The 230,686-nt window shown below is 36.7% G+C and carries 197 protein-coding genes, 3 tRNA genes and 3 rRNA genes (2 of these 203 cut by a window edge); 125 read left to right on the plus strand and 78 right to left on the minus strand.

The genetic code is table 11. The features are described 5' to 3' along the window. On the plus strand, positions 1-1,916 hold the 3' portion of the coding sequence (gene dnaG, locus FORMA_RS06975) for a DNA primase (protein ID WP_069674984.1). 40 nt of this gene lie to the left of the window's left edge; the window shows 1,916 of its 1,956 coding nt (coding positions 41-1,956); the start codon falls outside the window, past its left edge; it ends in the stop codon at positions 1,914-1,916. 1 nt (position 1,917) lies between these two features. Here the strand turns inward: dnaG and FORMA_RS06980 are convergent, their stop codons facing one another. Together FORMA_RS06980 and nadE are read right to left on the minus strand one after the other, a co-directional pair. Next, on the minus strand, positions 1,918-2,538 hold the full coding sequence (locus FORMA_RS06980) for a response regulator (protein WP_069674985.1): 621 nt from the start codon (positions 2,536-2,538) through the stop codon (positions 1,918-1,920). 4 nt (positions 2,539-2,542) lie between these two features. After that, positions 2,543-3,334, minus strand: coding sequence for an NAD(+) synthase (nadE, locus tag FORMA_RS06985; protein WP_069674986.1), 792 nt, complete (start codon positions 3,332-3,334; stop codon positions 2,543-2,545). A gap of 162 nt (positions 3,335-3,496) precedes the next feature. Here nadE and FORMA_RS06990 point away from each other — a divergent pair, with 162 nt between their 5' ends. The 3 genes from FORMA_RS06990 (at position 3,497) to gldC (ending at position 10,019) form a co-directional block, all read left to right on the plus strand. Continuing rightward, positions 3,497-8,611, plus strand: coding sequence for a T9SS type B sorting domain-containing protein (locus FORMA_RS06990; protein WP_069674987.1), 5,115 nt, complete (start codon positions 3,497-3,499; stop codon positions 8,609-8,611). Between the two features lie 71 nt (positions 8,612-8,682). Continuing rightward, complete coding sequence (gldB, locus tag FORMA_RS06995; RefSeq protein ID WP_083236575.1) at positions 8,683-9,681, plus strand: gliding motility lipoprotein GldB; 999 nt, start codon at positions 8,683-8,685, stop codon at positions 9,679-9,681. Further along, positions 9,681-10,019 (plus strand): gliding motility protein GldC, encoded by a 339-nt coding sequence (gldC, locus tag FORMA_RS07000; protein WP_069674989.1) that lies wholly within the window; start codon positions 9,681-9,683, stop codon positions 10,017-10,019. Before gldB ends, gldC begins: the two co-directional genes overlap by 1 nt. Before the next feature lie 13 nt (positions 10,020-10,032). Here gldC and rodA read toward each other — a convergent pair whose 3' ends face one another. The 7 genes from rodA to FORMA_RS07035 all read right to left on the minus strand — a co-directional run bounded on the left by rodA (position 10,033) and on the right by FORMA_RS07035 (position 17,705). Continuing rightward, positions 10,033-11,313, minus strand: a complete 1,281-nt coding sequence (gene rodA / locus FORMA_RS07005; protein ID WP_069674990.1) for a rod shape-determining protein RodA — start codon at positions 11,311-11,313, stop codon at positions 10,033-10,035. Then, positions 11,313-13,175: a penicillin-binding protein 2 gene (gene mrdA / locus FORMA_RS07010; protein WP_069674991.1), complete on the minus strand. Its 1,863-nt coding sequence runs from the start codon at positions 13,173-13,175 to the stop codon at positions 11,313-11,315. Before mrdA ends, rodA begins: the two co-directional genes overlap by 1 nt. Continuing rightward, positions 13,172-13,678: a rod shape-determining protein MreD gene (locus FORMA_RS07015; protein ID WP_069674992.1), complete on the minus strand. Its 507-nt coding sequence runs from the start codon at positions 13,676-13,678 to the stop codon at positions 13,172-13,174. Before FORMA_RS07015 ends, mrdA begins: the two co-directional genes overlap by 4 nt. Further along, positions 13,671-14,477, minus strand: a complete 807-nt coding sequence (mreC, locus tag FORMA_RS07020; protein ID WP_069674993.1) for a rod shape-determining protein MreC — start codon at positions 14,475-14,477, stop codon at positions 13,671-13,673. The genes FORMA_RS07015 and mreC overlap by 8 nt, the downstream gene beginning before the upstream one ends. Positions 14,478-14,487: 10 nt before the next feature. Beyond that, positions 14,488-15,516 (minus strand): rod shape-determining protein, encoded by a 1,029-nt coding sequence (locus FORMA_RS07025; RefSeq protein WP_069674994.1) that lies wholly within the window; start codon positions 15,514-15,516, stop codon positions 14,488-14,490. A gap of 94 nt (positions 15,517-15,610) precedes the next feature. After that, entirely contained in the window at positions 15,611-17,143 is a 1,533-nt protein-coding gene (purH, locus tag FORMA_RS07030; protein WP_069674995.1) for a bifunctional phosphoribosylaminoimidazolecarboxamide formyltransferase/IMP cyclohydrolase, read from the minus strand. A 109-nt stretch (positions 17,144-17,252) separates the two neighbouring features. Further along, positions 17,253-17,705, minus strand: a complete 453-nt coding sequence (locus FORMA_RS07035) for a GAF domain-containing protein (protein WP_069674996.1) — start codon at positions 17,703-17,705, stop codon at positions 17,253-17,255. Positions 17,706-17,974: 269 nt separating this feature from the next. Here FORMA_RS07035 and FORMA_RS07040 point away from each other — a divergent pair, with 269 nt between their 5' ends. From FORMA_RS07040 to FORMA_RS07055, 4 genes are all read left to right on the plus strand, one after another. Beyond that, positions 17,975-18,526 carry a hypothetical protein gene (locus tag FORMA_RS07040; protein WP_157506048.1) on the plus strand — a complete coding sequence of 184 codons (552 nt, stop codon included), beginning with the start codon at positions 17,975-17,977 and terminating at the stop codon, positions 18,524-18,526. Positions 18,527-18,599: 73 nt separating this feature from the next. Next, the gene (locus FORMA_RS07045; protein WP_069674998.1) at positions 18,600-19,013 is read left to right on the plus strand and encodes an HYC_CC_PP family protein; all 414 of its coding nucleotides are present in this window, start codon (positions 18,600-18,602) and stop codon (positions 19,011-19,013) included. Positions 19,014-19,110: 97 nt separating this feature from the next. Next, entirely contained in the window at positions 19,111-21,360 is a 2,250-nt protein-coding gene (locus FORMA_RS07050) for a TonB-dependent receptor plug domain-containing protein (protein WP_069674999.1), read from the plus strand. A 38-nt stretch (positions 21,361-21,398) separates the two neighbouring features. After that, positions 21,399-21,725, plus strand: coding sequence for a heavy-metal-associated domain-containing protein (locus FORMA_RS07055; protein ID WP_231924976.1), 327 nt, complete (start codon positions 21,399-21,401; stop codon positions 21,723-21,725). Positions 21,726-21,786: 61 nt separating this feature from the next. Here the strand turns inward: FORMA_RS07055 and groL are convergent, their stop codons facing one another. From groL to miaB, 7 genes are all read right to left on the minus strand, one after another. Continuing rightward, positions 21,787-23,418 carry a chaperonin GroEL gene (gene groL / locus FORMA_RS07060; protein WP_069675001.1) on the minus strand — a complete coding sequence of 544 codons (1,632 nt, stop codon included), beginning with the start codon at positions 23,416-23,418 and terminating at the stop codon, positions 21,787-21,789. Positions 23,419-23,435: 17 nt separating this feature from the next. Further along, positions 23,436-23,711 (minus strand): co-chaperone GroES, encoded by a 276-nt coding sequence (locus FORMA_RS07065; protein ID WP_069675002.1) that lies wholly within the window; start codon positions 23,709-23,711, stop codon positions 23,436-23,438. Between the two features lie 129 nt (positions 23,712-23,840). After that, a complete protein-coding gene (secG, locus tag FORMA_RS07070; protein ID WP_069675003.1) occupies positions 23,841-24,185 on the minus strand; it encodes a preprotein translocase subunit SecG in 345 nt (114 codons plus the stop codon). Beyond that, positions 24,182-25,000 carry a hypothetical protein gene (locus FORMA_RS07075; RefSeq protein ID WP_069675004.1) on the minus strand — a complete coding sequence of 273 codons (819 nt, stop codon included), beginning with the start codon at positions 24,998-25,000 and terminating at the stop codon, positions 24,182-24,184. Before FORMA_RS07075 ends, secG begins: the two co-directional genes overlap by 4 nt. Before the next feature lies 1 nt (position 25,001). Further along, positions 25,002-25,514: an LptE family protein gene (locus FORMA_RS07080; RefSeq protein WP_069675005.1), complete on the minus strand. Its 513-nt coding sequence runs from the start codon at positions 25,512-25,514 to the stop codon at positions 25,002-25,004. Beyond that, complete coding sequence (locus tag FORMA_RS07085) at positions 25,504-26,766, minus strand: sigma-54 interaction domain-containing protein (RefSeq protein ID WP_069675006.1); 1,263 nt, start codon at positions 26,764-26,766, stop codon at positions 25,504-25,506. Before FORMA_RS07085 ends, FORMA_RS07080 begins: the two co-directional genes overlap by 11 nt. Before the next feature lie 3 nt (positions 26,767-26,769). Then, a complete protein-coding gene (gene miaB / locus FORMA_RS07090) occupies positions 26,770-28,215 on the minus strand; it encodes a tRNA (N6-isopentenyl adenosine(37)-C2)-methylthiotransferase MiaB (RefSeq protein WP_069675475.1) in 1,446 nt (481 codons plus the stop codon). A gap of 136 nt (positions 28,216-28,351) precedes the next feature. Between miaB and FORMA_RS07095 the strand changes: the two genes are divergently transcribed. The 8 genes from FORMA_RS07095 to FORMA_RS07130 all read left to right on the plus strand — a co-directional run bounded on the left by FORMA_RS07095 (position 28,352) and on the right by FORMA_RS07130 (position 38,776). Further along, a complete protein-coding gene (locus FORMA_RS07095) occupies positions 28,352-29,068 on the plus strand; it encodes a hypothetical protein (RefSeq protein WP_069675007.1) in 717 nt (238 codons plus the stop codon). A 144-nt stretch (positions 29,069-29,212) separates the two neighbouring features. After that, complete coding sequence (gene topA / locus FORMA_RS07100) at positions 29,213-31,693, plus strand: type I DNA topoisomerase (protein ID WP_069675008.1); 2,481 nt, start codon at positions 29,213-29,215, stop codon at positions 31,691-31,693. Positions 31,694-31,696: 3 nt separating this feature from the next. Further along, positions 31,697-32,854 (plus strand): formimidoylglutamase, encoded by a 1,158-nt coding sequence (locus FORMA_RS07105; protein ID WP_069675009.1) that lies wholly within the window; start codon positions 31,697-31,699, stop codon positions 32,852-32,854. Between the two features lie 121 nt (positions 32,855-32,975). After that, positions 32,976-34,328, plus strand: coding sequence for a type IX secretion system lipoprotein PorK/GldK (gldK, locus tag FORMA_RS07110; protein WP_069675010.1), 1,353 nt, complete (start codon positions 32,976-32,978; stop codon positions 34,326-34,328). Positions 34,329-34,375: 47 nt separating this feature from the next. Then, on the plus strand, positions 34,376-34,993 hold the full coding sequence (gene gldL / locus FORMA_RS07115) for a type IX secretion system motor protein PorL/GldL (protein ID WP_069675011.1): 618 nt from the start codon (positions 34,376-34,378) through the stop codon (positions 34,991-34,993). Positions 34,994-35,040: 47 nt separating this feature from the next. Further along, positions 35,041-36,612: a type IX secretion system motor protein PorM/GldM gene (gldM, locus tag FORMA_RS07120; RefSeq protein ID WP_069675012.1), complete on the plus strand. Its 1,572-nt coding sequence runs from the start codon at positions 35,041-35,043 to the stop codon at positions 36,610-36,612. 4 nt (positions 36,613-36,616) lie between these two features. Then, a complete protein-coding gene (gene gldN, locus FORMA_RS07125) occupies positions 36,617-37,669 on the plus strand; it encodes a type IX secretion system ring protein PorN/GldN (RefSeq protein WP_069675013.1) in 1,053 nt (350 codons plus the stop codon). A gap of 66 nt (positions 37,670-37,735) precedes the next feature. Next, positions 37,736-38,776, plus strand: a complete 1,041-nt coding sequence (locus FORMA_RS07130) for an NAD(P)/FAD-dependent oxidoreductase (protein ID WP_069675014.1) — start codon at positions 37,736-37,738, stop codon at positions 38,774-38,776. On the opposite strand, the gene FORMA_RS07135 is transcribed toward FORMA_RS07130, so the two are convergent. Beyond that, a complete protein-coding gene (locus FORMA_RS07135) occupies positions 38,766-39,158 on the minus strand; it encodes a DUF983 domain-containing protein (RefSeq protein ID WP_069675015.1) in 393 nt (130 codons plus the stop codon). The genes FORMA_RS07130 and FORMA_RS07135 overlap by 11 nt on opposite strands. Positions 39,159-39,229: 71 nt before the next feature. Here FORMA_RS07135 and FORMA_RS07140 point away from each other — a divergent pair, with 71 nt between their 5' ends. From FORMA_RS07140 to FORMA_RS07145, 3 genes are all read left to right on the plus strand, one after another. Then, a complete protein-coding gene (locus FORMA_RS07140; RefSeq protein ID WP_069675016.1) occupies positions 39,230-41,143 on the plus strand; it encodes an ABC-F family ATP-binding cassette domain-containing protein in 1,914 nt (637 codons plus the stop codon). Next, positions 41,143-41,325 (plus strand): CPXCG motif-containing cysteine-rich protein, encoded by a 183-nt coding sequence (locus tag FORMA_RS09220; protein ID WP_083236576.1) that lies wholly within the window; start codon positions 41,143-41,145, stop codon positions 41,323-41,325. Before FORMA_RS07140 ends, FORMA_RS09220 begins: the two co-directional genes overlap by 1 nt. Before the next feature lie 63 nt (positions 41,326-41,388). Beyond that, positions 41,389-41,461: transfer RNA gene (locus tag FORMA_RS07145), tRNA-Met, on the plus strand. On the opposite strand, the gene FORMA_RS09445 is transcribed toward FORMA_RS07145, so the two are convergent. Continuing rightward, positions 41,421-43,064 (minus strand): recombinase family protein, encoded by a 1,644-nt coding sequence (locus tag FORMA_RS09445; RefSeq protein WP_083236608.1) that lies wholly within the window; start codon positions 43,062-43,064, stop codon positions 41,421-41,423. The two genes, FORMA_RS07145 and FORMA_RS09445, sit on opposite strands and share 41 nt — an antisense overlap. Positions 43,065-43,309: 245 nt before the next feature. Then, positions 43,310-44,227, minus strand: coding sequence for a hypothetical protein (locus tag FORMA_RS07150; protein ID WP_157506049.1), 918 nt, complete (start codon positions 44,225-44,227; stop codon positions 43,310-43,312). A 129-nt stretch (positions 44,228-44,356) separates the two neighbouring features. On the opposite strand from FORMA_RS07150, the gene FORMA_RS07155 reads away from it, so the two are divergent. Together FORMA_RS07155 and FORMA_RS07160 are read left to right on the plus strand one after the other, a co-directional pair. Continuing rightward, positions 44,357-44,713 (plus strand): hypothetical protein, encoded by a 357-nt coding sequence (locus tag FORMA_RS07155; RefSeq protein WP_157506050.1) that lies wholly within the window; start codon positions 44,357-44,359, stop codon positions 44,711-44,713. Positions 44,714-44,749: 36 nt separating this feature from the next. Beyond that, positions 44,750-44,938, plus strand: coding sequence for a hypothetical protein (locus FORMA_RS07160; RefSeq protein ID WP_157506051.1), 189 nt, complete (start codon positions 44,750-44,752; stop codon positions 44,936-44,938). Between the two features lie 513 nt (positions 44,939-45,451). Here the strand turns inward: FORMA_RS07160 and FORMA_RS07165 are convergent. Next, positions 45,452-46,822 carry a RagB/SusD family nutrient uptake outer membrane protein gene (locus FORMA_RS07165; RefSeq protein WP_231924977.1) on the minus strand — a complete coding sequence of 457 codons (1,371 nt, stop codon included), beginning with the start codon at positions 46,820-46,822 and terminating at the stop codon, positions 45,452-45,454. Positions 46,823-46,889: 67 nt separating this feature from the next. Continuing rightward, a complete protein-coding gene (locus FORMA_RS07170; protein WP_069675021.1) occupies positions 46,890-47,078 on the minus strand; it encodes a hypothetical protein in 189 nt (62 codons plus the stop codon). A gap of 274 nt (positions 47,079-47,352) precedes the next feature. On the opposite strand from FORMA_RS07170, the gene FORMA_RS07175 reads away from it, so the two are divergent. Together FORMA_RS07175 and FORMA_RS07180 are read left to right on the plus strand one after the other, a co-directional pair. Then, entirely contained in the window at positions 47,353-47,901 is a 549-nt protein-coding gene (locus tag FORMA_RS07175) for a YceI family protein (protein WP_069675022.1), read from the plus strand. Between the two features lie 372 nt (positions 47,902-48,273). Further along, on the plus strand, positions 48,274-49,149 hold the full coding sequence (locus tag FORMA_RS07180) for an extracellular catalytic domain type 1 short-chain-length polyhydroxyalkanoate depolymerase (RefSeq protein WP_069675476.1): 876 nt from the start codon (positions 48,274-48,276) through the stop codon (positions 49,147-49,149). A 254-nt stretch (positions 49,150-49,403) separates the two neighbouring features. On the opposite strand, the gene FORMA_RS07185 is transcribed toward FORMA_RS07180, so the two are convergent. Both FORMA_RS07185 and FORMA_RS07190 read right to left on the minus strand, forming a co-directional pair. Beyond that, a complete protein-coding gene (locus FORMA_RS07185; RefSeq protein ID WP_069675023.1) occupies positions 49,404-49,943 on the minus strand; it encodes a hypothetical protein in 540 nt (179 codons plus the stop codon). Between the two features lie 295 nt (positions 49,944-50,238). Then, entirely contained in the window at positions 50,239-51,024 is a 786-nt protein-coding gene (locus tag FORMA_RS07190; RefSeq protein WP_069675024.1) for a PhzF family phenazine biosynthesis protein, read from the minus strand. Between the two features lie 99 nt (positions 51,025-51,123). On the opposite strand from FORMA_RS07190, the gene FORMA_RS07195 reads away from it, so the two are divergent. The 8 genes from FORMA_RS07195 to FORMA_RS07230 all read left to right on the plus strand — a co-directional run bounded on the left by FORMA_RS07195 (position 51,124) and on the right by FORMA_RS07230 (position 62,866). Next, positions 51,124-51,870, plus strand: coding sequence for a hypothetical protein (locus FORMA_RS07195; protein ID WP_069675025.1), 747 nt, complete (start codon positions 51,124-51,126; stop codon positions 51,868-51,870). A gap of 427 nt (positions 51,871-52,297) precedes the next feature. Then, a complete protein-coding gene (locus FORMA_RS07200; protein WP_069675026.1) occupies positions 52,298-55,756 on the plus strand; it encodes a hypothetical protein in 3,459 nt (1,152 codons plus the stop codon). Positions 55,757-55,782: 26 nt separating this feature from the next. Further along, the gene (locus FORMA_RS07205) at positions 55,783-57,066 is read left to right on the plus strand and encodes a glycosyl hydrolase family 17 protein (RefSeq protein ID WP_157506052.1); all 1,284 of its coding nucleotides are present in this window, start codon (positions 55,783-55,785) and stop codon (positions 57,064-57,066) included. A 4-nt stretch (positions 57,067-57,070) separates the two neighbouring features. Continuing rightward, a complete protein-coding gene (locus tag FORMA_RS07210) occupies positions 57,071-58,087 on the plus strand; it encodes a glycoside hydrolase family 2 TIM barrel-domain containing protein (protein WP_069675027.1) in 1,017 nt (338 codons plus the stop codon). Between the two features lie 67 nt (positions 58,088-58,154). Beyond that, on the plus strand, positions 58,155-59,585 hold the full coding sequence (locus FORMA_RS07215; RefSeq protein ID WP_231924978.1) for a glycoside hydrolase family 30 protein: 1,431 nt from the start codon (positions 58,155-58,157) through the stop codon (positions 59,583-59,585). A gap of 13 nt (positions 59,586-59,598) precedes the next feature. Continuing rightward, positions 59,599-61,029 (plus strand): MFS transporter, encoded by a 1,431-nt coding sequence (locus tag FORMA_RS07220; RefSeq protein ID WP_083236578.1) that lies wholly within the window; start codon positions 59,599-59,601, stop codon positions 61,027-61,029. Beyond that, complete coding sequence (locus FORMA_RS07225; protein ID WP_069675028.1) at positions 61,029-61,913, plus strand: glycoside hydrolase family 17 protein; 885 nt, start codon at positions 61,029-61,031, stop codon at positions 61,911-61,913. Before FORMA_RS07220 ends, FORMA_RS07225 begins: the two co-directional genes overlap by 1 nt. A 23-nt stretch (positions 61,914-61,936) precedes the next feature. Continuing rightward, a complete protein-coding gene (locus tag FORMA_RS07230; RefSeq protein ID WP_069675029.1) occupies positions 61,937-62,866 on the plus strand; it encodes a glycosyl hydrolase family 17 protein in 930 nt (309 codons plus the stop codon). 172 nt (positions 62,867-63,038) lie between these two features. On the opposite strand, the gene FORMA_RS07235 is transcribed toward FORMA_RS07230, so the two are convergent. The 3 genes from FORMA_RS07235 to FORMA_RS07245 are packed head-to-tail and all read right to left on the minus strand — an operon-like array spanning position 63,039 to position 64,877. After that, positions 63,039-63,452, minus strand: a complete 414-nt coding sequence (locus tag FORMA_RS07235) for a DUF6691 family protein (protein ID WP_069675030.1) — start codon at positions 63,450-63,452, stop codon at positions 63,039-63,041. A 4-nt stretch (positions 63,453-63,456) separates the two neighbouring features. Continuing rightward, positions 63,457-64,014 carry a YeeE/YedE family protein gene (locus tag FORMA_RS07240; protein WP_069675031.1) on the minus strand — a complete coding sequence of 186 codons (558 nt, stop codon included), beginning with the start codon at positions 64,012-64,014 and terminating at the stop codon, positions 63,457-63,459. Positions 64,015-64,070: 56 nt separating this feature from the next. Beyond that, entirely contained in the window at positions 64,071-64,877 is an 807-nt protein-coding gene (locus tag FORMA_RS07245; RefSeq protein ID WP_069675032.1) for a sulfite exporter TauE/SafE family protein, read from the minus strand. Positions 64,878-65,017: 140 nt separating this feature from the next. Here FORMA_RS07245 and FORMA_RS07250 point away from each other — a divergent pair, with 140 nt between their 5' ends. After that, positions 65,018-65,911: a hypothetical protein gene (locus FORMA_RS07250; protein WP_069675033.1), complete on the plus strand. Its 894-nt coding sequence runs from the start codon at positions 65,018-65,020 to the stop codon at positions 65,909-65,911. Positions 65,912-65,968: 57 nt separating this feature from the next. Here the strand turns inward: FORMA_RS07250 and FORMA_RS07255 are convergent, their stop codons facing one another. The 3 genes from FORMA_RS07255 to lysS form a co-directional block, all read right to left on the minus strand. Beyond that, on the minus strand, positions 65,969-66,412 hold the full coding sequence (locus tag FORMA_RS07255; protein WP_069675034.1) for a hypothetical protein: 444 nt from the start codon (positions 66,410-66,412) through the stop codon (positions 65,969-65,971). Positions 66,413-66,442: 30 nt separating this feature from the next. Further along, positions 66,443-68,929, minus strand: coding sequence for a zinc-dependent metalloprotease (locus FORMA_RS07260; RefSeq protein ID WP_069675035.1), 2,487 nt, complete (start codon positions 68,927-68,929; stop codon positions 66,443-66,445). A 90-nt stretch (positions 68,930-69,019) separates the two neighbouring features. Then, complete coding sequence (gene lysS, locus FORMA_RS07265) at positions 69,020-70,717, minus strand: lysine--tRNA ligase (protein ID WP_069675036.1); 1,698 nt, start codon at positions 70,715-70,717, stop codon at positions 69,020-69,022. 163 nt (positions 70,718-70,880) lie between these two features. On the opposite strand from lysS, the gene FORMA_RS09230 reads away from it, so the two are divergent. Together FORMA_RS09230 and lipB are read left to right on the plus strand one after the other, a co-directional pair. Then, positions 70,881-71,012, plus strand: a complete 132-nt coding sequence (locus FORMA_RS09230; protein ID WP_231925011.1) for a YqaE/Pmp3 family membrane protein — start codon at positions 70,881-70,883, stop codon at positions 71,010-71,012. Between the two features lie 17 nt (positions 71,013-71,029). After that, positions 71,030-71,728, plus strand: a complete 699-nt coding sequence (gene lipB / locus FORMA_RS07270) for a lipoyl(octanoyl) transferase LipB (RefSeq protein WP_069675037.1) — start codon at positions 71,030-71,032, stop codon at positions 71,726-71,728. Here lipB and FORMA_RS07275 read toward each other — a convergent pair. After that, positions 71,725-74,034, minus strand: a complete 2,310-nt coding sequence (locus FORMA_RS07275; protein ID WP_069675038.1) for a DUF3352 domain-containing protein — start codon at positions 74,032-74,034, stop codon at positions 71,725-71,727. The genes lipB and FORMA_RS07275 overlap by 4 nt on opposite strands. 35 nt (positions 74,035-74,069) lie before the next feature. Further along, positions 74,070-74,666 carry a ribonuclease HII gene (locus tag FORMA_RS07280; protein ID WP_069675039.1) on the minus strand — a complete coding sequence of 199 codons (597 nt, stop codon included), beginning with the start codon at positions 74,664-74,666 and terminating at the stop codon, positions 74,070-74,072. 113 nt (positions 74,667-74,779) lie between these two features. Here FORMA_RS07280 and FORMA_RS07285 point away from each other — a divergent pair, with 113 nt between their 5' ends. The 6 genes from FORMA_RS07285 to rrf all read left to right on the plus strand — a co-directional run bounded on the left by FORMA_RS07285 (position 74,780) and on the right by rrf (position 82,126). After that, positions 74,780-76,747, plus strand: a complete 1,968-nt coding sequence (locus FORMA_RS07285; RefSeq protein ID WP_069675040.1) for a putative porin — start codon at positions 74,780-74,782, stop codon at positions 76,745-76,747. Positions 76,748-77,024: 277 nt separating this feature from the next. Further along, positions 77,025-78,549: ribosomal RNA gene (locus tag FORMA_RS07290) — 16S ribosomal RNA — on the plus strand. A 94-nt stretch (positions 78,550-78,643) separates the two neighbouring features. Further along, positions 78,644-78,717, plus strand: a tRNA-Ile gene (locus FORMA_RS07295). Between the two features lie 90 nt (positions 78,718-78,807). Beyond that, a tRNA-Ala gene (locus FORMA_RS07300) sits at positions 78,808-78,881 on the plus strand. A 185-nt stretch (positions 78,882-79,066) separates the two neighbouring features. Continuing rightward, a 23S ribosomal RNA gene (locus FORMA_RS07305) occupies positions 79,067-81,888 on the plus strand. Between the two features lie 130 nt (positions 81,889-82,018). Further along, positions 82,019-82,126, plus strand: a 5S ribosomal RNA gene (rrf, locus tag FORMA_RS07310). Together the 16S, 23S and 5S rRNA genes with 2 tRNA genes alongside form the textbook arrangement of a ribosomal RNA operon. Positions 82,127-82,204: 78 nt before the next feature. Here rrf and FORMA_RS07315 read toward each other — a convergent pair. Continuing rightward, positions 82,205-83,791, minus strand: coding sequence for a peptide chain release factor 3 (locus tag FORMA_RS07315; protein ID WP_069675041.1), 1,587 nt, complete (start codon positions 83,789-83,791; stop codon positions 82,205-82,207). Positions 83,792-83,936: 145 nt separating this feature from the next. Here FORMA_RS07315 and idi point away from each other — a divergent pair, with 145 nt between their 5' ends. The 3 genes from idi (at position 83,937) to FORMA_RS07330 (ending at position 85,269) form a co-directional block, all read left to right on the plus strand. After that, the gene (gene idi, locus FORMA_RS07320) at positions 83,937-84,461 is read left to right on the plus strand and encodes an isopentenyl-diphosphate Delta-isomerase (RefSeq protein ID WP_069675042.1); all 525 of its coding nucleotides are present in this window, start codon (positions 83,937-83,939) and stop codon (positions 84,459-84,461) included. Beyond that, on the plus strand, positions 84,458-84,868 hold the full coding sequence (locus tag FORMA_RS07325) for a 6-pyruvoyl trahydropterin synthase family protein (protein ID WP_069675043.1): 411 nt from the start codon (positions 84,458-84,460) through the stop codon (positions 84,866-84,868). The genes idi and FORMA_RS07325 overlap by 4 nt, the downstream gene beginning before the upstream one ends. Before the next feature lie 134 nt (positions 84,869-85,002). After that, positions 85,003-85,269: a hypothetical protein gene (locus FORMA_RS07330; RefSeq protein ID WP_069675044.1), complete on the plus strand. Its 267-nt coding sequence runs from the start codon at positions 85,003-85,005 to the stop codon at positions 85,267-85,269. On the opposite strand, the gene FORMA_RS07335 is transcribed toward FORMA_RS07330, so the two are convergent. The 5 genes from FORMA_RS07335 to htpG form a co-directional block, all read right to left on the minus strand. Next, positions 85,270-85,962 (minus strand): DUF4369 domain-containing protein, encoded by a 693-nt coding sequence (locus FORMA_RS07335; RefSeq protein WP_069675045.1) that lies wholly within the window; start codon positions 85,960-85,962, stop codon positions 85,270-85,272. Positions 85,963-85,986: 24 nt separating this feature from the next. Further along, positions 85,987-87,303 (minus strand): DUF819 family protein, encoded by a 1,317-nt coding sequence (locus FORMA_RS07340; RefSeq protein ID WP_069675046.1) that lies wholly within the window; start codon positions 87,301-87,303, stop codon positions 85,987-85,989. 368 nt (positions 87,304-87,671) lie between these two features. Further along, complete coding sequence (locus FORMA_RS07345) at positions 87,672-88,565, minus strand: alpha/beta hydrolase family protein (RefSeq protein ID WP_231924979.1); 894 nt, start codon at positions 88,563-88,565, stop codon at positions 87,672-87,674. A 38-nt stretch (positions 88,566-88,603) separates the two neighbouring features. Further along, entirely contained in the window at positions 88,604-89,203 is a 600-nt protein-coding gene (locus FORMA_RS07350; protein WP_069675048.1) for an alpha-ketoglutarate-dependent dioxygenase AlkB family protein, read from the minus strand. Positions 89,204-89,378: 175 nt separating this feature from the next. Next, positions 89,379-91,292, minus strand: coding sequence for a molecular chaperone HtpG (gene htpG, locus FORMA_RS07355; RefSeq protein WP_069675049.1), 1,914 nt, complete (start codon positions 91,290-91,292; stop codon positions 89,379-89,381). 125 nt (positions 91,293-91,417) lie between these two features. Between htpG and FORMA_RS07360 the strand changes: the two genes are divergently transcribed. Together FORMA_RS07360 and FORMA_RS07365 are read left to right on the plus strand one after the other, a co-directional pair. Beyond that, positions 91,418-92,428, plus strand: coding sequence for a 3-oxoacyl-ACP synthase III family protein (locus FORMA_RS07360; RefSeq protein ID WP_069675050.1), 1,011 nt, complete (start codon positions 91,418-91,420; stop codon positions 92,426-92,428). Next, positions 92,422-92,796 (plus strand): CoA-binding protein, encoded by a 375-nt coding sequence (locus FORMA_RS07365; protein WP_069675051.1) that lies wholly within the window; start codon positions 92,422-92,424, stop codon positions 92,794-92,796. Before FORMA_RS07360 ends, FORMA_RS07365 begins: the two co-directional genes overlap by 7 nt. Here the strand turns inward: FORMA_RS07365 and FORMA_RS07370 are convergent. Beyond that, complete coding sequence (locus FORMA_RS07370; RefSeq protein WP_069675052.1) at positions 92,767-94,224, minus strand: sodium:solute symporter; 1,458 nt, start codon at positions 94,222-94,224, stop codon at positions 92,767-92,769. The two genes, FORMA_RS07365 and FORMA_RS07370, sit on opposite strands and share 30 nt — an antisense overlap. Before the next feature lie 162 nt (positions 94,225-94,386). Here FORMA_RS07370 and recR point away from each other — a divergent pair, with 162 nt between their 5' ends. From recR to FORMA_RS07445, 15 genes are all read left to right on the plus strand, one after another. Further along, positions 94,387-95,004, plus strand: a complete 618-nt coding sequence (gene recR, locus FORMA_RS07375) for a recombination mediator RecR (RefSeq protein ID WP_069675053.1) — start codon at positions 94,387-94,389, stop codon at positions 95,002-95,004. A 4-nt stretch (positions 95,005-95,008) separates the two neighbouring features. Then, a complete protein-coding gene (locus FORMA_RS07380; protein WP_069675054.1) occupies positions 95,009-96,130 on the plus strand; it encodes a glycosyltransferase family 2 protein in 1,122 nt (373 codons plus the stop codon). Between the two features lie 70 nt (positions 96,131-96,200). Continuing rightward, the gene (locus FORMA_RS07385; RefSeq protein WP_069675055.1) at positions 96,201-97,532 is read left to right on the plus strand and encodes a dihydrolipoamide acetyltransferase family protein; all 1,332 of its coding nucleotides are present in this window, start codon (positions 96,201-96,203) and stop codon (positions 97,530-97,532) included. Positions 97,533-97,535: 3 nt separating this feature from the next. Continuing rightward, on the plus strand, positions 97,536-98,312 hold the full coding sequence (locus FORMA_RS07390; RefSeq protein WP_069675056.1) for a 3'-5' exonuclease: 777 nt from the start codon (positions 97,536-97,538) through the stop codon (positions 98,310-98,312). After that, the gene (locus tag FORMA_RS07395; protein ID WP_069675057.1) at positions 98,313-98,924 is read left to right on the plus strand and encodes a fumarylacetoacetate hydrolase family protein; all 612 of its coding nucleotides are present in this window, start codon (positions 98,313-98,315) and stop codon (positions 98,922-98,924) included. It begins immediately after the preceding gene. Then, the gene (locus FORMA_RS07400) at positions 98,925-100,166 is read left to right on the plus strand and encodes a competence/damage-inducible protein A (RefSeq protein ID WP_069675058.1); all 1,242 of its coding nucleotides are present in this window, start codon (positions 98,925-98,927) and stop codon (positions 100,164-100,166) included. 87 nt (positions 100,167-100,253) lie between these two features. After that, entirely contained in the window at positions 100,254-100,490 is a 237-nt protein-coding gene (gene rpmB, locus FORMA_RS07405) for a 50S ribosomal protein L28 (RefSeq protein ID WP_069675059.1), read from the plus strand. Positions 100,491-100,511: 21 nt separating this feature from the next. Continuing rightward, positions 100,512-100,694 carry a 50S ribosomal protein L33 gene (rpmG, locus tag FORMA_RS07410; RefSeq protein WP_069675060.1) on the plus strand — a complete coding sequence of 61 codons (183 nt, stop codon included), beginning with the start codon at positions 100,512-100,514 and terminating at the stop codon, positions 100,692-100,694. Positions 100,695-100,736: 42 nt separating this feature from the next. Beyond that, positions 100,737-100,889: a DUF4295 domain-containing protein gene (locus FORMA_RS07415; protein WP_069675061.1), complete on the plus strand. Its 153-nt coding sequence runs from the start codon at positions 100,737-100,739 to the stop codon at positions 100,887-100,889. 102 nt (positions 100,890-100,991) lie between these two features. Then, the gene (ftsY, locus tag FORMA_RS07420) at positions 100,992-101,945 is read left to right on the plus strand and encodes a signal recognition particle-docking protein FtsY (protein WP_069675062.1); all 954 of its coding nucleotides are present in this window, start codon (positions 100,992-100,994) and stop codon (positions 101,943-101,945) included. A 7-nt stretch (positions 101,946-101,952) separates the two neighbouring features. Beyond that, the gene (locus FORMA_RS07425; protein WP_069675480.1) at positions 101,953-103,566 is read left to right on the plus strand and encodes an amidase family protein; all 1,614 of its coding nucleotides are present in this window, start codon (positions 101,953-101,955) and stop codon (positions 103,564-103,566) included. A gap of 9 nt (positions 103,567-103,575) precedes the next feature. Continuing rightward, positions 103,576-104,877, plus strand: coding sequence for a 30S ribosomal protein S12 methylthiotransferase RimO (gene rimO, locus FORMA_RS07430; protein WP_069675063.1), 1,302 nt, complete (start codon positions 103,576-103,578; stop codon positions 104,875-104,877). 48 nt (positions 104,878-104,925) lie between these two features. Continuing rightward, a complete protein-coding gene (gene bshC, locus FORMA_RS07435; protein WP_069675064.1) occupies positions 104,926-106,527 on the plus strand; it encodes a bacillithiol biosynthesis cysteine-adding enzyme BshC in 1,602 nt (533 codons plus the stop codon). A 51-nt stretch (positions 106,528-106,578) separates the two neighbouring features. After that, on the plus strand, positions 106,579-108,114 hold the full coding sequence (guaA, locus tag FORMA_RS07440; protein ID WP_069675065.1) for a glutamine-hydrolyzing GMP synthase: 1,536 nt from the start codon (positions 106,579-106,581) through the stop codon (positions 108,112-108,114). 60 nt (positions 108,115-108,174) lie between these two features. Continuing rightward, entirely contained in the window at positions 108,175-110,127 is a 1,953-nt protein-coding gene (locus tag FORMA_RS07445; RefSeq protein WP_069675481.1) for a LysM peptidoglycan-binding domain-containing protein, read from the plus strand. A 1-nt stretch (position 110,128) separates the two neighbouring features. Here the strand turns inward: FORMA_RS07445 and FORMA_RS07450 are convergent, their stop codons facing one another. Next, positions 110,129-110,683: a thioredoxin family protein gene (locus FORMA_RS07450; protein WP_069675066.1), complete on the minus strand. Its 555-nt coding sequence runs from the start codon at positions 110,681-110,683 to the stop codon at positions 110,129-110,131. 46 nt (positions 110,684-110,729) lie between these two features. On the opposite strand from FORMA_RS07450, the gene FORMA_RS07455 reads away from it, so the two are divergent. Next, entirely contained in the window at positions 110,730-111,062 is a 333-nt protein-coding gene (locus FORMA_RS07455; RefSeq protein WP_069675067.1) for a tRNA-binding protein, read from the plus strand. A gap of 2 nt (positions 111,063-111,064) precedes the next feature. Here the strand turns inward: FORMA_RS07455 and FORMA_RS07460 are convergent, their stop codons facing one another. From FORMA_RS07460 to FORMA_RS07470, 3 genes are all read right to left on the minus strand, one after another. After that, positions 111,065-113,569 (minus strand): M14 family metallopeptidase, encoded by a 2,505-nt coding sequence (locus FORMA_RS07460; RefSeq protein ID WP_069675068.1) that lies wholly within the window; start codon positions 113,567-113,569, stop codon positions 111,065-111,067. Between the two features lie 76 nt (positions 113,570-113,645). Further along, positions 113,646-114,005 carry a PUR family DNA/RNA-binding protein gene (locus tag FORMA_RS07465; protein WP_069675069.1) on the minus strand — a complete coding sequence of 120 codons (360 nt, stop codon included), beginning with the start codon at positions 114,003-114,005 and terminating at the stop codon, positions 113,646-113,648. Positions 114,006-114,108: 103 nt separating this feature from the next. After that, on the minus strand, positions 114,109-115,863 hold the full coding sequence (locus FORMA_RS07470; RefSeq protein ID WP_069675070.1) for an ABC transporter ATP-binding protein: 1,755 nt from the start codon (positions 115,861-115,863) through the stop codon (positions 114,109-114,111). Between the two features lie 164 nt (positions 115,864-116,027). On the opposite strand from FORMA_RS07470, the gene nusB reads away from it, so the two are divergent. From nusB to yajC, 3 genes are read left to right on the plus strand one after another with little or no spacing between them, the layout of a single operon-like run. Then, complete coding sequence (gene nusB, locus FORMA_RS07475; protein WP_069675071.1) at positions 116,028-116,966, plus strand: transcription antitermination factor NusB; 939 nt, start codon at positions 116,028-116,030, stop codon at positions 116,964-116,966. Between the two features lie 58 nt (positions 116,967-117,024). After that, the gene (locus FORMA_RS07480) at positions 117,025-117,501 is read left to right on the plus strand and encodes a DUF1573 domain-containing protein (protein WP_069675072.1); all 477 of its coding nucleotides are present in this window, start codon (positions 117,025-117,027) and stop codon (positions 117,499-117,501) included. Between the two features lie 21 nt (positions 117,502-117,522). Next, the gene (gene yajC / locus FORMA_RS07485) at positions 117,523-117,810 is read left to right on the plus strand and encodes a preprotein translocase subunit YajC (RefSeq protein ID WP_069675073.1); all 288 of its coding nucleotides are present in this window, start codon (positions 117,523-117,525) and stop codon (positions 117,808-117,810) included. 45 nt (positions 117,811-117,855) lie between these two features. Here the strand turns inward: yajC and pepT are convergent, their stop codons facing one another. Next, positions 117,856-119,097, minus strand: coding sequence for a peptidase T (gene pepT / locus FORMA_RS07490; RefSeq protein WP_069675074.1), 1,242 nt, complete (start codon positions 119,095-119,097; stop codon positions 117,856-117,858). Between the two features lie 121 nt (positions 119,098-119,218). Between pepT and FORMA_RS07495 the strand changes: the two genes are divergently transcribed. Next, entirely contained in the window at positions 119,219-120,262 is a 1,044-nt protein-coding gene (locus tag FORMA_RS07495) for a quinone-dependent dihydroorotate dehydrogenase (protein ID WP_069675482.1), read from the plus strand. 2 nt (positions 120,263-120,264) lie between these two features. Beyond that, positions 120,265-120,885, plus strand: coding sequence for a LysE family translocator (locus FORMA_RS07500; protein ID WP_069675075.1), 621 nt, complete (start codon positions 120,265-120,267; stop codon positions 120,883-120,885). Between the two features lie 17 nt (positions 120,886-120,902). Here FORMA_RS07500 and FORMA_RS07505 read toward each other — a convergent pair whose 3' ends face one another. Further along, complete coding sequence (locus FORMA_RS07505; protein WP_069675076.1) at positions 120,903-121,880, minus strand: NAD(P)H-dependent flavin oxidoreductase; 978 nt, start codon at positions 121,878-121,880, stop codon at positions 120,903-120,905. A 257-nt stretch (positions 121,881-122,137) separates the two neighbouring features. Here FORMA_RS07505 and FORMA_RS07510 point away from each other — a divergent pair, with 257 nt between their 5' ends. Then, positions 122,138-124,714: a phosphoenolpyruvate carboxylase gene (locus FORMA_RS07510; protein WP_069675077.1), complete on the plus strand. Its 2,577-nt coding sequence runs from the start codon at positions 122,138-122,140 to the stop codon at positions 124,712-124,714. A 211-nt stretch (positions 124,715-124,925) separates the two neighbouring features. On the opposite strand, the gene FORMA_RS07515 is transcribed toward FORMA_RS07510, so the two are convergent. Beyond that, on the minus strand, positions 124,926-125,918 hold the full coding sequence (locus FORMA_RS07515) for an outer membrane beta-barrel protein (RefSeq protein ID WP_069675078.1): 993 nt from the start codon (positions 125,916-125,918) through the stop codon (positions 124,926-124,928). A 444-nt stretch (positions 125,919-126,362) separates the two neighbouring features. Between FORMA_RS07515 and gltB the strand changes: the two genes are divergently transcribed. The 4 genes from gltB to FORMA_RS07535 all read left to right on the plus strand — a co-directional run bounded on the left by gltB (position 126,363) and on the right by FORMA_RS07535 (position 134,929). Further along, positions 126,363-130,862, plus strand: coding sequence for a glutamate synthase large subunit (gene gltB, locus FORMA_RS07520; RefSeq protein WP_069675079.1), 4,500 nt, complete (start codon positions 126,363-126,365; stop codon positions 130,860-130,862). Positions 130,863-130,866: 4 nt separating this feature from the next. Continuing rightward, positions 130,867-132,333 (plus strand): glutamate synthase subunit beta, encoded by a 1,467-nt coding sequence (locus FORMA_RS07525; protein WP_069675080.1) that lies wholly within the window; start codon positions 130,867-130,869, stop codon positions 132,331-132,333. 137 nt (positions 132,334-132,470) lie between these two features. After that, complete coding sequence (locus tag FORMA_RS07530) at positions 132,471-133,997, plus strand: CotH kinase family protein (RefSeq protein ID WP_083236581.1); 1,527 nt, start codon at positions 132,471-132,473, stop codon at positions 133,995-133,997. Positions 133,998-134,092: 95 nt separating this feature from the next. Then, positions 134,093-134,929: a GLPGLI family protein gene (locus tag FORMA_RS07535; protein ID WP_069675082.1), complete on the plus strand. Its 837-nt coding sequence runs from the start codon at positions 134,093-134,095 to the stop codon at positions 134,927-134,929. A gap of 23 nt (positions 134,930-134,952) precedes the next feature. On the opposite strand, the gene FORMA_RS07540 is transcribed toward FORMA_RS07535, so the two are convergent. Beyond that, entirely contained in the window at positions 134,953-136,920 is a 1,968-nt protein-coding gene (locus FORMA_RS07540; protein ID WP_069675083.1) for a gliding motility-associated C-terminal domain-containing protein, read from the minus strand. Positions 136,921-137,213: 293 nt separating this feature from the next. Here FORMA_RS07540 and FORMA_RS07545 point away from each other — a divergent pair, with 293 nt between their 5' ends. The 3 genes from FORMA_RS07545 to FORMA_RS07555 all read left to right on the plus strand — a co-directional run bounded on the left by FORMA_RS07545 (position 137,214) and on the right by FORMA_RS07555 (position 139,524). Further along, positions 137,214-138,323 (plus strand): alkaline phosphatase, encoded by a 1,110-nt coding sequence (locus tag FORMA_RS07545; RefSeq protein WP_069675084.1) that lies wholly within the window; start codon positions 137,214-137,216, stop codon positions 138,321-138,323. Between the two features lie 89 nt (positions 138,324-138,412). Beyond that, the gene (locus tag FORMA_RS07550; protein ID WP_069675085.1) at positions 138,413-138,922 is read left to right on the plus strand and encodes a hypothetical protein; all 510 of its coding nucleotides are present in this window, start codon (positions 138,413-138,415) and stop codon (positions 138,920-138,922) included. A gap of 68 nt (positions 138,923-138,990) precedes the next feature. Next, positions 138,991-139,524, plus strand: coding sequence for a nuclear transport factor 2 family protein (locus FORMA_RS07555; RefSeq protein WP_069675086.1), 534 nt, complete (start codon positions 138,991-138,993; stop codon positions 139,522-139,524). A gap of 68 nt (positions 139,525-139,592) precedes the next feature. Here the strand turns inward: FORMA_RS07555 and FORMA_RS07560 are convergent, their stop codons facing one another. The 5 genes from FORMA_RS07560 to FORMA_RS07575 all read right to left on the minus strand — a co-directional run bounded on the left by FORMA_RS07560 (position 139,593) and on the right by FORMA_RS07575 (position 144,242). Continuing rightward, positions 139,593-140,180: a hypothetical protein gene (locus FORMA_RS07560; protein WP_069675087.1), complete on the minus strand. Its 588-nt coding sequence runs from the start codon at positions 140,178-140,180 to the stop codon at positions 139,593-139,595. Between the two features lie 16 nt (positions 140,181-140,196). Further along, positions 140,197-141,723, minus strand: a complete 1,527-nt coding sequence (locus tag FORMA_RS09380) for a TonB-dependent receptor domain-containing protein (protein WP_231924980.1) — start codon at positions 141,721-141,723, stop codon at positions 140,197-140,199. Positions 141,724-141,911: 188 nt separating this feature from the next. Continuing rightward, positions 141,912-142,595 carry a TonB-dependent receptor plug domain-containing protein gene (locus tag FORMA_RS09385; RefSeq protein WP_231924981.1) on the minus strand — a complete coding sequence of 228 codons (684 nt, stop codon included), beginning with the start codon at positions 142,593-142,595 and terminating at the stop codon, positions 141,912-141,914. A gap of 39 nt (positions 142,596-142,634) precedes the next feature. Further along, a complete protein-coding gene (locus tag FORMA_RS07570) occupies positions 142,635-142,943 on the minus strand; it encodes a hypothetical protein (RefSeq protein WP_157506053.1) in 309 nt (102 codons plus the stop codon). Between the two features lie 192 nt (positions 142,944-143,135). Continuing rightward, positions 143,136-144,242: an MraY family glycosyltransferase gene (locus FORMA_RS07575; protein WP_157506054.1), complete on the minus strand. Its 1,107-nt coding sequence runs from the start codon at positions 144,240-144,242 to the stop codon at positions 143,136-143,138. A gap of 169 nt (positions 144,243-144,411) precedes the next feature. Between FORMA_RS07575 and FORMA_RS07580 the strand changes: the two genes are divergently transcribed. The 25 genes from FORMA_RS07580 to FORMA_RS07700 all read left to right on the plus strand — a co-directional run bounded on the left by FORMA_RS07580 (position 144,412) and on the right by FORMA_RS07700 (position 170,206). Next, positions 144,412-145,644, plus strand: a complete 1,233-nt coding sequence (locus tag FORMA_RS07580) for a hypothetical protein (protein ID WP_157506055.1) — start codon at positions 144,412-144,414, stop codon at positions 145,642-145,644. Next, complete coding sequence (locus FORMA_RS07585) at positions 145,641-146,102, plus strand: transcription termination/antitermination NusG family protein (protein WP_069675091.1); 462 nt, start codon at positions 145,641-145,643, stop codon at positions 146,100-146,102. Before FORMA_RS07580 ends, FORMA_RS07585 begins: the two co-directional genes overlap by 4 nt. A 96-nt stretch (positions 146,103-146,198) precedes the next feature. Then, entirely contained in the window at positions 146,199-146,627 is a 429-nt protein-coding gene (locus FORMA_RS07590; RefSeq protein WP_069675092.1) for an adenylyltransferase/cytidyltransferase family protein, read from the plus strand. Positions 146,628-146,680: 53 nt separating this feature from the next. Continuing rightward, complete coding sequence (locus FORMA_RS07595; RefSeq protein WP_069675093.1) at positions 146,681-147,100, plus strand: adenylyltransferase/cytidyltransferase family protein; 420 nt, start codon at positions 146,681-146,683, stop codon at positions 147,098-147,100. 2 nt (positions 147,101-147,102) lie between these two features. After that, the gene (locus FORMA_RS07600) at positions 147,103-147,588 is read left to right on the plus strand and encodes a phosphoheptose isomerase (RefSeq protein ID WP_083236583.1); all 486 of its coding nucleotides are present in this window, start codon (positions 147,103-147,105) and stop codon (positions 147,586-147,588) included. 28 nt (positions 147,589-147,616) lie between these two features. After that, complete coding sequence (locus tag FORMA_RS07605; protein WP_069675095.1) at positions 147,617-149,011, plus strand: nucleotide sugar dehydrogenase; 1,395 nt, start codon at positions 147,617-147,619, stop codon at positions 149,009-149,011. Further along, a complete protein-coding gene (locus tag FORMA_RS07610) occupies positions 149,011-150,051 on the plus strand; it encodes an NAD-dependent epimerase/dehydratase family protein (RefSeq protein ID WP_069675096.1) in 1,041 nt (346 codons plus the stop codon). Before FORMA_RS07605 ends, FORMA_RS07610 begins: the two co-directional genes overlap by 1 nt. Positions 150,052-150,076: 25 nt before the next feature. Continuing rightward, the gene (rfbB, locus tag FORMA_RS07615) at positions 150,077-151,138 is read left to right on the plus strand and encodes a dTDP-glucose 4,6-dehydratase (RefSeq protein ID WP_069675097.1); all 1,062 of its coding nucleotides are present in this window, start codon (positions 150,077-150,079) and stop codon (positions 151,136-151,138) included. Next, positions 151,135-152,013: a glucose-1-phosphate thymidylyltransferase RfbA gene (rfbA, locus tag FORMA_RS07620; protein ID WP_069675098.1), complete on the plus strand. Its 879-nt coding sequence runs from the start codon at positions 151,135-151,137 to the stop codon at positions 152,011-152,013. The genes rfbB and rfbA overlap by 4 nt, the downstream gene beginning before the upstream one ends. 33 nt (positions 152,014-152,046) lie before the next feature. Continuing rightward, a complete protein-coding gene (gene galE / locus FORMA_RS07625) occupies positions 152,047-153,048 on the plus strand; it encodes a UDP-glucose 4-epimerase GalE (protein WP_069675099.1) in 1,002 nt (333 codons plus the stop codon). Between the two features lie 39 nt (positions 153,049-153,087). Next, positions 153,088-154,935 carry a glutamine--fructose-6-phosphate transaminase (isomerizing) gene (gene glmS, locus FORMA_RS07630; protein ID WP_069675100.1) on the plus strand — a complete coding sequence of 616 codons (1,848 nt, stop codon included), beginning with the start codon at positions 153,088-153,090 and terminating at the stop codon, positions 154,933-154,935. Positions 154,936-155,023: 88 nt separating this feature from the next. Further along, a complete protein-coding gene (locus FORMA_RS07635) occupies positions 155,024-155,512 on the plus strand; it encodes a phosphoheptose isomerase (RefSeq protein WP_069675101.1) in 489 nt (162 codons plus the stop codon). A 3-nt stretch (positions 155,513-155,515) separates the two neighbouring features. Beyond that, entirely contained in the window at positions 155,516-155,932 is a 417-nt protein-coding gene (locus tag FORMA_RS07640; RefSeq protein WP_069675102.1) for an adenylyltransferase/cytidyltransferase family protein, read from the plus strand. A gap of 3 nt (positions 155,933-155,935) precedes the next feature. Beyond that, positions 155,936-157,261: a UDP-glucose dehydrogenase family protein gene (locus FORMA_RS07645; protein WP_069675103.1), complete on the plus strand. Its 1,326-nt coding sequence runs from the start codon at positions 155,936-155,938 to the stop codon at positions 157,259-157,261. After that, positions 157,262-158,290, plus strand: a complete 1,029-nt coding sequence (locus tag FORMA_RS07650; protein ID WP_069675104.1) for an NAD-dependent epimerase/dehydratase family protein — start codon at positions 157,262-157,264, stop codon at positions 158,288-158,290. 58 nt (positions 158,291-158,348) lie between these two features. Then, positions 158,349-159,518: a hypothetical protein gene (locus tag FORMA_RS07655; RefSeq protein ID WP_069675105.1), complete on the plus strand. Its 1,170-nt coding sequence runs from the start codon at positions 158,349-158,351 to the stop codon at positions 159,516-159,518. A gap of 98 nt (positions 159,519-159,616) precedes the next feature. Beyond that, positions 159,617-160,603: an O-antigen ligase family protein gene (locus FORMA_RS07660; RefSeq protein ID WP_157506057.1), complete on the plus strand. Its 987-nt coding sequence runs from the start codon at positions 159,617-159,619 to the stop codon at positions 160,601-160,603. Further along, positions 160,603-161,766, plus strand: a complete 1,164-nt coding sequence (locus FORMA_RS07665; protein WP_069675107.1) for an aminotransferase class I/II-fold pyridoxal phosphate-dependent enzyme — start codon at positions 160,603-160,605, stop codon at positions 161,764-161,766. Before FORMA_RS07660 ends, FORMA_RS07665 begins: the two co-directional genes overlap by 1 nt. Beyond that, positions 161,753-162,322, plus strand: a complete 570-nt coding sequence (locus FORMA_RS07670; RefSeq protein WP_069675108.1) for a hypothetical protein — start codon at positions 161,753-161,755, stop codon at positions 162,320-162,322. Before FORMA_RS07665 ends, FORMA_RS07670 begins: the two co-directional genes overlap by 14 nt. Continuing rightward, the gene (locus FORMA_RS07675; RefSeq protein WP_069675109.1) at positions 162,319-163,344 is read left to right on the plus strand and encodes a hypothetical protein; all 1,026 of its coding nucleotides are present in this window, start codon (positions 162,319-162,321) and stop codon (positions 163,342-163,344) included. The genes FORMA_RS07670 and FORMA_RS07675 overlap by 4 nt, the downstream gene beginning before the upstream one ends. Then, complete coding sequence (locus tag FORMA_RS07680) at positions 163,329-164,387, plus strand: glycosyltransferase (RefSeq protein ID WP_069675110.1); 1,059 nt, start codon at positions 163,329-163,331, stop codon at positions 164,385-164,387. The genes FORMA_RS07675 and FORMA_RS07680 overlap by 16 nt, the downstream gene beginning before the upstream one ends. A gap of 77 nt (positions 164,388-164,464) precedes the next feature. Beyond that, positions 164,465-165,613, plus strand: a complete 1,149-nt coding sequence (locus FORMA_RS07685; protein WP_069675111.1) for a glycosyltransferase — start codon at positions 164,465-164,467, stop codon at positions 165,611-165,613. Between the two features lie 3 nt (positions 165,614-165,616). Beyond that, positions 165,617-166,921 carry a hypothetical protein gene (locus FORMA_RS07690; protein ID WP_069675112.1) on the plus strand — a complete coding sequence of 435 codons (1,305 nt, stop codon included), beginning with the start codon at positions 165,617-165,619 and terminating at the stop codon, positions 166,919-166,921. A gap of 171 nt (positions 166,922-167,092) precedes the next feature. Further along, positions 167,093-167,848: a polysaccharide biosynthesis/export family protein gene (locus FORMA_RS07695; protein WP_069675113.1), complete on the plus strand. Its 756-nt coding sequence runs from the start codon at positions 167,093-167,095 to the stop codon at positions 167,846-167,848. 6 nt (positions 167,849-167,854) lie between these two features. After that, positions 167,855-170,206 carry a GumC family protein gene (locus tag FORMA_RS07700; protein WP_069675114.1) on the plus strand — a complete coding sequence of 784 codons (2,352 nt, stop codon included), beginning with the start codon at positions 167,855-167,857 and terminating at the stop codon, positions 170,204-170,206. Here FORMA_RS07700 and FORMA_RS07705 read toward each other — a convergent pair. Then, the gene (locus FORMA_RS07705) at positions 170,203-170,940 is read right to left on the minus strand and encodes a tyrosine-protein phosphatase (protein ID WP_069675115.1); all 738 of its coding nucleotides are present in this window, start codon (positions 170,938-170,940) and stop codon (positions 170,203-170,205) included. The genes FORMA_RS07700 and FORMA_RS07705 overlap by 4 nt on opposite strands. A gap of 171 nt (positions 170,941-171,111) precedes the next feature. On the opposite strand from FORMA_RS07705, the gene FORMA_RS07710 reads away from it, so the two are divergent. Beyond that, positions 171,112-171,726, plus strand: coding sequence for a DUF3575 domain-containing protein (locus FORMA_RS07710; RefSeq protein WP_083236584.1), 615 nt, complete (start codon positions 171,112-171,114; stop codon positions 171,724-171,726). Positions 171,727-171,773: 47 nt separating this feature from the next. Here FORMA_RS07710 and FORMA_RS07715 read toward each other — a convergent pair whose 3' ends face one another. From FORMA_RS07715 to tsaD, 7 genes are all read right to left on the minus strand, one after another. After that, the gene (locus FORMA_RS07715) at positions 171,774-172,685 is read right to left on the minus strand and encodes a hypothetical protein (protein ID WP_069675116.1); all 912 of its coding nucleotides are present in this window, start codon (positions 172,683-172,685) and stop codon (positions 171,774-171,776) included. Positions 172,686-172,715: 30 nt separating this feature from the next. Continuing rightward, on the minus strand, positions 172,716-173,555 hold the full coding sequence (locus FORMA_RS07720) for a hypothetical protein (protein WP_069675117.1): 840 nt from the start codon (positions 173,553-173,555) through the stop codon (positions 172,716-172,718). An 84-nt stretch (positions 173,556-173,639) separates the two neighbouring features. Next, the gene (locus FORMA_RS07725) at positions 173,640-174,830 is read right to left on the minus strand and encodes a THUMP-like domain-containing protein (RefSeq protein WP_197500754.1); all 1,191 of its coding nucleotides are present in this window, start codon (positions 174,828-174,830) and stop codon (positions 173,640-173,642) included. Then, complete coding sequence (locus FORMA_RS07730; protein ID WP_069675118.1) at positions 174,817-175,326, minus strand: TrmH family RNA methyltransferase; 510 nt, start codon at positions 175,324-175,326, stop codon at positions 174,817-174,819. The genes FORMA_RS07725 and FORMA_RS07730 overlap by 14 nt, the downstream gene beginning before the upstream one ends. An 11-nt stretch (positions 175,327-175,337) precedes the next feature. After that, the gene (locus FORMA_RS07735; protein WP_069675119.1) at positions 175,338-175,985 is read right to left on the minus strand and encodes a DUF4159 domain-containing protein; all 648 of its coding nucleotides are present in this window, start codon (positions 175,983-175,985) and stop codon (positions 175,338-175,340) included. Next, a complete protein-coding gene (locus FORMA_RS07740) occupies positions 175,978-176,682 on the minus strand; it encodes a 16S rRNA (uracil(1498)-N(3))-methyltransferase (RefSeq protein WP_069675120.1) in 705 nt (234 codons plus the stop codon). The genes FORMA_RS07735 and FORMA_RS07740 overlap by 8 nt, the downstream gene beginning before the upstream one ends. Positions 176,683-176,691: 9 nt before the next feature. After that, positions 176,692-177,714 carry a tRNA (adenosine(37)-N6)-threonylcarbamoyltransferase complex transferase subunit TsaD gene (tsaD, locus tag FORMA_RS07745; protein ID WP_069675121.1) on the minus strand — a complete coding sequence of 341 codons (1,023 nt, stop codon included), beginning with the start codon at positions 177,712-177,714 and terminating at the stop codon, positions 176,692-176,694. A gap of 217 nt (positions 177,715-177,931) precedes the next feature. Here tsaD and FORMA_RS07750 point away from each other — a divergent pair, with 217 nt between their 5' ends. From FORMA_RS07750 to FORMA_RS07765, 4 genes are all read left to right on the plus strand, one after another. Beyond that, on the plus strand, positions 177,932-182,311 hold the full coding sequence (locus FORMA_RS07750; RefSeq protein ID WP_157506058.1) for a translocation/assembly module TamB domain-containing protein: 4,380 nt from the start codon (positions 177,932-177,934) through the stop codon (positions 182,309-182,311). Between the two features lie 157 nt (positions 182,312-182,468). Next, on the plus strand, positions 182,469-183,455 hold the full coding sequence (gene pfkA / locus FORMA_RS07755) for a 6-phosphofructokinase (protein WP_069675123.1): 987 nt from the start codon (positions 182,469-182,471) through the stop codon (positions 183,453-183,455). Positions 183,456-183,483: 28 nt separating this feature from the next. Beyond that, positions 183,484-184,485 carry a type I glyceraldehyde-3-phosphate dehydrogenase gene (gap, locus tag FORMA_RS07760; RefSeq protein WP_069675124.1) on the plus strand — a complete coding sequence of 334 codons (1,002 nt, stop codon included), beginning with the start codon at positions 183,484-183,486 and terminating at the stop codon, positions 184,483-184,485. 58 nt (positions 184,486-184,543) lie between these two features. Further along, on the plus strand, positions 184,544-185,413 hold the full coding sequence (locus FORMA_RS07765) for an N-acetylglucosamine kinase (RefSeq protein ID WP_069675125.1): 870 nt from the start codon (positions 184,544-184,546) through the stop codon (positions 185,411-185,413). Between the two features lie 4 nt (positions 185,414-185,417). Here FORMA_RS07765 and FORMA_RS07770 read toward each other — a convergent pair whose 3' ends face one another. Then, positions 185,418-185,798 carry a Rid family detoxifying hydrolase gene (locus FORMA_RS07770; protein ID WP_069675126.1) on the minus strand — a complete coding sequence of 127 codons (381 nt, stop codon included), beginning with the start codon at positions 185,796-185,798 and terminating at the stop codon, positions 185,418-185,420. A gap of 12 nt (positions 185,799-185,810) precedes the next feature. Then, on the minus strand, positions 185,811-188,462 hold the full coding sequence (locus tag FORMA_RS07775; RefSeq protein WP_231924982.1) for a putative LPS assembly protein LptD: 2,652 nt from the start codon (positions 188,460-188,462) through the stop codon (positions 185,811-185,813). A gap of 161 nt (positions 188,463-188,623) precedes the next feature. On the opposite strand from FORMA_RS07775, the gene FORMA_RS07780 reads away from it, so the two are divergent. From FORMA_RS07780 to FORMA_RS07805, 6 genes are read left to right on the plus strand one after another with little or no spacing between them, the layout of a single operon-like run. Next, positions 188,624-189,703 (plus strand): N-acetylmuramoyl-L-alanine amidase family protein, encoded by a 1,080-nt coding sequence (locus FORMA_RS07780; RefSeq protein WP_069675127.1) that lies wholly within the window; start codon positions 188,624-188,626, stop codon positions 189,701-189,703. A 54-nt stretch (positions 189,704-189,757) separates the two neighbouring features. Further along, positions 189,758-190,714 (plus strand): MlaD family protein, encoded by a 957-nt coding sequence (locus FORMA_RS07785; RefSeq protein WP_069675128.1) that lies wholly within the window; start codon positions 189,758-189,760, stop codon positions 190,712-190,714. An 8-nt stretch (positions 190,715-190,722) separates the two neighbouring features. After that, positions 190,723-192,018 carry a (Fe-S)-binding protein gene (locus FORMA_RS07790; RefSeq protein WP_069675129.1) on the plus strand — a complete coding sequence of 432 codons (1,296 nt, stop codon included), beginning with the start codon at positions 190,723-190,725 and terminating at the stop codon, positions 192,016-192,018. Between the two features lie 14 nt (positions 192,019-192,032). After that, positions 192,033-192,479 carry an LNS2 domain-containing protein gene (locus FORMA_RS07795; protein ID WP_069675130.1) on the plus strand — a complete coding sequence of 149 codons (447 nt, stop codon included), beginning with the start codon at positions 192,033-192,035 and terminating at the stop codon, positions 192,477-192,479. A gap of 11 nt (positions 192,480-192,490) precedes the next feature. Then, positions 192,491-193,279 carry a (Fe-S)-binding protein gene (locus FORMA_RS07800; RefSeq protein WP_069675131.1) on the plus strand — a complete coding sequence of 263 codons (789 nt, stop codon included), beginning with the start codon at positions 192,491-192,493 and terminating at the stop codon, positions 193,277-193,279. A gap of 7 nt (positions 193,280-193,286) precedes the next feature. Continuing rightward, positions 193,287-193,772, plus strand: a complete 486-nt coding sequence (locus tag FORMA_RS07805; protein WP_069675132.1) for an ABC transporter ATPase — start codon at positions 193,287-193,289, stop codon at positions 193,770-193,772. Here the strand turns inward: FORMA_RS07805 and FORMA_RS07810 are convergent. Then, positions 193,762-194,454 (minus strand): SIMPL domain-containing protein, encoded by a 693-nt coding sequence (locus FORMA_RS07810; RefSeq protein ID WP_069675133.1) that lies wholly within the window; start codon positions 194,452-194,454, stop codon positions 193,762-193,764. The genes FORMA_RS07805 and FORMA_RS07810 overlap by 11 nt on opposite strands. Before the next feature lie 169 nt (positions 194,455-194,623). Between FORMA_RS07810 and FORMA_RS07815 the strand changes: the two genes are divergently transcribed. From FORMA_RS07815 to FORMA_RS07830, 4 genes are read left to right on the plus strand one after another with little or no spacing between them, the layout of a single operon-like run. Further along, positions 194,624-197,533: a glycoside hydrolase family 3 N-terminal domain-containing protein gene (locus FORMA_RS07815; protein WP_069675134.1), complete on the plus strand. Its 2,910-nt coding sequence runs from the start codon at positions 194,624-194,626 to the stop codon at positions 197,531-197,533. Position 197,534: 1 nt separating this feature from the next. Then, positions 197,535-198,671 carry an N-acetyl-alpha-D-glucosaminyl L-malate synthase BshA gene (gene bshA / locus FORMA_RS07820; RefSeq protein WP_069675135.1) on the plus strand — a complete coding sequence of 379 codons (1,137 nt, stop codon included), beginning with the start codon at positions 197,535-197,537 and terminating at the stop codon, positions 198,669-198,671. 54 nt (positions 198,672-198,725) lie between these two features. Then, complete coding sequence (aroC, locus tag FORMA_RS07825; RefSeq protein ID WP_069675136.1) at positions 198,726-199,790, plus strand: chorismate synthase; 1,065 nt, start codon at positions 198,726-198,728, stop codon at positions 199,788-199,790. Between the two features lie 4 nt (positions 199,791-199,794). Then, complete coding sequence (locus FORMA_RS07830; RefSeq protein WP_069675137.1) at positions 199,795-201,120, plus strand: dicarboxylate/amino acid:cation symporter; 1,326 nt, start codon at positions 199,795-199,797, stop codon at positions 201,118-201,120. A 129-nt stretch (positions 201,121-201,249) separates the two neighbouring features. Here FORMA_RS07830 and FORMA_RS07835 read toward each other — a convergent pair whose 3' ends face one another. The 3 genes from FORMA_RS07835 to FORMA_RS07845 form a co-directional block, all read right to left on the minus strand. After that, positions 201,250-201,783 carry an ORF6N domain-containing protein gene (locus FORMA_RS07835; RefSeq protein WP_069675138.1) on the minus strand — a complete coding sequence of 178 codons (534 nt, stop codon included), beginning with the start codon at positions 201,781-201,783 and terminating at the stop codon, positions 201,250-201,252. A 79-nt stretch (positions 201,784-201,862) separates the two neighbouring features. Beyond that, a complete protein-coding gene (locus FORMA_RS07840; RefSeq protein ID WP_069675139.1) occupies positions 201,863-202,246 on the minus strand; it encodes a thiol-disulfide oxidoreductase DCC family protein in 384 nt (127 codons plus the stop codon). Between the two features lie 3 nt (positions 202,247-202,249). Then, positions 202,250-204,418, minus strand: coding sequence for an endonuclease MutS2 (locus tag FORMA_RS07845; protein WP_069675140.1), 2,169 nt, complete (start codon positions 204,416-204,418; stop codon positions 202,250-202,252). Between the two features lie 93 nt (positions 204,419-204,511). Here FORMA_RS07845 and ung point away from each other — a divergent pair, with 93 nt between their 5' ends. After that, complete coding sequence (gene ung / locus FORMA_RS07850; RefSeq protein ID WP_069675141.1) at positions 204,512-205,186, plus strand: uracil-DNA glycosylase; 675 nt, start codon at positions 204,512-204,514, stop codon at positions 205,184-205,186. Here ung and FORMA_RS07855 read toward each other — a convergent pair. From FORMA_RS07855 to FORMA_RS07870, 4 genes are read right to left on the minus strand one after another with little or no spacing between them, the layout of a single operon-like run. Next, the gene (locus tag FORMA_RS07855) at positions 205,178-206,032 is read right to left on the minus strand and encodes a substrate-binding domain-containing protein (protein ID WP_069675142.1); all 855 of its coding nucleotides are present in this window, start codon (positions 206,030-206,032) and stop codon (positions 205,178-205,180) included. The two genes, ung and FORMA_RS07855, sit on opposite strands and share 9 nt — an antisense overlap. Then, positions 206,032-206,901: a nucleoside phosphorylase gene (locus FORMA_RS07860; RefSeq protein ID WP_069675143.1), complete on the minus strand. Its 870-nt coding sequence runs from the start codon at positions 206,899-206,901 to the stop codon at positions 206,032-206,034. Before FORMA_RS07860 ends, FORMA_RS07855 begins: the two co-directional genes overlap by 1 nt. Positions 206,902-206,912: 11 nt before the next feature. Beyond that, a complete protein-coding gene (locus FORMA_RS07865) occupies positions 206,913-207,242 on the minus strand; it encodes a translation initiation factor (RefSeq protein ID WP_069675144.1) in 330 nt (109 codons plus the stop codon). Beyond that, the gene (locus FORMA_RS07870; RefSeq protein WP_069675145.1) at positions 207,242-208,192 is read right to left on the minus strand and encodes an isopenicillin N synthase family dioxygenase; all 951 of its coding nucleotides are present in this window, start codon (positions 208,190-208,192) and stop codon (positions 207,242-207,244) included. The genes FORMA_RS07865 and FORMA_RS07870 overlap by 1 nt, the downstream gene beginning before the upstream one ends. A gap of 205 nt (positions 208,193-208,397) precedes the next feature. Between FORMA_RS07870 and FORMA_RS07875 the strand changes: the two genes are divergently transcribed. Then, positions 208,398-210,302 (plus strand): dehydrogenase E1 component subunit alpha/beta, encoded by a 1,905-nt coding sequence (locus FORMA_RS07875; protein ID WP_231924983.1) that lies wholly within the window; start codon positions 208,398-208,400, stop codon positions 210,300-210,302. 1 nt (position 210,303) lies between these two features. Further along, entirely contained in the window at positions 210,304-211,179 is an 876-nt protein-coding gene (locus FORMA_RS07880; protein WP_069675147.1) for a sterol desaturase family protein, read from the plus strand. A gap of 4 nt (positions 211,180-211,183) precedes the next feature. Here the strand turns inward: FORMA_RS07880 and FORMA_RS07885 are convergent, their stop codons facing one another. The 3 genes from FORMA_RS07885 to fumC are packed head-to-tail and all read right to left on the minus strand — an operon-like array spanning position 211,184 to position 214,847. Further along, positions 211,184-212,197, minus strand: coding sequence for a formimidoylglutamase (locus FORMA_RS07885; protein WP_069675148.1), 1,014 nt, complete (start codon positions 212,195-212,197; stop codon positions 211,184-211,186). A gap of 9 nt (positions 212,198-212,206) precedes the next feature. Next, entirely contained in the window at positions 212,207-213,445 is a 1,239-nt protein-coding gene (gene hutI / locus FORMA_RS07890; protein WP_069675149.1) for an imidazolonepropionase, read from the minus strand. Between the two features lie 4 nt (positions 213,446-213,449). After that, positions 213,450-214,847 (minus strand): class II fumarate hydratase, encoded by a 1,398-nt coding sequence (gene fumC, locus FORMA_RS07895; RefSeq protein WP_069675150.1) that lies wholly within the window; start codon positions 214,845-214,847, stop codon positions 213,450-213,452. 174 nt (positions 214,848-215,021) lie between these two features. Between fumC and FORMA_RS09340 the strand changes: the two genes are divergently transcribed. Continuing rightward, positions 215,022-215,195, plus strand: a complete 174-nt coding sequence (locus FORMA_RS09340) for a hypothetical protein (protein ID WP_197500755.1) — start codon at positions 215,022-215,024, stop codon at positions 215,193-215,195. Positions 215,196-215,245: 50 nt separating this feature from the next. Here FORMA_RS09340 and arsC read toward each other — a convergent pair whose 3' ends face one another. Next, entirely contained in the window at positions 215,246-215,587 is a 342-nt protein-coding gene (arsC, locus tag FORMA_RS07900; RefSeq protein ID WP_069675151.1) for an arsenate reductase (glutaredoxin), read from the minus strand. After that, positions 215,584-216,694, minus strand: a protein-coding gene (gene prfB / locus FORMA_RS07905; protein WP_157506059.1) for a peptide chain release factor 2 whose coding sequence is annotated in 2 segments (ribosomal slippage) — positions 215,584-216,630 and positions 216,632-216,694 — 1,110 coding nt in all. Because the reading frame shifts where the segments join, the coding sequence is not laid out codon by codon here. Before prfB ends, arsC begins: the two co-directional genes overlap by 4 nt. 80 nt (positions 216,695-216,774) lie before the next feature. On the opposite strand from prfB, the gene FORMA_RS07910 reads away from it, so the two are divergent. The 4 genes from FORMA_RS07910 (at position 216,775) to FORMA_RS07925 (ending at position 222,435) form a co-directional block, all read left to right on the plus strand. Then, the gene (locus FORMA_RS07910) at positions 216,775-217,794 is read left to right on the plus strand and encodes a threonine aldolase family protein (RefSeq protein ID WP_069675153.1); all 1,020 of its coding nucleotides are present in this window, start codon (positions 216,775-216,777) and stop codon (positions 217,792-217,794) included. 113 nt (positions 217,795-217,907) lie between these two features. After that, positions 217,908-219,968, plus strand: a complete 2,061-nt coding sequence (locus FORMA_RS07915) for a S9 family peptidase (protein ID WP_069675486.1) — start codon at positions 217,908-217,910, stop codon at positions 219,966-219,968. A 42-nt stretch (positions 219,969-220,010) separates the two neighbouring features. Further along, positions 220,011-221,057, plus strand: coding sequence for a PLP-dependent cysteine synthase family protein (locus FORMA_RS07920; protein ID WP_069675154.1), 1,047 nt, complete (start codon positions 220,011-220,013; stop codon positions 221,055-221,057). A gap of 118 nt (positions 221,058-221,175) precedes the next feature. After that, positions 221,176-222,435, plus strand: a complete 1,260-nt coding sequence (locus tag FORMA_RS07925; protein ID WP_069675155.1) for an aminotransferase class I/II-fold pyridoxal phosphate-dependent enzyme — start codon at positions 221,176-221,178, stop codon at positions 222,433-222,435. 3 nt (positions 222,436-222,438) lie between these two features. On the opposite strand, the gene FORMA_RS07930 is transcribed toward FORMA_RS07925, so the two are convergent. Continuing rightward, positions 222,439-223,554 carry a GTP cyclohydrolase gene (locus FORMA_RS07930; RefSeq protein WP_069675156.1) on the minus strand — a complete coding sequence of 372 codons (1,116 nt, stop codon included), beginning with the start codon at positions 223,552-223,554 and terminating at the stop codon, positions 222,439-222,441. Between the two features lie 5 nt (positions 223,555-223,559). After that, positions 223,560-224,534: a transporter gene (locus FORMA_RS07935; RefSeq protein ID WP_069675157.1), complete on the minus strand. Its 975-nt coding sequence runs from the start codon at positions 224,532-224,534 to the stop codon at positions 223,560-223,562. 141 nt (positions 224,535-224,675) lie between these two features. Here FORMA_RS07935 and FORMA_RS07940 point away from each other — a divergent pair, with 141 nt between their 5' ends. Genes FORMA_RS07940 through FORMA_RS07950 form a run of 3 tightly spaced genes read left to right on the plus strand, consistent with a single transcriptional unit; the run spans position 224,676 to position 228,641 of the window. Continuing rightward, entirely contained in the window at positions 224,676-224,939 is a 264-nt protein-coding gene (locus FORMA_RS07940) for a DUF4834 family protein (protein ID WP_069675158.1), read from the plus strand. A 10-nt stretch (positions 224,940-224,949) separates the two neighbouring features. Further along, the gene (locus FORMA_RS07945) at positions 224,950-227,361 is read left to right on the plus strand and encodes a YfhO family protein (RefSeq protein ID WP_069675159.1); all 2,412 of its coding nucleotides are present in this window, start codon (positions 224,950-224,952) and stop codon (positions 227,359-227,361) included. Next, a complete protein-coding gene (locus FORMA_RS07950; protein ID WP_069675160.1) occupies positions 227,358-228,641 on the plus strand; it encodes a glycosyltransferase in 1,284 nt (427 codons plus the stop codon). Before FORMA_RS07945 ends, FORMA_RS07950 begins: the two co-directional genes overlap by 4 nt. A gap of 73 nt (positions 228,642-228,714) precedes the next feature. Here FORMA_RS07950 and FORMA_RS07955 read toward each other — a convergent pair whose 3' ends face one another. Together FORMA_RS07955 and uvrA are read right to left on the minus strand one after the other, a co-directional pair. Next, a complete protein-coding gene (locus FORMA_RS07955; protein WP_069675161.1) occupies positions 228,715-229,665 on the minus strand; it encodes a hypothetical protein in 951 nt (316 codons plus the stop codon). A gap of 82 nt (positions 229,666-229,747) precedes the next feature. After that, a protein-coding gene (gene uvrA / locus FORMA_RS07960; RefSeq protein ID WP_069675162.1) for an excinuclease ABC subunit UvrA crosses the window boundary here: on the minus strand, positions 229,748-230,686 show its final stretch. The gene runs 1,854 nt beyond the window's last position; the window shows 939 of its 2,793 coding nt (coding positions 1,855-2,793); the start codon falls outside the window, past its right edge — the gene reads right to left on this strand; its stop codon occupies positions 229,748-229,750.

Raw genomic sequence — 230,686 nt, forward strand, 5'->3', positions numbered from 1 at the left:
CTCGTGTAGAGGAGGTTATTGGAGATTTTGTACAATTAAAAAAAGCTGGAAGCAACTTCAAGGGCTTGAGCCCCTTTAGTGAAGAACGTACGCCGAGCTTTATGGTATCCCCTGTAAAACAAATATGGAAGGATTTTTCGACGGGCAAAGGCGGCACTGTAGTCTCGTTTTTGATGGAGCATGAGCATTTTACTTATCCCGAGGCGATTAAGTATTTGGCCAAAAAATACAACATCGAAATCGAGGAGACGGTACAGTCTGATGCGGAGAAAGAAGCAGCGGGAGAGCGGGAAAGCATGTACTTAGTGAGTGAGTTTGCCAATAGTTATTATCAAAATATATTACACAAAACAGACCCTGGTAAAGCTATTGGATTAAGCTATTTTAAAGAGCGAGGCTTTACAGATGAAACCATTAAAAAATTTCAGTTGGGCTATTCTACAGATGACTGGAGTGGATTCACAGATGCTGCTGTTAAAAAAGGATATCAGCTTAAATATTTAGAAAAAACGGGCCTAACTATAGTCAAGGAAGAAAAACAATTTGATCGTTTTAAAGGGCGTGTTATGTTTCCTATTCATAGCATGTCTGGGCGAGTGCTTGGTTTTGGTGGACGTATTTTAGCAAAAAATGAAAAGGCTGCTAAGTATTTAAATTCTCCTGAAAGTGATATTTACCACAAAAGTAAAGTTCTTTATGGAATTTATTATGCAAAACAAACTATTGCAAAAGACGATAATTGCTTTTTGGTCGAGGGCTATACAGATGTAATTCAGTTTTATCAAACAGGGGTTAAAAATGTAGTATCGTCTTCTGGAACTGCCCTAACCTCTGATCAAATCCGTCTTATAAATAGATTGACTAAAAACATCACTGTTCTTTTCGATGGTGACGCAGCTGGAATTCGGGCTTCTCTTCGTGGTATTGATTTGATTTTAGAGCAAGGGATGAACGTCAAGGTATGTACCTTCCCAGAAGGTGAGGACCCCGATAGTTTTGCCAAGCAAAACACATTAGAGGAACTGCAGCAGTACTTGAAGGAAAATGCAAAAGATTTTATAGCTTACAAAGCCTCCTTGCTTATGGAAGAGGCTAGTAACGACCCTATTGCTAAGGCTGAATTAATTCGAGATATGGTCTCCAGTATTTCAAAAATTGCTGATCAAATAAAGCAAGAATTATATATTCGCGAGTGTGCTCGTATTATGGATATCAGCGAGCAAGTGCTTTTTAGTACTTTAGCTCAATTGAGTAAAAAGGCCCTTACTGAGGCCAATAAATCTGCTCAAAAACAAAAGAAAGCTTTCGAAGTAGTAAAAGCTACGGCACCTGCCAAAAAGATCGATATTCAATATGAACTAGAACAAAAGATCATAGAAATATTATTGCTCTACGGAAGTCGTAAAGAAGATTTCGAAGATTTAATTTTAAAAGAGAATGAAGACGGGGAACTTATTTTAGAGCCTGTAATTCATCAAGCTAAGGTTTTTGAGAAAATATATTTAGATCTTCAAGAAGATGAAATGCAATTTGGTAATGAGAATTTCAAAACCATTTATTACTTGATTATCGACTACTTAAACCAAAATGAAACATTCAGTGTCGAAAACTTTATGCATGAAATTGACCCCAATTTAGCTCCTTTTGTTTCTGATATCTTGATGAATGATGAGCGTTATAGACTCCATAATTGGGAAAAAAATAATATTTTTCCTAAGCGAAAAGACATTAGTGTCGCGCAATTGGTTAGTGAAACTATATTGAATTTAAGATGCTTTTTGATCGATCAAAAAGTAAACGAATTTAAGGATTCTACACATGATATATCAGCAGATAATACGAGTATCCTGGAAGATGTTTTGAATTATTCAAATTTGAAAATGTTGCTGTCTAGAAAACTCAACAGGGTTCTTTAACTTAGTTTTTTTGGCGTCCCAAATCAATCAAAGAAATTAAATTTGTTACATTCAGTTTTGTCATTAAGCGCGATTTGTATGTGCTCACTGTTTTTGGATTGATATCAAGCTCATCTGCTATTTCTCTATTTTTCTTGCCATTACATATTAGCTTCAAAACTTCAATTTCACGCATAGAAAGTTTGTGGTACAAATCGGTATCGTTTTGATTTTTATCAAATGTGAGTTTCTGTGCCATAGCGCTGGTGACATACATTCCGCCTTTGTACACTTTCAGAATGGCTTTTTTTATAGTGCTGGTAGTTGCTGTTTTTGCTAAAAATCCTGATGCACCAGCTCTGATTCCACTAGAGGCATAAATATTTTCTGGCTGCGCAGTGAAAATAATTACGCGCACATTATTAAAATTTTTCTTAACTGTTCTTAAAACAGTAATGCCATTCATATCGGGTAAGTCCATAGATAACATCACAAGATCTACACTCCCTTTTTTTAGGTAATTAATAAGTTGTTTTGCAGTATTGACTGTACTTACAATTTTGATGTCATTTGAGTTATCAAAAAGCATTCGCATCCCATAATTTACAATAGGTTGGTGATCTGCTATAAGAACCCTTATCATAAATTTATTGTTTCAATGTTTCAGGAATAATACACACGGGTATTGGATTCATCTTGTGTGCATTTGAAGAGTTAAATCGATTAAAAATACTAAATACTTCTTTTGCTCTGCCCGTAAAATCACTTGTGCTCTTTCCTTTGGCTTTCATTTGCATAGCCCATTCTAATTCATCATAGGACGCCCCAATCTGTGCTTCATCAGTACGCGCATCGCCAAACAATCCGTCGCTTGGTGCTGCTTCCATAATACTTTTGGGTACTTCAAGGGTTTTCCCCAAAGCGTATACTTCTGATTTGAGCAGGTCTGCAATTGGACTCAAATCAACGCCGCCGTCCCCATATTTTGTATAAAATCCAACCCCAAAATCCTCGACTTTATTTCCTGTTCCCGCTACGAGAAAGCCATTTAGTCCAGCGTAGTAGTAAAGCGTAGTCATGCGCAATCTGGCACGTGTATTGGCAAGTGCCATATCAACAGTTTTTTGCTCTTTATTGAGGTCTATTTCAGATTTAAGTGATTCAAATACTGGGGTAAGGTCCACACGTTTTGAACTCACATTGGTGTAATTATTTTTTAAAAAAGCAATTTGTTCTTGGGCGCGACTTACATGGCTTTTTGCTTGGTGAATAGGCATTTCTAAACAGATTAAATCTAAACCAGTTTGGGCGCACAGTGTAGACGTTACTGCAGAATCTATTCCTCCAGAAACTCCAACAACAAAGCCTTTGATTCCAGCATCAGTAGCATAATTTTTCAACCAATTTGTAATGTATTTGACAACTTGTTTTGTGTCCATTTTAGTATTTTAAATTGTTTGGAAGTCCTACAAAAATAAGCTATTCCTTTGTTCTTTAAAAAGATTTGTAATTGATTAGTGTAAATTTATGGTTCAATTAACATTTTTGATTTTAAATGTTTAATTTTATCCATAATGTAATTAATATAACGTATCCAATAAATGTTTAAAGTTTTAAAACTTCACAAGCTATTTGCCCTTTTGCTCTTTGTGTTATTTTTTGATACTCCCCTTATTGCTCAATTAAGCCGCACTCATTATATTCCTCCAATTACTACTGCTCAAAACAGCAATGCATTACCTCAAAATCAATATCTGCATATTTCATCGCCAAGTACTGAAGCAATAAATGTAGAGGTTACTCAAATAGGAACTGGATCAACTTCTTATAGCCTTTCAAATACTGCACCGTTAGAAATTTTTATTGGTTCGGGTGAAACTACTCCTTTTGTTGTTAGTTCTTTAAACACAGCTACAAAAATTACAAATAAAGGATATATTATTCAGTCTGAAAAGCCTGTTTATGTTTCTGCTAGATTGACTGGTGGAAATCAAAATCAAGCAGGCTCATTGGTGTCAAAAGGGTTGTCTGGTTTAGGACAAACGTTTAGAGCAGGAACTTTCACAAACCTAAAAAACTTCTCTTCTTCAAATCAAGACTATTTGAACTTTATCTCAGTCATGGCGACTGAAAACAACACTCAAGTTAATTTTACAGACATTCCCGCTGATGTTGTTATAGAAAATGGAACTCCGTTAACGACCAATCTAAATGTTGGGGAGTCTTATATAATTGCGCTTGACCCATCGATCACTCCGTCAAACCGTGATGGCCTCATCGGTGCTCTTATTTCTTCTACAAAACCAATAGTTGTCAATTGTGGCTCATTCAATGGAAGTAATTCTGATGGCAATGGAAGAGATGCTGGCATTGACCAAATTGCCCCGCTAGAAACAATTGCAGTAGATAATCAAACTTTTAGTGAATATGTTTTTGTACGTGCCAATGGATATGATGCTATAGAGCGACCACTTATTGTTGCACATTATGACAATACTGAAGTTTGGACTTCAGGTGATTCTGGGTCAGGTGTTTTTCAAGGATCAATCAATGCAGGTGAGTACTTAAGTTTAGACGGAAGCTTGTTCAGCACCCAATCTTCAAATGGTTCCAATCCAGGGGGTAATTTATATGTGTGGACCTCTAAAACAACATTTGCCTATCAAGGGATTGGAGGTACTAATAACGATGCCAACCAGGAGTTGTTCTTTGTTCCGCCCTTGAATTGTAAAGCACCTCGTGCAATCGATAATATTCCACTTATTGAATCTTCAGGGTCAACAGGAGCAAACTTTAATGGAGGGATTACGATTGTTGCCGAAGCAGGTGCTGACGTCAACATTAACGGAGCGCCAACTACGGCACCCCCACAGGTGATTCTTGGAAATTCAAATTTTGTAACATATTTAATTAGTGGGTTGTCGGGTAATGTGAGTGTAACTTCAGATGGTCAAATTTATGTATCGTATTATGGTGCAAGCGGTGCTGCAGCTCTTGGGGGTTTTTATTCTGGGTTTATTTTTAAGCCTGAAATTACCTCAACAGCATTAGATGTTACGGTAGATAATATCTGTATTCCATTTATTGAATTAAACCTTGGCAGTGAAGAAACTTTTGATGCGTACCAGTGGTTTTTCAATGGTGCTCCAATCGTTGGAGCAACATCCGAAACCCATATTCCTACAACACCAGGGTATTATCAATTGGAGGGGATTATTACGGATTGTTCCTCAGTACTTTCAGATAATATTCCTGTGAGTGGTTGTGCAGGAGATTCAGATGATGATGGTCAGAATAATAATTTTGATGTTGACATCGATAATGATGGAATTTTAAATACTGAGGAGTCCAACTGTAATTTCGATTTTGATCTTTCGTCTGATGTTGGACTATATTTTACAGCATCTACAACAACGAGTTCAGAAAATATTACCTCAGATCCTTTTGAAGGTTTTACAAATCAAATTATGCACCTTAGCGCATCGCCAAAAGTCGGAAATATTCAAAGCACCACAACTTATCAATTGGTATTTGATGCACCAACACATTTTAAAATAGAACAAGCGCCTGCAACATTTACTACAGGTGCAATGAATGATGAAGAAGACTATAAACTAAGTGTTCCAGCGGACCAAACTATTACTGTATTAAATCCTGATAATCAATTGCTTATAGATATTAACTATGATGGAATTTATGATAATAATGTTCAAGAATTTACAGCTTTTGAAATTCGATTCAAACTGAATTCAGCAGCTCTACCCACAGGAAACGGCACATTTTCATTTCAATCCTACAGTGCAAGTCAGTTTGAAATTGAATACAATAATATTTCAGAAATAAATTCTAATAGCGTTGCTTTCCAACTTACGCAAGCCTGTCGATCTATAGATTCAGATGGAGATAATATTGAAGATGCAGTTGATTTAGATTCCGATAACGATGGAATTTTTGATGTTGTTGAAAGCGGAAACTCAGCCTTGGACACTAATGGCAATGGTAGGGTTGACGGCATGGACACAAATGATTCTGACTCAGATGGGCATCACGATTTGGCGCAAAGCCCCATTGACACAGATTTAGACTCAATACCTGATTATTTGGATTTGGATAGTGATAATGATGGGCTTTTTGATCTTTTTGAGGCAGGAATTGGTTTTAATACGCTGGATATGGATAATAACGGTCAAATTGATTTAGGGTTTACAGATGATAACTTCAACGGATCATCAGATGTTGCTGAGAGCATTATTCCATTAGATTCAGACGCCGACGGATTGCCAGATTTTATAGAGTTGGATTCAGATGCCGATGATTGTTTTGACGTTGACGAAGCCGGATTTACAGGAACTCTGGGGGTACTAAGCGGTACAAGTATAGATACGAATGGGCTGGTTTTGGGTGGAGACGGATATGGCCTTGCAATTGATACCAATGCAGATGGGTTGTTTGACTATCAAGACTTAATAAATATTACAACACAATCTTTGAATACCCCTTTATTTGTCTGTGAAGAAGGGAATATCACTATTGAAATTATTTTAGAAAGTAACTCCGATGATTATGATAACATTTTTTGGGAATGGAGTTTTGATGGAGGATTAACTTGGACTTTTGTGCCTGAAACACCATCTAGTTTTGAAAATGTAAGTACAAATACTTTGGAGATTTTTAATGTTTCTGATACATATACAAACACTTTTTTTCGAGCACAGATGCAAAGAACGGACGTAGTATGTAAATCTTATTATTCTGATGAGGTACAGCTCATTGTGAATCCATTGCCAGTAATTGTTGAAGATGTAAGCCTTTTTCAGTGCGATCAAGATACTGATGGAATTACAATATTTAATTTGAACGAAGCCAATGAACTTATTTCTGTAGATTATTTAAATGAAACCTTTAGCTTTTATTTCGATGAATCAGAAGCACTTCTTGGAACGCCAAACAGTATAGCAGATCCCGTAAATTATCAAAACACGAATTCAGATCCAACAATTAATCCCAACCAAATTTTTGTTCGAGTAGAAACAATTAATGGCTGTTCGCGTGTGGCTCAGCTAGACCTTTTTGTTTCGACAACCCAAATTCCTACTGGTTTTTCAATTCCTCCGTACCAAGAATGTTTTGATGACTCTGATGGCTCTACGACTTTTGATTTTAGCGATTCTGAAGCTACTATTTTAGGAATTTTCCCGCCTACTCAACCCCTTACAGTAGCCTATTATGAGTCTGAATTGGATGCCTTATCTGAAATCAATCCTATACTTGATATTCAAAATTACGAGAATACTTCAGGAGTCAATCAGTTCATTTGGGTTCGCGTAGACTCTGATATCGATAATTCGTGTGTTGGTTTAGGACAGTATATCGATTTGATAGTAAACCCAATACCTGTTTTGAACACCCCAGTTGATCCTTATTTTTGCGTTGGCCCTCCAAATTCTTTTAACTTAAATTTAGCTAATAAATATGATGCTTTTGTTTTGGATGGTCAATCTGCTGCCGACTTCACGGTAAGTTATTTTATAAGCTTAACAGATGCAGAAAGTTCTACCTCCGAAATTTTTACAGTAACCAATTCTGCTTCCTTTGTTCAGATTGTTTATAAAATAACAAATAACACTACAGGCTGTTATGATATTGATACTTTTGAAATTGATTTTATAGAAATACCAGCAGCAAATCAACCAGCAGATTTTTCAGAATGTGACACTAATAATGATGGAATTTATCTTTTTGACACATCAACTTTGGAAGCTCAAATTTTAGGAGGACAAACCACAATGAATATTGCATACTACGATGGTTTAGGAAACCCTCTTGAGGACGAAAATGGACAAATTATTACCAGCCCTTTTCCTGATGAGTTCTTATCATCATCTCAAACCATAACAGCAATAGTTTTTAATGGGATTTGCACAGACGCTTCAATAGATATATCATTTTTAGTGAATCCCAATACAAATTTTTCTGTGGATGATATTGTCATCTGCGATGGATCTTCTCAACTGATACAACTCAATATGGAGGACTCTTCATCCTCTTTCAAATATACTTGGACTTTACCGGATTCTACAGTTGTAAACACCCTGCAACCCGAGCTTGATGTAGCTCAAATTGGCGTTTACAATATTTCCGTTACAAACCTAAATGGCAGTTGTTTTTTTTCACAACCTTTTGAAGTATTTGAATCTGAAGGGCCATCAATTTCTATGGATAATATTACAATTGTGGAGGGGACTTCCAATAATTCAATCACTATAGACGAGGCTGCACTTGGGTCAGCAAATTATGAGTTTAAACTTATTGACGAAAATGGAAATTTGGTATCTGGATATCAAGATATTGGTTATTTTGGACAGCTTACAGGTGGATTTTATTCACTATATGTTCGAGACGAATTGCGCTGCGAGGAAGTTGTAATAACAGTACCTGTGCTATATATTATGAATTTCTTTACACCAAATGGAGATGGGTTCAATGATACTTGGAAAATCAAAGGGATACGTTCAAATAATTATAACTTTTCAAAAATTTCTGTTTTTGATCGTTATGGAAAGTTGTTGAAAAACATGACCATTAACTCAAACTTTTGGGATGGAACTTACAATGGTGTATTGATGCCAACAAATGATTATTGGTATAGTATCGAACTGACTAAAATTGACGGAACTCATTTTGTTCGTCAAGGGCATTTCACTCTGCGCCGCTAAATGTATGGGAATTGCTTCAAATTCCTGTTTTCATTTGAATACTAATGACTATTTTTGTTAAATAGTTTCTGATGAGTTACACCATGATTCAAATTAATCATTTGATAAATAAATTAAAAAAAATAGGCGTTTTTCTTATCCTATTGATGTGTTTGTCATGTAATAAAAATGCTCAATTAGAAAAAGAAATTGAAGCTATTTCAATGGATTTAAAAGTTGAACGTTTTGATCAAGCTTTTATGAAAATTACAGAAAAGACACTTCCATTTTATAAAACAGCTTACCCTTTTCTGTTTCCAAACCACATTTCTGACTCTGTCCTTTTAGAACGTACTAAAGACCCTATTCAAAAGCTGATTCAAAAGTCAGTTGATAGTGTTTTTAGTGATTTTCAAGAGACTGAAGCGGAGGTGATCGCTTTTTACAAACACCTAAAATATTATAATCCATCATTAAAAAAACCACGTGTCATAACAGTTTTTTCAGATGTTGATTACCGTAATAAAGTTATCGTCACAGACTCTATAGTTTTAATTAGTATTGATAATTATTTGGGTGCTGATCATGAGTTTTATGAAAGCTTTTATAGTTATATTCGGAAAAATTTAAAGAGGGATCAAATTGTGATGGACCTTGCTGATGCTTATGCAACTCGTTTAATAAATCAACCGAGGCGCAATACGTTTTTGGAAGAATTGATATATCATGGTAAAAAATTATATCTGAAAGATCTATGGGTTCCGTTGGCAGAGGACAGCACAAAAATTGGTTATAACGACAATGAGCTCTTTTGGGCAAATGACAATGAGTTTTATATCTGGCAATATTTTATAGAAAATGAATTATTGTACAGCACAGACAATAAACTTGTTGGACGTTTCATCACAGCAGCTCCCTTTTCACGCTTCAATTTGGAGCTCGATAGTGAATCTCCTGGCGCATTGGGACGATATATTGGATGGCAAATTGTGCGTTCCTATATGGAAAACAATTCAACTTCGTTACTTCAAATGCTTCAAATGGATGCGCAATCACTTTTTAATAAAGCAAAATACAAACCACGAAAATAATGGCTAAAGTACATACATCAAAAATTGAATTGAATGTCGAATTGGATGAGAACCGTATTCCAGAAAAATTGAACTGGACTGCTGAAGACGGTGGGGTTTCAAATGCTGAGGCCAAGGCAATTTTTCTTTCCGTTTGGGATGCTAAGGCACAAGAATCATTACGCATCGATTTGTGGACAAAAGACATGCCCGTAGATGAGATGAAATTGTTTTTTCATCAAACTCTTACGGCCATGAGTGATACTTTTATGCGCGCCACCCAAGACGAGAAGATGACTGCTACAATGAAAGATTTTTGTGCTTATTTTGCTGAAAAGTTAGATTTAAAGCAGAATTAGTTTTTAGTCTGGATTACCATACATTCAGTCGATTGGCGTCTAATTTTAAAAATATAAAAATTAAAATTGTAAATGCCAATAATCCAGATCCGCCATAGCTTAGGAATGGAAGTGGAATACCAATAGTTGGAATAAGGCCCATAACCATGCCAATATTAATTAAAAAATGCACAAAAATAATTGAGGCTACACCGTATCCGTAGGCTCTACTGAACTGTGATTTATGTCGTTCAGACAGAAATAAAATACGGCCAATTAACACCACAAAAAGAATGACTACTGTGCTGCTCCCCAAAAACCCCCATTCCTCTGCCACTGTGCTAAAAATATAGTCGGTATGTTGTTCAGGTACAAATTTTCCCTTCGTTCGCGTACCCTCCTTAAATCCTTTTCCTGTAAGACCGCCAGAGCGTATTGCTTTTTCTGATTGATTTAGATTATAAGAAATATTCCGCCGCATAACCCTTAGTTTATCAGGGTCTTTTTCAAGTCTCAACCACAGTTCAATGCGATCTCTCTGGTGTTTTTGTAAAACAGTATCAAAACTCCATTCAGTTGTAAAACTGAGGACCGCACATAAACCTAGGATTAGCAATGAACCTCTAACTTTCTTTTTCTTTCGTTTGAAAAAAAGTTGATAAATTACAAGACAAATTGCAATAATACTGGTCACGAAAAGTGCTGAAAATTTTAGTGTTGCAACAGCAATAGTAATGAGAATAGCCCCCAAAAAAATATATTTTTGAGGAATTCCTTCTCTGTAAAATACGAAAATAAGCCCTGCAAAAACAAGGGTGCTTCCAGCATCATTTTGGAGTAGAATTAAAATTGCAGGAACTGCCACAATAAGTGCTGCTTGAAATTGGTCTTTAACATTTTTTATATTTGTTTGCAAGTCACTAACATACTTGGCTACAGCTAAAGCTGTTGCAAATTTCGCAAATTCACTTGGCTGTAAGGTCATGCCTCCAATTTCATACCAAGACATAGCTCCATTTATCTTTTTGCCAAAAATAAATAGCCCTGCTAATACTACCATTGAGGCCAAGTAAATAACACTAGCAAAACGTTCGTAAAATTTGGCGTCAATAGAAAGAATCAATACAATAGAGACAAGAGAAAGTCCAATGAAAACACTTTGTTTTCCGTACGGCTGAGTAAGATCGAAATACGAGCTGAACTCTCCAGCTGTTGCTGCTGAAACTATATTAAAGTATCCGAACAAAACGAGCACCAAGTAAATCAGGACGACTAACCAGTCTAATTGAAAGCTATTTGCTCTGTTGAGATTCATTATTTATTGATTTTAAATGGTTTCCCGCTATACGGTTTTAGGTACTCCTCTTCTAAACTCTTATTTAAAACAAGTCGTTCCATATATTTTAAACTGACCTCTCCTTTCAAGTATTTTTCAATCATTAAGCTGGCAATTCGACCAGCCCATCGAGCGCCATAGTATCCGTTTTCCACTAATACAGCTATAGCTATTTTAGGATCTTCTTTTGGGGCAAAGGCTACAAAAATAGAATGATCTGTGAGCTGCGTTTTTACGCCGTCAATTTTTGTGAAATTTTCAGCAGTTCCTGTTTTTCCGCATATATCAATCCCTGGGACTTTTAAAAAACTTGCAGTACCATTTGTGTAGACTTTATGCATGCCCTCAATTACGGGCTCGAAATAGCTTGGGTGAATTGTAGTTTCTTTTTTTTCAGTAAACTTTTCATTAATTGATTCTCCTTCTATGGACTTTATGATATGAGGTGTGAAATAAAACCCTTTGTTTGCAATGGCTGCTGTCATATTTGCCAATTGTATTGGCGTGACTAAAATTTCTCCCTGCCCTATAGCATTCGAAAGAACGGTAGTAGCACCCCATCTAAAATCTGGATACCAAGCATCATAATAAGCTCCGTCTGGAATATTTCCTTTTTTTCCAACGGATAGGTCATTTCCTAAAAAGTTTCCTAATCCAAAGCTCTTTATATGATCACTCCAAACATCCATTCCAACACTTGCATTATCGTACTTATCAATGGTTTTTCGGAAAGCCATTGCAAAATAAGAATTACAAGAATTACTGATGCTTGAAAACAAGTTCCTATAGCCACCTCCACAGTGACATTTCATTACACGTCTGTTTTTCCCGTAAACATATTTTTCTGAGCAAAATATTGTTTCTTGTTTTGAGATTACATTTTCTTGAAGTGCAGCCAAAGCAACAAGCGTTTTAAAAGGAGATCCGGGCACATGCATTCTTATGAGTGCTTTGTCAAAAAGTGGTCTATGAATAGAATCTCTATAAAGTTTTGTGTAATTTTTGGATCGCTCTCTTCCTACCAGCAATGAAGGGTTGTAGGATGGAGCTGAAACGATAGTCAATAACTCTCCGCTACTTGGCTCAATTGCAACAATACCCCCCATTTTGTTTTGCATCAATTTTTCTCCATATTCTTGAAGCGTTGCATCTATGGTTAGAGTGATATTTTTGCCAGGCAAGGGCAAGGTGTCAAACTGTCCATTTTTATAGGATCCAATGTCCCGATTATAAATATCTTTTTGAATGTATTTCACCCCTTTTATTCCTCTTAAATCTTTTTCATACGATTTCTCCACCCCTTGCTTCCCGATTAAATCTCCTAACTTGTAGTAACCATCGGTTGAGATATTATCTGGATTAACTTCTGCAATGTACCCCAGGACATTAGCGCCGATTTCAGTTTGATAGTCACGTACGGCTCTTTTTTGAACATAAAATCCCTTGAATTTTCTTAGTTTTTCTGACAAAAAAGCATAATCCTCCTTGGAGAGATGGGACAAAAAAACAGAAGGCAAACGTGGTGAGTAGCGTTTTGCTCTATTGTATGACTTTAAAAATTGACTTTTATCTATATCTAGTAGTGAACAAAATAGTACAGTATCTAGTTTTTCAACTTCTCTAGGGACAACAACAACGTCATAGGTAGGCTGATTTGCAACGAGTAAGGTACCACTGCGGTCATATATATATCCGCGTTTTGGGTATTGATATACTTTTCGAATTGCATTGTCACTTTCCAGGCTATCAGACTCGTCTTGGTACACTTGCAAATAGAATAATCTTCCAATGAAAATGGCACCGGTTATGAAAACAAGACTTAGAAGTAATAGCTTTCTCATTTTTCTTTTCGACTAAAAAGTGCGGTTAATGTCAATGCAAGAAAGAGTGTGAAAAGCCCAGTGCTTAATGCGTTAGATACGACCATCCCGGCTTTTGAGTTGTCAAAAATAATCAGAATAAATAAAATAAAATGATGAATAAGAATCAGTAAGGTAAAATAAATAACACGTGGTAGTAAATCGGCATCATTAAATTTGATGGCTTGATACTCGTAGGCTGCTCCAAAAGAAAATTTCAAGAACACTGGTCTCATATAAGCTATAGTTACGGAAGCTGCCGCATGAGCCCCACCAGTATCTATAAAAATATCTATTAGTATTCCGAGAACAAAACTGATAAGGATAAAGCTTAAGCGGTTGTTTTTAACGGGATATATTAGTATAAATAGAATGTAAATATAAGGGTTTATGCTTCCAAGAAAATTCATCTGATTGCAAATAAGGACTTGCAGCAGGACCAATGCTATAAATCGAATAATATTTGAAAATAACAGACTATTCATTGCTTGGGTTTAATGAGTTTAGTGTAGTGAAATCTAAATTTTCAATTACATGAACATGACGTAAATTCGTCATGTCGTTAAATAATTCAACATTTATAATATACAGGTCTTTAGTGTCGTTTAAAAGGTATGACTTTACAACACCAACTGGAATGTTTTCTGGGAAGGTGTATGAAAAACCACTTGTAACAATAGTATCACCTACTGTTATTTCAGCTAGATCTTGAACATCGTTTAATTGAACAATATTATGGTGTTCACCATCCCAACCCAATGTCCCGAAGTGGTTATTTTTTTTAAGCTTTGCATTAATTTTACTTTTCGTATTTAATATGGAGAGTATACGAGCATATTTTTGGGAAGTTTTATCAATGACTCCGACAATCCCTTTAGCTGTTACAACCCCAAAATCTTCTTTAATACTGTCCTTTTCACCCTTATCTATGGTGATGTAATTTTCTAAAAAACGATAACTGTTCTTATTAACCAAAGCTGGTCTGAGTCGAAACTGCTTTTGGACATTTATAGACTCAATCTGTTCTGTTTTTGTATTGAAAGCCAAGGACTTCAACCGGTTATTTTCTTCCAAAAGCAAGTTATTTTCTTCCTTCAAATAAAAATAATCTCCAATTTTAGAAAAGGCTCCATGTATGCTGCCTGAAATTTGATATGCAGAGTTAATGACTTTAGTTTTATTATAGTCGTGTGCTTGTGTGGTAAGGGCAAACGAAATTAAAAACAAGATTAAAAACAAGATGGTAGACCTGTTTTTAAAAAAGAAATTCAGAAGTTGTTGCATGACTCAATAGCTATTTGATCAAGACACTCTTATATTTTGCGATATTTTTAAGAACAATTCCTGTTCCACGAACAACGGCTCTTAGCGGGTCTTCGGCAATGTAGACGGGGAGGTCTGTCTTTTGGGACAACCGTTTATCTAATCCTCTAAGCATGGATCCGCCACCTGCGAGATAAATACCAGTATTGTATATGTCTGCTGCCAGCTCAGGTGGAGTTTGTGACAAGGTTTCCATTACCGAGTCTTCAATTCTAAGGATCGATTTATCCAAAGCTTTTGCAATTTCCCGATGTGAAATTTGAACTTGCTTTGGCTTTCCTGTCAACAAATCTCTCCCTTGAACGTTCATTTCATCTGGAGGCAGTTCTAGGTCTTCCGTAGCAGCACCAATTTGTATTTTAATTTTTTCAGCAGTTCGGTCACCCACATACAAGTTGTGTTGTGTACGCATGTAATAAATAATATCGTTTGTAAATACATCGCCAGCAACTTTGACCGACTTATCACACACAATTCCTCCCAGGGCAATAACGGCTATTTCTGTTGTACCACCACCAATATCAACAATCATGTTTCCTTTTGGCTGCATAATATCTACACCAATTCCAATGGCTGCTGCCATGGGTTCGTGAATCAAGTAGACTTCTTTACCGTTAACGCGTTCAGCGGATTCTTTTACTGCACGCATTTCTACTTCTGTAATACCTGAAGGGATACAAATGACCATACGTAGAGATGGTGCAAATAATTTTTTCTTTAATGCGGGAATGTTTTTAATGAACATGCTGATCATTTGCTCTGAAGCATCAAAATCTGCAATCACACCATCCTTAAGTGGTCTAATGGTTTTGATGTTTTCATGGGTCTTACCCTGCATTAAATTAGCTTCTTTACCTACCGCTATGATTCTCCCTGAAATACGATCCCTGGCAACTATAGAAGGACTGTCTATTACAACTTTATCGTTGTGGATAATAAGTGTATTGGCTGTACCCAAATCGATGGCAATTTCCTCGGTCAAGAAGTCAAAAAATCCCATAGGATATATAAAATTATGTTGGTGGTTTAAAAATTGTGCTTGATTGTAAATGTACTAAAAATAAATTTTAGTTAATCTCCAAATCAGCATTTTTTTAATGTTTAAAATGACGTGTTTTTGTGAAAACCATAGCCACTTTATTTTCGTTGCAATAATCGATACTCAATTGATCTTTGATAGACCCTCCTGGCTGAATTACAGCCGTGACACCTGCTTTATCGGCAATCTCTACACAGTCCGGAAATGGAAAAAACGCATCACTTGCCATCACGGCCCCCTGCAAATCAAAATCAAATGATTTTGCTTTGTGAATAGCTTGATTTAAGGCATCGACTCTACTTGTTTGTCCAGTTCCGCTTGCACACAGTTGTTTATTTTTTGCCAAAACAATAGTATTTGATTTGGTGTGTTTACATATTTTAGAAGCAAATAATAAATCCTCAGTTTGTTGTTCTGTTGGACTTGAAGTAGTTGCGGTTTCGAGCATATCGATAGCATCTGTGATTCCATCCTTGTCTTGTACTAAATAACCATTAAGACAAGTTCTGATAGAGCTTTTGGGCAACTCGTTTAGTTTTTGAATTAGTAAAATTCTGTTCTTTTTTCCTTTTAGAACAGCTAAAGCATCATCACTAAAACTTGGTGCAATGACGACTTCACAAAAGAGTTTATGAATTTCTTCTGCTGTAGATAAGTCTACTTCAGTGTTGCAGATTAAAACGCCTCCAAAAGCTGAAACTGGATCACCTGCCAGCGCATCTGTATAGGCCTTGTGTAGGGAATCTCGTTGAGCCAGCCCACAAGCATTGTTGTGCTTTAGTATAGCAAATGTTGGTGCTTCATTACGAAATTCGTTCATTAAATTGACGGCAGCATCAACATCGAGTAAGTTATTGTAACTCAGTTCTTTTCCGTGCAATTTTTCAAACATAGCGTCAAAATCTCCAAAGAAAAACCCTTGTTGGTGGGGGTTTTCCCCGTAGCGCAAGGTTTTTCCATTTTGTTCACTTAGTTTTAAAACAACTTCTTCACTGTTCTGATTGAAATAATTAAAAATTGCCGTATCGTAATGGGATGATATATTGAAAGATTTTGCAGCAAAACGTTGGCGATCTTCATATGAAATTACGCCATTATCCTTTGATATTAAATTCAGGAGTTCTGTATAATCTCCTACTGAAGAAACACAAAGAACGTCTTTGTAGTTTTTGGCTGCTGCGCGAATGAGCGAAATGCCACCAATATCAATTTTTTCTATTATATCTTGATGGCTTGAACCAGAAGCCACTGTTTTTTCGAATGGATAAAGATCGACGATAACTAAGTCAATTTGAGGAATATTAAAACGTTCCATTTCCTCAATATCTGTAGGCGTTGTTTGCCGATTCAGAATACCGCCAAATATTTTGGGATGTAAGGTTTTGACTCTACCGCCAAGAATGGAGGGGTAGTCCGTTACTTCTTCTACTGGGACAACATTTACCCCAAGATCATTGATAAACTTCTGTGTGCCTCCCGTTGAATAGATCGTAACTCCTAGTTCATCTAATTTTTGAACTATAGGAGCAAGGCCATCTTTGCTAAATACAGAGATTAAAGCTGAGGAAATTGTTTTGTTTTGGTTCATTTTTGATGAAAATTGTAAGCTTCAAAAATAGGGAAATAAAGCTCAAATTTCATCTTGAACTTCACTAAAATAACTATAATTTTTGAACAAATTCAAGAGTTATTAACATCTAGAGCAGTACAGCTACTTTTGCACAAACAAACTCTAAAAATTCTTCATCTTCTTTGGTGAAAGGATTCAAAGTATTGGAGTCAATATCAATTTGCCCGATGTTTTCTCCATTTACAAATACGGGTATAACGATTTCAGATTTTACGGTCAAGCTACAAGCAATGTAATTGTCTTGCGCTTTTACATCAGGGACTACAAAATTTTTATTACTTACGGCTACCTGTCCACAAATTCCTTTGCCAAATGGAATAATTGTATGATCCGTTGCTGAACCAGCATAGGGACCTAATTTGAGCTCTTTCTTATCTCCATTTTTAAAATAAAACCCCACCCAATCGTAATAGGGGATTTCCGATTTTAATAACTCGCATATGAGTAGTAATGTTTGCTCAACGTTTTGCGCATTATCAACTAACGATTTTACTTTTGATTTTAAACCTCTAAAACTCATGTGATAAATTTTGGTAAAAATATTAAATCAATTGAAGACTTGACTCAATGCAAGCAGTAATTATTGAATGTTTTCTAAAGTTAAAATTGAACAAGCTTCTTTTTCAAATTGAAAATTAATATAATTCCATCTGCTTGAAAAAAACAGACTAACATCATACATAGGTTTTGTGTAAAAAAGATAAAGAAATATGTGACCAAATTGAAAAAATTGTGTCTTAAGTGTGGATGATTGTTATTGTTGATGTATTATATGAAGAATTTTAAACAGTGAAAAATAAATTAATCACACTATTGCTAATGATGGCCTCATATTCCTTTGCGCATGATTGTCAAACTCTGGAGGCTGAAAATCAAACATTGATTAATCAGATTTTAGAACGAAAGCAAGTTGTATGGTTTGAGCCTTTTGAGAACGAATTTCAATCAAATCAAATCAATGTTAAGTTGTTAAAGGTTGTAGGCGATAAAAAAACTCAAACAGTCAAAATGGATGTGCTTTTTACAAACAAAGGCGTTAACATAGATAAAATGATTACAAAAGTAAAATCTATAATTCAGGCTGGTGGCGATGAAGTTCTACTCAATAAAGTTATTTTTGGATCAAAAGAAAATACGAATAGTGGTTATTCAGGGGCATATGTAAAACTTTTGAGGGATAAGCCGTTAAAATGCACATATATTTTCAAAGGCGTTGTGCCTGAAACAAAAGTTATCATAGCTTTTCCTTTGTCATTTAAATACCACAAAGAAGGAACTCAATCCACACAATTTATTGAAGATCGAGTGCTATTCAATGATTTACTAATTGATTGGAAATAAAATAATTGTCAAAATTCTTATAATTCAAAAGCATTAGAATCCCAAGTTTTATAGAAATTCATAACTTTGTAATATGAAAACAAGTTTATGTTTTAAAATAGCATCTTTATTTATGGCACTCGCCGTGGTGTTGGCTTCATTTTCTTTCAAGGTAGAAAAGAATCCTTGTCAGCCGTACACGGCTGAAGCCTCCGCTGATTCAGCAATTGAAAGTTGCTGTGGCTTTGTTCGTACAATTGATAAAAATTCACAGCTTTTTCAAACCTCTTGTTGTTCAATTCTTGCTATTACAGTCGAAGGGTTTAACGAGTACGAGAAGGCACTCTCGTCGCCATTTTCGACACTTTCCTATTTTGTGTTTGAATCAACAATAAGTATTCCAGTTGATTATATTTATAAAAACACGACGAAAGGTTCATACATAACCCATGTTCCCCCACCTCTCATTACAGATATTCAAGTGAGAGATCAAGTTTTTCTCATCTGATATTGGATTAATTTTCAGTCATCCAAATGATTTTGGATGTTTGTTTAGTACCGTCTTCTGTACTTAATTTTCTAAAAAATAATCTAAAAAACTTACAATGAAAAATCTTTTTTGCTTCATTTATTTCTTGCCAATTTTCATTTTTGCCCAAGACAAAATTGAGGGAATAATTATGAGTCCATCATCAGATGGCACACAACTTTCTGTTTCTGGAGCTAATGTTATTTGGAAAGGAACTTCCATTGGTACCATTTCAGATTTAGATGGAAATTTCACACTACCCTATAACACCTCGTACAAACAACTAATTATCAGCTATATTGGATATAAAACCGTTACAATAGATGTTGATGGATCCTCTGATTTCATAAAAGTCATATTGTTGCCTACAGACGATTTAAGTGAGGTCACTATAAAAACGCGAAAAAAAGCGACAGCCACTTCATATCTTGCCGCTCAAAATATTATGACTATAAGTAGTGATGAATTGTTAAAAGCGGCTTGTTGTAATCTTTCAGAAAGCTTTGAAACCAATCCGTCCATAGACGTAAATTTTTCTGATGCAATTTCTGGAACCAAGCAAATCAAAATGTTGGGTCTTTCCAGTCCCTACATCTTAATTACTACTGAGAACGTGCCCAATGTTAGAGGCGCAGCCCAGGCTTATGGTCTAAGTTTTATCCCTGGAACTTGGGTAGAAAGTATCCAACTCACAAAAGGTGCTGGAAGTGTTACCAATGGCTTCGAAAGTATTGTTGGTCAGATTAATGCGGAATTGGTCAAACCATTGACCGACAATAAGCTATTTGTAAATGCATATGGCTCAGTAAATGGACGTCTTGAACTCAATACACATTTCAATGTTAAGTTGACCGACAAATGGAGTTCTGGAGTATATATACATGCTGACAAACGTGGAGAGAAATTTGATAACAACGATGATTCTTTTTTAGATCTTCCTGTTGGCAATCAAATTAACATTATGAATAGGTGGCAATACCTCAATACTGAAAAGGGGTTGATTAGCTTTTTAAATATACGTTTTTTGGACGATCAAAAACAGTCTGGTCAAATTGCTTATAATCCTTCACTCCACAAATACGGAGGCAGTGTTTGGGGAAGCGAAGTGAACACAATACGACATGAGCTTTCAGCTAAAATTGGCTATGTAAACCCTGAACTTCCATATCAAAGTTTGGGACTTCAAATGGCCTACAGTTATCATAAACAAGATTCTTATTTCGGTAATAGGAAATATGACATTGCACACAGAAGTTTTTACTCTAATTTAGTTTACAACTCCATTATAAGCGATTCGCGCCATAAAGTCAAAACAGGAATTAGTTTCTCACATGACGCTTATGTAGAGTTTGTAAATGCATTTAATTATTCTAGAATAGAAAATTCGCTTGGTGGATTTTTCGAATATTCATTCGATAATTTAGACAACCTCAACCTAACAGCTGGAGTACGCGTAGATTACCACAATCTTATGGGGACTTTCGTCACGCCGCGCTTACACGCAAGATATACGCCTTGGGCAAAGTCCGCTTTGCGCTTTTCTTTTGGCCGTGGAAAACGTTCGGCCAATATTTTTACAGAGAATCAAAAGCTCTTTGCGTCTTCTCGAAGCATCAATATTTTGGATAGTAATGGCCCTATTTATGGCTTAAATCCTGAGATTGCATGGAATTACGGAGTATCTTTTTTACAAGGATTTGTGTTGTTTGAACGTAAAGCCGATGTGGCACTGGATTATTATAAAACAGATTTTCAAAATCAGGTTGTAGTTGATTATGAAACACCAACAGAAGTTAATTTTTATAACCTTGACGGTAATAGTCATGCGCATAGTTTGCAGTTTGAATTTAACTACACCCCAATCGATCGCTTGGATTTTAAATCTGCATACAAATATTACGATATAAAGACACAATATAACAATGGTGAATTGGAGCAACCGCTTACCCCAAAGCATCGTATTTTTGCAAATGTGTCCTATCAGTCCAAAGCGACCGATATGGGGCGTCTTTGGAAATTTGACAGTACCTTCAATTGGTTGGGCGCGCAACGTTTTCCATCAACAATACAAAGTACTGAAGAATTTCGTTTGCCCAACTATTCACCTTCGTTTTCGACGCTTAATCTGCAATTAACTAGGGTTTTTTCAGATCAATTCGAGGTTTACATTGGGGGCGAAAATATAACAAATACAAGGCAAAATAATCCTATTTTAAGTCCTGACGATCCATTTGGATCAAATTTTGATAGTACTTTTGTGTACGGCCCAATATTTGGAAGCATGTACTATACTGGATTACGATTTAAATTAAATAAAATAAAATAATAACAATGAAAACAATAAAATATACTATACTATTTACGATGTTAACTTCCATAGGATTTGCGCAAAATAAAAATGCTAAAGCTAACTTTGAAGTCGATGGTGTTTGCATGATGTGCAAAAAAAGAATTGAAAAAGCTTGCCTTAAGGTTAAAGGGGTTAAATCTGCGGTTTGGAATGTAGAAACTCATAATTTGAATTTGATCTTTGATGAACGAAAAGTGGATATAACGACTATTAAGTCAAAAGTAGCTCAAGTCGGTCACGATTCTAAGGGCTTTAAGGCAACCGATGAGGCTTATAACGATCTGCATCCGTGTTGTAAGTATCGAGATGAGCAAATCAAGGCTGATCATAAATCAAACTAATTTGATTTCATAAAAAAAGCGCTTCAAATGGAAGCGCTTTTTTTTATAGTTTACTTATAAATTACATCATTCCAGGCATTCCTCCGCCACCCATTGGGGGCATTGCAGGAGCGTCTTCTTTGATGTCTATTAGGGCGCATTCAGTAGTAAGAATCATCCCCGCTACAGATGCAGCATTTTCTAAAGCAACCCGTGTTACTTTCTTTGGATCAATGATTCCTGCTTTTAGCATGTCTACATAAGTATCTGCCTTGGCATCGTAGCCAAAATCTCCTTTGCCTTCTAGAACTTTGTTGATAACAACGCTTCCTTCGCCTCCAGCGTTGTCAACAATAGTACGTAATGGTGCTTCTATCGCTCTAGAAACTATTTGAATTCCAGTAACCTCATCAAGATTAACATTAGTGATTTTTTCTAGTGTTTTTTGTGCACGAACAAGTGCAACGCCACCACCTGCAACAATACCTTCTTCAACTGCAGCACGTGTGGCATGCAAGGCATCGTCTACACGGTCCTTCTTTTCTTTCATTTCGACTTCACTAGCTGCACCAACATAAAGAACAGCGACCCCACCAGCTAATTTAGCCAAGCGCTCTTGAAGCTTTTCTCTATCGTAATCACTTGTAGTACTTTCAATCTGGCTTTTTATTTGATTGACTCGCGCTTTGATGTCTGAGGCCTTTCCAGATCCATTTACTATTGTAGTGTTGTCCTTATCAATAGTTACCGTTTCAGCAGTTCCTAGCATTTCTAAATCTGCATTTTCAAGAGAGAATCCGCGTTCTTCGGAAATAACTGTACCACCAGTTAAGATTGCTATATCTTCTAACATCGCCTTACGTCTATCGCCAAAACCAGGTGCTTTTACGGCAGCAATTTTTAAACCTCCACGAAGCTTGTTTACGACCAAAGTTGCTAGGGCTTGACCTTCAACATCCTCGGCAATAATAAGCAGTGGTCTTCCAGATTGGGCAATAGGTTCCAAAATTGGAAGGATTTCCTGAAGATTAGAAATTTTCTTATCAAATAACAAAATGTACGGATTTTCAAGATCGGCAATCATTTTATCGGAATCAGTTACAAAATATGGACTGAGGTATCCACGATCGAACTGCATACCTTCAACAACATCCACATAGGTGTCTGTTCCTTTGGCTTCTTCAACGGTGATGACTCCCTCTTTGCCAACCTTTCCAAAGGCTTTAGCAATGAGTTCGCCAATAGTATTATCATTATTTGCAGAAATAGAAGCAATTTGCATGATCTTCTCTGATGAATTTCCTACTTTTTTTGCTTGTTTTTCTAAATCTGCTACTATAGATTCTACTGCTTTATCTATTCCTCTTTTAAGATCCATTGGGTTGGCTCCGGCAGCTACGTTTTTCAGCCCTTCTTTTACTATAGCCTGAGCTAAAACTGTAGCAGTCGTGGTTCCATCTCCAGCCAAATCATTAGTTTTAGAGGCAACTTCCTTAACCATCTGTGCGCCCATATTTTCAAGAGCATCTTCAAGTTCTACCTCTTTAGCAACAGAAACACCATCTTTTGTGACTTGTGGTGCTCCAAAGCTTTTACTGATAATTACATTTCTTCCTTTAGGGCCAAGCGTGACTTTCACGGCATTGGCAAGTGCATCAACCCCTCTTTTGAGGCCATCGCGTGCATCTATATCAAATTGAATATCTTTTGCCATTTTTATATTTTTATGAATTAAACAATAGCGAGTATATCGCTTTCGCGCATTATTAAGTAATCTTGACCATCAAGCTTGAGCTCTGTTCCAGCATATTTTCCATATAGAACGGTATCGCCTACATTAACAGTCATTTTCTCATCTTTTGTGCCACTACCAACAGCAACAACTTTACCTTTTTGCGGCTTCTCCTTTGCATTATCAGGTATGATAATTCCAGAAGCAGTCTTTGTTTCTGCAGCCATAGGTTCAATAAGAACTCTGTCTGCTAAAGGTTTAATTTTTAAAGCCATAATTATTTTTTTAAATTGTTTTCGGATTACTATTTTACTAAAATTATGCCATTACAACGCAACTGACAAACTTTCAGTGAAAAAAAAATGTCAACGCTACGTTGACATTTTTTAATGTTTTATTGAGTCTTAATTAGACTCTTCATCAGTCAGAGGAATTGCTTCTGCAGGAAGGTCTTCAGCTGGAACTGTTGTTGTGCTTTCAGGGTCTAAAGCCTTAGATTCTAATTCGGCTTCTGAACCGCCAATAGCAATATTAGAAGCTAGGATTAGAGCTAGAAGTAATGTGGCTAATGCCCACGTGCTTTTATCTAAAAAATCTGTAGTTTTTTTTACACCGCCAAGTTGCTGACCCCCACCACCGCCAAATGATGAAGACAATCCACCGCCTTTAGGGTTTTGTACCATAATCACTACAACTAATAAAAAAGCGACGATGACTATTAATATCAAAAATATTGAAAACGTACTCATGAGTTTTTATTTTTTTCTTGTAATTTTTTTAATGCTTTAATTTGGTCTGCAAATAAACTACTTTTTTCTGGATATTTCAAACTTAAAATAGTGTAGGATTGAATAGCCCTATCGTAGTTTTTCTGCTCCACGTAAATTCGAGCCAAAGTCTCAGTCATCAGTTGTTCAGTCTCTGGCGCAGTATTTTCAGCTATATTTTTAAAAACCCCATCATTTTGTACTGGTTTTATTTTTGGATTTTTGGCGATAAAGGCGTCTATCAAGTCAAAGTTTTTACTTTGTTTGTCGTTTGTCTTGTTTTCTTCATTAGACCGATCAATAGGTTGAACTTTGGTCAATTGAAGCCACTGGGAAAAGGAGTGAGTATCTTTTTTGTCAAAATCAAGAGGTGTGCCAATGTTAAGCAAGTCCGAAGCATTGCTTTTTGGATGCGCTGAGGCTTGTTGAATTTCAGTTTCCGAATTCAGATTGGCTGCTAAATTTGAAGATTGATTGGAAATATCTTGAAAATCGCTTACATCCAGCATTTTTATCCCCTCATGATTATTTTTTATTTGCTCAGATGTTGTGTTCTGTAAAAAGACATCCGAGGTGATAAAGTCAAATAAAATACTGCGATCGGTTGTGTATGCTGCTGTAGTTTTTAATGTTTTGTTGTATTTATAACTGTCACTATTTTTAAGGCTTTTTAGGTACAATGCGCGCACAGATTGAAAATAGGGAAACTCCTCAATAATCGATTCAATTGAAGCCATGTGCTTCTTCTTCAGGGCTGAAGGAGAATGAAGTAGTTTTGTTAAATTCACTGTATTCATACTACCAGTTTGCTAGAGAAGCGTTAATTATATCTTGTGTTAGACGATCATAAATTTCTGTGATGGCAGTCGTTTTTTGTGCGCCAATGAGCTGAGCGCTTCCTGCATAGTCATAAAAAAATGAAAAGCGCTTTTCAAAATCAGCTTCATCATCATTGGTATTTATAAAGCGCACATTGATACTAATGGTCAATCTGTTTTGAGCTGCCGTATTACTAGCGGTAGCCGTGGTTGGCGATATGCGGTATTCTACAATTTCCCCTTCGTAAATTATATCACCGTTAGATTTAACAAGGTCTAAATTGGTTTGGTTCAGTATTATATCTTGAAGTGCTAGGGTGAAGTCGCGTTCAATTCCTGGCTCAATGAGGTTAGCCGTGTTTTGAAAATAGTTGACTTGAAAGGTTTTGGTTTCACTATCAATCGAAATACCGGTAAATGAATAAGCACCACAGCCAAAAAACGTAATAGTTAACCCTAAGAATAAGCCAATGCGTATTGTTTTACAAGTCATATTGTTTTATTTTTCGGTACAAAGTGCGCTCAGAAATACCAAGTTCGTCTGCAGCTAGCTTTCGTTTGCCATTATGTCTTTCCAACGATTTTTTAATCAACTCAATTTCTTTATCGTGTAAAGATAATGTTTCTTCCTCTTCTTCAATGTCCTCAATAAAGTCAAATTTTTCTGCAGTATCAATAATTTCGACTGAATGCTCATCAGTATTTGGAGCAGAAAGCGCCAAAACTTGGTCTTCTTGAGCAGTGCTTGGGGAAGAATCTTCGCTGTAGATTTTTTGAATTAAATGTTCGTTTTTATCCTGAACGTCTTTGTAATTATCGTTTTGCATCAGTTCCATTGTCAGCTTTTTCAGATCATTTAAATCGCTCTTCATGTCAAAAAGAACTTTGTAGAGAATTTCGCGCTCAGTAGTGAAATCACTCTCTTTTTTATCTTTTTTGATGACTGCCGGGAATTGACTTCCAAAATTTGGCAAATAACTTTTAAGTATTGTTACATCTATTGATCTTGAGGGTTCTAGAACTGAAATTTGCTCTGCAACATTCCTTAACTGCCTGATATTTCCTGACCAGCGGTAGTTTTGTAACAGTTGAACAGCATTGTCATCCAATCGAATAGTGGGCATTTTATATTTTAATGCAAAATCACTTGAAAATTTTCTAAACAATAAATGGATGTCTTCTTTTCTTTTTCTAAGTGCTGGAATGGAAATTTCAATGGTACTGAGGCGGTAGTATAAATCTTCTCGAAATTTCTCTTTTTCAATGGCTTCAAACATGTTGACGTTTGTAGCTGCCACAATGCGTACATCTGTTTTTTGAACCTTACTTGAACCAACTTTAATGAATTCTCCATTTTCAAGAACACGCAACAAGCGCACCTGTGTGGTCAGGGGTAGCTCTCCCACTTCATCCAAAAAAATAGTCCCACCATCGGCTACTTCAAAATAGCCAGAACGAGTTTGGGTAGCACCAGTAAACGCACCTTTTTCGTGTCCAAAAAGCTCACTATCTATGGTTCCCTCTGGGATTGCACCACAGTTAACAGCAATGTATTTCCCGTGTTTTCGGTGTGATAACTGGTGTATTATTTTTGGAATCACTTCTTTTCCAACACCACTCTCCCCTGTTACCAAAACAGAGATATCTGTTGGCGCCACTTGAATTGCTTTTTCAAGAGCACGGTTTAGGCCTTTATCGTTTCCGATAATGGCAAAGCGTTGTTTTATAGATTGGACATTTTCCATAGCCTACATATTTTTTGAATATCCGATGGCCTTCCCTTTGAGGGTGGCACTTGTGCAATCTTCAACTTTCACCATGACAAAATCACCAATTTTATAGTTTTCTTTAGGGAAAACAACAGTAGTGTTTTGCGGGTTTCTTCCTGACCATTCAGAGTCAGATTTCTTAGACGTTTTTTCTATAAGCACCTCAGTTTCTTGGTTTAAAAATGCTTTACTTCTAATTAGACTGTGTTTTTGCTGGAGTTCAACGACTTCGCTTAATCGTCTTTTTTTCACCTTTTCTGGAATGTCATCATCCAGTTTTCGTGCTGCAAGAGTACCTGGGCGTTCTGAGTAGGCAAACATATAACCAAAACTATACTTAACATATTCCATTAGACTCAGTGTGTCTTTATGGTCTTCTTCAGTCTCTGTAGGGAAGCCACAGATGATGTCATGTGAAATAGAGCAGTCTGGAAGTAATTTGTTGACGTTATCAATGAGCTCAAAATATTCGGCACGAGTATGTTGGCGATTCATTTCTTTAAGGATACGATCACTTCCGCTTTGTACGGGAAGGTGAATGTAATTACATATATTATTGTACTTAGCCATTGTTTTGATTACATCTAGGGACATGTCTTGCGGATTTGAAGTCGAAAAGCGAAAACGCATTTTTGGTTGAGCTTTAGCGCAAAGTTCTAGTAGAGCTGCAAAATCAACAGCTGTAGCTTTTTGCAAATCCGATGCTTTAGCAAAGTCTTTTTTCATACCACCTCCGTACCACAAAAAACTATCAACATTTTGTCCTAAAAGCGTAACTTCTTTAAACCCTCTGTTTGCAAGGTCTTTAATTTCTTCCAAAATACTCTGCGGTTCTCTACTGCGTTCTCGCCCCCTAGTAAAGGGCACCACACAGAATGTACACATATTGTCGCAACCTCTGGTGATGGAAACAAAGGCTGAAACACCATTTGAGTTTAAACGAACTGGGGCAATATCTCCATAAGTTTCGTCTTTGGATAGAATGACATTTACTGCATTTCTTCCTTCTTCTACCTCAGCTATTAAGTTTGGTAAATCTTTGTATGCATCAGGGCCGACAACAAGATCCACAATTTTTTCTTCTTCAAGAAATTTACTTTTTAGTCGTTCTGCCATACAGCCAAGTACACCAACTTTCATTTTTGGATTCTGACGTTTTACTGCATTATATTTTTCCAGACGTTTTCGAACGGTTTGCTCTGCTTTGTCACGAATCGAACAGGTATTGACAAGAACTAAGTCTGCGTCTTCGAGTTGAGAAGTTGTGTTAAAGCCCTCTTTATGCAGAATTGAAGCCACAATCTCACTATCGCTAAAATTCATTTGACAGCCGTAGCTCTCTATATATAGTTTTTTGGTATTATCAGGCTTTGAGGCTAATTTCAGCGAAGTGCCTTGTTTGTTTTCGTCAATAACGTTCTCCATACTTTTCATTTATTCAATCTGGAACAATAAGTAGGCAAAGATACAATAAATTTCTTTTTATGACAAAGTGTCATGTTGTATTTACTGAATTTGAATTAAAATTAGTTTTAATTTGATTTTTCTATAAAATTCGACAATGAGATCATTTGACACCATTTCAAAAAAAATTAGTGAAGCCCCAAGTGTTGACTTTGGAGATTTATTTAACGAATCTATTGCAGTATTCAAAAAAGTTTGGTTGCAAGGTTTCCTACTTCAATTGATTACAATTGCGTTGAGTTTACCGCTATTGTTTTTCAATTTTATCAACTTTTCAGATTTTTCTAACAATTCTGTACCGCTTCAATTTGGAACAGAAGCGGTCTTTTATTACGGTCTTTCTATAGTCTTAGCTATTGTATCTTCTTTTTTGACTTTTGGATTTTTCAGAGTAATTCGACAAATGGATATAGGCGAAGATTTCAAAACATTAGACTTTTTCTATTTTTTTAACACCGAGAGAATAAAAAAAGCTCTTTTGGTGGTTTTAGCTAATGTTGCTGTTGTAATTTTGGCATTACTTCTTTGTGTATTTCCTGTTTTTTATGTTGTAATTCCTCTTATGTTTGTGACTCCAATTTTTGTTTACAATCCTGAGCTTTCAATTTCTGAAGTGCTAAAATCATCTTTTGCCCTAGGCCATAAGAAATGGGGAATTACTTTTTTGATTAGCTTGCTAAATATCATAGCGCTCTATGTGCTAATTTTATTGACTTGTGGACTTGGTTCTTTATTTTTTGGTTGCTTTTTACAAATGCCAATTTATGTTTTGTACAAAAAAATAATTTCTTTTGACAATAGTCAAACACAATGATAAAAAATTGATTATCAGATTATATCATCAATAATCCACTAGTCTAAAAGTGAGCAATTTTTGATTAAAAAAATAATTTTGGGAAAAAATTAAAAAACAAAATTGAAAAATTCGACTACATTTGTTGCCTCAATAAAATGAATTATGGCCAAAAACCTTGTGATTGTCGAGTCGCCTGCAAAGGCAAAAACGATTGAGAAATTTCTTGGTAAAGAATTTAAAGTGGAGTCTAGTTTTGGACACATCGCCGATTTACCTTCCAAAGAATTGGGTGTAGATGTTGAAGGAGATTTCAAGCCTAAATATGAAGTTTCAAAAGACAAAAAACCGCTTGTTAAAAAGCTTAGAGAATTGGCAAAAAAGGCCGAAACTGTTTGGTTAGCTAGTGATGAGGACCGCGAGGGAGAAGCCATTGCTTGGCATTTGGCAGAGACCTTAAAATTGGACAAGGCCAAAACAAAACGCATTGTTTTTCATGAAATAACAAAGACAGCGATTCAAAAAGCTGTCCTGAACCCGCGCAGTATAGATTACGATTTAGTGGATGCTCAGCAAGCAAGACGTGTGTTGGACCGCATTGTAGGGTACGAACTTTCACCCGTCTTATGGCGTAAAGTAAAAGGAGGTTTGTCTGCAGGTAGAGTTCAGTCTGTCTCTGTTCGATTGATTGTAGAAAGAGAACGCGAAATACAAGAATTTGAACCCTCGGCGAGCTTCAAAATTGATGCTTCTTTTACCACTGCCAAGGACCAACCTTTCAAAGCGCGCTTATCAAAACCATTCGATACGCTGCAAGACGCTAAAGCATTTTTGGAACTTAACAAAAATGCAGACTTTTCAGTATCAGCATTGGACAAAAAACCGGCTAAGAAATCTCCAGCACCCCCTTTTACAACGTCAACCCTCCAGCAGGAAGCAGCTAGAAAATTATACTTTTCGGTTAGTAAGACAATGAATATGGCGCAACGCTTGTACGAAGCAGGTTTAATTACATACATGAGAACGGACAGTGTAAATCTATCACAAGACGCTCGAGATGCTGCAGCCAAAGAAATTATTTCTGCTTACGGAGAAAATTACAGTAAAACGCGCAACTTCAAAGGCAAATCCAAAGGGGCTCAGGAAGCTCATGAAGCCATAAGGCCAACGAATTTTTCAACACACTCTGTCAATTTAGAACGCGATCAAGCGCGTTTGTATGAGTTAATTTGGAAGCGTGCAATAGCATCTCAAATGAGCGAGGCACAACTGGAGCGTACCAATGTTAAAATTGCAACTTCAAACCACGACAAGCTGTTTACAGCCAATGGAGAGGTGATAAAATTTGATGGATTTTTAAAAGTCTATCTTGAAGGAACCGACGATGAGAACGCCGAACAAGAGGGAATGCTACCAGCAATGGCACTTAACGAGCATTTGTCCAATAACTACATCATAGCTACTGAGCGATTTTCACGTCCTCCTTATCGTTTTACCGAAGCCTCTTTAGTAAAAAAACTTGAAGAACTTGGTATTGGTCGACCTTCTACTTATGCGCCTACGATTTCTACCATACAGAATCGTAATTATGTAGAAAAAGGAAGTATCGAAGGGCAACAAAGGCAATACCGTTTGCTTACACTGAAGGCGAACAATGTTGCGGAAGAAATATTATCAGAAAACTACGGCTCTGATAAGGGCAAGTTGGTGCCAACGGATATTGGAATGATTGTTACTGATTTTTTAGTGAATCATTTTGAGGCCATTTTGGATTATAATTTCACCGCTAAGGTTGAAGCAGATTTCGATGATATTGCCTCGGGCAAGGCAGATTGGACTAAAATGATGAAATCTTTTTACGGATCATTTCATACCCAAGTAGAAGATGTACGCGAAAACGCAAATCGTGAATCTGGAGAGCGAATTTTAGGGACAGATCCATCCACAGGCCGTCAACTCAGTGTTCGTTTAGGGAAGTTTGGTCCAATGGCGCAAATTGGAAAAGCTGATGATGAGGAAAAACAGGTTTTTGCTAGCGTTCCACCAACCTTGCAATTGAGCTCCATAACATTTGAGCAAGCTCTAGATTTATTCAAACTCCCAAAAGATTTGGGTGTTTATGATGGTGAGGACGTATTGGTAAATAATGGTCGATTTGGCCCCTATGTCAAGCACGGTAAGAAATTTATTTCTCTTCCCAAAGGGGTTGATCCTTTGAGTGTAGAATTGGACGAGGCTGTTGAATTGATCAACGAAAAAGCTAAGGCTGACGCACCTATTTACGAATATGAAGGACTTCCAGTTCAGAAAGGTAAAGGCCGTTTCGGTCCTTTCATAAAGTGGAATAACATGTTTATTAACGTCAATAAAAAATATGATTGGGATAACTTATCCTCAGAAGATATTGAGACCTTGATTAAAGATAAAATTCAGAAAGAAATTGATAAAATCGTACACGATTGGGAAGACGAAGGTATTCGTGTGGAAAAAGCGCGTTGGGGGCGCCATAATATAATAAAAGGTAAAACAAAAATTGAGCTTCCAAAATCTGTAGATGCTGCCAAACTTACTTTGGATGATGTTAAGGCTATTTTAGAAAAAAAGACGCCAAAAAAATCCGCAAAAAGCCGTAAAAAAAAGAAATAATAAATGGACTTTAATACGCTTTCTCCAATTTCAGATCGTTTGGTTGAGTCTATTGAATTGTCTCATTTCCAGTCTTTGGGGAGAAAAATAATTCTTCATACCAAACAATCTACACCAAGTCTTGATGGGGTAAGCATTGCTATTTTTGGTGTTTTAGAAACACGAAACTCAGTAGACCACATTGGTCAGTCCTTTGAATTATCTGAAGTGCGAAAATCCTTTTATTCGTTATTTCCAGGAAATTGGAATACATCAATAGCAGATCTTGGTGATATAAAAAATGGAGCTTCAGTTGAAGATACTTATTTCGCGGTAACAGAACTTATCAAAACGCTATTGGAAAACAAGATTATACCAGTAGTAATCGGAGGAAGTCAAGATCTTACTTATGCAAATTATCGTGCTTACGACACTGTTAAGCCTATGATTAATATTGTAAACGTTGATAAAAGCTTTGATTTAGGGGATTCCTCTAAACCGATAACCAATTCAAGCTACATAGGTAAAGTTATTCTCGAAAAACCTTATAACTTGTTTAATTATACCGCTCTTGGGTATCAAACTTATTTTAACGCTCAAGAAGAAATAGACTTAATGGAAAAGCTGTATTTTGAATATTATCGTTTAGGGGATGTCAATAAAAATATTAAAACTGCTGAGCCTGTACTTCGGGATGCTGATTTGGTGACAGTTGATTTAAAGTCTGTCAAATCATCAGAAGTAAGTATTAAACAAAAATATTCGCCTAATGGCTTTGATGGAAAAGAAATTTGCGCCATATCTCGATACGCTGGTATAAGCAATCGCGTTAGCTCTTTTGGAATATACGAATATAACCCATCTGCTGACGATGAATCCAGCTCTATGCTTATTTCTCAGATGTTGTGGTATTTCATTGAAGGCTTTAATTGCCGTGTCCAAGACGATAATTTTGAAAGTACGAAGGATTTTAATAAATACACTGTTCTAGTTGAAGGTCAGGAATTGGTGTTTTTCAAGAGTTTAAAAACTGGGCGCTGGTGGATTCAAACCCCATTTTTGTCTTTTTCCAATACTAAAAATAAAAAATACTCGTTATTAGCCTGTATGCATGAAGATTACGAGCAAGCAATCAAAGGAAATATTCCTGAGCGCTGGTATAAAGCATGCAAAAAGCTGTAAGAAAAAGAAATAGTTTAAGGTTTTATTAAGATTATTCAGCTAAAAAAAGTTGTAAATCTGAAAATATATAGATAAGTTTACGAACTTTAAAATACAGAGGAAGACCTCTACAGACATACTTATGAAAAAAATCACATATTTAATATTGGTATTAGTTATCATGAGCAGCTGCGGTTCCAAAGACAAAGGCGAACTTGTTGGCGTTAAAGGTAAGCGTTGGCATCCAGAGAAGCCCTACGGAATGAGTCTCATCCCCGGTGGTGCTTTTGTAATGGGTAAATCAGATGATGATATTGTAGATTTGCAAGATGCACCTACGAAAACTGTTACGGTCCGTTCTTTTTACATGGATGAAACTGAAATTACAAACAGTGAATACCGCCAGTTTGTACATTGGGTAAGAGATTCTATACTACGAGAAAAACTTGCCGAAATGGCGGATTTAGAAGGTAAAGGCCCTGATGATGAAGGTATTGGTGAGTATGCTTACCTCGATGCTGGAGATCCTGAGGATTTGACCCCTTACCAGCGCTATATGCTCGACACCTATGGCGATGAACAACGAAAAATAAACAATGATGTCGATCTTATTTTTGACACTGAAGACTATCCCGACGAACTTTATGCTGAAGTCATGGATGGGATGTACTTACCACCTGATGAGTGGTACAATGGCCAACGGACTTGGGATGTAGAGCAATTTGAATTTGAGTACACTTACATGGATATTGAAGAAGCTGCTAAATATAAAGGTTTATTGAAGCGAAGTGATTTTATTGAAAAATACCCTGTAAAAGTTTATCCAGATACAACTGTTTGGATCCGCGACTTTGAATATGCCTATAACGTGCCCATGCACAATGATTATTTTTGGCATGAGGCTTATGGAGATTATCCCGTTGTAGGGATTACTTGGGAGCAAGCCGATGCCTTTTGTCAATGGCGCTCGTTGTACAAAAACGGTTACCAAAAGTCCAAAGGAAAACCAAATGTAAATATGTTTCGTTTACCCTCTGAAGCAGAATGGGAATATGCTGCAAGAGGAGGCTTACGCGGAGCTGCTTTTCCATGGGGAGGCCCTTATGCAAAAAATGACAGAGGCTGTTTCCTAGCAAATTTCAAACCATTAAGAGGAAATTACGCAGCAGATCAAGCGCTTTACACGGTAGAGGCGGATGCCTATGAGCCCAACGATTATAATTTATGGAATATGGCAGGGAATGTTTCGGAATGGGTTAATTCTTCCTATGATGCCTCTTCATATGAATATACCGCATCATTTAATCCGAATGTAAACAATAAAGAAAACCCGCGCAAAGTCGTTCGTGGGGGATCATGGAAAGATGTAGCTTATTATTTACAAGTCAGTACAAGAGACTATGAGCATGCCGATTCGGCTAGAAGTTTTATAGGATTTCGCACAGTACAAGACTACTTGGGGACAGATGCTACCGCAAATGATGCAACAAACTAACAACTTTTTAAAAAAACTAATTTAACTCTAATTAAAAAAATATAACTATGGCACAAGAAGGTAAAATCACAATCACCAATATGGTCTACGGACTAGGAGCTGCAATTGTAATTGTAGGTGCACTTTTTAAAATTCAACATTGGCCTTATGGTTCTGAAATACTAACTCTTGGGATGATCGTTGAAGCTGCAGTATTTACATACTCAGCTTTTGAACGTCAAAAAGGAGATCTAGATTGGTCTTTAGTATATCCTGAACTTACTGGAGGCAGCTCTTCTGCAAAAGCAGGAAAAAAAGAATCACCAGAGGGGATTTTAACTAAAAAATTAGACGCATTACTCAAAGAAGCTCAAATAGATGGTGCACTCGTCAAAAGTCTTGGCGAAAACATCAAAAACTTAAACGCTACTGCCTCCTCCATGGATGGGTCTGCTGGGGCAACCAACCGTTACAACGAAGAAATGACCAAGGCAACTGCTCAAATGGAGTCTATAAACAATCTTTATAAAGCACAGTTGGAAAGTGCCAACAAACAAGCCGAGATCAATGCGGAATCAATTGAAAATGCAATTAAGTTGAAAGAGCAAATGGAATCATTGTCTTCAAACTTATCTTCTCTAAATGGAGTGTATGGTGGTATGCTTTCTGCAATGAATAATAAATAATTAGTTTCACAGAGCTATTATATAAATAACCAAAAAAACTAATTATTATGGCAGGAGGAAAAGTATCTGCAAGACAGAAAATGATAAACTTGATGTATTTGGTCTTCATCGCGATGATGGCCATGAATATGTCCAAAGAAGTACTTTCTGCGTTTGGCCTCATGGAAGCAAAATTTGCTGAGTCTAATGTGACAACATCAGAAACCAACGAAGCACTTCTCTCAGATTTGATTACCAAAGGGGATGAGAAACCTGAGGAATTTGCAGTTGCAGCCAACAAAGCACAGCAAATCAATATCATATCGGATGAATTCTACAGATATATTGAAACATTAAAAGTTGATCTTCTAAAAAATGGAGGATATTCTATAGTACCAGAAACAGGGAAGTTGCCTTTTGAGTCTATGGATAAGACAGACATTTTAGACGAAATGTGGTTTACTGGAGATCGATTGACAAAAGCAGGTGCAGCAGTATTGGCAAAAATTGAACAATATAAGGCAGATGTTAAAGAAGTTTTAGGGTCTGATGTTAAATACAAAAAAGCCGTTGAACGATTTGACAGAAGATTCAGTACTTCTGAAGTTACTAATAAAGACGGAAAAAAAATCGATTGGTTGGATTATAATTACAAAGGATTCCCAGCGATTGCTTCTTACACAAAGTTAACAGCCATGCAAAATGATGTTAAAGTCACAGAAGCCAGTATGTTCAACCTCTTTTTAGGGAATACTCTTACTGAAGCTGTTTCACTGAAAAACTATCAAGCCATCGTTCTAGCTGACAAATCTGCATTTTTTGCAGGAGAAAAGTTTCAAGGGAAAGTAGTTTTAGGGAAATATGCCAATGTAACGCCTACTAAATTGGTTGTTCAAGGTCAAGAAATTAATGTTGCTAGTGCAATTGATTCTACAGGTGCAGCAACTCTTGACTTCAATGTTGGTAATATTGGAGAAAAATCTATTGATGGACAATTTACTTTTCTTGAAGATGGTAAGCCATTAGAAATTCCAATTGTAGGGAATTATGTCGTAGTACCACGCCCAAAAGAAGCTTCTGTTGCAGCGGATAAAATGAATGTGCTTTACCGAGGTTTAGAAAACCCCATGACGATTTCATTTGCTGGTGTTTCTGATAATAAAGTTTCTGTTTCTGCACCTGGATTGCGAAAAGCTGGAGGACAGGGTAAATACTTTATCAACCCACCCGCTGGAAGTAATAACCTAATCGTCAGCGTTACAGCAACACTTGATGATGGTAAAAAAGAGGTTTCAAAAAAATCTTTTAGAATCAAGAATATTCCTAGTCCAGAAGGAAAAATTGCCGGTAAGAGTGGATCAATTAAACTAAATAAGCGTGATGTTACTACTTCGCGTGTACTAGCAGACTTTGGAGATTTCGTTTACGATTTAGAACCAACAGTTTCTGCATTTGATTTAACTGTTTTGGGAGAAACTATTACTGTTTCTGGAAATAGAATGAACCAAATCGCAAAAGATTTGATAAATAATTCACCTAGACGTTCTATGGTAATTATTGACAATATTAAGGTCAGAGTTAAAGGGGTAAATGTTCCCATAAAACCTGCATCTGCAATAACTATAAAATTAACAAATTAATATTATGAATCGTTTACCCCTGTTCATTTTCTTTTTACCACTCTTGGTGTTTAGTCAGGCCAATATTCTTAATGCAAAATCGCCAGACGAAATTGGGATAGCCAATGCCTTTGATGAGGTTGACTCTGATGAATCACCGCTTGCATATGGATATATCAGCGACAAAGATGTTTTGTTCTCGAAAACTATATGGGAAGAGATCAATCTTGATGAGCGTGTCAATTTCCCTATGTATTATCCGATTGATACTTTGGTTGTAGGAAATGAACGAAGACCACTTATTCATTTCCTTTTAAAATCAGCTTTAGAAGGCGACTTTCCTGTGTACAAAAAGGATAATTTTAAAGAAATCTTATCACTTGAAGACCTGAATAGAAAGCGGACATACAGAAAAATTCGACCAGGTGATTCAGACGACAATATTGGTTTGGAACGAATTACTAATGAAGCTGGGACTAAAGAACAATTTTTGATACTTAAAGGGGTAGATGTTGGAGAGTACGCCAATATTGATGAATCTTTGTTAAATGATGACGAATACAACGAATACGAATCCAAAATGGAAGAACTGATTTTTGATAATAATCTTCTTTCTGAGGAAGAATATTCAGAAGAAATATTTGGGTATGCCGATGTTGTAAAGTACAGAATTAAAGGTGTTTGGTATTTTGATAAGCGACAATCTGATCTGCGTTACCGTCCAATTGCTATAGCACCTATAGTTATTACTCCACGTTCTAAGGCAAATATGAAGGAATTCAACGACCCAAATATGAAGCCAGAATACGTCGAATTATTTTGGATTTTTTATCCGGATGCCCGGACTTACTTGCACAAAGCAATGGCTTTCAATGATAAAAACACGTCAAAACCCATTACTTTTGATCATTTAATAAACTCAAGACGCTTCTCAGCTTACATTTACAAAGAAGATAACGTTTATGAAGATCGAGACATCAATGATTACATTTCTGAAAATGCACTGATGCAACTTCTAGAATCGCAGCGGATCAAAGAAAAAATCAGAAACTTGGAACAAGATATGTGGAGTTATTAAGGCTCTTCAAAAATCAAATTACAACGCTTTCCAAATTGGGGAGCGTTTTTTATTTACTTTTATGCTATGTCTTTAGATTATATCATTGTTGGCTCTGGGCTATCAGGGTTAATGCTCTGCGAGCAACTCCGCGCAAGAGGTAAGTCTTTTGTAGTAGTTAGTAATACTTCTCAGCAAGCCTCCATTGTTGCTAGTGGGTTGTATAACCCAGTTGTGCTAAAGCGTTTTAATATGGCTTGGAATGCAGATCAGCAGCTTCCCCCAGCACTTTCTGCATATAAAAAAATAGAGTCACTATTAGGGATTAAAATTGACGATCAACGGCCTATTTATCGAATTTTTAATTCCATCGAAGAACAAAACAATTGGTTTTTGGCTTGCGATAAACCAAAGTTGCAACAGTTTTTAGTTCCAAAAATTTTAGATAATAACAACCCTAGTATTCAAGCACCTTTTGGTTGTGGTGAAGTTAAATTCACAGGGCGCGTAGATACTAAATTGCTTTTGGAAGCCTACATAAATCATTTAAAATCCAAAGATCTATTTGTTGAAGAAACTTTTGATTATTCTTTATTGGAATTAAATCATGAAGTAAACTATAAAAAAATTACAGCCAAGAACCTCATTTTCGCCGAAGGTTTCGGATTGAGGAATAACCCATTTTTTAACACATTGCCTTTGGAAGGGACAAAGGGTGAACTCTTGGTTGTACATGCGCCAGATTTAAAATGTGATGTAATTTTGAAAGCGGCCGTATTTATAATACCTATTGGTAACGACAATTATCTTGTAGGCTCTACTTATGCTTGGAACGATTACAGCAATACCCCCACAGAAAGTGCCAAAAATGAACTTTTAGAAAAACTAAAAAAACTGATTTTATGCCCTTTTAAAGTTGTGCAACAACGTGCTGGAATTCGACCAACGGTAGCGGATCGCCGCCCTTTAGTAGGACAACACGAAACACACAAAAATTTATATGTGATGAATGGCCTAGGGAGTCGGGGTGTTCTTATAGCGCCAAGTATTGCTAAAGATTTAATCGCTCATATTGAAGACGATATTACACTTCCAAAAGAAATTGATATCTATAGATTTAAGTCTTAGACTTGTTGGCTAAATTAGGATCGTAGCTCATAAAAATATTAATCCAAATATTTCTCGATAACCGCATAATAACAGGCATAAAACAAACTAATGTTCCAACAATGCAAATAAATGAAACTATAAGACTACTCCCAAAAAAGAGGTTAGAAATAATAAATGCCGCAAACGCAAACGCAATTCCTACTGCGTAGCTTACGTACATAGAGCCATAAAAAAATGAAGGTTCAATTTTATATTTTGTTCCGCAGTGCCTGCAGCGGTCATGCATTTTTAATGTATCGGAAATGTGGTAGGGGTTTCTGTTTTGATACATCGATTCTCGATGACATTTAGGGCAATTTCCAAATAAAATGGAGTAGAGCTTATTTCCTTTTTTTAACATGGTAATTTGGTTATTTTTGCAGTGCTTCAAAATTACAAAAATTTAACCAAATGGAAGCTAAAACCTAAAAAATGCTAAACGTCCATCAACTTACCATTTCTTTTCAAGGCGAAGACCTTTTTGAAAACATATCATTTCGATTGCAATCGGGACATCGTGTGGGTTTGATTGGGAAGAATGGTGCTGGAAAATCCACTCTCCTCAAAATTATTTCTGGTGAACTTGAGCATAATTCTGGTCAAATTAGTTTTGAGAAAAAGGATTTAAAAATCGGATTTTTAAAACAGGATATTGATTTCGTGTATGGGCGCACTATTTTGGAGGAGTCTTACGAGGCCTTTTCAGAACTCAAAGCACTTGAGCGTCAATTGGAAAAGATCAACACACAGCTAGCTGAGCGCACCGATTATGAAAGTGAAAGTTACCACAACCTTATGGTGGATTTGAACGAGGTACAACAACAATACGAAATATTAGGGGGCTATAACTATCAAGGCGAAACAGAGAAAATTTTAATTGGTTTAGGATTTAAAAGAGAAGACTTTAACAAACTAACGGATACATTTTCTGGAGGTTGGCGTATGCGCATAGAGCTGGCCAAACTTTTGCTTCAGCAAAATGATATTTTACTTTTAGATGAGCCTACAAACCATTTGGATATTGAATCAATCATGTGGTTAGAGCAATTTTTAAAAAATTATACTGGTGCTGTAGTGATTGTTTCGCACGATAAAATGTTTTTGGATAATGTAACGAATCGCACTATTGAAATTGTTTTAGGTCAAATTTACGATATGCCTAAATCTTACTCTCAATATCTAAAACTCCGTGCCGAACAAAAAGCATTGCAAATTGCGGCACAAAAAAATCAACAAAAACAGATAGAACAAACCGAAAAACTTATTGAAAAATTTAGAGCCAAAGCTTCAAAAGCGACTATGGCTCAATCCCTCATTAAGAAATTAGAAAAAATTGATCGTATTCGAGTTGATGAGGACGATAACAGTGTTATGAGTGTGCGTTTTCCAATCTCTATTCAACCTGGAAAAGTCGTTATAGAAGCCCATAATGTTTCAAAGTCTTATGGCGATTTAGACGTTTTAAAAAATGTTGATTTAATGGTCGAGCGTGGCCAAAAAATTGCATTTGTAGGGCAAAATGGGCAAGGAAAATCTACGTTGGCTAAAATTTTAGTTGAAGAACTTTCATCACAAGGAAATGTCAAGTTGGGACATAATGTACAAGTGGGCTATTTTGCACAAAATCAAGCTGAATATTTGGATGGAAAGAAGACGGTTTTGGATACGATGATTGATGAAGCCAATGAAACTAACCGATCTAAAGTACGCGATATTTTAGGCGCATTTTTATTTCGTGGAGAGGCCGTAGAAAAGTACGTTAGCGTTTTGTCTGGAGGGGAGCGCAACAGGTTAGCTTTAGCAAAATTATTACTAAAACCACTTAATGTATTGGTGATGGACGAGCCTACAAACCACCTCGACATTCAGTCCAAAAATGTATTGAAATCTGCATTGCATAATTTTGAAGGTACTTTACTTCTTGTCTCACACGACCGCGAGTTTTTACAAGGGTTAAATGATATCGTGTATGAATTTAAAGATCAAAAAATCAAACCCTATTTAGGCGATATCGACTTTTATTTAGAGCAGCGGCAATTGGAAAATTTACGTGAGGCAGAACGTAAAACAATAGTGAAGTCAGAGGCAAAGGCAAGGAGCAATAAGCAATCTTATGCGTCTCAAAAACAGCTAAAATCGTTGAATAACCGCTTGAGCAAAGTGGAATCTTCAATTTCTTCTTTGGAAAGCGAGATTAAAGCGATTGATTTGCAGCTTGAAATTAACTATGATAAAACTGTTGCAGTTCCCAATTTCTTTGATGCTTATCAAGCTAAAAAGACAAAATTAGAAGAACTTATGGTACAATGGGAAACTATTACAGAATCGATTGAAGAACATAGCTAATGGAAGAGCATTTTTATCAATGTCCCTACTGTTGGGAGCAAGTTTCAGTTTTGGTAGATATCTCGCAATCTTCTCAAACGTATATTGAAGATTGTGAAGTCTGTTGTAATCCTATTCAATTTCATATCCAATGTTCAGGTCAAGTTCTACAGTCCTTAAACGCTCAAAGTATAGAGCAGTAAGAAGATATTTCTAAAAATTTTCTTTTTAAATAGGAAAAAGGTTGTATATTTGTCGTCCTATATCGCGGGATAGAGCAGTAGGTAGCTCGTCGGGCTCATAACCCGAAGGTCACTGGTTCGAGTCCAGTTCCCGCTACTAAATGAGACTCAAGCACTTTTTGTGTTTGGGTCTTTTCTTTTTTAGTGTCGTAAGTTTTTGAAAAAGAACTGGTTAAGTCGAACAAAATGTTCAATTTACTGGTTCGACATTCCTTGTTTTTCATTGAAAATCTAAAGCCTTCGGGAAATAGTATATTCTGGAACACCCTTTTGTTATGGTATTCGAGTGATTCGTAAAATTGACCAGGGTTTTCAGATATTTTCAGGAAGTCTTTCATGACTTTTTTATGGTTCGACATTTTTGTTGGTAGATTAAGCATCGATCTCTTTTTTATTTCAATCTGCTCTTTCAACCTTGAACCGTGTTTTTCAAAAATCTCCTTAGATATTTCATCTGTTGCATATCTGAATTCCATTTTGTCGTATTGTTCCTGTAGCTTATTGATTTCCGAACTGAGCTGTCTTTTTATGTCACTGATGGATGAAATTTCACTTTCTATTATCTTTTCAAGTTGTTTTGAAAAAAGCTTTTGGAAACTTTTTGACAGCTTGAGGGTTTCTAGCGTCATTGCAAATTGTTGATGCATACCTGCAGTCAATGACTTTTTTCGTGTGTTTGCATTCACTGTCCTGTTACAGGACGAACATTTATAGTATAGAATCTGTTTCCTCTTATTTTTATAAGAAGTCATATTGGTATTACAGTCATCACAGACTAAAAACTTTGGGATCAATGGTGTCTCAACCCTGCCATTGATCTTAGGTATCCCAATCTGGCCAGATACACCTTTTATATTTTGCTGCAACAGGTCGAATTCTTTTCTAGTTATAATGGGCATCCAGTGCCCCTTTATCTCTTTGTTCGGAACCAGGCTGTTGGTAAAAAAACCAGCATAAAAGGGGTTAGACCACATTGCACTAAGACTCTGTTTTGGAATGTATAGCCCTTCTGATTTTAAATAATCAAGGATTTCACTATCAGTATAATTCCTGTACAACTTCAACTGAAAAGCTTCTTTTATGAGTAATCCGTCATCGTTGAGCTTTATCTCCTGCTTGGCCTGAACCTTAATAGGGTCCTTAACTCTTGGCCCATAATGGTCATAACCTCTTGGAGCTTTACCCAAAAACTTTCCCTTTTCGATCACGTTTATCATACCAGGGATGATAACATCCTGACGGTTAAAGTTTTCTTTTTGAGCGTATAGCAATTGTGTGGAAAATTCATTTTCACTGCGCTCTGTAAAGGTGTTATGTCCCGTACTAACTGAATATAAAAACACATTGTATTTGCGCCTTAAGCTTACGAAAAGTTCAATGTGCTCGGATCCCGCTCTACCAAACCGACTGGGGGACCAAATAAGAATTATTTGTGGTCTTTTCGATTTAGAAGTTTTCTTGATCGCACCTAAAAGCTCATTTAGTGTCTTTTGTGTGTTAACGCGCTTGGAACTTTCATATTCTGCATCGAACTCCCTTGTGATATTGAGTCCATTCTCATTGGCACATGTCTTTAATCGTTTTACTTGGGTCTCAATACTGCCATTCTTTAGGAACTGTTCTTTTGAAGATACCCTTGTATATGACCATACTATGGCCCCGTTAAAATCTGAAATTGTCAGATGTCTGTTTCGTTTCATGCTTTCTTATTTCGATTGATCAAAAATGAGTTTTGTGAACTTAAATATACTTATGGCTATTTCACTTTTTTCAAAATCTGTCAATTCACAAAACTCAGATAAAAAGTATTTTTCCAGCTCATCATTGTTTAATAATTGTTTCTGTTGCAGTTCCCGTATTGGTTTTCGGCCCATAACGCGATAGGATAAAACCAGGCTGGATTGTCAGGGACCGGTGTAGTGATACAAAATGGTTCATATTGATGTTATTTTTGAATGAGTGTTATTTTATAGTTTCCACTTGATCTTATGTCGATAAGGAGCTTGGATCCTTTTTTGATTTTGTTCTCTAGTATATATCGTGCCAACTTCTCACGAGTCTTATGCTGCTCAGTTACCGTAATGGGCTTTATGCTGTCATTTTCAAAAGCGATGACCACTTCTTTGGGTTTTTTAAACACAACTATATCACGTATCTGTCTTTCAATGTTATTAAGATAATAAAGGTCCGTTTTTCTTTCATCGTTAAATTCCGAAGCCATTACCCTTGCCATTATCGGAACAAGTGGTATACATATCATGGTACTCTGCATGAACTTGCTCCCTAAATCTAGTATAAGCGCCTGGTCCCCAGAATGAATAGCATGTGAGTTACTCTCTGGTGCATATAGAAGTGAATGGGGAAGCTCTCTTTTTGTAAAGGCAGATTTGATCGCATCTGTAAATGGATTGATTATTGTTCTTATGTAGTTCTCCATGTGCATCTCGTCCTGCAGAAATGATATTAATTCTTGTAGGGATTTTTCGCTTAAACCAACAGGGTTTTTGTCAATGTGATTCTTAAGGACCTTGTCTGCATATCTTTCCACTCTAGGTTTTTGCCAAATGTTTTCAGTGAGCTTCTCTAATTTCTCTAGCGATATCTTGTAGCTAAGCAGCTCATCTATAATATACGCCCATACAGACTGGGCAAGGCTGAGTCGCACCCATTTACGCTCGGACTTTCGATCATACTGCGTTTTCTTGGTTGAGTTCTCCTGTCTTTCAGTAAAAGGCATTAGTTTTTTATCAATCCAGTAGTTAATCCTACGAGAAGTAATGTTCAGTACACTTGGGTTGATAAAATTAGTGTCAAAGACTTTTTGCCCCAATTCAATAATATATTGTTCTCTGCTTTTTGTCATGTTTTGAAAGTAATCTTTTAGATAACTCATCAAAGATATAAAAAATATTTGTAGATGCAACATCATATGTATTATAATATAAATTCACTACATTTACCATCAATTAGAAAAACAAAAAAAATAATAGCTATGATATGTAAGAACCCTGAATGTAGAAAACAGATAGATGAGAGAAAAAGTGCCAAGCGTTGTTACTGTAATGACCGCTGCAAGAATAGAGCAGCATACATACGACGACTTGAAAAGGATAAGCACATTATTTTGTTTGATAAGAAAATGAAGAAAAACTATCGGATACTTGAAAGCCTTAAAAAAAAGGAGTTGGGTCCTATAGGCCTTCAGACATTAAAAAGCCATGAGTTTGATTTTGATATAATGCACAAGGATATAATCGTAAAGACTGAAGATGGGACCAAAAAGATCATGTGTCAAGTTTATGATATTATATTTATGGTCAACGATAAAAAACAACTGGAGTTCGTTTAAAACTTTTATGACATGCAGCAATTAAAACTTGATGGAATGGATAGTCTGTTATCTACAACTGAGCAGGCTAAGATTCTAGGGATTTTAAAAGATAATGATGTTAGTACAGAAACATCAAGGCCAAGTAATATGATGACCTATTACGCTCTTGGAGTTATTTCAGTCTTGGCAGTAGGAGTTATACTATACAGTATTCACAGAAGTAAAACTCCTAAGGAAGAATAAATTGATCATAGATCAAATGAGTGTTAAAAAGGGTGCGATAATGCGTACCTTTTTTCGTTCCATTAATAACGAGGTTAATTTCACAAAAATTATTGTAGAAAATAAAGATTATTTTATAAAATAATATTCCAAGATCAATCAATCAGACCGGCCAGAAATAGTGTAAACGGTGGTAAATCGTATTAGAAACGCTGAAACCGTATTAAAATCGATTATTATACGGTTTTTAATACACTCTTAGACATAGAAAAACCTAATATAAATAGCGAATCTCTTCAAAAAAGGAGATAAAAGAATCAAAGCACAGATCCCACCGTACTAAACCCAGTCACGAATCTGTTTGTGTTATTTCAGTAATGTCATATACATTCAAATTTAAATGATAATTAACAGAACTATTTCCAATAGTTAATTCTGCCCGAACAAAACTTTAGATAGAAGATCCTTTTATCTAAAATGAAAATCCCCACAAGTTGTGAGGATTTGTTCAAATTCATTTTTAATAATTAAATGTTAGTTATATCCTTCGTTCTGAACTAATTTAGAATTTATTTGTAATTCCGAAGCTGGGATAGGCCATCTAATTTCAAAAGGCGAATATTGTGGCTGTGGGTTTCCGCTGTTTGACCAAACAGGTTGACTAGAATTTATTGCTTCTAAATAAACACCATTTCTAATTAAATCATTGCGCCTCCATCCCTCGAAACAAAGTTCTTTTCTGCGTTCACTTAATATTTCATCAGCATTATATTGCTGTGTTCCGACAGTTAAATTTGGCAAAAGCGTTTCCTCTTTTACTTCATCGGGGAATAAACGTGCTCTAGCTCTTAAAAGGTTAATAGTCATGTCCGCATCTGCTTGTGTTAATTTACTTTGTCCGTTAAGTGCTTCTGCATACATCAACAGCACATCTGCATAACGGATATATGCTTCGTCTAAAGGCGCATCATTCCCCCAATTACTTGGTCTAATATTATGCCATTTCCATGGCTTCCAATTTCCTCTCCATTCATTACGTATAGATCCAAACATTGCGTCATCCGGCCATATTGCGCCATTCATGTACCCTTTATTTACATGGGTTTTGGCAATATTATTCCTGGAGCGAATGTCATCATCTGTGTATGGTTGCGCAAAAGGATGATTGTTTCGAGGTTTACCACCTTTTCCTTTGGCCCAATTACCTGTATTTCCTGGGCCAGTAGCTGGCCCAGCCAGCTCCCAGTTTACGTACCAATTATTACCACTTGCACCACCATTAATTGAGGTTCCCAATGGACCATACAAAGTTCCAATTCTACCTCCTTGGTCCATGCCAGGTCCATCAAATCCAAAAGAGAAAATAATCTCATTGTTTTGCTCATTGTCTTGCGTAAAAATATCAGGATAATACGGCACAAGACTATAGACATTACTGTCTATTACAGCTTTAAGCTCATTCTCAGCTTTTGCAAAATAAGAGGCATCATTAATTGGATGCCCCGTCATTTGTAAATAGACTTTTCCAAGCAGCGCTTGTGCAGCACCCTTTGTTGCTCTTCCACCTCCTTGAGTAGCCTCCAAATTATTTTTTGCAAAAATTAAATCTTCTTCAATAAATGCATAAACTTCTTGAGGGGTTGATTGACCAACTTCGAGATTTTCAAGGGAAACTGTTTCATTTTTCATTAATGGAACATTCTCCCATGAGCTGACCAATCCAAAATTAATGATGGCACGAAGGAAACGCGCCTCTGCTACAAGTTTATCACGGTCAGTAACACTAATCTGATCTTCGGTCATGGCTCCCACGCGATCAACAACACTATTGACTCTATTAAGAGAAACATACATGTTTTCCCATAATGTTCTAATAATATTATCAGACGGAGAAAGCGTATGCAAGTAAATAGGTTTAAAAGTACTCCAACCAGGAAGTACAACTTCATCTACGGCGATGACACCCCATATGTTAAGCCAGCCTGGCTGGCCAAATAATCGAAAAGTCAGTTGCAGGATTTAAATCGTTCCAGATTTCTTCTGAAAGGATTCCATCAATAACGGGGGCGTTTTTAATAGCAGACGCTTCTAAGCTCTTGCGTTCTTGAGAAGCTAGAGTAACATGAAAAAAGAAAAAAATTATTGTAATTCTACGTAACATCTTAAAAACAAATCATATTGTGATTTAATAGTATAAAAAACGAAAATAATCTACTTATAAATGATTTTATAATTAAAGAGTACCTAAATGATATATTAAATTACCATGATGAACAATAAACAAGTTAATTTATAATCTATTTTGGATAACCACAACAATAGTTGACTCTTTTGGATTTGATATTTTTGAAAATATTCCACACAATTTTGTAAAATTTAATTTCAAGAATTTAATTGGAACTATCAATAAATATTAATCTTTTGATAATTTGAAAATGGAAAACCTAATGGCCGTAATGGCAAGTTTACTTTTACTGAGTTCCTTAAGCGCGCAAACTCTAAATGTTTCAGAAGCAGAAATCCATTGGAAGGGCTCTAAATCATATGAGTACCACGAAGGAACCCTTAACATAAGCTCTGGAAGCCTGACTTTTAAAAACGATGTTCTTGTGGGTGGAAACTTCACTGTTGATATGAACTCAATTTTATGTACTGATTTACCGGAAAAAGATGCAGCTAAATTAGTTAGGAACCTAAAGTCCAATAACTTTTTTGCTGTTGCCAAACATCCAGAAGCCAACTTGACGTTTACTTCAATTACGGTGACAGATGGTGGTTATGAAGTAACAGGTGACTTTACCATTCGCGGAATTACCAATAGCGAAATATTTATGCTGCAAATAGAGGACAATAAGGCCACTGCAGATTTAAAAATAGATCGATCTAAATACAATATTAAATTTGCTTCAGGCAGCTTTTTTGCGAACCTTGGCGATAGACTTATATATGACGAATTAGATATTCGCGTAAGCTTTGCTTACTGAGACTTCTTGCCCCTTTATAGGGCAGCTTTTTTAAACAAGTCAATACTTATTACAGACTCAGTAAGAATTTATTTTTTGAAGAATTCTTTACATATTGATTATGAAGTTTAAATATTTATATATGTCTGATTTTATTGAAATGAAACATGTTCTATTTCATTTTTTATCTATTTTTTAAGGGTGTCGTATTTAAAAAATTTAATTACGAAATAGTTTTGAAAATTGAGCTAAGCTCTCAGTAATTGAGTTCGATATTTTTTCTGTTTGCTCTACTAAAACAATAAAACGGTTATACTATTATAAAGTGTAACCGTTTTTTTATTTATGCACAATAATAAAAAAAAGTCGTCGTTAAAAAAAAAACAGAACCTGATGAAAAAATCAATTTTACTATTTACTTTCTTATTAACGATTCTTAGTAGTTGTAAAAAAGATGATAATAAAAATCCAGAGGAATGTTACTCAAATAATAATGCACGGTCCATAGTTCACGATGGTATCAATAGAGAATATGTTTTATATATACCTAATTCATATGATGGAACATCTTCTGTTCCACTAATGCTTAATTTTCATGGGTTTGGTGGTAGTGCAAGTGATTATATGCAAGAAGCAGATATGCGCTCATTGGCAGAAGCTGACACTTTTATTTTAATCTATCCTCAAGGTATTTGTTTAGACGGTTTATCCCATTGGAACGCTTGTCCATTAGGCGGAGACAATAAAAGTGATGCTGATGATTTTGGTTTTGTTGAATCCATTATAACTGAGATCTTATCTCAGTATAATGTAGATATGGAGAGAATTTATGCTGCAGGATACTCAAACGGTGGCATGATGTCATATGGGCTCGCAAATTATAAAAGCGACTTAATTGCTGCGGTAGCATCTGTTTCCGGAGTAATGTTAGATTGTACGGGACCTACAAATCATCCTATGCCGGTAGTACATCTTCACGGAACATCTGATGGAGTACTACCATATAATGGGAACAATGACTGGAACTCTGCTCAAAGTACATTAGACCACTGGATTAATTTCAACAATACAGTTTTAACCCCTTCAATTGCAAGTGACAACAATATTGAACATTATGTTTATGACCAAGGAGATAGCTCAGTTTCTGTTGAGCATTATAAATTCATAGGAGGAGATCATGTTTGGTTTAGCGCCACTTACCAAGGTCAGAGCACATCTGAATTGGTTTGGAATTTTGTATCGAGATATGATATTAATGGATTGAGATAAACAATAAAGGTCACACTAATAGATGTAAATTCTTGTCTTTTGATATGGTCCTTGTTATTAAAATTGTTTCTAAAAAATCTCTTGGTGTAAAACTTAAGTTGAACCTTTCAAAATAAGACTCATTATATGATGAGTCTCAATTAAGTCTCTTGGAGTTAGACCTATGTTCGATATTTCCAATGAGTTATCTACTAAAACAATAAAACGGTTATACTTTTATAACATAACCGTTTTTATTCTTTGGAAATTTAGCATTACATTAGTTTACCTAAAAATACTTGTGCTTTTGAATTAAAAGGATTTCCGCTGGCTCTTCTGTTTGAGGCGATTTGTCCTGTGTGCCAAATAGCATCCGATAAAGGACCGTTGATCGCATTCCAAAACGGAAAAGCCATACTTTGACCACCGAAATTTATTTTAACAGAGACTTCAGAGATTTTAAGTTCTTCAATTAGCATATCTGACATTTTTTTTAGATTTAATAATGTCTCAGTTCTATATTCTGTAAAGGACATTTCGTATTTAGTTTCTGTAGGATATTCTTTATTTTGAAATGCAAAAATCACCATTTCTGTTAAGCCATATATATGTTGCAAAACATCTAATGAAGATCGGCTATCATCACTAGGCTTGTATGAAAGGTCAATATCTCTTAGGCCATCAGTTGCCCAATAATATCTAAATCCTAACCCTTCAATCATTCGGTTGATTACTGTTTCAGCATTGAATTTATCAGAATAGGCATCAATTTCAGAAAAAGGTAATGGGTTATTGGATTTATCGTAATCTCTCATAATGTAAAAGTTATTTAGTTAATTATAAATTTCAAAAAACTGAATTTACAAAAAAATAAGATTCAATATCCAATGTCTTATTGACTTTTTGTTGATTTCATCTAGCTTATTTTTTTAAAATGGTGCTGATCAAATCATGTGTGTCTAGAAAATCTCCTATTGTTAGCAATTTGTTCGATATTTAGATAGAGTTATTTACTAAACAAGACGGACCAGTATTTTTACTAGTCCGTTTTTTATTTATAGCATCTCAACCTATTGTAAAGCAATAGATTAATCAAAATATAAGTTTAATTTATATGCTGATAAAACCTACTTCAACTGTTATTGCCGATCCAGATAAAACAACATTTTCTTCGTTATATATACATCCTATTTCTCCACCGCGTTCTGATATTTGTAATGCTTTCATTTCTTTTTTTCGAAATTTTTTAGCCCAATATGGAACAAGCGTACAATGGGCTGAACCTGTTACAGGATCTTCTAAAATACTAGCTTGGGGTGTGAAGAAACGAGAAACAAAATCACAGGTATTTCCTGGCGCAGTAACAATCACTCCACCCGGGTCTAAATTAATTTTGTCAAAAATAGAACGCTCTATTGCAATAGATTCAACGTCTTTTTGCGCTTCGTAGACCAACAAATAGTCACGAGACTTATACACTTCTTTCGGAGCAATGTTTAAAGCATTTAAAATCGAAGCAGGTAGAACTGCAGGAATGCCTTCTCGTGTCGGAAATTCCATTTTGTAGAAGCCTTCTTCACAACGCACCTTTAGTTGTCCACTTACAGTTTCGAAGTAAATTATCTTCTTACTATACCCCAAATGAGCATACAAACAATGTGCTGTTGCTAGTGTGGCATGTCCGCATAAATCCATTTCAATTTCAGGAGTAAACCAACGTAAATGTATATGATCATCAGACTCAACAAAAAAAGCTGTTTCTGCTACTGCATTTTCTTTGGAAATGGCCAGCATAGTCATTTTTGGGAGCCACTGATTGAGCTTGATTACACAGGCTGGATTGCCGCCTGTTAAGTGCTTTGCAAACGCATTGATGTGGAATACTTTTAATTTCATCTCTGTAATTTATTACAATTAAAATTAATACTAAAATATTAATTTTAAAAAGCAATCAATTTTATTATATTTGAAATTATTAATCAATTTATAAAAAAAATGAAGAAACTAATTTTAGTATTACTAGCATTTGCGGGAGCAAATCTATCTGCACAAGTTGCAAAATCGCGTTACATCAAAGTGGATGAAGACAAGGGTGAGCAAGTTTATGAAGCCATTAAAGCCAAAACTCAGAAATACAATCAATCTGCTGAACAAGGAGCGCATTATACTTTTTATATAGAAACAGGTCCTAGATCTGGGCAGTTGTTTAGAGCTCGTATAGAACAGGATATGGCAGCTTTTGATCAGGATGGAAGTCCAGAGGAATACCAAATGTGGAATGAAACCGTGGCGCCACATGTAACCAATGATCTTCCTCAAGTTTGGTACTATAACAAAGAGGTATCTCATGAAGTAACAGATCTTTGTCAAAAGCCATTGCGCCAAGTTATTTTATATAATATTGATCCTGCAAAATCAGATGATTTTTGGACATTTCGCAAACGGGTATATGACGCAGTCGTCAAATCAGAAGCTCAACTGGATATGGGTGTATGGACCGTTTTTGCTGGTAATAGAGGGTTAAATGTGCTTGTCGGATTTGCTCACGAAAATCACGCTGAGATGGATTTGGATGGTTCGGAAGAGTGGTCTAAGGTAGTTGCTGCTTATAATGAAGTAAATGGAGAAGATCAATTTAATACGGACAACGCTAAACTAAGAGAAAGTATGTCTGCGTGGGGTAATAGTACTCAACTTTGGACTTTTTTACCTGAATTAAGTTCACCATGTGTAACTCCATAATTTATAGAGTTTAGAATATATATCACCTATTAATTCAAACAACCCATAGCTTTCCTATGGGCTGTTTTTTTTAGTCATCAGATAGAGCTTAACACTTGTTTATTAACAATTAATCACAGTTCCCTTATTTTAATATATTATAAAATCACAACAATTATGTTGTGGTAAAATGAGCAGTTTTTATGGTCTAAAACTCATCAATAACTCACATATTAAAATCTTTTTTTATTTTTTACTGATTAAAAATGGGTTTCAGTGTTTTAATACCTTTTTTAAATAAAATCAATCTGTATACTAATTGTAGTGTTTTATTTTTGTTTCAAGCTGAAAAATAGCCCTATTTTGTGATGGTGTTTTTAACGTTTAAAAGCACATTTTTTTTGAATTAAATACAATCAACCAAAATACTATTATTGATAAATTTTAAATGGATTTAAACAACAATATATACATAGGAAAAAACCCTGCCTGTTTTTCAAATCAAAATGTTTCGGGTGACGAAGTGACTATCAATGGAGAGGCATTTTATAAGATCACAAACTTCAATAAAATGCGCCCGTTTTTTATGAGCATCGTAAGTAATTCTGATCACTGGATGTTTATCTCAAGCACCGGGGGACTTTCCGCAGGACGAAAGAACAGCAATTATGCGCTTTTTCCATACTACACAGATGATAAAATTACCGAGTCGAGTGAGCATACGGGGAGTAAGTCTATTTTTATTGTTCGCAAAGGTGAAAAGAATTTTTTATGGGAACCCTTATCTAACCGTCAAGATGGGGTTTATGAAGTTTCAAGGAATTTGTACAAAAATGCTTACGGTAATAAGGTTATTTTTGAAGAAGTCAATCACGACCTTCAAGTTTCTTTTTCCTACGAATGGAATTCAAGTGACGACTATGGCTTTATTCGCCAATCGACATTAAAAAATTTAGCCAATACAGCTGTTGATATTCGTCTTTTGGATGGAATACAAAATATTTTACCGCACGGTGTTGAAGTTGCACTGCAAAACAGTACAAGTAATCTTGTAGATGCCTACAAGAAATGTGAGCTAGAAACGGACTCAGGTTTGGGGATTTATTCATTAAGTGCCATTATCGTTGATAAAGCTGAGCCTAGTGAAGCATTAAAAGCCAATGTGGTTTGGTCTCTTGGGTTAAACGATTCTAAAAAACTTATTTCATCTACTCAAGTCAATGATTTCCGCAGAGGAAAGACAATTACAGAAGAAGTAGATATAAAAGCCGAGCGCGGAGCATATCTTCTTACAGCTGACCTTAATCTTAAAGAGAATGCCCAAGAACAATGGACTATAGTTGCTAATGTTAATCAGACAATTAATGACATTATTCAAATAAAAGAACGCATCAAAGATGAATCTACTCTACTTACAGAGTTAAAAGATTCTGTAGAAGAGGGAACACAACAACTCATTGCTTTAGTTGGCGCCTCAGATGGTCTTCAACTCACTTCTGATCGCGCAAGAAATACAAGGCATTTTGCCAATACCATGTTCAATATTATGCGTGGAGGTATTTTTGATGACAATTACAATATAGAAAAAAAAGATTTCAATGCGTACATAGAAAACGCCAACCACAAGGTATATTTCAAAAAATCAGATTTATTAAATGCACTTCCTGATACGTTTGACTTAACTCATTTGAAATCAATCGCGAAGGCCGATGATGACCAAAACTTTAAACGACTTTGCTATGAGTATTTGCCATTGAAGTTTAGTCGTCGTCATGGCGACCCTAGTCGACCTTGGAACAAGTTTTCGATAAATACCCGAAATGAAGATGGATCAAAAATCTTGGATTATCAAGGCAATTGGCGTGATATCTTCCAAAATTGGGAAGCACTTGTACATTCATATCCTGAATTTATTGAAGGGATGATTCATAAATTTTTGAATGCCACAACTTTTGACGGCTACAATCCCTACCGTGTCACAAAAGATGGATTTGACTGGGAAACCATCGAGCCAGATAACCCTTGGTCATATATTGGGTATTGGGGAGATCACCAAATCATTTATCTGCTCAAGTTTTTAGAATTTATTGAAACCTACTATCCAAATAAATTAGAGAGTTATTTTTCTAAAGATTTATTTGTTTATGCCAACGTGCCTTATCGAATAAAGCCTTATGAGCAAATTCTTAAAGATCCAAAAAACACCATCGATTTTGATCACGAAGCAGAAGCGAAAATTCAATTGAAACGTGACGAAATTGGAGTAGACGGCGCACTTCTGCGCGACAAAAATATATTCATCTACAAAGTTAATTTCATTGAGAAAATTTTAGCTACAGTATTGGCTAAAATATCCAACTTTATTCCCGAAGCTGGAATTTGGATGAATACTCAACGACCAGAGTGGAACGACGCAAATAATGCATTAGTTGGTAATGGAGTATCAATGGTAACCCTTTACTATTTACGCCGCTTTTTGAAATTTTTTGACACGACCTTAAAAACAACCACAACCAAAGATGTTGAAGTCTCAGTAGAGTTGATTGAATTTTTCGATCAGGTTGCTCAAACACTCAAAAACAACGAACATCTTCTTTCTGGGGCCATTTCAGATAAAGACCGAAAAATTGTTTTAGATGGTCTTGGCAAAGCTGGTAGCCAGTACCGCTCTACAATTTATAACAATAGCTTTAGCGGAGAGAAAGATACAGTTGATTTAGAAAAAATAAGGTCATTTATTTCCACTGCATTAGCGCATTTAGAGCATTCTATTCAGGCCAATAAAAGAGCGGACAACCTCTATCATGCATACAATTTGATGACAGTTGAAAACCATGAATCTGTATCGGTATCCTATTTGCCAGAAATGTTAGAAGGTCAGGTGGCAGTATTGAGTTCTGGTTACCTTTCTACTGAAGAATCTTTAAGTGTTTTAGATGCCCTTAAAGCGAGTAAATTATTTAGACCAGATCAGTACAGCTACATATTATACCCCAATAAAACGCTATCTCGTTTTGTAGATAAAAATACAATATCTAACAAACAATTTGAGTCTTCAATTCTCTTACAAAGACTTGTTGAAGCCGGCAATACACAGGTTATTTCTCAAGACTGCAATGGCGGATTGCATTTTAATGGCAACTTTAATAATGTTGATAATTTAAAAGAAGCATTAACAAACTTACCGGACGAATTTTCAGCTATTGCTGATAAGGAAGCCGAAGAGGTCTATGCTATCTTTGAAGCTAATTTTGATCACAAATCATTCACTGGCCGTTCAGGCACATTCTTTGGCTACGAAGGACTGGGGTCCATCTATTGGCACATGGTTTCCAAATTATTATTAGCTGCATTTGAAGCTACTCAAAAAGCAATTGATGAGCAAAAAGACCCTAAAACAGTAGGAAGACTTTTTGATCACTACTTTGAAATTAATGCAGGGATTGGTGCGCACAAATCTCCAGAGTTATACGGAGCGTTTCCTACAGATCCTTATTCTCATACGCCAGGAGGTAAGGGGGCGCAACAGCCAGGTATGACTGGGCAAGTAAAAGAAGATATTTTATGTCGTTTTGGAGAGTTGGGAATGCGTGTGTCCAATGGGGTTCTTGCTTTTGATTCTAGTATTTTAAAAGCATCCGAATTTATAGATGAAACTCAGGATTTTGAATATGTAGATGTTGCTCAAGAAAAACAATGTATAGGTCTAGAAAAAGATAGTTTAGCGTTTACTGTTTGTCAAGTTCCTGTGATTTACAAAAAAGCAACTAAACCTTCAATATCCGTTGAATTTTTTGATGGGTCTACCAAAATTTTTGATTCCAACGCATTGGATAGTGAAACAACAAAGCACGTTTTTGAACGTACACATAAAATAAAAAATATGACTGTTTATGTAGTCAAATAAATGTAGTAGAGTGTAAAATAAAACAAATGAACGCCTTAAAAAAACATATTAAGATTGCTTTTATCTGTATATGTCTTTTTAGTACTTCATGCAAAATCACAACAAAAGAAAATTTGAATCACAACAACAAAACAGCGGAGCAAATTCTTGGGAACCCAGAGTTCCTAGCAATATCTTATGGAGGTTATCGAATGACTTCAAGAGAAATTCAACCTTCTGTTGAGGCTATCAAGGAAGACCTGATGATTATGCATTCCATGGGTATTAGAATATTGAGAACCTATAATTTGCAATATCCGCACGCTTCCAATATACTCAAGGCCATTAAAGAATTAAGATCTAAGCATGCCGGCTTTGAAATGTATGTTATGTTAGGAGCTTGGATAGATTGTGCTAATGCCTGGACAGACCTTCCTCCTAATCATGAGCTGGAGGACGAAGAAAATAATGCTTCTGAAATCAATAAAGCAATAGCTCTTGCGAATCAGTACCCTGAAATTGTAAAAATTATTGCGGTTGGGAATGAAGCCATGGTACATTGGGCGACACCATATTTTGTAAAGCCAGAAGTGGTCTTAAAATGGGTTAATTATTTACAAAACCAAAAAGCACAAGGTCATCTTTCAAAAGCAGTCTGGATCACCAGTTCAGATAATTTTGCTTCATGGGGAGGTGGAAGCCCAGATTACCACAATCAAGATTTAGAACAACTTGTATCCGCTGTGGATTACATATCCGTACACACGTATCCCTTTCACGACACGCATTATAATTCAAGTTTTTGGTTGACCCCAGAAGATGAAGCTGCACTTTCTGAAACTGAAATAATAGAAAACGCCGTGCAGCGTGCAAAGTCCTACGCTGTACAACAATACCAAAGTGTAAAGAATTATGTCAATTCGTTAGGAATAGAAAAACCAATCCACATTGGAGAGACAGGCTGGGCTACAACTTCTCAAGGGCTTTATGGTGCAAATGGTTCACGAGCTGCGGATGAGTACAAACAAGCATTGTACTATAAATTAATGCGCGAATGGACCAATGAGAACAATATAGCATGCTTTTATTTTGAGGCTTTTGATGAACCGTGGAAAGACGCTAATCACCCTAATGGGTCAGAAAATTGTTTTGGTCTTTTTACCACGGACGGCCAGGCTAAATATGCTCTATGGCCCTTAGTAGATAAAGGTGTTTTTAAAGGGCTTTCCAGAGATGGAAAATTTATTAAGAAAACCTACCAAGGAAATAAAAGTGATTTATTGAAGGATATTTTTCCGCCAAAATTAGCTTTAGCTCTAAAGACGAACTAATATTATGAAATTCTTAAGTCTATTTTCGGTTTTATTATTTTCGTTCACTTTGTATTTAGTGCCTACAACAAACAATGTTGTAGAGGTTTCAGGGCGTCAACTTATAGTTGATAATACCCCTTACTTTATGAAAGGGGTCTGTTATCATCCTGTTTTAAGAGGTGAAACCGAGCGTAATTTCAGTACAATCGATCAAGATTTAGAGCTTATAAGCGAAGCTGGAATAAATACTATTCGTGTCTATGCACCCATTGATGATATAGAAGTATTAGATAAAATTGATGCTGCTGGTTTAAAACTCATCGTCAGCTTTGGCTACAATCAAAAAGGCGTTTATGATATTTTATCAGGTACTTTTTTAGATTACATCATGAAGTACAAAGACCACAATTCTATTTTAATCTGGGAACTTGGCAATGAATACAATTACCATCCGGAGTGGTTTGGTGGAGATATTCAAAATTGGTACAATGCTTTAAGTCAAGCCACTGACCAAATTCACGATATTGATCCAAATCATCCAGTGGCCACAGCTCATGGGGATATGCCAGACAAGCAAGCCCTTGCATCTAATCCTAATATTGATATATGGGGTTTAAATGTCTACCGTTGGGATCAACCTCAATCTGTATTTAAAGAATGGCAAACAGTGAGCGATAAACCAGTTTACCTTTCTGAAGCTGGAGCTGATAGTTATATGAAAATATCAAAAGCAGGTTTCAAACAAGGCGAGAACCAACGAGCACAAGCTGTAGCCAATGCAAAGATAATCGATGCCGTCTTAGACCGCTCTGATGTTGCGTCTGGGATTTTTGTTTTTTCGTTTACAGATGGTTTATGGAAAGCGGGGAATCCAAATGAACAAGATATAGGAGGCTGGGCGCCTAACAGCAGCGGAGTACCCTACGATGGCACACCCAACGAAGAATACTGGGGTATTGTCGACATTAACCGAAATAAAAAAGAAACCTTTGAGGTCATTAAAGAACGTTTTGTCAACTTTTCATTGCCTTCTAAATAAAGCTAAAATACTTATGAAATTCAAAATTGCCTTTTTATTATTTTTTTTAATTACAATGAACGCTTGTATGAACTCTACTAAGGAAAATATTACTGTTATTGAAACTTCAAAGAGCGGAAACCAACTGACGGAGCGCACTGATTTTGAATTAGGGGCTTCTCCTTCTTTAATAAAACTAAATTTTGATCAAAAATTTCAAACGATTTCGGGTTTTGGAGGTGCTTTTACAGAAGCATCAGCGCACTTACTGAATCGAATGAGTCAAGAAAATAGGACCGCTATCTTAGAAGCATACTTTAGTCGAAAAGGGGCAAATTATTCACTGACGCGGACACACATGAATTCGTGTGATTTTTCCTTGTCAAACTATTCATATTCTCCAGTTGCTGGAGATAAAAATTTAGAGCATTTTTCTGTGCAAGAAGATCAACTCGATTTGATCCCTATGATCAAAGGCGCATTAGCAACTTCTGAAGATGGATTTAGATTATTTGCTTCACCATGGACTGCTGCGCCTTGGATGAAAGACAATAATGATTGGGTAGGCGGTAAATTACTGCCAAAGTATTATGATACCTGGGCCTTATTTTTTTCCAAATATGTAGATGCCTACAAAGCTGAGGGTATTGATATTTGGGGCTTTACGGTAGAAAATGAACCACACGGAAATGGCAACAACTGGGAAAGTATGCATTTTACCCCAGAAGAAATGACGGATTTTGTTCAAAATTTTCTAGGGCCAAAATTAGAAGCTGATGGTAAAGGGGATTTGATTATTCTTGGATACGATCAAAATCGTGAGGGGATTAAAGAATGGGTAGATGTGATGTACAATGATGAAGCGTCCTCAAAATACTTCGATGGAACAGCAATCCATTGGTATGAAAGCACCTACGACTTTTTTCCTGAGGCACTTCAATACGCACACGAAAAAGCACCAAACAAATATTTGATACAAACTGAAGCTTGTGTGGACTCTGAAGTTCCTGCGTGGAAAGATGATAATTGGTATTGGGAGAAAAAAGCAACAGATTGGGGCTATGACTGGCGTGAGGATAACAAAAAATACCTTCATCCCAAATATGCCCCTGCAAATCGTTATGCACGAGATATAATTGGGTGCCTCAACAACTGGGTCGATGGTTGGGTCGATTGGAATATGGTTTTAGATCGTCAAGGAGGACCAAATTGGTTCAAGAATTGGTGTGCTGCTCCTATCATCGTAGATCCAGAGACCGATGAGGTATACTATACTCCATTGTATTACATTATGGCCCATTTCAGTAAATATATACGCCCGGGAGCAGAAGTAATAGGGGTAGATTCAACCGACAAAGACTTGATGGTTGCCGCAGCCAAAAACCCTGACAACTCTGTAGCTGTAGTGGTTTTTAATGAAGGGATGGAGCAAAAATATTTTGAATTAAAAACGTCAACTTCTACCACACAAATTTCGATTAGTCCTCAAGCAATTCAAACAATTTTGATTACTAACTAACAAACAAAAAAATATGAGTAATTTTATGAATACCAACAAAGTACCGCTAGGCCAAAAGATCGCTTTTGGTTTTGGTATGTTGGCTAATCAAATGTTTCCAGCCATCTTGGGAATATTTATGGTCGTTCTTGTAGAGGACTTGGGTTTTTCCGGTTGGATGTGGTCTTTAGTTTTTCTTTTCCCAAGAATTTTTGACGCTTTCCTTGATCCTATAATGGGGTTTATTTCTGACAATACAAAGTCCAAATGGGGAAGACGTCGACAATATGTTTTTATTGGCGGTATTCTTATGGGGCTTGCATATATCTTTATGTGGCAGCTGTACAAGGCTGACGGTGTAGAATACAACTTTTGGTATTTCTTTTTATGGTCTCTAGTCTTTTATTTGGGATTGACCATTTTTAGCGTTCCTTATGTTGCTATGGGTTACGAGATGAGTGATGATTTTCACGAGCGAACTAATATTATGGCTATCTCGCAGTGGATTGGCCAATGGGCTTGGGTAATTGCCCCTTTGTTTTGGATCATTATGTATGACGAAAACTGGTTCCCATCAGCAGATATTGCCGTACGAGAATTAGCTATTTGGGTGGCTATTCCTTGTGCAATCTTTGCCATAATTCCTGCTGTTTTCATCGAAAGCAAGTCAACTTTAAATGAAGATTATGAACCTTTGAATTTTGCTAATATTGGCAATAGCCTAAAAAAGATATTTGAAAGTTTTTCAGAAGCCTTCAAGATTAAAGATTTCAGAAGATTATGTGGCGCAACTTTTTTGATTTTTAATGCTTTTAACACTGTTGCAGCACTAACATTTTTTGTTATTGTCTATAAATTATTTAACGGCGATGCTGGAGCCAGTGGAGTATGGGTGTCTATGTTTGGATGTTTAGGCGCTTTAGGAACCACCTTTATTGTAATTCCTACAGTTGCATGGATGTCAAAAAAAATGGGTAAGAAAAGAGCTTTTATGATGTCACAAGCTATTTCACTAATTGGTTATGTAATGTTATACTTTTTATTCATCCCAGGAAAGCCGTGGATGTATATAATTGCACTGCCTTTCTTTTCTTTTGGAATAGGAAGTTTATTTATGATCATGATGTCTATGACCGCAGATGTTATTGATATTGATGAAATAAATACGGGCAAACGTAGAGAAGGAATTTTTGGTGCAATCTATTGGTGGATGGTCAAAGTTGGTTTTGGAATAGCTGGAGCGCTCAGTGGTGTAATTATAACTGTTGTTGGATTTAGTCCAGACCTTACTACTCAAGATCAACAGGCTGCTGTTGATGGGCTACACGCTTTCTTTTGTTTTTTTCCAATGGGGGGGACCATCATAGCAATGATTATAATGTGGAATTACAGTATCACAGAAGGAAAAGCCAATGAAATCAAAGAAATATTAACTAAAAGAAAAAACGAAAAAAGTACTAAATAATGTCATATAGAAAAGAAAAATACAGATCACTTTTAGGGGTAGATACTAATTTATTGGGTGAGAAAGAACTTCAGAAAATGAGTCAATCTATTTTAGAAGACGGAATGCACGGACTTTGTTTTAGCCCATATGAAGAGGGTCAGGAACCAGGAGACCCAATCTCTGAAGCTCAAATTAGAAGAAAACTAGAAATCATAGCACCTTATACCAAATGGATCCGCACCTTTTCTTGCACAGAGGGGAATGAGCAAATTCCTAGGCTGGCCAAAGAATACGGATTGAAAACCTTAGTCGGCGCCTGGTTGGGTGATGATGCACAAGTGAATGAAGATGAAATAGAGGGGCTAATTACACTAAGTAAAGCTGGTTTTGTTGATGTCGCCGCTGTAGGAAATGAGGTAATGTATCGTGGAGATTTAGAAGAAGATGAATTGATTTCATTTATAAATCGGGTTAAACAAGCCATTCCAGAAATTCCAGTAGGCTATGTAGATGCATATTACGAATTTTCCGATCGGCCAAGAATCACGGAAGTTTGTGATGTTATTTTAGCCAATTGTTATCCCTACTGGGAAGGCTGCAGCCTAGAATATTCATTGGTGTATATGAAGCAAATGTTTTATCAAGCGCAAGCAGCTGGTCAGGGTAAAAAAGTAATTATCACTGAAACAGGCTGGCCAAGCGAAGGGGCATCTTTGGAAGGGGCGCATCCTTCTTATGAAAATGCCTTGCGTTATTTTATCAATGCACAGAATTGGTCTAAACAAGACAGTATAGAAATGTTTTATTTCTCATCATTCGATGAGTCATGGAAAGTAGGTTCTGAAGGTGATGTTGGTGCTTTTTGGGGGCTTTGGGACAAAGACGAAAATTTGAAATTTTAAGTTCTTTTTCTTATATTTAGTCTATGGATTATACATCGTTTTTTGGGGTAAAAAAGGGCTTAGCCGTTTGCTATTCAGGATATAGGAATGGTCAGCGTCCTGGACATATTTACCCTTCATATGAGGAAGTTAAAGAGGATTTAACAATCATTGAAAAACAATGGCAATACATTAGGCTATATAGCTGTGATGCACATTCAAAAACAGTTTTAGAAGTCATAAAAAACGAAAATATGACTTTGAAGGTCATGCTTGGAGCTTATATTGAAGCCGAAGAAAACAATCCAAACTGTCCATGGGGTGGCAACTATAATCCCGATGAATTGTTAACTAACAAAAACAGGAATTTAAAGCGAATGGATCTGCTCATTGGTTTTGCAAATCAATATCGGGACATTATTTTTTCTCTTTCTGTTGGAAATGAGGCTTGTGTAGATTGGACCGATCATTTGGTCTCTGTGGATGCTGTAGTATCTTATGTAAAATACGTCAAAGCTCAGGCAACGCAACCCGTAACCTTTTGTGAAAATTACGTTCCGTGGTTGGATAAACTTGAGCCATTAGCTAATGAGGTTGATTTTATTTCGATACATACCTACCCAGTTTGGGAACACAAAACAATCTATGAGGGCATGGAATTTACCAAGCAAAATTATGATGCCGTTGCCAAGAAATATCCCAATAAGTTGATTGTTATAACTGAAGCGGGATGGGCTACACAGTCTAACGGTTATGGAATACCAGTTGAAAATGTCAATAATGAGGTGCAAAAAATTTATTACAAAGCACTTTCCCATTGGAGTAAATCAGAAACCATTCTCACTTTTGTTTTTGAAGCTTTTGACGAACCTTGGAAAGGTTCAAGTGACCCCAACGAACCAGAAAAGCACTGGGGTTTGTATACTGTTGACAGAGCCCCTAAGCTTGCGATGCAACCAATCGGGTATAAATAAGTAACTTTTTCAAACTTTTACTAAATTTCATAAAGTTGTTTCTACTTCACGTCATGTAATCTATTTGATCTATTTCCATGAAAGATGAAATTAAATGATCCAAATTTTGAAAAATAATTTTGCTAACGAGCAAAATAGCAGTTACCAAAGTAGTGTTTTGATTAGTTTTACACTAATGCGGTAATTTAGATCTTAACAACCCATACAAGAAAGTGCCCAAAAGCGCCCCTAGTATAACGATTAAAATAGGTAAAAACCCAGCCCCTAAAAGCGTAAACATCGGCCCAGGACAAGCTCCTGCCAGCGCCCAACCTAAACCAAAAATAACACCACCAATGATGTATCTTCTGATTCCTTTTTCTTTAGGTACAAACATTATGCTACTGCCAAAGAATGATTTAATATCATAGCGCTTTATCAGTAATGTGTTGATGACTCCTATCACAAGAGCAGTTCCAATAATTCCGTACATATGGAAGGCTTCAAAACGAAACATTTCATAAATTCTAAACCAAGATGCTGCTTCAGATTTATACATGGTTATTCCAAAACATATGCCGATAATTAGGTAAAATACTGTTTTCATAAGACTAAAATATTATAGGGAATATTAGGTGCGTCATGATGAGCCCTCCAATAAAAAATCCAATCACAGCGATCAATGAAGGAACTTGTAAATTACTTAATCCGGAAATGGCATGACCGGATGTGCATCCACCCGCATAACGGGCTCCAAAACCGACAAAGAGTCCACCAATAAATAAAATCAAAAGAGTTTTGGGATCAGCAAAAGCATTCGCTCCGAATAGTTCTGATGGTACATATGCTGATCCAGCGCTCTCAAACCCTAATGTCTTTAAATTTGTAATTGTATTAGAATTTATCAATACAGCACTAGAGTTAGTCATAAAATGAGCAGCAATGAAGCCCCCAATGATAGCACCAAGAACAACAATTAGATTCCATTTTTGAGCTTTCCAGTCAAATCTGAAAAATTGAGCTTGGTTGCCCGCGCCACAGATGCTACATATGGTCCTTAGATTACTCGACATGCCAAATTTCTTCCCCGATAGTTGCAGTAGTAACATGATCAAAGCAATTGCAACACCAGAAAGATACCATGGCCATGGTTGATTGATAAATTCCATAAAAATAAATTTTGACTTTTAAAAATAACTCATTTTAAATAGACTCAGAAATAAACCTATAAAAATTCCATGTAAAAAATTAACACAGCCATTAGTAAAATAAAATATCCAAATCCTTTACGTAGTTTTTGTTCATTTATTTTATGATTGAGGTAAGAGCCAATAAAGATACCAACAACTGCTATGGAAGTAAACAGCAATAAAAAGCCCCAATCAATAGCCATGCTTTGCGCATCTCCTAAGAAAAACCCAATCAATGATTGCAAGGTAACAATAACCAGCGATGTTCCAATTGCTGTTTTAATATCAATTCTAGTTATAACAACTAGAGTCGGAATAATTAAAAACCCCCCACCTGCACCTACAATTCCAGTAAGCATTCCAATTACTGCGCCTTGAAGGGGCATTAATATATAATTGTAGTTTAATTGCTCAGTTTTATTGGTATTAATAGAGGTCGATAAAGGGTTCAACATTGCTAATGCTGCAGGAATCATAATTAATGCAAATAATCCAAACATACCCATACGGCGAGTAATCGAAATTCCGTAAATACTGAATATTTCATCGGGTATAATTGGAATAAGCGTAGACCGAACAAATATAACACTTAAGATAGCTGGGATGCCGAAAATAAGGGCAGTTTTAAAATCTACATTCCCTTTTTGAACTTGTTTTATTCCACCAACGAAAGCACTACAACCTACTATAAATAAAGAGTATCCCGTTGCCAATTTTTCATCAAGCAAAAAAAGATAGGCCAAAACGGGTACAGCTAAAATAGAGCCACCACCACCAATAAGTCCAAGGATAAGTCCAATCAAAAGAGCTGCACAATAGCCCAACAAATCAATTAATTCCATTAAAAGTATTAAATGCTAAAATTATTAACAGCCTGTAAGTTAATAAAAATTGACCTCAGGCACTCAAAATTCACATCTAACTTTTTTTTTGTAAATTTATAGGCAAGAGGTTCTTTTAATTAGGTAAAAACCAATGGATTATGGTCAATTTATTATCGTACGAAAAGCTTTATAATGTTGCACTTTCAGAAAAGGTAAAATTAAAAATTGAGAAGAGTATTTTGGTGATTGCCATGTTGAGCTTCTTGCTTCATTTGGCTTTAATATACCTTAAGCGTTACGATCTTCTAAATATTTTTGAAGATTCTAATTTTTTTGACAACCCAATTGCAGCTATTTATACACCTTTCTCATTTATATTGGTTTACGAAGTATACTTGTTGATTTTTTACCTCCCAAGATCAATCACAACCTATATTACCAAGCAATATGAAATTATTACTTTAATTGTCATTAGGAGAATTTTTAAAGATTTATCAAATCTTGAATTATCATCTAATTGGTTTGATATTAAAAATGATATTGCCTTTACTTATGATATCATTACAGCCCTGATTCTGTTTTTCATGATTTACGTGTTTTCTTATCTCAGAGAAAATTTAGAAAATAATGTGAAGACTCATGTAGATGTTCCACAAATCAAGCAGTTTATTAAGATCAAAAAAATAATGGCGACCATGCTGATTCCAATTTTTGTTTTTATTGGTATTTTGACTTTTGGGCGTTGGTTGATGGATGCTGCACCGGAAAATCTTTCTGCAACCTTAAAGGATGTTAACAGCCTGTTTTTTGATGAGTTTTTTGCGGTTCTTATCATAGTTGATGTGTTATTGCTCTTGGTGTCTTTTTTCTACACGGATCAATTTCATAAAGTGATTAGAAATTCAGGCTTTATTATTTCTACTATTCTTATTCGAATGTCTTTTTCGGTCGAAGGTGTTTTGAATAACATTCTGATTTTTGCTTCTATTGCTTTTGGTCTAGGGATACTTTGGATACACAATAAATTTGTAAAAAATCTAAAATTAGAATAAAAAAATCCAAACCTAAGTTTGGATTTTTGTTGCTAGTAAAGAGATAATTTAAATGATTTAGTGCTTATTTTTCTGTTTTTTCTTCCCTTTCAAATGTTTCTTTTTCATAAGCTCTTTTTTCTTTTGGGACTTCTCCCATAGACCATATTGTTTTGGGGTTAAAATCGATTTCATAGCTTTTTTCATCGCGATTTTTTCTTCCAAAAGATCTACTTGCATTTGATACATTTCTTCGCTGTTTGGACGTTCTTTTGGTCTGTTCGCTCTACGTTTTTTATGCGTGTTGGCCTTACTTAGTACCAAAGCGTACACTTGTTGCTCTTGGGTGTCGTTTAGGTCTAATTCTAGTGTCATTTTTTTGGACCAGAGTGTGGCTTGTTGTTCTGCTGTCAATTTATTCATTCGCTCCATTCGTTTTTCCGGAGGGCTCTGTTGATGCGGTGGCTGTGCTATTAAAAAAGCACTAAATAGAATTAGAAAAATGCTTATTATTTTTTTCATAATAGTTATTATTAATTTGTATTCAATAAATTATTTTGGGTCTAAAACCGCCTCAATTCTTTCTAAAATATCCTTAAGGTGAATCCTAGACATTGTATTCGAAGTTCTGTTTAACCCTCGACGGACCATACTTTTCAAGGTGCTTAATTCTGCCCGAACAACTGCTCTAATATCTGATTGATTGGTGTTAACAGCGGTTGATTTAATATAGTCGCTACCGCGTCTCTTACTTTGATTTTCAGCAGTCATAAGGTAGGCCAAACGTTCGACATGTGCTCGTTGCAACTGACGTCTGTAAGTGTCAATTTCTGTTCCTTTTTTGAGTTCACTCCAGATACTATTTCGTAAAGTTTTTGTAAGATCGCTCACTAAAAAGGCATCCGACCCATTTAGGGTTTGATTCTCAATAAGCCGCGCCATTTTCCCTAAGCTCAAAAGGTTTTTTAGGGTGCGTTCTTGCAATGACCGAATTCGTTCTACAGACCCAGAGTATTCGATGCGTTCAAAAATAGATTTGTCTAAAAGCCAGGCTGGTGTTTGAAACAATTCTTTATCTAAAAACGCCAGTGCTTCAGCTTGTTTTTCCTTTGCTACATGCGTATACACGGCGCCCTCTTGATCGGCGGTTTTATAGTGCTCGTAGACACCACCAACATTATTAGCAACATGCCCCATATAACGATTAAATTGAGAGAGGACTTGTCCGTACATCTGTGCTAAATCGTCGTAGGTCTCGCCATCTTTTGTGGTCCATTCAATTAAATTAGGTACAATGCGCTGTAGGTTTTTGATGCCATATGTACTAGCGAGCACAGCATCATCGCCAAGGTCCTCAGTTTGAGAACTAGGATCGACCACATCACCAACTTGTTGGTGACCAAAACGATACATCGGATCACCAGCATGGGTTGTAATCCAGCCATTGAGTGTTTCCTTTTCCTCTTCTGCAGTTTTGTCTAAAATAGGTTTGTATCCCCATGCGATTGCATACTTGTCGTAGACACCAATATTTGGCATTAAGGCAACCCCTTTATCTTCAGGCTGAGCGACATAATTAAAACGTGCATAGTCCATGATTGATGGTGCTGTTCCGTATTTTTGAGTGAAAGAGGCACTTCTTAAATCTTCAACTTTATAAGCACAACTACTTCCCATATTATGTGGTAATCCAAGGGTGTGACCTACCTCGTGAGCAGAGACAAAACGAATTAATCTACCCATTACTTCGTCCTCGAATTCTGCTCCACGAGCATCAGGATTGATGGCTGCTGTTTGGACAAAAAACCAACCTCTTAGTAAGGTCATTACATTATGATACCAATTGATGTCACTTTCCAAAATCTCTCCGGTTCTAGGATCGCTAACATGTGGGCCGTTAGCATTTGGGATCGGTGAAGCTAAATAGCGCACTACAGAGTAGCGTACATCCTCTGGGCTCCATTCAGGATCTTCTTCAATAGAAGGGGGATCAGCTGCTATAATAGCATTTTTAAATCCCGCTGCTTCAAACGCAACTTGCCAGTCTTCAATTCCTTGTTTAATGTATTTACGCCATTTTTTTGGAGTAGCTCGATCGATATAGTATACAATTTGTTTTTTTGGCTCAACTAATTCTCCTGCTTTAAATTTTTGAATGTCTTCGTCTTTGACCTCGAGTCTCCAACGATCCAAGTACGTTAGCTCACGACTGCGTTGATCTTCCAATCCATAGTCGACTTGTCCTCTAGTAAACCAACCAACACGCTCATCAAAATAACGCCTTTTCATGGGGTTTTCAGGTAACAAAATCATAGAATTATTAATTTCGATTGAAATCGCTCCTGTGCTTGAGTTTGAGGGAGCATTTGAAGCTGCATATGTTTTGACATGTCGGGCTTCAATGTTTTTGGGGTAACTCTTAATACTTTCAATAAAGGATTTGTTACTCTCTAAGCGTGAAACTTTGTACTGCTTTCTACGGTAACTTGGCAAGCCTAGTGCTTTAACATCCTTATCAAATAATTCCGTCACATTGATCACTGTTGCAGTTGAATCTTTGCTTATTGTTTCGACTGGAAAAGTATACAAAACAGGCTCAAAGTTTGAATTGACTACCGCCTGGTGCACAGGCAGTGAATCTGCTGCAAATACTTCGTAAGAAACCACACGCAGTAGTACTTTTTTGTCCTTTTTTTGCCATCTTAAAACTTGGGTATTTTGTTTTCCGCCCCCGAACCCAATGCCAGAGGCCGTTTTTGAGATTCGCGTTACCATCAGCATCTCTTTGTCAAATAGTGAGTCAGGAATTTCGTAGAAAAAATCAGCATCTATTTTATGAACTGTAAACAAACCAGAATCAGAAACAGCATCTTCCGTAATGATCTCATCGTAAGGTTTTAGGTCTCCTTTTTTAGGTTTTGGCTTTTCAACTGCTGGAGCTTTACTTTTTTTTGAAGAAGTTGTCTTGATGCTTATGGCGCAAGAATGTACCAAAAAAACAGTAAGTAGCAGTATGCTGATTTTTTTGAAGAATCTCATAATTACTTAAATTTAAATTAATTTATCCACCCAATGTACTAAATAATAGCTGTAAATTTAAATTAACGTGAGAATTAATGAAAAAGTTAACTAAGCTGTGGCAGCTACCATTAGCTGGTCATCTGTCTTAAATACTTTTGCCAACCCTTGTTTTGTAAGGCCCTTCATGCCTTTATCCCACCCTTTGTTACTGAGTCCGGATTGTGTTTTTAAATCAGACAAAACTCCTGGGCTTTGTTTTTTGAGAAGTTCAAAAATCACTTTTTCGTTTTCGCTCAACTCTATTGCTTTCTTTTCAGGTTTCATTTGCGGAAAAAACAACACTTCTTGTATGGAAGCATTATTGGTTAAAAACATGATCAATCGATCCATTCCTATTCCCATTCCAGATGTTGGTGGCATTCCATATTCAAGTGCTCGAAGGAAGTCTTCGTCTATAAATTGAGTAGCTTCATCGTCCCCACGATCGGCAAGTTTAAGTTGCGCTTCAAAACGCTCCCTTTGATCTATAGGGTCATTTAATTCTGAATAAGCATTTGCTATTTCTTTTCCGCAAACCATCAGCTCAAAGCGTTCTGTTAAGTCTGCGTTATTGCGGTGCTCTTTACACAAAGGGCTCATTTCTTTTGGATAATCTGTGATGTAGGTCGGTTGTATGTAATTACCCTCACATTTTTCACCAAAAATTTCATCAATAAGCTTCCCTTTACCCATACTTTTATCAACATCAATTCCCATTTCAATGGCAGCAGCTCTAAGTTCTTCTTCGGATTTTCCTGTGATATCAAATCCTGTAAATTCTTTGATAGCATCCGTCATAGTCACACGGGCATAAGGTGCTTTAAAGTCTATTTCATGACCTCCAAATGTGGCTATTGTAGTACCATTTACGGCAATGGCACAATGCTCCAAAAGTTGTTCACAAAACGCCATCATCCAGTTGTAGTCTTTGTAAGCAACGTAGATTTCCATGGCTGTAAACTCAGGGTTGTGTGTACGGTCCATTCCTTCATTTCTGAAGTTTTTCGAAAATTCATAAACGCCGTCAAATCCTCCAACAATAAGTCGCTTCAGGTAAAGTTCATTTGCAATACGCATGTACAAGGGAATATCTAAGCTGTTGTGGTGAGTTACAAATGGCCGAGCGGCTGCTCCTCCTGCTATGGGCTGCAACACAGGTGTTTCAACTTCAAAATAGCCTGCTCCATTGAAAAATTCACGCATGGCATTGAACAGCTTTGTACGCTTTACAAATACTTCTTTAACATGGGGGTTCACTGCTAGGTCTGCGTATCGTTGACGGTAGCGCATTTCAGGATCGTTGAATTCGTCATATTTATTGCCCTCAGCATCTGTTTTTGGTAGCGGTAGCGGTTTAAGAGCTTTGCTTAATAGTTTAAATTTTTTGACCAATATTGTTTTTTCACCGACTTGGGTATTAAATAATTCGCCTTCGACCCCAATAAAGTCTCCTAAATCAAGAAGTTTTTTAAAAATTTCATTGTAGGCTGTTTTGTCTTCGTCTGGACAAATTTCGTCGCGGTTAAAATAAACTTGAATGCGGCCTTCACTATCTTGAAGTTCACTAAATGCAGCTTTTCCTTGAACTTTTTTACGCATCAAACGACCAGCAACAACTACATTCAGGCCTTCTTTAAAATTCTTTTTTATGTTGTTTGTGGTGTGGGTAACTGGAAACAAATCTGCTGGGTAAGGGTTGATCCCTAAAGCGCGGAGTTTTGTGAGTTTCTCGCGACGTACAAGTTCTTGTTCTGAAAGCTGAGTCATAATATGGTTATGATTTAAGTCACAAAGATAATGACTCTGAATTGGATTCCAATAAGGGAAACAAAATTTAAGTGTATTGTAACGATTTTGATTAATTTTGTACTAACGTATCAAATCAATAACTTTATTTAATAACATGAGTGTTTGGCGTGTGCTTCTTTCCATTTTTTTTCCACCCTTAGCTGTAGTAGATAAGGGTTGTGGTTCTTTTCTTATTGTATTCATACTTACGCTTTGTGGATGGGTACCTGGGGTCATAGCAGCGTTGGTTATTTTGAATAACCCTAATACTTAATCCTGTATATTTGCCCCATGAATAAATCAATTTGTGTTCAAGATTTAGGCCTTAAAGATTATAAAACAACCTGGGATTTTCAGGAAGAGTTGTTTAAAAACACGGTCGATTGTAAAATAAAAAATAGACGACAGGGTGCAGGTTTGCCTACGCCAAATCATTTTTTATTTGTGAGTCATCCCCATGTATATACTCTAGGTAAAAGCGGTGATTTTTCTAATTTATTGTTAAACGAGGACCAACTCACTCAAAAAGGAGCAACTTTTTACAAAATTAACAGAGGAGGTGATATTACATACCACGGCCCTGGACAACTGGTCGGGTATCCAATTTTGGACCTAGAGAATTTTTTTACTGATATTCACAAATACCTTAGATTGTTGGAGGAGACAATTATTTTGACACTTGCTGAATATGGTATAAAAGCAACGCGAAGTGATGGCGAGACTGGCGTTTGGCTTGATGTAGGTACTCCTTTTGCGCGCAAAATTTGTGCTATGGGTGTTCGAGCAAGCCGTTGGGTTACTATGCATGGATTTGCTCTAAATGTAAATACGGATTTAGGCTATTTTGATAATATTATTCCATGTGGAATTCGCGGTAAGGCAGTCACTTCACTTCGTGTAGAGTTGAATCTTGACCGTGTGGACGAAAATCAAGTAAAAGAAAAATTATTGAAACATTTCCTCGCGCTTTTTGAAGCTGATCTAGCTTAGTAAAGTTGGTACATAATAAGTTCTGATGCACCGCTTTGGCATATAAACTCTAAAGAACTATTGCGGTCTGCATTGGAAAGGTCAATTTGGGAAAAACCATAAACAGGGAACCCGGAAAATAGAACTCCATTGCTGTCATATAAGCTAACTTTTTGCAGCTGTTGGTCTGTCAAAGCAATATATATTTTATCATTTACGTAAAACAGTTGTGGAGGCAAATAACTTCCGTAATCTAATGTTATTTTCGTACTTTTTATTTGTAAATAATTTGCCCATTGTGCGGCCAGAGTCCTGCTGGATGTGGTGATTTCTGTTAAAGGATCAAATCCTAAACTTTGCTTACTTACACGCCCTTTTGTATCTACCTGTACAAGAGCTCCATCTGAATCTAATGTTGTAAATTTATTATTATAAAAATATATTTTTTGACCTGAAAATTTAATAGTTTCTTTTACATTAATTCTCTTTTTTCCTCTGCGGTTCAAAATCGATAATTTATCACCAGCTGTAAAAACAATATAATCTTTACTGTTGTATCGAATGTGTTGCGGTTGCGAGTTTACTGGTTTTTTCGATTGATGAGAAAATCCTTTAACTCGTTTTCCTTTTCCGTCATACATCAACAAGGATTTATCTTGAGTAACTAATAAGCGGTAATTTTTATTTTTATCGTAATCAAATACAGCAACAGCTTGTGTGATTCTATCTTTGAAGCTTAATGGGAAGCCTTCTACATTACGTCCCAATCGATCCAAAACATATACTTTTTTAGCTGTAGAAAACACCATTTGTAAACGTCCATTTTTGAATATATCAACTTGTTTTATTTGCCCTAGAATTGGACCAGGTAACTTTTTTTTCCATCGAACTACCCCTTTATTTGATATTAAATACAAATGGTTTTCTATGTCTTGAACAACGATATCTTTTTGTTTTGTTTGGTGATTTTTCACAAACTGAGCTGTCCCTAAAATTGGGGCTTCAAGTGTCAAACTAAACACTTCTCTTACCGAGTTTTGTTTTGTTGCAGGGCGAAAATTCACAATTTCGGCATTAAGGTGCACAACTTCATCGTCTTTAATGATTTGAACAACTGAGTTTTTGTACGCATTTAGATCCTTTTCAGAAAAATTGGTGTCTAAAAGTTCGTTAAGTGTAGTTGCTAAGTCTTTGGTGTCTAGGGTTTTTTGAAATGAAGCCTCATCACTTAATGTTTCAATTGTATTTTGAAAAGCTTTGCTGCTGTTCAGGCTGTTTTTGTTGGTGTAATCTGAAATTACATCTTCAAGAATTTTTTCTTGATCTGAGAACACCAAATAGTGATCAAGAATTGTATATCTAGTACTAGCTAACTTAGGTAATAATTTCCCAAAAGAATTTTTAAAAATAGAGTCGTTATTAAATTTAAAGATCGGGACAGATCGAAATATTTTAGCTTTTTCTTGAAAACCCAAAAGGAGTTCCCGGCTGGCGCTTATATCTATTGAGTGCAGAGCAATGGCAATGCCTTTTGAAGTTTCCATACTTCCAATTTCTTGTGTAGTGCCAAATAAGCTCTTCGAAAATTCGGAAGCTATAGCAGTACTGTCAATAGCTTGTATATTTTTCGAAAATTGTTCAAAATCAGTGTATACTAACGACTTGAAGTTTTCAACATCATTTGGAATGACTTTTGCTAGTTGTTGGGCTTCTGGTGAAATTTGATGGAATAATCTAGCCCAATCATTGATTTTGTCTGTGTAAATTCCACTGATACTCAATTGCTCAGGAGTGGCGTTTACATCAAGCAAAACCTGTTCAAAAAGAGAAAATTTATTTTGCTTTTTTTTGGAAGGCCCAAAATAAATATTAAACGTGGCGTTTTTGTCTGTTGTAGCTGAAAGTGTACTGAATGGATGGTTTGAATACTCTTCTTTTACTTTGCTTGGTGGGTTAGAAGATAATATCCATATACTGTCTAAGGTCTGATTTAAATTTAAAAGGGATTTATTAGCAATGTGTTTTTTTTCTGTTATAAATGTGTAATTGGATTGTTCATTCTCTTTGTTTTTGCAAATCAGCAAAGGACCAGAAATATTTAAGCTATCAATAGGGCCGAGGTGATCTTCAAGCATTGACTGTAATTTTGTCTTTGAGAGTATGGGATTGTTTTTTAAAGCGCTTTTGAACACATCCATGGAATTGATGCGCAAAACCATTTGCGCGTTATTGGGGATATAGTGTTCGGGTACCAAACTGCGATTAGATGTTTTTTGACAGCCGTATGTTAGGATTATGATTGCAAATAAGGAAAATGTTTTTTTCATAAATTTAAGTCGGTCAACCTATAGCAAAGATAAAATTAAAAATCAAGACTTAACTGGTCGGGAAGTAGTTTAAAAGACATTCTGTGGTATTTTGTTGGGCCATATTTTTTGATGGCCTCTCGATGCTCATTAGTGGGATAGCCTTTATTTTTTTGCCAATTATACATTGGAAATTCCTCATGAATTTCAGTCATATAATCATCGCGGTAGGTTTTAGCCAATACAGAAGCTGCTGCGATGTTGAGGTACTTTGCATCTCCCTTAATTACGGTTTCGTGTGGTACGGAATTGTATGCTTTAAAACGGTTTCCGTCAACAGCTATAAAGCTCACTTTTTTTAACTGATCTATAGATTTGTGCATGGCCAATATCGAGGCGTTAAGGATATTGATTTTATCAATTTCGGAAGGGTAAACATAGGCAACAGCATAACTTATGGCTTCTTTTTCAATGATCGGCCGTAGCTTGTACCGTTGGGCATGAGAAAGTTGTTTAGAGTCGTTAAGTAGGTCGTTTTTAAAATGTTTAGGAAGAATAACTGCTGCAGCTGCCACAGGTCCGGCCAAACAGCCTCGTCCAGCCTCATCAGTACCACATTCGAATTTTTTATTGGAAACACTGTGTTTGAGCATTAAGCTTAAATTTTAGATGTAAATATAAATTACTTTTTTTGAATCCAACCAAATCCATCAAAATCCCCAATAATTTCCTACTTTTGATGTTGTAATTTTGATCCACACCATTTATGTACAGATACATTGCTGTATTTTTATTAGTTCTTTCTTCTAATCAGATTTTTGGTCAAACTAAACGTTTACAAAAGGCGCCCAATTCTGGCGAAATGCGCAAAATGGACCTCAAAAGAGGTGAATTTGACACCATTTCTGGTGGAGCATCAAAAAAAGTAGCCAAAAACACAAAAGCGAAAATTGAAGATTATAAAATTATAACTCGAAAGCACGATACTGTACATGTAGATACTACATTGAACATAAAAAAAGAATACAAGTTCAATTACCTTAGAAAAGATTACTTCGACTTATTGCCGTTTAATAACATGGGGCAAACCTACAACACGCTCAGCAGAAACATGTCTGGTCAAAACTTATCACCGGGCTTTGCTGCGCAAGCCAAACACTTCAATTACATGGATGTTAATGCAATTCGTTACTACCACGTACCTACACCTCTCACCGAACTCATGTTTAAGTCCAATTTTGAACAAGGACAATTGTTAGATGCTTTTTTCACAGTTAATACCTCTAAAGAGTTTAATTTTTCAATCGCTTACAAAGGAATGCGTTCTTTAGGGAAATACCAGCATATACTCTCGAGTACTGGCAATTTTAGGTTTACAAGCAGTTATCAAAGCAAAAATAAACGTTATCGTGCTCGTGCGCACATGGTTACCCAAGATATTTTAAATCAAGAGAATGGAGGTTTATCGGATGAAGATTTATTAGAGTTTGAAAATGGGAATGAAGAGTTTATTGACCGCTCTTTGTTTGATCCTCTTTTTGAAAATGCTGAGAACAATTTAGAGGGTCGACGCTTTTACTTAGATCAGGTCTATCAACTTAAATCCAATGACTCTTTGGGCTACAATGGGATAAACATTGGAAGCACCATATATATAGAAGACAAATACTATCAATTTAAACAAGACAAGAAGGTTGATTTTTTTGGAGATGCCTTTGTATCCTCAAAGCTCACGGATAAAAACACCTTTGAGCATTTTTACACAGCCCTAAATGTTGATTATACTAATAAGACAATAGGCAGACTATCAGCCCAATTGGGCTATAATTCATTTAATTATGGCTATAATGCATTGGTTATTTTAGATGGACAAACTATTAGCAATCGCTTGAAAGAGTCTACTCTGTCATTTGAAGGGGGCTACGACAAACAATTGGGCCCTGTACTTTTAAAAGCCGATTTGGGGATTAATGTAGCGGGTGATTTGGATGGTAATTATTTAAATGCACAAGCAGACTATCAGATCAACTCGGACCTACAGCTCATGGCAAAACTCAACATGAACTCCTCTGCCGCCAACTATAACTACCGTCTACATCAAAGCGATTATTTGAATTACAACTGGCAAAATAATTTTAAAAACCAACAAACGCAACAACTCGCTTTTGAACTCACCTCGTACAAATACGGAACTCTATCGGCCGATTACTCTACCATCTCTAACTTCTTGTTTTTTGAAAACAAAGAAAGTCAGGGAGTAAAGCCTTACCAGTACGATGGGACAATTAATTACGCCCGTGTCAAATATGAGAAGGAATTTAAGTTTGGGAATTTTGCATTGAACAATACATTGCTCTACCAGCAAGTGTTTGAAGGAGATCAGGTTTTTAATGTGCCACAAATCAACACCCGAAATACATTTTACTACAGCAATACATTTTTTGATAAAGCGCTTTTTTTGCAAACAGGAATTAACTTCCATTATTTTACGGCCTATAACATGAATGCCTATGACCCCATACTAGCCGAATTTTACATTCAGAATCAAAAAAGTTTAGGAGATTTTCCGCGCTTAGACTTTTTTATTAATGCCAAAATACAACAAACGCGTTTGTTTTTAAAGGCCGAACATTTCAATTCTGCCATGACAGGCTACAATTTCTACTCTGCGCCTAACTATCCATACCGCGATTTTATTGTTCGCTTTGGTCTTGTTTGGAACTTCTTTTTGTAATTTCTACAGATTAAAAAGTACTTCCTTTAATTTTTTTTCAAAATTAATTTAAAAACTATTGTGTGTACGGAAAAAGGGTTTTATATTTGCACCCGCTTTGCGTCTGAGTGCGCAAAGTTTTGATTTTAAGACACGTTCATTAAACATATTGATTGACAGCGTAGGGATTGATTGGAAACGATTGATCTCGACAGAGAATAGACCATTTTGAGTACTGAAAAATTAAATTTCCTTTAGTTGTTATATAGAACAAGCTTGAGATATAGCTTAACAAATAACGATGAAGAGTTTGATCCTGGCTCAGGATGAACGCTAGCGGCAGGCCTAACACATGCAAGTCGAGGGGTAACAGGGAGAAGCTTGCTTTTCCGCTGACGACCGGCGCACGGGTGCGTAACGCGTATACAATCTGCCTTATACTGGGGTATAGCCTTTAGAAATGAAGATTAATCCCCCATAGTCTCTTAGAGTGGCATCATTTTAGGAGTAAAGGTTACGGTATAAGATGAGTATGCGTTCTATTAGTTTGTTGGTGAGGTAACGGCTCACCAAGGCTACGATAGATAGGGGCCCTGAGAGGGGGATCCCCCACACTGGTACTGAGACACGGACCAGACTCCTACGGGAGGCAGCAGTGAGGAATATTGGACAATGGAGGCAACTCTGATCCAGCCATGCCGCGTGCAGGAAGACTGCCCTATGGGTTGTAAACTGCTTTTATATAGGAAGAAACCTACTTACGTGTAAGTAGCTGACGGTACTATAAGAATAAGGATCGGCTAACTCCGTGCCAGCAGCCGCGGTAATACGGAGGATCCAAGCGTTATCCGGAATCATTGGGTTTAAAGGGTCCGTAGGTGGATAATTAAGTCAGAGGTGAAATCTTGCAGCTCAACTGTAAAATTGCCTTTGATACTGGTTATCTTGAGTTATTATGAAGTAGTTAGAATATGTAGTGTAGCGGTGAAATGCATAGATATTACATAGAATACCAATTGCGAAGGCAGATTACTAATAATCAACTGACACTGATGGACGAAAGCGTGGGTAGCGAACAGGATTAGATACCCTGGTAGTCCACGCCGTAAACGATGGTTACTAGCTGTTTGGACCTTGTGTCTGAGTGGCTAAGCGAAAGTGATAAGTAACCCACCTGGGGAGTACGTTCGCAAGAATGAAACTCAAAGGAATTGACGGGGGCCCGCACAAGCGGTGGAGCATGTGGTTTAATTCGATGATACGCGAGGAACCTTACCAGGGCTTAAATGTAAGTTGCATTAGTTAGAGATAGCTATTTCTTCGGACCACTTACAAGGTGCTGCATGGTTGTCGTCAGCTCGTGCCGTGAGGTGTCAGGTTAAGTCCTATAACGAGCGCAACCCCTGTTGTTAGTTGCCAGCGAGTCATGTCGGGAACTCTAACAAGACTGCCGGTGCAAACCGTGAGGAAGGTGGGGATGACGTCAAATCATCACGGCCCTTACGTCCTGGGCTACACACGTGCTACAATGGTCGGTACAGAGAGCAGCCACTACGCGAGTAGGAGCGAATCTTCAAAGCCGATCACAGTTCGGATCGGAGTCTGCAACTCGACTCCGTGAAGCTGGAATCGCTAGTAATCGGATATCAGCCATGATCCGGTGAATACGTTCCCGGGCCTTGTACACACCGCCCGTCAAGCCATGGAAGTTGGGAGTGCCTGAAGTCCGTTACCGCAAGGAGCGGCCTAGGGTAAAATCGATAACTAGGGCTAAGTCGTAACAAGGTAGCCGTACCGGAAGGTGCGGCTGGAACACCTCCTTTCTAGAGAAAGACGACTAGAGGTAAATTAAGTAAGGAAAAGAGTGCGTTTATTCTCACAGCTGTTAATTAAAAAAGATACCAAGTAAAAAAGTAGAGTCTCATAGCTCAGCTGGTTAGAGCGCTACACTGATAATGTAGAGGTCGGCAGTTCGAGTCTGCCTGAGACTACTAATTTTTTTTGAATTGGAAATTCTAGAAGTTGAGGATGTAGTTAAGAGTCACTAACTACTAACTACTATGTACTAACTACTAGTATATGGGGAATTAGCTCAGCTGGCTAGAGCGCCTGCCTTGCACGCAGGAGGTCATCGGTTCGACTCCGATATTCTCCACAAAAACGTTCATTGACATATTGAAAAAAGATACATGAAATTAGATAGAAATATTTAATAAAAGTAATAATTATTGTAACGAGCAATAATAAGGTATCATGATATTATATTTAGGGGTTAATTTATTAGCTTTTAAGGATTTTATTGTGGTGCTTAATAGTAACTCATTAAAAAGACAAAAAGTACAATAAGCTAAATAAGAGCGTATGGGGAATGCCTAGGCTCTCAGAGGCGATGAAGGACGTGATAAGCTGCGAAAAGTTGCGGGGATTGGCACATACAAATTGATCCGCAAATATCCGAATGGGGCAACCCACTATGTTGAAGACATAGTATCCGCAAGGAGGCAAACCCAGGGAACTGAAACATCTAAGTACCTGGAGGAGAAGAAAACAAAAGTGATTCCGTAAGTAGTGGCGAGCGAACGCGGAATAGCCCAAACCAGTGTTGTTACGGCAATACTGGGGTTGTAGGACTGCGTCATTGTATGAATCATGAATTAGAACTGTTTGGAAAGACAGACCAAAGAGGGTGATAGTCCCGTATAGGTAAGTGATTTAATACATAGCAGTATCCTGAGTAGCGCGGGACACGTGTAATCCTGTGTGAATTTGGCGGGACCATCCGCTAAGGCTAAATACTCCTGAGAGACCGATAGTGAACTAGTACCGTGAGGGAAAGGTGAAAAGAACCTTGAATAAAGGAGTGAAATAGAACCTGAAACCATACGCTTACAAGCGGTCGGAGCCCTTTTGGGTGACGGCGTGCCTTTTGCATAATGAGCCTACGAGTTACCGTTTCTAGCAAGGTTAAGCACTTTTGGTGCGGATCCGTAGCGAAAGCGAGTCTGAATAGGGCGCTTTAGTTAGTGGCGGTAGACGCGAAACCGTGTGATCTACCCATGGGCAGGGTGAAGCTGTGGTAACACACAGTGGAGGCCCGAACCCGTTGACGTTGAAAAGTCTTGGGATGACCTGTGGGTAGGGGTGAAAGGCCAATCAAACTCGGAAATAGCTCGTACTCCCCGAAATGCATTTAGGTGCAGCGTATTATTAGTTTTATAGAGGTAGAGCTACTGATTGGATGCGGGGGCTTCACCGCCTACCAATTCCTGACAAACTCCGAATGCTATAAAATGATGTAATGCAGTGAGGGCATGGGTGCTAAGGTCCATGTCCGAGAGGGAAAGAACCCAGACCATCAGCTAAGGTCCCAAAATGTATGTTAAGTTGAATAAACGCGGTTGGATTGCACAGACAGCTAGGATGTTGGCTTGGAAGCAGCCATTCATTTAAAGAGTGCGTAACAGCTCACTAGTCGAGCGATCCGGCATGGATAATAATCGGGCATAAACATACTACCGAAGCTATGGACTTGTAAAAGTGGTAGGGGAGCATTGTAGTGTCGTCGAAGGTGAAACGTGAGTTTTGCTGGAGAAGCTACAAAAGAAAATGTAGGCATAAGTAACGATAATGCGGGCGAGAAACCCGCACACCGAAAGACTAAGGTTTCCTCAGCTATGCTAATCAGCTGAGGGTTAGTCGGGACCTAACGCGAACCCGAAAGGGGTAGTGGATGGACAACAGGTTAATATTCCTGTACCTGCTCACGCTAAACGTGACGGAGGCGAATATTTGGTGCGTACTGACGGAATAGTACGTTGAAGCCAGTGGTAACACGGCGATAGTACACTAAAGCTTCGGCTGCGGTGATAATCCAGAGAATCGACTTCCAAGAAAAGCAAGTGAAGCAGCCCGTACCATAAACCGACACAGGTAGTTGGGATGAGAATTCTAAGGTGCTCGAGAGATTCATGGCTAAGGAACTAGGCAAAATCGACCCGTAACTTCGGGAGAAGGGTCGCCTCCAAGCAATTGGAGGCCGCAGTGAAGAGGTCCAGGCGACTGTTTATCAAAAACACAGGGCTCTGCTAAATCGAAAGATGATGTATAGGGCCTGACACCTGCCCGGTGCTGGAAGGTTAAGTGGAGATGTTAGCTTCGGCGAAGCATTGAAATGAAGCCCCAGTAAACGGCGGCCGTAACTATAACGGTCCTAAGGTAGCGAAATTCCTTGTCGGGTAAGTTCCGACCTGCACGAATGGTGCAACGATCTGGACACTGTCTCAGCCATGAGCTCGGTGAAATTGTAGTATCGGTGAAGATGCCGATTACCCGCTGTGGGACGAAAAGACCCCGTGCACCTTTACTATAGCTTAGTATTGGTTTTGGATAAGTAATGTGTAGGATAGGTGGGAGACTTTGAAGTGGCGTCGCCAGGCGTTGTGGAGTCATTGTTGAAATACCACCCTTTGCTTATCTAGAGTCTAACTTTCTTTTTGAAAGGACAGTGCTTGGTGGGTAGTTTGACTGGGGTGGTCGCCTCCAAAAGAGTAACGGAGGCTTCTAAAGGTACCCTCAGCACGCTTGGTAACCGTGCGTAGAGTGCAATGGCATAAGGGTGCTTGACTGAGAGACATACAGGTCGATCAGGTACGAAAGTAGAGCATAGTGATCCGGTGGTTCCGTATGGAAGGGCCATCGCTCAAAGGATAAAAGGTACGCCGGGGATAACAGGCTGATCTCCCCCAAGAGCTCACATCGACGGGGGGGTTTGGCACCTCGATGTCGGCTCGTCACATCCTGGGGCTGGAGAAGGTCCCAAGGGTTGGGCTGTTCGCCCATTAAAGTGGCACGCGAGCTGGGTTCAGAACGTCGTGAGACAGTTCGGTCTCTATCTACAGTGGGCGTTAGAAATTTGAGTGGATCTGTTCCTAGTACGAGAGGACCGGAATGGACTAACCTCTGGTGTACCAGTTGTTCCGCCAGGAGCACTGCTGGGTAGCTACGTTGGGAAAGGATAAGCGCTGAAAGCATATAAGCGCGAAACCTACCACAAGATGAGATTTCTTTAAAGGATCGTGGGAGATGACCACGTTGATAGGCTACAGGTGTAAAGGCAGTAATGTCATAGCCGAGTAGTACTAATCATCCATAGGCTTATTGTACGGCTGTTTTTTTTAATGAAGTACACCATTACTTTTACCATGTATATTTTTTTCAATATGTTAACTTATTGTTCAGCACAATTTGCTGAAATACCTTGGATAGCCCAAAGCGCTAGACAAGAAATAACCCTAAGGTGGTTATTGCAATGGGGCTCACCTCTTACCATCCCGAACAGAGCAGTTAAGCCCATTAGCGCCGATGGTACTACACTTGTGGAAGAGTAGGTCACCGCCTTTTTTAATTAAACCCTCACAGCAATGTGGGGGTTTTTTTTATGCATAAAACTAACCATGTGTTTTACTTCACCTGGGTGGGCTAAAACTCAGAAGTCAAATGAAATTTGATGGAAGGGTATTTTTGTTCGGTCATTTGTAATGAAAATTTTGAATCGGCCAAAAAGACTAATTGTCCTTGTTTGTCCTTGGCCAAAAAGCGTTGTTTGACGCGTTTAAATTCTTTAAATTCTTCATTCTTTTCGTCTTGGGGTTCTACCCAAGCGGCTTTGTGGACATTCAAATTCTCATAACTACATTTGGCGCCGTATTCGTGCTCCAGTCGGTATTGAATTACTTCGTACTGAAGTGCGCCTACCGTCCCAATTACTTTTCTGCCATTGAGATCTAGCGTAAACAATTGAGCGACACCCTCATCCATGAGTTGGTCAATCCCTTTGTAAAGCTGTTTTGATTTTAATGGATCTGCATTGTTGATATATCTGAAATGTTCTGGAGAAAAACTTGGAACGCCTTTGTAATTTAAAATCTCACCTTCGGTTAGAGTATCACCGATTTTAAAATTTCCTGTATCGTGAAGTCCAACAATATCACCAGGGTATGAGGTGTCTACAATTTCTTTTTTTTCGGCAAAAAAGGCGTTTGGACTAGAAAATTTTAAATTCTTATTATGGCGTACATGTAAGTAGGCTGTATTTCTTTTAAAGGTTCCCGATACAATCTTAATAAAAGCAAGTCTGTCGCGGTGTTTTGGGTCCATATTAGCATGAATCTTAAAAACAAAACCAGAAAATTTATCCTCATCTGGGGCCACAATTCGCTCTTCACTCGCTTTTGGACGAGGAGTGGGTGCTATGGATACAAAGCAATCCAATAATTCTTTGACGCCAAAATTATTTAGCGCAGAACCAAAAAATACCGGTTGCAGTTCACCATTTAAGTAGCTATCTTGATCAAAACCGGGGTAGATACCTTCAACAAGTTCAATTTCTTCACGGAGTGTTACAGCCGCCTTTTCGCCCACAAGTGAATTGAGCGTACTGTCCGATAAATCTGAAATTTCCACTGTATCATCAATGTTTTTTTTACTGTCGCCTGTAAACAGATTTATGTTGCGTTCCCATAGATTGTATATGCCTTGAAAATCATATCCCATGCCAATTGGAAAGCTCAGTGGTGTAACTTTTAATGCTAATTTTTGTTCTACCTCGTCCAAAAGATCAAAAGCGTCTTTTCCTTCACGGTCCATTTTATTGATGAATACGATGATAGGTATATTGCGCATCCGGCAGACTTGAACTAGTTTTTCTGTTTGTTCCTCAACTCCTTTGGCTACGTCAATAACGACAATTACGCTATCAACAGCAGTTAGTGTACGGAAGGTGTCTTCTGCAAAATCCTTGTGCCCAGGAGTGTCTAAAATATTGATTTTGATGTCTTTGTATTCGAATGCTAAAACTGAAGTCGCAACAGAAATTCCACGTTGGCGTTCAATTTCCATAAAGTCACTAGTGGCTCCCTTTTTAATTTTATTGCTTTTAACAGCTCCAGCCTCTTGTATAGCTCCTCCAAAAAGAAGTAATTTTTCTGTAAGTGTTGTTTTTCCGGCATCGGGGTGAGATACAATTCCAAAGGTGCGCCGCCGCTGTATTTCGCTTTTAAAAGACATGAAAAATTATTTTGGCAAAGATACGATTATTCAATCAAGTACAATTGCCCTAGATTTGGTTTCTCACCGAAAAAAATAATATTTGCGATTTACATTTTGGGAATTAATTAATAAATTATAATAAATTAGTTAATAATTTAGCATCATGGTTGAAGAACAAGTCATTCTGGTAAATGAGTATGATGAGCAAATTGGGTTGATGCCCAAAATGGAAGCGCATGAAAAGGCGGTTTTACATCGCGCTTTTTCTGTATTTGTGTTCAATACAAAAAATGAACTTATGTTGCAACAACGCGCTGCTCATAAATACCATTCCCCGTTGTTGTGGACCAATACCTGTTGCAGCCACCAACGCGATGGAGAATCCAATATAGAAGCTGGCACAAGACGCCTCAAAGAGGAGATGGGATTTACCACCGACTTGAAAGAAACCACATCATTTATTTACAAAGCGCCTTTTGATAATGGACTCACAGAACATGAACTCGATCACATAATGCTGGGGTACTACGAAAATGAACCCATTATAAATAAGCAAGAGGTTGAGGATTGGAAATGGATGCCGTTGGAGGATGTGAAACACGATATTAATGTGCACCCAGAGCAATATACAGCATGGTTCAAAATAATATTTGAAAAATTTTATAATTATATAAATACAAACGCATGAACGTAACAGTTAGTCGCCGTGCCCATTTTAATGCGGCCCATAGATTGCACAGACCTGATTGGAGTACAGAAAAAAATGTTGCTATTTTTGGCAAATGCAACAACCCTAATTTCCATGGGCATAACTATGAAATGGTGGTTAGTGTGACAGGCAAAATTGATCCTGAAACTGGCTATGTTGTTGATGTGAAAATTTTAAAAGACTTTATAAAATCAGAAGTAGAGGAGGCATTTGATCACAAAAATTTAAATCTTGACGTGCCAGAATTTAAAAATTTAAACCCTACAGCAGAAAATATAGTTGTCGTTATATACAACAAGTTAAAAGCCGTTTTGGAGCCGCATTTAGCCTTAGAAGTTACACTTTACGAAACGCCAAGAAATTTTGTATCTTATTCAGGTTCATAACATACGATCCCTAATATCTTCTGTAAAACATCCTCTTTGAAAACACATTTTTAAACTAAAGCTGCAAATGAGGTATAAATGCAGTTTTATATTTAAAAATGATGTAATTTTGTACAAAATAAAAAAACACAATCATGGCTAACGTTAGAAATTTAAAAAAGGATATCAATTATGTTTTAGGTGACATCATCGAAGCAGTTTATATTTGGGAATCTGCAAACCCAGAGAAGGATCGAAAAAAGAGTGAGGCCATAATCGATGAAGCCATTGCTACTTTTGATGAACTTATTGAAAAAGTCAATGCTCGTGATGTTGAAAACCACAAGACCCATTTCAAAGGAATCGCTTCAGAACTAGAGTCTAAGGGACGCGCTATGATTGAGAAGATTAACGCCCTTTAGTTAGTTCAGCTTTATTTTTTCTATATAATCCTTTAAAATCGCCCCGTACTTAGACGCTGCAATTTTTGGAGTTAAACTGTTGTATACTGTATCTAAATACTTTGGATTGGCGTCATATACATCAGACAAAGCGATGTAGGGTGCAACTTCATTATCATTGTTACTAACCGCATAATTGATGCTGTATAGGTATTGTCTTTTCAAGTTAACTTCCATTTCATTTTTCGTGGAGATAACATCTTGATTATTGCTTGTGCGTTGTGCATTTAAAGAAGCTTCGATTAATTCTAATTGTTTGTTTTTAAATCGCGTTAGATTAGCGCGGTAGTCATTTAGAAGCTTTTGTTGTACGTTGCCCTCTATTTTAGCATCGTATACAAATCGTTTCAAGCTAGTATTTATCGTAGTATTGCCTTCGCTAGCAAAAAATTCAATTCGCTCGGCAGTCGGTTCGTTGGATAAACTTAAATAAAGCACTTCCGGCTCTAGAAGTTCACAACCCAAAATAAAGAATTCTGTACCTTTAATTGACAGAGAGTCTACAGTGATGTATGTGGTGTCTTTAAACTTTTGTAAATAAGCAGTTCCTTTTTGTAGTCCCTTTACAGTAGATGAAACAGTTGCGTTGTGTTTTGGTGCTGTGTTACAACCGACAAAGGTAGTTAGAAAAAGAAATTGAAAAATTCGGTTCATGCGTTTTTTTTTAAATTAATTATCTCAAGAAGTTGCTGCTGCTAAGGTCATAAGAATTGTACATCCAATTGCAGCTACTGTCCCTATGGCATAACCAAAAACAGCAAGTAATACTCCAACGGTTGCTAGAGAAGGGTGAAAAGCAGAGGCCACAATCGGAGCAGAGGCCGCTCCACCAACATTGGCTTGACTTCCTACGGCTAGAAAAAAGTAAGGAGCCTTAATTAGTTTTGCAACAAGAATTAGCAATAGTGCATGAATACTCATCCACACTACACCAATAGCAATGAGTCCAGTGTTGTCGAAAATAAGTTTTAAATCCATTTTCATGCCAATAGTAGCCACTAAAATATAGATAAAAACACTACCAAATTTGCTTGCTCCAGCTCCTTCATAGTTTTTCGCTTTTGAAAATGAAAGGGCTATTGCTACAAGTGTCGAAATACTTATCATCCAGAAAAATGACGATCCTAAAAAGGTAAATATATTTCTAGCGGTAGTGGACTCTATTCCAGAAATATAGTTGTCAAATAAAGGGGCTAAGTACCCTGCACCAAAATGAGCAAAACTGACCGTCCCAAAGGCAATTCCAACCATAATCATCAAGTCAGTTAAGCTTGGATTTCTTTTAACACTTTCAGTAAACGATGATACTCTCTCTTTTAGTTCTTCAATGGCTGTTGTATCTGCTTTTAGCCATGAATTGATGCGTTTGCGTTTTCCAATACCAATAAGTAAAAGCGCCATCCAAATATTAGCGACTACAATATCTACAAATACCATTCCGCCGTACAGTTTAGGGTTATATCCGTAAATTTCCAACATAGCTGTTTGGTTTGCACCGCCACCTATCCAACTGCCTGCAAGTGTAGAAAGTCCACGCCAAACCGCATCTGCACCAATACCACCTACGGTTTCTGGTGAGATCATAGCAATAAGTAAAATAGCAATGGGGCCTCCAATGACGATTCCAATAGTTCCAGTAAAAAACATAATGAGGGCTTTCCAGCCTAAATTGAATACAGCTTTCAAATCAATACTCAATGTCATCAGCACTAAGGCTGCTGGAAGCAAATAACGACTGGTAACATAGTATAAATTACTACTTTCTTGTACTACAGCCCCAGTATAAGTAATGCGTTCCCAGTCTGGAGCAATCCATCCTAATGTTGTAAAAACTGCTGGCAGCATGTAAGCCATAAAAAGCCCAGGAACTATTTTGTAAAATTTAAACCAAAAACCAGAAGTTTTGGACTCGGTATAAAAAACAAAAGCAATGGCTAGCATTAGTAAGCCAAAGACAATTGTATCGTTTGTTATTAGTGGTATGCTTTCGGTCATTTTTTTAGAATTTTGCTGCTACCTGTATTGACAAATATAAACATAATGAGCAGTAAATAGCCATTAAACTAAAGGCAAATAATGAATCATTGATTTTGGTATTATATAAAACAGTTAAGGGGATTTATTTTTTTGGCACGGAAGTTGATTAATAAAAAATATATTATTTAATTTTTTTGTTAGTAATATATTTTGGTTGGTTAGTGGTTAAAGCATCATTTTTTTAAATGGTGCTTTTTCCTTTTGTGAAAGTATTGTTAAAGACAGTATTTATTCGAATTAATCGTCATAATTTAGCCTCATAAAGTACGTATATTGAATACACTTTGGTTGGTTAGTAATAAAAGCACTGTTTAACAGTGCTTTTTTTAGTTTAATGAAATAACGAACGCCAATATGCTGTCCGTTACTTCTTCAGCTAAGTCTATTTCACTCTGATTATAAGATTTCATATTTTCCAAATCATCTCCTTCAATCTTTACCAAAATATGATTCATTTTTTTAACTACAACTAATTCTCCTTTGGTTGCTGCACTGTATAATAGTTCTGCCTCAGGTATTCCGACTTGAAGGTCTTTATCCCCATTGATGATAAGTGATCGAATACTTTGTTTTCTCATTTCTTCGACTGGGTCATATTGCATCCAATTTGCCATAAATGCTTGTACTTCTAAATTGAAAATAGATGACAGAGCAACAGGATAATCATTTGTTGTTTTTCCAGCTTTTAGGACGGCTATAACTCGTTTGCTTTCATTTAAAAACATTGGCGCTGTTTTTGAAATTTGTTCTATTAAAATTTGGTCAATAGTTTTTCCAGCACCCGCTAGTGAGATAAAACCTGAAGTATTTTGATCCAACGCCAAAAGTCCTACTAAGCTTCCTTGACTGTGTCCAGCTATAACAATTGTTTTATAATTAGGCGCAAAATAATCAATCACAGATTTAGCATCAATAACGAAATCATCAAAAGAAATATTTTTATCAATTGTATTAGTACGAATTTGTTTTACAATTCTCTTGTCGTAACGAAATGTAGAGATTCCGTTGTTTGATAGATTAACCGCTAATTTTTTCAACATGTCATTCTTCATAAAAGATTGATTTCCATCGCGGTCAGTAGGGCCTGATCCTCCAATGAAAATAATTAAGGGAGTTGACTCTGTATCGCTTGGAGTAAGTAAGGTTCCCTCAATGTGCTGGTTTATTACAATTTCTGTTTCTGTAAAAATTTGCGCTGTCACAAAATTTAATCCTAGCATGTAAAATAAAAATAATTTGCTGTAGTTTTTCATGATAATTATTTAATGATTCGAAAAGTCAAATTAATGCGTTCTTTGCTATTTTTTTTTGTTTTTGGAATTTGATGTAGCCAATGATGTTGAGTGCTTCCGCTCATAACCAACAGGCTTCCATGTGCTAAGTTCAACTTTAATTTTTGAGATTTATCCGTACGGTGTTTCATGTGAAACATACGTTCTCCACCTAAACTCACCGATGCAATAACAGGGTTTTTTCCTAATTCTTTTTCATTATCAGCATGCCATCCGTTGCTGTCTTGTCCGTCGCGGTATAAATTGAGTAAACAAGATGTAAATGAAAGTTTTAGCCGATTTTCAATTTTAGATTTTAGTTCTAATAAATGTGCAGTAAATGGGCTAGGATACATTTTGATATTTGAATAACTATAGGGGTTTTTGTTATTGGCATAAAGCGCGGTTAACCGCGGTTGATTATAAACTTTTCCAAAGACTTTAATCTGGTCTTGCTGCCAATTGGTCTCTTGACGCAATACACTAAAATATCTAGACGCTTCTTGTTTTGATAAGAACAACGGATCGTAAGATAATTCAGCATCTTTCAACGCAAGAGGTTCATTATTTTGATCTTGAAAAAGCATTATTTTGATTTTTTCTAAGCTATTGTAAATTGATTTATAAAAAAATACAGACCTGCGAGTTTTGGTTGTTGATGTTTAGTGAAATTAACTCTTTTTTTTGAATTGCATTAGTTTACTTTTATCAATAAAAAAAGGCGATTCATGAAAATCGCCTTCTTTTAATGGTAGATTAAACTTATTTAATCATATCGTAACTTCTTTTAATGAAGTTAGTTAACGCCTCTCCCTTAAGAAGTCCTTGTGAGAGTTGAGCTAAATCTAAGCTCTGATTAATTAAACGTTCACGTTTTTTTGCAGTTTTTGTATTAAGAATTTCATTGACTAAGTCAGCGTTGGTATTCACTACAAGGTTATACATTTCTGGCATATTACCCATGCCAAACATTCCTGCACTGCCCCCAGTTTGCTGCATTTCTTTCATACGGCGCATGAATTCTGGTTGTGTGATTATAAATGGCGCAGCATTGCTGTCCATAGCTTCTAATTGAACAATGAATTTTTCTGAAGAAATAACAGCTTTAAGTTGTTCATCTAGTTTTGTTTTTTCTTCATCGCTAAGTTTAGAAATTGTGTGTTCTTCTTTCTGAATCAATTTATCTACATGGTCTGAATCAACTCGAACAAATGAAATCTTTTCTTTACTGCCCTCCAATTTTTGAATCAAATGTGATACAATTGGTGAATCTAATAACAGAACTTCATATTCTTTTGCTTTGGCTGCTTCTATATAGCTGTGTTGTTCTTCAGCGTTAGATGCATACAATATGACTAGTTTATCATCTTTGTCTGTTTGTTTTGCTTTAATTTTGTTGTACAGCTCTTCATAGGTATAATATGTTCCGTCAACAGTAGGGTACAATGCAAATGCTTCTGATTTTTCGAAGAACTTTTCTTCAGAAAGCATGCCGTACTCAATTACGATTTTAATATCGTTCCATTTAGCCTCAAAATCTTCCCTATTATTATTAAATAAGGATTTTAATTTATCAGCGACTTTTTTTGTTATGTAGGAAGATATTTTTTTAACAGCACCATCAGCTTGAAGGTACGAACGCGACACATTCAAGGGAATGTCTGGCGAGTCAATAACTCCACGTAGCATTGTCAAGAATTCAGGAACTATCCCTTCCACATTGTCAGTAACGAAAACTTGATTTTGATACAGTTGAATGCGGTCTTTCTGGATATTCATGTCATTTGACATCTTTGGGAAATATAATATTCCTGTCAAATTGAAGGGGTAGTCAACATTCAAGTGAATGTTGAAAAGCGGCTCTTCAAACTGCATCGGATACAGCTCACGATAAAAACCTTTATAATCTTCGTCTTTTAGATCAGATGGTGTTTTGGTCCATGCTGGGCTTGGATTATTGATGATGTTGTCAACTGTAATCTGACGGTGTGGCTCGGTAATCTCTTTGCCGTCTTTGTCAGTTGTTGTTTTTGGTTTATGTTCTGGATCATTTATTTCTTTTGTGCCAAATTTGATAGGTATAGGCATAAACTTGTTGTACTTGTTTAACAACTCAGTAATCCTTTTTTCTTCTAAAAATTCTGTCGAGTCTTCTGCGATGTGCAGAATAATTTCGGTACCACGCTCTTTTTTATCTGATTTTTCTAAGCTATACTCCGGGCTTCCGTCGCATAACCAGTGAGCTGCCGGTTCGTTTTTGTACGATTTAGTAATAATTTCTACTTTTTCAGCGACCATGAATGCAGAGTAAAAACCAAGACCAAAATGTCCAATAATACCAGCATCTTCAACTTTGTCTTTGTATTTGTCTAAAAACTCTTCTGCACCTGAAAAAGCGACCTCATTGATGTATTTTTGAACCTCGTCTGCTGTCATTCCAATTCCTTGATCAATCAAGTGAAGTTTTTTGCCCTCTTTGTCAATTTTAACTTCAATTTTTGGGGTGCCATATTCTACTTTTGCCTCTCCAATATTGGTTAAGTGCTTTAGTTTTAACGTGGCGTCTGTTGCATTACTGATCAATTCGCGTAAAAAGATTTCGTGATCACTATACAGAAATTTTTTAATTAGCGGAAAAATATTATCAACGGATACATTTATTGTTCCTTTACTCATGGTATTTTTTGTTTTTGAATTAATAGTGTTAAAATTATGACAAAAAGGATACCATTCTGTATAATGTGACAAACTGGCATTATATAAAGTTTATATTTGTAGAGCAATCACAACAAAACATCTGTATGTACAATTCAAAAATATTAGGAATGGGTCATTACGTTCCAGAAAACGTTGTAACGAATGACGACTTGTCACAGCTTATGGATACAAATGATCAGTGGATTCAAGAGCGGACAGGTATTAGACAGCGTAGATGGGCTGTCAAGGGCGATGGAGACACTACTTTTAGTATGGGTTTGAAGGCTGCTAAAAATGCAATTCGAAACTCCGGAATCGATAAACAGGATATTGATTTTATTGTATTCGCTACACTCAGCCCAGACTACTACTTCCCGGGTCCCGGTGTTCAAGTTCAAGAAGCCCTTGAAATTGATACTGTTGGTGCTTTGGATGTCCGTAATCAATGTTCAGGTTTTGTCTATGGAATTTCTGTTGCAGATCAATTTATTAAAACAGGCATGTACAAAAATATTTTGGTCATCGGCAGCGAATTACAATCCCGTGGTATTGATGTATCTACCAGGGGAAGAAGTATTTCTGTTATTTTTGGTGATGGTGCTGGTGCTGCCGTTCTTACACGAGAGGAGGATACCACCAAAGGAATTTTATCGTCTCACTTGCATTCTGAAGGTAAGCATGCCCTAGAACTTGCTGCAGAAGCACCGGGAATGGGGAAGCGTTGGGTGACAGAAATTATTGCTGATAATGACCCTGAAGATATGAGCTACAGGCCTTATATGAATGGCCAATTTGTTTTCAAAAACGCTATAAGAAGATTTAGTGAAGTTATCAATGAAGGTCTTGAAGTTAATAAACTCAATGTTTCGGATATCAGTATGTTAATTCCTCATCAAGCTAATTTGCGTATTTCCCAATACATTCAAAAAAAGTTTCAACTTTCAGATGAACAGGTATTTAATAATATTCAAAATTATGGAAATACTACAGCTGCATCCATTCCTATTGCGCTGAGTGAAGCTTGTGAACAAGGGAAAATTAAATCTGGAGACACAGTTGTACTGGCTGCTTTTGGTAGTGGTTTTACGTGGGGTAGTGTGATAATTAAATGGTAGATTCCTACGAAACCTTAGTTTTTGGTGCTTCGCCCAATCCCGATCGATATGCCTACAAAGCTATTTTGATGCTTAGAAAGTTTGGTGTACCAGTTAAGGCTTTTGGCTTAAAGCAGGGTACTGTTGCTCAGGTAAAAATTGACACGAATTTGAAACCCTATAAAAATATTCACACAGTTACTCTTTATCTAAATCCAAAACGACAGTCCGTATACATCGATTATATTTTGAATCTTAATCCAAAGCGGGTAATTTTTAATCCAGGAACAGAAAACCCAGCTTTTTTTAAAGTTTTAGATCAGCACAATATTTCATATGAAATGTCTTGCACTTTGGTTTTATTGTCTACGAATCAATACCAATCCTAGAAATGTAAGAAGCCCATTGATGGGGAGTAGTTCATAACCAATAACATAGCCACCGATTTGTTCTGCTGGAATTTGTCCTAAGCTATAAGAAATAGAAACAGACAATAACGCTACTAGCCAAACCCATTTATCTTTGATCTTATAATTTGTAAAAATTCCAAATGCAAAAAGACCAAGTAAAGGACCATAGGTATATGTGGCAGCCGTGAGAAGACTATTTATGACATTGGAATCTAGGATATGTTTAAAAGCTATAATAACAAAAATCAAAAGTACACTCATTCCTATGTGAGTTTGTTTTCGAATGCGTTTTTTGTCAGTATCTGAATGTTTGTTGAGGTCTAAAATATCGACACAAAAAGAAGTTGTAAGCGATGTGAGAGCACTATCGGCACTGCTGTAAGCCGCTGCGATAAGTCCTAAAATAAAAACTGAAGCTAAAGTCATTCCTAATCCAGTATTAAGTGCAATTTCAGGAAAAAGTAAATCGGTCTTAGGATCTCCATCCATCAGAGGTAATGCAATGTCAAACCGCTCTGCATAAATGAATAACAAAGCTCCCAAAAGTAAAAACAAGAATGTTACTAGTGTTAGTACAATACTAAACCAGAGCATATTTTTTTGTGCATCTCTTAGCGATTTACAGGTCAGGTTTTTCTGCATCATATCTTGATCTAATCCTGTCATACAAATGGTGATAAACATGCCTCCAAAAAACGACTTTAAGAAATGATCTCTTGTCAAAATAGAGTTTGTTCTAAAGATTGAGCTGTATTGATTCAATTCTTCAGAAACTAAAAATTCTGAAAAACTCCACCCTAACTCATTTGTGATAAAATAAATAGAAAGTACCACAGCACAAACCATAAAAAGTGTTTGTAGTGTGTCGGTCCAAACAATGGTTTTGATGCCCCCTTTGTTAGTGTAAATCCAGATGAGTAGTATTGATAAAATGACCGTGACTTCAAAAGGAATATTCCATTGTTCAAAGACAAATTGTTGCAATACAATTGCCATAAGATACATTCGAAAAGCAGCCCCTAAAACCCTAGAAATAAAAAAGAAAAACGCACCAGTTTTGTGGCTAATACGGCCAAATCGCTGTTGTAGGTATTCGTAAATTGAAGTTAGATTTAATTTGTAATAAATAGGCAACAGCATAAAAGCAACCACAACATAGCCCGCAACATATCCCAAGCACACTTGAAAATAGCTAAACTCTGAACTTTGAACCCAACCTGGGACAGAAATAAATGTCACACCAGATAGAGAGGCACCTATCATGCCGAACGCTACCAAATACCAAGGAGATTGCTTACCGGCTTTAAAAAAATCTGTATTACTGTCATTTTTTCCTGTTAATCGTGCAATTACGACTAGAAACACAAAATAAACAAAAGTGATCAGTAGAATGTGTTGTCCTTTCAACTTAATAAATTTATATTTGTGGTACTCAAATACACCACAAGACTTGGTAAATTTATAATTTTATAAAATAACCTAAAGCTAAATTACAGGATATTTTACTCCTTTTCCTTTAACCCACACTAATATGGTATTTGGACCGTTCTATAAAGTATAATATAAAATATGGAATTTTCATCGAAGTTGTTGCAGAATGCTGTTAATGAAGTAGCGCAATTACCTGGTATAGGTCGTCGTACCGCACTTCGGCTTGTACTGCATTTATTACGTCAACCAGAGCACCAGACGAGTCAGCTCACTAATGCACTAAACGTGATGAGATCGTCTATAAATTTTTGCGCACAATGCCATAATATTTCAGACAACCTACTTTGTGAGATTTGTGCAAATCCCACTAGGAATCAACAAACCATCTGTGTAGTAGAAGACATAAGAGATGTTTTGGCTATTGAAAGTACAGGGAGTTTTAGAGGAATTTATCATGTTTTGGGAGGTAAAATTTCTCCAATGGATGGAATAGGACCATCAGACTTGAATATTCAAAGCTTGGTTGATAAAGTTCAAACAGGAAAAGTAAATGAATTGATTTTTGCTTTGAGTTCTACAATGGAGGGTGATACCACAAACTTTTATATATACAAACAGATTCAAGGAGCTAATATTACCCTGTCTACAATTGCTAGAGGTATTTCAGTTGGTGATGAATTAGAATATGCAGATGAAGTTACGCTGGGCCGTAGCATAACCAATAGAGTGCCATTTGAATCCTCAATAAAACCTTAACCATTTGAAATTATCAGTTGTCATTCTTAATTATAATGTACGCTACTTTCTGGAGCTCTGCTTAAGAAGTGTCCAAGCTTCGTTAGATGGAATCAATTCTGAAATTATTGTGATAGATAATGACTCGACTGATGAGAGTTGTACAATGGTTAAAAACAAATTTCCAAATGTACGTCTAATTGAAAATAAACAAAATGTAGGCTTTTCAAAAGCTAACAACCAGGCTGTTCTGCAGGCTAAAGGAGAGTATGTTTGTATTTTAAATCCTGATGTAGTTCTGACTGAAAACACATTGAAGAATTTACTCAATTTTTCAGAATCCAAATCCAATGTTGGGTTAGTTGGTTGCAGGCTTATTGATGGCTCTGGTTTATTTTTGCCAGAAAGCAAAAGAAATTTTCCTAAAATCTCTATTTCCATACAGAAATTTATTGGAATTGGAACAAAATATTATGCCAATCAAATCGCGGAGTTAGATTCCAAGCCTGTAGATGTAATTCCTGGAGCATTGATGTTTTTAAGACGATCATTGTACAATGAGTTGTGTGGCTTTGATGAGGATTTTTTCATGTACGGAGAAGATATAGACTTGTCTTACAGAGTGCAAAAGCTTGGTTATTTGAATTATTATCTTGGGAACACAACAGTGATCCATTTTAAAGGGGAAAGTACGGCTAAAAGTAAAATACAGTCTCAGCGTTTTTACAATGCAATGAGGTTATTTTACAAAAAACATTTCAATACCAATATTTTCACGAGTGCTCTAATCTCAATTACAGCTACTTTAGCACCTTATTTTTCAAATCCAAAGCAGCCTAAAAAGCGTATTCCAAAAAAAGTTGCATTTATAAAACCTTTTTCAAATCAGAAATGGCTAAATATCAAAGAATCTATCGCCATAAGTGCTGATTACGCCTTGTCGCCAACCTCTCATTACGATATTATTTTTGACACTGAATGTGTTAGTTTTGAATATGTTATAAGTCAAATCGATTCAAGCGAAAATAAATTCATATCTTACAAAATACGTCCAATCAAAACAAACTATTTTGTTGGTAGCGATTCCTCAAAACAGCGTGGTGAGGTGATTCATTTCGACGAATTTGAAAGTGTCATCTACTTTTAAAAACAATTGATTTTCTCGCTAATTTTCGTTAATTTTGCACCACAAATGAAGACCCAAACAAACAATTATTATGGCAAAATTTGAACTTAAATTACCCAAAATGGGCGAGAGTGTTGCTGAAGCTACTCTAAATACTTGGCTCAAAGAAATTGGGGACTATATTGAAGTTGATGAAGCTGTTGTTGAAATATCCACTGATAAAGTGGATAGTGATGTTCCAAGTGAAGTTAGTGGGATTCTTCTTGAGAAGAAGTTTGAGGTTGATGAGGTCGTCGAAGTCGGTCAAACGATAGCAATTATAGAAACAGAAGGTAAACATCAGCCCCAAACCGCACAACATGAGGCTGAGAATTCTCATACACAAAACGATGAGGAAGAAATACAAGACAGCGCGTCAAGTGATGATATTTCGGAGGTTCAAGATACTGTTGCTGCTGCAAAGACCCTTGCGTCACCTTTAAGTTCAAATGATACAAGATTTTATTCTCCTCTAGTCAAAAATATTGCAAAGAAAGAAGGTATTACACAAACGGAGTTGGACCAAATCCCGGGCAGTGGCAAAGGAGGTAGAGTAACCAAAAATGATATGATTAATTATCTAGATCATCGCACTAAAGCCGATACTCCTAGTGCTAGTTCTATACCCACAAACCCCTCCATATCAGCTCCAGTGGCTTCAACTGCTTCTAGTGGTGCAGATGAAATTATAGAAATGACACGCATGGGCAAACTCATTTCTAAACACATGACAAACTCTGTGCAAACTTCAGCACATGTTCAGTCATTTATTGAAGTTGACGTCACTAAAGTTTGGAATTGGCGTGAGAAAATCAAACTAAAGTTTCATGAAAATTTTGGTGAAAAAATTACATTTACCCCTATTTTTATGGAAGCTGTGGCCAAAGCGCTTACAATTCACCCCATGCTTAATATTTCTGTCGATGGAGATCGTATTATAAAACACAAATCTATCAATCTTGGTATGGCTACCGCGCTAGCAGATGGTAATCTTATTGTTCCAGTAATTAAAAATGCCGATCAGTTGAACTTAATGGGTATGACCAAAAGAGTCAATGACTTGGCGTTTCGAGCACGAAACAACCAATTAAGTCCAGATGACATACAAGACGGCACATATACTGTTACTAATGTTGGTGGTTTTGGAAGTATCATGGGTACACCTATTATCAATCAGCCTCAAGTAGGTATTTTAGCTTTAGGTGCCATAAGAAAAGCACCAGCCGTTATCGAAACTAATGAAGGCGATTTTATTGGCATACGTAAAAAAATGTTTTTATCCCATTCATACGATCACAGAGTTGTTAATGGAGCCCTCGGTGGGCTATTTCTTAAAACAGTTAAAGAATTGTTGGAGTCTTGGGACGAAAACAGACAAGTTTAGCATATGCAATTGAATCTTAAAAAACCTATTTGTTTCTTTGATTTAGAAACTACAGGAATCAGTATTACTTCCGATAGAATTGTTGAAATTTCAATTTTGAAAGTCTTCCCAGATGGAAAAGAAGAAAAGAAAACATGGTTGGTTAATCCTGAGATGCCAATTCCCCCTCAGGCTACAGCAGTACATGGTATAACCAACGAAAAAGTAGGTGACGCCCCCACATTTAAAATGCTTGCTAAAGAGATTTATTCTTGGATTAAAGATGCTGATTTAGGAGGTTTTAATTCCAACCGTTTTGACATTCCAATTCTTGCCGAAGAAATGCTTCGCGCTGAAGTTGATTTCGATATGAAAAATACACAATCAGTAGATGTTCAAACAATTTTTCATAAAATGGAACAACGCACCCTCACAGCAGCCTACAAGTTTTATTGTGGTAAAGATCTACAAAATGCCCACAGCGCTGAGGCCGATACTATTGCAACGTATGAAGTGCTCAAAGCTCAATTGGATCGGTATGAAGATTTAGAAAACGATACTTCATATCTAGCACAATTCAGTACGCGTCAAAAGTTTGCCGATTTTGCAGGTTTCATAAAGTTCGATAAAGCAGGTGATGAATGTTTTGCATTTGGAAAACACAAAGGTCAAAAAGTGACTGAGATTTTAAATAAGGAGCCCGGATATTTTGGTTGGCTACTCAATGCAGACTTTCCATTATATACTAAAAAGGTTTTGACCGCCATTAAACTGCGGGCTTTTAATCAGAAACTGTCTTAGATGAAACTGATTTGTATTGGTCGAAATTACATCAATCATATTAACGAGCTTAAAAATGAAAAGCCAAGTGATCCTGTCGTGTTTATCAAACCCGATACCGCTATTCTTTTAAAAAAACAACCTTTTTTCATCCCCGATTACTCCAAAAACATACAACACGAAGTAGAAGTTATTGTGAAAATAAATAGGGTTGGAAAGTATATAGAAACTAAGTTTGCCCACAAGTATTACGATCATATTGGTTTGGGTATTGATTTTACCGCAAGGGATCTTCAGCAAAAACTTAAGGCCAGTGGTTTGCCTTGGGAAAAAGCTAAGGCTTTTGATGGATCTGCAGTCGTCGGGAAATGGGCACCAAAATCCACATTCGAAAGCCTTGAAAATCTTTCATTTAGTCTTAAAAAAAATGACGTGGTAGTTCAATCTGGAAACACACAACAGATGCTTTGGGGTATTGATGCGGTTATTGCTTATGTCTCACAGTTTTTTACCCTCAAAATCGGAGATATTATTTTTACAGGTACACCAGCTGGTGTTGGTCAAGTGCAAGCTGGCGACATCCTTAAAGGATACATTGAAAATGAAGAGTTTTTCAATATTAAAGTCAAGTAAATGAAAGCAGAGATCATTACTATTGGAGATGAAATTTTAATTGGTCAAATAATTGATACAAATTCGGCCTATATTTCAAAAGAGCTTAATAAAATTGGTATTTCTGTTTTCCAAATCACTTCAGTTCAAGATGATAAAGCACACATTCTAAAAGCACTGAAAAAGGCAGAACATCAAGTAGATTTGGTCGTTATCACAGGTGGTCTAGGACCAACTAAAGATGACATCACCAAAACTACTTTGGCCCAATACTTTAACGATACCTTGGTGCGTAATGAAGAGGTTGTTGCACACATAAAACATATTTGGAAAACCCATATAAAACAACCTTTGCTTCAGGTTAATTTAGACCAAGCGCTGGTGCCCTCAAAAGCCAAGGTTTTAATGAACCAATCGGGTTCTGCGCCAGGGATGTGGATGCAGAACGCTCAAACTATATTTATCTCACTTCCTGGTGTTCCTTTTGAGATGAAAGCATTGATGCAAAATGAAGTTCTGCCAAAGCTGTCAGCGCAATTCAACCTTCCATTCATATTACACAAAACCTTGCTCACTTATGGACTTGGGGAGAGTGTTATTGCCGATCGAATATCTGACTGGGAGGACAATTTGCCTAAAACAGTAAAATTAGCATATTTGCCAAATTTAGGCCGTGTTCGTTTGCGTTTATCTTCAAAGGGATATGATAAAAATGTAGTAATGGATACTATAAACACTCAAATAGAATCGTTACTTCCTCAAATCAGTGATGTTTTTGTGGGCTTTGAAGATGACTCCTCCATCGAGCAAATCATTGGAAAACAACTTGTGAATCTAGATTCAACCTTGGCAGTTGCTGAGAGCTGTACAGGCGGACGTATTGGTGCTCAGTTTACAGCAAATCCTGGTGCATCAAACTATTTTAAAGGCGGGCTGATTGCTTACGATACCAAAATAAAAATTCAGCTTTTGGAAGTAGACGAAGGGCTTATTAAAAAACACTCTGTTGTAAGTACTGAAGTCGCTAAAGCCATGGCTTTAGGTATTCAGAAGCTATGCGGTTCAGACTATGCATTGGCTACCACAGGAAATGCTGGACCGGAAAAAGGAGATTCAGATGCCGAGGTGGGTACAGTTTGTATTGCAATTGCTACCCCAAAATCAGTATATGCTAAGCAGTTTACATTTGGAAAACAACGCGAACGCATCACTACAAAAGCAGTACACATGGCACTTACTTTACTGCAAAAAGAAATTTTTTAAAATTGACTTCATAAAATTTGTGAACTTGCAAAGAATTCGTATTTTTGCACCTCGTTTTGAAACAACAAAACTAATAAATTAAAGATCATGTCAAAAGTTTGTGAACTTACAGGGAAAAAAGCAATGGTAGGAAACAACGTTTCCTTCTCTTTGAACAGAACAAAACGCAAATTCAATGCAAATTTGATGAAAAAGCGTTTTTATCTTCCTGAAGAGGATAAGTGGATCACACTAAAAGTTTCTACCTCTGCATTAAAAACTATCAATAAGATTGGTATTACTGCAGCCATCAAAGAAGCAAAATCTAAAGGGTTTTTAAAATAAACACAGCTAACCTAAAGCATTATGGCAAAAAAAGGAAATAGAGTTCAAGTAATTTTGGAGTGTACTGAGCACAAGGCTTCAGGTCAGCCAGGAACTTCTCGATACATCACAACTAAGAACAAGAAAAACACACCAGACCGCATGGAGATTAAGAAATTTAATCCTATTCTTAAGCGTATGACTGTGCATAAAGAAATTAAATAATTTTAAGGGCATTAGAATAAAGCACCGAGTAATACTTGAATTATGGCAAAGAAATCAGTAGCATCGTTACAAACAGGGTCAAAACGTTTGACAAAAGCAATCAAAATGGTAAAATCTCCCAAGACTGGAGCTTATATTTTTGTTGAATCAATAATGTCTCCTGAAAAAGTTAGTGACTTTTTAAATAAGAAGTAAACATTAACATATATAATTTTCTAAAGCTGCTTTTCTACAAAGCAGCTTTTTATTTTTTTAGTACCTTGCAAATGGTCTAAATGCGATTAAATAATACGAATCATGAGTTTTTTTAAAAAGATATTTTCATCAGAAAAAAAGGCAACCCTTGACAAAGGTTTAGAGAAATCTAAATCTAGTTTTTTTAATAAATTAGGAAAAGCAGTTGCAGGAAAATCTAAAGTCGATGATGGTGTCTTAGATAACCTAGAAGAAGTTTTAGTAACTAGTGATGTAGGAGTCAATACAACTTTAAAAATAATAGATCGAATTGAAGCTCGTGTTTCTAAAGATAAATATCTTGGTACAGAAGAGTTAAACCTTATTTTAAGAGAAGAAATTGCAGCCTTACTTTCAGAAACCAATTCTGGAGATGCTAAAGAATTTTCAGTTGAAAATACAGAAAAACCTCATGTCATTATGGTGGTCGGAGTCAATGGTGCAGGCAAAACAACTACTATTGGTAAATTGGCATATCAGTTCAAAAAACAGGGCATGGAAGTAGTTTTGGGTGCGGCTGATACATTTCGAGCTGCTGCCATTGATCAATTGCAAGTTTGGGCTGATCGTGTAGACATACCAATCGTAAAACAAAATATGGGCAGCGATCCTGCTTCGGTTGCTTTTGATACCCTTCAAAGTGCTGTTAGCGGCAATGCTGATGTTGTGATCATTGATACTGCTGGCCGTTTACATAATAAAGTCAATCTGATGAATGAGTTAACTAAGATTAAACGAGTCATGCAAAAAGTAGTGCCAAATGCACCGCATGAAATCTTATTGGTTTTGGACGGATCAACTGGGCAAAATGCTTTTGAACAGGCCAAGCAATTTACTGCAGCAACAGAAGTCAATGCCTTAGCAGTCACAAAATTAGATGGCACCGCTAAAGGCGGCGTTGTAATAGGAATTAGCGATCAGTTTCAAGTGCCCGTTAAGTACATCGGTGTTGGTGAGGGCATAGATGATCTTCAAGTCTTTAATAAATTTGAATTTGTAGACTCTTTTTTTAATTAATATGAATATGAAAAAAGGGGCGTTATTTTTATTGTTTTTTATTTTTTTTGGCTGTAAAAATCAGACTCATGACCCAGATGATAGCTTAAGTGATATTTCTGAAAAATCATTTCGATCGTTTAAGGTAGAAGATTCTAATTATATAGATTTAAAGCAGTTTTGGGCACCATTTCAAGATGAACTTTCTATTTTCTCATCTGATCGTTATGAAACCTTAAAGCCTCTTGTAATGAACCAAGATATTCCAACACTACAGAAGTTTATTAAACAAGGGAAACTCAGATATGAAGAATTAACTTTATTCTATTTGTATCGTATCAAATCTTTTGATAGGATGAATGAAAAATCACTAAATTCTGTGATTTCTTTGAACCCCAACATTATTAAGGATGCCAAAGAAAAAGACCTTAATAGACCTGAAAATCTTTCAAATTTTTCAATTTATGGGATGCCAATTCTTTTGAAAGATAATATCAATACCTATGATATGGTTACTACCGCTGGTGCTGTAGCCTTGTTGAAGAACCACACCGATGATGCCTTTGTTTCAAAGCAGCTTAAGGCATCAGGGGCACTGATTTTAGGAAAAGCTAATCTTAGTGAATGGGCTTATTTCTTTTGTGGAGACTGCCCAAGTGGTTACAGTACAGTGGGTGGACAAACGTTTAACCCTTATGGCCGCAAAACACTAGATACTGGCGGCTCAAGTTCTGGAAGTGCTGTAGCTGTTGCAGCTAATTTTTGTGCTGCAGCCGTTGGAAGTGAAACATCAGGATCTATACTTTCGCCTGCCAGTCAAAATGCAGGTGTAGGACTTAAACCAACCATTGGAGCGATCAGCCGAACTGGTATAGTTCCTATCTCTAGTACGTTAGATACTGCGGGTCCAATTACAAAATATGTGATTGATAATGTATTGATTTTTAATGGAATGATAGGAAAAGACAGAGATGACTTTAAATCCAAAACAGTTGCAGCAATTGACATTAACGTACTGCAACAATCTAACTTTCAGGGTAAGCGTTTTGGTGCGATTCAATCGCTATTGAAAGATTCACTTTACACAGCTGCGGTAAACCTTTTGAAGCGCAATGGTGCTAAAGTGATCACCATAACCCCTGAAGATGTTGATCTTCCTGATTTTTTGAGACTTTTGAATTTGGATATGAAAGTCGATTTACCAACTTATTTTAAATGGCATGCCAATACAAACTTACCGTATGATGGTGTTCAGTCAATCATTGATTTTAATGCCTTAGATTCACTAAAAAGAGCTCCTTATGGCCAAAAATTGTTTATAGGTATTGTTGCTGATGATGCAACAAACAAAGAATTAGAATCCATCAAATCAATACTAAAAACCAATGGCCGCGCTTATTTCGATTCAGTAATGAAATTTCATCAATTGGATGCAGTTCTTTCCATAAATAATTACCACGCTGGTTATGCTGCTGTAGCAGAATATCCAGCACTCACTGTGCCAATGGGCCTCTCAGATGAGGGAGCTCCAAAAGGATTCACTTTTATCGCAAAACCACATCAGGAACCAGAACTTTATGCATGGGGTTATCAATTTGAAAAAGCTTTTGAAAAACGACCTACACCCAATAATTACAACTAAAAACTTTTAATGAGAACAAAATCACGTAAAACCAACAAAATCAATGTCGTTACTCTTGGCTGTAGCAAAAATGTGTATGATAGCGAAGTACTTATGGGTCAACTTAAAGCCAATGGCAAAGCAGTCGCCCACGAGGAGGATGGTAATATTGTAGTGATTAATACATGTGGATTTATTGATAATGCCAAGGAAGAAAGTGTAAATACCATTTTGGATTTTGTTCAGAAGAAAGACGCCGGTGAAGTTGATAAAGTCTTTGTTACTGGTTGTTTAAGTGAGCGGTATAAACCTGATTTAGTCAAGGAAATTCCAGATGTTGATCAATATTTCGGCACTACAGAATTGCCTCAACTCCTAAAAGCATTGGGCGCTGATTATAAGCACGAACTTATAGGTGAGCGGCTCACAACGACACCCAAGAATTATGCTTATCTAAAAATTGCTGAGGGCTGTGACCGTCCTTGTAGTTTTTGTGCTATTCCTTTGATGCGCGGTAAACACCGCTCAACGCCTATTGAGGATTTAGTTGTTGAAGCTAAAAAACTGGCTGCTGATGGCGTTAAAGAGCTCATTCTTATTGCACAAGATTTAACGTACTACGGCTTAGATTTATATAAAAAACGAAATCTTGCAGAACTGCTTAAAGCTTTGGTTGAGGTTGAAGGTATTGAATGGATCCGATTGCACTATGCCTTTCCAACTGGCTTTCCGATAGACGTCTTGGATGTCATGAAAAACGAGTCAAAAATATGCAATTATTTAGATATTCCATTGCAACATATTTCAGATAACATCCTGAAAAGTATGCGCCGAGGTACAACACAGGCAAAAACCACAAAATTGCTACACCAATTTCGTGAAGCAGTACCCAATATGGCCATTCGAACAACTCTGATAGTTGGTTACCCTGGAGAAACTGAAGAAGATTTTCAAATTCTTAAACAATGGGTAGAATCCATGCGTTTCGAGCGCTTGGGCTGTTTCACCTATTCCCATGAAGAAAACACCCATGCCTATAATTTGGTTGATGATGTACCCCAAAATGTAAAACAAGCACGTGCCAATGAAATTATGGAGCTGCAGTCTCAAATTTCTTGGGAGTTGAATCAAGCCAAAATAGGCCAATCCTTACGTGTGGTAATTGACCGTAAAGAAGGCCAATATTTTGTAGGCCGTACTGAGTTTGATTCCCCAGATGTAGACAACGAAGTTTTGATTGATGCTTCTAAAGTATATCTTAAAACTGGAGAATTTGCTACAGTAACCATCAACGAAGCTGCGGATTTTGATTTGTATGCTACAGTTGAGTAGTTTTTTCAATAAAATTTATTGAAGTATCTTTGTGAACTACAAAACAGAATGGCCACTCAACAAATTCCATATGCACAAACCCAAACGCTTTCAGAACTTGTTCAACAAGTTTTGAAAGGCCATCCGGACGTTGCTTCTTTCCACGGTCTACCCGCAACACTTGAAAATTTTCCGACTCAGATGAGTGTCAAATCGAAACATTTTTCTGATGAAAAACGTCAAATTTTGGTTGAAAGCTTAGACCGACAATACAAACACCTTAGTCCTAATGTATTTACGAAATCACAAATAAATGCCCTAAAGCAAGCCTCAACTTTTACGGTGACTACGGGTCATCAATTGAACCTAATGGGTGGGCCCCTGTATTTTTTGTACAAAATTATATCGGTCATCAATTTGGCTAAAGTTTTGAAAGAAAAATATCCAAAACACACTTTTGTGCCTGTATTTTGGATGGCTACAGAAGACCACGATTTTGAAGAGATCAATCATTTTTATTTTAGAGAACACCGTTTTGAATGGCAACATCAATCTCAAGGTCCAGTGGGGCGCTTATCTATTGCAGAGCTTAAAAATTTTTTCGGTCAATTTTCTACTCATTTGGGGGCTGATGAGAATTCAAAAGCGGTGATTGAAATCTTTCAAAAAGCGTACATAAAACAAAACAATTTGGCCGATGCTACCAGATGTTTGGTGCATCAGTTGTTTGGCAAGGATGGACTTGTTGTTGTTGATGGCGATGACGCACAACTCAAGCGCTTATTTTTGCCATGCTTGAAGAATGAACTTGAAGAAAAGTTAGTTTTTGATGAAGTTTCAAAAACTAATAAATTACTAAAAGATGTGGATTCAAATTTCAAAATTCAAGTCAACCCAAGGGCTTTAAATTTATTTTACATCACTAATAATTTGAGAGAACGCATTGAAGTAGATAACGGTATTTTTCGAGTTTTGAATACAACTTTGAGTTGGGATTTGGATGGGATTTTAAAAGAACTCGAAACTTACCCTGAACGTTTTTCACCCAATGTTTTAATGCGTCCGCTCTATCAAGAAACAATTTTACCAAACTTGTGTTATGTTGGCGGAGGTGGCGAACTTTCGTATTGGCTACAACTCAAATCTTGTTTTGAGCGATTTGAAGTTACTTTTCCTTTACTGATGCACCGTAGTTCTGTGCTTTTGATTTCAGAAAAGCAACACCAAAATCTAGAGAAATTAAATTTAACTGTAGCAGATTTATTTTTGTCATCAGATGATTTAACCAAAAAAATAACACTGAAACAAACTCAACATCCTGTTGATTTTTCAGAGCAAAAGAATCATCTTAAGAAACAATTCGAACAGCTTTACGCATTGGCAAAGCAAACCGATGGTTCTTTTTTAGGAGCAGTTGCAGCGCAGGAGAAAAAGCAACTTAAAGGACTCTCAAATTTGGAAAAACGCTTACTGAAAGCTGAAAAAAGAAAGCATAATAGACATATAGACAAAGCACTTTTGCTACAGTCTTCATTTTTTCCAAATGGAAATTTACAAGAACGTGTGTTGAACTTTTCTGCTTTTTATGCGATATATGGACATAATTTTATTCAAAAATTAAAAACAGAGCTGAATCCTTTTCAACAAGAGTTTACTGTAATTTCTTTATAAGTTTTTACAAAAAATTTATTCACAATTTAGAGATATATAGTACTTTTGGGCATGCAACACGATAAGGTATTAATTCTCGATTTTGGATCTCAATATACACAACTCATTGCACGCCGTGTAAGAGAGTTGAACATTTACTGTGAAATCCATCCCTACAACAAAATTCCAACCTCAATAGAGGCCTACAAAGCAGTCGTGCTTTCAGGCAGTCCACAGTCTGTACGTGGCGATGATGCGCTACACCCCGATTTGTCGAAAATCCGTGCAAAAAAACCGCTTTTAGCGGTCTGCTATGGAGCACAGTATTTGGCTCATTTTTCAGGAGGTAATGTAGCACCATCAAATACACGTGAATATGGCCGTGCAAATTTATCTTTTGTTCATGACAACGATCCTTTTTTTATGGGCATATCTATAGGCAGTCAAGTTTGGATGAGTCATAGTGATACCATCAAAACATTACCTACTAATGGTGTATTGTTGGCCAGCACTCATGATGTAGAGCATGCAGCTTATAAAATAGAGGGTGAAACGACATACGCCATACAATTCCATCCAGAAGTATATCATTCTACCGATGGAAAGCAATTGCTGCAAAACTTTTTAGTGGATATAGCAGGTCTAGAACAAGACTGGACACCTGATTCTTTTGTGGATGAGACTGTAGCTGATCTGAAAGTTAAATTACAAAAAGACAAAGTTGTTTTAGGGCTTTCTGGTGGTGTAGATTCAACTGTTGCAGCTATTTTATTGAACAAAGCAATAGGAGATAATCTGTATTGTATTTTTGTTAATAATGGATTACTGCGCAAAAATGAGTTCAGTAGCGTTCTCAAACAATACGAAGGAATGGGGCTGAATGTTAAAGGGGTTGATGCCTCGGCTCGTTTTTTAGATGCTTTGGCAGGAGTAGATGATCCAGAACTGAAACGCAAAGCCATTGGTAGAGTATTTATTGAAGTTTTTGATGACGAGGCCCATTTGATCAAAGATGTTAAATGGTTGGCTCAAGGCACAATTTACCCAGATGTTATTGAAAGTGTTTCAGCAACTGGGGGACCTAGTGCAACCATAAAAAGTCACCACAATGTCGGGGGCTTACCTGATTTCATGAAACTTAAAGTCGTAGAGCCGCTGAAAGCTTTATTTAAAGACGAGGTGCGTCGTGTTGGCGCTTCAATGGGAATAGATGCTCAATTGTTGGGACGTCATCCCTTTCCTGGACCTGGCTTAGCAATTCGGATTTTGGGCGATATTACCGCTGAAAAAGTCCGTATTTTGCAGGATGTTGATGCGATTTTCATCAATGGTTTACGCGAATGGGGGCTGTATGATAAAGTTTGGCAAGCAGGCGCAATGTTATTGCCTGTAAACAGTGTTGGTGTGATGGGTGATGAGCGGACCTATGAAAAATGTGTTGCTTTGCGAGCCGTTGAAAGCACTGATGGGATGACTGCAGATTGGGTTAATTTACCTTATGAGTTTTTACAAAAAACTTCCAATGATATCATCAACAAAGTAAAAGGAGTTAATAGAGTAGTATACGATATCAGCTCTAAGCCTCCAGCAACTATTGAATGGGAATAAGATTTGGATATTTTACAGTTACGCTGTAGTTTTATACATATTCTGTACTAAATGAATAACATGAAAAGATTTTTTTTAAGTGCTGTTTTGTTTTTTTGTGTCGCATCATTGACAGCTCAAGTCTTGCGTACGCATACCATTGACGCCAAGGATACTTTAGAAACAATTGCTCAGCGTTATGGAGTTTTACCAGAAGATATTTCGGCACTCAACCCAGGCATTGACGATATTCTTTCTGTAGGAAAAATCCTTGTCATTCCAAACCCAATTGAAAAAAAGACAAAAGAGACTAAAGAAATTCAAGAGTTGGTTTCTTATAAAGTCCACCGCGTTAAGCGCAAAGAAACCCTCTATAGAATTGCAGAGAAATATAAGACCTCGGTTGAGGACATTAAAAAACATAATCAACGCCTCTACAGTTCACCTCTTCAATTTAAAGATAAAATTTACATTCCCAAATACAAAACAAAAACTATCGCTGTAGTTCCAAAAGCAGTTCGTCGTTATACTGTTTTGCCGAAAGAGGGGAAGTGGCGTGTGGCTTATAAATTTGGCATTTCAGTACAAGAATTAGAAGCCCTAAATCCTAATTTAAATTCTGTTCTACAAGCCGGACAAAAGCTTTATGTACCTAATATAGATGCCGATCAAGAACAAGAAGTTTCAGATGATCGTTATGGATTTTATAAAGTTCTTCCTAAGGAAGGGTTTTACAGGCTATTTAAAAAATTAGGTGTTCGTCAAGAAGTTTTAGAGGAACTTAATCCTGTATTACTCGAGACGGGATTAAAAGTTGGAATGGTCTTGAAAGTGCCAAATTCTAATCTTGCATCTATCGATTTAGAGGCTAGAGAAGAAACGCGTTTGGCTGACCAATTGAAGTTTCTACGCCCAAAAAAAATAGCCTTGATTCTTCCCTTTAAGGCAAAGTCAATTGATTTTGACTCTACTCAACTGGCTAAGCAACAAATCCAGCGTGATGGATACATACGCATTTCAACCGAATTTTACGCAGGTGTAGAAATGGCTTTAGATTCTGCCAAACGTTTGGGTATTTCCACTGATTTAGATGTATTCGATTCAGAAGCAGACCTTCTAGCTACAAACTCCCTTTTGCGCAACAATGATTTCTCTCAATACGATTTTGTTTTAGGACCACTGACTGCTCTGAACAGCAACAGTATCGCTGAAGCCCTTCAGTCAAAGAATATTCCTGTTGTTTCTCCTTTTGTTAAATTTGAGAGGTGCACACCAAACCTTATTCAAACCATTCCCAATGATAATTGGATGGCAGATAAGTTATTACGCTATGCTGAAACCGACAGTATACCACACCAAACCCTTATTATCTCAGATTCAAAATCTTTAGCTCGTGCTCAAAAGATTCGCACTTTTTTTCCTGACGCACTACTTCTGAACTCTCAACGAAATGAAGAAGGGCAGGAGCAATATTACATTCAATTTGAAATTGTAAAAAACGCTTTAGAGGCAGGCAGGACTGTAGTGTTTTTAGAAACAAATAATGAAGGTTTTGCATCTAATGTAACAAGTATGCTTAACGGTTTGAATGGAGTGACTATGCAAAAAGACGAAACAGACGGAGACAAAGAGGAGGAAGAATATGAAATTGAACGCGAACTTATACTAATGACGACTAACCGCAACAAAGCTTTTATGGGAGCAAATATTTCAAATACAGATTTGTCTGGTCTGAATTTCCAATTTCCATCAGTTCAATTCTATAATGAGGAGTTGTCGGGTTTTGAAAAAGTATACAATGCGCGTTTTGGCATCTATCCTACACGCTACGCCACCCGTGGTTTTGATCTAACTTTAGATTTGCTTTTGCGCTTAGCGGCTTATGATTCTATTTATGAACAATTGACGACTATTGAGACAAAATACTTAGAAAATAAGTTTAGGTATGTAGAATCCCAAAATGGGGGTTATGTGAATCAATCGGCTTATATTCTTAAATATGAGAATTTGCATGTCGTTAAAGTACAAGACTGATTTATTTCCATTTTATGTTGCATCCAATACTTGGTTTTTGAAGACGGTTATTAACTTTGTTTTCGATCAAACAATTCATTGCGTGTTTCAGGTCTTGCCCATCATTAACAATACCGTTTCCTGGTCTTGAATCGTCCATTTGGCCTCGATAGACAAGACTTCTGTCTTTGTCAAACAAAAAGAAATCTGGTGTGCAAGCAGCGTCATAAGCTTTTGCTACATTTTGAGTTTCGTCGTATAAATAAGGGAATGCGTAGTTCAATTTGTTGGCGTGCACCTTCATCAGATCGGGGCCGTCTTGTGGGTAATGCTCTACATCATTACTTGAAATTGCAATAAAATTAATTCCCTTTTTTTGATAATCATTTGCCAATTTGACCAAAGTTGCGTTTATGTGGATTACAAAAGGGCAGTGGTTGCATATAAAAGCGACTAAGGTTCCAGTATCCCCTTCTAGTTGATTTAAAGATTTCAATTTATCAGAAACAGTATCTAGTATATTAAAATCTGGTGCTTTAGTGCCTAAGGGAAGCATATTTGAAGGTGTTCTAGCCATTTTTTTATTATTTAATGATATCTTTACACTGTAAAGTTACACATTAATGGAAGAAGTTTTATTTGAAGATTTTCAGAAATTAGATTTGCGCGTTGGAACTATTATTGCTGTAAACGATTTTCCAAAAGCCAACAAGCCAGCCTATCAACTCACAATTGACTTTGGTGCATTGGGGATTAAGAAATCTTCAGCACAAATCACAGCACTTTATTCTAAAGAGGATTTGTTGAACAAACAAATAGTGGCCAATGTAAATTTTGAAGAAAAGCAAATTGCAAATTTTAAAAGCCAGTGTTTAGTGCTTGCTGCGGCGAAAAACACTGATGTGGTTCTGCTTTGTCCTGAGCAAAAGATTCCTAACGGTACATCGATCCAATAAGCTTAATATTCATCCCTAAAAAACAAAGCGTTTAGCAGCAATTTATTGGTACCGTACCAAAATGCTCTGAAGTTTGTGTTATCAGTAAACCCTACAATTTTCCCTAGTCCATGCCGTACAACCTTAAACGGAACAGTGTTTTTTATTAGCTCTAAGTTTTCTTTAGAGCAATAGCCGCTCAAAAGTGGATTCTGTGTATATTGAATGGGATTGTTGTAGCTGTTTTTATCAGCTTTTATAAAAATTGTCGTATTGCGGAATAATGCTAAATTGTCATTTTCGTAACCAAAATTAATGGGGTGCGAACGGTCTATTTTAGCTTCAAAGATCGCTCCTCCAAGACCTTGAGCTCCTTTAAATTTAGAACGGTTTTCAAAATTTATATCTTTAGCTTCTAAAGTTGTTGATATTAATTCCATTGGAAAAATATTATTTTTTTTCAACCACTTTAGCGCATTTTGATAAGCTATGAGTGTTCCGCCGTCTTCCACCCATTTTTTGAGCTTATTAGCAGCTTTGCTGTCTAGGCCATAAGTATTTGGTAGAATGATACAATTGTAACGGTTCAAACGGCTTTGATTTAGACGAGAAACATTAAGTTTCGTTGTTTGTATAGCGTAGCGGGTATCCATCAAGTGCCAAATCTCTCCGGCATCGTACGCATCTATGCCAGGTCCAACAATCAGTGCAATATTAGGTTTTGTCAATGTTCTAAAATTATTACTACCCAAATCTGGTCCACTTGTTACACCTGTGGGAAGGCCGTACACCACAAGATGACTTTCCTTTGCAGCCTTTTCTAATATCTTATGAATTTTTTCTGATGAATGGGCTTGATTTTGAACTGGAACAAGAATGCTGCCATAATCAAAACTTTTGGATCTGGAGCTAAATGGTTGCAACGCCATTTTCACCCGAACATTTTTTTGGAATAGTATATTTAGCGCTTTTGGACTGTAGTAATCACTCCAGGGCATGATGTAAGCATAGTCACTTTTTTGACTTACTTGCCCTTGGGGTAATTCAGGTAACATGCTTTGGTCTGCATACTTCATTTTTCCTTTGTCTGTGAAGTTAAGATCAAAAGCCAAAGGAAGGGTCCATGCTGAGATATCATAAAATAAGCTATCCCTAAAGGTCGTACGACGCTCAAACATGGCCTTGAGCAGACGGCTATTTTTTTGTTTTTTTGGCACTAGGTAAGCGCTGGCCTTTGGATATACTTTCCCACCTAACGAAATATCATTCTTTAAAGCCCTAATCTCGATTTGATGGCGCTCTAAAATTTCTGCTAAATGAAAAGCTTTTGCCGGGTCATTTGGTGCGCCAAAAATATATGCTTCTTGGTCTAATGCTTTTGCTTCTTTACGAGCATTGTTGAAAAAGTCATATTGATATTGAAGTAATTTTTCACGCATGTTTAACGCTGCTTTTAGGGTGGATAGCCCAGCAGTTAATTGATTTTTAATGGTGAAAGGAAATGTGAGCAGACCATTGTCACTTTCCTGAATATGTCCGCGCGAGCTTGCTTGTTCAAATAATATACCGATACTGCCATTAATATCAGGAAAAGTGGATCCCTTACCGTAATAAAAATCGTCATAATTTTCCTCAGAATAATACAACGAACCAATATCATCGAATGCAGCTGCGTGGTACGTCCCAATTTCCTTTGTAAGCTGTTGGTTTAGTTCAGGCGTCAACGGGTGAGTTCTTGAGGGAATTCCAGGTTGGAAGAAAAAACTAGAATTAGTCCCCATCTCGTGATGATCGGTTAGAATATTTGGCATCCACCTATGAAATGTATTGATACGTGCTCTTGATTCTGGGAGTTGTACCGGCAACCAATCTCGATTCATGTCAAACCAGTAATGGTTTGTACGACCGCCTGGCCAATCTTCATGGTATTCACGATCGTTAGGATCAGGATTCAAGTTAATGTTTTTGTTTGTGTTCGCCCAATGTGCAAAGCGTTGGAGTCCATCTGGGTTGAGTGCAGGGTCAAATAAAATGACAGTATTTTTTAATAATGTCTTTACTTCCAGAGACTCTGAGGCAGCCAAATGATAGGCAAGGAGCAGCGCAGCATTTGAGCCACTGGCTTCATTACCATGAATGGAAAATCCTTGATAAACTACTACAGGTCTATCAGCAGTACCCATGAAGTCGTTTCCTTCTGTGGCTTGTACGTGTGCCGTTCTAATTTTTTCCAGCTTTTTGAGATTATTTGGATCACTAATGGTGAGTAAAATCAATGGCCTTCCTTCAAATGTCACCCCTCGGTTTTCTAATTTAATCCGATCGGATTCTGACGCTAGTGTTTGAAAGTACTGCAGTAGTTTATCGTGCGTGATGTGCCACTCTCCAACTTGATGGCCAATTACTGATTCAGGAGTTGAGATCTCAGAATTGTAATCAGTACTGTTTGGCAGATAGTAATCGAGCTGCGGAGCTTGCTGTGCACAAATAAAAAGAGGAATCCATAATAAGAATAGTTGTAATTTCATGCTGTAAAATTTACATAAATATATAAAAAAACCGCCATGAGCATTGGCGGTTTATCATATTGTATGAAATTAAAGTCTATATATCTTCAAATTTTAAATCGGTAAACTCACTATCAGAAGTTTTGGTTTCATCGTCTTTCTCTGTCTCTGTAGCTGAACTACTGGGGTTGTAATCACTAATTATAGCCTCTCCTTTTTCACCGATGATGAAGTTTGTCGTTTCTTCAAGAATCGATTTAAATTCATTAAAATCTTCTTTGTAGAGATAAATTTTGTGTTTTTTGAAATGAAATGACCCATCCTCATTAGTGAATTTTTTACTTTCAGTAATGGTTAGGTAGTAATCTCCTGCCTTTGTGGATTTAACATCAAAAAAATAGGTTCTTCTCCCCGCACGAAGCGCTTTAGAAAATATGTCTTGTTCTCGATCATTCATAATTGGAGTATTTACACCATTAAACTTAAACCAAAAATCTAAAAAATATATGAAGTCGCCAACTTTTTTAAACTATTATTTGAAGAATTTTAATTCTATGAAATTAGCTCAAGGCGTCTTGAAGTTGCTGCTCATAAAGCGCTTTGTAGTACCCGTCTTGGCTAATAAGCTGATTATGTGAGCCTTCTTGTAAAATTTCACCTTCATCCAACACTATAATATGGTCAGCATTTTTGGCAGAAGATATTCGGTGGCTCACAATAATGGTAGTTCTATTTTTTGTAATTTTTTCAAGATTCTTCAAAATTTGCTCTTCTGTCTCGGTGTCAACTGCTGATAGGCAATCGTCCAAAAGTAAGATTTGAGGAGATTTGATAAACGCCCTGGCTATTGAGACTCTTTGCTTTTGTCCCCCTGAGAGTGTAATCCCTCGTTCTCCTAAAACAGTGTCATATCCTTTGGAAAAATTTATAATATTTTCATGTACCACTGCATTTTTGGCTGCATCGATTACCTCTTGATTAGAAGCATTATTTTTTCCAAACTTGATGTTATTATTTAGAGTGTCAGAGAATAAAAAAGGATCTTGGGGGACATAGCCGATGCTGCTGCGTAAGCTATGAAGATTAATGTCTTTAATAGGAATATCATCAATCTTTATTTGCCCACTATTGGCGTTGTACATTCTTCCGATGAGTTCTAAGACAGTGGTTTTGCCGCAACCAGTTTTACCAATGATTGCCAGTGTTTTTCCTTGATCTACTGTAAAACTAATCCCTTTTAAAGCTGTTATGTTGGTGTCTTGATAGGTGAAGTAAACCTCCTGAAAAGATATTTTGCCCTTGATATCGTTTGTGTTTTTTTGTGTATTGTAAACACTAGGTATTTGTTTTAAAAACGCATTTATACGTTTTTGAGAGGCCTCGGCTTGTTGAACTAGGGAGGTAACCCATCCTACAGAAGCTACGGGCCAGGTGAGCATGTTGACATAAATAATGAATTCAGCGATTGTCCCCAATTCTTTTATTTCTCCATTTATATATTGTTGTCCACCAATATAAATAACCAATAAATTACTTGTACCAATCAATAAAAGCATCAAAGGAAAAAAGAAAGCTTGAGTTTTTGTTAAATTCAGTTTTTTTTGGCGTTGATCGTTCGAAAGCTCTGCAAAATTTTGTTCAGTTTCGGTTTCTAAGGCATATGCTTTAGTTACGGATATACCACTAAAAATTTCCTGTGTTGTTGAGGTTAGTACAGATAGTTGCTCTTGTACAATGGTGCTTCTAGTATGTATGTACTTGCTTAAAAAATAGATCGAAAAAGAAAGAATCGGTAAGGGTATGACGGTGTAAAGAGTGAGTGTAGGGGCTTTGCTGTACATGTATATTAGTGCCACTACAAATAATGTAATCATATTGATGGTATACATAAGAGCCGGCCCTACATACATTCTTACTTTGCCAACATCTTCCGAAATTCGATTTATTAGGTCACCAGTTCTGTTTTGTTTGTAAAAGGGAAGGCACAAGCGCTGATAGTGTTCGTAAATTTCGTTTTTCAAATCAAATTCAATGTACCGAGATACATTGATTAGGGTCTGTCGCATTAGAAAAGTAAATACACCTGTGGCTATTGCTGCGCCCAAAATAAAGAGAATTTTGAGGCCAATAGCTTTTTTAAAGACTTGTTCTTCTATTGGATTTGATAATTGATTGGCTACAAGAGTAATTACGTCCCCAATAAGACGAGGTGTAAATAATGAAAATATCTTTGCACAAGCCACAATAAGGATTCCAAGTACAACTCTGTACTTGTATTTGATAAAATATTTATTAAGGTATTGTAATTCTTTCATAATGGAATACAACGCAAAGATACTTTTTAGATTTTAGAAGATATATCATAAAAAAACTAATTTTCAATTTTTTAAGAACAAAATAACATTATTTTTGCAAGGCAAGAATCAAAATATTGCGCTGTAATTAATTTAATTTTATAGAAGTCTAAGTTCTTTATATTATGCTAAACCGAAGACATATTCGTGCAAAAGTGATGCAAATTCTCTATGCGCAAACAAGTAATAATTCTGAAGAAACTCTTAATTCTGAGTTGCAGCAAAATTTTGAGAATATGTATAGCTTGCACTTACTCTTTTTATCACTTCTATTAAAACTTCGCCAACGTGCCGAGGACCGTCAAGAAAAGGCCAAACAAAAATTTCGACCGACACAAGAGGATGCCCATCCAAATATAAGATTTATTGAAAATGCATTATTGGTTCATTTGACTGAAAGTGAGTCTTTAGCATCCAAGCTGAAACTTTACAAAATGGACTGTTGGGAACACGATGGTGAATATGTAGAGTTGATTTTTCAGAAAATGATACAAAGTAAGTTGTATCAATCTTACATGAATTCTACAAAAAATACGTTCAACAAAGACAAGTTATTTATTGTTGATTTATTCAAAGAAATTATTGCGCCAAATGAAAAATTATATGATTATCTAGAAGATAAAAACTTGACTTGGATCGATGATTTACCAGTCGTGAATACCGCTTTAGTTAAGCTTTTTAATAAACTAAAAGAAAACTCAGGAGATTCTTATTTTACGCCGCTTCTTTTCAAAGATAAAGATGATGAAGCTTTCGGCACATTGTTGCTGAGCAAAACAATTGCGAATAAATCTATTTTAAATGAGGAAGTTATAGGAAACACAAAAAATTGGGATAAGGACCGAATAGCTTCAATTGATTTTGTATTGCTTCAAATGGCTATCTGTGAGCTTAAGGAGTTTCCGAGTATTCCGACGAAGGTTACCATCAACGAGTATATTGAATTAGCTAAAGACTATTCTACCCCAAAGAGTAATGTTTTTATTAATGGAGTTTTAGATAAAATTGTCCGAGACTACAGCGAGAAAAAAACCTTGAATAAGAAAGGACGTGGATTAATGTAATTTTTACTAAATTTATGCCACAAAAAAAACAATTAACTTTTAATCAATTTATAAACCCATGAAAAAACTGTTTTTATTATTTACATCTTTAGCTCTAGTTTCTTTTACTTCTTGTAAGGAAAATGCATCGGAAAAAATAAATCAAGAAAATGTTACCAAAGCGGCCGAACGCGATGCGCAAACTATTGTTTATCCTTCAGTTACTTTTGATAAGGTAGCGCATGATTTTGGTGAAATTCAAAACGGAACACCTGTTGAGACTGTGTTTACTTATACAAATTCTGGTCAATCTCCACTTGTTGTTACTGATATTAAAAGTACTTGTGGATGTACTGTGCCTCAGGGGTGGAGTAGAGAGCCACTAGCTCCGGGCGCTTCTTCTCAGTTTACAGTAAAGTTCAATGGTAAAGGAGCAAACAAGGTGTCTAAAACTATTACTCTTACAACAAATACTGAAAGTGGTAGAGAGCAAGTCCGTATTTCAGCTTTTATTGTACCTGATCCAAACGCAGCTCCAGTAGTCAAAACTCAATAACCAAATTAAAGAAAAACACTTATGGAAGGTCTAGGTAATTTTGCACCCTTTTTATTAATGCTTGTGATTGTGTATTTCTTTATGATTGCACCCCAAATGAGGCGGGCCAAAAAAGAAAAACAATTTGCAGCAGCACTAAAAAAAGGCGACCGTGTTATCACAAAATCAGGAATGTATGGAAAAGTAGCTGAACTCAACGACAAAGATGCCTCTTGTGTAATTGAAACACTAGCAGGTAAAATCAAGTTTGAGCGTTCTGCCATTTCTATGGAGCTATCACAGAAGTTAAATTCTTCTAAGAAAAAATAACTTCGCTATTGATTTAGAAAAAAAGCTGCCAATTGGCAGCTTTTTTTATGCGTATTTTAACTGGGTTAACTCTGCAATTTTACAAATCACTTTTGTGGCACTCAGAATACTTTCCAAAGGTACATATTCGTAACGTCCATGGAAGTTGTGGCCTCCTGCAAAAATGTTTGGGCAAGGCAATCCCATGTAACTCAATTGAGAACCATCGGTTCCACCACGGATGGGTTTTATGAGCGGTTCTATTCCCAAGGATCTCATGGCTTGTTCGGCAATTTCAACACTGTGCATTACAGGTAAAACTTTTTCCTTCATGTTGAAATATTGGTCTTTGATTTCAACTTCAAAAGTGGCTTTGTCGTACTTTCTATCAAATGCTTCAACAAGTTGTTTTACGGTCGTTTTTCGAGCTTCAAAAAGTGTATAATCATGATCGCGTATGATATACTTTAAAATCGTTTTTTCTACTTTACCTTCCATATGGTGCAGGTGGTAAAATCCCTCGTATCCTTCAGTTTCTTCTGGTGTTTCGTTTTTAGGTAAACTGTCTATGAATTTTTGAGCGTAGTACATAGAGTTAACCATTTTTCCTTTCGCATAGCCAGGGTGTACTATTTTACCATGAATACGAACTTCGGCACTAGCAGCATTAAAATTTTCGTATTCGAGTTCACCAATTTGACTGCCGTCCATGGTATAAGCCCATTGTGCGCCAAACTTATTGACGTCAAATTTATGAGCACCTCTACCAATTTCTTCATCTGGAGTAAACCCGACCTTTATGGAGCCATGTTTTATTTCGGGGTGTTGTACAAGATACTCCATAGCACTTACGATCTCACAGACCCCTGCCTTATCATCGGCGCCTAATAAGCTTGTTCCATCTGTAGTAATCAGTGTTTGTCCTTTATAGAGTAATAAATCTTCGAAATAATCAGGCGATAAAATGATGTTTTGCTCAGCGTTTAAAACAATAGCCTTTCCGTCATAATTTTCAATGACTTGGGGAGACACTTTTGCTGCGGTAAAATCTGGTGAAGTGTCAAAATGTGAAATAAATCCAATAGCAGGAACATCGTGGGCTACATTTGAAGGCAATGTGCCCATAACATAGGCATGCTCATCTATTGAAACATCAACTAACCCTATTCTTTTTAGTTCTTCTGCAAGTAGTCTGGCTAATGTCCATTGCTTTTCTGTGCTTGGAGTTGTTGTAGAATTTGGGTCACTTTCAGTATCTATTTTTACGTAACTTAGAAAGCGGTTAAGAATTTTTTTTCTATCTAACATTGGTCATAGGATTTATTCAAAAATAATTAACCTAAACATACAAGACAAATCTTAAGCTTCTTTTGTTTTGAGTCTTTTTTGTGTTCTTAAATTAATGTATTTTTGCAATCAAACCGTTGACATGTACAAGGCAGTTATTCGTTCTCTTCTTTTCAAATTTGACCCTGAAACGGTACATTATTTCACCTTTGATTTTATTAAATTAATCTCTAAAGTTCCATTCGTTCCTAATTTACTACGCGGCATGTTCAAGGTAAAGCACTCTGATTTACAACGTGAGTTATTTGGCCTCAAGTTTGAAAACCCTGTTGGTCTTGCGGCTGGATTTGATAAAAATGCCGTCCTGTACAATGAGTTAGCCAATTTTGGATTTGGATTTATAGAAATTGGAACAGTTACGCCAAAAGCCCAAGATGGCAACCCCAAGAAGCGGCTCTTTAGACTCAAAGAGGACAATGGTCTTATCAATAGAATGGGCTTTAATAACGCAGGATTGGAGGCTGTAATCAAACAACTTAAAAGGAATAAAAAACAACTTATAATCGGCGGAAATATTGGGAAAAACACAGCAACTTCCCCAGATCAATACACGGAGGATTACGCAACTTGCTTCAAGGCATTGCATCCTTATGTAGATTATTTTGTGCTTAACGTCAGTTGTCCAAATGTAGGAAGTCATGCTAAACTCAATGATAAAGAATACCTAGAAGAGCTTATTGCAGAAATGAAGCGCATCAATAGAACCTTCGAGCTTCAAAAACCTATATTACTTAAAATTGCTCCAGATCTAAATACCAATCAACTCGATGAAATTATAGAACTGATTGTGCAAACAAACATCGCAGGTGTGATAGCCTCTAACACATCCATTTCACGTTCCGAACTGAAGACTTCCAAGGAAGCTTTAGCAGCTATTGGCAATGGAGGCTTGAGCGGTAAACCGCTTAAATCCAAGAGCACAGAGGTAATTAGATATTTGTCTAAACAAAGCAACAAGGCGTTTCCAATAATTGGCGTTGGTGGAATTCATTCGGCTGAGGATGCTCTTGAGAAAATCGATGCTGGTGCGGATTTACTTCAAATCTACACTGGATTTGTTTATGAGGGCCCTGCACTTATCAAGCGCATTAATAGAGCGCTGCTCAAACGAACAAAATCAGTCTAATTTTGAACTTCGAGATTCTACTATCCTTTGTAATTGCTACAGCAACTTTAGCATTTTCACCTGGCCCAGATAATATTTTTGTACTCATCCAAAGTGCGGCTTATGGGAAAAAGTCTGGGATGGCAGTAGTTTGTGGTTTAATGTCTGGTTGTCTAATTCACACCACTTTGGTGGCTTTTGGGTTGTCTGCATTTATTCAGGCTAATGACGAAATATACCTAATACTGAAAGTTTTTGGTGCTGCTTATATGCTCTTTTTGGCGTTTAAAGTTTATAAATCAAAACAAAGTTTGAGTGCTTTATCCACTGTAGCTTCATCAAAAGATTTTATTCAATTATTTAAACAAGGATTTATAATGAATGTACTGAACCCAAAGGTCTCTATTTTCTTTTTAGCTTTTTTTCCTGCTTTTATTTTTAGTGATTCTGTTCCCCTTTTTAAACAGTTTTATGGCTTAGGATTTTTGTTTATCATTACTTCGTTCATTGTGTTTTCTTCTTTTGTGTTCTTGTCTGGTTTTTTCTCCAAATTAGTTTTTAATTCTCCAAAAAGAATAAAACTTTTGAACCGTTTGCAGTCAGGATTTTTTGTAGGAATTGCATTGGTGATTTTAAAGGGATAGACAATTCCTCCGATTTTTTATTTGTACAATTTCAATAACTCGTTCTGTTCTTTGATGGCATTTATAAATTCTTCTTTCATTTTTTCAACGAGTTTTTTTACTGAAGGATTGTCTTGAATTGTGGTTACGCCCTGTCCAGCCGACCAAATGGTACTCCATGCTTTTGCTTCTTTTTCCATCGCATTGAGTTCGTTTCCAAAGTCAATTTTTTTGGTTCCGGATAGCATTTCTTCTGTAATGCCCATAGCTTCGAGACTTGGGCGAAGGAAGTTTGCAGAAACCCCAGAAATCGCTGCGGTATACACAATATCACTTGCACCAGAATTGATGATCATATTTCTATACTCTTCAGGTGCCTTGCTTTCTTTTGTATTGATAAATCGTGTGCCCATATAAGCTAAATCTGCACCCATTTGCAAGGCTGAAGCAACATCTCTTCCATTGGAAATACAGCCTGAAAGCAGTATGGTCTTTTTGAAAAACTTTTTTATTTCAGCAACAAATGGCATTGGGTTTAATGTACCTGCGTGGCCACCAGCTCCTGCGGAAACCAAGATCAAGCCGTCTACGCCTGCTTCAGCTGCTTTTTCTGCATGTCGTTTTTTTATGACATCATGATAAACAAGACCTCCATAACTATGAACAGCTCCTACAAGTTGAGGTACTGCACCCAATGAGGTAATGATTAAAGGGACTTTATGTTTGATGCAAACAGCCAAATCCGCTTGAACTCTTGGATTAGTCTGGTGAACAATAAGATTTACACCAAAAGGAGCAGGGGTTTGTCCTGTTTCTTTCTCAAAATGATCGAGTGCAGTTTTGATTTCAATAACCCATTCTTCAAACCCTTCTGTCGTTCGTTGATTAAGAGCTGGGAAGGTCCCAACAACACCGTTTTTACAGCATTCTATGACTAATTTAGGGCCAGATATCAAAAACATAGGGGCTGCTATAACTGGTATGTTAAGAGAATTTTGGAATTTTGGTTTGCTCATTTTTTTTGTTTTAAATATAATAATTAAAAAAACTACTGTTTGTGATTTTATGATAAATTTGATGTTATTCCTTAGATTCTATTTTATTCTTGTTGTGTAGATTCTTTTTTCAGCATCATGAATATTTAAAAAACCCTATACTTTATTGAATATTTGCTAATTATAGTAAGTATGATTGCTAAATCAGCAATTTGTTTTATCTGTTATGCTTTAAGAAGATAGCTTTATTATCTTTACACCCAATTTAATAGATTCTCATGGCAGTTCAACCTAAATTAGAGCGTTTCAAGAAAAATGTGTTATCAAAATTTCAGATATACAATAGTATATTCATGACACTTCCTTTTGACCAAATCACAAAGACAGGGGTCTTGCTTCCTTTGTTTCACGAAACTTGTGAAAAAGGTTATGCTGCTGGCGATAACCCTAGCGCTATTGTCGAGACGTTTTTTCAAAAGTATCAAGCACGACGTACTAAGAAAAGCCAAATCAAATTATTGTTTCGTTTTATTCAGTACATTGAGCGTCAGGTAGTTTTATTTGATGCCATTGAAGATGCTGCTTTTCCGGTCATCAATAACATGGATGGGATTGGGACTTTACGCAGTTTGAAAGAGAAAGCATTTTCAGAAAATAAAATAGAAGAGCTAAAAGCGTACCTGGATGAGTTTAAGGTCCGTATTGTTCTGACGGCACACCCCACTCAATTTTACCCTGGCTCAGTTTTAGGAATCATCACAGATCTAACCGAGGCGATTAAGGATAACGACTTGAGTCGAATCAATAATTTACTTGCTCAACTAGGTAAAACCCCATTCTTTAAGCATAAGAAACCTACACCTTATGATGAAGCTGTAAACCTTATATGGTATTTAGAAAACGTATTTTACGATTCTTTTGGATCTATTTTTGATTACATACAGCAAAATATTTACGACCACAAAATCATAAAAAATGAAATTATAAATATTGGGTTTTGGCCAGGCGGAGACCGTGATGGAAACCCATTTGTCCTTCCGGACACCACTTTGAAAGTCGCTGGGTTACTTCAAAAATCAATATTGAAAAATTACGCCAAGGATTTAAAAAAACTTCGCAGAAAACTCACCTTTCGTGGGGTAGAAGACTCACTAAATGATTTGATAGCAAATGCATACAGTGCAATTGACAAGCCTGGAGCATTTGACCTAGAAGCTTTTCTTAGCGAATTGAAAGAAGTTAGAAAAATTGTTAAGCGCGATCATCATTCTTTGTATTTAAGTGAAATTACGAGCTTGATCAATAAAATTCAACTTTTTGGACACCATTTTGCAACTTTGGATATACGCCAAGACAGTAGAATTCACCACAGCGTATTTTCAAAAATTGTTGAAAAATCTAAAGAAGCTAATAACAAAATCTTTCCAGAAAACTACAATGAGTTGTCTGAGGATCAACAAATTAATGTTCTCTCTGAACTAGATGCTGTACTTGATACTTCTATTTTTGAAGATGAATTAGTCAAAAACACACTTCAAACCATCAAGGTAGTCAAGGAGATTCAAAATACAAACGGAGAAAAAGGCGCACACCGCTATATCATTAGTAACAATCAAACTGCCTTGAATGTGATGCAATTGTATGCCATGCTAAAACTGGTAGCATTTAACGATCGACTTTCAATCGACATAGTTCCGTTGTTTGAAACGGTTACAGATTTGGAGAATGCACCTAAAGTGATGGAGCAATTGTATACCAACAAAGCATACAAAGCGCACTTAAGATCTCGTGGGCAAAAGCAAACCATAATGTTAGGGTTTTCTGATGGGACTAAAGACGGCGGGTATTTTATGGCTAATTGGGCAATATTCAAGGCTAAAGAGGCATTGACACAAATATCAAAGCAATACAATATTGATGTTGTCTTTTTTGACGGGCGAGGTGGCCCTCCAGCCCGAGGCGGCGGAAAAACGCATCAGTTTTATGCTTCTCTTGGCCCAACTATTGAGGACAAAGAAGTTCAGCTTACGATTCAAGGGCAAACTATAAGCTCTAATTTTGGAACTCCAGATTCCTCAAAATATAATTTAGAACAATTGATAAGCTCTGGGCTATCCAATAGTTTAGGTTCGGAAAACAAAGGCTTTTCCGATGAAGACCGTGCAACTATGGATGAGTTAGCAACCTTGAGCTATAAAGCTTATCAAGACTTCAAAGGGCATCCCAAGTTTATTCCATATCTAGAGCGTATCAGTACATTAAAATACTATGCCAAAGCCAACATTGGGAGTCGCCCCTCAAAGCGATCAAAATCAGACCGCTTGATTTTTTCTGATCTAAGAGCAATACCTTTTGTAGGCTCTTGGAGTCAGTTGAAGCAAAATGTTCCAGGATTTTTTGGGGTTGGAACTGCTATTCGTTCTTTTGAAGATCGAGGAGAGCTGGAAAAGGTCATTGCTTTGTACAACAACTCTAGTTTCTTTAAAACCCTTCTTGAGAACAGTATGATGTCTCTGAGTAAATCGTTTTTTGCACTTACAAAATATATGGCCGAAGATGAAGAGTTTGGTCCATTTTGGAATATAATTTACAGTGAGTATGAGTTAAGCTTACGCTTGTTGTTAAAAGTTACTGGCTGCAAAGAGTTAATGGAAAATGAACCAAGTGGAAAAGCTTCAATAGAGGTTCGTGAGTCTATTGTGCTGCCCTTAGTAACGATACAGCAATATGCGCTAAGAAAGATTCAGCAGCTACAAAAACAAAAAACCATCGATAAGGAGCAAATTGAGGTGTTTGAAAAGATTGTGACGCGTACGCTGTATGGCATCATCAATGCGAGTAGAAACTCTGCCTAACAAAACATAACCCTAAAGCATTTTGCTTTAGGGTTTTTTCTTTCTGAATAAGTCTTCAATAAGAATCAAATTGGTATTTATCAAAACCTACTATGGGTATATTGTGTATGACCTCATTTACTTTGGTGTATACAGTACGCAACGAAAAAAGCCCCTAAGTACGAATACCTAAGGACTTTTTAATCACAAACAAAAAAATGTTTTTAATGTCTTAGAAGCTGTAGATCGCGGCAACAGTGAAAACTGTAGCATCTTTTTCTGATGGCAATCCTTCGATAGCATAATCATCAGAGCTGTCAAATCTTAATTCAGAAATCAGTGTAAAATTATCGTCCAACTTTGTGTTAGCAGTTAGCGTTATTGCAGTTACATCTGTGTCTCCATCAGCTTCACTTAGTGTAGTGAAAAATTCTGGTCTAACTCCTAATGCAAACTTATCAGAAAAAGAATTTTCTAAATAAAGTGCAAGACCTTGGTAACCTGATTCGCTATCGTCAGAATACGCATAGGCAGCGTTAACTCCAACATAAAATGAATCAGTTAAATCAAATCCACCAGTGTAATCTAAAAATAAGTTATCGGATGTTGAACTTTCATCAACTGTTCCGTAGATAAAGTTTAGGTATTGACCTTTGTATCCAATTTGAGCTCCAAACTGTGTGTCTCCTGTACTACTAGCATCATCACTTGTAATTGCATGTCCGTTAGTTACAGCAAATAATAATGATAAATCTTCAGAAACTGCGTAGTCTAATTTAACACCAGTGTGCGAAAACGGTCCAGCATTAAATAAATAAGATACAGAGTAGTTAAAGTTAGAAGCAGGTGAGATAACTTCGTAACCAAGGAAAGTGTTGAACTGACCTGCAGTAATAGTTACAGACTCACTCAAGTTGTAATAAGCGTATAACTGGTTAATCGCACCAGCCATGTTAGCGTCATCAGCTCTTGGACCAAAAGCGATATCAGCTACAACTCCAGACTTTGCGCCGTCATAAGAAAATACGGTGTTTGCCATACCTAATCCAAATCCGTTAGCATTATCAGGGTTAGCAATAAGTACTCCAGGTGCTCCAGCCCCGTCAACGGAATTTACTGTGCCATAAACATCAACAGATCCTGAAATAGAAAGTTTTGGTGCTTCGTCCTGTGCGGAAATTGCAAAAGTGCATGCAATCGTTAATAATGTAAAAATCTTTTTCATAATAAATTAATTAATTAGTTTTTAGTGATTAATGGCCCAAACATAGCTTATAAAATCAATAACCCCCAAAAAAATAAGGTATATAAATAAATTTTTATGTACTTAATAAAAATAACCCCTAAAAATTTAGGGGTTTAATAATAATATTTTGAAATATTGTGAAATATACATTGTTGTTTTGGGTATAAATTTGATTTTTTCAATTTTATAAGTGGATTTAAGTTTATTTAATTGGTCTTTTATTTTAAAATGTCCATGCTTAAATTTCTTAAAAAAAAAGTGTTGATAATTCAACAAAAACCAAGGGGTCTTTATACTTAAAACACATTTTAAAGCGCCTAAATTATCAAAATCATAATAATGCACAGGCCATTATTGTTGGTGCTATTATTGTCCTTATATTACATCACTATTTTGATTAAAATCATATTTTAAAATAAGCTTATGTTGAAAAAACAAGGGATGTATTTGCCAGAATTCGAGCACGATAATTGTGGTGCTGGATTTATTTGTAGCCTTGAAGGTAACAAGTCAAATGATATTATTCACAAGGCACTTCAGATTTTAGAGCGCCTAGAACACAGGGGGGCTGTTAGTTCGGATGGTAAGACGGGTGATGGCGCTGGAATTCTTACGGATATTCCACATGAACTGTTCGTTAAAGATTGCGCTTTTGATTTGCCTGAATTTGGTCAATATGCAGCTGGTAATGTCTTCCTGCCAAAAAAAGAGAATCAAAGAAATTATTGTATTTCCGTTTTTGAAAAATACATCAAGGAACAAGGACTTAAGATATTGGGGTGGAGAACTGTTCCTGTTGATGATTCGGTTCTGGGGTCCATAGCCCAACAAACGGAGCCTATGGTCAAGCAAATTTTCATTAACAAAAGCGATGTGGAGCAAAAGGACTTTGAGTTTAGATTAAAACTCTTTATCGCGCGCAAGAAAGCCGAACACGAAATATATAATTCCAAACTATCTGAAAGCAACTTTTTTTACCTCCCGAGTCTTTCAACCAAAATCATTATATACAAAGGCTTACTTATCCCTGAAGACATCAAGCTTTATTACAAAGATTTAGAAAATCCTTTATTTGTTACCCGCCTGGCATTAGTGCATCAGCGTTTTTCCACCAATACATTTCCAACTTGGGATTTAGCACAACCATTCAGATATATGTGTCACAACGGAGAAATCAACACCCTGCGCGGAAATGTATCCCGAATGCTATCACGTGAAGCTTTATTGGCGAGCAATTGGTTTGGTGAAGATATTAAATCTATTCTCCCCATTATTTTACCCAAAAAATCTGATTCTGCCTCAATGGACATGGCTGTAGAGCTGCTTTTAATGACAGGGCGTTCTTTGCCTGAAGTTATGATGATGCTCATCCCTGAAGCTTGGGAGAAAAATGATGAAATGTCTGAGACAAAAAAAGCATTTTACGAATACAATTCTTGTTTGATGGAGCCTTGGGATGGTCCTGCTTCAATTCCATTTACAGATGGAAACTTTATTGGCGCTGTTTTGGATCGAAATGGCCTAAGACCTTCACGCTATTCAGTGACAAAGGACGGATACGTTATCATGTCCTCTGAAATTGGCGTCATCGAATTGGAACCAGAAAATGTTGCTCAGCATGGTCGTTTGGAGCCTGGGAAAATGTTCCTAGTCGACATGAATGAAGGACGTATTGTGAACGACGAAGAAATCAAGGAAGATATTGCTTCAAGAAATCCTTACAGAAAATGGTTGGACGACGAGCTGGTATACCTTAAAGAAATTCCTTACAATGACTGTCCAGTGTTTCTTAATCAAGAACCTCTAAACAAAAGGAAAGTACTTTTTGGATACACTCAAGAAGATATCAACACAGTGATTCTTCCGATGGCCAACCAGGCAAAGGAACCGATCGGTTCAATGGGGAGCGATACGCCATTGGCATTATTGTCTGAGCGCCCACAACTTATATATAATTACTTCAAACAATTGTTTGCTCAAGTAACCAATCCGCCCTTGGATGGAATTCGCGAGGAGCTAATTACGGATATTAGTTTAACGCTAGGGAGCGACCATAATATTTTTGAAATTAATGAAACCCATTGCAAAAAGCTTAAAATCCAAAATCCTGTAATATCAAAACAGGATCTAGACAAAATCAAGAGTTACGATCATCCTAACTTCAAGATTACATCAGTTCCAATTTTATACGACATTAGCAAGGGGCACAACGGCTTAGAAGATGCCTTAGACGCGCTTTTAGAAACGGCTTCAACGCATGTTGATCAAGGAACTAATATCTTGATTTTGTCCGATCGTAATGTAACTAAAGATCAAGCCCCTATTCCTGCTCTTTTAGCCTGCTCGTTTATCAATAGCGGATTGCAAAAATTGGGTAAACGTTCCAAGATCAGTATCATTATAGAATCTGCTGAACCTAGAGAAGTTCATCACTTTGCTTTATTGTTTGGCTACGGTGCAAGTGCCATTAATCCGTATATGGTAAACGAAATTATCGAGGACGAAGTTTTGGCTATCGATCCAAAGGCAGATACAGAAAAGGCAATTGCCAATTACAACAAAGCAGTAGGCAAGGGGATTCTTAAAGTGATGAATAAAATTGGTATTTCTACACTCAATTCATACCGTGGATCACAGTTGTTTGAATGTATTGGGATCAACACTCAAGTTGTTGAAAAATACTTTCCAAATACAGCCACTCGAATTCAGGGTGTTGATTTACATCAACTGGAAAAAGAAATTTCAAAGCGCTATGCTTCGGCCTACACTAAAAAATCAATTGATGCGGCTCTTGACTTAGAAATGGGTGGTCAGTACCGGTGGAGAAGAAATGGAGAACATCACCTCTTTAATCCTCTCTCCATTGCCAAGCTTCAAGATTCTGTGCGTACCAATAAGCCTCAGAAGTATAAAGAGTACGCAGAAATGATCAACAACCAATCCAAACAATTGATGACTATCCGTGGATTGTTTGAGTTCACCAATTACGATCCCATCCCGCTTGAAGAGGTTGAACCTTGGACCAATATTGTAAAACGCTTTAAAACAGGAGCGATGTCCTATGGCTCAATCAGTAAAGAGGCTCATGAAAATCTAGCCATTGCCATGAACAGAATTGGTGGAAAAAGTAATTCTGGAGAGGGCGGAGAAGATCAAGAACGCTTTTATAAAAATGCTAATGGAGATTGGAAAAACAGTGCCATAAAGCAAGTCGCTTCCGGTCGATTTGGGGTTACATCCAATTATTTATCTAATGCACAGGAAATTCAAATTAAAATGGCTCAAGGGGCAAAACCCGGCGAAGGGGGACAATTGCCAGGGCCCAAAGTTAATCCAGATATTGCCAAAACACGAAATTCTACACCCTATGTAGGGCTTATTTCGCCACCACCACACCATGATATTTATTCAATTGAAGATTTATCGCAGTTGATCTATGATTTAAAATCAGCCAACCGTCAAGCACGTATCAACGTGAAGTTGGTTTCTGAAGTTGGTGTGGGCACTGTTGCTGCAGGGGTAGCCAAAGCCAAAGCGGATGTGGTTTTGATTTCTGGATACGATGGAGGAACTGGGGCATCGCCTTTGACTTCCTTAAAACACGCAGGTCTTCCATGGGAATTGGGGCTTGCTGAAGCACAACAGACTTTAGTGATGAATGACTTAAGAAGTAGAATTGTTGTAGAATGTGACGGACAGTTGAAAACTGGTCGTGATGTAGCTGTTGCCTGTTTATTAGGTGCTGAAGAATTTGGATTTGCAACCGCACCTTTAGTTGCATCCGGATGTGTAATGATGCGTGCCTGCCACCTCAATACATGCCCTGTAGGCATAGCTACTCAAAACCCTGAATTGCGTAAAAAATTCAAAGGTAAACCGGAACATGTGGTGAATTTTATGTATTTCATCGCACAAGAATTACGTGAAATTATGGCTAAACTGGGCTTTAGAACAGTTGATGAAATGGTTGGGAAAGTTGAAAAACTAGACCGCAATTCTGCTATTGAACACTACAAATCAAGAGGAATAGATTTGAGTCCTATCCTTCACAAAGTTGAGGTCGCTGATGATGTTGATATCCTGAATACGGAACAACAAGATCATCAATTGGAGCGTGCCTTGGATTTTGAAATTATCGACAAAGCACATCCCGCTTTGTTCCGCAAAGAACCTACAGTTCTAGATTTGAAAATCAATAATGAAAACAGAGCAGTAGGCGCTATTTTAAGTAATGAAATATCCAAAATATATGGTGCTCAAGGTTTGCCCGATAACACCCTTAAAATAAATTTTAAAGGGTCTGCAGGACAAAGTTTTGGTGCTTTTGCAACTAAAGGGCTCACACTCAATGTAATAGGTAATACTAACGATTATTTGGGGAAAGGATTATCTGGTGCAAAAATAACGGTTCGTATTCCAGATGAGTCCACCATCATCCCTGAGGATAACATCATTATCGGAAATGTAGCTCTGTACGGTGCTACTTCTGGAGCGGTTTACATCAACGGAAAAGCGGGTGAGCGCTTTTGTGTTCGAAATTCTGGGGCAACGGCTGTTGTTGAAGGAATAGGAGACCACGGATGTGAATACATGACTGGTGGGGTTGCTGTTATTTTAGGTGCTGTGGGGCGTAACTTTGGCGCTGGCATGAGTGGAGGTGTTGCTTATGTTTACGACCCAAAGAAAACATTTGTAAATAAATGCAATAAGGAAGGGCTTAATTTGGACCCACTTAGCGATGAGGCTCATGTTTTGGAATTAAAATCGCTCATCGAAAATCACTACAACAATACTTTAAGTCCATTGGCACAGCGCATTTTGGAACAATGGGAGACCTCAGTACAACAGTTTGTGCGTGTCCTTCCTGAAGAATACAGACAAGCATTAATAAGATTAGAAGAAGAAAACCTCGTAAAAAAATAATACTATGGGAAAGACCACAGGTTTTATGGAATACAAACGTGTAGACGAATCATACGATGCCGTAGATAAGCGTTTGAAACATTACAAAGAATTCACTATACCAGTCAAAGAAAAAGAACTCAAAAATCAAGGGGCAAGATGTATGGATTGTGGAATTCCATTTTGTCATAGTGGTTGTCCACTGGGCAATCTCATCCCTGATTTCAACGATAATGTCTATCGCGGAAATTGGGAAAAAGCGGCAAAAATACTTCATTCTACAAATAACTTTCCAGAGTTTACCGGCCGTTTGTGTCCAGCTCCTTGTGAACAGGCTTGTGTTTTAGGCATCAACGAAGATCCGGTGAGTATTGAAAATATTGAGAAAAATATTGTCGAAACTGCTTTTAACAAAGGTTGGATTAAAGCGCAAGTTCCTGCCATCAGAACAGAAAAAACTATCGCTATTGTTGGTTCTGGTCCATCTGGGCTGGCAGCTGCTCAACAGTTGAATCGCGCAGGTCATCTTGTTACTGTATTCGAGCGCGATGCTAAAGTTGGTGGATTATTGCGCTATGGTATTCCAGATTTTAAACTCGAAAAATCTGTTATTGACCGAAGAATTGATGTTTTGGAAGAAGAAGGAATCGTTTTTAAACCTAATACCAATGTGGGTGTTGATGTAACTGTTGAAGAATTGAAAACTAATTTTGATGCGGTTCTTCTTTGTGGCGGCGCTACTGCTCGACGTGTCTTGCCAGTAGATGGAGTAGACTTAAAGGGTGTTTATCAAGCCATGGACTTTTTAAAACTCAACAATGAATATGTTGATGGACTCAAATCATTTGATGATATTGTCTCTGCTAAAGGTAAAAATGTAATTGTTATTGGTGGTGGTGATACTGGTTCAGATTGTATTGGAACCTCTAACCGACACGGTGCGCAGTCCGTAACAAATTTCGAAATCCTTGACAAACCAACTGAAGGTCGCCCTGCACACCAACCCTGGCCATTTTGGCCCATGAAAATGAAAACGAGCTCTTCTCACCAAGAAGGAGTAGAGCGCCACTGGAGCGTCTCTACAAAAAAGTTTATTGGGGATAAGAATGGTCAACTCACAGCTTTAGTTACTTGCGAAGTTGAATGGATTTTTAAGGAAGGTGAGCGTCCACAATTGAAAGAGATTCCTGGTACAGAAAAGACATGGCCATGTGATATGGTTTTATTAGCTCTCGGATTTACGGGGCCTGGTTCACAGCTCGTAGATCAATTGGGTGTAGAAACTGATTTTAGAACAAATGTAAAAGCTACAACTAAAGACTACAGGACGAGTACGCCGGGTGTGTTTGCTGCTGGAGACATTCGAAGAGGGCAGTCGCTTATTGTTTGGGCTATATCAGAAGGTCGTCAAGCAGCCCACCATATAGACGCGTTTTTGATGGGTTCATCAGATTTACCGCTCAAAGATGATAATGATTTACCGCGGATTTAGTTTTCCCTATTTTGATGTACAAAAACAACTAAACCTTGAATGCTTTATAAAGTCTAAGATATATTGTATTTTCACCACGATTTATAGCCAAAAATATTGACTGTTCTAAATCTAAATTTATATACAAGTTCTACATTATGAGAAAAATCTATCTTTTAGCTGCATTATTATTAATTCTTGGTTGTCGCGATGAAGAGGTTGGTGCGGAGCTGCCAACAAACGAGGTCTCCTATGCGGTGACTGAGATTAGTTTTAAGCCTGAATTGAATGCATCTGTTTCGGATGAAATTGTTTTGGATTACGACGGCATGCAAACGTTTACGGCAGCTATTCCTTATGAGGTCAGTATCGAGAATTTGATCGCAAGTATAACACTTTCGTCAGATGGTGGATTTATTCAATTAGATGGTTCAGCATTTCAAAATGAGGTAACTGCACATAATTTCGGAAAAGAAGTTGAGCTTGAAGTTTTTAATTCTGATCAATCTAATTCTTGGAACTATACAATTCGTTTAACTTATTTCACGGGGCTTCCAATCCTCAATATCAATACTGATAATATTCCTGTAGACTCTAGAGATATGTATGTCAACGGTACATTAAACTTGTTTGGCGGATTGAATTATGACGATATCGACAACTCAGCGATTCAAATTAGAGGTCGTGGAAATTCCACCTGGTTTCTTCACCCCAAGAAACCTTTTCAGATTAAATTTGAAAGCAAAACAAATATTCTGGGTATGCCCGAGGATAGAAAATGGGTTTTACTTGCAGAATATTCCGACAAAACGATGTTGCGCAATAAACTCACCTATGAAATGGGTGCGATGAGTAGCTTGGATTATACACCCACAGGGGAATACATTGAATTATTTTTAAACAATACTCATCAAGGGACATACCTTTTGGCACAAAAAGCAGAAGAAAGCAGTAACAGGGTGCAAATTGGTGATGATGGTTATTTAATTGAAATTGATCAGCAACAAAGAGTAGATCCAGATGATGTGTTTTTTACTCCTACGATATTTACTCAAGAATACAATTCCAATGTTTTTAACATCAAGGCGCCAAATATTGGTTATGGTTCTCCAGAGTTTGAACTTATAGAAAACCACATTAATAACTTTGAATCTGTTTTATTTGGTCCAGATTTTACGGATCCTGATGCAGGATACCGTGCCTTTGTGGATTTAGATAGTTTTGTGGATTGGTTTTTAATTAACGAGATTGCCAAAACTGTAGATGCCAAATGGTATTCAAGTATTTATTTTACGTATATCCCTGGCGAAAAAATTAAAATGGGGCCTTTATGGGACTTCGATTTGTCTTACGGAAACGTGGATTATGCTGACTCTCAATACGTCGATGGCTTTTGGGTAAAAGACAATCTTTGGATCAGTAGAATGTTTGAAGACCCTTATTTTCAAGCTTTAGTTGAGGAACGATTCGATTATTATTACAACAGTTTAGGCTACTTCAATCAATTCATCGATGATACGAGTTCATACCTTAACAGTGCTCAGGAATTTAACTATGGGATTTGGCAAAGTTTAGGGGTTTATGTTTGGCCTAATCCAGTGTATTACGATACTTACGAAGAAGAAGTCACACACCTAAAACAGTGGCTTTCGGCTCGCTTAAACTGGTTAGCTCAAGAATTTTAGTCTAAGGCTTGTTTTGTTAATGTTTTTATAAATCAAATTTTTTTTTGTTCTCGTTGTATTAGATTTGTTTTAAAACTAAATAAATCTGATTTCATATGCCTGCACTCATCATTAATATTCTGACCTTTTTTATTCTTCCTTTTATGCTCATCGGTGGTGGTAATAAGCCTGCAAATGACTTTCAAGGAAAAGCTACTTATATTTCAAAATCAAGATTAGAACTAGGTACATGGGGTGCTCGAATGAGCGAAGCCCGAAAAAAACAAATAGCAGCACGCTTGAAAAATCGTTTAGAAAAAGAATTTGTTTTGGTATTTAACAAAGAAGAATCCTTATTTATAGAACAGGAGCAGCTCGATGCTATTTCTGGTGCTACCGATTCTTGGGGTAAGAATTTTGCAGCCGGTGAAAACTATAAAAATGTAAAAAGCGACAAACAGATTCAGCAACAAGAATTTTATGGCAAAAAGTTTTTAGTCAAAGACCAGTTGCAACCAATGACTTGGACGCTTGGAAATGAGACAAAAAAAATTGGGAATTACAATTGTTTTAAGGCTACGACGTTTATTCCTACAGATGATTTGCTGTGGTATTCTTTTTCTTGGTCGCGCATGCGCACAACAAACGACTCAGAAGAGAAGACGACTGAAGTAGACGACAAGTCAGTAGATATTACAGAAGTTGAAGCATGGTATACGCCTCAAATCCCTGTACGTCATGGTCCTTCAGAATATTGGGGGTTACCGGGTTTAATATTGGAAGTCAGTGCTGGTGAGACCACTATGCTATGTTCTAAAATTGTACTCAATCCTTCAGATGTCATTGAAATTGAGGCCCCTAGCAAAGGATCTGTAGTCACTAAAAGTGAATACCAAGACCTTATTCAAAACAAAATGGTGGAATTTAGAAACAACCGCATGAGACGCCGTTAGTCTAAGTAGCTTAAAGGTTTTGATTAATAATTACAGTACACCCAGCCAGTAAACACTTCGTTATCTTCGTTATTTAGCGTCAGAACATAAAAATAGGTACCCACTGGAACCAACTTTCCTTCATCTGACTGGCCAGCCCATTTTTTATCATTTGTACCTTCGAAAATACAAAGGCCATAGCGATTGTATATCTTTAAAGTATGATTAAAATGCACATCGTATAGATTCTGAATATCAAATACATCATTAAACCCATCATTATTAGGAGATATGGCCTGAGGAATTACAAGGGTACAGTTCTCTGAAACTAATAATATTGGATAGATTTCGTAACAAAGTCCTTCTTCAATACGCGCATAGATCATTTGCTCCTCACTAGAGATCATAAAAGTATTTGGATTAACAATTTCATTGTTTACGGTTTCAGCCTCTTGAAGAGAATTGAAGAAACCAATAAAATCATCACTCAGAAATTCATTGGAAGCATCAAATAAATTAACTATTGGGGTACTGTCTAGGCAATATAGGATTTCAAAATTATCTGTATAAATGGTAGGGTTTTCAATAATAATTTCCACTGCAACTAAATCCTGGCTTTCACAGTCATCTATAGTTTGCGTAATATAAACAGTAGTATCATCACTAATTTCAGTAGTTTCATCAAGCAAGGTTCCTCCGGATTGATCGGTATAAAATTTAATATTCTCACCATTGGTTTGGAGTTCTTGTAAAAGAACTGAACCACAGAAAGTTTGTGGGGTTTCTGCTGTTGGTGCAGTAGTATATGTTTCAGTAATTACAGCTGTTCTTGATGTAGAGACACAACCTGTAATGTTATCGATCGTTTCCGCATAATAGGTACCAACAGCATTAGCGGTATAGGTCAAACTGTTTGCTTGTAAAAGTTGTCCATTTGAAGCAGCATCGTACCAGTTGACGCTAGTATTTGAATTTGAGGTTACAGATAAAATCGCTTCATTTAAACTACAATCAAAACTAACATCTCCATTGTTATTTGGCGCAGGAGGATTCGGATTGATTGAGATTTGATATAAATCTGAAAGTAATATACATTGTTCATTTGATAGGTTATCTTCAAATTCAGAAACTTTTGTTCTATAAAACCCTCCAGATGTAACATTAAGATTTATATTTTGGTTTGTTTCTCCATCAATATCTTGCCATGTTACACCATCTGAACTTTCTTGCCACTGATAAAAATGAGATGTAAAAACTGCAAAATCAGGAGTAGAAGTTAAGGTTGTGGCATAGGGTGTTTCGCTATTACAAATTGTTAAAGAAGTATTATCTAATTCATCTGTTACGACTACATTATCTCCACAAGTTTTGAATTCAATATCATCTATTACTAAGTCATTTCCACAGCCGCCCCCGCCATTGTTAAGCATTTTTAAGACAACAGATTGTTGGTTTTCTAGAGTTTGAAAAACTAAACCAAACTCACCCCATGTAGGAGCTGCTGTTGCATAAATATCTCCAGTATCTCCACTTGCTATAAGTGTAGTTTCGTTGCTGTCCCATATTTGAAATTTGACATTAATTGGAATTTCGATTCCCAAATCAACGCAAAATCCAGGAACTTTCAATAAATTCAACAGCCAGGCCGAAAATTCATAAGTTGTAAATTCGCATAATCCAGTTACAGTTGTTTTATAAAATTCTCCCGCTGTAAAATCTGCATTCACAATAAGAAATCTTCCGTTGCTATCATTAGGTGTATGATCTTCAATTTCTTGCCAATCATATGGATTCCCAAAAGTGCTATTTCGTACAGTATAAAAACTATCGTTTGGAAAACCAGTAGAATACAAATAAGTTGTAGTTCCATTTGGTAGTGGGACACTGCCTGGTCCTGCTCCAAAGTCTTCTACAAAAATAGGAGCACCAGAATTTCCGTTACAAAACCCTAATTGCGCATAAACAGATAAAAATGAAAAAAGTAATAATAAATAAGAAAAAATATGTTTCATAATTGGTTAATGTGAATTTATGATTATTCTAACTATCTAAAATAATTACGAAAAAAAACTTAAGTTTAATAAATAATTTTAGAGTTGCTAAATAAACAGTCATTTTTATATTTTAAATAGAATAATTGTTGTTTTTAGAAAATCATTGTAAGGAAATAATGTGGATTTTAGGTTTGGTTAATTTTATTTAGTTTATTTTGCCAAATTAATATTTTAATTTTGTTTTGTCAGAATAAACAGTTAAAAAATCATTTTAATAATACATATTTTTTTATCTATTCACAATTTCATTTATGCATATTAAATTTTACTCACTTTTTACGCTTTTATTTTTTTATAGTTGTTCTGAATACAGCCCTGCTAGTGAACGCCCTAAGAACGTTATTTTGCTCATCAGCGATGGTACAGGCTTATCACAAATTTCTTCAGCCTATTTTTATAAAGAATCTGAAGTAAATTATTCAAGATTTCAACACATAGGACTCATTACGACCAGCTCTTCAATAGAAGATATTACAGACTCAGCTGCCAGTGCTACTGCCTTTTCTTGTGGTCAAAAAACCTACAATGGAGCTATCGGCGTTTTGGAAGATTCAAAGCAACTAGAAAATATTGTCGAAATTGCTTCATTAAAAGGGGTGAAAACAGGTCTTGTGGCCACCTCGTCCATCACACATGCTACGCCAGCCTGTTTTTATGCTCATGTTTCTGATAGAGACTACGAAGATGAAATAGCTTTACAACTTACCAAATCAGAAATTGATTATTTCGCAGGTGGAGGGGAGAAGTTTTTTAATCAACGAGCAGATGGTTTAAATCTTATTGATTCTCTTCAATCGAATGGGTTTACCACCAATACAAGCGCATTGACTTCATTTGATAAAATCAAATCAAACACAAAACAAGCTTTTTTACTTGGCGCTGAAGATATGCCGAAAATGAGTGAGGGCAGGGGCGATTTCTTGTCAGAAGCTACCTTGTTGGGTGTGCAGTTTTTACATCAAAATAACACCCCTTTCTTTTTGATGTCGGAAGGCTCACAAATAGATTGGGCAGGACACGATAATGATGCCCCTTATTTGATCTCTGAGCTTATCGATTTTGACGAGCTTATTGGGGCAGTATTGGATTTTGCTGCTCAGGATGGAGAAACCTTGGTGGTGGTAACTTCAGATCACGAAACGGGCGGATTTACACTTTCGGGTGCCCCTTACCGGACAAGCGAAGGTAAAATTTACGACAGCTATAACAAACTCGATCCTCGATTTTCTACTGGTGGACATTCGGCGACACTAATCCCAGTTTTTGCGTATGGTCCAGGTGCAGCACAATTTTCTGGAGTGTACGACAATACAGATATTTTTCACAAAATCATTGAGCTCACTGAATGGGGTATGGATTAAATCGATACTCTTTAGATTTATAATTTTATTTCAAAACGCAATCAATATTCTTTTAATTACCTTAACTTTATACAGTCAAAACACAACGCATGGATATCGATATCATCGTAAAGAGTACTAAAGAGTTTGAAATCTGTAAAAATGACGAAGTCGTTATAAAAGGTTTTAAACCAAAATGGTATTCCTCTGCATCGCATTTCTTTTTTAATAATCAAACTTATGAAATTAAAAAGAAGGGTTTTTTCAGTTCTGAATATAACATTTTTAAAAGTGGTAAACTGAGAGGAGAATTTGTCCATAATTGGAAAACTGGGTATTCTTTTAAGTTGTTGGATGCCAACAAATCAACACACAGTTATTCGATGAAAGTTGAAAAGCCGAATGGCTGGCTCAAGAATGATCTTTTATGCACTCTTTATGACGATAATAACAACGCCGTTTTGTCACTTAGATATGTATGGAAAAAATGGAAAGCTTCCATGCAAGCTGAAATTGTAGATTCTGTTTATGAAAATTACGAGCTTCTTGTCTATACCTTAATGCTTTTCAAGTTATATCAGCAAGCACAATCTGCTGGGGCTGGAATGATTTCTTATTAAAAGATTAGTTGTATAAAGCAAGCAACTATTTTTTTATATATTTAAGTACTAATTTAAAAACTTAAAAAATGAAAAGAATTATTGCATTTACGGTATTATCTCTAATGGTCACATCTTGTAATTTCAAAGCTAATGAAGCTGATGAGGTTTCTAATGAACCGGTGGTGATTGGATCAGTTACAATGGAGGATGGCAGCAGCAATCCTGTCCTCGTTGGAGAAACCAAGAATGAGCAAATTTGGTTAGATTACATCAAAGCGCACAACGACAGAGACTTAGATAAAATAGCTGCTGTTAATGCAGAAGATTGGGAAGGTTATACACCTGATGGAGGCGTGATTAAAGGCAATGATAAACATATCGAATTTTTGGCTTCTTGGTTTGAGTCCTCTTCCCCAAAATGGAAGGTCAATTGGATGATTGCCAATGCAGCTGCGGACGAAGATGGTGTGATGACGCAATGGTTAACTACAGGAAACGAATACACCACTACGGATGAAGATGGGAATGAGGTTTTGGAATACCATGTTCATGATATTCAATTTGTTGGCGATAACATCAAAAAAATCAATGTATATTCTAGAATGAAGCCAGCAGAATAGCATTATTTTGTTCTATAAAAAAGCCCAACAGATTATGTTGGGCTTTTTTTTGACTAATTCAAAAAACACTATTGTGTTGAGATAGTTAATGGAAATTGTAGATTAACTTCGTCTTCACCGACTCCATTCCAAACATCATCTGGCATACCATCTGCATCTTTTTCAGGTTCGTGAACTAACATAACGGAAAGTTCTCCTGTGCCTGCAACACCAACTAGTGAAAATTGTTGACCAATTGGATCTTCATTTGCATCAAAATCTTCATAGGCTAAACTGTTTAGTACCAAGCCTCCGAGTCCAGAGTAAAAGAATAGGTGGTCAATATCTCCTCCTTCGCCTGGTTCTAAAATTTCATTGGTAACGATATACTCTTCATCATCAATTGGAAGTGTGTTGTTATAGAGTTGAATTTCTCCACTGTAAAATCCTTCAGGAATTGAAGTAACTCCCGAATAACCAGCTGTAATATTTCCAACTGCGTAATCAGGGTCTTCCCAGCGCATTTCATACTCCACGTTATTTGTATCGGTCAAAGTTACGACTACTGTAGTGATTACTTCCAGCTCTTCCACTGGAGCTGGATCATCGTCATCAGAACACCCTGTGAATACAAGTGATAGAATAAGCATTGGAAATAGTAAAATTTGTTTTTTCATTGTTTTGGTTTTAAAATTAATAATTGAGTTTAAGATTTAATAAAAAATTTCTACCTAGATCATCAGCATAATAACGCAATAGATTTAGGTAGCTTCTGTAGGAGGTATTTAATAAATTTGTCACCTCTAATCCTACTTTTAGAGCTGCTGTTTTCGATACTTTAAAATCCATACTACCGTTTAACTTTAACAAATGATATGCGTTTGGTGGTGTGCTTATATCGAGTGTTTCTGTTGTTTCTAGTACTGGAATATAGACTTCAAAATTATTATCTGGGTACTCATTTTGAGCAAACACATATTCGCTCTCTAAGGATAATTTCAGATTGTTTAATTTTTGATTAGAATATGAAATTTGATTTTTTGTATTGACAGGTGGCATATTTATTAAAGGCAGATTGTTGCCTCGTTCATATCCTTTGACTAATGATAATTGATGAGTGAATTTCAAAGCCTTGTTTAAATTGTAGCTGGCATCTATATCCACACCAAAAAGTTGTACTTCGGTTTGTCGGTATTCCCAAACTTGAAAATTTCCTCTAATAGTCTCTCTTAAGCCAATTGGTTCAATTAGAATAAAATCTTGAATAAGGTTGTAGAACGGGTTGACTGAGAAATTAAAGCGTTCACTTTCGAACCTATACGTCAAATCCGTTTTATGTCCAATTTCAGATTTAAAACGCAAGTCACCTAATTCAATTCGAGCTATGGCGTGGTGTAAACCATCGCTAAAAAGCTCAGAGGGGTTAGGCGCTCTGGAAGCCATTGATTGGTTGAAGAACAGGGACGAATTTTCACTAATATTATAGTTGAATCCTAGAGTTGCTGAAAGATTATTAAACTCCAGTTTTGGGTTAGTGAGTAATTGGGTGCTTAACTCATTCACTACAATATCAGGAAATAAAAGATCATATCCACGTTCAATCCATACCGAGGTTTTGTAATATTTAAAAGCATCTATAAAACTATAATCAAAACGAATTCCAGATTCTACTTGCCATTTGTCATTAATTTTATAATCTCCAATAATGTAGACTCCATAATCATATTTATCATAGTCTGGAATTAATCGTCTTATTCCAGTATCTGGATTGGCGAAATTTGTTTGAAATCGGCCCATTATTCCGTACTTAAGTTCTAAGGCGTCATAAGCCTTTTTAACATCCACCAAAACAGTATGGGTGTCCAGTTCCAAATCTAATGCCGGCGTATCTCGATCATTCCCTCTTCGAATGTCGTACTCGAAGCGTTTATTTTTTTGATAATCGTATTGAAAATTCACTCTACCTAGGCTTTCGAAATTTTTAAACCCTTTAATACGAGCAAGCTGATGTTTTACATCTTGATTGGGGTACTCAATATCATAGGTAAAGTTTCTGATTATTAGCGGCTCGCTACTGTTTATAGCTCTTATTTGAGAGGAGGCATTAGCAGCATGTGCGGAGCGTAAAATACCTATAGTTGTATTGTAATAGGAATAATACCCTTCTAAGCCATAATCAAATCGATTCAATCCCAAACGAAAGGAAAGGTCTTTTTCCATTAAAGCTGTATTACTCAAAATATAGTCGGCAGATTCTACATCTCCAAAGCGCTTTAGTGTACCTTGGACGGTGCTGTACCAGCCATTTTTAAAGCTTTTAGTGAGTTGAGAAGTTACACCTCCGCCACGTCCGTTAGAGGCCGCAGTTCCAATCGTTTTTCCATAGAGACTGTCTTTTACTGCGGTTTTTAATCCTTCACAATAATAATTCCACCCATGGCATCACCGCCATATTGCAAAGCGCTTGCACTTTTTACAAGGGTTAAGCGCCCAACTGAGTTGACATCAATATTGGGTGCGTGCTCTTTCCCCCATTCTTGGTCTTGCATCCGTACTCCATTATTGATCATGATAATCCGACTGCTGTGTAGTCCATTGATGATGGGTTTTACAATCCCATTGCCTTTATTTAATGAAGAGACCCCACTCAAGCTGTTCAGCGCATCACCCAGTGTTCCAGCACTATACTGTTCTAGAGTTTCCTGATTTATATTTTTCTCAAGTACAGTAGTTGTTTTATTTTCGTAGGCCTTACCTTCCAAAATAATCTCATTGAGTTCCTCTAGGTGATGTTCAAGCTTAAAATCCCGTACGCTGTCCCCTGAAATTTTCAATGAAAAGGTCTTTGGCGTACAAGACGAATGCAGAACCTTAATGGAATATGAGGTATTGGGGCAAAGGTTTGAAATGGAGTAGACCCCATCCAATGAAGTTTGCACTACTGTTTCAGTTTCTGCTACCACAAGGGTTGCACCTGACAATAGAGACCCATCATGTAGGTCTATAACCTTACCTGAAAGGGTGTGTGAACAATTTTGGGATGCTGTTGTCAGCTGAGCTAATAACAACACGACTAAGGCGTATGTGCGCATAATTTTTTTTCATTAACATTTAAAATTTGGGGAATGACGTTATGAAAAAAATGGGGGAGCCCGCAGTTGTTTATTGGTTAGGTAAAAGGTATTTAATTGTAATGCTTCAAATGTACCATTGAGTTTAACATCTGCAACGGATTCATTAAAATCAGGAAAGTCAGCGATTTTGAAGTCGAATGATAAAAGATTAAAGTCGCAAACATCACAACTCGCTATGCTTTGGTGGATATGAGCTTCGTTTTCAGAACAAACAATGTGCTCATGTTCTCCAAAGTGGTGGTAAAACGTTATAATAGTAGGCAGCAGTAATAGCAGCAGCAATAGGCTAGCTAAATATTTCTTCACTATTTCAACTTTATTTATCACCACACAAAATTAATAAAAATAAACCAAATCGAGCTTATTTTAATTTAAGAGTTATTCATTCAAGCCTTCTTCTGATGATTGATCGCCTTGTGGGAGTTTAAGAACAGACTCCGCAAAAGCGGTATTTAATTTTAGAATTTAACCAAGATCTTTGTGTACTTGTTCTAAACACTACACACTGCTGTAGGGGGTTTTTTTGTCAAATTCCTTTTGTTGCTGACGTCTTAAATAAAGTCTGAGGCACGATATAGCAAAAAGTAAAGTTAGAAACACCACAAAAAATAATGCTATAAAGTTAATAGCTGATATCCAAAATGCAAGATATGAAAATAAGGCAATTATGAACAAGGACATTAGGCTAATGAGTATCGATGACATTAGATGCGAATTCGTGAGCATCAGTAGTAAATGGTGGGTATGCCATCTGTCTGGATCAAAAGGACTCTGTCCTAAAGTTAAGCGGAATAAATAGATGCTTGCAGTATCGATCATTGGATACAAGAAAATAGTCATTGGTGCTATCGGTAAAATTGATTTGTGTATTAGCCTTTGAATTATAGGCTCATTACTCGTAACCACCATCATAGTCATTAAAAACAACAGAAATCCAATAAAAAGAGCACCAGAATCACCCATAAACACCTTTCGTTTGTTGCTGAAATTAAAAGGGAGATAAGCTAAAATAATACCTATCATAAGAATGCAAATTCCAAAACAGGCTTTATAGTCCAATACCCAAAAAATAACAGCAAAAGAAGTGAACGCTATGATGGAAATAAACCCTGAAAGCCCATCAATACCGTCAATTAAATTGAATGAATTAATCATAAAAACGCCGATAAATACAGTAAAAGGGAAACCAAACCATAAAGGTAATTCGTATAGGCCTAAAAATCCATTGAGATTTGTTAACACCAAATCATCGGCAATGACAGCAGCAATGATGATGAAAATCTCGTAGACTAATTTTCTTTTTGCACTCATTATTTTTAAATCATCCCAAAAACCAATAATGGTAAGCAAGACCAAACAGATTGTCAAATAAAAAAAACTCCGCACATCCTTCACGAAGTTTATGATTGGTAAACATCCAACCAAGAATAAAAACAAAAAAACAATACCTGCTGAGTTTGGCACAGGAGTTTTGTGTAAGTCTCTTTTTTTTGGTCTTCCAAATATCCTAAATATTAGAATAAAGCGTCTAAATGAATTGATCGCGAAAACACCCAAAAGCATAGTCGTAATCAAGTAAGCAGAGATAAATTCAATTGAATACAAAGCGAAATATTTTAAGCAAATATAGCCTTAATTAAACAAATTTAATTAAAAAATTGTATTATTTTTGCGATATTAAAACTATATTAGTAGTATGATAGTAAGGCTATTTTTTTTATTAAATTTCTTTTTTGTTTGTTCTGTTTCAGCTCATCAAAAACAACTTAAAGCGGTGCCACAGGATTCAACACGAGTTTTTTTTCTTGGATCCAAAGAAATTATAATTAGAGATTTTCAAAATAATATTCCAGACACCTTACACATCAATGCAGGCCTTAATTTAGAGATTAGCAACACAAAACTTGTATTTAAAAAAAACACCCCATATTTAGTCTCATTAGGCAGTGGGATGGTTTGGGAATTGACTAATGATTCCATCAAAAGAATAGACAATTCCTTTGATCATAAGATGAGCTATAGATCGGATATTTTTGTAAAGAACGATACTATTTTTAAATTCGGGGGGTACGGGTTTTGGAGTGCGCGCAACTTTTTTACGTATTTTTCTGAAACAACCAATGAGTGGGAGTTTTATAATATTAACGAAGAATCTTATCTCCCACCTGGTTTGAGTCATTTCAATTCCACTTTAGTTGGTGATTTTTATTTTGTTTCGAGGGGAACTACTATTGATTTGCACAATGGGACAGAATACATTGTAAACAATAATGTATGGAGATTTGATTTTAACAATAAGACGTGGACCGACTTAGGGACTTCTAAATTCATCTCATACCAAGATAATGAGTACATAGATATTGGTAATGGACGTCACCTCTTTTATGGTAGAACTAGTCCTGATATCGACGGTATGTATGTACTAGATTATGGTTCAAATACCATAGAACAATACGATGACGCGAGTCATATTTTATCAATTGGACAAGGCTTCTTTGCTCGCGATTCTATTTACAATTTTCGAAATAACAACTTTATTGCTATGCAACTTAGTGATTTTACGGGCAAAGCTACCTCCATTTCTTCTATGTATGTGGATGCCAATACGCTGTTTAAAAGTTTAACTGTTGTAGTTGTTGTTATAATTTTTATTTTGCTTTTTGGCCTTGTATTTTTGTACAACCAAAACAGGAAACGACCCAGGCTTGTTGATTCAGGCTTTCGTTTTGATCGTGTGTTTTATCCACTCTCAGTTGCTGAGCACAAAGTTTTAACCATGCTGCTTTACAGCAAAAACGTGAATTCTAAATTAGTTTTGAATGAGCTTTATGATAAGTCTTTAAGCACAGCACAGAATAATCGAAAAAAGTTAGAAATCATCCATTCATTAAATCAAAAATTAGAACGTGTTTTTAAGACCAAAGATTTTATACGTTCCAAAAAAAGTACAAAAGATCAGCGTGTTCTCATTTACTATACAAACTATAGAAAAGAATTTATACTGTGATTGACAAGGAAAATTATTGGTGGGTTTTGAGGGTTAAAGCCGGGCACGAGCTAAAAGCTGTTTCTGATTTAGAGCATCTTGGTGTTGAGTCGTATACTCCTAGCGTTGAGGTCCTTCGGCAGTGGAGCGATCGGAAAAAGAAGATTCAAAAGCCTTTGATTTCTCGGCATGTATTTGTAAAGCTAACCGCTGCTCAGGAACGCATCGTTTTCGGCAGTAGAAGTGTATTGGGCTATATGAATGTACATGGAGCGCGGGCAAGAGTTTGGCCAAAAGAAATTAAACAATTACAGCAGTACTGCAACAACACGCATCAGGCTTCTGACGTTTCTGTTGGAGCGCATGTTGACGCTCCTGTATTGGGCGTTGATGCAGAAATTGTTGAAGTTAAAAACGGTATTTGCTATTCGGTTTCGGACTGCGGCCGTTTTAAAATACAGTTTAAACTGGTGCGTTAAGACAGCGCCAGTTTTTTATATACTTTTATAGGGTCATGGGACACCCTGCGGCGAAGCCGTAAATTTTTTTAAATACAATCTAAACTAAAAGCCACTATGTCAAAACCAAAAGCTGTCATCGTATCTGGTTATTTTAACCCAATCCACAAGGGCCATTTGGAATACATCAATAACGCCAAGGCACTTGCAGATGTTTTAATTGTTATTGTCAATTCAGATCATCAGCGCGCGCTGAAAGGCAGTAAAGAATTCCAAAATGAAGCGGAGCGCTTGTTTATTGTTTCCAACATCAAAGCAGTAGACAAGGCCATACTCTCTATTGATAAAGACCGCACTGTGTGTGCAACGCTAGAAAAAATAGCAGCCGACTACGGCGCTGTTTACGACTTAGCTTTTGCCAATGGCGGTGATCAAAACAACGACAGCATTCCCGAGCGTCCAACTTGCAGCAAGGTTGGCATCGCTCTTATTGACGGGCTCGGCGATAAAATTCAATCCAGCAGTTGGTTGCTCAAAAAACTTTAGACAGCTAATCCTTATCAAATACAATTAGCTTAAACATTCATAAAAACTGAACTATGACTAAAAAAATAGGCATTACTTTTTCAACCTTCGATCTTCTGCACGCAGGGCATGTAAAGATGTTGGAAGAAGCCAAAACCCAATGCGATTACCTGATTGTAGGCTTACAATTGGACCCTTCGCTAGACCGTGCAGAAAAAAATGCACCTTCCCAGAGCATTACAGAGCGCTATATTCAGTTAAAAGGTTGTAAATTTGTAGATGAAATTGTGCCTTATGTTTCTGAACAAGATTTAGAAGACATTCTGCGCGCTTTCAAATTGGATGTACGCATCATTGGTGATGAGTACAAAGACAAAGCATTTACAGGAAGAGACTATTGCGAGACCAAAGGCATAGAATTATATTTTAATACTAGAGACCACAGGTTTTCATCTTCTGGATTGAGAAAACAAGTAAAAACAGCGAAAAACTAATTATGGACAAACAGTTTTTTAACGGTATTCGGGTAGAATTGGAATCTTTAGGCTTCAAAATCACCGCTGCAGATTTGGAGCGCCCATGGGGTGCCTTTTATTACATCGATGAACGCCAAGCGCAAGCGTTTGCCGATCATTTTTTTAGCGGCTTGGATGTTGAGGACCTACGAATTGAAGGGAAACTCAGCCCTAAAATCTTGATGGTAAAACCCAATGTAAAGCTCTCTTGGCAATACCACAACCGCCGCGCCGAAATTTGGCAAGTCTACAAGGGTACAGTGGGAGTTGTACAGAGTGAAACAGATGCAGAAAATGAGATGCAAACCTACCGCTCTGGTGCACAAATTAAACTCAACCAGGGGGTGCGCCACCGCTTGGTGGGCTTAGATGATTTTGGTGTGGTCGCAGAGATTTGGCAACATACCGATGCTGTTCCTTCAGACGAGGAAGACATCATAAGAGTGCAAGACGATTTTGGACGCTAATGAACATTAAAAATACTACATTCAAATTATGAACATTAAATCCATATGCTGTATAGGCGCCGGTTATGTCGGTGGGCCGACCATGGCTGTAATAGCGCAAAAGAATCCAGATATTAAAGTTACGGTCGTAGACCTCAACGCACAACGCATTGCCGACTGGAACCATACCGATTTAAAAAAGCTCCCCATTTACGAACCTGGTTTGGATGAGGTGGTTGCCGAGGCTCGTGGACGCAACTTATTTTTTTCTACTGAAGTTGATAAGGCTATTGACGCCGCAGAACTAATTTTTATATCGGTCAACACCCCTACTAAAAACTACGGTGCAGGCAAGGGCATGGCAGCAGATTTGAAGTATGTAGAACTCTGTGCGCGTCAAATCGCAAAAGTCGCTACATCAGACAAAATTGTAGTCGAAAAATCGACCCTGCCTGTAAAAACAGCCGAGGCCATTCAAAATATTTTGGACCACACCGGTAACGGAGTGGATTTTCAGATTCTTTCTAATCCAGAGTTTTTAGCCGAGGGGACTGCCATGCGCGATTTGGCTGTTCCGGACCGCGTGCTTATTGGAGGAGATTCCTCTTCGTCCAAAGGGCAACAAGCCATACAAGCCTTGGTGGATATATACAGCAGTTGGGTACCCAAAGAAAACATTCTAACCACCAATGTATGGTCCTCTGAACTTTCCAAGCTCACCGCCAATGCTTTTTTGGCCCAACGTGTGTCTTCAATAAACGCGCTTTCGGAGCTGTGTGAAGCCACTGGTGCTGATGTTCAGGAAGTGGCCAAAGCCATTGGTATGGACAGCCGTATAGGTCCAAAATTCTTGCAAGCATCTGTTGGTTTTGGCGGGTCTTGTTTTCAAAAAGATATTTTGAATTTGGTGTACATCGCCAAGTCCCTAGGTTTGGATGAGGTAGCGGACTACTGGCATCATGTGATTCTAATGAACAACCACCAGCGCGACCGCTTTGCCAAGAATATTATCAAAACACTCTACAGCACGGTCAATGGGAAAACTATTGCCTTTTTGGGTTGGGCTTTTAAAAAAGACACCAACGACACTAGAGAATCTGCTGCCATTTATGTTGCAGATTTACTTATGGACGAACAGGCCACCATCAAGGTCTTTGACCCTAAGGTGACGGCCACTCAAATGCAGGCGGATCTAAATTACTTAAACACCCGTCCAGAGGATGAAAACGCAACTTACCTAAAGACAGAACGCGATCCTTATGCTGCCTTAGAGGGCGCGCATGCCTTAGCGGTACTTACCGAATGGGATGAGTTTAAAACCTACGATTGGCAGCGGATTTATAACAAGATGCAAAAGCCAGCCTTTGTTTTTGATGGACGTAATGTCTTGGACCGCGCGGCTTTAGAAACTATAGGGTTTATATATAAAGGCATAGGGTCCTAATGAAGACAAACAAAACCATACTCGTAACAGGTGCCGCAGGCTTTATAGGGTTTCACCTCGCTAAAGCGCTGATCAAACAGGGCTACACTGTTGTTGGTTTGGACAATATTAATGCGTATTACGATGTGCATCTTAAATACGCGCGTTTGAATGAGTTGGGTATAGACCGCGCTGAGGCTGAGGTTTTCAATGCGCTTTGCAGCAGCAGATCCCATGGACTTCAAATGCAGTTCATCCGTATGAATTTGGAAGACCGCAACGCCTTACCAAAGTTGTTTAAAGAACTAAAGTTCGATATGGTTTGTAATTTAGCTGCACAGCCTGGGGTTCGTTATTCTTTAGAAAATCCAGAGGCCTATATCGATTCCAACATCAACGGGTTTTTAAATATTTTAGAGTGTTGTCGACACCACAATGTGAAACGACTGGTCTATGCATCCAGTTCGAGTGTTTATGGAAACAGCGCTACGGTCCCATTTGATGAATCTGCGAATGTAGACAAGCCCATAAGCTTGTATGCAGCTACTAAAAAATCGAATGAACTCATGGCCCATACTTATGCGCATTTATACGGAATTGAAACCATAGGCTTGCGCTTTTTTACAGTCTATGGCCCTTGGGGGCGACCTGATATGGCCATGTTTTTATTTACCGATGCCATCATAAACAACAGGCCAATAAAAGTTTTTAATAAGGGTAAACTCTCAAGAGACTTTACCTATATCGACGACATAGTTTCTGGGGTAGTCAACACCCTTTTAGCGGACGCAAAAAATTCAGCGCTCTACAAACTGTACAACATTGGCAACAGTGCGCCCGTAGAGCTGATGGATTTTATCCAGGCCATTGAAAGCAAGCTGGGGGTAGAAGCCCAAAAACAAATGCTGCCGATGCAGCCCGGTGACGTTAATCAAACATGGGCCGATGTCCGTGCCCTACAAAACGACTACAACTACACACCCAATACCTCCGTTGTAGATGGTGTTGCTGCTTTTGTAGAGTGGTACCAGTCCTATTACAAGACTAAAGACGGTGTATAAATCAGTTAAGTTAGTTAAATAGATAATGACAAAAACAAAGAACATATTAATTACTGGAGGAGCAGGTTTTATCGGCGCTCATGTGGTTCGGCGTTTTGTAATTAAGTATTCAGATTATCATATCTATAACCTTGACGCTTTGACCTATGCAGGTAATCTCGAGAACCTCACGGATATTGAAGCCAAGGATAATTATAGCTTTTTACACGGAGATATTACCGACCAAGCCTACATCAACACCATTTTTAAGCAATACAAATTTGATGCGGTAATCCACTTAGCAGCTGAGTCGCATGTGGACCGCTCCATTACCGACCCCTTGGCTTTTGCCAAGACCAATATCTTGGGTACAATGGTGCTTTTAAATGCCTTTAAAGCATTGCATAAAAATAATTGGGCAGGCAAACGTTTTTATCATATAAGCACGGATGAGGTGTATGGAAGTCTTGGTGAGTCTGGACTTTTTGAAGAGTCAACGCCATACGATCCCAACTCACCATATTCTGCTTCGAAAGCCAGTTCAGACCATTTTGTGCGTGCTTATGGCGAAACTTATGGATTACCCTACGTCATAACCCATTGTTCCAACAATTATGGGCCATACCAATTTCCAGAAAAACTCATTCCCTTATTTATCAATAATATTTTGGATGACAAACCACTTCCTGTTTATGGCGACGGTAATTACACTAGAGATTGGCTTTATGTCGTAGATCATGCCATCGCTATAGATTTGGTGTTCCATAAAGGAGAAAACCATGAAACCTATACCATTGGCGGATTTAACGAATGGAAAAATATTGATTTAGTTAAAGTCCTTTGCAAACAGATGGACGAAAAACTAAATCGGGTATCAGGTACAAGTGAAAAACTCATCACTTATGTAAAAGATCGTCCAGGTCATGACCTTCGCTATGCGATTGACGCTGCAAAAATTAATAAAGAATTAGGCTGGAACCCAACGGTAACCTTCGAGGAGGGGCTATCCAAAACTATTGATTGGTATTTGAATAACAAACAGTGGCTCAGTAGTGTTTCATCGGGGAATTACCAGGACTATTATAAAAAACAATACGCGAAGCTATGAAAGGTATTATTTTAGCAGGTGGCTCAGGAACCCGATTGTACCCCATCACTTTGGGCACATCAAAGCAGTTATTACCTGTTTATGATAAGCCGATGATCTATTATCCTTTATCGGTACTAATGTTGGCTGGCATCAAAGAAATACTGATCATTTCATCACCGGAAGATTTGCCAAATTTTGAACGCATGCTCGGCAGTGGTGCACAGCTGGGTATTTCACTTAGCTATAAAGAACAAGCCAGTCCTGATGGTATAGCACAAGCATTTCTTTTAGGCGAAGAGTTTATTGCAGGCGATGATGTATGTTTGGTATTGGGTGATAATGTCTTTAATGGGCATGGTTTTTCCAAACTATTGGACAAAGCAGTTGCCAATGTAAGCAATGACAATATGGCTACAATATTTGGCTATTATATGAGTGATGCAAAGCGTTATGGAGTGGTTGAGTTTGACAGCGAAGGTAAAGCCATTTCTATTGAAGAAAAACCTGAGCACCCCAAAGGAAATCATGCGGTTACAGGCTTGTATTTTTACCCAAATTCAGTAGTTGAAATTGCCAAAAATATAAAGCCGAGTAAAAGAGGAGAGCTAGAGATTACCACAGTAAATCAAGAGTTTTTAAAACGCGGAGCGCTCAAAGTGGAACTGATGGGCCGTGCCTTTGCCTGGCTAGATACCGGTACACACGAATCTTTAATTGAGGCCTCAAATTACATCAAAGCCATAGAGACAAGGCAAGGACTTAAAGTTGCTTGTTTGGAAGTGATTGCATTTCAGATGGGCTACATCAATAAAGCTCAGCTTTTAAAACTCGCAGAGCCGCTTAAAAAAAGTGGCTATGGCCAATACCTAATCCAGCGGGCTAAAGAATTTTAATTTTTTTTAAAGGTGCAGAAATTTACAACTAAAATGAAGAAAAAAATACTAGTTACAGGCGGGGCGGGCTACATCGGGTCTCATACCGTTGTTGAACTCTTCAAATCTGGATATTTGCCTATAATTGTTGACAATATGTGCAACACCTCTGAGCGAAATCTTAGCGGTATAAATAAGATTTTAAACACTGAACTACCATTTCACAATGTAGATTGTACAGATTTAAAACAAATGGAGCGTATTTATGCGCTTTATGAGGATATTCATGCCTGTATCCATTTTGCAGCATATAAATCCGTTGAGGACTCCGTCAAATACCCAGAAAAGTACTACAAAAACAATATTGGTTCGCTGGAAACACTCTTAAAATGCTTTGAACAAGCTAAGTTCAAAAATCTAATCTTTTCCTCTTCCTGTACGGTTTATGGCATGCCCGATAAACTGCCCGTAGATGAGCGCGCACCGTTCAAAAAAGCAGAATCGCCATATGGAGAAACAAAGCAAAAATGCGAGCTTTTAATCCAAAACAACAACTGCAATAGTGTGTCTTTGCGGTATTTTAACCCCATTGGTTCCCACGAATCTGGACTGATCGGGGATTGCTCTAGCGATAACGCCAGTAATTTAGTGCCCATAGTAGCTGAAGTAGCTGCTGGTTTGCGCGCTAAACTGACGGTCAATGGAAATGATTATGATACGCACGATGGCACCTGTGTCAGAGATTACATCCACGTTCAGGACTTAGCTATTGCTCATGTAAAAGCTTTGGATTACCTGCTTGAGCATGAAGTCAAAGAGGTGTTTAATGTTGGTACAGGGCATGGGTTAAGCGTTTTGGATATAGTCACTGCTTTTGAAGCTTCAAACAATCTGAAACTCAAGTACGCCATAGGAGACCGAAGAGCAGGAGATGTTGAAAAAATATATGCTGATGGAGCTAAAATAAAGAAAGTTTTAGGGTGGAAGGCGGTTAGAACTACAGAAGAGGCATTAATCGCTGCATGGAATTGGCAAAAATCAACTCAGGATGCATAAATATAAAAAATACAATTTAAACTTAACAACAATATACATATGTGTGGAATAGTAGGCTACATTGGACACCGCGCAGCGCAACCCATAATTTTAAAAGGACTTCAACGTTTGGAATACAGAGGGTATGACAGTGCTGGGATCGCCCTTTTTGACGGAGCGCGCATCAGGCTGAGCAAGACAAAAGGCAAGGTAAGCGATCTTCAAGAAAAAATAAATTCTGACCATAATAACGTAGGGAACATTGGCATCGGACATACCCGCTGGGCAACCCATGGGGTCCCCAACGATACAAACGCACACCCCCACTATTCAAACTCTGGCGATTTGGTTATTATCCACAACGGAATCATTGAAAACTATGCATCCATAAAAAAAGAACTCAGCAAAAGAGGATACACCTTCCAATCGGACACCGATACTGAGGTCTTGGTGAACCTTATCGAGGACGTACAAAAAAATGGCGGCTTTAAACTGGGCAAAGCCGTACAAATAGCCCTAAACCAAGTAGTTGGAGCTTATGCCATTGCAGTTATAGATATTAAAAAACCCAATGAAATTGTAGCGGCGCGCTTGGGCAGTCCACTGGCCATTGGTGTTGGCGAAAACGAATATTTTATTGCAAGTGATGCTTCACCGTTTATCGAATACACCAATGACGCTATTTATTTGGAAGACGAAGAACTGGCCATAATCCGCTTACACAAGGAAACTAAAATTCGAAAAATAAAAGACGATTCGCTGGTGAGTCCTTACATTCAACAGCTCAAATTAAATATTGATCAAATTGAAAAAGGCGGCTACGCGCACTTTATGCTTAAAGAAATTTTTGAACAACCTCAGGCCATCAAAGACACCTATAGAGGGCGTTTGTTGGTAAATCAGGGGCTAATCAAAATGGCAGGGGTTGAAGATAATTTAGAAAAGTTTATCAACGCCCAAAAAATTACCATAGTAGCCTGTGGTACCTCCTGGCATGCAGGCTTAGTTGCTGAGTATATTTTTGAGGACCTTGCACGAATTCCCGTCGAGGTAGAATACGCCTCGGAGTTTCGCTATAGAAACCCGGTTATAAGCGCAAAAGATATTGTGGTGGCTATATCACAATCTGGGGAAACGGCAGATACACTGGCAGCCATCAAATTGGCCAAAGCACAGGGGGCATTTGTATTTGGTGTTTGCAATGTGGTAGGCTCGTCTATTTCTAGAGAAACAGATGCTGGGGCTTATACCCATGCAGGGCCAGAAATAGGGGTGGCCTCGACCAAAGCGTTCACCACCCAGATTACGGTCTTAACCATGATGGCTCTCAGGCTGGCAAAGGCCAAAGGCACGATTTCAAACTCAGACTACAAACGCCATTTGGTGGAACTGGAAACCACCCCAACAAAAGTTGAACAGGCTTTAAAATCTGATGCTTTGAGCAAGCAAATTGCGGCAGTTTACAAAGATGTTCCCAACGCGCTTTACTTAGGTCGGGGCTTTAACTTTCCTGTAGCCTTAGAAGGCGCACTGAAGCTAAAAGAAATCTCCTACATCCACGCTGAGGGCTATCCTGCAGCGGAGATGAAACACGGACCTATTGCGCTGATTGATGAGCATATGCCCATTGTGGTGATTGCGACAAAGTATGGACATTACGAAAAGATTGTAAGCAATATCCAAGAGATCAAATCCCGTAAGGGAAAGATCATTGGAATAGTCACCAAAGGCGACACTGAGGTTAAAGCCTTGGCCGATCACGTTATTGAGGTGCCAGAGACCCTAGAGCTTTTATCTCCATTGGTAACGACCATTCCCTTGCAGTTGCTCTCCTACTATATAGCAGTACTGCTTGAAAAAAACGTAGATCAACCACGGAATTTAGCAAAATCCGTCACCGTAGAATAAAAGGACTACCGACCCGAGTCAAAAATTATACGAATTAGACGCCTTAAAAAAACAATAAAACTTGATTATTCAAGTTATTTCAAGATAAATGAGCAGCGAAGTTTACAACACCATTCAAAACGAAATTGAATCCCTAGGATTTAGGGTCGTATCCAAAGACTTTGAGCGGCCTTGGGGCGCTTTTTTAGTCATCGATGAAGACCAGGCCCAGGCCTTTTCCAATCAGTTCTTTGAAGGGATTGATGTGGATCATTTAAAAATAGAAGGTAAGCTCAGCCCTAAAATCCTGATTGTAAAACCCGGTGCGCGCCTCTCTTGGCAGTACCATCACCGCCGCGCCGAGATCTGGCAGGTCTACCGCGGAGAAGTTGGGATTATCCGAAGCGATACTGACGATCAAGGAGATGTGGTGACTTACAGCGAGGGTGATCAGGTTAAATTACAACAAGGCGAGCGACACCGGCTTATTGGTCTTAAAGATTATGGAATCGTAGCTGAGATTTGGCAACATACCGATTCAGTGCCTTCGGATGAAGATGATATTGTAAGAGTTCAAGATGATTTTAAAAGAGAATAAATTATGAGAGTAGGAATTACATTTTCCACCTTTGATTTGCTTCATGCAGGTCATATTAAAATGCTTGAAGAAGCAAAAACCCAGTGTGATTATTTAATCGTTGGACTGCAACTTGATCCCTCACTTAATCGGGCTGAGAAAAACGCTCCCACCCAAACCATAACCGAGCGGTATATTCAGCTAAAGGGGTGTAAACACGTTGATGAAATCGTGCCTTATGTGTCTGAGCAGGACCTTGAGGATATTTTACGCTCATTTAAACTGGATGTTCGCATTATTGGTGAGGAGTATAGAGATAAACCATTCACCGGTAGAGAATACTGCCAGACCAAAGGAATTGAACTATATTTTAATACTAGAGATCATAGGTTTTCCTCTAGTGGACTTAGAAAACAAGTGAAAATAGCAGAAGATAAGTAAGATATGAATATTACAGTTATAGGATCCGGCTATGTTGGACTTGTCTCAGGAACCTGTTTTTCAGAGATGGGAAATAAGGTTACTTGTGTTGACATAGATCCAGTCAAGATTGAGAAATTAAACCAAGGAATCATTCCAATTTTTGAACCTGGTTTAGAGAAAATGGTTTTAAAAAATGTAAAGAATAAGAACCTTTTTTTTACAACAGAATTAGATAAGGCTCTACAAAATTCTGAAATCGCCTTTATAGCGGTTGGAACTCCCATGGGAGATGATGGCTCTGCAGATTTACAATATGTATTAGCCGTAGCGAAATCTATAGGCCAGTTGATGCAAAAAAGATTGATTGTAGTGGATAAATCTACGGTGCCTATTGGAACTACAGATAAGGTAAAGGCGACCATTCAAAAAGAGTTAGATGCTAGGGGTGTTGATTTAGAGTTTGATGTGGTTTCGAATCCTGAATTTTTAAAAGAAGGCGCTGCGATAAATGATTTTATGAAGCCCGATCGAGTGGTTATTGGGACGGATAGTGAATATGCAAGAGAGAAGATGAAACAACTATATCATCCTTTTTGTATGTCAAGAGATCGTTTTATATCTATGGATATTCGTTCTGCGGAGATGACCAAGTATGCAGCCAATGCAATGCTGGCTACCAAAATATCTTTTATGAATGAAATTGCCAATATCTGTGAAAAGGTAGGAGCAGATGCCAACCAGGTTCGAATTGGAATTGGTTCAGATCAGCGTATTGGATATAATTTTATTTACCCAGGTGCGGGCTATGGAGGTTCTTGTTTCCCAAAAGATGTAAAAGCACTGACTAAAATTGCTAAAGAACATAATTATAATGCAAAATTAATAACTTCGGTTGAAGAAGTAAATGATTCCCAGAAATTAGTCATTGCTCAAAAAATAGTGAAACGTTTTGGAGAAGATTTAACCGGCTTTACTTACGGTATTTGGGGATTGGCCTTTAAACCAGGGACTGATGATATGCGTGAAGCACCAGCCATTTATGTAATTAAAGAATTGGTAAGTAGAGGTGCTAAAATAATAGCATACGACCCAAAGGCGATAAATGAGGCAAAAGAGCACTACCTCAAAGGAGTTCAAAACATAACCTATGTAACCTCGAAGTATGATGTTTTAAAAGGCTCAGATGCACTTGTTTTGCTTACTGAGTGGAAAGAGTTTCGTTCTCCCGATTTTGAAGAAATTAAAGCACAATTAAAAACTCCGGTTATTTTTGATGGCAGAAATCAATATAATACATTTAACTTAGAAGAAAAAGGATTTAAATATCATCAAATAGGAAAAAAATAGATGAAAATATTAATTACTGGCGCTGCAGGCTTTATTGGCTATCATCTTTGTGAAGCTATCCTAAAATCAGGTCATAATGTCGTAGGGCTGGATAATATCAATGACTATTATGATGTGAATCTTAAATATGCGCGTTTACAGCTGTTAGGCATAGAGCGTAATGATGCTAAGGTTTTTAATGTTATTTCTAGTAGCACGACATACGGTTCTAAAATGCAGTTTATACGTGTGAATTTAGAAGACCGCGAAGCACTTCCAAAACTATTTAAAGAATTTAAGTTTGATATGGTTTGTAACCTTGCAGCTCAGGCAGGGGTGCGCTACTCATTAGAAAATCCTGAGGCCTATATAGATTCTAATATTAATGGCTTTTTAAATATTTTAGAGTGCTGCAGACATCACAGTGTAAAACGTCTTGTTTATGCTTCGAGTTCTAGTGTTTATGGAAATAGTTATGAGGTTCCTTTTAAAGAATCAGCTAATGTAGACAAGCCCATAAGTTTATATGCAGCAACTAAAAAGTCCAACGAACTAATGGCATATACTTATGCACATTTATATGGTATTGAAACCATAGGTCTACGTTTTTTTACTGTTTATGGCCCTTGGGGACGACCGGACATGGCTATGTTTTTATTTACAGAAGCCATTATCAACAATGAACCTATTAAAGTTTTTAATAATGGCGATTTATCTAGAGATTTCACCTTTATTGATGATATAGTTGCAGGAGTTGTCAACAATTTATTAGAAGATTCGAATAATTTATCTCTATACAAACTATATAATATTGGTAATAGTACTCCAGTGAAGCTTATGGATTTTATTAAATCTATTGAAAGAAAACTTGGATTAGAGGCTCATAAACAATTTCTACCAATGCAAGCTGGGGATGTAAACCAGACATGGGCTGATGTAAGTCAGTTGCAAAAAGATTATGATTATAAACCTCTTACTTCAGTTGATGATGGGGTAGGTGCTTTTGTGGATTGGTACAAATTCTATTATAAACTAGATAAAAGTTTTTAAATTAAGTATAAATGAATTTAGCTTTAACGACAAATATTAAATTTTTAAAGTAATTATAATGTCCTCTAAAAAATTTTTTATTATAACAAACAAAATAATACCAATTTTTTCACCATTAGTATTAAGTACTATTTTCCATTTTACTTTTGCCAAAATACAAAATGAAAGAGATTATAGTGGTTTAGTATTATTTATTTCTATTATAACTGTTATAAGTACATTGTTATTGTTAGGTAAAGAACTACAGTATTATCAGAGTAACAACCTAAATGAACTTATCAAAAATGACTTTTTCACATTAATTAGCTCAAGTATAGTTATTTCATTTTTTGCATACTTTGTTTATCGATTAGATTCTACAAAAATTAATTTTAATCCAACCTTAATTTTATTCAGTCCCCTAAAAGTTGTTTTTGACTATTTAATTATTATTCTACATGTAGTAAATGAAGCTAAATTTGTCCGCTATTCATTTGACATTTTATTCAGTTTTATTCAAGTTGTTAGTTTATCACTTTATTTTTATGATTTAATAGATTTAAATCAAATGTTAATTATTTTTTTGATTTATTTCTTTTTTGGAATATTTTTTTATTCCAAGAAGTTGAAATTGAATTTTTTAAATACAAAACTATCTTATGAATTAGGTTACTTTAAAATTTCAAAAGCACTAATCTCTGGTTTAGGATCGTTTGCTTCAAGATTTCAATTTATAATTATGTCATTTGTGGCTCCTCAAGTAATTGGAATAGCGAATATTGCTTTTACAATATCAAATTCATTATCTATCCCATACAATTATTTAACTAAACTTAACTTACCCATTATTCTAAGGCAAAAGGATATCTTTTTTGAAAAATTTGATTTAGTTAGAAAAAATTCGATTTTGTATGCTTTATTTGTTTTACTATCAATTAGTATATTTATTTATGTAAACCCAATTGAATTACAATATTTTAATGATAAATTATTTTATTATTTCGTTCTTATTTATCTGTTAGCCACATCAACTGATATATATGTGGGATTGAAAAGCAGTTTTGTTCAAATTATAGGTAATGAGAAGGAAATATTATCAAGTTTAATTTTGGTCTTACTTGCTACTTTTATTATTCCTCTATTTTTCTCTGATTTATATAAAGGAATCATATTTTACATATCTTTCATAATTTTTTCAAATATTTTATTTAATTATAAATTTAAGTCTTGCTACGAAAATTCCCTTTAATTATTTTAATTGCTATTTTTTTTAGTGCAATAAACATGGCTGCCCCATATTACTTTGGTAGTTCGGTTTACATAACAACTATAATTATATTTTGTCTAATGATAGTATTCTTGACAAACAAGAGATCTTTCAAATCCAATGTTGAAGTTAATTATTTCTACTTTATTATTTTTTTATTATCAACTTTATCCTTTTTGTTTAACTATGCATTTGATCATATTGCTGATTTTATGCTTGTACAATATGGAAATTTATTGCGTTTGATTTTAGTTTTAATTGTTTTTAATTATTCAAAAATTTTATTGAAAGATTATTTACTAGGTATTAGAATTGGAGTAGTCTTAGGAGCCATAAGTATAATAATATCTTCATATTTAAAACTAGACCTTGTGTTGCTGTCTAATGATTTAACTTCTGACTATCAAACTAGGTTTTCAGGCTTTTACTTAAATGCAAATTATGGTGGTATAATCATTGCTCTTGCTTATAATTTATTCCATCAAAAAAAATATAAAATTACACTCATAGAAACAATTATTTTATTTTTATCTGTTTTTTATACTTTTTCTTTTACAGCTATTCTAATTCTATTAATTGGTTTTTATCGAAATAATCGTATTCTATTTATTCTGACTCCAGTATTTTCATCACTTTATCTTATTACATTTTGGGATTCTTTTAATTTCAATCTGTCAAGATATAAAAAACTAAAATATCTAAATGATTATTTTGCTGGTAATGCTGAATTTAACTCTCTCTTTACAGGAAGGATAGATCTATGGACTGAGGGTTTTACAGCAATTGCAGATAGACCCTTTACAGGTAATGGATTTGGATTTATGGCTTCATCAATTAAAACTATTAATGATGTAGGTATTCATAATAGTTATTTTGAAATTTTTGGAGATTTTGGAATTATAATTGGATTATTATTAATTTCAGCACTTTTTTATGTTATGATGCCGAATAAACTCGTAGGTTTATCTCTATCAATAGCATTAATTACAGGTCATGGATTATTGTACTCCATACCTTTTTTCCTATTACTAACACTAAATAATTCAGATAATAAAATAAATAACTAATGGACAAAGAAATTAATATAGAAAGAGTAAAAAAGATTTTTAACAATTTAAAACAAGAATCCGGAACTCACTCTCCAAGTATAAAAACTGTTTTGCAGGAAATACCTGAACTGAAAATAGATGTAGATGCATGTTTTTTAAGTAATCCTTATGCTACTGATCTTTTTATCGAAAATATGAAGGCTGATTTTCCTACTTACGATGACTTAAGAGATAGTTTAGAGTTTTACCCTCCCCAAAACTCTGATATTTCTAAGATTATTGGTCAAACAATAGCTGTTAAAAAAGAAAATATCTTTGTAGGAAATGGTGCAATTGAAATAATTTCAGCAACGTTAAAAAGATTTTGTGGCAATAGATTATTATTGCCTATTCCAACATTTAGTAGTTACTATGAGTTTCTGAATAATGATCAAGAAATATTTTTTCATAATTTAAAGGAATCTGAAAATTATGTATTAAACATTAAAAACCTTATTAAAGATGTTCGTGAAAAGAAAGTTGACTCTTTGATAATAATTAATCCAAACAATCCAAATGGGGATTATATTAATTACGATGAGCTGATTGACTTACTTGAAAATTGTAAAAACCTTGACTGTATAATACTGGATGAAAGTTTTGTCCATTTTGCTTATGAAGATGATTCATTAAAATTAATGAACTACTATGAGCTCATAAACAAATACAGTAATCTAGTAATAATAAAGAGTATGAGTAAAGATTTTGGTATTGCAGGTGTTAGGGCAGGATATGGGATAATGTCCAGTGATAGGGTGTCAGAATTAACTAACTCTGGATATTTATGGAATATTAGTGGTTTAGCTACGTATTTCTTTGATTTGTACTCTGGAACTAAATTTAGAAATAAATATGAAATAGTTAGAAAAAAGTATATTATGAATACTTTAATGTTTAGATCCGAGTTGTCATCAATAAAAGGCCTCAAAATTTACCCTTCAAAAGCAAACTTTTTTCTTATTAAAGTTGACAATGATGAATTAGATGATTTTGGGTTACGTCTTTTAGTAAATCATGGAGTATATATTAGAAACTGTTCTGATAAAATTGGTTTAAAGGGTTCAGGATATTATCGAATTGCCTCTAGAAGTTTTGAAGAAAATGTAAAAATCATTAAAGCAATTAAAATTGAACTGGCTTAAACACAAACTAAGAAAATTATTAATAATTTGTTACAATTTTTTATTAATTATTGATGTGCAATTTATCAAAAAAAATAAGAGTACAATTGTATTAGATATTGATAATACTTTGGCTGATACATGGCCTACTTTAAAAAATGAAAACATAAATAACTTTAGTAATGAAAAACATAGGATTAGTTCTCTTAACTTGATAAATGGAGCGTTTGATTTAGTCAAATATTCATCAAAAAAGTTTGATCAGATCATATTTTTATCTGCTAGAAATCCTGCTCATTATTTTATTACAAAGAAATGGATTGATTCAAATTTTAAAAAAATTAGCTATAAGTTAAGACTAGTGCCAAATGTTAATTTGAAACAGATTTATTGGGAAAAAATAATTAAAATTTCAAATGAAACAGTAATAATTGATGATTTAAGTTACAATCATGAAAATAATGATACAAAATTTTACAATAACGAAATAAATTATTTACAATCGAATAGTTCCATTAAATATTTTGGTTATGCTGATATATGTGATGGACTATCAAATATCCAAAACAAAATATGAAAAAAATATTAATACGACTTTTAAGAATTAAATTTATTTTTAGATTTTTCAATCTTATTTTTAAAAAAAACACTGATGCCAAGTTAGTTATTTTAATACCAAAGATTAATTTATTCTATTTATTAAGAACTAATTTCTTATGGGATTTAGCCACTTTAAATTTGTTTAATAAAAAAGGTTTAAAATACAATGTATACTTTGGATTGAAAAATTTAAAAAAAATAAAAAATAAAAGAGTTATTTATAATCCGGGCTATAATCTAAATTATTGGGGTATAGATAATGACGCTGCCTTATTTCCATTAATTTCTTCTATTTTAGAAAATCAATCAAATCATGTGATCCCAAGTTCAGTAGAAATAAGTTACTGGGAGAATAAGGCATTTATGTATAACTCGTTTATTACAAATAAAGTAGATATGCCACAAACTTATGTAATTACAAAGGAAAACTTAAATAGTTTATATAAGGATATTGATAAAAATTCAAGATGGTTATACAAGCCAAATCACAGCAAGAGTAGTATAGGTATTATTGAAATAAAAGAAAATTTAAAAACATTTATCACTAAAAAGCTTAAATCAAACAAGTTTGTAGTAATTCAAAAAATTATAAATATCGACAGAGATTGTAGAATGATTATAATTAATAATAAAGTGATTTTACAATATTGGAGAAATAAAGTAGAAAGTAATGGATGGGTGCCTACTAGCACTTCTACCGGTAGTAAAGTTACATTTATGGATTACCCTGAGAATATTAAAGAATGGGCAGTTTCATCAACGAAAAGACTTGGATTGAACAGTGCTGCATGGGATATTGTATTTGATGAAAATGATAATGAAATGTCTAACCCTTTGGCTTTAGAGGTTAGTCCTATTTATTATCCCAATCCAAGAGAAAATTACAATTCAAATAAATCTTACAATAGCTATAAAAATAATATTAATTATGAAAATTATTTATTAAATGAATTCGAAACTCATATTAATGAAAAACTCGCTTTGTGGATAGAAAATTAATTATAATTCCAAATTTTGGTAAAGGAGGTGCTGAGCGTGTATTGAGTAGAATTTTACTTTCCTTTTCTAAAGAAGAAATAAAAAAATTAACTTTTTTAACATTAAATCATGAAATTGGATATGATTTACCATCAGAGCTTAATATTATTAAGTTAAAACAAAAACGTCTAAAAAAAGCAATTCCTAAATTATTAAAAATTATAAATACAGGTAGATGGAGTATGATTTATAGTACTCTGAATCATTTCAATTTAATTTTACCTCTTCTTGTATTTAAAAGAAAAAATATAAAGTTAGTATGTAGGGAAAGTATATTACCCATTACTTATTATAGGAGCTTAGGTTTTTTCGGAAAAATTTTATTGCTTTATTACAGATTAATAATGAAAAGATATGATGTTGTTATTGTTCAAAGCAATGACATGTTAAATGAGGTTAATAAATTAAATATAAAAACAACATTTTTAATTAATAATCCATCTCCTAACTTTAAGTCAGTTTTTAATCATAATAAAATCAATAATTTTATTTATGTTGCAAGGTGGCATGATCAAAAAAACTATAAATTCTTATTAAAGTATTGGAAATGGATAAATGAGGAAAAAAAATTTAACAAGAAATTAATTTGTGTGGGAGTTGGTAATAAGGCTAAAGATTTGAACAATGAATACTCTAAATATAACATAAAATTTATATCAAAACATTCTAATGTAGAAGATATTCTTATGAGTAGTAGTTATTATTTAAATTTTTCAAAGTTTGAAGGTTTTAGTAACTCTATTTTAGAAGCTTTATCATGTGGTCTGCCAGTATTTACTTTAGATTTTTTAGGAGGCAAACAAGAGATGTTGAACAAAAATAATTCTATAATTTCAAAAATTAAATCATCCGAAGCCAATGAAAAGGATTTTGATGTTATATTTAAAGAAATGACCAGTTTCATTAATAAAAAATGGGATTGTAACAGTATAAAAACCCAAGCTGATGAAAAATTTAATATTATTTTTATCATTAAATCATTTAAAGAAATTTTTTTTAAATAATTAAAAATTAGTAATCGTACTTAAATGAATATGTTAATTTATAACTATTAATGATGTTGTTTTACTAATTATAATAAATGAAAAATAAAAGCATAGTACTAATAGAAAATACAGGAAGAGATTTTTATATCAGTAGATTAAGATATGCACTCCATCTTAAATCTTTGGGAAATTTAGTTTATGCTATAATTCCGGACGATGGATATTTTGAACAAATTAATTCACATGGTATAAATGTTATACTAGTTTCAAATAACATAAGAGGATCTGGGATTTTAAATAAAATAATTTACGGTATAGATTTAATTAGAATTTTTAAAAATATTAAATTTGATATCATTCATACTTATAGACTACAGCCAAATATAATTGGTACAATTGTTTCAGGTACTATTACAAAATCAAAAATAGTCAATCATATTACTGGCCTAGGAACTGCTTTTAATTATTACACACCTAAATATAAATTGATGCAATTAGTTACTAAGATATTATACAGATTCAATAATTTATTATTTAAACCTGTTTCTGTTTTTCAGAATCACGATGACATCAAAGATTTGGGTTTAAAAAATAAATTATTTTGTGTTAAAGGAAGCGCGGTAAATGAAGATAGGTTTAGTTATGATTCAATTTCTATTGACAAAATAGATACTCTTAATAAACAATATAACCTTTTACAAGATGACATTATAAATTTTCTGTTTGTTTCAAGATTACTTAAGGAAAAGGGAATAGTTGAGTTAATTGAAGGGATTAAGTTGGCTTCAAAAAATAATAATATACAATTATTAATTGTTGGTTGGTTTGATGATAATAATAAATCTTCTCTTAATCAAAATTCTTTAAACGATTTAATAAAAGGTTTTGATAATATTAAATTTCTGGGAAAACAAAAAAATATACCTGAAATTATATCTCTTACAGATGTTTCAATTCTTCCAACTTATTATAGAGAGGGTACACCAAGATTTTTACTTGAATCAATGGCTATGAAAAAACCAATAATAACCACTAAAATGCCAGGTTGTGACCATTTAATACACAATAATGAAAATGGAATTTTAATTGAACCAAGATCTGTTGATGCAATTGAAAAAAGTATTAATCTTATTTGTGATAAAGAATTAACAACAATGGGTGAAGCGAGTTATAAACTTTACAAAAGTAAATTCTCTGAAAAAGTTGTTTATAGTTCTTTAATAGATATTTATAAAAAATTATAAAAAATGAAAAATAAAACTGTTTTATTGGGTTTAAATGAGCTTAACTTTGATTACATAAAATTTTATATAAATCAGGGTCTTTTACCCAATTTTAAAAGAATATTTGAAATACAAACTCCTTTAGAAACAGTTTCAGAAAAAGAGTATAAACTTTTAGAACCCTGGGTGCAATGGGTAACTGTTCATACAGGGAAAACGTTTGATGAGCACATGGTATTTCGTCTAGGGGATATCGTTAATAATCCTGAGCTACCCCAAATATTTGAAGAGTTAGAAGCTGAAGGGCTTTCGGTTGGAGCTGTTTCTCCCTTTAACGCAGAGAATCGTTTAACAAATCCTTCTTTTTTTGTTCCAGATCCTTGGACCAAAACGAATCCATCTGGAAATTGGATTGTAAAAGCATTATATCAAGCAGTTCATCAATCAGTTAATGATAATGCTAAATCAAAATTAAATTTGAAATCAATGATTTCATTAAGTCTAGGACTTTTATTGTATGTTCCCATCTCAAGATGGTTTCATTATGTAAAAACAGTTTCCAAAGCAAAAAATCCAGGAGTTAAGGCAGTTATTCTTGATAGTTTATTAGCAGATGTTCATTTGACCCTATGGAAAAAATACAAACCTGATTTTTCAAATTTATTTTTAAATTCAGGTGCTCATATACAGCATCATTATTTATTTAATTCAAAAGCATACCAAGGGGATTTAAAAAACCCTGAATGGTATTGCTCTGATGTTTTTGATCCATTAATTCAAATTCTTTCAGAATATGATTATCAGTTAGGTAAACTATTAAAGTTGAACAATGTTAAATTAATCATCGCTACCGGTCTACACCAACAACCTCACGAGCATTTAACTTTTTACTGGCGTCTTAAAGAGCATCTGAAGTTTGTAGAGATGATTGGTATTAAAAACTTCACTGAAATTTTACCAAGAATGTCAAGGGATTTTTTAGTGAAATTCAAAAATGAAGATAATGCTATAAATGCTGAAAAATTACTAAATAGTTTTTTTGCTTCTAAAGATGACATCAAAATATTTGAGGTTGATAATAGAGGAACTAGCCTATTTGTTGAGTTGGTATATCCAAATGATATTGATGAAAGTGATTCAATCTATTCAAAAGAATCAAATTTAAAATTAGAAAAATTTAAATCTTACTTAGCATTCGTGGCTATAAAAAATGGTGAGCATAATGGAATAGGGTATGTGACATCTAATTTTCATTTAAATTTAGAAAATAGAATAAAATTAACCTCATTAAAATCAATAATTAAAAAAGTTGCATTAAATAATAACTAAACTTATTTATAATTATTTAGAGTTGCTAATGTTATTTAGCTTTAAATTTAAAAGACTACGGACTGTAGTCTTTTAACGTGATTTTTTTTTCAATCTAAACATCTTTATAATATCTAATTCCAGAACTATCAAACTTAATTATATTTCATAAATTAGCACAAATTTTTAAACATGATAAAATCCCTCTTTTATTCCTTAATTTTAATTGTTTTGTTCGCATCCTGCGCCAGTAAGAAAGATGTTTATTATTTTCAAGACATTGACAGTACTGCTGCGGAAAACAGTTTTAAATTTCTAAATATTCAGCCCGGTGATATTTTAGACATTCAAATAAAAGCCCTAAACCCCGAGAGCGTCTTGGTCTTTCAACGTCAAGCGACTTTAGGCCTGCAACAGCAGCAAGTACAAAACCGCGCCATCGATGGGTACTTGGTAGGGGAGGACGGCAGCATCAACCTTCCTATTGTTGGCCCCATCGATACCACCAATAAAAGTACTCAAGCCCTAGCCCAAATTATTCAAGAAGCCCTAAAACCTTATATTCACAACCCCACGGTCAATATCCGCTTACTCAACTTTAGAGTTTCGGTTTTGGGCGAGGTAAATAAACCTGGAACTTTTACCGTATTGGAAGAGCGGGTAAGCCTTCCTCAAGCCCTTGGTTTGGCAGGCGATTTGACCATCAATGGGGACCGCAATCATCTGCTGCTCATCCGCAATGAAGCGGGCAAAAAAACAAACCAAGTCATAGACCTTACCAAAACCGATTTTTTACAATCTCCTTTTTATTTTTTAAAACAAAATGACATTATATACGTCCGCCCCAATAGTGCACGGGTTAAATCCTCTGGATTGGTGGGCAATGCAAGCACATTAGTTTCCATACTGAGTTTGGCCGTTAGTCTATTTATTGTCATAACACGTTAATTTTATATGAACACTCAAGACCCTTTTCCTGATCAAAACGGCGATTCCATAGACATCGTCAAAGAGCTGCGCTATTATTTATTTTTCTGGCCTTGGTTTTTGCTCTCTGTACTTGTGTTTGCTTTGGGGGCATATTTTTATTTGCGTTATGCCAACGACATTTATCAAACATCAGCGACGCTGCAGGTCAAGGATTCTTCTGCAGACCCTACTTCGTTTTTGACGGAAGGTACGGGCGCCATGTTTGATTTAGGTAAGGTAAAACTTGATAATTATATTGCTCAAATCAGTTCCAAGCCAAACCTTTCGGAGGTAGTAGACCGTCTGGATCTACAGACCCAAGTGTTTGGCCTTGGCCGGGTCAAGAAGAGTTTACAATTTGGGGCGGAGATCCCCTTTCAAATTGTCTTCAAAAACGAAAATACTTATAAGGAAGGTGAAGGTATAGAAATAAACTTATCGCCCTCCAAAGCAACAATTCAATATGGAGCAGAGGAGACCCCCTTTGATCCGTCTCAAGCTTTTGAAACAGATGATTTTGTGTTGATCGTAAACCCCGACCAAATTCAAGAGGAGTCAGTGTTTTTGATTTTTAGATCGGTCAAGGATAGAGCTGTAGAAAGTTTATCGGAAAGTATTAAGGTTTCCGCAAGCAGCAAAACAGGGGATAACATCGATTTAGCCATTAAGGGCTCCAACCCCAACCGCAATGAAGCCATTGTCAATACGCTGATAGAAGTGGCGCATTTGCAGCAGAAATCGGATAAACAAGAAATTTTTGCATTGTCGATCGATTTTATCAACAACCGTTTGGTTTCTATAAAAAATGAAATTGATTCCCTAACTCTACAGACTACCGGTTTCAAATCGGATAATCTTATTTTTTCACCCGAAGCCCAAACGTCAGCAGCTCTGACCAACATCACGACCCTAGATCAAGAACAGTTCAACTTAACCACTCAAAGTGCTTTGGCTAAATCGCTTAAAAATAAACTTGAACGTCAGGCAGAGTTTAGCCTTTTACCCTCCAATATTGGATTGGAAAGTGGCAATGTTAATGAGCTGGTTCTGTCGTACAACGAGTTGGTCCTAAAACGCAACAACTTATTGGCTGGGGCAACTTCAAGAAATCCATTGGTGGTACAACTTAGCGCGCAACTTACAGAATTGAAAGCTAACATTTTCAGCAGCATAACAAACTACATCTCCTACATCAATACATCCCTAGATAAGTACAAAGAGTTTTCAAATAAAACCAATGCCCAGGTCTCCAAAATACCAAAGCTTGAAGCGGCCTTACTTAGTTTTGAGCGCAAGTTTCAAATCGCCGAGAAGCTGTATTTATTTTTGCTGGAACGCCGTGAGGAGGCCTCCATCAGCTATGAGTCGACACTGCCCAACACCCGAGTGATCAACTACGCGCATACGGGCTTTTTGCCCACAGCACCAAAAAAACCAATCATAGCCCTGGGGGCACTTCTTTTGGGATTATTGTTGCCGTTTGGCGTACTCTATATTTTAAAAATAACAGATACCAAAATACACACTAGAGAAGATTTAGAACAGCAAGTGCCGAACTTAGATATAATGGGGGAAGTCCCCTTTGTTGAGGATATCACTTCCATAACGGATTCTCGTGGAATCTTTGCAGAGTCCTCACGATTAATCCGATCCAACATTAGTTTTAAGCTAAAAGAGGGGAAGTCCAATGTCATCTTATCTACATCCAGCATTAAGGGGGAAGGGAAGACCATGACCGCATTTAATACGGCAGCTAGCTATGTAGCAACTGGGAAAAAGGTATTGCTTATTGGTGCTGATTTACGAAATCCACAGTTGCATACCCTGATTGGACTGGATCGAAAATCCAATACCAAAGGACTCAGTACCCTGGTGGCTAATGCTAGTACTGTTGTAACAAAAGAGCACATCTTTACTTTAGATCTTTTTAACAACCAAATGGACTTGCTTTTGAGTGGACCAATACCACCCAATCCTGCAGAATTGTTAAATTCTGATGATTTTTTAAATTTATTGGAGGTGCTTAAATCCACTTACGATTACATCATTATTGACTCTGCGCCTTTGGTTCTTGTAAGCGATACCCTACCGCTTTTGCAATATGCCGATTTGGTGCTGTATACCACCCGCGCACATTACACCGACAAAAAATTAATGCCTTTCATAAAAGGACTAGTCGATGATAAAAAAGCCAATAACATAGGAATTGTTCTTAACGGGGTTAAAGCAGGCGCAACCTCTTACTACAAGTATGGGTACGGGTACCGCTACAGTTATCAGTACAAGTACAATTATGGCTATGGCTATGGCTATGGGTATGGCGAAGACAAGTCTTAAGGGGCGATAAGCGCTGCTTGCTCAGCACCTATTTTTTCCCAAGCCTGGAGTTCCTTTTTGCTGAGGTGTAAATCCCTCAGTTTATTTAATTGGTAGGGGTTGTGTGCATCGGTTCCAATAAGGTCAAACAGTCCTTTTTTAAGCCACAACGAGGCTTTCTTTTGCACCTCCGCGCCGTAATAACCCACAAGGGAAAGGGCATTGAGTTGCATTTTAGCACCTTTGTGCTTTAAGTCTTCTACTGCTGCTGTAGTTTCCAAGGCTACATAGCGTTCGGGATGAGCTAAAATGGGGAAATAACCCTGATTCTGCAGCAGAAAAAGGACTTCATTTAAGCGCTTCAACTGGTCGAAAAAAGGAATTTCTATAAGGATGTGTTTTCCAAAACAACAGAGTTGTTTTTCTTGAGCGGCAACAGCACGCATAAAAAACTCATCTACTAAATATTCTGCTGCAAAACCCAATAGCTCAACCTCATGGGTTTTAGAGGCTTTATCCAGCTTTGCAAATGAAGCTTGGATACTCTCTTTGGTATTGGGGTATAAATCTTTATAAATGTGCGGGCTACTGATGACTTTTTTTATCCCTAAATCAGCGTATAAATTCAGCATTTCCATGGATTGATCTACCGATTTGCTCCCATCGTCAATTCCGGGCAATAAATGATTGTGAAAATCAATAAGACCATCAAAAAGCGGTTGTTGTTTTTTCTTTAAAAAGAATGAAAAGCTCATAAACACATAAATCAAACCCAAAATTAGGGTTTTATTGTTAAACCCCACTTTTTTAAGTTCATTTTGTAGGTTTTTATGGGTTTTAAATTAGTTTACCTATAAAAAATTAAATCAGCTCTTGTACGTATTCAAAAATTTCATAGTTTTAAATAATAAATTCATCATAAATTAATGAAAATTTATCCATCCATTTTTATTTACCCTTTTTTAATCTTAATTGGCTTCAATTTTTGTTTTGCACAAACAGAAGTCAAATTCAATCTTGCTTCTGCAGCCCTATTGACGCCAAATGTTGGTGTGGAAATTAAAACCGCAGAACGCCGCTCTATTCAGTTGGATGTTTTGGGGTCTTTTTGGGATAGTTTTCAGTCCAAACCCTACCACATTACACAAATTATTTTAGAACACCGTTGGTACAATTCAGCCAAATCTTTATTTTTTGGAACGCATATAGGCTTTGGGATGTTTACGCTACAAAAACCGAGCTGGCCCGTGCTCTACGACCACTATCAAGACCCTTCAACCTATTCTTCTGGTGCGGATGCGTATCAATCGGGGCGTATTGCTTTTTACGGGCTGACTTTTGGTTATAAGAAAAAAATAAGCCCTAGGCTTGGTTTAGAACTTTTTGTAGGAGGTGGATTGACACAAAGCAGGTACAAGGGCTACGATAGGGTGGATGGGGTTGTTGTACAAACTACACCAGGCGGCAATGGGTTTGACGGCAGTGGGGAGGTTACCCTTTACCGCGGAGGTCTGATGCTTACTTATGCCCTAAAAAAATAACAGCGCCTTAAGAAAAGCGCTGTTATTAGTTTTGTTATGTTTAGTGTTTATTCGTTTAAATCACGAGTCCACTGTTTCACATAGTCAATTTTTCCATCAAGATTAAAATAGAATTGCTCTACTAATTCTTTTTCCCATACAGACCCGTCTTTAGCAACGCGTTTTTCTATTGAGGTTACTAGCACACCCGATACTGGATCGGTGTTTTCAATCTTTAGCGGTACAATTCCGTACGCTTTCCATTTAATGGATTCAAATCCTTCAAAATAACCTCCAAAAAATCCTTTGGTTATTTCAATACGCTGTCCGTCGTAGGTGTCAAATATGGCCTTATCGGCAAAGAGCTCTTCGCATCCTTCAGCATCCAATTTGTTGTAGCGGTCAATTAGCGTTTCTAAAGCTTCTACTTCGCCGCGGTTAGAAAAAACCAACTTTCTTCCCGTGTATTCATTGTCATTTTTTCCGTAGAATTTTCCACCAGCAGGTAGGCCAAATTCGTTTTTTGGATCGTATCTGCGCCATTGGTAGAACCCGTTGATCTTTTTGTCCTTATCAAAAGAAAAAACTTCCATCAGATTCATTTTCTGTGTGCTGCCATTATTCCATTCTCTTGTTTCGTTAGACCACACCAGCATGTGCACATTGTCCGAATCTTTTATTTGTACCGGAAGCATTGCCCATGGCTTATTGGTTACTTTTTTCATTTCGCCATGATAGTTAGTCATGTACGCTCTTGTATTGTCTGCCATCTCTTTGGTGTAAAAAGAGAGTTCTTTTTCAACATCCCCAGCATTGTAAGCGGCAATCGATTGGTTAGTGAGCTCCATGTGCTCATCAGAAGCTAATGTGTAGGGGTTGCCTTTGAGTTCGTTTTCTCCAAGCCATTTTCCGGCTTCTGTGATTTGAGCTGAAGACGACAGCCCAACGGTAAGTGCAAGTGTAAAGATTAATGATTTCATGATTAGTTATTTATGGTTAATAATTGATGTTTATTTGCAAGACGTACAACTGTTAAAACAAACAGCAGCAAGTTCGCTGTCTTCTGTGATAGTAGCAACTCTATTGGTATAGTCCCCAATGGTTTTGCAGCATTCAGCACCTGCCTCAAATTGTTCTTCCACCTTTTGCTTATCTAATGTAAATTTGTATTGTAGTTCTCCAACAGCAACATCAAAAGTCCCTGTGTAGATACCGTCATTGTCAAGATCAGTCAAATAGTCGCATGAAGCACACCAGTTGTTGAAACTGCCAAAAACACTGACACTGCTAAACACCTCGTCAGAATTGTTGAGGTCAACAGAAAATGTAACTTTTTTTGTTTGGCGGGTCTCTTTTTTGAAAGTGAAAATTTTCATGTAGCGCACCTTGCCTTCTACAATATATACATTAGCTTCAGAATCATCGATAGTCAACCCATCATTGGTTTTGTAATTAACAACATAGTCGTTAACAATCCAATCTCCTGGATTTACAGTTCCATCATCGTTAACAAAGCGAAGGGGTACAGCCCATCGGTGCTCGACAGTGAGGTCGCCATTGGTAAAAGTGGTGGACATCCATTCTTTCAATTCAGCTTTACCGTTCAAAGTAGCCTCTGGGGCTTCAATAACGATATCATCGTGTGCTAAGGCAAGAATTCCTTCTGTGTCTTCCTTGACGTGTAGTTCCATCCATTTGAACCACAAATCAATACTCTCTTGTCCTCCGGTTTTGAAGACTTCATAGCGCCCTCCGCCGTAGCCCACTAAATCTTTTTTTTGGGCTTCCTGACCCATAACTTCGATGAACGATAGTGCAGCTACAACGAAGACTAATAAACGTTTTTTCATTTTGTATCAATTGGTTAATAAAGGCTCTAATATAAAAAATTAAATTGCTTTTTACAATCAATATAAAAATAAGAACTAATTTGATTAGATGGAGGTGACTTCAGAGCAATCCAAGACCCATTTTTTAGCTTCAGAAGACGTGAAAAATAAAAAGCGTTCTCCGCCGTCTGAAAGTTTAAAAATCGTTTTTAAGTGTTCTGTTTTTTCGGGAAAGTTTCTGGTTTTCACATTAGCCTTTTGGCCATTGAGTAGTGCTTTTAGCTTTTTTTTGTTGTAGGGGTGTACTCGATTTATCCGGTAGGCCTTGCCTGGAAAGTCGTCAATGGCTAGTTCTGAGGTGTACAGATGGGTGTGTTGCGCTAACTTTTTTACATTAAATCGATTTGAAACTAGTTTAAAGGCGCCTGATTTGAGAACTGCAGCATTAGGTTCGTATAGGAATAGAGCAGGGAGTGCAAAATCCGATGAACTCTGTAATTCATCAGAAGTTTTAAATTCAAAAACTTCTTGCGTGCTGTCTAAGTTTATGGCCTTGATCAAGGGAGCTCCATGGTATTCATTTTTTAAGATAAACAAGAGTTCCTTAACTTCATTTTTGACTGCCACGATATGTATTTCTTTCGTTTGTGGCAGTACTTCAAGCGCTGCATGAATATCCAGCATTGGGGATAATTTCACTAAAACCTGGGGACTGTGTTTAAAGAACAGGTCTAGGTGTTTCGTTACATTAGGAGTGCAATCTTCAATAAAAAACCGTTTATTTTTTTGAACATCTCTTCGCGAAGGGTCGATGTAAATCCAATCTAGCGCTTCAGTGTTGTTTTTTAAATACTCTAATCCGTCGGTGGCAATAGTTTTTATATTGTTAGCCTTCAGTATTCGAAAATTATGAGCTGCGATTTCTGACAATTCCGTTTCAATTTCACAATGCACTACTGTTTTAATTTTTTTAGAAAAATAAAAGCTATCTACACCAAATCCACCGCTAAGATCTATAAGTAGCCCCCCTTCAAGCATTGCGCTTTTATATAAAGCAGTTTTCTCTGAAGATGTTTGTTCAATATTGAGTTTAGCAGGATAATAAATACCTAAACTATTAAACCAAGTTGGTAGTTTTTTTTTGCATTTGTTCTTGGACTGAATTTGCTGCATGAGTTCTGCTGTCTCCACTTCTGAAAAAGGACTTCCTTTGAGTGCTAAATCATGAACATTTGCATTCAAATGTCTGTTGATGAATGTTTGCACTTTTAGCGCTAGAAGTTTAGAGTTCAACATTCTGTAATTTATTGGTGAGGGTATACAAAGCGATTGAGGTGGCTTGAACCACATTCATGCTGCTGTTTTGGCCGTACATTTCCACATGGCAGCAAAAATCCAACACCTTTAGCACAGCCTCATTTATTCCATGCCGCTCAGCACCGATCACGAGGGCAATTTTTTGTTCTTTTTTAAGCGCAATAGACGCTATAGCAGTACTTGAATCTGTAATTTCTAGACCCACTAGTACATACCCCTCTTTGCGTAACTGCTCTAATGCAGGGCCAAGGTCCTCCTTTTGTTCGTAATCTATTGCTTTTTCAGTGGCTCTAGAGGTATTCCATACTTTCCTGTTGAGCTCCAAAGTTCCGCCTAAAATTAGTTTTTGAACTCCAAATGCGTCTGCAATACGAAACAACCCGCCCACATTTGCTGGACGGACAACATGGTCTGTTAGCAAGATAATAGGGAATTTTTTGGCTTTAAATTTTGAATTGTAGTGGTTAAGCTGCATCTGATTAATAATTAAAATTCGAAAGCATACTTAATGATATTAGCCCCCATTTGTAGTGCTTTTAGCCGAATATCTTCGGGGTCTTTATGCACCGACTGATCCTCCCAACCATCGCTAAGGTCACTTTCAAACGTACACAAAAGTATGAGTCTATTCTCGTGAAAAATACCCAATGCCTGTGGCGCTAAGCCATCGTGTTCGTGGATTTTTGGAAGGCCGTCAGGGAATTCAAAAATAAGATTGAAAATAGGATGATCGCTTGGAACTTCTTTTAAAACTTTAGAGGGGAATAGCTTTTTTAGTTGGGGCAAAATATAGGGCTTCATGCCATAATTATCATCGATATGCAAGAACCCGCCACCAATGAGGTAGGTGTTTAGGTTTTTTAGTGCTTCATCTGAAAAAACGACGTTTCCATGGCCAGTCATGTGAATAAATGGATAGCTGAACAAAGCGGGGTCTTCAGGATGAACGACTTCTGGTTTTAACTTTAGTTTGGTGGCGCCATGGGTGTTGCTAAATTGAATCAAATTTTTTAGTGCCGTGGGGTTGCTGTACCAGTCGCCGCCGCCGTCATACTTTAAGACAGCAAGGGTTTGCCCTTGACTCCTTGTCATGGGAACGATAACTAAAAGAACAATTAGAATTAGATTACGCATTGTGGAGTTCTATGGTGTGGCATGCTGCAATGGCAGCTGTTTCTGTTCGTAAGCGTGCTCGCCCCAGGCTAACAGCTTGAAAACCTGAGTCTAGTGCCATTTTAATCTCAGCAGCTGTAAAATCTCCTTCAGGACCGATTAATATCAAAATATTTTTTTTGGACCTTAGTTCATCTTTCAAATGTGGCTGCCCCTCTTCCAGGCAATGTGCGATGTATCGATCTTCTTCTGTTTTTGTTTTTAGGAATTCTTCAAAACGAACAGCGGGATTTAGGATAGGGAAATGGGTGCGAAGCGACTGCTTTGACGCGGCTTCTACAATCTTTTTATAGCGTTCTGGCTTGATGGTTTTACGTTCACTGCGCTTGCAAATAATTGGTGTGATAAAGTCTACTCCAAGTTCGGTGGCTTTTTCTAGAAACCATTCATAACGGTCATTGGTTTTGGTGGGTGCAACCGCCAAATGAACGCTGTATCCCTTGGATGCAATGGAACTAGTAGTGGTGATGGATACGGTGCATTTGTTTGGATTTTCAGTTAGAATTACAGCTTCAAATAAAAATCCTAAACCATTGGTAATGTTTAATTTATCTCCAGTCTTCTTACGCAAAACTTTAATTATATGTCGACTTTCATTTTTATCAAAACAAAATTCCTTGTCTTTTGCTCTTAAGTCTGAATTATAAAATAATTGCATTTTTTATTTTTATAGTTTTAGTCGTGCTGTAGCCATTGTATTTTGCGGTGCGAAATCATTTTTCAAGTACTTTAAATACCCTACAATACCAATCATAGCAGCATTGTCTGTGGTGAACTCAAAAGCCGGAATGTACGTTTTCCATCCGTATTTTTGTTCCGTATTTTTTAGTGCAGTACGAATGCCAGAATTGGCTGAGACCCCTCCGCCAATTGCAATGCTTTTTATCCCTGTTTCTTGAACAGCAAGCTTCAGCTTGTCCATAAGAATACCCACTATTGTATATTGTATGGAGGCACAAATAGCGTTCAAGTTTTGAGCTATAAATTCAGGGTTATTTTTAGATTGGTCTCTAATGAAATATAAAATTGCTGTTTTGAGCCCCGAGAAACTAAAATTCAGTCCCTTGACTTTTGGTTTAGTAAATTTATAGGCTTTAGGGTCGCCTAATTTTGCGCGTTTGTCAATTTCAGGTCCCGCAGGATAGCCTAGTCCTAATAGTTTACCGCTTTTATCGAAAGCTTCCCCTACAGCATCATCTATGGTTTCGCCTATAACCGTCATATCAAAAGCATCATCTACACGTACTATTTGGGTGTGCCCCCCAGAAATAGTCATGGCCAAAAACGGAAATTCTGGCTTTTCATAGCCTTCTTTATCTATAAAATGCGCCAATATATGGGCTTGCATATGATTAACTTCAATCAAAGGGATGTCTAATCCAAAGGCTAAAGATTTAGCAAAGGAGCTTCCCACTAGAAGTGAGCCCATCAGACCGGGACCTTTTGTAAATGCAACTGCTGAAAGCTGATTTTTTGAAATTCCTGCTGTTTTTAGTGCTTGATCGACAACCGGAACAATATTTTGTTGATGTGCCCGTGATGCTAGTTCAGGAACAACCCCGCCGTAAGCCTCATGAATAGACTGATTTGCAATAATGTTGCTTAAAACCTTACCATTGTGTAAAACTGCCGCTGCAGTATCGTCACAAGAAGATTCAATTCCTAGTATGTAAACATTTTCTTTGTGCATTGAAGGATATCCTCAATTTATTCGTTTTCTTTGTATAAGTTTGGCAGAGCTTTTGCAGTGTCAACTAATTGTTTTACAAAGAAATAAAAAAAAGGCAGATGCATTGTGTAAAACTGCCGCTAAATTTTTTGTTTGTTTTTTGATTTTATAATTTTACTATAACTTTTAGGTGATAAGAACACGGCGCAACATATTTTTAAGGATTATATCAGCAATTGTGCTGTTTTTTCTCATCTTGATGTTGCTGCTCAGTATTCCTGGTGTTCAAACCTTTTTGGGACGTTATGCTACGAACCAAATAAATGCCACTTACGGCACGGCCATTAATGTAGAAAAGGTCGGAATTCAATTTAATGGAGATTTAGAGCTCAAAAATATTTTAATTAAGGATCACCACAACGATACATTGATTGCGGCTGATGAACTCAATAGTTCGCTTTTAGATTTTGCAAAGATTAAAACCAATGCCCTCGTTTTTGGCGACATTGATTTATACAATTTGCGCTTCAACATCAAAACCTATAAAGGCGAAGAGGACTCCAATTTAGATATTTTTGCAGACAGCTTTAAAGTTGATAAAAAGAAATCGGATTCTCCATTTGTACTCTCCTCAAAGGATGTTACAATTTACGACAGCCATTTTACCCTTTCTAACGAAAATAAAAACGAAAACGCACGGCTTTTAGAATTTAATCAATTAAACATCAATGCGGCTGATTTTCTCATTAGAGGTCCAGAAGTTTCCTTGGATGTTAATACCTTAAGTTTTTCGGATCCTAGAGGAGTGGAAATGCATAACTTGCAAACAGATTTCAAATACACACTGACTTCAATGCTGTTTGATAATTTGCGTATTCAAACGCTCAATTCTAAGTTAATTGGAGCTTTGGAATTCAATTACAAAAGAGAAGATTTAAAGCAATTTTACGACAAGGTATTTCTTTCGGGTGAGTTTAAAAACAGTACCATTAATTTAGGAGAGCTTAATGTATTTTTCCCAGAATTTGGTGCCAGTGAAAATATCACGTTTGACACTCAGATTTCAGGAACACTTAACGAATTGCTTTTGCAAGATTTTCATTTGGAATCCAACAAAAGTACTTTTATTGATGGTAATTTTGAATTTAAAAATTTAATAGACGCTGAAGCTAAACCTTTTCAAATGCGGGGTGATATTGCGCGTTTAGCATCCAAGTACACGGACTTAAAAGGGATTCTACCGCGAATACTGGGACAAAATATTCCGTCGAATTTGTCAGCTTTAGGCATGTTTACAATTCGCGGGACCACGCTTATTTCAGGCCCTACAATAGATGCTGACTTCGAAGCTAACACGGCCTTGGGGACTGTGGTTGCAGATCTTGAACTTTCAAAAATTAAATTCATAGATGATGCTGAATATGAGGGGCTGATTGAATTTAAAGATTTTGATTTAGGACAGCTTATTGGGCAACCAAATTTTGGGCTTATGTCTTCACAATTCAAATTAAAAGGCAGAGGCTTTACATTAGAAAAATTAAAATCGAACGTCGAAGGCAACTGTTCTACTTTTGAGTTCAATAATTACCTGTATTCTAATTTAGATGTTCAGGGTCTTGTTCAAGACAAGGTGTTTAATGGCGCTCTCAGTGTGGTTGATCCCAGTCTCACGATGGATTTTGAGGGTCTTGTTGATTTTTCTGATGAAGAAAATATTTACGACTTTTCAGCAAGTATTGCCAATGCAGATTTGAATGCTTTGCATTTTGTTGAGCGCGATTCGATCGCTGTTTTCAATGGTACAGTCGCTATGGACATGAGAGGGACAAATTTAGATGATGTCCGCGGCTTTCTTCAATTTAAAAACACCTCATACTCAAACCAAAATGATGATTATTATTTTGAAGACTTTCAGGTTTCATCAGATTTTAACCTTAACAATATCCGCACAATTTCAGTGAACTCCCCGGAGATTATTAGAGGAACATTTAAAGGGAATTTCATTGTTAAAGAACTTCCAAAATTGGTAAATAATGCACTTAGTGAAATTTATTCACGAAAAGACATTAATGACATCACACCAAACCAGTCGCTTGATTTTAACTTTAAAATTTACAATAAAATTATCGAGGTTTTTTACCCCAATCTGCGTTTAGGTTCAAATACTTTTGTTCGTGGAACTCTGCACAGTGACCCTGAAAAATTTTCGCTAAAATTCAAGTCACCTAAAATTAACTTTGACAACTATTTTGCTGAACAGATTGAGGTTCAACTCATAAATGACAATCCAATTTTCAATACCTACGTCGAACTGGATAGCTTAAGCACTCCTTTTTACGCTGCAAAAGATTTTAGCCTTATTAATGTTACGCTTAACGATACGCTTTACATCAAATCGCAATTTAAGGGCGGACGACAATCTTCTGATAATTTTGATTTCAATTTATTTTACACTACAGATGAGGAAAAATCTATTTTAGGTTTGAAACCGTCTTTTGTGAATTTTAAAAATACCCCATGGCGGCTGAATGCAAACAACAACTCCAAAAACAAGCTTGTTTTTGATTCAGCCTTTAATGAAGTTACCCTTCAGGACGTAGATATATCTTTTGAGGACGAACAATTAGTCATGAGCGGTCAGTCCAAAGACTCTCTTTCAGCTGATTTTAACCTTGATTTTAAAAATGTAGACTTGGCTAAAGTCACTCCTGAAATCGATAGCTTACAGTTGGGCGGAGTTGTAAACGGTAATTTAAATATTCTAAAACAAAACGAAATTTACCTCCCAAAATCCTTGCTTACAATTGATGATTTTGAAGTTAACCGCTTTAATTTAGGTGCTTTTAATGCCTCTATTTCAGGAAATTCGTCTCTAACCAATTACGATGTGGATATTGTTGTAAAAGACGATAAAAACGAATCGTTTTCCGCTAAGGGGCGTTTAGATGTATCGGGCGATAATTCAAATTTAGATTTACAATTGAAATTCAAAGATTTTCTGCTCGATCCTTTAGATCCGTTTGGAGGAGGTGTCATTAAAAAAATTAGAGGTAAAGTAAGTGGAAATTCAACAATTACTGGACGCATACAACGTCCTCAAATCAATGGTTCTTTGACTTTAAATGAAGGTGGTATTGCGGTTCCCTACCTCAATATCGATTATGCTTTTTCTCCACAAACAAAAATAGATTTAATTGGGCAGCGTTTTGTATTCAAATCGGCTGCATTTACAGATACAAAATATAAGTCTGAAGGTGTTTTGAGTGGCGCACTCAGTCATGTGAATTTTAAAGATTGGGCAATAGATTTAGCGATTACCTCGGACCGGCTTTTGGTATTGAATACAAAAGAGTCAGATGATGCACTCTACTACGGAACCGGATTTGTGTCGGGTCAAATTGACATCACTGGCCCAATGAAACAGTTGTTTATCGAGGCAAACGTATCTACATCCAAAGGAACTGTATTCAAGATTCCTCTTAGCGATAGCGAAATGATTAGTGAAAATTCGTACATCAAATTTATTAGCCCTGAAGAAAAAAACATCAAGAACAAGGGGCGAAACATCAAGTTAGATGAAATAAAGGGTGTGGAAATGGAGTTTAACATGGATGTTACCGACGATGCTGAAATAGAAATTGTTTTTGACAAAGAAACCGGAAGCTCAGTCGTTGGGCGTGGAAATGGGAGTATGTTGGCGCAAATCAATACAAATGATAAGTTTTTGATGTTTGGAGATTTCCTGGTACTTTCAGGGTATTACAACTACAGCATAGGAAGAGTAATTCAGAAAAAGTTCAAACTGGTTAAGGATGGTTCATTGGTTTGGGATGGCGATCCGCTTCAGGCCGAAATTAATCTCGAGGCTGTCTATGATGATATTTCTGTGAACCCATCCACTCTTTTAGATAACCCAATAAACCAGACCATTCCCGCAGAAGTTCTCATCAATTTGACTGGAGCGCTCGAAAAACCAGACTTGGCATTTGACATCCGTTTTCCAAATATAAATTCGGCACTAAACAGTGAGCTGAAGGACCGCCTTCGCGATAAGGACAAAAGAGACTTTCAGGCACTTTCCTTACTCACTACAGGTTCCTTTAGAAGTAAATTAGCTCTAGATTCTCAAGATGCATTTGAATTAGTTTCTGATGGTGTAACAAACGTTTTAAATGATATTTTTTCTGATGCTGATAATAAAGTCAAACTCGGCCTTAATTTAGATATTGGAAAGAATACTCCAGAATTTGAGACTGATAGTCGCGTTGGAGTCACCTTGTCTACAAAAATCAGTGAAAATGTATTGATCAATGGAAAGTTAGGAGTGCCTGTAGGTGGAGTCAGTGAAACTACGGTAGCTGGGGATTTCGAGGTTCAAGTACTTTTAAATGAAGACAGAACATTGTCGTTGAAGTTTTTCAACCGAGAAAACAGCATTCAAAATTTTGGTGAGCAAATTGGCTACACCCAAGGGCTAGGTTTGTCCTATAATATAGAATTTGATAATCTTAGAGAGTTGTTCAAAGAATTGTTTGTAAATGAGAACAAAATTGATTCGACTAAACAAGAAAATAACGAGAATTCTTCCCTTCCAGATTATATGGAATTCAAACAATAAGCATTGAAAGGCTGTTAAATGCGTAAGTTTTCTGCTTAAAAATAGAATAGTTATTAACGAAAACGTTTGAATTTTGTATAGAATTAAAATTAAGTCCTCATAGCTGTATTTATCAAGCATAAGTTTATTAATTTAGCCGACTTAATGCTATAATCATATGGCCAATTCAATAAAAAAAATAGGAGTTTTAACTTCCGGTGGTGATGCCCCCGGCATGAATGCAGCTATAAGATCTGTAGTTCGTACTTGCGCGTTTCACCAAATAGAATGCGTGGGTATTTACAGAGGATACGAAGGGATGATCGACGGTGACTTTAAAGCTTTAGATGCCCGAAGTGTAAATCATATCATCAACAAAGGCGGTACTTTTTTAAAATCTGCTCGTTCAGACCGTTTCAGAACTAAAGAAGGGCGAAAAGAAGCTTACGACCAACTCTTAAAGCACGCGGTTGATGCGCTAGTGCTCATTGGTGGAGACGGGACCTTTACTGGAGGGATGGTTTTTAATGAAGAATACAATTTTCCGGTTGTCGGTATCCCCGGTACCATAGACAATGATATTGTTGGAACAAACTTCACTCTTGGATACGATACCGCACTCAACACGGTTGTTGAGGCAATTGATAAAATTCGCGATACTGCTAGTTCACACAAGCGCCTATTCTTTGTTGAGGTTATGGGGAGAGATGTTGGACATATAGCGCTCAATGCTGGCGTGGGTTCTGGTGCAGAAGAAATTTTAGTTCCCGAAGAGGATTTAGGCTTAGATCGTTTATTGGAGTCTTTGGAAAAAAGCAAACACACAGGTAAATCGTCCAGTATAGTTGTAGTCGCAGAAGGCGACAAAACTGGAAAAAATGTTTTTGAACTTCGTGATTATGTTGAAGAAAATCTTGAAGGCTATGACGTAAGAGTGTCCGTTTTAGGACACATGCAGCGCGGGGGATCTCCATCTTGTTTCGATCGCGTTTTAGCATCCAGAATGGGGGTTAAAGCTGTTGAAACATTAATTGAGGGTAAACATAATGTTATGGTAGGTACCATCAACAATAAGCTCGAATTATACCCTATAGACAAAGCCGTGAAAGGCCACTCAAAAATAGATGAAGAACTCCTTAGAGTTTCTGACATCATGAGTACATAAATTAACTAATCTAAACATAAAATATAAAATGACAAAAGTGAAAATTGGAATCAACGGATTTGGTAGAATAGGAAGGATAGCTTTTAGAATAGCTTCTGAGCGATCAAACGTTGAAGTTGTAGGAATCAATGATTTATTGGATGTTGAACACCTTGCATACCTTCTAAAGTACGATTCAGTACATGGGCAATTTAAGGGGAGTATTGAGGTTAAAAACGGCAATTTAGTTGTCAACGGAAAAGAAATCCGCATTAGTTCTGAACGCAACCCAGAAGACCTAAAGTGGGATGCTGTAGGGGCAGATGTTGTCATGGACTGTACTGGAATTTTCACAACGCTCGAGGGTGCACAAAAGCACATTACAGCTGGCGCTAAAAAAGTAGCAATTTCTGCTCCTTCAGCCGATGCACCTATGTTTGTTATGGGCGTAAATCACCACGAAATTACTGCCGAACACACAATTGTTTCTAATGCTTCTTGTACAACGAACTGTTTGGCACCTCTAGCTAAAGTCATTAATGACAATTTCGGAATTGTTGAAGGGCTAATGACTACTGTTCACGCGGCTACAGCAACTCAATTTACTGTTGATGGCCCATCGCGCAAGAACTATAGACTGGGTCGTGCGTCATTGAATAACATTGTACCAGCGTCTACAGGTGCTGCAAAAGCTGTAGGTAAAGTTATCCCAGAACTTAATGGGAAATTAACAGGTATGGCTTTTAGAGTTCCAACGGTTGATGTTTCTGTTGTTGATTTAACTTGCCGCCTAGAAAAAAGTGCTACTTTTGAGGAAGTAAAAGCAGCACTTAAAAAAGCTTCTGAGAACGAGCTCAATGGTGTATTGGGATACACTGAGGAAGGAGTGGTATCACAGGATTTTGTCTCGGAACCTAAAACAAGTACTTTCGACGCGAATGCAAGTATTGGTCTTAACGACAATTTTGTAAAGTTAATCTCTTGGTACGACAATGAATACGGATACTCTTCTAAGCTAGTTGATTTAGCTCAACATATCGATTCATTATAATTCTTATTTAAAAAACACTGTTCGAATGAACGGTGTTTTTTTTTAATAATTTAGCATCATGATTTTTATAATAGACAGTGGCTCTACTAAGTGTGATTGGATTGCGATTGATCCCAAGACAGGAGAGCAGGTTTTTGAAAAACAAAGAACAAAAGGATTAAATCCTGCTATAATTTCTGAAGAGGAAGCACGCGAAGTCATAAACGCAAATAAAATACTTATTGATAATAAGTCTAAAGTTGATCATGTGTTTTTCTATGGCGCAGGCTGTGGTACTGTAGAGGCTCCAAAAATGTTAAAAAGAGTACTAGAGTCTATATTCGTTAATGCTGTCGTAGAAGTGAAAGAGGACACTTATGCAGCTATATATTCAACTGTTGGTGTAGCGCATAGTCCTGCAGTCGTTTGTATTTTGGGGACAGGCTCAAATTGCACTTATTTTGATGGTTCGGCTATTCACCAACGTGTAATTTCTTTGGGGTATTCAATAATGGATGATGCTTCTGGTAACTACTTTGGGCGCCAATTGTTACGTGATTATTATTTTAATTTTATGCCGCATGATTTGAAATTAATTTTCAAAACACGCTACAACATGAACGACGATTTTATAAAGGTTAACCTATACAAACAACCTAATCCAAATGCTTATTTAGCGACTTTTGCCGAGTTTTTAATTTTGAATAAAGAATCAACTTATGTACAAGCTGTCATTAAAAAAGGCTTGAAGTCTTTTGTGGAAACCATGATCATGCAGTTCAAAGAGGAAATCAAAACTGTGCCAGTTCATTTTGCAGGTTCAATCTCTTTTTTCCTTCAGCGCGAGATTAAAGAAGTCGCTCAAGAATATGGTTTTACCGTCGGTAATTTTCAAAGACGTCCCATTGAAGGCTTAGCAGACTACCATACAAGACAATTACAGGGTTAGTCGTTTAGCATGCGGCAATTACGCTGATTTCCACATTTACAAATTTTGGTAAATTTGCGACTTCAACCGTTTCTCTGGCTGGGGCTGTCTCAGCATTAAAATATTGCCCATAAATCTTATTAATTTTAGAGAAGTTGTGCATGTCAGAAACAAAAATAGAGGACTTGATAACATTCTTAAATGTCATTCCCGCTTCTTCTAATATGGCTTTTAAGTTTTCCATTACCAATTTCGTTTCTTTTTCAATATCGTCTATTTCTAGAGCTCCAGTTTTCGGATTTATAGCAATTTGTCCAGAAGTATAAAGTAGATTTCCTAAAAGCACAGCCTGATTGTAGGGCCCTATTGGTGCCGGTGCTTTATCTGTTGTTATGATTTTTTTCATTGTCTTAAAAATTTATAGTGTTTTGTCGCGCTGTCGCTGTTTATCGTATTTAAGGTCACTTAGGATACTAGACCGAATGCCAATAAAAAAGTTCCATGAACTTCTGCTGCTGAATGGGATCCACGAAAAGTTCATTCGCCAACTCTCTAAGTCCCGTTCAAAGCGCAATTGGGTGTAGGTAAAACCATTATTTTTAAAATCGTAACCTGAAGATGCGCCTACGCTCCAACGCGGTGATAACTCGATATCTCCTGAAAACATAAGCGAGTGTGAGGAAATTTCATTTTGTCGTCTGGAATTATTATAATTTAATGCATAAGCCAAGCGCAAACTCCACGGAATCTTATATTTGTACAAATCAGTTGGTTTAGCCTCTTCATCGCTTTTGTTGCTGTTATTAAGCCGTCTGTCGGCAAAATCTTGAGGTTTCCCAAATAAATCGTCTGCACGGCCACCACTTCTTAGAGATTCATTTTTTGCTGCATCATTTTCATCAGAATCCCTACCAAAGGAGTCGTTGGAGAGATTGTAGCTCATGGTAAAATTCGCGCTTGAAATCCTAAATAAACTTCCTCCATTATTTACATTAAATTCGTTTATTTTTCTGTTAGTATTATCCAATGCATAGGGGTCAAGAGTAGCCCCAAAGTTGACACTCATTTTGTTGTCAAACAACTGAGTTCCACCAGACATACGTACCGGACTAAAATTTAAGGAGTCTGCAGCAATATTGTAATTTGTTGAAAAGTTTAAAGAATTCAAAAGAAATATCTTCTTAGGCTCAGTCGCTGTACTGTCTTTGGCGCGTACCTTTGCTTCGACATTGTTACTCAGCGATAACCCAATACTGCTAGAGAATCGATTGCCAGGTGCTCCAAAAAGCGATTGCTCAAAGCGACTGTACTCCACTTGATCAGTGGTAAGGCCATCGGCACTGACTACTTCATAGGTGTCGTAATATTGATTAAATGCAGGGGAAATATTATAACTTATTGAGGGCCGAACGACATGTCGAATCGCTTGTATTTTTTTGTCTTCCCCAAAGTCAAAAAGGCCATAAATTGTGGTTCCTAAGCTAGTGCTAAAATTATAAGTTGTAAAGGAATCGAATCCTTTAACTGGTGTTACCACAACCTCTTCATTGTCTGTGTCATACTCTTTTTCTATGGTTTTAAACGTCCAATTGTGATCGAAATTGGCGCTTGTACTCATGCTGAAGTATTTAAATAACTTAAAATTGGTACTTACAGGAATGCTGTGTTTTACCCCGGCTTTTGCATCTTCAAACATTTCTTTTTTGAAAAACAGGGAGTCTGTTGTTTGAATACGGTTTTCGCCGCGAACATTATATTGGAAATTAATGTTCTGAAACACTCCCTTTTTACTTCCGGTTTTGGGTGCAAATGGGAATACCCGGTCTACACTCCCTTGGAATGTTGGCAGGGTCATATTTATGGTTTCTGTATTTGTGTTTTGTGAATGAGTTGCGGTTACACTCAAATTCACCTGTGGTTCACCCTGAAAAGTTTTTGAATAAGAAACAGAGGATGCTAGGGTGTTGTTTAGGAAGTTAGAGCTGTTAAGCTGATTTATAGATTCCTGGTAATAAGTACTGCTCCCTAAATTTACAGAAGCCGAAAACCGAGAACTTGGGTTCGACTTGCTGTCTTGATTTTGGTTCCAACGAAGGTTGTAGATAACGCTTTTTGAATAATCGGGAAAACCCCTTTCGCTGTTAATGAGGTTTTCATACCTGAAACTAAGTGTTCCTCTAAATTTATAGCGCAGTGCGTAATTACTTTCCAAGCGTAAACCATAGCTTCCGTTGGTGTAGTAGTCCCCCAAAGTGGCTAAGTCGATGTAATCGCTTAACGCAAAGTAGTATCCTCCATTTTGTAGAAAATAACCACGGTTATTTTGCTCTCCAAATGAAGGGAAAATTACTCCAGAAGTCCTTTTTTTACTCAACGGAAAAAATGCAAAAGGCAAACCAATAGGAGTAGGAACATCAGCAATAAACATATTGGTGAGTCCAGTAACTATTTTTTTACCTGGTACAACTTTGGCTTTGCGTAAAAGAAAATAATACTCCGGATTCTCTTCATTTTCGGAGGTCGTAAATTTGGCCCGCTTGACAAAATAAACTGAATCATTTTCTTTCTTGGTGAGCTTCGAAATAATCCGGCCCCCTTGTTGTTCTGTTTTTGAATTCCAGATTAGAGCTTTTTTTGTTTTCATGTTAAAAACTATAGAGTCCGGCTCTACGATATCACTTCCTTGCTTAAAAACAGGAGGCTGAGAGTAATTTCCAAGAGAGTCTTTAATGCGGCCAGCATAAACTAAATCATTGGCATAGTCTATAGTGATGACGCCAGATTGAATATCCATGTCTTGGTATTGGACTTGTGCCTCGTTGTACAAATAAATTTGTTTCTTTTTCTGATTGACAGATGTGATATCTTTAGCTTTGTAGTTTATAATACCATCTAAAAGACCTTTAGGTTTTGTTATGCTGTCATTGTTTACAGAATCTTTTACGGCTATAACAGGCTTTTTGTTTGGGATAGAATCCAAACCTTTAATTTTAGAAACCGAAACTGAATCTGGTGTTTGTATTGCAGGTTTAGGAACTCCCTGAGCTGCAACCAAACTGTTAGTAAGCATTGTAAAACTTAGAATAAAAAGTAGTTGAAAGTATATTGTTTTCAATGCTTTTAAGTGTATTTTTGTAATGAATGGTCTGGTTTTTGAAATACCAAAGTTAAGGATATTTTTAGCGTTTTTAATATTTGAATACGTCAACAACAAGCCAAGCAAAATTTAGTATGCAAATTAAACCATTTTTAACAATACTGTTGTGTTTTTTTGGATTGATTTCTCTAGCTCAGACCAAAAACAATACCAAACCTTTTGTTGTCGTATTAGATGCCGGTCATGGCGGCAAGGACCCAGGTCGTCCTACTGCTTATGGCTATAAAGAAAAAGATATTGTTCTTGATGTTGTTTTACGCGTTGGTAAGCTTTTGGAAAACGTGGATGATGTACAGGTTATTTACACACGCAAAAAAGATGTTTTTCTGGAACTGCGCCAGCGCGCATCCATAGCAAATAAAGCCGATGCCGACCTTTTTGTTTCCATTCATTGTAATGCTCATAATTCCGATGCTCATGGAACTGAAACATTTGTTTTAGGTCTTCATCGAAACGCTTCCAATTTCCGTATCGCGCAACAAGAAAATGAGGTTATTTTTATGGAAGATAACTACGAACAAAATTATGAAGGTTTTGACCCTAGCTCACCAGAGTCGTTTATTGGTTTAACGCTTTTACAAGAAGATTATCTTGATCAAAGTATTTTACTAGCGCGCACAATTCAGAATAATTTTATGCAAAAGCTCAAACGCCGCGACCGCGGAGTAAAACAGGCTGGTTTTTGGGTCCTACACAATACCTACATGCCAAGTGTTTTGGTGGAGACTGGTTTTATAACCAACAAAAAAGAAGGAGATTATTTGAATTCAAATCGTGGTAAAGAAGAAATTTCAAAAAGTATTTTTGATGCCATCATAGATTATAAATCTAGTTTAAATTCTGATGTAACATTCGAAAACCCAATTGAAGAGACTCCGCAAGTTGCTTCAGCTGTATTTTTTAAAGTACAGATTGCTGCTGGTGCCAAAAAACTTGCACCAGCCCCTTATAATTTTAATGGGCTTAGCCCTATATCAAGAGTCAAATCGACAACCCTTTACCGCTATTTTTATGGCGAAACAACAGATTACGAGACCGTTTTAAAATTGAAAGCTGAAGCCATAGAAAAAGGCTACACCTCAGCATTTGTAGTGGCCTATGAAAATGGCTTAAAAATTCCTGTCGATAAAGCCCTTAAAACAAAAACAAATTAACCTCACAGATTATAAATTAATTATTAGATTTGTAAGGCATCAAAACCTTTAGTATTGAGAACCACAAAAGAAATTAAAACAGCAATATTAGTCCTTTCAGGGATTCTATTATTTATATTTATTTTTAATTATCTAAAAGGGGAGAATTTACTTAGTAGTGCCCGGAAAATTACAGCGGTATACGACAATGTTGAAGGGTTAACCTCTTCTGCAGCAGTGACTATAAATGGTCATTCTATTGGTAAAGTGCAAGATGTGCGTTTTACTGATGACGGCAGTGGAAAACTAGAGGTTGTCATGCTAATTGAAAGTGATTTTGAATTTTCCGTGAACAGTACAGCTGAACTGTATGAATCTGGACTTATAGGAGGGAAGGCTATTGCAATAGTCCCTGCCTTTGATGGAGCTGATAACGTTTCGTCTGGAGTTGTGCTTAAATCCTCTGTAAAACCAGGTCTTACTGAACTTGTGAATCAACGCTTAACTCCACTTCAAGAAAAAATCGAATCAGTAATGGTTAGTGCTGATGAACTTTTGTTGAACGTCAATAGTGTTTTTGATGCGAAAACAAAAACCCATCTCAAAGGGAGTATTGCTCAATTAGAACAAACTATTTTATCTTTTGAATCCACTTCCAATGCGCTTAATAATTTAGTGGAAGACAACAAATCATCTATTTCATCAACACTGAACAACTTTAGTGAAATATCTGAAGATCTCACTGAAGTGAGTGCCAATTTGGTTGATGCCAATTTGAAGGAAACCATTAATGGACTCCAGTCTACTGTTTCTAATTTTGATACCTTACTTAGTGCAATTGACAAGGGTGAAGGCTCCGTTGGCAAACTCATGAAAGATGAAGGATTGTATAACAATTTAGAGGGTGCTCTTGGACAATTGCAAGCTCTTCTTGAAGACATGAAGTTAAATCCCAAGCGGTATGTTCATTTTTCATTGTTTGGCAAGAAAAACAAGCCTTACAGTCAAGCTGAAACAGAAACTAAAGAATAATATTTAAAATGACGCTGTTGCCAAATATCATTTTTGGGCTCATTTTACTGAGCGGTATTGGTTTTTTTGTAAAAAATATCAATAAACTCAGGCGGAATATCAAATTAGGTAAATCTATCAATATAGAGGAAGGGTCTTCTAAACAAAGATGGGCAAATATGGCGCGCATAGCTCTTGGGCAGAGTAAAATGGTACGTCGACCAATATCCGGAGTGTTACATATTATTGTTTATGTAGGATTTATTGTCATCAATATTGAAGTATTAGAAATTGTTATCGACGGGCTATTTGGTACGCACCGCGTATTTTCCTCAATAGGGTCATTGTATGGCGTGCTCATTGGAATATTTGAAGTATTTGCGCTCTTGGTTTTTGTTGCTGTTGTTGTGTTTTGGCTGCGCAGAAATGTTCTTCGTATTAAACGATTTATGAGTTCAGAAATGAAAGGTTGGCCAAAGCTAGACGGTAATCTAATCCTTTATTTTGAGCTTGTTTTGATGGCACTTTTCATCATAATGAATGCTACAGACACACAGTTTCAGTCCATGAATTCTGGAAACATCGTTAGTGGAGTAGTAGCCCCTTGGTTCGAAGGTCTACCCATACACGCTATAGAGAGAACAGCTTGGTGGTTACACATTGTTGGGATTTTAATTTTTCTAAATTATTTGTACTATTCCAAACATCTACATATTTTACTGGCTTTCCCAAACACGTATTACGGTCGATTAGCTCCTAATGGTCAGATGGATAACTTGGATTCAGTTACTAATGAAGTAAAACTCATGATGGATCCCGATGCTGACCCCTATGCCGTGGCGGCTGAACCAGCAGATGAGCCCGAAAAATTTGGTGCAAGTGATGTTTTTGATTTAAATAGAATTCAACTTCTAAACGCCTATACTTGTACTGAATGTGGAAGATGTACCAGCGAATGCCCAGCAAATCAAACTGGAAAAAAATTATCACCCCGCAAAATTATGATGGATACCCGCGATCGACTTCAAGAAGTGGGGCAAAATATTGACGCCAACAAGGGCACTTTTAAAGCTGACGGGAAACAGCTTTTGGGGGATTACATTTCCAATGAGGAGTTGTGGGCCTGTACGAGTTGTAACGCATGTGTAGAAGCTTGCCCAATAAGTATAAATCCGCTGTCAATTATTTTAGACATGCGCCGCTATTTAGTCATGGAGCAAAGTGCAGCGCCAACCGAGTTGAATACAATGATGACCAATATAGAAAATAACGGCGCACCATGGCCGTATAACCAAATGGACCGACTAAACTGGAATAACGAATAATTTTAAATTAAAAAATGAAAAGAGAAGAAGCTGATGCATTATTACACCAAAAAGTAGAAGAAGGAGAATTGATAAGCCCTGTATTGCCCGAAGGTGTAAAAAATTACCTTATTGACATTGATGGAACTATTACTGAGGATGTCCCAAATGAAGAACCTGAGCGTATGGCAACATGCCTGCCTTTTGAAGATGCAAAAAAAACCTGTAATAAATGGTATGATGAAGGACATATGATTTGTTTTTTTACTTCACGTACAGAAGAACATAGAGCTGTTACTCAAACATGGTTGGAAACACATGGATTCAACTACCATACTTTGTTGATGGGTAAACCTAGAGGAGGGAACTACCACTGGATTGATAACCACTTGGTAAAAGCCACACGCTACAGAGGTAAATTTACAGATTTAGTTGAAAAAGAAGTTACCATACAAGTTTTTGATGATGGTAAAAATGTATAAAATATAAACACATGAGTGAACAACTTAAAGTACCCACCATGGCCGAATTGCATGCACAGGGCATTGTACCTGAGGTATTGTTTTGGGTTGGTTGTGCTGGAAGTTTTGACGATAGAGCCAAGAAAATCACCAAGGCTTTGGTTAAAATTTTGCATAAAGCCAATGTTGAATTTGCGGTACTGGGTGCTGAAGAAAGTTGTACAGGAGATCCTGCCAAGCGTGCGGGAAATGAATTTCTGTTTCAGATGCAAGCCGTTACTAATATAGAAGTGTTGAACGGATATGCCGTCAATAAAATAGTTACTGCTTGCCCTCATTGTTTTAATACACTTAAAAACGAATATCCTTCTTTAGGTGGTTCATATGAAGTGGTACATCACACCCAATTTTTAAAGAGTTTATTGGAAGATGGAAGACTTACGATTGAAGGAGGGAAATTCAAAGGTAAACGCATTACTTTTCACGATCCTTGCTATTTGGGACGAGCCAATAATGTCTATGAAGCTCCTAGAGATTTGATTTCAAAATTGGATGCTGAACTTGTTGAAATGAAAAATTGCCGCAAAAAGGGCCTCTGTTGTGGAGCCGGAGGCGCACAGATGTTTAAAGATGCTGAGGCTGGTGACAAAGAAATCAATATTGAGCGTACAGAGCAAGCAATCGAAGTGAAACCAGAAATTATAGCAGCCGGATGTCCATTTTGTAACACCATGATGACAGATGGTGTTAAAAATAAAGCTGAAGGTCAGATTGAAGTTATGGATGTCGCTGAACTCATTGCTAATGCACAAGACTTATAATTGAGTTATGACAGTTGATTTTAAATCCCTTCCCGACACCGCACGCATTTGGATTTACCAAAGCAACCGCTCTTTCTCCCCCGATGAGTTAGCCGAAATCACTCAAAAAACTAAGGAGTTTTTAGAGCAGTGGACTGCTCATGGAACTGCACTTAAAGCAGGATTCGAACTCAAATACAAACGTTTTCTAGTGATCGGTTTAGATCAACCTCAGACAGCAACTGGTTGTTCTATCGATGCCTCTGTTCATTTCATACAACAGTTGGAAAAGGACTATCAAGTTGATCTTTTGGATAAGTTAAATGTCTCTTATAAACAAGGAGAATTTATCGCCTACAAAGCACTAAAGGATTTTAAAAAAATGGCTAAAAACAAAGCTGTTTCATTGAAAACAATTGTATTCAACCATTTAGTTCAAACCAAGGCAGAGTACAACGATTTCTGGGAAGTTCCAGCATCTGAGAGTTGGCATGCACGTTTTTTTAAGGCATAGCAAAACGAACACTTACTTCACTTTCTACTTTTATTTTTGAAAATTCAATATTGATGGGTTCTTCTGTAGCTTCAGCAATTTCATAATCAGATCTTGCCATTGTACGCATCTGATTGTAATAAGGTCTACTGTAAAATTTATCGCTTATATGTATCGCTTTTCCCAGTTCTTGTTCTAGTGGAGCGGTCAGAGCTTTTCCTTGTTGTTTTGCTTTAAGAATCGCCTTTGATTTTAATTTTAGTTTTAGATTTTCAATATCAGAATAAGCTGTTTTGATAAGCCGAACGTTGGATATTCCTTTGCTTTCTAGTCCAATAAGAACTTTACCAGCTGTTAACGCATCATAAACTTCTAGCACATATGATTTCGATTTAAGAACATTTTTTCGTTTTAAAAAATATTTTCTGTACGTACTTGCTAGGTTGTCAATTTTCAATTGCTTTTTCAGGTCAATGTTCAAATTTTCCAGTACATCAGCCATTTTTCTTTCTTGCTTTTCTAAAGATGTTCTGTTGCGGTCCTCGCCCTCATGAATATAAATTGAAAGAAAAATTTGATTAGGGGTAACTAGGGTATCTACTTTGGCTATTGTTTCTAGGTAGGGGCGATCAATAAAATTTTTTGTTTGTGCAGTTGCAGCGCCACACACAAGTAAACTAAGGAGGTAAATGATTTTTTTCATAATAATAGAATTTTTTAATAAACCAAAAGGAACAAGATGTATGCCAAATGCTGTTTTTTATTTCTCCCTCTCCGATATTTGTGTAATTATAGCAACTTCTATTATTGAAAATCTTATAAAAAAATAGTATTTTGGTAGGGTATTTTCACAGCTATTGAAAACTCAACCTATGCGCTATTTATTTTCTTTTTTTTGGGGACTACACTTCTTTGTCTTATCTGCCCAATCTCCGCTTATTACAAAAGATTCTTTAGCACAGCAGCAATGGGTTGATAGTGTTTATTCCAGCCTGAGTACCAAGCAAAAAATAGGTCAACTGTTTATGGTTCAAGCGTTTTCTGAACAGAAAAATCTTAAAAAAGACAACCTGCTTTCTTTGATAAGAGAACAACAGATCGGCGGGATCATTTATTCTAAAGGCGGGCCTGTTCGTCAAGCTAATTTAGACAACGAACTGCAATCCAATTCCAAGATTCCTTTACTTGTTGGTATGGATGCCGAATGGGGGCTGAATATGCGCCTAGATTCGACCTATGCGTTTCCGTGGAACATGACCTTAGGTGCTGTAGAGGATTTAGATTTGATACGTCAAACAGGCGTACAAATTGGGGAGCATTGTAAACGAATTGGGGTACATTTTAATTTTGCTCCAGTAGTGGACATCAATACCAATCCTGAGAACCCTATTATTGGCAACCGCTCTTTTGGTGAGGACAAATACAATGTTTCCTACAAGGCCAAGGCTTTTACAGAAGGCATGCAAAGCGCTGGGGTTTTGGCTAATGCAAAACATTTTCCAGGCCACGGCGATACAGACAAAGATTCACACAAAACTCTGCCAACTATCAAATTTGATAAGGAAAGGATTGACTCAGTTGAATTAGTTCCATACAAAAAACTAATACCTAGCGGACTTTCAAGTATTATGGTTGCGCACCTCAATGTACCAAGCCTTGAGTCAAGAGCCAATTACCCCTCCTCTGTTTCTAAATCTATTGTAACAGAACTGCTAAAAGCAAAATTAAATTTTAAGGGCTTAATATTTACGGATGCATTAGATATGAAAGGAGCTTCAAATTTCACTTCCTCAGCGGCTTTGGATTTGCAAGCCTTTATGGCTGGAAATGATGTTTTACTGATGTCGAATAATGTCGCACAAGGAATGGAAGCAATATCAAAAGCCTTGGCTAGTGGTCAAATCTCTGAGCAACGGCTTGCGCATTCTGTCAAAAAGATTTTACGTGCGAAATACAAGGTGGGGCTACATGATTATAAGCCTATTGATACAACCAATTTAATACAAGATTTAAACCGACCAAAAGATGATGTTCTTTACCAAGAATTGATGCAAAATGCGCATACAGTCATAAAAAACAAAAAAGCGTTGCTACCTATCGATGATTTGGAGTTGGAACAAATTGCTTATGTGCAAATGGGGGATGATTCGGGGATTCATTTTTTTAATACTCTCAAAAAATACACAAATGTTAAGAAGCTTAGTCATCAAAATTTGGATGATCTTCTTCTTGATTTAAAGAATTTCAGTACAGTAGTGGTTGGTTTTCACAAGTCAAATGAATCACCTTGGAAACCTTATAAATTTTCAAATAAGGAATTGGTTTGGTTGCAAGAAATTGCTCGAAACAACCGTGTTATTCTTACTGTTTTTGCCAAACCCTATGCTTTAAATGATTTGAAATCCTTTGCAAATATTGATGCGGTCTTGATGGCCTATCAAAACAGTCCAATCTCGCAACAAATCGCTGCTCAAATTATTTTTGGTGCCTTGGCTGCAAAAGGTAAGTTGCCAGTCAGTATTTCAAATTCAGATTATAAGCTTGGTCATGGTATTGAAACAGAACCACTACAGCGCTTGGGGTATGCTCTTCCAGAAAGTGTTGGTATGTCTAGTGCTAAGTTGTCTAAAATAGATTCTGTAGCTAATTTTGCAATTGAAGAGAATATGACCCCTGGAATTCAGTTGTTGGTAGCCAGAAAGGGTAAAATAGTACTCACAAAAAGTTTTGGATACCATACTTATGAAAAAATTCGAACCGTCACTTCGACTGATTTGTACGATTTAGCTTCGCTAACCAAAATTCTAGCTACCCTTCCTTTGCTTATGGAATTGGTGGAATCGGGAGTGCTGTCTTTAGATGACCGTTTAGAAAATCTTCAACAGGCTTATGTGAACTCAAACAAGGCTCATATTACACTAAGGGAAATGTTGTCCCATTTTGCGGGCTTAAAGCCTTGGATACCGTTCTATAAGTCAACTTTAGATTCAGTTACTAAAAAGCCCATAGCTAAACTATTTCGATCCGATTTTTCAGAAGACTTTCCTATCCAAATTTCTGATCGGTCTTTTCTTCGGGCTGATTTTAACGACAGTATTCATCAGAGAATTTTGGATTCAGAACTTTTAGAAAATAAAGAATACCGCTACAGCGACTTAGCCTATTACATTATAAAAGATATTATTGAAAATCATTACGGATTGGCATTAGATGAACTTATTCAACAGCGTTTTTACAAGTCTATTGGAGCCAATTATTCTACCTACCATCCATTGAATAAATTCAGTAAGGCACAAATAATCCCTACTGAAGAAGATACTTATTTTAGGTTTAAGACAGTACATGGCTATGTTCACGATATGGGTGCTGCAATGCAAAATGGAATTGGAGGTCACGCTGGGCTTTTTAGCAATGCGAATGATGTTGCTAAACTCATGCAAATGTATCTTCAACATGGTTTTTATGGAGGAAAGCAGTATTTGAGTTCACAAACTGTAGATGCGTTTAATACATGCTATTATTGCGCCCAGGACAACAGGAGAGGATTGGGTTTTGATAAACCACAGCTAGAGGATGAAGGCCCCACTTGTGGATGCCTTTCTATGACTAGCTTTGGACACTCTGGATTCACGGGCACTTTTGCTTGGGCCGATCCTGAACAAGAAATTATTTATGTATTTTTGTCTAACAGGACGTACCCTGACGCATCAAACAATCGTTTGTTGAACGAAAATATTAGAACTGAAATACAACGCTTAATCTACGAAGCCATAACAGAATAATATGAAAATAGGAATTGTATGTTATCCAACTTTTGGCGGAAGTGGCGTTGTCGCAACTGAACTTGGTTTAGAATTATCCCGAAAAGGCCATGAAGTTCACTTTATCACGTACAGACAACCCGTTCGCTTAGAGCTCTTGAGTGCTCAGGTCCATTTTCACGAAGTAAATGTCCCAAAATACCCTTTATTTCACTACCAACCTTATGAGTTGGCTCTGTCGAGCAAAATCGTAGATATGGTGAAAATTCACAATATTGACGTGCTGCATGTGCACTATGCTATTCCGCATGCATATGCCGGCTATATGGCTAAAAAAATGCTGCTTGATGAGGGTATTGAATTGCCGATAGTTACCACACTGCACGGAACTGATATCACGCTTGTTGGAAGTCATCCGTTTTACAAAACAGCCGTTACTTTTAGCATCAATAAATCAGATGCTGTTACTTCTGTTTCACAAAGTTTAAAAGAAGACACGCAACGTCTTTTTAACACTAAAAAAGACATAACAGTTATTCCAAATTTTATAGATTTAGAAAAATATAAGCCAAATAAAGATAAGTGTAATCGTGATTTGTTAGCACTAGCTCATGAACGTGTAATAACACATGTGAGTAATTTTAGAGCGGTGAAACGCATCCCGGATGTGGTTAAAATATTTAATTTAATTCAAAAGAAAATCCCCTCAAAATTGATGATGATCGGCGAGGGGCCAGAGCTTGAAAGAGCCAAACAGCTATGTAGTGCTCTAAATATCGAAGACAAAGTTGTTTTTCTTGGAAATACCAATGAAGTGAATAAAATTTTATGTTTCAGTGATTTGTTTTTATTACCCTCAGAAACAGAGAGCTTTGGTTTGTCAGCTTTAGAAGCTATGGCATCGAATGTGCCAGTTATTTCAAGTGACAGTGGCGGTTTAAAAGAGGTCAATGTGGCTGGTGTTTCAGGATATTTGAGTTCATTTGGGGCGGTTGAGGAAATGGCTGATAATGCCATACGCATACTTGAGTCTGACGCAACCCTAGATCAGTTTAGGAAAGGAGCAAACTCTACAGCTGCAAAATTTGACATTCACAAGATTGTACCGGCCTACGAAGCTGTTTATGAAATGGCTCTAAAAAATTGTATCTCAATTTAGTGTCTACTAGAGTTTGTTTTATTAATTTTACCCCTTATTGAAAAAAATAGTACAATGGCAGGAAATTCATTTGGATCAGTTTTTAAACTTACAACTTTTGGTGAATCGCACGGTGTCGCAATTGGTGGAGTTATTGATGGGTGTCCCGCTGGAATTACAATAGATTTCGAGGCTATTCAGTATGAAATGGACCGTCGAAAGCCTGGTCAGTCCAAAATTGTCACTCAGAGAAAAGAGCCAGATACTGTTGAGTTTTTGTCGGGTATTTTTGAAGGGGTCACCACAGGCATGCCCATTGGTTTTATCATTAAAAATACAAATCAAAAATCAAAAGATTACAGCCATATCAAAGATGTTTTTCGTCCAAGTCATGCGGATTTCACATACAATGAAAAATACGGACAACGCGACTACCGAGGTGGTGGCCGTAGTTCAGCTAGAGAAACCGCCTGTAGGGTAGTTGCTGGAGCTATTGCAAAGCAATTTTTAACATCTATTGAAATTAATGCTTATACATCGGCAGTGGGTAGTATTGCACTTGGCAAAAATTATCAAACTTTGGATTTTTCAAAGACAGAATCCAACCCTGTACGTTGCCCAGATTCAGTTATTGCTGAACAAATGATTGATAAAATCAAAGCCATTCGGAAAGAAGGAGATACTATAGGCGGAACAGTCTCTTGTGTGATTAAAAATGTCCCTGTAGGATTGGGCGAACCCGTTTTTGATCGTCTTCATGCGCAGTTGGGTAAAGCAATGTTGTCCATTAATGCAGTTAAAGGCTTTGAGTATGGTTCTGGCTTTGAAGGAGTAAGCATGAAAGGTAGTGCACACAATGATGCTTTTAATGCCGATGGCTCGACACAAACCAATAACTCTGGGGGTATTCAAGGTGGGATCAGTAATGGTATGGATATTTACTTTAATGTTGCATTTAAACCTGTTGCCACTGTGATGCAAACACAAGAAACTATCGATAAAGAAGGTAATGCAGTAGAAATGCAAGGCAAAGGTCGTCATGACCCTTGTGTGGTTCCGCGAGCTGTCCCTATAGTTGAAGCCATGGCCGCTTTGGTTTTGGCCGACTTTACACTGCTGAATCGCTTGACTAAACTCTAAACACATGAAATCACTAGCACTCCATTGGAAAATATTAATTGGCATGCTTTTGGGCCTAATCTTTGGCTTTGTCATGCTTCAAATCGAAGGGGGTAGTGGATTTACCAAGGCTTGGATTAAACCTCTGGGTACAATTTTTGTCAAACTTTTAAAACTCATTGCCGTTCCTTTGATTTTAGCCTCACTTATCAAGGGTGTTTCGGACTTGAAAGACATTTCAAAATTTGCATCTATTGGAGTTAAAACAATAATTATTTATGTTATTACTACCGTCATAGCCATCAGTATTGGCCTGACGTTAGTTAATGTTTTTAATCCTGGTGATGGGGTTTCAGATGCGACCATTTCAAAACTTACAGAAACCTATGCCACAAACAGTAGTGTACAAGGCAAAATTGCGGAAGCAAACCGCCAACAACAAAGTGGCCCGTTGGACTTTGTAGTCGATATGATTCCAGAAAATGCTTTCTCGGCTTTGAGCAACAACAAACTCATGTTGCAAGTGATTTTTCTAGCCATTTTTTTAGGAATTTCTTTGTTACTGATTGGCGAAAAAAGAGCTAAACCCCTTAAAGATGTTTTTGATTCTCTAAACGATGTTGTCCTTAAAATGGTGGATTTGATTATGCTAACCGCTCCTTATGCCGTATTTGCATTGTTGGCCAATGTGGTTGTGTCCTCTGGTGATCCAGAGTTATTGTATGCGCTTTTATTTTATGCCTCAGTAGTGGTTGGTGGATTGTTGTTGATGGTGTGTTTTTACCTGATTGTGGTAGCCATTGTTGTAAAAAAGAATCCATTTTGGTTTTTGAAACAAATCAGCCCTGCACAATTATTAGCGTTTTCGACCAGCAGCAGTGCGGCAACGTTGCCTGTGACCATGGAACGTGTAGAAGAACATGTGGGTGTAGATAAAGAAGTGTCCAGTTTTGTATTGCCTGTAGGGGCTACGATTAATATGGACGGAACGAGTTTATATCAAGCGGTAGCGGCGGTTTTTATCGCTCAAGCCCTAAACTTCGATTTGACGTTTACCGACCAACTGATGATCGTTCTTACGGCCTTACTCGCTTCTATTGGAAGTGCTGCAGTGCCCGGAGCAGGAATGGTGATGTTGGTGATTGTTTTAGAATCTATAGGTTTCCCTGCCGATAAACTCGCTATAGGATTAGCGCTAATTTTTGCTGTGGATCGTCCTTTGGATATGTGCCGTACCGTGATTAATGTTACAGGTGATGCCACGGTGTCTACAGTTATTGCAAAGCTTGAAGATAAACTTCATAATCCTAAACCCAAAGACTGGGACGATCATTGGGAAGAGGTGAAGTGAGTTTTATAACAGTTTTGAATATGAAATTAGCGGGTTTTTGGCACTAGCTCTTTCTTTAGCATTAAAAGTTAATCATTCCAATTAAACTAGTTACAATTTTCTATTTCTTTTTTATTATGGCCTTGTTTTTCAATCTTCGTTATATTTTTTCTTTCCCGTTCTAAAGCCAATCCGTTGTCTATTTTCCTGTTTTACCACTGCTTTGTCTTTTTGTAGCAAATAATTCAGTGCTTGGTGAATGTCTTCAAATTTTATGTTCATCTCTTTTTCTAATTGGGTTATTTGTTCCTTTAAATCTTTATAATCAGTAAGATGTTGCCTCAGCACTACAAATGCCCGGATGATAGAAATATTGACCTCAATAGCTTTAGTGCTTTTGAGTACACTTGACAGCATAGCTACGCCTTGTTCGGTAAATGCAAAAGGCAGGTGCCTCAAGCCCATTTTATCGGCATTGGACATCACATTTTGTGATCTCCAATTTGCAAACTCTTCTTTTGAAATTTGAAACATAAAATCGTCGGGGAACCGTTCTATATTTCTTCGGACCGCTTGTTTAAGTACTCGCGTTTCAACACCATATAAAGCCGCAAGATCTTTGTCAAGTATCACTTTACGGTCTTTAATAATATGTATTTTCGATTGGATTAGTTGTAATTCCATGTTTGTTTAGACATAGAAAACACCAAGAAGTCACATTTTTTTATTGTATATGTAGGGAAGGAGTGAAGAACAGCAGTTTTTAATCCAAAAATCTATCTTGTAAATCTTTTGTAGGAATCCTACGATAGTCTTGTTTTCCAAACCAGCGGTAGCGGTTTTTGGCTACAAAACTATAAAGGCTGTCTCTGATAAATTGAGGTAAAATATAACCCACTAACAACAATTTGTGCCAACCGCCTAAAACGGTAGAAAGTTTAAGGATGGCTGTACTTTTTTTGTACAGTTCTTTACCATCAAAAAAAACCATGCTTTCTAAAGAGTTAACATCATTTAGTTGTAGCATTTTTTTGGCATTTTCTCCTTGTAGTGAAGCAAATTTTAAAGTTTTATTTTTATCGTGTTGGATGAGGTAGTGTACACTGTGTTGACATAAATTGCAAATCCCATCAAAAAAAACAATCATAATTTATTTTTTAGGTTTTACAAATTCCAAGCGCTCCAGGCTTACTGTAGTTGTAAATAATCCGTAATTGACAATAGCTTTACCTTTTTCAATCTTATCGATACTGCCCACAGCTTTGCCGTCGTCCATGCGGACATTTTCGCCTACTTTAAAATTATGCTTGGGTTTTGGTGGAGTTTTAGCGGCTCTCGCTTTGGCAGATTTTTTCTCTTTTCGGATTTTAGCCACCTTTAGTTCTACTTCTTTTTGAAGGCGGTTTTCTTCTTTGAGTTTCGCTCTTTTTTGCTTGTTAGAAAGTTTTTCTTTTTTGGAATTTTCAATTTGCACCAACTTAAAAAGCTCAGCCATGAGCTCGCGTTTTCGCTTATTCTCATGGAATTTGTCCCCCAAATCTTGAATTTTTTTACCCAAATAGATCAACCGTTGATTGCTGTCGTACAATTCTTGAAAGCTCTGTAATTTCTTTTGTGCTTTTTGGTTTGTCGATTCAAGTTTTTCAGCTTCTAGCTCTTTTTTAACCTCATTTTTTTTGAGCGCACGTTCTGTTTTTTCAAGCTTAGAGCGTTCTTTTTGAAGTTTTGCAATGGTTTTGTCAAAACGAATTTTACCACGTTCAATTTTTTTCTTGGAACGATTAATCAAACTGTAAGGAATCCCATTTTTTTGAGCCACCTCAAACGTAAACGAACTTCCTGCTTGACCAATAACAAGTTTATAGATGGGTAATAGCGTTTTTTCGTCAAACAACATATTCGTATTTTGAATATGTGGTAATTCATTGGCCAATAGTTTTAAATTACTGTAGTGTGTTGTAATGATCCCAAAGGCTTCTCGCTCATAAAAGACTTCTAAAAATGTTTCAGCCAAAGCCCCGCCCAATTCAGGATCACTTCCTGTTCCAAACTCATCGATAAGAAACAAGGTTTGTTTGGTGCACTTTTTCAAGAAATAATTCATCTGTTTAAGGCGATAACTGTAGGTACTCAAGTGGTTTTCAATAGATTGATTGTCCCCTATATCACTTAATATACGCTCAAAAAAACACATTTTAGAACGTTCATGAACAGGGATCAACAGCCCAGATTGCATCATTACTTGCAACAAACCAACCGTCTTTAAAGTGATGCTTTTTCCACCAGCATTAGGTCCTGATATAACGATGATTCGACTGTCTTTGGCCATAGTGATGGTTTGAGGGAATGTTTTTTTGCCCTCCTCATTGTTGGCTAATAGAAGCAGTGGGTGATACGCGTCTCGAAGATTTAATTCTTGATCATCACTAAGTTCAGGTAGAATGCCATTGATACTCTGCGCATATTTTGCTTTTGCATACAAGACATCCAAAAGCACTAAGTAATTTTGATACTGTTGAAGCAGGGGTTTGAAGCCACGTACGTAATTTGTAAGTTCCAGCAAAATACGTTTAATCTCTTCTGTTTCCTCAAATTCAAAATTATTAAGGTCACGTTGGTGTTGGTGTGTTGTATCAGGCTCTATATACACAATACTCCCGGTTTTGCTCGCCCCCAAAATACTACCTTTCACTTTGCGGCGGTACATGGCTTTTACAGCCAATACACGTCTATTTTCCATTACTGTTTCGCGAATTTCATCAAGGTAGTCTGCACTGTTGTAATGGCTCAATGCGGCATTGAAACTGGTGTTTATTTTTGTGCGTACCGATTGTATAGATTTTCGGATGGTATAAAGCGTATCGGAAGCATCGTTTCTAATCTCACCATATTTGTCAATGATGCTATTGATTTGATTCGAAATTAAATTGGTTTGTTCAAGTTGTTCTGAACGTTTAAAAAGTAGGGGGTAGTAGTCGTGAAACTTTTTGAAAAATTTTAATTGTGTGTTTGTAGTGATAGAAAGTGCCGCAATTTTTCTGAACTGTTCGACGTCAAGAAAATTATTTTCTATACGCAGAAGCTTTAATTCTTCTGTGATGTCCTCAAAGCCATGATTTGGAATGCGGTTGTCATTTTCAAAAGATGAAACAAACTCATGCACAAGCTTCAGGGCATCTGTGGTTTCTTCTTTTGCGTTAAAAGGTTGAAGCTTATTAATTTCTGCTCGACCCAAACTCGTGATGTTGTATGCAGCGACTTGCGCCACCACAGTATCAAATTCTAAATCATCAAGAGTTTTTCGGGAAATATTAATCATAACTTACCTTAGGATTGCAAATTTAGGTATTAATGTTCAGAATATATTCTAAATTTGTTCCCTTAGCATTTATTTAAGAACCCTAAACAAACGATTGTGTTAAGATTAAGCAAGGAATGGAATAAAATTTTATCATCTGAGTTTGAACAGCCCTATTTTTGTTCTCTAGAGCCCTTTGTTGATCAAGAATATGAGCGAAATGAATGTTATCCACCAAAAAATCAAATTTTTAACGCCTTTGATCTATGTGCATACTATCAATTGAAAGTTGTTATAATTGGTCAAGACCCCTATCACGGAAAAGGGCAAGCCAATGGTTTGGCATTTTCTGTTAACGATGGTATTGCGCATCCACCATCACTCATCAATATCTTCAAGGAGTTAAACTCAGATTTAGGTATAGTTTATCCTAAAAGTGGTGATTTGTCACCATGGGCATCACAGGGCGTACTGCTTCTCAATGCCACTTTGACGGTCCGCACAGCAGAAGCAGCTAGCCATCAAAAGCAGGGTTGGGAAATTTTCACAGATAAAGTCATTGAAACAATATCTACTAATAACAACGGCATTGTGTTTTTACTTTGGGGCGGGTATGCCCAAAAAAAGAAAAAGCTGATTGATGCCCAACGGCATTTAGTCTTGGAAAGTGGCCACCCTTCACCACTGAGTGCAAACAGAGGATATTGGTTTGGAAATAGACATTTTAGTAAATGCAATGCGTATTTAAAATCTAAAGGAAATACACCAATTGATTGGCACTTAGATTGAATGAGTCAATTCGTTGTATGATAATTTTTTAGACAATAAATCCAACGCTATCAGTTTGTTTTGTACAATTTCAATGGTTTTTTCATCAATGTTCTTTTGAGACCATTCAGTTTGGCTAAGCCATTGCTGTACATCAGTTTGTTTTTGTTTATAACGCTTTGAAATAATTTGATCTATTTCTGGAATTTTTTTGAATTTTTTGGTGATGGTATTGATGATTTCAAGAATGGTATTTAATGAAGAAGAATCACTATTGATTAACTCGTTTCGAGCAGCAATCACAAAGCATGGCCAAGGTGTGGGGCATTCACCAATCCGTCTGAAAATACCTTCATCTACAAAAGGTTTTGTGGTGAATTTTTCCCACAAAAAGTAATCTGCATCTCCGTTAGAAAGTGCTTTAACCCCGCCATCTAAATTTTTGACAAGTTTAAATTTTAAATCGCGCGTTACATCCCATTCCAATTGCTGCGCGTTGATGTAGGCCATCAGGTGCGAACCAGAACCATATCGGCTAATTGCCGCTTGTTTTTTTTTCAGTTCAGAACTAGTCTTGAACTTCGAATTATAAGCCACATGTACGCCCCAGACCAGCGGCGATTGTACATAGGTTTGAACTATTTTACAGCTAAGACCTTCGGAAATGGCTTTTACAATACCCTCCGTCAGTACCACTGCCATGTCGATGGAATTGGTTTTGAGGGCTTCCGTCATTTGACCTGTGCCTCCAGGGCAATCGACCCAGCGTAAATTGATTCCATTTTCTTTGAATAGATTATTTTTTAATCCAATATACCATGCATAGTTGAAGTGCTCTGGAACTCCTCCGACACGAACTGTTTTCATTAGTTTGTAAGTTTATTTAGGGTGTACTGAATAAGGTTGTCGATTGTCTCGTCAGGCTTTTTGCTGAAGCTGCCGTTGGCTCTGTTGGCCAAAATAGCATTCATCGAACAGGCTTGGTGGCCCAACAATTTGGACAAACCATAAATGGCAGAGGTTTCCATTTCAAAATTTGTAATTTTTAAATCCTCATACCGGAATGATTCTAATTTATTCCTAAAAATACTGTCTTTTGGTTTTAACCGCAATATACGTCCTTGCGGACCATAAAATCCCCCACAAGTGGCTGTTACTCCAGTTAAAATATGACTTTCATAAAGTTGATGTTCCAATGTTTTTGAATTTTCTACCAACACTGGTTGTGCCCGATCATTGTTCCATTCCGTATGCATACAAAAGGCCTTTTCAAACGCTTTGTTGCGAATAGTTTCTATTTCATAGGATGGTAGCATTCCATTGATATCCAAGCCGTATGTGCTCATTAAAATCGAATCCACTGGTATATCAGCCTGTAGTGCTCCAGAAGTTCCAATGCGCACGATATCTAATGCTGTTAATTTGTTTTTAAGTGTGCGTGTTTCAAAATCAATATTTACAAGTGCGTCCAATTCATTGAGTACAATATCAATATTGTCTGAGCCTATTCCTGTGGATATAACTGTTATGCGCTGGTTTTTATATAATCCTGTATGCGTTTTGAACTCCCTTTTTTGTTGTTTGAGCTCTATGTGGTCAAAATATTTTGAAACTTGATCCACACGTTCTGGATCGCCTACTGTGATGATTGTAGTAGCTAAATCTTCTGGCCGTAAATGAAGGTGGTAAATACTGCCGTCAGGATTTAAGATTAATTCAGATTGTTTAATACTCATACACTAAAGCTTTATCCACCAACACGTTTTACATTAAATCCTAAACCACTCAATATTTCCATGATTTTATCTCTGTAATCCCCTTGTATAATGATGTTGTCTTTTTTATAACTCCCACCTACACTAAACTCTTTTTTGAGTTTTGATGTTAATTTTTTGAAGTCAGCATCAGCACCCGTATAGCCCTCAATGATGGTGATGGGTTTACCCTTGCGTTTTTCATATTTGCAAATTAGTGGTGCCTCTTGAAGCCAAAAGTCAACTTTGGGCTTGGTTTTATTAGTTAGCTCAGTTTCTTGATGTTCAGGGAACAAATTTTTGAGTTGATCTCTTAAATCCATTAACTTTTGGTTAGCCCCAATTCTTCCAAACGCTGATTTAGGAATTCACCAGCTGTGATATCTTCGAATTGTTTAGGATTATTTTCATCTACACAGCTGTCCAGAACATCTAATTTCATAGCACTAATGGGGTGCATAAAAAATGGAATGGAGTAGCGAGAATTACCCCATAATTCTTTTGGTGGATTGACCACGCGGTGAATGGTGGATTTTAACTTATTGTTCGTGTGTCTCGATAACATATCCCCTACATTGATCATAAGCTCATCCGCTTCTGCTATAGCATCAATCCAATCTCCATTATGGTTTTGGACTTGAAGTCCACGGCCTTGGGCCCCCATCAAAAGAGTAATTAGGTTGATATCGCCATGCGCTGCTGCCCGGACGGCCTTTTCTGGTGCTTTTGTAATCGGTGGATAGTGAATGGGTCTTAGTATACTATTCCCGTTATGAATAAATTCATCAAAATATGTTTCTTCCAAGTCTAAATAAAGCGCCAAAGCACGTAAAACATATTTAGCGGTTTTCTCTAACATCTTAAAGGCTTCTTTACCAACGGAATTAAATTCGGGTAGTTCGTTTACTTGTACATTGGAATGGTATTCTTCTTCCAGTTGAGGATTGTTTTCAACATACTGTCCAAAGTGCCAAAATTCTTTTAAGTCGCCTTCTTTCTTTCCTTTTGCGCTTTCTTTTCCAAATGAAACATAGCCACGCTGACCGCCTATCCCAGGAATTTCGTATTGTCTCTTCTGCTCAACCGGCATGTCAAAAAACTTTTTAACCTCATTGTAAAGAGAATCTACAAGTGCATCCTTAAGAAAGTGACCCTTTAGGGCTACAAATCCAATAGACTCATAGGCATGTCCAATTTCAGAAACAAATTTTTGTTTCAACTCAGCATCATTGGATAAAAAATCGTTGAGGTTTACACTTGGAATTTTATTCATAATAATGACATTCTTTACACAAATATATAAAATCATAGGATTAAATAATATGGTTTTAAACTTTGATTCCTGAGTTCAGTTTAATTTTTATAAATTTGAGTAAAATCTATACAGCGTTTTATTGAAATCGGTATTTTCATATTCTAAATTTAAAATTTCAAAGAAACAGCAATCATCTCTTTATTTCAATATGCTCAAATCGCGTATGATAGAAGAAAAAATGCTGATTCTTTTGCGTCAAGGAAAAATTTCAAAATGGTTTTCTGGTATAGGCCAAGAAGCGATTTCAGTTGGTGTGACTATGGCTCTTCAAAATGACGAGTATATTTTGCCGATGCACCGAAATCTAGGTGTTTTTACTACAAGATTGATTCCATTACATAGACTTTTTGCCCAGTGGCAAGGCAAAGCCAGTGGTTTCACAAAAGGACGTGATCGCTCGTTTCATTTTGGCACGCAAGACTACAAAATTGTGGGCATGATATCGCATTTGGGGCCTCAACTGGGTGTAGCCGACGGTATTGCGCTATCTCATCTACTAAAAAAGGAAGCAAAATTAACAGCTGTTTTTTCAGGTGAAGGCGGGACTAGTGAAGGAGATTTTCACGAGGCGCTAAATGTTGCTTCTGTGTGGAATTTGCCAGTGCTGTTCTGTATTGAAAATAATGGCTACGGATTGTCGACGCCTACATCTGAGCAATACAACTGTACGCACATAGCAGACCGTGGTAAGGCCTATGGAATGGAGGCGCACATTGTTGAAGGCAATAATGTTTTGGAAGTTTATTCAAAAGTGAATAAAATTGCCAAAAGCGTTCGTAAAAACCCTCGACCAGTTCTTATTGAATTTAAAACGTTTCGTCGCCGTGGACATGAAGAGGCTAGTGGTACAAAATATGTCCCTCAAGATCTAATGAGTGTATGGGAAGATAAGGATCCTATTTCCAATTTTGAAGCATTTTTATGCAAACAAAAAATCCTAACAGAGAATAAGATACAAGCTGAAAAATTAAAAATTTCTAATGAAATCCAAGAGGGATTGCAGTCAGCTTTTGCAGAAGAGCAGATAATAGCTAGTTTAAGTACTGAACTAGGTGATGTGTATAAAAATTATGATTATCAGCAAGTTAGTCCTAAGTCTAATACTAGTGAAATTCGTTTTGTAGATGCTATTTCTCAAGGTCTAAAACAAGCCATGGAACGCCATGAAGATTTGGTCATCATGGGCCAGGATGTTGCTGAGTATGGCGGAGTTTTTAAAATCACAGACGGGTTTTTAGAACAATTTGGAAAAGAGCGTGTTCGTAATACACCCATTTGCGAATCTGCTGTTATTGAAACAGCTATGGGGCTTTCTATTGCGGGAATTAAATCTGTAGTTGAATTGCAATTTGCCGATTTTGTTAGCTCAGGTTTTAATCCTGTGGTCAATTATTTAGCCAAATCGCACTATCGTTGGGGTCAAGAAGCTAATATTGTTTTGCGTATGCCATGTGGTGCTGGAGTTGGTGCTGGGCCGTTTCACTCACAAACCAATGAAGCTTGGTTTACAAAAACCCCAGGTCTGAAGGTGATATATCCGGCTTTTCCAGTAGATGCGAAGGGGCTTTTAGCGACCGCAATCGAAGATCCTAATCCGGTTTTATTTTTCGAACATAAAGCGCTTTACCGCAGTCTGAGACAAGAGGTGCCTACAGAATACTACAACTTACCAATAGGCAAAGCAGCACTGATAAGAACGGGAAGTGCTGTTACTGTAATTTCATATGGTGCAGCTGTACATTGGGCGATTGAAACTTTGGAAAATAACCCTGATATTTCTGCAGATTTAATTGATCTACGTTCACTTCAACCTTTGGATTATGACAGTATTCTGAACTCTGTTAAAAAAACAAACAGAGTTATTATCTTACAAGAAGATTCTCTCTTTGGCGGAATAGCTAGCGATTTATCGGCTTACATTATGGAAAATGCTTTCGAGTATCTTGATGCAGCGGTACAACGTGTAGGGAGTTTGGATACTCCTATACCGTTTGCAAATTCGCTCGAACAGCAGTATCTTGCGAAGCGAACTTTTGAGACTTCCCTCAAATCGCTTTTGGAATATTAAAATGGATTATATTCAACTCTTTATCGATGCTTTTTTAGGCACTGTAAAATGGACATGGCGCTCCATCATTTTTGACGTACCATGGCAGCGTAATTATTTCTGGGGGTTAATTGTGATTTCAATCGCTGTATTTGCTTTAGAAATTATGTTCCCATGGCGCAAAGGACAGAAAATTTTTCGAAAAGATTTTTGGCTAGACGGATTTTATATGTTTTTTAATTTCTTCATTTTTACTGTCTTCATTAGTGGGTTTTACAAATGTATTTCTAAGTTTTCCACTGACGTCCTCGCATTAAAAATGACTAGTCTTTCCATTATTGATTTATCCGATTTCCAACCAGTAGTTCAACTGCTTTTATTTTTTGTGGTTTTGGATTTTGTTCAATGGTTTACGCATACGCTTTTGCACCGTTATGACTTTTTGTGGAAATTTCACAAAGTTCATCACTCTGTCAAAGAAATGGGTTTTGCTGCGCATTTGCGCTACCATTGGATGGAAAATATTTTGTACAAACCCCTTAAAGTTTTAGCACTTATGCTTTTAGGTGGCTTTCAACCTGAGCAAGCTTATGTAGTTCATTTTTTGGCAATTGCCATTGGTCATCTAAATCACGCCAACCTAAAGCTGGATTATGGGCCATTAAAATATATTCTGAATAATCCCATTATGCACTTGTACCACCACGCTTATTCCCTTCCTGAATCGTTTAAAAACGGTGCAAATTTTGCCATCAGCTTAAGCCTTTGGGATTTTATTTTTAAAACTAATTATGTCCCAAAACCCGATAAAAACCTTCGTCTTGGCTACAATGACGACGCCAAAATGCCAAAGAGCTTTTGGGGGCAGTTGAGGTACGGGTTTCGCAAAGACGATTGATGGATTATTTGCGGTTTGCGCTTATAAAATCCATAATTAAAGCTGAAATTAATTTCCCTACATTATAATCTCTTTTTTTCGGCTTTAATTTTGGTGCGGCCTCACAAATATGTAAGTAAGTAGCTTTCGTATTTTTAGCCAATTTGAATACAAATTGCCGTGCTTCTGTAGTGCTAAATCCAGTAGGGCTCATGGCGCTGCTTGGGCAATGGGCTATAGCATCACAGTCGATTTCTACGCCGTAGGGGTCTATACTAATAAACTTATATCCTTTTTCCAATGCCTTTTCAACAGAAATTTCCTTTCGGACATGTATTTGTTCAAATGAAACAAATGCTATGTTTTTGTTGTTGTCAATTGTTTTATAAATAGATTCAGAGGTGTAATTTTCATGCATTCCGAAAATAAAATAACGTTCCAAAAACCCTTCATCCATAGCGTAGCTGAAGCCGTTACCACTATGTCGGCCTTCCAATGCTCGGAAATCAGTATGAGCATCAAAATTGATGGCATTCATTTTGGATTTTAAAGCCAATGCACACCCTTTAATCATCCCATACGCGTTGTTATGTCCACCGCCAATTGCAATAGGAATTTTTCCTTTCTTTTTTATTAAATGCACTAAGTTAGTAACCTCTGCATCAATGATATTGACTTTTTTCTGAAGCTTTTTGATATCTTTTTGATCTTTTGATTTTTGGTCTATTTCATCAAAATTAAAATGGCCTAAAATGAGAAGTTTAGCGGGATTTGTAAATCGATTTGACTGTATATTTAAAAGGCTGTTTAGAACGACATTCCATGCCTTTTTTGTACCGCATTTACCGAAGTTTGCACGCACACCAATATCTTCAGAAATACCAAATAAAACAAACTCAGTTTTTGATTTATTTAGCTGTTCTTCAATGGTTTGTTTTGGATTTCTAAAGGAAATATTCTCAAAAAACTTAGCTTCTCCTTTTCGTTTCTGAACTAGTTTTTGTGCTTTCTTTTCCGTTAAAGGGTTGAAATAATCCATTGTTATAATTTATTCAATAAATTGACCATTGAGCATTACATTGTGTACTGGGTTATTGCCAAATTCGTAAGGAATTTGATTGTAGGATCGCATCTTTTTAGTTAGAATCAGATTAGCTTTCTTACCCCTAGTTATACTACCGTACTGTTCTGAAATTCCCATCGCATAAGCTCCATTAATACTGGCTGCGTTGATGGCTTCTTCAGGCGTCATATTCATTTTAATACAAGCTAAACTTACTACAAAATTCATGTTTCCACTAGGTGAAGAGCCAGGGTTGTAATCACTAGCTAATGCTAGGGGGAGCCCAGCGTTTATAAGTTCTCGCGCAGGGGTGTAGGGGATGCCCAAGAAAAATGAACAGCCTGGTAAAGCAACAGGCATTGTTTCGGAGTTTTTAAGCGCTACAATGTCTTTATCCTCAAGTTGCTCCAAATGATCTACAGTCAAGGCATTGAAATCAACTGCAAGCTTTACACCTCCAAATGTATTAAATTGATTAACGTGGATTTTTGATTTTAGATTGTAATTCTTAGCTGCCGTTAAAATACGTTTTGTGTCTACTAGATCGAAGTATCCTTTTTCACAAAAAACATCGATAAAATCTGTTAAATTTTCTTGACTAATTTTAGGCAGCATTTCATTGATTATTAAATCAACATAAGCTACTTTGTTGGTTTTGTATTGTTCAGGAACAGCATGTGCACCTAAAAAAGTTGACTTTATTTTTAACTCTGAATGATGTTTAATGCTTCGAATGACGCGTAACATTTTCAATTCAGCATCCGTAGTCAATCCGTAGCCAGATTTGATTTCTAGCGCGCCTGTACCTAAGCGGATTAGCTTTTCAATTCGATCAATAGACTGTTCAAAAAGATCATCTTCAGAAGTGTTTTGAAGGGTTTTAGCAGAGTTTAAAATACCTCCACCACGTTTTGCAATCTCTTCGTAACTCAATCCATTAATGCGATCTACAAACTCTTGACTGCGATTTCCGGCATACACTACATGAGAATGACTATCGCACCAACACGGTAATATCAATCGGTCGGTTGCATCAATGATTTCATCACCATTTTGAGCTCTAAAATTTGTCATTGAGCCAAAATCTGATATACAATCGTTTTGTACAATCAAAAAAGCATTGTTGATTTTCGGTAGGGTTTTCATCGCATCACCAGCTACGCTTTTTTGTCCTTGGGGGCGGACTTGAAGCAATTCTCGAATATTGATAAAAACAGTGCGCATCGTTTTAGTTAAAGCTGCCTGTCATGTCTTCGGGCTTTACCCAAGCATCGTATTCTTCGGCGGTGACATAGCCTAAATTAATGGCTTCCTCGCGAAGCGTAGTGCCATTCTCGTGCGCTGTATTAGCTATTTCAGCTGCTTTATAATACCCGATTTTGGTATTCAAAGCTGTTACTAACATCAATGAGTTGTTGAGCAATCTTTTGATCACTTTATGGTTGGGTTCAATTCCTGATGCACAGTGTAGTTCAAAACTCGCGCAAGCATCTCCTATGAGTTGTGCAGATTGTAGAAGATTGGCAGCCATCATCGGTTTGAAAACATTCAATTCGTAGTGGCCTTGTGCGCCGCCCACAGCAATAGCCATATCATTGCCCATAACTTGAGCACAAACCATGGTTAGTGCCTCGCATTGAGTAGGGTTTACTTTTCCTGGCATTATTGAACTTCCAGGCTCGTTTGCAGGAATGGTTATTTCTCCAATCCCGGAGCGAGGACCAGAAGCCATCAAACGTATATCATTTGCAATTTTATTGAGTGAAACCGCCAATTGTTTTAATGCACCATGGCTTTCCACTACAGCATCATGTGCTGCTAAAGCTTCAAACTTATTCTTAGCTGTAATAAATGGGAGTCCTGTAAATTTTGCAATATATTTTGCGACCATTACATCATAACCTTTGGGCGTATTAAGGCCAGTCCCTACTGCTGTTCCCCCAAGAGCCAATTCGCTTAGGTGCTCCAAGGTATTTTTCAGAGCCTTAAGACCATGGTCTAGCTGAGAAACATAGCCTGAAAATTCTTGTCCAAGTGTTAGCGGTGTTGCATCCATAAGGTGAGTTCGTCCAATTTTTACAACGTTTTTAAAATCTTCAGATTTTTGGCGTAGTGTATTTCGAAGTTGCTCTACACCAGGTATTGTTACTTCTATGATTTTTTTGTAACCCGCAATATGCATTCCGGTTGGGAACGTATCGTTAGACGATTGCGATTTGTTTACATCGTCATTGGGTTGAATCGTTTTTTCGCCCTCTCCAATTGTTTTCCCAGCCAATTGGTGTGCTCTATTAGCGATAACTTCGTTTACATTCATATTGCTTTGTGTGCCAGACCCTGTTTGCCAAATAACCAATGGAAATTGATCGTCGTGTTTGCCTTCCAAAATTTCGTCACAAGCTTTAGCAATCAAATCGCGTTTTTCAGAAGATAAAGTTCCAAGATCACAATTGGTGTATGCAGCGGCCTTTTTTAGATAGGCAAATCCGTATACCAACTCTATTGGCATTGAACCAGAAGGGCCAATTTTGAAATTATTTCTTGAGCGCTCTGTTTGTGCACCCCATAGTTTATCTGCGGGAACGTTGACAGCTCCCATTGTATCTTTTTCAATTCTATACTTCATTACAATTGCGAATGGTGTATTACAAATTTAATTTATTTTGAAGTAAAAAGAGCTAAATTTTTAAGCAAATCCTTGAATTACAATGGGGATGTGTATTAAGTGTTAATAATTTTAAAAATTTACATTGTAAAACATTAAATCTTACAGTATATTTGCAGCATACAAAACGATATTATGTTTGAATTTGATCAATATTTAGGATTTTTAGCATTCATGAGTATCTTAACCATTGGGTTTTGGCTCATGATATTTTTGTTGACTTTTGCCATTCCTTATTGGGTTTTTGGTTCAGCAATTGAAAGTTTCAAGGAAAAACGCGCTGCAAAAAAAGCAAAATTGAATGAATAATTCAACCTCTTATAAAACACAAATCCAAGCAACAATGCTTGGATTTTTTTTTACAAAATATCTAAGATTCGTTCTGTGGGACGACCAATTACGGCTTTATTGCCATACACCACAATAGGGCGCTCTATAAGTTTTGGATGGTCTACCATCGCTTGTATAAGCTCTGCGTCAGAAAGATTTTTTCCTTTAAAATTTGACTTCCAAATGGTTTCATTTTGCCGTACCAGTTCCAATGGCGGTATGCCTAGTTTTTCAATAACAGCTTTGAGTTCATCAATAGATAAAGTTGCGTCTAAATATTTGATAATTTTAAACTCTTTTCCAGAATTTTCAAGTGCTTTTACCCCCAATCGGGATTTACTGCACCGGTTGTTGTGGTATATTTTAATCATAGTGTTTGTGGTGTTTCGTCATTTTGCCCCATCATCATAAGGTAGGATTTTAAAAAGGGCATGAGCTCACCGTTCATTACGGCATCCACATTGCCTGTTTCGTGAGTGGTACGTACATCTTTTACTAGTTTGTAGGGGTGCAGTACATAGTTTCGAATTTGACTTCCCCATTCAATTTTCATTTTTCCAGCTTCGATGTTTTCACGTTGTGCCATTTGTTTTTTGAGTTCGATTTCGTACAGTTGCGACTTTAGCATTTGTAGTGCTCTAGCACGGTTGTCGTGTTGGGATCGAGTTTCAGAACAAGAAATTTGTATTCCTGTGGGTTTGTGCGTGAGTTGCACTTTGGTTTCAACTTTATTTACATTTTGCCCTCCAGCTCCACTTGAGCGCGCTGTGGTAATTTCAATATCAGCAGGGTTGATATCAATTTCTATACTGTCATCAACCAAAGGGTACACATAAACAGACGCAAAACTTGTATGGCGCTTTGCGTTGCTGTCAAAAGGGGAGATACGCACCAATCGATGTACTCCATTTTCGCCTTTTAACCACCCAAAAGCAAAATCACCTTCAATTTGTAGTGTTACGGTTTTTATTCCCGCGACGTCTCCATCTTGAAGATTTAGCTCTTTAATTTTAAATCCTTGTTTTTCGGCATACATTACGTACATCCGCATCAGCATACTGGCCCAATCACAACTTTCTGTCCCTCCAGCTCCTGCTGTGATTTGAAGTACCGCACTCAATCCGTCTCCCTCTTCGGAAAGCATATTCTTAAATTCTAAATCCTCAATGATTTGCTGGGCAGTTTCATACTGAGTTTGCACCTCATTTTCAGAAACATCTCCTTCCTTGAAAAAGTCATAAAAGACTTGAAGTTCGTCTGTATGAGTTTGGGCTTCTTCAAAATCATTCACCCATTTTTTATTAACGCGGATGGATTTCATGATCTGCTCAGCAGTTTTTGAGTCATTCCAAAACTCAGGGGCATAAGTTTTTTCTTCCTCGTTTTGGATTTCGATGCGTTTGGCATCTAAGTCAAAGATACCTCCTTAACGCGCCCAGGCGATCTATAAGATCTTTGATGTGATCGTGTGTTATCATACATAAATATTCGTTTTACAAAAATAGAATTTATAGCACAGAAAGAAAATAATATGTAGTTTTACCTTCAAATTTTTTTTATGCATATTGATTTACGGAGTGATACAGTAACAAAACCATCAAGCGGTATGATGAAGGCGATGGCTAGTGCGCCATTAGGTGATGACGTTTATGGAGAAGACCCCACAGTAAATGCGCTAGAAAAGCGTCTTGCTATTATGTTTAATAAGCCAAAGGCACTTTTTTTTCCAACAGGTACAATGGCTAATCAAGCAGCTATAAAACTGCATACACAGCCTGGGGAACAAGTGATTTGTGATCAATATGCACATATTTATAATTATGAAGGTGGCGGTGCTTCCTTCAACAGTGGAGTATCATGTAAATTAATAGATGGTCATAGAGGAATGATTACTGCTGAGCAAGTTACAGCTGCTATCAACCCTCCTGATTTTTACCACAGCCCATTGACTTCTTTGGTTGCTTTGGAAAATACAACCAATAAAGGAGGTGGTGCTTGTTGGGATTTTAAAGAAATTAGTAAGATTAGATCGGTCTGTGATGCTCATCATTTGGGGCTGCATCTAGATGGTGCTCGACTTTGGAATGCGCTTGAAGTTACGAATGAGAAACCTGAACAGTATGGGGCTGTTTTTGATACAATTTCGGTTTGTTTAAGTAAAGGTTTAGGCTGTCCTGTAGGATCAGTGTTAGTTGGAGATGAAGCGCTTATGGAAAAAGCAATAAGGGTGCGTAAAATGTTGGGTGGCGGTATGCGTCAAGTAGGAGTTTTAGCAGCCGCGGGCCTGTATGCTCTTGACCATAACAGGGAACGATTGTCCGAAGATCATGCTAAAGCTAAAGCTATAGGTCAAGTCCTTCAAAGCACAAGTTATGTCGCTAAGGTTCAGCCAATTGAAACCAATATTGTAATTTTTGAATTAGATTCTGCTGTCGATTCAGCCTATTTTATTGATTCCCTCCAATCTAAAGGTATTCTTTTGAGTAACATGGGCAGTGGTAAATTACGAATGGTAACTCATATGGATTACACGGATCAGATGCATGAAAAACTACACGAAACCTTGATTGGTATTTAGTTTTTTGTCTACATTTACAGTCCTTAAATCCATTCGTTATGAGAACTTTTTTTCATTCATTTTGTATATTTTTTCTAATTCTTTCTTGTAAACAAGATACAAGTAAAAACACTATGTCAAATACTATTCAAGCGCCAATAACAAAGCAAATTTCTAAAGAATTATCCAAGCACAACGACATTCGCTTAGATGAGTTTTACTGGTTAAAAGATCGTGAAAATCAAGAAGTTATAGATTATCTTAATGACGAAAATAACTATTACGACGCCAAAACAGCCCACACTAAGGATTTTCAAAACTCATTGTTCGAAGAAATGAAATCAAGAATTAAAGAAGACGATTCTTCAGTGCCCTACAAGTTTAATGGCTATTGGTACATCACAAGGTATGAGAAAGGTAAAGATTATCCGATTTACACCCGAAAAAAAGAATCTTTGACAGCTAAAGAGGAGCTGTTGTTTGATTGCAATAAAATGGCTAAAGGGCATTCTTATTTTAGGCTCGTTGGGCTTAATATAAGCCCTGATAATGAGCGTGCAGCATTTGCATTAGATACCATAGGGCGTAGACAATACACATTGTACATTAAAGACCTGAAATCTGATAAAATTTTAGAGGATAAAGTAGATAATTGTACAGGGGGCAGTACTTGGGCCAATGACAATCAAACCTTATTTTACACATTAAAAAATGAAACTACTTTACGATCAGAGGCTGTTTATAGACATAAACTTGGAACATCTTCATCTGAAGACGTTCTTGTTTTTGAAGAAAAAGACGATACGTTTGGTGTAGGAGTTTACAAGACAAAATCAAAAAAGTACTTGGTTATATCTAGCTACAGTACGCTTACAACTGAATATCAAATTTTGGATGCCAATACGCCTGATGGCAGCTTTAAAGTTTTTCAAGCTCGAACACGTGGCTTAGAATACTCAATTTCTCATTACGGAGATTACTTTTATGTGCTCTCTAATGCAGATGATGCTCAAAATTTTAAATTATCAAAGACAACTGAAAAGCATACAGAGAAAAGATTTTGGAAAGATGTCATACCGCATAGATCTGATGTTTTGTTGGAGGGAATTGATATCTTCAAGGACTATTTGGTTGTTTCAGAGCGGAAAAATGGTCTAAATCAAATTAAGATCAATCGTTGGGATGGGTCCGATAGCTATTATTTGCCCTTTACTAGTGAAACCTACACGGCATACACCACCACAAACATTGACTTTGACACCCACATCCTTCGCTACGGATACCAATCTATGACTACCCCTTCTTCAGTTATAGATTTCAACATGGCAACAAGAGAAAAAACAATAAAAAAAGAGCAAGAGGTTTTAGGAGGTAAGTTCAAAAAAGAAAATTACGTTTCTGAACGTGTTTGGGCTACTGCAAAAGATGGAACTAAAATTCCTATTTCATTGGTAAGGCATAAAGACACTCCTAAAAGTTCTCAAAAACCTTTGCTTTTGTACGCCTATGGCTCTTATGGTGCAACAATAGATCCTTACTTTTCAACTGTTCGTTTAAGTTTGTTAGATCGTGGTTTTATCTACGCAATTGCCCATATTCGAGGGGGTCAGTACCTTGGTCGTCAGTGGTACGAGGACGGGAAACTATTAAAAAAGAAAAATACGTTTACAGATTTCATTGATTGCTCAAAATATTTAATTGCACAAGAATACACATCCGCAAAGCACCACTATGCTATGGGTGGAAGTGCAGGAGGTTTGCTCATGGGTGCTGTGATCAATAGGGCACCAGAGCAATACAACGGAGTTGTAGCTGCTGTTCCTTTTGTTGATGTTATTACTACCATGTTGGATGACAGTATTCCTCTTACTACAGGAGAATATGATGAATGGGGCAATCCAAATGAAAAAATATATTACGATTACATGAAATCGTATTCGCCCTACGACAACATCAAAAACCAACAATATCCAAATTTATTAATTACAGCTGGATTACATGACTCACAGGTCCAATATTGGGAACCTGCAAAGTGGGTCGCAAGATTACGACTTCAATCCAATAATACTTCCGATCTGTTTTTGAAAACCAATATGGATGCTGGACATGGAGGTTCGTCAGGACGCTTTGAAGCACTCAAGGAAGTTGCCTCAGAGTATGCTTTTTTATTGGACCTTGAAGCCATCAGTAAATAGAAGTTTAAAAAAATTCTTATTTTTGTTGACCAAACCAATCACATGTCTTTAGAGCATCAACCAAAAATTTTTGATAATATTTTAGAGCTAGTTGGCGATACACCGCTAGTAAAACTCAATACTATAACAAAAACTTTTCCAGGGACTTACATTGCGAAGTTAGAGGCATTTAACCCTGGTCATTCTTCCAAAGACCGCATTGCTCTACATATCATTGAGCAAGCCGAAAAAAAAGGTATTTTAAAGCCAGGGGATACAATTATTGAGACGACTTCAGGAAATACGGGGTTCAGTATTGCAATGGTGAGCATGATAAAGGGATATGACTGTGTTTTGGCGGTTAGCTCAAAATCTTCGCTAGATAAAATAGATATGCTAAAAAGCATGGGAGCAAAGGTTTACGTCTGTCCTGCAAATGTAAAGGCAGACGATCCTCGTTCGTATTATGAAGTGGCCAAACGTATTCACAAAGAAATTAAAGGATCAGTTTACATAAATCAATACTTTAATGCTTTAAATACAGAAGCTCATTTCAAAACAACAGGTCCAGAAATATGGAACCAAACCGCAGGTAAAATCACACACTTGGTGGCTTGTAGCGGAACAGGAGGAACCATCTCTGGTACAGCTCAGTTTCTTAAATCACAGAACCCAGAAATCAAAGTAATTGGTGTAGATGCATATGGTTCTGTTCTAAAGAAATACCACGAAACACGGGAATTTGATTCAAATGAAATATATCCTTACCGTATTGAAGGTTTAGGTAAAAATTTGATTCCAACAGCAACAGATTTTGATGTCATTGACGAATTCATCAAAGTTACTGACGAAGATAGCGCGCATGCGGCTAGAGAATTAGCACAAACCGAAGGCATTTTTGGCGGCTACACATCCGGAGCAGTAGTTCAAGCAGTAAAATTACTTCAAGAACAATACCTATTCAAAGATTCTGATATGATTGTACTGATTTTTCCAGACCACGGATCGCGCTACATGAGTAAGGTTTTTAACGATCAATGGATGGAAGATCAAGGCTTTATGGATAAGAAACTCAAACTCTCAGCCAAAGCCATAGAGATTGTAAAATAATACAATTTACTAAGTCTTCTTTTTTTATTATTTTTCTTGGCATTATATTTTTAAAAATCATTATGTTTTGTATATATTATTGCATAATTTTGAAAAATAATCCAACAAAAAAACATAAATGAGAGACTTATTTGAGAAAATCTACAAGGATAAAGGACCGTTAGGTAAGTGGGCAAGTCAGGCGGAGGGGTATTTTGTATTTCCGAAACTCGAAGGTCAAATTTCAAACCGAATGAAATTTCAAGGCAAAGATGTCATTACTTGGAGTATAAATGATTATTTAGGACTAGCCAATCACCCCGAGGTTCGTAAGGTAGATGCTTCAGCTTCTAATGAATATGGTTCAGCATACCCAATGGGTGCGCGAATGATGTCTGGTCATACTTCGCTTCACGAGCAATTGCAGCAAGAATTGGCTGCTTTTGTAAATAAAGAAGCTGCTTATGTTTTAAACTTTGGCTATCAAGGCATAATGTCCACAATTGATGCTCTGGTAGGAAAAGATGACGTCATTGTATATGATGTTGATGCTCATGCATGTATTATTGACGGTGTGCGTTTACATATGGGAAAACGCTTTACCTACAAACACAATGATATTGAAAGTTTAGAAAAAAACCTAGAACGCGCTACTAAGATGGCTGAGCAAACTGGTGGTGGTATCCTCGTGATCTCAGAAGGGGTTTTTGGTATGCGTGGTGAGCAGGGAAAACTGAAAGAGATTGCGGCTTTAAAAAATAAATATAACTTTCGCTTTTTAGTGGATGATGCTCATGGGTTTGGTACTCTCGGTGCAACTGGCGCAGGCGCAGGAGAAGAACAGGGTGTGCAAGACGATATTGATGTGTATTTTGCAACATTTGCTAAGTCTATGGCGAGTACAGGAGCTTTCATAGCAGCGGATAAAGAAATTATAGATTATTTAAAATACAATTTGCGTTCTCAAATGTTCGCAAAATCTTTGCAAATGCAACTTGTAAAAGGGGCCTTAAAACGTTTAGACATGATTAGAACCATGCCTGAACTTAAACAAAACCTTTGGAAGATTGTAAATGCTTTGCAATCAGGTCTAAGAGCTCGTGGTTTCGATTTAGGAACTACTCAAAGTTGTGTTACACCTGTCTATCTGAAAGGAAGCATTCCCGAAGCTATGGCATTGGTTAAAGATTTACGTGAAAATCATGGGATATTTTGCTCAATTGTAGTGTACCCCGTAATTCCAAAAGGTTTAATTTTACTGCGTTTAATCCCTACCTCAATGCATACGTTGGAAGATGTTGAGGAAACTTTGCAAGCGTTTTCAAGTATTAGAGAACGCTTAAATTCAGGTCTATATAAGCGCCTTTCGGCAGCTGTTTCTGCAGCAATGGGAGAGTAATTTCTATAAGACTTTTTTGTATGTACAGCGCTTTTTAATCAATTGCGGATTAAATTCTCTCCATAGTTTTTGAATCGCTTTGTTATCAGACAACTCTGGTGTTCTTCTACATTCTGTAATCCCTTTAGTTTTAAATGATCTGTGGTATTCACTAAATAAAATTGCGTGAACACCCTTGTTTTGATATTCAGGGTGTATTCCTATTAAAAGAAAATTTACTGATTTAGATTTTTGTGCTTTGATTAAATGAAACAGTCCAAAAGGGATTAGTTTTCCTTTCATTTTTTGAAGTGCTTCTGCAAACGAAGGCATCACAACAGCAAACCCTACCAATTTTTCGTCTGTATTGACGACGAATTTGATATATTCCGGTGCAATAAAATTCAAAAACTTCTTTTTCATAAAGTCCTTTTGAATATCTGTAATTTTCACAAATGAAGACAACTCCGAATAGCTCTCATTGAACAAATCAAACATTTGATCTGCATATTGCATCATGTCTTGAGTTTTCTTAAAATTAAGTTCTTTTAAGCCATAACGTTTCTTAATAACAGACTCCAGCCTGTTATAATTCTCAATTCTAATATCTTTAAAAGCATGTTTGTGTTCGAAATATTCTTTTTCAACCTTAAATTCCAAGGCTTCCAAGTGTGTTTTATAATAGGGGTGATTGTACCAAGAAACCATGGTGCCAATGTGGTCAAAGCCATAGGTTAAAACCCCAACTTTATCTAAATTTGAGAACCCTACAGGGCCTTCTATAAAGGCTAAGTTTTGTTGTTTGCCTATTTCTGTGACTTTGGCCAGTAAGGCTCTACTAACTTCCAAATCATCAATAAAATCAAACCAACCAAACCGCATTTTTCGAGTGTTTTGTGTATTGACTTCAATCCAATTGATAATAGCTGCTATACGTCCCACGACTTTTGAACCTCTGTATGCTAAAAATAATTTTAGCTCTGCATCTTTTAGAATTGGGTTTGTTGCTTCATCAAAAATCTTCATTTCTTCCGAAATAATGGGCGGTACCCAATACGGAGATTGTTTGTATAATTTAAAAGGAAATTTCACGAAATTACGTACCCCTTTCTTTGTGCTCACTTCTTTTACACTAAGCATATAATCTATCCTTCATCAAAATTTTCAACTTTCTTTTTTTTGGAATTTCTTTTTGAGCGTGATTTCCTTTTTCTTTTCTTTTTTCCTGAAGATTTATTTTTGATTTTTAGCTGATCTTCATGGCGATCGATTCGATAAGAAACCCCAAAATTTACTCCAAAAATAGAAGGTGTATCTTTAAAATTCAGAGTTAGTGCAGTATCAAGTTGAAGGTCTTTGTTAAAAAGATAACCACCACCAAAGCGCAGTAAATTATCTGCGTAAAAGTCGCTTTTTATACCTTGAGTTTCTGCAAATACAACCCATTTCGGATTGAATGAGTGTGTTAGTGTTAGAATGTAGTGTAAATCTTGTTGATTTGAACTTATACGGTCCATCATTAGATTGGTCACAAACACCCAGCCTCCATAAAAATTATTTTGAGTAATCAGTGCTGCCCGGTAACTTAATCCTTCAACTCCATCAGCTACGTACGGGTTGCTTTTTGTATCGAAATTAACTCCAGCTGAAACTGCTACCGCAGGTATGAGTTGCTTCCATTTAAAACCTCGATTAGCGTGATAACTATAGACGTTAATTTTTTCTTCTTTATTCTTATTAGGGTCGTAAATTAAATATTTAGCCCCCAAATTTAAATACCTGAAATTAGCTCTTTTATTTTCCACGGGCACAGCAAAATTGTAGGTTTGTGTTTCACTTTGGTAAGTCCCTTGAATATTGACTTCCAAAGCTTCTTTCAAAAAGCCATAGTGTGCAGCAAAATCAACTCCAAAACCTTTGGCTTTATAAGATGGGTAGGGTGATCTTTTTTCATTTGAAATGAATGGGCCTAATTCAAACTGAAGTACTTTTTTTCCCACTGAAAATGCAGTTTGTGAAGCTCCAGGGCGGTTGGAGTTAATGACATCGGTGTATTGCGCTTGAATTAAGGTTGTAAAACAGATAAAGAAAACTAGAAAAGCCTTAAATATTGGTGTCATTTGTGTATACTTTTTTCAAATCTACATATTTTAAATGAATCTTGAACTTCACATGTAATTTTTAATACTTTTTTATATTCATGGTTCTTGATGGCCAAAAAATATGTTTAAGAATTGTATTTTTGAATAAACTTATCATTTATGATTCAAACAGCATCTTTTGTGGGTCTTTTAAAAACGGTATTGATTATTATTTTATCGTACACTGTTTTTAAATACGTTATGCGTCTGTTGGCTCCTTTTTTTCTGCGTTCAATAGCACGTAAAATGGAACGTCAATTCAATCAAAATACTGCGCCCCCAACTAGACAGAAGGAGGGCGAAGTCTCTATAGATAAAACTCCTGACAAACAAGCATCAAATAATGATGTTGGAGAATATGTTGATTACGAAGAAATAGATTAAGAAAATATTTATGAATCAATTACTAAAACAGTACACTAAACATCTAATTGTTTTATTAGGTTTTATCGTTCTTTCTTTGGCTTATTTTAGCCCTGTTTTACAAGGGAAAAAAATTTTTCAAAGCGATATTGTTCAGTACAAAGGTATGGCCAAACAACAAATTGATTTTAGATCAACTAGCGGTGTAGAAACCTATTGGACTAATGCCGCCTTTGGCGGGATGCCAACATACCAACTTGGAGCTAAATACCCCCACAATTACATAAAACATCTCGATCTTTCTCTACGGTTTTTACCGCGTCCCGCCGATTATTTACTGCTCTACTTTGTAGGTCTCTATCTGCTTTTGCTTATTCTGGGTCAAGATTTTCGAGTAGCTATAATCGGAGCTATCGCATTTGGGTTTTCGACTTACTTGATCATAATTCTGGGAGTTGGACACAATGCCAAGGCACATGCTATTGGCTATATGCCATTTGTACTTTCGGGTGTTCTCTTAGTTTTTCAAAAGCGTTATTTGCTTGGCTTTGTACTAACTACAGTTGCTTCTGGTTTAGAGATTGTTGCTAACCATCCCCAGATGACCTATTACCTACTATTTATTCTTTTGTTTTTGGCTTTTTCTTTTTTTATTAAGGCTGTCAAAGCAAACGAGATCTCAAGATTTTTTAAGTCTATTATTGTTCTTTTTTGTGCTGCCTTTTTAGCTCTTGGGATGAATGCCTCCAACTTACTAGCTACAAAAGAATATGCTGCGCAAAGTACTAGAAGTCAGAGTGAATTAACAATCCTTCCTGATGGCTCTCCAAGGCCTCAAACAACGGGACTGGATCGTGAATACATTACTCAATATAGTTACGGAATAGTTGAAAGTTTTAATCTTCTATTTCCACGGTTCAAGGGTGGTGGTTCTACAGAAGAGCTTGGAGCAGATTCCGAAACATACAAAGCATATAAAGCTTTGGGTGCATCAGCTGCTCAAGCCCGAAATGAAATAAAACAGGCTCCAATGTACTGGGGAGATCAGCCCATTGTTGAAGCACCTGCATATATAGGAGCAACTTTACTGTTCTTATTTTTATTAGCATTAATCCTGTACAGAGGACAACACAAATGGTGGCTTCTCTGTTCTATAGTTTTTTCTCTTTTGCTCTCATTTGGAAAAAATGCTTCATTGTTCACCAATTTTTTTATAGACTACATTCCGTTGTATAACAAGTTTAGAGCGGTGAGTTCTATTCAGGTAATTTTGGAATTGTGCATTCCTGTTTTTGCCATATTTGGTTTAAGTCGGTTTTTTGCAAGTGATGTATCGAATACACAAAAGCTAAAAGCACTTAAGATATCTGCATTTTCTCTTATCGGTTTGTCAGTATTTTTCTTAATTTTTAGAGACGTTTTGTTTGATTTTGTAGGCCTTCGTGACGGCCAATATCAAAATTTTTATGGCAATGATTTTGTAAAAGCCTTACGTAAAGATCGCCAAAGTTTATATTCCTCCGACCTTTTTCGCTCTCTCTTTTTTGTTGTTGGACTTTCATCTTGCTTATGGTTTTATTTAGCAAAAAGAATAACCAAAAACAACACGATTATTTTAATTGGTATTTTAATCATTACGGATTTGGTCTCTGTAGATTTACGCTATGTCAGTACTGATAATTTTGTTTCTGCTCTAAAAGTAGATAAGCCTTACACCCCAAATGCTATCGATAAAGAGATTTTAAAAGACACAACCATTTTTAGAGTGTATGACACCACAGACGGCAGTACACGTTCATCGTATTTTCATAACGCCATTGGTGGCTACCACGCGGCCAAAATGCGCCGCTTTAATGAAGTGATGGATTTTCATATAAACAAAGGAAATTCGGAGGTGTTTAATATGCTGAATACTAAGTACATTATTTATAGAAACGATGAGGGGCAGTTGCAATATGTTGAAAATGATGAAGTCAATGGCAATGCTTGGTTTGTGCAGCAATTGAAAACAGTAAAGCAACCTGACAATGAAATTTTGGCATTAGACTCACTGAACACAAAGACTACGGCGGTTGTTCGTGAGAATCATCATCCCGACCGTAAGTTTATTGTGGATTCTACAGCTTTTGTTAAGTTGAGTTCTTATGCACCAAATAAACTAGTTTATAAATCCAAAAACACACACGACGGTTTTGTTGTTTTTTCTGAAAACTACTATAAGAACGGTTGGGAAGTTACAATAGATGGGCAAGAAGTGTCGCATTACAATGTGAATTATATTCTTCGCGGAATAGACGTTCCAAAAGGAGAACACAGTATAGTTTTTGAGTTTAACCCCAAGGTTGTTCGCTCAGGCAGTCAAATTGCATTGATCAGTACTATTTTATTTATAGTACTTGTTTTAGTGGCCTTAGGTCTTTTTTATAACAGAAGTCCAGAATGAAAAAGGTACTTATCATAACTTATTATTGGCCACCAGCAGGTGGTCCTGGCGTGCAACGATGGTTGAAGTTTGTAAAATACCTTCCTAATCACGAAATAGAACCAATTGTATATTGTCCAGAAAACCCATCCTATCCAAATTTAGACCATACATTTTCAAGCGATGTAGATTCTAGAATAACAGTTCTTAAACACCCAATAAAAGAACCGCTTCAGTTTTTAAAAATATTTTTTAGGAAGAAGACTAATGCTTTGTCAAAAGGAGCTATACCATCATCAAATAAACAGAGTCTTTTGGAGCGTATTCTTCTGTTTGTTCGTGGAAATTTATTCATTCCAGATGCGCGTATTTTTTGGGTAAAACCTTCTGTAAAATATTTATCGTCTTATATTTCAAAACATCAAATAAATACCATCGTAACTACAGGACCACCGCACAGTGTTCATCTTATTGGAATGCAACTCAAAGCGAAACATAAGCTCAAGTGGTTTGCTGATTTTAGAGATCCTTGGACGGATATTAGTTATCATAAAAATTTAAATTTAACCCAAAAGGCCCAACAAAAGCATTTACAACTGGAACATAAAGTGTTGAATATTTCAGATCATATTATTGTTACCTCTTCGCAAACAAAACAATTGTTTTCTAAAAAAACACAACAACCCATTTCGGTTGTTACAAATGGTTTTGATGATGAAATTGTACCTTCTACAAGCTTAGATTCTAATTTTACGATCACACATATTGGTTCTCTTTTTGATCAAAGAAATCCAATACTGTTCTGGGACGTTCTTTTGGAACTTATTGATGAATTCCCAGATTTTAAGGCCAATTTTCAATTGGTTCTTGTAGGTAATGTAAGTTCAGAAATTAGAAGGTCGATTGAATCGGCTGGGTTAAAACCTTATTTAAAATTAGTAGGCTCAGTATCTCATTATGAAGCCATTACGTATCAAATAAAAACTCAAGTACTATTGCTTATAGAGGCTAATACACCTGAAGCATCATATATTATTCCAGGAAAATTATTTGAATATTTAAATGCTAACCGCCCTATTGTAGCTCTAGGACCAGAACAATCTGATATACCGTCTATTTTATACGACACCCATACTGGATTGTATTTTAATTATGAGGATAAAAATGCTATAAAAACGCATATGATGCATCTTTTTGGTGAATACAAAAAGAATAGACTATCAGTTTCGTCCAAGAACATTAACCTCTTTTCACGGAAAAGCTGTACAAAACAGTTGGCGAAAATATTGAATGCTAAATAAAAAAACCACACTGAATAAGTTCCGCGTGGCTTTTTTGACTAATCAAACAAAATCAAAAAACATTATGGTTTTATCAATTGGTTTTTTTTGAGCGACTCGTTTTGCGTTTCAACTGTGAACGGGTGTTGTTGCGTGTGGCTTGACGTGTCCCTGTTGTGCTGTTTTTTTGGGTTACGGTTCTTATGTTTTTAGTACTATTTTTCCTATTATACTGAGGTTTTTTCCGCGTCATTGTACGTTGCGACGTTTGTCGTATTCGTTCAGTAGTATAAGCAGGAGCATTGTTTTGTACTTTTGCTCGATTTTCAGAACGTCGTGTTGTCGTTACAGCAGAATTTCGGCTACGGTTTGCACTGTTGGTGTATGCAGTTTGCGTTGTTCTACGGTTTCGTGTGTTACCGTTGTAAACCGCCGGACGTCTGTTATTTCTGTAAGGACTTGTGTAATGTCTACGGTTTGGCGTATAATATCTTCGGTATGGACGGTAGTCGACCACACAAGTTTGTACACTTGGCCTGCGGTAATAAACATGCCACGGACGTTGGGTATAAAACCGATTTCTGCTGTTGACATAACCATGGTAATAGAAATTTAAATTTGGACGATATCCTATATAAAGCCCTCCAATTTGCCGCACATAACCATTGTGGTTATAGTGGATACGTACATTGGCAATTTGCCGTACACGACCGAAGTAGTCATAAAAAATAGCCACATTTTGGATTTGAATAACGGCACCAAAATCGTCGTACTGAATAAAATGATCGTATTGATATCCAGAATTAAAACTCACATACCCTTGACCATTAAAAACAACATTTACATCGATTTGGTTTCCGCTAAATACGCCACCTCTACGATTCAAAATGTTAAAATCAAACTGACCATCGGGAAACACTGCAAATTCAATTCCACGTTCATTAAATATGAAAGCATTACTGTAGTTGCGCACACTAAATGGCGCACTTGCAAAACTAAAAATCGAATAAATTGCTATGCTTAATGTAATCAGTAACTTTTTCATAATATAAATGTTTAAAGGTTCTTGTTTAGTTTTAAACCAAACAACGTGCCATAATTTATATTAATCTATAAATATATGATTATCAATTACTTAATAAATCTTTGAGGTATTTTGCGGTAAGGGATGTTTTAGATTCTATGACCTCCTCAGGTGTACCTGCAGCCATTAAATTACCTCCATTTTTTCCACCTTCTGGGCCTAAGTCTATAATGTAATCGGCAGATTTGATGAGTTCCATGTTATGCTCAATAACTATAATGGAATGCCCATGATCGATAAGTGCATTAAATGATTTGAGTAGTTTTTTGATGTCGTGAAAATGCAGTCCGGTAGTTGGTTCATCAAATATAAATAGACCTGATTCGCTGCTACCACCTTTCCCTAGGAAAGAGGCGAGTTTGATGCGTTGTGCTTCACCTCCAGATAGAGTAGAGGAACTTTGCCCCAAGGTTACATAACCCAAGCCCACGTCTTGGAGGGGTTGAAGCCTCTTGAATATTTTACTACACTTATGCGTTTCAAAAAACTTCAGTGCATCGTCAATAGTCATGTTCAAAACATCATCTATTGAGACTTTGTTAAATTTCACTTCAAGAACTTCTTTTTTGAAGCGTTTTCCACTACAGCTTTCACACTTAAGTTGAACATCGGCCATGAATTGCATTTCAATCGTTACAACGCCTTCCCCTTTACAGTTAGGGCAGCGTCCACCATCAACATTAAAAGAGAAATGTTTAGGTTGATAATTTCGAAGCACACTTAACTTTTGCTTCGAATACAGCATGCGAATTTCATCATAAGCCTTGATGTAAGTTACAGGGTTAGATCTGGATGATCTTCCGATGGGGTTTTGATCTACGAATTCAATAAATTTCACTGTACTGAAATTCCCAGAAATAGCTGAGAATTCCCCTGGTTTTTCTCCATATCCTATGAGCTCTTTATTTAAAGCGGGATAAAGAATATTTTTGACTAAAGTACTTTTTCCACTTCCTGAAACACCAGTAACCACAGTAAGCAT

Origin of the sequence: Formosa sp. Hel3_A1_48, assembly GCF_001735715.1 — a bacterium.
Classification (GTDB): Bacteria; Bacteroidota; Bacteroidia; order Flavobacteriales; family Flavobacteriaceae; genus UBA3537.

Bases quoted from the DNA above. Each gene is read 5' to 3' on its own strand.
- glmS (WP_069675100.1), top strand. From the start codon at position 153,088: ATGTGTGGAATAGTAGGCTACATTGGACACCGCGCAGCGCAACCCATA.
- FORMA_RS07045 (WP_069674998.1), top strand. From the start codon at position 18,600: ATGAAAACAAGTTTATGTTTTAAAATAGCATCTTTATTTATGGCACTC.
- FORMA_RS07530 (WP_083236581.1), top strand. From the start codon at position 132,471: ATGAGAAAAATCTATCTTTTAGCTGCATTATTATTAATTCTTGGTTGT.
- FORMA_RS07225 (WP_069675028.1), top strand. From the start codon at position 61,029: ATGTCATATAGAAAAGAAAAATACAGATCACTTTTAGGGGTAGATACT.
- FORMA_RS07920 (WP_069675154.1), top strand. From the start codon at position 220,011: ATGTCTTTAGAGCATCAACCAAAAATTTTTGATAATATTTTAGAGCTA.
- FORMA_RS07385 (WP_069675055.1), top strand. From the start codon at position 96,201: ATGGCAAAATTTGAACTTAAATTACCCAAAATGGGCGAGAGTGTTGCT.
- pepT (WP_069675074.1), bottom strand. From the start codon at position 119,097: ATGTTAGATAGAAAAAAAATTCTTAACCGCTTTCTAAGTTACGTAAAA.
- FORMA_RS07950 (WP_069675160.1), top strand. From the start codon at position 227,358: ATGAAAAAGGTACTTATCATAACTTATTATTGGCCACCAGCAGGTGGT.
- rpmB (WP_069675059.1), top strand. From the start codon at position 100,254: ATGTCAAAAGTTTGTGAACTTACAGGGAAAAAAGCAATGGTAGGAAAC.
- FORMA_RS07790 (WP_069675129.1), top strand. From the start codon at position 190,723: ATGACGCTGTTGCCAAATATCATTTTTGGGCTCATTTTACTGAGCGGT.
- FORMA_RS07195 (WP_069675025.1), top strand. From the start codon at position 51,124: ATGAAGAAACTAATTTTAGTATTACTAGCATTTGCGGGAGCAAATCTA.
- FORMA_RS07635 (WP_069675101.1), top strand. From the start codon at position 155,024: ATGAGCAGCGAAGTTTACAACACCATTCAAAACGAAATTGAATCCCTA.
- rfbA (WP_069675098.1), top strand. From the start codon at position 151,135: ATGAAAGGTATTATTTTAGCAGGTGGCTCAGGAACCCGATTGTACCCC.
- FORMA_RS07795 (WP_069675130.1), top strand. From the start codon at position 192,033: ATGAAAAGAGAAGAAGCTGATGCATTATTACACCAAAAAGTAGAAGAA.
- gltB (WP_069675079.1), top strand. From the start codon at position 126,363: ATGTTGAAAAAACAAGGGATGTATTTGCCAGAATTCGAGCACGATAAT.
- FORMA_RS07515 (WP_069675078.1), bottom strand. From the start codon at position 125,918: ATGAAAAAGATTTTTACATTATTAACGATTGCATGCACTTTTGCAATT.
- FORMA_RS07645 (WP_069675103.1), top strand. From the start codon at position 155,936: ATGAATATTACAGTTATAGGATCCGGCTATGTTGGACTTGTCTCAGGA.
- FORMA_RS07215 (WP_231924978.1), top strand. From the start codon at position 58,155: ATGAACTCTACTAAGGAAAATATTACTGTTATTGAAACTTCAAAGAGC.
- FORMA_RS07915 (WP_069675486.1), top strand. From the start codon at position 217,908: ATGTCAAATACTATTCAAGCGCCAATAACAAAGCAAATTTCTAAAGAA.
- aroC (WP_069675136.1), top strand. From the start codon at position 198,726: ATGGCAGGAAATTCATTTGGATCAGTTTTTAAACTTACAACTTTTGGT.
- FORMA_RS07250 (WP_069675033.1), top strand. From the start codon at position 65,018: ATGGTCAATTTATTATCGTACGAAAAGCTTTATAATGTTGCACTTTCA.
- FORMA_RS07280 (WP_069675039.1), bottom strand. From the start codon at position 74,666: ATGCTCAAACACAGTGTTTCCAATAAAAAATTCGAATGTGGTACTGAT.
- FORMA_RS07830 (WP_069675137.1), top strand. From the start codon at position 199,795: ATGAAATCACTAGCACTCCATTGGAAAATATTAATTGGCATGCTTTTG.
- bshA (WP_069675135.1), top strand. From the start codon at position 197,535: ATGAAAATAGGAATTGTATGTTATCCAACTTTTGGCGGAAGTGGCGTT.
- miaB (WP_069675475.1), bottom strand. From the start codon at position 28,215: ATGGAGAACGTTATTGACGAAAACAAACAAGGCACTTCGCTGAAATTA.
- FORMA_RS07200 (WP_069675026.1), top strand. From the start codon at position 52,298: ATGGATTTAAACAACAATATATACATAGGAAAAAACCCTGCCTGTTTT.
- FORMA_RS07400 (WP_069675058.1), top strand. From the start codon at position 98,925: ATGAAAGCAGAGATCATTACTATTGGAGATGAAATTTTAATTGGTCAA.
- FORMA_RS07945 (WP_069675159.1), top strand. From the start codon at position 224,950: ATGAATCAATTACTAAAACAGTACACTAAACATCTAATTGTTTTATTA.
- FORMA_RS07210 (WP_069675027.1), top strand. From the start codon at position 57,071: ATGAAATTCTTAAGTCTATTTTCGGTTTTATTATTTTCGTTCACTTTG.
- FORMA_RS07860 (WP_069675143.1), bottom strand. From the start codon at position 206,901: ATGAGTATTAAACAATCTGAATTAATCTTAAATCCTGACGGCAGTATT.
- ftsY (WP_069675062.1), top strand. From the start codon at position 100,992: ATGAGTTTTTTTAAAAAGATATTTTCATCAGAAAAAAAGGCAACCCTT.
- yajC (WP_069675073.1), top strand. From the start codon at position 117,523: ATGGAAGGTCTAGGTAATTTTGCACCCTTTTTATTAATGCTTGTGATT.
- FORMA_RS07140 (WP_069675016.1), top strand. From the start codon at position 39,230: ATGCTAAACGTCCATCAACTTACCATTTCTTTTCAAGGCGAAGACCTT.
- FORMA_RS07655 (WP_069675105.1), top strand. From the start codon at position 158,349: ATGTCCTCTAAAAAATTTTTTATTATAACAAACAAAATAATACCAATT.
- FORMA_RS07175 (WP_069675022.1), top strand. From the start codon at position 47,353: ATGGAAAACCTAATGGCCGTAATGGCAAGTTTACTTTTACTGAGTTCC.
- FORMA_RS07035 (WP_069674996.1), bottom strand. From the start codon at position 17,705: ATGAGTTTTAGAGGTTTAAAATCAAAAGTAAAATCGTTAGTTGATAAT.
- FORMA_RS07095 (WP_069675007.1), top strand. From the start codon at position 28,352: ATGAGATCATTTGACACCATTTCAAAAAAAATTAGTGAAGCCCCAAGT.
- FORMA_RS06980 (WP_069674985.1), bottom strand. From the start codon at position 2,538: ATGATAAGGGTTCTTATAGCAGATCACCAACCTATTGTAAATTATGGG.
- FORMA_RS07470 (WP_069675070.1), bottom strand. From the start codon at position 115,863: ATGAAAGAATTACAATACCTTAATAAATATTTTATCAAATACAAGTAC.
- bshC (WP_069675064.1), top strand. From the start codon at position 104,926: ATGGCCACTCAACAAATTCCATATGCACAAACCCAAACGCTTTCAGAA.
- FORMA_RS07775 (WP_231924982.1), bottom strand. From the start codon at position 188,462: ATGCTTACTAACAGTTTGGTTGCAGCTCAGGGAGTTCCTAAACCTGCA.
- FORMA_RS07805 (WP_069675132.1), top strand. From the start codon at position 193,287: ATGACAGTTGATTTTAAATCCCTTCCCGACACCGCACGCATTTGGATT.
- lipB (WP_069675037.1), top strand. From the start codon at position 71,030: ATGAATAAATCAATTTGTGTTCAAGATTTAGGCCTTAAAGATTATAAA.
- arsC (WP_069675151.1), bottom strand. From the start codon at position 215,587: ATGATTAAAATATACCACAACAACCGGTGCAGTAAATCCCGATTGGGG.
- FORMA_RS07235 (WP_069675030.1), bottom strand. From the start codon at position 63,452: ATGAAAACAGTATTTTACCTAATTATCGGCATATGTTTTGGAATAACC.
- gldM (WP_069675012.1), top strand. From the start codon at position 35,041: ATGGCAGGAGGAAAAGTATCTGCAAGACAGAAAATGATAAACTTGATG.
- gldN (WP_069675013.1), top strand. From the start codon at position 36,617: ATGAATCGTTTACCCCTGTTCATTTTCTTTTTACCACTCTTGGTGTTT.
- mreC (WP_069674993.1), bottom strand. From the start codon at position 14,477: ATGCAACAACTTCTGAATTTCTTTTTTAAAAACAGGTCTACCATCTTG.
- FORMA_RS07870 (WP_069675145.1), bottom strand. From the start codon at position 208,192: ATGAATAAAATTCCAAGTGTAAACCTCAACGATTTTTTATCCAATGAT.
- FORMA_RS07735 (WP_069675119.1), bottom strand. From the start codon at position 175,985: ATGCGTAATCTAATTCTAATTGTTCTTTTAGTTATCGTTCCCATGACA.
- FORMA_RS09340 (WP_197500755.1), top strand. From the start codon at position 215,022: ATGTTTGAATTTGATCAATATTTAGGATTTTTAGCATTCATGAGTATC.
- FORMA_RS07770 (WP_069675126.1), bottom strand. From the start codon at position 185,798: ATGAAAAAAATCATAACAACAGATAAAGCACCGGCACCAATAGGGCCC.
- FORMA_RS07365 (WP_069675051.1), top strand. From the start codon at position 92,422: ATGGTAGATTCCTACGAAACCTTAGTTTTTGGTGCTTCGCCCAATCCC.
- FORMA_RS07205 (WP_157506052.1), top strand. From the start codon at position 55,783: ATGAACGCCTTAAAAAAACATATTAAGATTGCTTTTATCTGTATATGT.
- FORMA_RS07815 (WP_069675134.1), top strand. From the start codon at position 194,624: ATGCGCTATTTATTTTCTTTTTTTTGGGGACTACACTTCTTTGTCTTA.
- FORMA_RS07285 (WP_069675040.1), top strand. From the start codon at position 74,780: ATGTACAGATACATTGCTGTATTTTTATTAGTTCTTTCTTCTAATCAG.
- FORMA_RS07710 (WP_083236584.1), top strand. From the start codon at position 171,112: ATGAAAATTTATCCATCCATTTTTATTTACCCTTTTTTAATCTTAATT.
- recR (WP_069675053.1), top strand. From the start codon at position 94,387: ATGGAATTTTCATCGAAGTTGTTGCAGAATGCTGTTAATGAAGTAGCG.
- FORMA_RS07810 (WP_069675133.1), bottom strand. From the start codon at position 194,454: ATGAAAAAAATCATTTACCTCCTTAGTTTACTTGTGTGTGGCGCTGCA.
- idi (WP_069675042.1), top strand. From the start codon at position 83,937: ATGGTTGAAGAACAAGTCATTCTGGTAAATGAGTATGATGAGCAAATT.
- hutI (WP_069675149.1), bottom strand. From the start codon at position 213,445: ATGCGCACTGTTTTTATCAATATTCGAGAATTGCTTCAAGTCCGCCCC.
- FORMA_RS07245 (WP_069675032.1), bottom strand. From the start codon at position 64,877: ATGGAATTAATTGATTTGTTGGGCTATTGTGCAGCTCTTTTGATTGGA.
- FORMA_RS07185 (WP_069675023.1), bottom strand. From the start codon at position 49,943: ATGAGAGATTACGATAAATCCAATAACCCATTACCTTTTTCTGAAATT.
- guaA (WP_069675065.1), top strand. From the start codon at position 106,579: ATGCAACACGATAAGGTATTAATTCTCGATTTTGGATCTCAATATACA.
- FORMA_RS07940 (WP_069675158.1), top strand. From the start codon at position 224,676: ATGATTCAAACAGCATCTTTTGTGGGTCTTTTAAAAACGGTATTGATT.
- FORMA_RS07910 (WP_069675153.1), top strand. From the start codon at position 216,775: ATGCATATTGATTTACGGAGTGATACAGTAACAAAACCATCAAGCGGT.
- FORMA_RS07650 (WP_069675104.1), top strand. From the start codon at position 157,262: ATGAAAATATTAATTACTGGCGCTGCAGGCTTTATTGGCTATCATCTT.
- FORMA_RS07220 (WP_083236578.1), top strand. From the start codon at position 59,599: ATGAGTAATTTTATGAATACCAACAAAGTACCGCTAGGCCAAAAGATC.
- FORMA_RS07545 (WP_069675084.1), top strand. From the start codon at position 137,214: ATGCATATTAAATTTTACTCACTTTTTACGCTTTTATTTTTTTATAGT.
- FORMA_RS07480 (WP_069675072.1), top strand. From the start codon at position 117,025: ATGAAAAAACTGTTTTTATTATTTACATCTTTAGCTCTAGTTTCTTTT.
- FORMA_RS07780 (WP_069675127.1), top strand. From the start codon at position 188,624: ATGCAAATTAAACCATTTTTAACAATACTGTTGTGTTTTTTTGGATTG.
- FORMA_RS07720 (WP_069675117.1), bottom strand. From the start codon at position 173,555: ATGAAAAAACGTTTATTAGTCTTCGTTGTAGCTGCACTATCGTTCATC.
- topA (WP_069675008.1), top strand. From the start codon at position 29,213: ATGGCCAAAAACCTTGTGATTGTCGAGTCGCCTGCAAAGGCAAAAACG.
- FORMA_RS07325 (WP_069675043.1), top strand. From the start codon at position 84,458: ATGAACGTAACAGTTAGTCGCCGTGCCCATTTTAATGCGGCCCATAGA.
- FORMA_RS07085 (WP_069675006.1), bottom strand. From the start codon at position 26,766: ATGGAAAATGTCCAATCTATAAAACAACGCTTTGCCATTATCGGAAAC.
- FORMA_RS07835 (WP_069675138.1), bottom strand. From the start codon at position 201,783: ATGGAATTACAACTAATCCAATCGAAAATACATATTATTAAAGACCGT.
- FORMA_RS07130 (WP_069675014.1), top strand. From the start codon at position 37,736: ATGTCTTTAGATTATATCATTGTTGGCTCTGGGCTATCAGGGTTAATG.
- FORMA_RS07665 (WP_069675107.1), top strand. From the start codon at position 160,603: ATGGACAAAGAAATTAATATAGAAAGAGTAAAAAAGATTTTTAACAAT.
- FORMA_RS07605 (WP_069675095.1), top strand. From the start codon at position 147,617: ATGAACATTAAATCCATATGCTGTATAGGCGCCGGTTATGTCGGTGGG.
- FORMA_RS07170 (WP_069675021.1), bottom strand. From the start codon at position 47,078: ATGTTACGTAGAATTACAATAATTTTTTTCTTTTTTCATGTTACTCTA.
- FORMA_RS07180 (WP_069675476.1), top strand. From the start codon at position 48,274: ATGAAAAAATCAATTTTACTATTTACTTTCTTATTAACGATTCTTAGT.
- FORMA_RS07525 (WP_069675080.1), top strand. From the start codon at position 130,867: ATGGGAAAGACCACAGGTTTTATGGAATACAAACGTGTAGACGAATCA.
- purH (WP_069674995.1), bottom strand. From the start codon at position 17,143: ATGAACCAAAACAAAACAATTTCCTCAGCTTTAATCTCTGTATTTAGC.
- FORMA_RS07730 (WP_069675118.1), bottom strand. From the start codon at position 175,326: ATGCAGCTTAACCACTACAATTCAAAATTTAAAGCCAAAAAATTCCCT.
- gldB (WP_083236575.1), top strand. From the start codon at position 8,683: ATGAGTTACACCATGATTCAAATTAATCATTTGATAAATAAATTAAAA.
- pfkA (WP_069675123.1), top strand. From the start codon at position 182,469: ATGGCCAATTCAATAAAAAAAATAGGAGTTTTAACTTCCGGTGGTGAT.
- FORMA_RS07160 (WP_157506051.1), top strand. From the start codon at position 44,750: ATGGATAGTCTGTTATCTACAACTGAGCAGGCTAAGATTCTAGGGATT.
- FORMA_RS07855 (WP_069675142.1), bottom strand. From the start codon at position 206,032: ATGAAAACAGTTCGTGTCGGAGGAGTTCCAGAGCACTTCAACTATGCA.
- FORMA_RS07190 (WP_069675024.1), bottom strand. From the start codon at position 51,024: ATGAAATTAAAAGTATTCCACATCAATGCGTTTGCAAAGCACTTAACA.
- FORMA_RS07930 (WP_069675156.1), bottom strand. From the start codon at position 223,554: ATGCTTAGTGTAAAAGAAGTGAGCACAAAGAAAGGGGTACGTAATTTC.
- FORMA_RS09385 (WP_231924981.1), bottom strand. From the start codon at position 142,595: ATGCGCACATACGCCTTAGTCGTGTTGTTATTAGCTCAGCTGACAACA.
- FORMA_RS07725 (WP_197500754.1), bottom strand. From the start codon at position 174,830: ATGTTGAACTCTAAACTTCTAGCGCTAAAAGTGCAAACATTCATCAAC.
- FORMA_RS07345 (WP_231924979.1), bottom strand. From the start codon at position 88,565: ATGCTAGGATTAAATTTTGTGACAGCGCAAATTTTTACAGAAACAGAA.
- FORMA_RS07880 (WP_069675147.1), top strand. From the start codon at position 210,304: ATGGATTATATTCAACTCTTTATCGATGCTTTTTTAGGCACTGTAAAA.
- FORMA_RS07415 (WP_069675061.1), top strand. From the start codon at position 100,737: ATGGCAAAGAAATCAGTAGCATCGTTACAAACAGGGTCAAAACGTTTG.
- rfbB (WP_069675097.1), top strand. From the start codon at position 150,077: ATGACAAAAACAAAGAACATATTAATTACTGGAGGAGCAGGTTTTATC.
- FORMA_RS07695 (WP_069675113.1), top strand. From the start codon at position 167,093: ATGATAAAATCCCTCTTTTATTCCTTAATTTTAATTGTTTTGTTCGCA.
- FORMA_RS07055 (WP_231924976.1), top strand. From the start codon at position 21,399: ATGTTAACTTCCATAGGATTTGCGCAAAATAAAAATGCTAAAGCTAAC.
- gldC (WP_069674989.1), top strand. From the start codon at position 9,681: ATGGCTAAAGTACATACATCAAAAATTGAATTGAATGTCGAATTGGAT.
- FORMA_RS07765 (WP_069675125.1), top strand. From the start codon at position 184,544: ATGATTTTTATAATAGACAGTGGCTCTACTAAGTGTGATTGGATTGCG.
- FORMA_RS07450 (WP_069675066.1), bottom strand. From the start codon at position 110,683: ATGGCTAGAACACCTTCAAATATGCTTCCCTTAGGCACTAAAGCACCA.
- FORMA_RS07330 (WP_069675044.1), top strand. From the start codon at position 85,003: ATGGCTAACGTTAGAAATTTAAAAAAGGATATCAATTATGTTTTAGGT.
- FORMA_RS07705 (WP_069675115.1), bottom strand. From the start codon at position 170,940: ATGAGCTTTTCATTCTTTTTAAAGAAAAAACAACAACCGCTTTTTGAT.
- FORMA_RS07425 (WP_069675480.1), top strand. From the start codon at position 101,953: ATGAAAAAAGGGGCGTTATTTTTATTGTTTTTTATTTTTTTTGGCTGT.
- FORMA_RS07865 (WP_069675144.1), bottom strand. From the start codon at position 207,242: ATGGATTTAAGAGATCAACTCAAAAATTTGTTCCCTGAACATCAAGAA.
- galE (WP_069675099.1), top strand. From the start codon at position 152,047: ATGAAGAAAAAAATACTAGTTACAGGCGGGGCGGGCTACATCGGGTCT.
- FORMA_RS07445 (WP_069675481.1), top strand. From the start codon at position 108,175: ATGAAAAGATTTTTTTTAAGTGCTGTTTTGTTTTTTTGTGTCGCATCA.
- FORMA_RS07455 (WP_069675067.1), top strand. From the start codon at position 110,730: ATGGAAGAAGTTTTATTTGAAGATTTTCAGAAATTAGATTTGCGCGTT.
- FORMA_RS07715 (WP_069675116.1), bottom strand. From the start codon at position 172,685: ATGAAATCATTAATCTTTACACTTGCACTTACCGTTGGGCTGTCGTCT.
- FORMA_RS07875 (WP_231924983.1), top strand. From the start codon at position 208,398: ATGATAGAAGAAAAAATGCTGATTCTTTTGCGTCAAGGAAAAATTTCA.
- FORMA_RS07315 (WP_069675041.1), bottom strand. From the start codon at position 83,791: ATGTCTTTTAAAAGCGAAATACAGCGGCGGCGCACCTTTGGAATTGTA.
- FORMA_RS07600 (WP_083236583.1), top strand. From the start codon at position 147,103: ATGGACAAACAGTTTTTTAACGGTATTCGGGTAGAATTGGAATCTTTA.
- FORMA_RS07685 (WP_069675111.1), top strand. From the start codon at position 164,465: ATGAAAAATAAAAGCATAGTACTAATAGAAAATACAGGAAGAGATTTT.
- FORMA_RS07590 (WP_069675092.1), top strand. From the start codon at position 146,199: ATGTCAAAACCAAAAGCTGTCATCGTATCTGGTTATTTTAACCCAATC.
- FORMA_RS07550 (WP_069675085.1), top strand. From the start codon at position 138,413: ATGGATATCGATATCATCGTAAAGAGTACTAAAGAGTTTGAAATCTGT.
- tsaD (WP_069675121.1), bottom strand. From the start codon at position 177,714: ATGCACAAAGAAAATGTTTACATACTAGGAATTGAATCTTCTTGTGAC.
- FORMA_RS07350 (WP_069675048.1), bottom strand. From the start codon at position 89,203: ATGCTTTTTCAAGATCAAAATAATGAACCTCTTGCGTTGAAAGATGCT.
- gap (WP_069675124.1), top strand. From the start codon at position 183,484: ATGACAAAAGTGAAAATTGGAATCAACGGATTTGGTAGAATAGGAAGG.
- FORMA_RS07360 (WP_069675050.1), top strand. From the start codon at position 91,418: ATGTACAATTCAAAAATATTAGGAATGGGTCATTACGTTCCAGAAAAC.
- secG (WP_069675003.1), bottom strand. From the start codon at position 24,185: ATGAGTACGTTTTCAATATTTTTGATATTAATAGTCATCGTCGCTTTT.
- FORMA_RS07335 (WP_069675045.1), bottom strand. From the start codon at position 85,962: ATGAACCGAATTTTTCAATTTCTTTTTCTAACTACCTTTGTCGGTTGT.
- groL (WP_069675001.1), bottom strand. From the start codon at position 23,418: ATGGCAAAAGATATTCAATTTGATATAGATGCACGCGATGGCCTCAAA.
- FORMA_RS07230 (WP_069675029.1), top strand. From the start codon at position 61,937: ATGGATTATACATCGTTTTTTGGGGTAAAAAAGGGCTTAGCCGTTTGC.
- FORMA_RS07935 (WP_069675157.1), bottom strand. From the start codon at position 224,534: ATGACACCAATATTTAAGGCTTTTCTAGTTTTCTTTATCTGTTTTACA.
- FORMA_RS07340 (WP_069675046.1), bottom strand. From the start codon at position 87,303: ATGACCGAAAGCATACCACTAATAACAAACGATACAATTGTCTTTGGC.
- FORMA_RS07845 (WP_069675140.1), bottom strand. From the start codon at position 204,418: ATGATTAATATTTCCCGAAAAACTCTTGATGATTTAGAATTTGATACT.
- FORMA_RS07495 (WP_069675482.1), top strand. From the start codon at position 119,219: ATGTACAAGGCAGTTATTCGTTCTCTTCTTTTCAAATTTGACCCTGAA.
- FORMA_RS07240 (WP_069675031.1), bottom strand. From the start codon at position 64,014: ATGGAATTTATCAATCAACCATGGCCATGGTATCTTTCTGGTGTTGCA.
- FORMA_RS07460 (WP_069675068.1), bottom strand. From the start codon at position 113,569: ATGAAATTACAACTATTCTTATTATGGATTCCTCTTTTTATTTGTGCA.
- FORMA_RS07560 (WP_069675087.1), bottom strand. From the start codon at position 140,180: ATGAAAAAACAAATTTTACTATTTCCAATGCTTATTCTATCACTTGTA.
- FORMA_RS07275 (WP_069675038.1), bottom strand. From the start codon at position 74,034: ATGAAAAAAACATTTTCCTTATTTGCAATCATAATCCTAACATACGGC.
- FORMA_RS09380 (WP_231924980.1), bottom strand. From the start codon at position 141,723: ATGGAAAAAGACCTTTCCTTTCGTTTGGGATTGAATCGATTTGATTAT.
- FORMA_RS07390 (WP_069675056.1), top strand. From the start codon at position 97,536: ATGCAATTGAATCTTAAAAAACCTATTTGTTTCTTTGATTTAGAAACT.
- FORMA_RS07540 (WP_069675083.1), bottom strand. From the start codon at position 136,920: ATGAAACATATTTTTTCTTATTTATTATTACTTTTTTCATTTTTATCT.
- fumC (WP_069675150.1), bottom strand. From the start codon at position 214,847: ATGAAGTATAGAATTGAAAAAGATACAATGGGAGCTGTCAACGTTCCC.
- FORMA_RS07660 (WP_157506057.1), top strand. From the start codon at position 159,617: ATGATAGTATTCTTGACAAACAAGAGATCTTTCAAATCCAATGTTGAA.
- FORMA_RS07885 (WP_069675148.1), bottom strand. From the start codon at position 212,197: ATGGATTATTTCAACCCTTTAACGGAAAAGAAAGCACAAAAACTAGTT.
- mrdA (WP_069674991.1), bottom strand. From the start codon at position 13,175: ATGAGAAAGCTATTACTTCTAAGTCTTGTTTTCATAACCGGTGCCATT.
- gldL (WP_069675011.1), top strand. From the start codon at position 34,376: ATGGCACAAGAAGGTAAAATCACAATCACCAATATGGTCTACGGACTA.
- FORMA_RS07465 (WP_069675069.1), bottom strand. From the start codon at position 114,005: ATGAATGATCGAGAACAAGACATATTTTCTAAAGCGCTTCGTGCGGGG.
- gldK (WP_069675010.1), top strand. From the start codon at position 32,976: ATGAAAAAAATCACATATTTAATATTGGTATTAGTTATCATGAGCAGC.
- FORMA_RS07395 (WP_069675057.1), top strand. From the start codon at position 98,313: ATGAAACTGATTTGTATTGGTCGAAATTACATCAATCATATTAACGAG.
- FORMA_RS07065 (WP_069675002.1), bottom strand. From the start codon at position 23,711: ATGGCTTTAAAAATTAAACCTTTAGCAGACAGAGTTCTTATTGAACCT.
- FORMA_RS07155 (WP_157506050.1), top strand. From the start codon at position 44,357: ATGATATGTAAGAACCCTGAATGTAGAAAACAGATAGATGAGAGAAAA.
- htpG (WP_069675049.1), bottom strand. From the start codon at position 91,292: ATGAGTAAAGGAACAATAAATGTATCCGTTGATAATATTTTTCCGCTA.
- FORMA_RS07610 (WP_069675096.1), top strand. From the start codon at position 149,011: ATGAAGACAAACAAAACCATACTCGTAACAGGTGCCGCAGGCTTTATA.
- FORMA_RS07135 (WP_069675015.1), bottom strand. From the start codon at position 39,158: ATGTTAAAAAAAGGAAATAAGCTCTACTCCATTTTATTTGGAAATTGC.
- FORMA_RS07015 (WP_069674992.1), bottom strand. From the start codon at position 13,678: ATGAATAGTCTGTTATTTTCAAATATTATTCGATTTATAGCATTGGTC.
- FORMA_RS07105 (WP_069675009.1), top strand. From the start codon at position 31,697: ATGGACTTTAATACGCTTTCTCCAATTTCAGATCGTTTGGTTGAGTCT.
- FORMA_RS07255 (WP_069675034.1), bottom strand. From the start codon at position 66,412: ATGAAAAAAATAATAAGCATTTTTCTAATTCTATTTAGTGCTTTTTTA.
- FORMA_RS07080 (WP_069675005.1), bottom strand. From the start codon at position 25,514: ATGACTTGTAAAACAATACGCATTGGCTTATTCTTAGGGTTAACTATT.
- FORMA_RS07025 (WP_069674994.1), bottom strand. From the start codon at position 15,516: ATGGGATTTTTTGACTTCTTGACCGAGGAAATTGCCATCGATTTGGGT.
- nusB (WP_069675071.1), top strand. From the start codon at position 116,028: ATGCTAAACCGAAGACATATTCGTGCAAAAGTGATGCAAATTCTCTAT.
- FORMA_RS07535 (WP_069675082.1), top strand. From the start codon at position 134,093: ATGCCTGCACTCATCATTAATATTCTGACCTTTTTTATTCTTCCTTTT.
- lysS (WP_069675036.1), bottom strand. From the start codon at position 70,717: ATGACTCAGCTTTCAGAACAAGAACTTGTACGTCGCGAGAAACTCACA.
- FORMA_RS07840 (WP_069675139.1), bottom strand. From the start codon at position 202,246: ATGATTGTTTTTTTTGATGGGATTTGCAATTTATGTCAACACAGTGTA.
- FORMA_RS07700 (WP_069675114.1), top strand. From the start codon at position 167,855: ATGAACACTCAAGACCCTTTTCCTGATCAAAACGGCGATTCCATAGAC.
- FORMA_RS09220 (WP_083236576.1), top strand. From the start codon at position 41,143: ATGGAAGAGCATTTTTATCAATGTCCCTACTGTTGGGAGCAAGTTTCA.
- FORMA_RS07955 (WP_069675161.1), bottom strand. From the start codon at position 229,665: ATGAAAAAGTTACTGATTACATTAAGCATAGCAATTTATTCGATTTTT.
- FORMA_RS07925 (WP_069675155.1), top strand. From the start codon at position 221,176: ATGAGAGACTTATTTGAGAAAATCTACAAGGATAAAGGACCGTTAGGT.
- FORMA_RS07740 (WP_069675120.1), bottom strand. From the start codon at position 176,682: ATGCAATTATTTTATAATTCAGACTTAAGAGCAAAAGACAAGGAATTT.
- FORMA_RS07075 (WP_069675004.1), bottom strand. From the start codon at position 25,000: ATGAATACAGTGAATTTAACAAAACTACTTCATTCTCCTTCAGCCCTG.
- FORMA_RS06990 (WP_069674987.1), top strand. From the start codon at position 3,497: ATGTTTAAAGTTTTAAAACTTCACAAGCTATTTGCCCTTTTGCTCTTT.
- FORMA_RS09445 (WP_083236608.1), bottom strand. From the start codon at position 43,064: ATGAAACGAAACAGACATCTGACAATTTCAGATTTTAACGGGGCCATA.
- FORMA_RS07150 (WP_157506049.1), bottom strand. From the start codon at position 44,227: ATGACAAAAAGCAGAGAACAATATATTATTGAATTGGGGCAAAAAGTC.
- FORMA_RS07555 (WP_069675086.1), top strand. From the start codon at position 138,991: ATGAAAAGAATTATTGCATTTACGGTATTATCTCTAATGGTCACATCT.
- FORMA_RS07675 (WP_069675109.1), top strand. From the start codon at position 162,319: ATGAAAAAAATATTAATACGACTTTTAAGAATTAAATTTATTTTTAGA.
- FORMA_RS07505 (WP_069675076.1), bottom strand. From the start codon at position 121,880: ATGAGCAAACCAAAATTCCAAAATTCTCTTAACATACCAGTTATAGCA.
- rpmG (WP_069675060.1), top strand. From the start codon at position 100,512: ATGGCAAAAAAAGGAAATAGAGTTCAAGTAATTTTGGAGTGTACTGAG.
- rodA (WP_069674990.1), bottom strand. From the start codon at position 11,313: ATGAATCTCAACAGAGCAAATAGCTTTCAATTAGACTGGTTAGTCGTC.
- FORMA_RS07510 (WP_069675077.1), top strand. From the start codon at position 122,138: ATGGCAGTTCAACCTAAATTAGAGCGTTTCAAGAAAAATGTGTTATCA.
- FORMA_RS07260 (WP_069675035.1), bottom strand. From the start codon at position 68,929: ATGAGATTCTTCAAAAAAATCAGCATACTGCTACTTACTGTTTTTTTG.
- nadE (WP_069674986.1), bottom strand. From the start codon at position 3,334: ATGGACACAAAACAAGTTGTCAAATACATTACAAATTGGTTGAAAAAT.
- rimO (WP_069675063.1), top strand. From the start codon at position 103,576: ATGAGAACAAAATCACGTAAAACCAACAAAATCAATGTCGTTACTCTT.
- FORMA_RS07595 (WP_069675093.1), top strand. From the start codon at position 146,681: ATGACTAAAAAAATAGGCATTACTTTTTCAACCTTCGATCTTCTGCAC.
- FORMA_RS07640 (WP_069675102.1), top strand. From the start codon at position 155,516: ATGAGAGTAGGAATTACATTTTCCACCTTTGATTTGCTTCATGCAGGT.
- FORMA_RS07690 (WP_069675112.1), top strand. From the start codon at position 165,617: ATGAAAAATAAAACTGTTTTATTGGGTTTAAATGAGCTTAACTTTGAT.
- FORMA_RS07050 (WP_069674999.1), top strand. From the start codon at position 19,111: ATGAAAAATCTTTTTTGCTTCATTTATTTCTTGCCAATTTTCATTTTT.
- FORMA_RS07800 (WP_069675131.1), top strand. From the start codon at position 192,491: ATGAGTGAACAACTTAAAGTACCCACCATGGCCGAATTGCATGCACAG.